This window comes from Pseudoalteromonas translucida KMM 520, assembly GCF_001465295.1.
Lineage (GTDB): Bacteria > Pseudomonadota > Gammaproteobacteria > Enterobacterales > Alteromonadaceae > Pseudoalteromonas > Pseudoalteromonas translucida.
Genome location: NZ_CP011035.1, coordinates 288358 through 519043, shown reverse-complemented (window position 1 = coordinate 519043; position 230686 = coordinate 288358). Strand labels below are relative to the sequence as shown.

The following is a 230686-nucleotide window of genomic DNA, read 5'->3' as shown; positions in this document are numbered from 1 at the left end:
AAGAAGTCTATGGTGAATTTTTAATCCCTTTGATCAGCGACGCACCATTTGCAAAAAGTGTCGAACTTGAAGGTGCACTACGCTACGCGAAATACTCAACTGAGTCGGCAAGCTTCTCAAGTTCCAAGCTCGGCGTGAATTGGGCTATAAATGACGATCTTCGCTTTAGAACCACATACTCTCGTGCTGTTAGAGCACCGCAACTCGGTGAAATGTTTGCAGGTGTTTCTATTGGTTATAGCGACTTAACAGATCCCTGTGATGCAGACCAAATCGATGGTGGACCCGCAGATGGACGCAGAAAAGTTAATTGCCAAACCTTAGGTATAACTGCTGATTGGGACTCCAACTTAAAAGGTAAGCGCGGTAAAGTGATCAGTTCTGGCAATACAGATTTAAGTGAAGAAACGGCAACTACAATGACGGCGGGGTTTGTTTTTCAACCGCGCTTCATTGATAATTTAAGGCTCTCTATTGATTATTATGATATTGATTTATCTGATCTTATTGTAAGCTTTGGTGCTAGCAGTGTATTAAGTAACTGTGTCGACCTAGCGTCGGTTAATAATGAATATTGTAACCAAATTGAGCGTGATAGTAATGGTGACGTGTTATCGGTTCGAGACACTTTCTTAAATGCCGATAACTCTCGACGTCGTGGTGTTGATATAGAAGCCGACTACGCTATTGATATGGCAAAATCATTTGATCTAGCTGGTACGCTATCTATGGCAATGGGACTTACCCACCAATTAGAAAAATCATATACCGAGTATGACTTTGTTGAGGGAAAACCACTTAAATCAGATTCAGTTGGTGCATTAGGTTCACCGAAATGGAAAGCCGATATTAGGGCCACCTATTCGTTATATGACTTAACAGTGCGTTGGACTACTAAGTTCACTCAAGGCGGGCCGCGCTACAATGATCTAAATCCCGACCGTTATGAAAACCAAGAAATAGAAGACTCAATTGTACATAACGTATGGCTTGGTTATAACGTTACCGATGAGGCTAATGTGTATTTTGGGGTTAATAATGTTACCAACGAAACCTGGTTAGATAACCCATTTACAAACTGGGGCCGTCTCAACTACTCATTGTTAGGTCGAGGCTACTATGCAGGCTTTAGTTACCACTTCTAAACATAATTAATAGCCGTTTGTTATTTTAGCACCCACCTCATTAACAGCTGGGTGCTAATTTAAAGGTGTGTGACCAATGTTATTATTTAAAAGTGACTTTTCCACCAATCATTTTATATGCAGCAGTGCCTTTAATAATCGCGGGCCGCGCAAATGGACGTTCGCATCTTGGGCAAATACAAGGCTGCTTAGTATAGTCTTGGCTAATGCGCTCAATAAAACATTTAACTAACGCACCTTTTCCCCCTTTACGATACTTAAATAAAGGTGCCCTGCAGCTTGAGCAAAATATATCGACCGTTTTGGTTGGCCCTTTTTTATTTGGCTTTGCCATTTGTCCTCCATTTTTGCAGTAATTTAATTAACTAGGCGTTATAAAATCAATGCCTATTAAAATTCCCCCAGCACCGCTGCTGTTAATTTGGCTAACTCATGTGGGTTAATCGCAATGTCTAAGCCACGTTTACCCGCACTTACATAAATACATGCAAATTGTGCAGCGCTACTATGCAAAAAAGTGGCAAGACGTTTTTTTTGTCCCAGTGGGCTCACGCCTCCTAATACATAACCTGTGCTTGCTTGAACTTTTTTTGCCGCAGCCATGGCTACCTTTTTAGCACCACACAATGAGGCAAGCTGCTTTAAATTAACTTGCTGAGAAACAGGTGTAATGGCGACTATGAGCTGTCCATCTTGGTTTTCAAGCACTATGGTTTTAAACACCTGTTCTCTATTAAGGTTGAGCTTTTGGGCTGCTTCAAGGCCAAAGTTAGTGGTGTTTGGATCGTGCTCATAGCTTAATAATTCAAAGCCAATTTTTTGTTTTTTCAGTAACTCTATTGCTGGTGTCATATGTTGCTACGCTATTATTTTGAGCAAAAAAAACGACGCTATAAAAGCGCCGTTTAATATTATAAAACACATTTAATTATTTAGTTAAATCATCAAAAAACTTTTTAACACCGTCAAAAAAGCCTTGCTCTTTAGGACGGTTTTTTGAGCTATCTTTGCCCATGCTTTCTTCTAATTCTTCTAATAATTCACGCTGACGCTCGTTCAGGTTTATTGGTGTTTCAATAACCACTTTACAAATTAAGTCGCCTATTGCACCACTGCGAACAGATTTAACGCCTTTGCCACGCATACGGAACATTTTGCCCGTTTGTGTTTCAGAAGGAATTTTCAGCTTAGCGCGTCCATCAAGTGTTGGCACTTCAATTTCGCCACCAAGACCCGCTGTAGTAAAGCTAATAGGAACTTCACAATGTAAGTTATTTGCGTCACGTACAAAAATACGATGTTCACGAACAGATACTTGCACGTACAAGTCGCCAGAAGGCGCACCATGCAGTCCCGCCTCGCCTTCGCCCGTTAAACGAATACGATCGCCGGTATCAACACCCGCAGGAATTTTAACCGATAAGGTTTTCGTTTTTTCTACGCGGCCTTGTCCATGACAACTGTCACAAGGGTTAGATATAATCTGACCTTGGCCCTGACACGTAGGACACGTTTGCTGAACAGCAAAAAAACCTTGGCGCATTTGTACTTGCCCAGCACCATGACACGTAGTACATGTTTTAGGCTTAGAGCCGGCCTTAGCACCGCTGCCATCACATGGATCACAGCCTACCCAAGTTGGTATTTTAATTTCGACTTCTTTACCACGAACCGCTTCTTCTAAGCTTAAGTCCATGTTATAACGCAAATCAGATCCACGTTGCTGACGAGATTGACGTCGGCCACCGCCGCCACCAAAAATATCACCAAAAACATCACCAAAAACATCGCCAAAGTCGCCATGACCGCCGCCAAAACCACCATGACCACCACCGCCACCACCTTGCTCAAAAGCTGCATGGCCGTATTGGTCGTAAGTTTGACGTTTTTGCGCGTCAGTTAATATCTCGTAAGCTTCTTTTACTTCTTTAAACTTTGTTTCAAGCTCTTTGTCGCCTGAAGTACGATCTGGATGATATTTCATCGCTAAGCGTTTATACGCTTTTTTAATGTCTCGCTCACTCGCATCTTTGCTTACGCCGAGGACTTCGTAATAATCGCGTTTTGACATATCTACCACACTACTCTTTTCTATTTGCAGCTAGGCTGCTTGATAAACCGATAAATCGTATCGATTTACCACCTAATTCTCATGCAAAAGGCGCGTCAAGCTATTGCCTGCGCGCCTCAATCGTTCATTCTAACGTAAACACTTAACTAAGTTACAGTGCTTTGTGTTAGCTAGAAGCGTAAGCAACAATTACTTGTCGTCTTTAACTTCTTCAAACTCTGCATCAACTACGTCGTCATCTTGCTTAGCAGATTGTTGTTGCTCGCCTGCGTCAGCTGAACCTTGTTGAGCTTTAGCTTGTGCAATTTCCATAAGCTTTTGAGATTTTTCAGCAAGCGCTTGAGTTTTAGCTTCAATTTCGTCTTTCTTGTCACTCTTAATAGCAGTTTCAAGGTCAACTACAGCCGCTTCAATCGCTTCTTTGTCTTCACTTGGAAGTGCATCGCCAGCTTCTTCAATTTGCTTGCGTGTGCCGTGAACCATTGCATCTGCTTGGTTACGAGTCGCTACTAGCTCTTCGAATTTTTTGTCATCTTCGGCATGCGCTTCAGCATCACGAATCATTTGTTCAACTTCTTCATCGCTTAAGCCTGAAGATGCTTGAATCGTAATTTTTTGCTCTTTACCTGTATCTTTATCTTTAGCAGACACATGTAAGATACCATCGGCATCCACATCGAATGTTACTTCGATTTGTGGTGTACCACGTTGTGCTGGACGAATACCTTCTAGGTTAAATTGACCTAGAGATTTATTGTCGCTTGAACGCTTACGCTCACCTTGCAGTACATGAATTGTTACTGCAGCTTGGTTATCTTCAGCTGTTGAGAAAGTTTGCGATTTCTTAGTAGGAATCGTGGTGTTTTTCTCAATTAGTGCTGTCATTACCGAGCCCATTGTCTCAATACCTAGAGATAATGGAGAAACGTCTAGTAATAGTACATCTTTAACGTCACCGGCTAGTACACCACCTTGAATTGCCGCGCCTACTGCAACAGCTTCATCAGGGTTAACATCTTTACGTGGCTCTTTACCAAAGAACTCAGCAACTGTTTTTTGTACTAAAGGCATACGTGTTTGGCCACCAACAAGAATAATGTCGTTGATGTCGCTTACTGATAAATCAGCATCAGCAAGTGCACGTTTTAATGGTTCAATTGACTTAGTTACTAAGTCTTCAACAAGTGACTCAAGCTTAGCACGTGTTAGTTTCACGTTCATGTGCTTAGGACCTGTTGCATCTGCAGTTACATACGGAAGGTTTACTTCTGTAGACTGTGCAGAAGATAGTTCAATCTTCGCTTTTTCAGCTGCTTCTTTAACACGTTGCATTGCAAGTGGGTCAGTTTTTAAGTCTAGACCTTGGTCTTTCTTAAATTCAGCTACTAGGTAGTTGATTACGCGGTTATCGAAATCTTCACCACCTAAGTGCGTGTCACCATTTGTAGCAAGTACTTCAAACGTGTGCTCGCCTTCAACTTCATCAATTTCAATAATTGATAAATCGAAAGTACCGCCACCTAAGTCGTATACTGCAACAATGTTTTCACCACGGTTTTTGTCCATACCGTAAGCAAGTGCTGCAGCAGTTGGCTCGTTGATGATACGTTTAACTTCAAGGCCTGCAATACGACCCGCATCTTTTGTAGCTTGACGCTGTGAATCGTTAAAGTATGCCGGTACTGTGATAACAGCTTCAGTTACTGCTTCACCTAAGAAGTCTTCAGCCGTTTTCTTCATTTTTTTCAGGATTTCAGCAGAGATTTGTGGTGCAGCGCGTTTTTCGCCGCCCGCTTCAACCCATGCATCACCGTTATCGGCTTTAACAATTTTAAATGGCATGATGCCGATATCGCGTTGTACTTCTTCGTCTTCAAAACGACGACCAATTAAACGCTTAATAGCAAATACTGTGTTTGTTGGGTTAGTAACCGCTTGACGTTTAGCTGGCTGACCAACTAAAGTTTCACCGTCTTGCGTATAAGCAATAACAGACGGGGTTGTGCGATCGCCTTCCGCGTTTTCAATAACACGTGCTTTGCCACCATCAAGTACTGCAACACAAGAGTTTGTAGTACCTAAGTCTATTCCAATAATTCTACCCATGAAATTTCTCCAACTTCAATATTCGTTAATACGTTCGATGACTAGTTAATAGGGATGCTGCAAACTTAATTCAACTGTAAAAATGAAAAAAATATCATTTTTTTTGATTTTTTTACAAAATAAGCTAAATAAAGTGCAATATTTGCTAGCAACGCTGGTTTTTACGCCGTTTGTATTGAACTTTAATTGCTGGTCTGACAAGTTTGGCTGTGTTATATATTTAGTAATTCGTACTTTTAAGGACACGCTAACTAATGAATTTCGATCATTTGCTGCAACAAGCCGCTAATATTAACAATCAAGACGACACTAATAATGTGGCAAACACTATGCAGTTTGAAGCTAATTGGTGCCAAGGACGCACCGCTTTTGGTGGGTTATCTGCAGCACTTTTATATCAAGCAATGAGATCTCAAGTAAATAGTGAGCGCCGGTTATTGTCTTTAAGTACTAACTTTGTTGGCCCACTGCTTGCCGATACGCCATTTTCTTTATCGGTAAAAATACTGCGTGAAGGCAAAAGTAGTACTCAAGTACTGGCCAAAGCAATTCAAAACGAGCAAGTGTGTGTTATTGTACAAGCCTGCTTTGCTAGTAATCGCAACTCAGCTATTAATGTACCCGTTGCAAAGTCGTTAGGTTTACACGAAGTTAATGAGCGCCATACATTGCCATTTATACAAGGGCAAATGCCGGAGTTTTTTCAACATGTTGAATTATGCCCGCAACAAGGTGCTATGCCTTTTAGCAGTGCAGAAACCTCCCATTTAGGCGGGTGGATGCGCTTTAAAGAAACCCCAACGGCCATTACAGAAGCACATGTTATAGCACTAACCGATGCATGGCCTCCTACCTTATTACAAATGTTTAAACAACCAGCGCCTGCCAGTAGCATGTCGTGGTATTTAGAATTTGTGCAAGCGCCTAACTTAATTCCTGGTCAATGGTTGGGCTTTGAAGCAATTACCCATCATGCAAAAGGTGGTTACGGCTTAGAAGACGGCTGCATTTGGTCGCAATCGGGTGAGCTGATTGCCCTTACTCGCCAAACAGTGGCATTATTTGATTGATGTATAAGCAGTGGTGTTAGTATATATAATGTAGCGAGTGCCACTGCAATGCGCTCTTAACTAATAATTAATTACGCTCAACAACAGTCATAACATTTGTATTTAGGCGATAATTATAGCAAAATTTAACTCTTTGTTTAATTCTAAGCGAACACTTTGCAAATAGCGTGTCCTTGTTGCGACTATATTATTGAGATACCCCTGGTTGAGGCAAAAAATGTCGCAACGTGCCCCCATTGCGGGCATAAGGTTTCTGACTCAGATACAGATCACGACAGCCGAGTTGTAGCCCTGAGCTTTAGTGCTTTGCTAATGCTACTCAGCAGCATGTTTTATCCTTTTATTTCGTTTAGCAGCAGTGGGATAACGCAAACTATAACCTTGCCCGATGCCGCACGTATTTTATTTAATTATGATAGTAACTTGTTAGGGCTATTTATAGATTTAAGTATTATAGCCCTGCCTATGAGCTTACTTATTATACTAATACCATTACATTTAGGCGCGCTTAGAGCGTTACCTCAAGGTATTGCTCGACGATTATTAAAATTTACCCTAGCGCTTGAACCTTGGATTATGTCGGAGATTTTTCTCATTGGCGTACTTGTCAGTATGGTTAAAATAATGTCTCTCGCGGATATTAGTTTTGGGGTGAGCTTTTGGGCTTATGTGGGTTTTGTTATTTTATATATTAGTGCGTTAACGCATTTAAACCGCCCCCGCTTGTGGGCACAAATTGGCCCAGTAGAAAAACTTGAAAATATAAACCTTACTCATCGCGCCATTGATAACGATATTAAAGCTTGTCATGTGTGCCATCAACTATGCACGCAAAGTGTTTGTAATCGCTGCCATAGTAAAACCTATATTAGAAACCCCAACAGTGTACAAAAAGCTACCGCTTGGTTAATTACCTCTATTATTTGCTATATTCCAGCCAATGTTTTACCCATTATGTATACCACCAGTTTAGGCGATGAAAGTCCTTCAACCTTAATTGCTGGTGTTATTGCACTGTGGAAAAATGGCTCATACCCTATTGCCATGATTATATTTATTGCCAGTGTTGTAGTCCCACTTGCAAAGGCTTTAGTATTGAGCTTTTTGTGCTTTATGGTTGCCAAACCCGCAAATGATCACACCATAGGGTATACACGTATTTATCAACTTACTGAATTTATTGGGAAATGGTCTATGATTGATGTATTTGTTGTGGCCATTTTAGTTGCTTTGGTACAATTGGGTAACTTAATGTCGGTAACGCCCGGCTTAGGCGTTGCCTTTTTTACTGTTATGGTACTATGTCAAATGATGGCAGCTCACGCCTTTGACCCACGTTTGCTATGGGATTCACCTAAAAATAATAACGCAGAGAATAATGCATGACCGAAACCGCTAATATTAAACAAAAATCAAAAATTTCTGCAATTTGGATTATTCCCGTTATTGCCCTGCTTGTGGGGGTTTGGATGCTGTATCAATACCAAACTAATTTAGGCCCCACTATTTATATAACCATGCCACAAGCGGAGGGGATAGTTGCGGGTAAAACCGAAATTAAAGTACGCAGTGTTAAAATTGGCCAAATAGATCATGTGCGTTTATCCGACACGCAAGACAGTGTTATTGCCCGCGCTCAAATTGATAAAAACTACGATAACTTACTCACCGAAGATGCCAAAATTTGGGTGGTAAAACCGCGTATAGATGAAACCGGCATTAGTGGCATGAGTACGCTTTTATCAGGTGTGTATTTAGAGTTTTCGCCAGGTGAAAGCAAAAAGAAAAAAGAAAAGTTTGAACTACAAGACGAGCCTGCCTTAATCGGTAAAGATGTTAAAGGTGGACGCTTTAAGTTATTGAGCTACAACGCTGAGGTACTTGAAGTAAGTACCGGTATATTTTTCAAAAACTATAAAATTGGGCAAATAGAAACCGCGACATTTGATTGGAAAAACCAAGCCATGAAGTACGGTATTTTTATTAAAGCACCCTACGAAAACCTGATCACCTTAAATTCTATTTTTTGGGTTAACTCTGGTATAGAAATTGACCTTTCTGCTGATGGCATAAACATTAATACCGGCTCGCTTAGTAAACTTTTAAAAGGCGGTATATCGGTGTAATGCCGATCAGTTAAGGTTAATTGATCGGTTGACCGATCTAAATGATCGTGAATAATCCGTAATTAGTTTCGCTAATTACGGATTTTTTATGGATATTCAAACAGCTCTTTCGACCACTTTCTCATCTGCCGAGGAATTTACAGCGCTTGATAACTTATCTGGCATATTAGATCCCGAATTACTTAACCAAGCTTTTGAAAAATCGGGGGTCGCCACCGTTCGTAAACGTCGTTTACCACTCGACGCTGTCGTTTGGTCTGTGATTGGTATGAGTTTATTTCGTCATGAATCTGTTTGGGATATAGCCTCTAAAATGGACATCGCCTTACCAGGTAAAGGGAAACTAGTTGCCCCTAGTGCCATGGTTCAAGCGAGACAACGCTTAGGTGAAGGTGCTGTCGAGCAGGTCTTCAAGATGATGGCGTCACGGCATTATAATCATGCCCACTTTGATACATTTTGTGGCTTAAATCTATTAGCTGTTGATGGGGTTGTCTTTCGTACACATGATACGCCAGAGAATAAAGACGTATTTGGATGTGGCTCAACCCAGTATGGTGAAAATACCTATCCGCAAATTCGGATGGTATGCCACATGGAGCTAACGAGTCATCAACTCATTAATTGTGCTTTTAACGGGCAGCATCAAGGGGAGATGACACTCGCTGAAGAACTCATTGAAGGCACACCGGATAACTCATTAACCTTATTTGATCGCGGTTATTATTCATTAGGGCTTTTGCATCGTTGGCATCAAGCAGGGACTGAAAGACACTGGATGATACCGGTCAGAAAAGGCTTAACGGTTGATACTATAAAGAAAATGAGTAAAAATGACCAGTTAGTGCGTCTTAAAACATCGCCACAAGCGCGAAAAAAGTTTACTGACTTGCCAGAGTTTATAGAAGCTCGGCTGCTTACCTACACGCATAATAATAAGCAGTATCAGATTCTTACATCAATGCTTGATGTAATGCGTTACCCATCAAAAGAAATAGCTGATTTGTACATGCATCGCTGGGAAATAGAAATAGGATATCGAGAAATAAAACAAACGATGCTGCACTCAAACTATATCCTACGCTCAAAAAGGCCGGATATGATAAGGCAAGAATTGTGGGGGTTACTAATTGCCTACAATATTATAAGAATAGCCATGCGTGAGGCGGCAGAGTTACTGGAAGTATGGCCAAATCAACTGAGTTTTTCTCATTGTTCAAGGCATATCAACGTATTTCTGTTAACTATCCCACTGACAAGTCCGGGAAATTTACCAAAACACTATGAGCATTTATTAGAAACGCTGACGCTATTTCAGTTACCGACAAGGCGTCATGAGCGCAGCTTTCCACGATGTGTGAAAAAGAAACCATCTAAATATCCGTATAAAAAAAAGCCAGTCAGTGTTAACTGACTGGCATTAGGTATATCGGTGGGCTTACCCGATCAACAAGCCCCTGGCGATATTGCCCAAAATGAGCATAGTTTTTCGCTTAGTCAAAGCTATAAAGAAGCACTAGAAGAGCGTTTTTACGACTTTGACTACTATCTTATTGAGTTTGAGCAATCAATTCGTGGCCTGCGCGCTGGCGCTCCGGTTGAATACCGAGGAACGCGAATTGGTACAGTAGTAGAAGCCCCTGCCAATGTGATTATTAACGGCAAACCAGCTCACTTTAAAAACCACAATACGGCTGTACCTGTGCTTATTAAAATAGAATATGGGCGCTTGTACCACGATAACGATTTAGCTAAAGAGTATTGGCAAACGAGTTTAAATGGCTGGGTAAACAATGGCATGCGCGCTTCGCTTAAACCGGGTAATTTACTTACCGGTGCCGTGTATGTCGACTTTGACATTTATACCGATGCGCCTGATGCAAAACTAGAAAAGCTGGCTCAATATGATGTTTTTCCAAGTATATCTAGCGGTATTACAGTATTAGCCGATCAGGTTTCTGATGTACTTAATAAGGTAAACGAGCTAAAAATCGAAGATAGCTTAGCACAAATGCAAGCCACTTTTAGCGACTACCAAGGGTTGGCCAACGACATGCGCGATTTGCTAAACCAAAAAGACACACAAAATTTACCGGGTGACTTTAATCAAAACTTCAAAAAAATGACCAAGAGTATGGAACAATTTGAAGTCACTATGCGCCAATTTGATAAAACCATGGCCAGCTACCAAGCAGGTTCGCAGTTTAATAATCAGCTACAGCAAACCTTGCAAGAGTTTAAACGTTTAAGTGAGCAGCTACAGCCGCTAACTAAAGGCCTAAATGAGCAGCCTAATATGTTTATATTTGATAAAGCATTACCCGCAGACCCAAAACCAAGGAAGCAATAATGGTTAAATCATCTTTTTTTGTTATTTTACTCGCTTTACTGCTTAGCGGTTGTAGTTCATCAATTCAAACTGCCATCGCGTATTATCAGTTTGAACAACCTATTGTTGCCTCCTCTAGAGATGTAAGTGCAACTGATGCGCAATTAAGAGTACAAACAGTTGTACTAAGAGGTGCCTTAAATAATCGCGGCATTGCGATGAAAATAGATCACAATCAAATTCATGCTGCAAACTACCATTTATGGGGTGAGTCACCTGATTCGATGCTCACCGTAAGTGCACAACAAATACTCTTTAATGCCCTACCTAACTGGATGGTAATAAAAGGTTTACCGGTGATCACCGAGCTAGATCAACAAACTTTTTATGAATTAGAATATGAAATTCATCATTTTAATGGCGACCTACAAGGCAACGCAGATATATCTGGGCTATGGCGTTTATATTATACCCATCCCGAAACAGGCCGACGCTTATTAAGTTTGCATAATTTTGCTAATGTAACGCAACTCGACGGTGACGGCTATGATGCGCTGGTAGCAACGCTTGAAAAAACCTGGCAAGAAATCAACCTAGCAGTAGCCAAGAAAATTGAACAAACGCGGTTTAAATAATCATAACTAAAATTACTTAATGATATAAAAATAAAGAAACAACGCTGCGGCTTTCTTTATCTATTATTGCCTGCCCTTGTGGCTTAAAACCAAGCTTAATTAATACATTTTGTGATGCGCTATTATCTGTTGAGGTAATAGCGCATAATTTATTAATGCCAAATATACTTTTATTTTCAACTAACGCTTTTGCAGCTTCGTAAATATACCCTTGTTTTTCAAACGCTGTTAATAACGTAAATCCTATATCTGGGTGATGCAACATTGCACGGCTATAAAAACCTACAACTCCTACTAATTGCTGATTTTTTAAAGTGATCACATAGGGGCCAAAACCTTGCGATTGGTGCGCGTTGCTAAAAGCTTGTTTAATATAGGTTATGGCATCCTCAAGAGTATAAATTTTTTTATCCCCAATGTATTTTATAAAACTATTTTGATTTACCAACTTTAATAAATCGCCAGCATCTGCTTCAACAGCATGGCGAATAATTAATCGCTCGGTATTAAATTGCCTTCGCATTTATTGTTATCCTTCTGGTTTGTAGCGTTATATTCAGCCAAATTATAAAAATGAGTCAATTAAAGCATTTATTTGTTGACTGAAGATGTAAAGCAGATTACTTTTGCGCCGATGTTTTTATAGGCATAACAAAAGCGGTTGCACTCCTTGCACCGTCTGGCGCCAAGCCAACGCATATTACTGCTGATTATTAATTTAAAATAACAGTTCCCTAGTGATATCGCGTGCAAAAGCAGTGACTTGGAAAGTGATAATACAACTAACTTATCATCTTCTTTGTTTTTGTTAAGCAGTTTAAATTTTTAAATATGCTTTTAATTTTGTGAATACTTAAATGCTTGAACCTTCTGCGTTAAGCTTACTGCCGCCTTTAGTGGTAGTTATTTTGGCTGTAGTACTACGCCGCCCTATTTTATCTTTATTAATTGGTGCCCTTGTTGGGCTCATAATGGCTGATCCTTCGCAGGTATTGGCTAATTTTGCCAGCACCTCACTTAAAGTAATGAGTGACGAAACCATTGGTTGGCTAATATTGGTGTGTGGTGGCTTTGGTGCATTAATCGCCTTATTAGTCCGTACCGGTGGCGCCTCTGCATTTGGTAAGTTGGCACTTAAATACACTAAGGGCAAACGCTCTTCATTATTTATGACCTTTTGCCTTGGATTAGTTATTTTTATTGATGACTATTTAAATGCGCTTACTGTGGGTGAAACCATGAAACGCATTACCGATAAATTTAAAGTAAGCCGCGAAATGCTAGCCTACGTTGTCGACTCAACTGCGGCACCAATTTGCGTGCTTGTGCCTCTATCTACGTGGGCGGTATTTTTTGGTGGTTTACTCGTAGATAACGGTATTGCTGAAGAAGGCAAAGGCATTGCTGTTTATATTCAGGCTATTCCGTACATGTTTTACGCATGGTTTGCGGTACTCGTTGTGCTATTAGTGGTACTTGGTGTGATCCCTGCTTTTGGCCCAATGAAAAAAGCAGAACAAATGGCACAAATTGAGCAAGCACAAGTCGATCCGGCGCAATACAGTGAAGTACAAACAGCAGACGAGTACGCGGTAAAAGCAGTAGAAGAAAACTTTGAAGATGCCGATCCTAAAGGTAAATTACATAACTTTTTATTGCCTATTATTTTATTAGTCGGTTTTACCGTTTACTTTGAAATAGACGTTTATAAAGGTTTATTAGCCACTATGGCTATAATTTTGCCCTTTTATGCACTACAAAAATTAATGTCGTTTAGTGAAATGATTGAACGTATGCTCGATGGATTTAAAAGCATGATACCGGCTATAGGCACGGTTATAGCCGCGTTTATATTTAAAGATGTGTGTGATTTAATTGGCTTGCCGCAATATGTTATTAATAGCTTAAGCCCATACATGACCGCGGGTTACTTGCCTGCAGTGGTATTTATTGCAATGTCTATTTTAGCATTTGCAACGGGCTCAAGCTGGGGAATATTTGCTGTGTCTATTCCTATTGTTATGCCACTGGCAACGGCGGTAGATGCTAATATTCCATTAGTCATTGGCGCGTTATTATCGGCATCATCGTTTGGCAGCCAAGCATGTTTTTATTCAGACTCAACGGTATTAGCAGCACAAGGTGCTGGCTGTAACTTAATGAGCCACGCGGTTACACAATTGCCTTATACGCTGATTGCTGCAGCACTTGCAGTGATAGGCTTTTTATTAATGGCTTAAGCTTTAGTGATGGCTTAAATTAACTTAAATAAAAACCCCAATGTAGCAATACATTGGGGTTTATTTTTAGCTGTATAAATAAAGCTTATTTTTGTAGTTTAATACCATTGTAATAGGCATCAAGCGTTGTGATTTTAGTTTGCTTTGGTAAATCGGCAAACTCGCTCTGGATAAACTTAGTCCCGCGTAATTGCACATTTAAACGTGCCGCATTAGGGTTAAGCATTGTTTGTTGGTAATAGTCTTTAATATCGCTAAGCGTTACTTTTTCAACTTCATTTATTAGCTGTTGCTTTGAATCAAAATTAAAGTTCTCACGATACCAATCATTTAATAGTGGGCTCATTTCGTCACTTAAGTTTTTAGGTTGCTCTTTAAGCGACACTAACGTGGCATTTTTAAGCTGCGCAAACGTCTCCTCGTTCATGTTGTCGAGCTCAACTGCATACTCTTTCTTAAACAGATCAAAACGCGCTTGTATTTCTTTTGGCCCTTTTACTGGTGTTTGAATAAACAAACCAATCGCTGAGTAATCCTCGATGGGGCGAGCTAACGCACCAACAGCATAAGCAAGTTGCTCCTCAGTACGCATCTTATCAAATGCAATGGTTCTAAAATGCCCTTGTAGCACGGCCGCTTGTGCTTTTTGTTTGTAACCCGGTGTTGGATGAACCGTCATATCAACCACGGCTACATCGGCTACATCTATATCTTTTTGTAGCACTATGGTTTCACCCGGTTGCGGTAACCATGCTTTACTGCGCGCAAATTCAGAGTGTTTATAGTTACTTGGCAAAATAGTACTCAGCTCGGATGCTATTGCTGCTATGTCTTGCTGATTATAGTTACCATAACTAAATACGCGTAAATCGTTATTAGCAAAGGTGTTTTGTTTTAAAGCATTAAAATCAGCTAAGGTTAACGTGTCGGCTGTGCTAATTAAAGTATCTGTATCAAAGCTACCGGTACGGCTTAATTTTGTATATTCAGCAAATGCTTGCGCGTAAGGAAATTGTTTTTGCTGGTTAAGTAAATTACGTTTAAAACGATCTATAGCTTGGTTAAATGCTTGCACACTAATATCACTGTTTAGCCCACTTAATGCTTGTTTAAGCAGTACATTTTGCTTATCTGTAAAGCCACTCATAGACAAAACTAAACCATTACTTGGTGCAAGGTTTACGCTCATACCTGCTATAGCAGCCTCTGTGCTCAGTTGGCTTTGCTGTATGTTGTACAGATCGGCCCAAACAGAGTATAAAACCTCCGCTTTTACATCGTTTAGCCCCGGCTGGGTATTAATATAAACTTCAACAAGTCCCTTTGGTTGCTCGGCAAATTTTTGACTTGCCTGACGCCATATTTTCACGCCATTTTTATCATAAGCAAGCTCTGGGAATTTTTGCTGTTTAAATGCTTGGGTTTTAATAGCAAAATTTTCTGGCAGTAAGTTATTTACGCTAGGGAGTGCTAAATTAAACTGGCTTTTTTTGTTCCAGCTTGCAATTTCCTGCGCGCTTATGTCACTAATGCGGTATTTACCGTCGTAAAAGTGTAGCTGTGAGTCGGTTTCTTCTTGTTGCGATACATACCAAATGCGTAAAGTGTCGGCATTTAACTGTTTAAGCACTTTATTTACTGAGTCTGCATCAAACTTAGCGTAATAATAAGGCGCATTAATGGCATGATTTAACGGGTAATCTTGCATACTTTGAGTCAATGTACTTACGTAGTTAAACTCATCGCCTTTTTCTAAAAACTTAAATTGATTATTTAACGAAGTACGAATTTCGTTAAAGTATTTACTATCAACGCCCTCTTTTTTAATCAATTCGATGTACTGCATTATAGTCGCGACTATCGTTTCACGATTTTGCATACCTGTATCGGTAAGCTCTACGTTAACGTTTAACGACCCGTAGTTGCCATAGTGGGTTGGCACTGCCGATGCTGACAATTGCGATACCCACCCTTTATCACGTAATATTTGCGCTGGACTACCTGGCATTTCATTACTTAATAAGTAGGCCACAAAGCGATTAGGTTTAAGTGCAAACTCGTTATTGTTATTGCTAATGGTAAAATCAAGTTGTAACTGTTTTACATCTTCATTAGGGGCATAAAACACGCGCTTACCACCGGCGTTATCAAAGTTAAGCTTGGCGGTTACTGTAGGTTTTTCGATATTTTTATTTTTAATATCTGCAAAATATTTTTGCGCTTTTTGCTCCATTGCCGCAATTGGCAAGTTAGAGATAAGTGCTACTTTCATAATATTTGAAGAGTAGTATTTATTATAAAAATCAACTGTTTCTTTGTGTAATGAACTGCCTTCTTTGTCACCTAAGGTTTCTAGGTTGCCAATTAAAAAACGGTTGGCTGGGTGTTCACCCATCATTTTACGCGCTAGTTTAAACTGCCCAAAAAAGTCCATTTCGCGGCGCATTGACCACTCTGCATTTACTGCATTTTTTTCTTTGTCTGTGTATTCTGGGTATAACTTAGGGGCTTTAAAAAAGTCAGCAAAACGGTCTAGCCCTTCATCAAAGGCATCGTTATTAATTTTAAACATGTAATTAGTAATATCGAGCCAAGTATAGGCGTTGTGCGCGCCACCATTTTTGGTCATAAAATCAGAGTACCCTTTAGTATCTGGGTAACGCTCTGTGCCTAAAAACAGCATATGCTCTAAATAATGGGCCATGCCTTGTTGGCTCATTGGGTCGTGTAGTAAACCCACTCCAACACTTAATGCCGCGGCTGATTTTTCAGCACTGGGGTCTGATACTAAAATAACTTCAATGTCGTTAGCTAATTTAAGCGTTTTATATTCGCGATTATCGTTAGGGCTTACAACCAGCGAGTCTGATAATAAAACAGTTTGAGGTGCCTGAGATACAGATGATGTATTTGTACAACCGCTTAGTACAGCAAGTGCAATGGCACTAAAGCCAATAATTTTTTTCATTTTATTTCCATTAAAAGTATGTCGCAACTGCGATCTGCGCTTATTTAAAAAGCTATTTACAGCCTAAATTAACATTTTAGATTAATGTTTTGCCACAATTTATCCGTTAATTGTGTAACACATTGTGAAAAACACCTGCATACTGCAATTAATTTAAATAATAATAAGGAAAAACCATGGAAAAGTTGATCATTTTAGCTATGTTCGCCCAAGTTTTACTCTCACTCATTGTAATGATTATTATGGGTAAAAGACGTTTTGCCGCAGCTAAAAACAAACACATCAATTTAACCGACTTTGCCACTATGCGTTTAGATAATGCAGGTGACAATGTGCGTGTTGCTGATAGAAACTTTACCAATCAATTTGAAATACCCGTGTTGTTTTATGCTGGGTGCTTACTGGCAATGCAATTCAATAGTGCAAGCATTCTGGTGGCTGTTTTAGCTTGGCTGTTTGTGATTTCGCGTATTTTACATAGCGTTGTTCACTTGGGCAGTAATAAAATAAGAATACGCTTTAATCTGTTTTTAATAGGCTGTGGCAGTGTATTTGCATTATGGCTGGTAATAATTTGGCGGGTATTATTGTTTTAAAACTTACATTAAACAACTAAAAACCCCGCTATTTAGCACCCATAGCGGGGTTTCTTTATTTAAAATATTTGTTATTTAGCGCGTTTTAAACGTGGTAATACTAATAATAAAGCACCTAGTAACCAAGCCATACTACCGCTTGAATCATCTTTTTGCGAAGGTGGCACTACTTGATTTATTAATGTGTTTTTAGCCGGTGTAAGGTTCTGCGCTGAATTAGGATCGTCATCTAAAACTAATACACTTTGAATGGTCACCAAGTTAGCATTACTAATCGTTACATCACTTTTTGAGCACTGCTCTTTCGTAAGACCAACTACCGGTATTTCACCACAATGTACTAAAGCAGCTATTTTATCTAACGTCGCTTGACTATCATCCGTAATCTGTCCAAACACAGTAAAACCACTGTTTTGCACATCCAAGTTGGCACTATTATCTTTTAAGTTAAAAAACCACTGGCTAGTTGCACTGTTTGGTTTTCCACCTAGTTTAGCCATGGCAATCGTGCCTTTAACATTAGAGTAAATAGGTTCGTTAATGACTGCTGGCTTAGTTGTAATTCGATCAAAATCATCTGAATAGGTAAAACCGCCACCTTGAATAATAAAATCTTTTACTGAGCGATGGATCACTGTTTGGTTATACGCAGCATCATCTAAATAACTAATAAAGTTTTCTACTGTTTTTGGTGTTTTTTGATCAAATAAATTAATTTTAATAACACCTTGGCTGGTACTTACTTCAACAATGGTTGCTGAACTGGCAAAGCTTACTGCGCTAAGTAACGAGGCTAATAAAAGCTTTTTCATCGTTTTTCCCTATTATTATTTTATTTAAGTGTAAAATTTAGTGATACTTAGAGTAATGCGAGTAAGACTAAAAATCGACTGAAAAATAGTTTCCGATACAATTCAAACCAAGTCAGTTACAACTTAATTACATTTTATCGCCTTCCTGCTGAACTTATCCCTGTAAAAACGCTGATTAATTTAATGTCTTTAAAAAAGCAGCAAATAATAGCTATATCAATACACATAAAGTTGTCGTTTAATGAGAATACACTTATAAATTGTTTTATTTTTGTTATGATTCCTCTGCAAATTCGTAAATGGAGAATTGTAATGTCAGAAAAAAACAACCAAATTTGTGATTTTGGTTTGCATAAGGGAGAGCCCTACACACGCTTACCTGCTAGTTTTTTAATCTGGATGGTAGGTATTAATCATCAAAAAGCCAAATATGCCAGCGAAGAGCTAAAACGCAGAGAGTTAGCTGCTACTAAAAAAATTAAAGTGTGATTAAAGAATGTAAAAGTGTGTTTTTGTAGCAAACTAGTTAAACTATGCGCCAATAAACGTAAGTGCTTTTAATCAATAGGTGTTTTATGCGCATAATTTTTTTGTTTGTCATTGCTTTTAGTGTACTTGGGTGTAGTACTACACTCACCAGCCCCGCCCCACAATATTTAACCGTACTGCATACTAACGATAATCATGGCCGCTTTTGGCACAATGAAAAAGGTGAATACGGCATGGCTGCCCGTAAAACCCTGATTGACTCGCTACGCAACAAAGCAATCGCGCAGGGACACGCAGTACTGCTGCTGTCTGGTGGCGATATAAATACCGGTATTCCAGAGTCAGATTTACAATTCGCTGAACCCGACTTCAAAGGCATGTCGTTAATTGGCTATGATGCGATGGCCCTTGGAAATCATGAATTTGATAACCCGATGAGCGTACTTAAAAAGCAACAGCAATGGGCTAACTTTCCTTTTTTGTCGGCAAATATATTTGAAAAATCGACCGGTGAAAATGTATTTGATAGCTATAAAGTATTTAACAAAAATGGGCTGAGTATTGCTGTTATAGGTTTAACCACCACTGATACAGCCAAAATAGGTAATCCCGAATATATTCGCCAATTAGAGTTTAAAGATCCGATTGAGATCACGGCGCAATTAGCACAAAAAATTAAAGCACAATATAATCCCGACATTACCATTGCGCTCACTCATATGGGGCATTATGTGGATGCTAGCCACGCAATTAATGCGCCTGGGGATGTAACACTTGCGCGTTCACTGCCAACTAATACCTTAGATATGATCATCGGTGGTCACTCTCAAGAGCCTGTATGTATGGCGGCTAAAAACGTAAATGACGATAACTTTAAACCTGGTCTAGCCTGCACGCCCGATCAACAAAATGGCACTTGGATAATGCAAGCCCACGAATGGGGTAAATATGTTGGTAAAGCCGAATTTAAACTTGAAAATGGCCAGCTAACTCTCTTAAGTTATAAACTGCTACCCGTTAATTTATATGTTGATAAACAAAACGCGGATGGCACAACATCGAGTCTATTAGCTAACGAGTACATTGAGCCGAATCCACAGTTAAACGCATTTTTAGCCGAGTATCAGGAAAAAGGCGCTAAACAAATTGAAGGTAAAATTGGCTATGTAAATGCCAGACTTGAAGGCGACCGTAATAAAGTACGCTACCAACAAACAAATTTAGCCCGCGTTATTATTCAAGCACAAATGAACAGTACCGATGCTGACTTTGGCATTATGAGTGGCGGCGGTGTACGCGACAGTATTGCTGCAGGCGAAGTAAGTTATAAAGATATTTTAAAAGCCCAACCGTTTCAAAATCGAGTGGCTTATATCGATATTGCAGGAGAAGATTTATGGCAATATTTAGAAGTTGTAACGCGTTTTCCGCCTGATTCCGGCGCTTACATGCAGTACCACAAATTATCGTTTGAGCATAAAAACAACTCCTTAGTAAAGATATTAATAAATGGGCAAGCATTAGATAAAAGTAAAACTTACCGTATGAGCATTAATAACTTTAACGCCTCAGGTGGTGATGGCTACCCTGCACTAACCACAGCAAAAGGTTTCGTAGTCACCGATGAAACAGACTCTAACGCATTAAAGCGCTTTTTTGCAGAGCACAGCCCGATAGATGCGGCCCAGTTCGCCCCTAAATAATCTATTTTTTTGGAGATAGTAGGAACGAGTATATTACTTGCCTACTATTTCTAAATCGCCTTTAGCAATATTAACTAACCCGTAACTGTGAAGCCGCGAACGAGAACCCTCTCCAAATGCCTTAGGCGGATAAAAAATTTCTTTTTGTTGCGGGTATTCACTTAACACTTCATCTAACGCCGCGCGTATTTCGCTCAATGTTTTTTCAAGACTATTGTTAAAGTTAGGGCGCTTGCGGATCGTGTGCCCCAGCTCCACCAGTCGATAAAAATATTTATTAGCTAATTCAATCAGCTCATCAGGTACATCTTTATTATGGCTAAGCACAACATCGCTATTACTGTTACAAAATTCAATAAGCGCTAAATAAAAGCTAAGAGGTTTATTTGCTAAACATACTTGGTATTGCGGATTAATATTAACTGACACCGTTTTAGTATTTAGATTAATAACTAACACGGGTGATTTACTTTCCTCAACAGGTTCAGGCTGCAGCGTAGCTAATTGCTTACTTTTTTGCTCTATTGTAATGACTGTTTTCAGCCAGTAGCTCACAAAAGCACTTAAAATAAAAATAGCGACATAATAATAAATATAACGCCACGGCCATGGCTGTGGTTTTATATCAAAAACTAAAAAAACAGGGCCAATACTAGTCGTTAAACGCGTAAAAAACTGCGCTTCGGTTAATGTGGTTGATAGCTTTTTATCAGCGACAATATTTAACAATAACAAATTAGTGCCGACTAGCTGCGAATTTAACTGCTCTAAATAACTATTTATATTATCTATATTACTGGAGTACTTAAGCAGTTCATTAGATAGCTCGAGTAAAGGTAAATCCAGCGCTACCTGCTTTTCTATCGTGGCTATATTAAGCTTTTGCACTTGCTGTTGTTTATAGCTTACTGAGTAATAAAATACGCTACAAAGTAACAAAAAAATTAATAGCGTAATAAATGAAAGTATCTGCTTACTCATATTGCATCTCGCTTATAAGTTACAACGTCGTTATCACACTGCCAAAATGACTGCGCACCTTTATAGTAATGAAGAGATTGCTCTTGCGACATGGCTAATAAATGCGCCTGTACCGAGCACAATAAATCGGTATTATTGTGTGGCATTTTTAAATACCAGCGCGTGCCTGCAATGTTATTTTTTAGCGGTGTAATATAGTTTTTTGAAAAGCGTTTTGTATCACTTTCTTGCCAAAATGAAGCTATAAGATCAACTTTGCCGTTAGCCAATAAATCACGTAACGCATCATGAGAGCTGGCATAAACAATATTTAAGTTTTCGAGGTTAATATCCAACTCTTTAAATACTTGCTTTGGCAATATATGCCCTGAGCGACTGGTTGGATAATCTAATAATCCAATACGCTTACCTAAAAAGTACTCTTTTGTTATTTTAGGTTTTTCTTTAGCCGAAATAAAAAATGCAGTGTAATCAGAAAACCCAACTACAGGCTGGTAGTTATAGGTAGCCTCGGCTTTAAATGCTTCCATAATATTGTTTTTAGTTAAAATAAGATCTGCAATGCCTTTTCCTACAAATTCAAAGCTCTCCGTCGTGTTATAGCGCCAGTAACTTACAACCGCACCGTATTGCTTAGCTACCACATCATCTGTACACAAGCTATGTGCTAATGTACCTGCTATTTTTTTTGATGGCGCAAAGATGATTAACTGGTTTTCATTTTTAATTACAGATGTTTGGCATTCAATTGATGTTTCTATTAATTTTACAAAGCGTAATTCACTGCTATCAACACTCAGCTGACCACACACCCACACTAAAACAATTAACAAATATAAAAATACAATTAACAGCATTTTATTGTAAATGACGCATTTAATGTTCAAACAAAACATCCTAATATTATTATTACCCCATTTGAACAATTTTAATTACTTATTGCAATAAGTAATTTTACCTATCAAATACAAGCTATTGATTTAAATGACTTACCCACAAGTTAATATGAATGTTATTAACGCCTTCCTATCCCACTAATAAACAAGGACAATTGACCGGATTAGTGATTTTGACCCTATAATAATTTGAAGGAAACCAAATGCGTAACAACTTAATGTCCTCAGTTAAAGCAACGCTGGTCGTCAGCGCTGTACTTGTTTGTACTAATGCTCATGCATGGGGTCAAAATGGACACAGGATCATAGCTAAAATTGCAGAGTCTCATCTTAGTGAAACAACAAAAACAAAACTTTTTCCGTTATTAAATAATGAATCTTTAGCACAAGTGTCTACTTGGCCAGATGAAATGCGCTCTGCTCCTGGTGAGTTTTGGCAAAGAAAATCATCACGCTGGCATTATATTAATACATCTGCAAACAAGCCTATTTCACTCAATCATTCTCATACAAAAAATAAAGAATCTGTTACCAACATCCTTGAAGGCATTCATTACTCAATTAAAGTACTTCAAGACGAGCAAAGTTCATTAGATGCTAAACAGTTTAGTTTACGCTTTTTAGTACACTTAGTAGGCGACAGCCATCAGCCTTTTCATGCTGGGCGTGCAGATGATCGCGGTGGTAACCGTATAAAGGTGCAACATTTTGGTCAAGAAACCAACCTACACAGTTTATGGGACAGTAAATTAATTGAAGGTGAAAACCTCTCATATACTGAATTTGCTGACTTTATCAATACTAATAATCAAACCTTAATTAGTGAGTACCTAACCAGTAACCCTACTAGTTGGTTAGTAGAATCAAACAACTTAGCAGAATCAATTTATAATAAAAACGAAACAGACATTAGCTATAGTTACATTTTTAACCATATGCCAATAATTAAAATTCGGCTGCAACAAAGCGGAATAAGACTCGCAGGTTTATTAAATAGTTTATTTGATGAATCAGCAACACCGTTAGTCAGTGCACTTAAGATGCAAACTAGCGAAAAACAACTAACTAAGTAACTTTATAATACGGGAAAACAACATAATGAATAAACTTCGCCTTTCGAAATTAACCGGAGCAATTATTTTAGCTCTTGGTGTTTCTGCAAGTGCTATGGCTGCTGACACGTCATCTGCAATGCGTGGTAAAATCACTACTCCATCTGGTGAAAGTGCTGCAAATGTAAAAATTAAAGTTATTCATGGTCCTACTGGAACTGTAAGTGAACTTACAACCAATTCAAGTGGTACTTTTATAGCTAACGGTTTACGTGTTGGGGGTCCATATACAGTAATAATCGACTCTGATACTTTTAACGATACTACGCTTGAAAACATCTACCTAGAATTAGGTGATACTTATCGCTTAAACTCTCAGCTTAGACCATTAAACATGGAAAAAATTGAAGTTTCTGGCTATAAAATAGTACAACAATCTGGCGGTTCTAGCAGCTCTTTTGGCGAAGATACAATTCAAAACATGCCGAGTTTTAACCGTGATATTAAAGATATTGCTCGCTTAAACCCACTTGCAAATATTAACGGTAATGGAGAGCTAACCTTTGCTGGTAATAATCCACGTAGTAATAGCTTAACTGTTGATGGCATTGGCCAAAACGACGATTTTGGTTTGAACTATGGCGGCTACCCTACAGCGCAGCCACCTGTTGCACTTGATGCAATTGAACAAATTTCTGTAGACGTATCTCCTTTTTCAGCAGCTAAAGGTAACTTTGGTGGCGGTACTATAAATGCAGTAACAAAGTCAGGTACTAACGAATTTAAGTTTTCTGGCTTTTATGAAACATCAACTCCAGATATGGCGGGTGATGTTGATAGTATTTCACAAGTATACGCAAATGGCAGACCGGCTTTAGATGAAGATGGCCACAGAACATTTGTTACTGAACAAGTAAAGCCAATCCAAACAGAAGCGCGTTACGGTTTTAACTTTGGCGGACCAATACTAGAGGATAAGCTTTTTTACTTTGTAAACTACAATGCATGGAAGAGCGAGTTAGATTTAGACTATGGCTTTGAAGGCTCAGGCGCAGCAAACGAATACGATGTAACCAAAGAAAGCTTTGATCAGTTTTTATCTATATTAGATAACGTGTACGGTATGCAAGATTCTCTTGGTGGCGACCCTAAAGACACCAATGAGTCATTATTGGTTAAGTTAAGCTGGAACATCAACGACGACCATCGTTTAGACTTTACATACCAATGGCAAGACGATAAAGACGAGCGTAATTTTGGTACTGGTGGCAGTACCGTTTCACTTGCTTCAAATCGTTACACTTACGCGACTAAATTCAACAACTTTGCTACCAAGCTTTACTCAGATTGGAATGAAGACTTCTCTACTGAAATTGGTATTGCTTATAAAGATGTAACATCTGACAGCATCACTAACTCTAAAATTGGTAGTGTTAAAGTTGAAGAATATTTCCGTGGACCAGCTTATCAGTTTGGTACTGATGAATACCGTCATGCCAATAAAGCAGCGACTGAAAATTTAACACTAACTTTTGATGGCACATACTTATTAGACGAACATCAAATTAAGTTTGGTGCTAAGTATGAATCTTTAAATTTATATAATTTATTTGCAGCCAACTCTTTAGGCTCATGGGAGTTTGATAACTTTGCTGGTTTCGAAAACCGCGAAGTAGGTAATTACAAAGGTAAACATGACTTTACTTACAGTAATGCCTATACCAATAACTCAGCAGATACTGCTTACGATGCAACGCGCAGTCAGTTTGCTCTTTACGTAGAAGATACGTTTTATGCTACTGATGATTTAGAAGTAACTGCGGGTGTACGTTATGAGCGTTTAGCGTCTGACGATAAACCAACATTGAATGAAAAGTTTTTAGAAACCTATGGTTTTACTAACCAAGAAAACCTTGATGGTGTAGATATTATTTTACCTCGTGTTGGTTTCAAATATTATGCAACAGAGGCTCTTACTATCAATGGTGGCGTAGGTCGTTTCCAAGGCGGTATTCCTAACGTTTGGTATAACAACTCATTCCAAAAAGACGGTCTTACTTTTGTTGATGCACCACAAAGCGTAATTGATGGTTACTACGCAAATAATCCTGTTGATATCACTCAAGTTCCAGACGAAATAAAAGGTTCATTAGTACAAGGTGCGGGTAGCACTAACTATATTGATCCTAATTTTAAATTACCTTCAAGCATCCGTGCGCAAGTTGGTTTTGATTATGAATTTGACTCAGAATTTTTAGGTAATGGCTTTAAATGGCAAGCAGAAATTGCTTACCATAAAAAAGAAAATGAGGCTGTATGGCATAACACTGCAATCAAGCCTGTTGGTACAACCGCTGATGGCGATCGTATTATTTATGAAGGTATCTACGAAGGTGACTTAAAAGATAACTTTGATATAGCAATGACCAACTCAGCTGAAGATGGGCGCTCGGTAATCTTCTCTACCGCTCTTGCTAAAGAATGGGATAACGGCCTGTATATATCGACCAGTTATGCACATCAAGATATTACAGAAGCTTCAGGTGGTTCATCATCACAAGCACAAAGTAATTATAAACATACATTAACACAAAGCCGTAATGTTGATTTAGCACAGCGTGGTGCTTACGAAGTGGAACATAGCTTTAAGGTTAATGTGAGCTATAATACTGAGCTTTTTTCTGGCTACCAAACCAAGTTTAACATGTACTTTGAGCGTCGCTCTGGCCGCCCATTTAGCTATACAATGGGTCTTTATGAAAAAGATGATTTAGGCGATACACGTGACTTTTATTCAAACTCGGCTTACCTTGCATACATCCCAACGGGTGCTGATGATGCAAATGTAAACTGGGATGAATCTGGTTTGTCGTGGAGCGAACTTGAAACGCTACTTAACCGTGCTGGTATTTCTGAGCGTGGCCAAATTCTAAACCGTAATACAGGCACTCAACCTTGGGTTACGACTATGGATATTAGTGTTAAACAAGAGATCCCAGGTTTTGCTGAAGGCCATAAAGGTGAGGTTTACTTTATGATTGATAACTTTGCTAACTTACTTAATAGCGACTGGGGTGTTGAAAAGCGTTTAGGTTACTCTGATCAAGCTGTATATGACCTAGCTGGAATAGATGATGAAGGCCGATACATTATCAACAATCGTCATAACGGTGCTGATGTACGCAATTATAGCCAAATTTCTACGTCATCATCTGCATGGCAAGCTAAAATTGGTGTGAGCTATAAGTTTTAATACCTAATAAAACATTACGCTTTATATTAGTTAAACCCATTACAACTTTGTAATGGGTTTTTTCATTTAAACTCCCTTTTTCATCTATTTGTCATAAATAGTATTTACTCTCTTTTACAACACGAACATTTCATTATTAACATCAATCATTCGTAGTATTAATCTATAAATATTAAAAAAACATTACACTTGTAGCTTATTTGTAAACATAAACTAATGTATAATATGTATAGATTTAGTACTGCATGAATTTGGTTCGTTTGTTTAGTGCAAATACTTTATAAATATAAAAAGTTTAATAAACTACATGGGAAAAAAAATGAAAACTCAACTTCGTAAAACAGCTCTATCACTCGCTATTGCAGCATGTGTAGGAGTAAGTGGTGCTGCAATCGCCAACGAAACAACGTCTGCAATTAAAGGTCAGATAATGGGCCCTAATGGCAACCCTGCACAAGGAACTAAAGTAACAATTTTACATGTTCCTTCTGGCTCAGTTAAATCTACCGAAGTAAATGCCGCTGGTTACTTTACTGCAAAAGGCCTTCGCGTTGGCGGCCCATATAAAGTTGTTGTTGATTCAGATGTTTATGCTGACCAAACATTTAATAATATTATTTTGAATATAGGCAGTGATTACCCTGTAAATGTAACACTTGCACCACAATCTAATATTGAACAAATTGTAGTAACAGGTCGTGCTATCAGCACTATGTCTGGTGGTACAGGGCCCGCTTCAACATTCACACTTAATGACCTTGAAAACCAACCTGCAATTAACCGCGATTTAAAAGATATTATTCGTATTGATCCACGCGTTGCTGTTGATGACAGTCGTGGTTCAATTAACTGTGGCGGTGGTAACCCTCGCTTTAACAGCTTAACGCTTGATGGCGTTCGTATGAACGACAACTTCGGCTTAAGCTCTAACGGCTACCCAACTATTCGCGCTCCGTTTTCATTTGACTCAATTGAGCAAGTAGCCGTTGAATTAGCCCCTTTCAATGTGCAATACGGTGGTTTTACCTCGTGTAACATTAATGCAGTAACTAAGTCTGGCGGCAATGACATTCATGGTGCCGTATTCTACGATTACACCAACGATTCAATGAAAGGCGACAAAATTGAAGGTGAAAAAGTTGATAACGGAGACTTCAGCGAAAAGCGTTATGGCTTTAACGTTGGTTTGCCCCTTATTCAAGACACTTTATTTTTATTCACTTCATATGAAAAGTTAGAAGGTGTTGCACAGTTTAATTATGATCCTTTAGGTTCAAGTGTATCTAGTGCTGATTTAGAACGTATTAAACAGATATCTCAAACTGTATATGGTTATGATGCCGGTGGTATGCCTGCAAGTTCACCAGTTGAAGATGAAAAAATATTAATAAAGTTAGACTGGAACATTAACGACTCTCATCGTGCAAACTTAGTTTATAATTATAATGATGGTTACACATTATCTCAGTCAGATACTGGTTCTACTCGCTTATCTTTAGATAGCCATTTTTTTGAACAAGGCGCTGAATTCACCTCAATCGTAGGTTCATTATATTCAGATTGGAACGATAGTTTTTCAACAGAAGTTCGCCTTGGTAAATCTGAACTCGATGCACGTGTAAACTCTCTAGATGCTGCAAGTAGTTTTGGCGAATTCCAAATTGAAGCAACTGACGGTGGCACTGTCTACCTTGGTCCTGATGACTCTCGTCAATCAAATGACTTAAACTACGATACTATTACAGCTAAAATAGCAGGTACATATTACTTAGATCAGCATACTATTACTGCTGGTTTTGAATATGAAGAGCTAGAAGTCTTCAATCAGTTTGTTCAGCATACTGAAGGTGAATGGCGTTTTGCATCTATTGATGATTTTGAAAATGGTTTAGCTTCGCGCGTGTATTATAACAATGCCGCTGGTACTAATAACCCTGCAGATGCCGCTGCTAACTTTTCTTATTCACAAAATACCTTTTATGTTCAAGATGAGTATAGCTTCTCAAATATTGATGCGTCACTAACCTTTGGCTTACGTTACGATAGCTACAGCAGTGATGATAAACCAACACTTAATCAAAATTTTACTGACCGTTATGGATTTAGTAACCAGTCAACCTTTGATGGCATTGATTTAATTCAACCACGTGTTGGTTTTGAATGGTACGCCACCGATGCACTAGAAGTGCGTGCGGGCATGGGTTTATTCTCAGGCGGTAACCCAAATGTATGGTTATCTAACTCGTATTCAAATGACGGTATTACAAATATTGGCCTTCGCATGAATAATGTGGACTTATTTAACACACCTAATGTGAATGGTGGTAAGCCTGGTTTTGAAGTTCCACAAGAATTATTTGATGGTGTGGCTAGTGTAGTGCCTGGTTCTGGTGATGCATCGGTAAAAGCTGTTGATCCTGGTTTTGATATTCCATCTGAGTGGAAGTACTCACTTGGTGCAACTTATACTACTGAAGATGAATATGTTATTGCGCTTGATTACCTTTATACCAAAAAGCGTAATGCCGCTATTTTAAGAGATATCGCACTTCGTCCATCTGGCGATGTGAGTTTTGACGGCCGCCCATTATACGAATCAATTGAAGGACGTGATGGCGACTTACTACTAACTAATGTAGATGGAAGCAGTGGTCAATCATCTGTTATTTCTGCAGCTATTAGTAAAGCTTATGATAATGGTATTAAAGTTCAATTTTCTTATGCTTATACTGATTCTGATGATGTAAACCCGATGACCAGCTCTGTTGCTGATTCTAACTATGGTAATGTAGCAACTGCTAACCCTGGTAACCCTGGTGTTGCATCGTCTGATTATGAAATACCACACCGCTTTACTTTAAACCTTGGTTATACCCATGAATTTTTCAATGGCTATAACACGCGCTTCAACCTATTCGGTGAAGCATATAAAGGCTTACCATACAGCTTTACATTTAATGGAAGTGATGGCGCATTTGGCGATGCAAACTCAAATCGTTCTCGTCAGCTTTTATACGTACCATTAGAAAACGATCCTAATGTTATTTACAATATGAGCGCAGCTGAAATTACTGAATTTAATGAGTTTATAGCATCACAAGGTCTTAAACGTGGTGAAATTGCTGGGCGTAATGCTCAAAATGCAGATTGGTTCGTTAAGTTCAACTTTAAGCTAACCCAAGAAATCCCAGGATTTATGGATGGCCACAAAGGTGAGGCATTCTTTGTTATCGATAACTTAACTAATATGTTAAATGATGATTGGGGTGTTCTTAAGAAAGGTCCATTTGTTGGTTCTCGTATGATTACAACCGATGTTGACGCTCAAGGTCGTTATATTTATTCGGATTTCAATCCTAATAATGCCAATACAACCGTGCAACGTGATGCTTCTCTTTGGGAAATGCGCGTAGGTGTTCGTTACACTTTCTAATAAAAATTAGGTAATAATTTTATTTAGTTTAGAGCCCATCTTTTGATGGGCTTTTTTATGGCTGTAACTGATGTTTTAATTTTTCAAAAATGCTCATCATTTGCTGGCGCTCATCATCACTAAGTGTATTTAAGAGCTGCGCTTCCCATGCAAGTGCCTCTGGGGTGATTTTTTTATACAGAGCCTCGCCTTCATCAGCTAGCATTAAAAATGCAGCACGTTTATCTTGCTCATTCACTTTGCTGTAAATAAAACCTTTAGTTATTAAGGCTTGTACCGCTCTTGATACCGTTGATTTGTCCATATCAGCTTGCATACATAATTGTTTAGCCGTGCTTTGCCCATATTGCGCTAAGTTAGCGAGTATGCGCCACTGCGGAATATTTAAGCCAAATTCACGTTTATACACTTTGGCAAAATCGTTACTTACCTGCGTCGCTATATTATTTAATTGGTAAGGTAAAAACGTGGCTAAATCAATTTTCATTTTAGTTATTCCATCTATACAAGCGTTGCTAAACTGTTCATTAATATTTACACAGGTGCGTAGTTGCACATTTGATATTAGTCTCACTTGAGAGTATCTTAACCTAAATAATAACAAGATTAAACTACCCCACTCTCACAGGAGTTGCTAATGGCTACCGAATTAAAATACATGACTGGTTTTGGTAATGAGTTTGAAACCGAAGCTTTGCCTGGTGCATTGCCTATCGGGCAATTTAGCCCGCAAAAAGTAAAGTACGATTTATATGCAGAGCAGTTTAGTACAACCGCGTTTACTGCGCCGCGCGCCGATAATCGCCGAACTTGGCTATACCGTATTCGTCCCTCTGTTGTTCAAGGCGATTATACTGCAATAGATAATGGCTTAATTCGCACTGCGCCTATCACCGAAGTAGTGACACCACCGACTATGCTGCGCTGGAACCCTATCGACATTCCACAGCAACCAACTGACTTTATTGATGGCTTAATTACTATGGCCGCTAATGGTAGTGCAAATGGCCAAACCGGTATTGGTATTCATGTTTATGTTGCTAATAAATCGATGGACGGGCGTTATTTTTATAATGCCGATGGCGAAATGCTGTTTGTACCGCAGCAAGGTGAATTATTACTTAAAACTGAGTGTGGTAATTTAACCATTAAAGCGGGCGAAATAGCGGTTATTCCCCGTGGTATAAAGTTTCAGGTACAACTATTAACAGCAACTGCACGCGGTTATATTTGTGAAAACTATGGTCATCAATATGTTTTAGCTGAGCGTGGCCCGGTCGGCTCTAATGGCTTTGCCAACGATCGTGACTTTCAATACCCAGTGGCTGCTTTTGAAGATATAGAAGATAAGTTTGAATTAGTTGCCAAATTTAACGGCAATATGTTTCGTTGTGATATAGGCCACTCTCCTCTAGATGTAGTTGCCTGGACCGGTAACAGTGCGCCGTATAAATATGATTTATCGCGTTTTAATGTAATGAATACAGTGAGCTTTGATCACCCAGATCCTTCTATATTTACCGTACTTACATCGCCATCAGGTACTGAGGGTGTTGCTAATATTGATTTTGCTATTTTCCCTCCACGTTGGATGGTGGCCGAAAATACCTTTCGCCCTCCTTACTTTCACCGCAATATAATGAGTGAATTTATGGGCTTAATAGAAGGTGTTTACGATGCTAAAGAGCATGGCTTTGTTCCCGGCGGTATGAGCCTACACAATTGTATGTCGCCTCATGGCCCTGAAGCCGACGTGTTCGACAAAGCCTCTAATGCCCAGCTTGAGCCACAACGTTATGAGAATACGCTGGCATTTATGTTTGAATCACGTTATGTCATATCCCCTACTAAATACGCTCTTGAAGGCAAAGAGCGCCAAGCTAATTACACTGATTGCTGGCGCACAATTAAAAAGCAATTTACTGGCTCACAAGGATAAAAAACCATGAAACTTTATAGTTATTTTCGCTCATCTGCTGCTTATCGGGTGCGTATTGCGCTTAACTTAAAAAACATTGATCACGAATTGGTTGGTGTTAATTTACTAAAGTCTGAACAGTTAGGTTCAGCCTACTTAGATAAAAATCCACAAGGTTTACTCCCTGCACTTGAAACAGCTGACGGTGTACTTGGGCAATCTCTGGCTATTTTAGAGTATCTTGAAGAAAGCTATCCAAACACTGCGCCATTATTATTTGGTAACGCGTGGCAAAAAGCACAAATTCGTAATTTAAGTTACGCCATAGCCTGCGACATTCATCCTTTAGATAATTTACGCGTGCTCAAGTATTTAAGCAACGAACTAGGGGTAGACGATGATGCTAAAAACACCTGGTATCGTCATTGGGTAGAAGTAGGGTTTGAAAAAGTAGAGCAACTGCTTGATAGTAATAACGCTTTTTGTGTGGGTGAGCAACCAAGCCTTGCCGATGTGTGCTTAGTACCGCAGGTATTTAATGCTATTCGTTTTAATGTAAATATGGCCGCATATCCTAAAATAGCAGCCATTTATGAGCGTTGTAATAAGCTCGATGCATTTATTGATGCCGCACCACAAAATCAACCCGATGCAACCTAGTCTAAATAATTAGCCTAGGTAATTAACCCAGAAAATTAGCCTTGTAAGGCGCTGTGCACCACAGTGACATGGTCAATTAATTCTAAGCCCAGATCAGTTAAATAACCGCCATCTGGGCTATCTATAATTCCTTTATCAAATAAACGTTGTGCGGCGCTTAATAAGCTAGGCTCTGCGTCTGAATGAAGTTTAATTCCCTGCATTTTACTTTCACGCGGAAATTTAGCTAACAGTGTAAATTCATCGATCATTGTTTGGTTAAATTGCATATATTTTCACCTATTTATTGTTCTGTGTTTTACTAAATATAAATATACCCAAGTCAAGAAAGCGCCTTTTTTATAAGCAGCTGTCTAATGTTAAGGTGCTATAAAATACCCAATTACGCATTTTTATGGTGTTTGTGTATACCTTACCCTAGCATGTTTTTTAGCTTAGTGTATTATTTTTAAACCCGCGACAATTTGAGGCTAAAATGCGCCATTTATTAATCTTATGTTTTTATATTAGTTGCTTAGGCTATTCGCTACTCAGCCATGCTAATACAATTAAAACCCATGCTGTTATTGATGCTAATCAGTTTGTAAATACCGACACAAGTTGTTGGTACGACAATAAACGCTACAGCGAAGGAGCGTTAATACAAATACACTCATTTACGCTTATTTGCGGGGCTAAATTTGTACAACATAACAACAGTCAACTAATTTGGCTTAAACTCGACAAACAAGGCAATGCTATTTACCCTACTAAGCCCGCTACAATTACAGTGAATTAGCCTCTACGAGTGAATTAAGTTACAATATCCGCAGTTTAAATAAGTAGTGTAGCTATGGATAATCAACCTAAAAACCCTTTACATGGGGTAACGTTAGAACAAATACTTGTTGAGTTAGAGCAGCGACTTGGCTGGAGAACTTTGGGTGAACAGGTTAAAATTAAATGCTTTACTGATGCACCAAGCATTAAATCGAGCTTAAAATTTTTGCGTAAAACCCCATGGGCACGAGATAAAGTAGAAGCGCTTTATATTCATACCATAAATAACAAGCCAATTCGTAGACCTAAAAGTGCACCAAGGCCCACTTCCGATAGAGCACCTGATACATCAGGCTTTGTTTGGCCTTCGATCAAAAAATAAATAATAAAACGGCGTGTAATAACGCCGTTTTATTGCTTTATAACCGCGTATTATTTATCTAGCTGTTCTTTGCAAATTACATTTAATGATCCAGGTGAGATTGTAATAACTAATTTGTTAGAAGTTTTAACCTCTCCATCTACTACGTATTTAATCTCTTGCTCTGCACTTATTTCCACTCTTTTAGCATTTGTATGATGCGAGTTAATGGCTAAATGCGTTTGTGTAATGCTGCTAAACATAAGCTCGGCAATACTCAGTACTGTAGTGCCATTTTCTTTATTGGGTATTAACCAATTCACATCAAGAAGCCCGTCACTATGATCAGGCTGCCCGCCACCTTGAGCTAGTAAAGTAGTAAAGGGCGCGGCATTTGCAACTATAAAACTATTGGTACTTACTTGCGTTGGTTCGTTATCATCAAGCTTTATAGTTAACACTTGTGCTTTTTGTTCACCAAACGCTTGTAAAAAACCATTTAAATAGGCTAGTTGCCCAGATTTATTTTTAGCTTCACGGTCGGCTTTTTCAATCATGGAGTGCTCAAAGCCAATTCCTGCCAGTAATAACATTAGCTCGTCGTTACAATAAGCGGTGTCGATTAAACTTGTTTGCCCATCAATAATTAAATCGCAGGCTTGCTCTACAGGAATAAATTTTGATTTTATGCCCATTAACACATGCGCTAATGCGTTAGCCGTGCCCAGCGGAATAATACCCAACCTGCATTTAGTGTGCACTAGTACACTGGCAACTTCTGTCACCGTGCCGTCACCACCACAAGCAATAATAATATCTGGTTGCTCTTTTATTGCCTGTTTAGCGAGTGCTACGCCGTTAACTTCTTTTGAGGTTGTTAATACGGTTAAGTCGTAATAAGCCGATAAACTGGCAATAATTAGGTGTTGTTTGTCTTGCCACATTTTTGTGCCCGACACTGGGTTTGCAATCAAAAATGCTTTGTTTTTAATTACTAACTCACCTTTTTTATGGCGCTTAGCTAAGTGATGCAATTGGCGTTTATTAAGATTAGCTGTCTCGCGGGTTTCTTTTATTTGTGCCAATACTTGATGCACATCGGCATCTTTATTTTGGCTAAGCAAGTAGGCCGCCATTACAAACACAGAGCGCCCGCGCCCTAAAGCACAATGCACCACCACACGGCGATCTTTTTGTACATGATGATGAATCCAATTAATTGCTTGGTTTAACTGCGAATGCGTAGGTACGCTATGATCAAGTACCGGAATGTTTAAATAATTAATATTCTCTTGCGTAGAGCTCCACTCTAAGCCGTCAAACTCGCACGTTACATCGAGTATTGCGGTAATACCATTTTCTTTTAGCGTGTCTATGTCGGAGGGGAATAATCGACATGCCAAAAACAAATGTTCATTAATCTTTTGAATAGGCGGCACTTTATCGTGTTTACGTGCCCACGCATTGTATAATTGTGCGCCGAATAAAAAAGGAATAAACGCCCAGCGAATATAAAAAGGGATAACGCCGTTTTCGCGCTTTCTAAACACTTTTGCTATATCGAATATATAAGCGCCCCCCACTAAAAGTAGTGACAACGCACTCCAATAAAATACAATTGAAAAGTAAATTGAGTTAACTTCCCAGCCAATAAATATGAGTATTAATGCCAATAGTAAGTAACTAATTGCAGCCCACATGTGTTCTCCTTTTATAATATATGCTCGTTGTTGTTATATTTATTAATCATGCCTTAATATTGTAAAAGCAAATTTTACGCCAGCATTCACTTATCCCTCGTTAATTATATTATTGATAATTAACACTTTAATTTTTATTTATTAAGCCTTTTTTTTAGCCCACTTATAAAACGTTGCTGTTTTTACACTATAGTAGGTCAATTGTTCACACTGGTATAAAGTAACAGCAATACAGTTTGTTTACTTGTATTAGGCTGTATTGCAGCTAATCTAATAGCACATCTAAGCATTTTTTTGCATCCACAAACAACTCTCAAACGTTTATTTAACTAATAATAAAAATATTAAGGTAATCATGGAAAACGACGATTTACTCCCCCTTTTGTGCTCAACCGCACAAGGCGATAAACACGCATTCGCTAATCTTTATCAGCAAACAAGCGGAAAATTATTTGCTATAACTTTAAATATGTTAACAAACAGAGCGCATGCGGAAGAAGTATTGCAAGAAGCTTTTATTAAAATTTGGCATAACGCATCTGAGTATAATTCATCTAAGGGAACGGTTATTAGCTGGATGATCAGCATTGTTAGATACCGAAGCCTTGATGCGCTGCGCTACAACAAAGTGCGCAAGGAGCAATCACTAGCCGATGACGATATAAACGAGCACGATATTGAAGTAAGTTATGCCGAAAATACCAAACTCGTAAGCTGTATAGAGCAATTAGAGCCACAGCAAAAACAAGCGATTCACTTGGCCTATTACAAAGGCTTAAGCCACAGCGAATTAGTTGATCATATCGACACGCCTTTAGGTACGGTAAAAAGTTGGATCCGCCGTGGATTAGTTCAGCTACAAAGGTGTTTAACCCTATGAATTATAATAAACCCGAGGTATTAAATGCACTTGCAGGGCAATATGTATTGGGTACGCTATCAAGCTCAACCCGTAAGCGTTTTCAGCGATTACTCCTCAACTCCAGCAAAGCACGTGAGGCCACAACAATGTGGGAGCAAAACTTAAATAACTTAGCCAGTGCTATTACGCCACGAGCGCCAAGTGACGACTTATGGCCAAAAATATTACAACAAATTGAAAATCAGCCCCAACCAACGAAAACAATAATTCGTACACAAGCTTCAATTTGGCGCACTTGGTCGTTTGTTGCTACAGTAGCTTCAATTGTATTAGCCTTTTTAGTAATGCAACCGGCCACTAATATTAGCAATATTCAGCAAATTGCATTAGTGCAAAATAAAGCGCAGCAGCCGTTATGGTTTATTGATGTTAATGAGCAGGCTTTATCAATTAAGGCAAGTAGTCAGCTTGTGGCTAAAACAGATAAAGACTATGAGCTGTGGATGATACTAAAAGACCAAGACGCACCAATATCGCTGGGCTTACTCCCTAAAACAGGCAGCATAACGCTATCTAAAAACAGCCGTTTTAAAGCCAGTGATGTTGCTTTATTAGCTGTAAGTTTAGAACCTATTGGCGGCTCGCCAAACGGCTCACCAAGCGAAGTACTCTATACCACCGAATTAATACTTTTATAAATTACTAAAAACAGCTCTTTTATCTTTTTTCAGAAATAAGATATTAGAGCTAAAAACAACAATAATTAACAAATAAAGCACATTAATTAAAAATAAATTAACTTATTTGCATCCAATTTAAATCCTGCCTCGTATTACTAATGACTTCAATCAAAAACTAAAGGACAAAGTCATGAAAGCTTTTACTCCATCAATACTCGCAGTTGTTATATGTGCTACTTTTGCAAGTGCATCAAGTGAAGCATCAAGCCATAGAGAAGCGCCTAATATTAGTCGTTTTCCAACCTTAGACTCTACCGATTTTTATGTTTTTAATAGTTATGAGCAAGGCCGTGGTGACTTTGTTACCTTGATTGCTAATTACATTCCATTGCAAGATGCCTACGGTGGCCCTAATTACTTTGCCATGGACCCTGATGCTACTTACAGCATTCACATTGATAACGATGGTGATGCTATTGAAGATATTACTTTTGCGTTTAACTTTAAAAGTATGCTGCCTAATGATAATCAAGGTGTGCAATTAACCGTCGGCCCTGAGGGCAATCAGCGCACTGTATCTGTGCCGCTAAAAAATGTTGGTGGTATTACGGCAGGTAATGATAGTGCAGCTAACTTTAGTGAATCTTACACTGTAAACATGATCAGCGGCCCGCAAAAAACAGGCACTAGCGTACAGCTTAGTAACACCACTACTAGCTCAACTACTTTTAATAAACCGCTTGATTATGTAGGTAATAAAACCTTTACCTCAAAGCAAGATTACCAAATGTATGCCGACCAATTTATGTATCAAGTCGCTATTGCGAACTGTGATGGCATGGCTAAAGTGTTCGTTGGCCAACGTAAAGACTCTTTTGTAGTTAACCTAGGCAAAACCTTTGATTTAGTAAACTACGTACCTGTTGAAGGTGACAGTGCTGCGGGTGCAGGTGATGGCTCAGGCTTTCCTGGTGGCATTACACAGTCGGCAGATAACGATGATTTAGCTGATAAAAACATTACCTCTATAGCAATCGAAATACCTAAAAGCTGTGTGATTGGCTCAGGTAATGGCGTAATTGGTTCGTGGACAACAGCAAGCTTACCGCAAGCACGTATTTTAAACCCTAATGCTAAGTTTGCAAATAACGCAGTTAACGGCGGCGCATTAACGCAAGTTTCGCGTTTAGGTAACCCACTGGTTAATGAGCTAGTAATTGGTATTAAAGATAAAGACACCTTCTCTACTGCACATCCTAAAGATGATGGTCAATTTTTAGATTATGTGTCGCATCCTTCACTGCCTGAACTATTAAATATTTTATTTAAAGATGCAGTTAATACCACCCTAGGGACAAATTTTGCCACGCTTGCACCTACAAACTTTCCACGTAATGACCTTATAACCGCATTTTTAACTGGTTTTGCCGATGTTAATCAGCAAGCAACAGTAACGCCATCAGAAATGCTGCGTTTAAACACTAAAATTGCAGCAACAGCGCAAGCTGATCAATCTACATTTGGGGTAGCAGGTAATGATTTAGCCGGATTTCCAAATGGCCGTCGCCCAGGTGATGACGTTGTTGATATAGCACTAAGAGTTGTTATGGGTCGTTTATGTCACCCTATCCCTGTAGCAGGCGTAGACACTAATTTAGGGCTTTGTAAACCAGAGGATGCTGAAGTAGGTACTGTGCAATTTACCGATGGCGCACCAATAAATGCCGCTATGATGGATGCAAGCTTTCCCTACCTTACTACCCCACTTGCGGGTTCTAAATAAGGAATAAAATAATGCGTAATTTAAAATATACACAGGCATGTTTGCTGGTAAGTGTTTTAGCAATGAGCGGCTGTGGTAGCGATAATGACAACGAGCCAACAGTGGCGGTTAATGTTGCTCCCACAGCAAGCGATACCATGGTAACCACACAAACTGAGGTGGCTATTAACGACATGCTTGACGCAGCAGATGCCGATGGCGATACACTTACCTACAGCATAACAACCCAACCCACACTCGGCAGCGTAGTTGTAAATGCCGATGGCACATACACCTACACGCCCAACAAAGAACAAACAGGGTCAGATAGCTTTATGTTTGGTGTGTCTGATGGGGTTAACAACCAAGTAACAGCAACGGTAAGTATTACTATTGAAGCGTTGCAAGTCGACTTTGCTCAGTTTGCAACCGATGCATTTAATCAACCCGCTAACGCAGAGCCACTGTCTATTAACGGCCGAGTATTTACCAACACCGAAACAGATGTTGGTGGCCTCCACCCTGCAACAGGTAATTAATCAGTAATTCATAATCAAAGCTGACAGGCCACGGATGGCTTTTTCAAAAGGACTAAACAATGCAATTATCTTACACCAAATTAATTTTGCTACTTATGGGTATGTTATTTTCAAGCAATGTATTTGCCAGCGCTTTTACCCCAGCCGATAATGAAATTATTGCCCCTAGCAACTCAAATATAGTAGCTCAACTGTCTGTTGCCGAAATAAACGAATTAGTTATAAATAGCCAATATGCTGGGCAAACTGAACGTTTGCAAGGTGTGTTAAAAACACATTTAGCAACTTTGTATAACCAAAACCCCACTCCACAAGTTGGTTATTTATATGCACGAGTACTACAAAAAGAGCACCAATTTGATGCTGCAATTAAAATTGCTACTGAAGTATTAGTGGCTGAGCCAAATCACAGTAATAGTCATTTATTACTGGCTAATATTTACATGACCAAAGGTAAATTCACTGCTGCCAAAGGGCATTGTACAGCCTTAATTGGGCAGGTAAGCCTTATTACCGTAAGTACTTGCGTGTTAGATGTACAAAGCCAGCAACAGCAGCTAATACAAAGTTATAATGCATTAAAAAATATTACCCATAATAAAAATATTAGCCTAGCCACTGCTCATGTACTAAGTGAAATGAGCTACCGATTAAATAATTACCAAACTGCGCTGAGCTACATTAGCCATGTCGATTTACAGTTTGCGCCGGTGAGCCTTATTGTACTGTGGGCCGATACACAATTAGCACTTAATAACACCCAGCAAGTACTCAATAGTTTAGCTGGTTTGCTAACAGATAACAGTAATTTAGAAGATGCTATTTTACTCAGGTTGGCTATTGCTGAAAAAAATACCAATGCGGTTAGTACAAAATGGCAAACAATGATGAAAAGCCGTGTGGCGCTGCGCGAACTACGCCAAGATACCTTTCATGCCAGCGATCTAGCCCACTATTATATTGCAGTAGCGCCAAATAGTGATAAAGCCCTGTACTGGGCCAATATAAATTGGCAACAAGCTAAAATGAGCACCGATAAGCAGTTATTAATACAAGCCAAAGCCATGCAGCGAGCAACACTATGAAACTATTTTGTGTATTTATTCTCACTTTAGCCACCAGTTTAGTGGCCACTAATAGCTTTGCTCATCAGTTAAGTACTGGCTATATAACTTTAAATAATACCGCTGCTAGCCAAAATAAGTACAGTGGTCAGTGGCAAGTAAATATAACCGATTTAGAGCAAGTCGTGGCGCTCGATATTAATAACGACAAACAAATAACCTGGGCTGAAATAAAAGCCAAACGCAGCTCAATTAATAGTTTTGTTTATGCTAATTTACAGCTAATTCAGCAACAACAGGCATGCACGCTCTCTACCCAAGGAGCGTATCAATTAGATAGTCACTTTAATCAACCCTATTTAGTAATACCGCTGCTATTTAGCTGCGCTGACCAAACTGACATTAGCTTACATTACAGCGCCTTTTTTAATACCGATGGCAACCACAAAGCCATTGTAAATATTAATAATTTATCGCGCGTGTTTAGCGCAGCCAATGCAAAACAAACATTTAACTTTAGCCAATCAAGCTACTTAAGCACCTTTAATCAATATGTGTATCAAGGAATATTACATATTTGGATTGGTATTGATCATATTTTATTTTTAATCGCCTTATTACTTACCTGCGTACTTACCCGCACCGAAAAACAATGGCAAAGTATTAGCTCAAAAAAACAAATTATTAAACACACCGCGTGGATAGTTACCGCCTTTACCCTAGCGCATTCAATTACGCTTACTGCAACAGCTATGAATTTAGTATCGCCAAATAGCCGCTGGGTAGAGCTAGGTATTGCCCTATCAGTACTTTTTGCTGCACTTAATAATGTATGGCCACTGGTATTGCGCTTAGGCTGGGTAACATTTGCATTTGGTTTATTGCACGGCATGGGGTTTGCCAGTGTATTGGGTGAGTTGGGGCTGTCGAGCGATTATCAGCTATTGAGTATTGTGGCATTTAACTTAGGGGTAGAAATTGGTCAGCTCAGTATTTTACTCGTAGCATTACCGGTGTTAATCAGCATAAGAGGCTATCAGTGGTATAAAAAATGGTTAATGCCGGTGGGCTCATTTGCCATAGCACTGATTGCATTACAATGGTCAATCGAGCGGTTTTAACCTGTAACCGCCCTAATACCAATTTAGAGTACTTTTTTATAGCACTTCGTCATGCACTTCAAAAGGCATGAGTAGCGTTTTCATCGCTGGGCGAAGTGCTATTAATACTGTTTCTTCGGTTAGTTCTGGGTAGAGCATTTTGCGTAAAAATAAGCCCGCCATCATCGAAAAAATAACATTAATACGGCTCTCTAGTTCTTGCTCTGAGTGTGATTTTAACAAGCTTCTGTCGCTAATTAATAACTGTCTCATTCTGTTACGCGCTTGCATATCGGCTTCATGCAATAGCGAGGCTACTTTATCGTTTCTACTCGCTTCTGCCATCATATCTAAATCGATCACACAGGCACCGGTATCCATATTGCGTTGCACACTTTGATGCAACCGATCTAAAAGTATCGTTAACAAATCCCCAGGCTGATCTTCAAACTCTTGAAATATAGAAAACATTTCTTGCATGTCTTGCTCAATAATACTCTCTATTATTGCTTCTTTACTTTCAAAGTAATTATAGATATGTCCAGCACTCATACCTGCAGTTCTTGCAATTTCAGCCATGCCAGCGCCATGATAACCCTTACGACGAAAACAGTCTGCAGCAGCATTTAGTACTTGTGTACGGCGTGCTTCGACTAACGCAGGATCTGTCTGCCTTTTATTTTTATGTTTCATTTGCACCCCTACTACTAAACCAGCGGTTCTAAAAACACCCTTTACGCCTCAGCACTTAAATACAGGGGCTTCAAGGGTGTTAAATTGGTAATACTTATCAAATTAGTTAGTTTAACTATGGCCTACATTTAAAGATATAGGCCATATAAACTACTTAGATTGATCTGTATCTTTAGGTGCTTGCCAACCACCACCAACCGCTTTATATAAATTAATTTTACTGGCCAACAATGCTTGCTTACCCGTAATTAACTGCTGTTGGGCACTGTACCAAGTTCTTTGTGAATCAAGTACTTGCAAGTAACTGTCGGCCCCTTTGTCGTAACGCGCTTGCGATATGTCAAAGGTTGCCTGACGACTTTGCAATAACTGCTCAAGTGCACTTAACTGGGCGTTATAACCTTCGTTATCTGCAAGTACGTCAGCAACTTCACGAAACGCTTGCTGAATTTTTTGCTGATAGGTAGTAAGCGCTATTTGTTGCGCTGCTTTAGCAACATCTAAATTAGCTTGGTTACGGCCCATATTAAAAATAGGCAAATTAATAGTAGGTACAAAACTCCACGTACCCGAGCCCCCATCAAATAAACCACTTAAGTCGCTTGATGCAGTACCCGCATTAGCGGTTAAGCTAATACTTGGATAAAACGCAGCACGCGCAATACCAATATTTGCATTAGCCGCTAATAACTGATGCTCAGCCGCTTTAATATCAGGGCGTTGGGTGAGTAAATCAGACGGTAAACCAACCGGTACTTCTGGTAGGTCGAGTAAATGATTAAGTGACGCATTTGGCAGTAAATCACTGGCAACGCTATTACCTACTAGTAAATCAAGCGCATTTTTATCGCGCTTTAATAAACGCTTATACTTTGCTATATCAACTTTAGCTGTAGCAACCGTACTCTTAAGTTGCTCTAGGGTAATTGCTGATGCAGCACCTAAATCAAAGCTTTGCTGAGTAAGTGATAACGACGATTGTTGCGACGTTAAGGTTTCCTCGGCCAGTGCTAATAACTGCTGGTCGGTTGCATAGTTAAGCCATGCATTAGCAAGCTCAGCAATAAGCGACACTTGCATACTGTATTGACTCAGCTGCGTAGAGTATAAGGTTTGTAGTGCTTGCGTTGACTGATTGCGCACCTTGCCCCATATATCAAGCTCATATGAGGTAATACCTACGGTAGCACTGTACTGCGAAGTAATACGCGGCTCACCAGTACCCGATAAATCACCCGGCAAGCGCTGACGCGAGCCAGAGCCATTTATATCAAGCGATGGAAATAATGCCGAGTCTTCTATTTGATATAAACCACGCACACGCTGCACATTTAATGCAGCAATTTGTAAATCTTTATTATGCTCAAGGCTCTGTGCAATTAACGCTTGCAGTTTTTCATCGTTAAAAAACTGCTGCCAATTTAGCTGTGTAGCTTGTGCTTGCTCTTCTGCACCCGATGCATACGCATCAGGCACAGGTAAAGCTATTTGTTGTTGCTCAGGGGCAAGTTGGCACCCCGACAACACCATTAACGCAATTGCACTAAGGCTAAAGGTTTTTAAATTAACTGTGGTTAAGCTCATTGCGCCCCCTCCTTAACACCTTTGCTGCTTTTGCTAGAAAATAAACGGTGAACTACAACAAAAAACAAAGGTACAAACAACACCACAATAGTTGATGACGCAAAGGTGCCACCAATAATTGAAATACCCAGCGCGTTTTGTGCACCCGAACCAGCACTTGAGGCAATAGCCAGTGGTAATACACCACACATAAAGGCCAGCGACGTCATTAATATTGGACGTAAACGTAAACGCACTGCAGCCACTGCAGCGTCAACTAAGCTTAGGCCTTCTTCCTTTTTATGAATCGCAAATTCTACAATTAATATAGCGTTTTTCGATGCCAAACCTATGGTGGTTAATAAGCCCACTTGTAAGTAAATATCATTTGATAAATTACCAACAAATGCGGCCATAATTGCCCCCAATATACCTAAAGGTACAATTAGCATAACGGCAAAAGGAACCGACCAACTTTCGTATAAAGCAGCTAAACATAAAAATACGAATAACAGCGACAAGCCATACAGTAAAGGAGCTTGACCACCACTAGAGCGTTCCTGAAATGATATACCCGTCCACTCAGATGCAAAACCTGCAGGAAGTTGTGCAACTAAACGTTCCATTTCTTCCATCGCTTCTCCAGAGCTATAACCTGGTGCAGCACTACCTTGAACTTCCATCGCTGAAAAACCGTTATAGCGCTCTAAGCGAGGTGAGCCGTAAGTCCAGTGCGAACTAGCAAAGGCTGAAAATGGCACCATATCGCCGCTTTTATTGCGTACATACCACTTATTTAAATCCTCAGGCACCATGCGAGACTCAGCTTGGCCTTGCAAATACACCTTTTTAACCCGACCGCGGTCAATAAAGTCATTCACATAACTACTCCCCCAAGCTGTCGCTAAGGTACTGTTAATATCACCTTGTGATACACCCAGCGCTTCTGCTTTTGCAAGGTCAATATCAAGTTGTAGTTCTGGCATATCTTCTTGGCCGTTAGGACGCACACCCGCTAAAATAGGGCTTTTACTTGCCATACCTAGCAACATATTACGCGCTTTTAATAGCTCGTCATGGCCTAAGCCTACTCGGTCTTGTAAAAACATAGTAAAGCCATTTGCCGTGCCTAGCTCAGGAATTGCCGGAGGTGGAAAAGCAAATACTAGTGCTTCTTTTATGGTTGAAAAATACCCCATACCTTTACCTGCAACCGCGCCCACCGATAAATCATCACTCTGGCGATCATCCCAGTGCTTTAAGCTCACAAAACCAATTGCAGCATTTTGTCCAGAACCAGCAAAACTAAAACCTGTAACGGTAAAAATAGATTTAACCGCTTCGGCTTGATCATTTAAGTAATGGTTTTCTACCTTTTCAACCACTTTAAGTGTTTGCTGTGTAGTAGAGCCTGCTGGCAACATTACTTGGTTAAACAAAATACCTTGGTCTTCGTCGGGTAAAAATGCGGTTGGCAAACTTGAAAATATGTACGCCATGCCAGCTACAATCAATACATAACTAAGTAAATAACGCTTAGAATGTTTGATCATACGCGCTACAAACCCTTGTGCACCGGTATTTGTTTTATCAAAATTACGGTTAAATCCAACAAAAAACCGCCCCATAAACGAACTAGTATCATGTACATGGCTTGGCTTTAATAAGGTGGCACATAATGCAGGTGTTAAAATAAGCGCAACCAATACCGACAAGCTCATTGCAGAAACTAAAGTAATTGAAAATTGGCGATAAATAACCCCGGTAGAACCGCTAAAAAACGCCATCGGAATAAATACCGCCGACAGCACCATAGCAATACCCACCAATGCGCCTTTAATTTCATCCATCGATTTTCGGGTGGCTTCCAGCGCAGAGAGCTTTTCTTCACTCATTAGCCGTTCAACGTTCTCTACCACAACAATCGCATCATCAACCAGCAAACCTATTGCCAGTACCATAGCAAACATAGTTAACGTATTGATTGAATAACCAAAGGTGTACAAAATACCAAATGTGCCTAGCAATACCACCGGCACTGCAATTGTAGGGATCAAGGTTGCACGAAAGTTTTGTAAAAACAGGTACATAACCACAAACACTAATACAACAGCTTCAATTAAAGTATGAATTACTTTTTCAATCGATAACGATACAAACGGTGTCGTGTCGTAAGGAATAACGCTTTCTAAGCCCTGAGGAAAAAACGGTTTAAGCTCTTCAAGGGCTTGTTTAACCCCGTTTGCCGTATCTAGCGCATTAGCACCACTGGCCAGTTTTACCCCTAAACCCGATGCAGGCTTGCCGTTAAAACGCGCAACTACACCATAGTTTTCACCACCAAGTTCTACATCTGCTACATCACTAAGGTGTACAGCTGAGCCATCGCTATTGGTTTTAATTAAAATGTTTTTAAATTGTTCTGGTGTTTTTAATCGGCTTTGTGCAGTAACAGTCGCATTAAGCTGTTGATCATATACCGCAGGCATACCACCAAGTTGACCGGCAGAAACTTGTGCGTTTTGTGCTCTAATTGACGCGGCAATGTCTGCCGGTGTCAGTTTATAATTTTGCAACTTAGCAGGGTCTAACCAAATGCGCATCGCGTATTGCGAGCCAAATAGTTGTACTTCACCCACGCCTTCAACGCGTGACACAATATCTTGCACGTTTGAGGCTACATAATCGCCAATATCAATATTGGTCATGCTGCCATCTTGCGATACAAAGCCCAGCACCATTAAAAAGCTACTTGATGACTTAGCAACCACAACACCTTGGCGTTGTACTTCTTCAGGCAGTAATGGTGTTGCAGTAGCCAATTTATTTTGCACTTGAACTTGTGCTATATCGGGGTCGGTATCAGCACTAAACGACAAGGTTAATGAAGCAGAGCCGCTTGATTGCGAAGTAGATGACATGTAAAGCAGCCCATCAAGGCCCTTCATCTTCTGCTCAATAACTTGGGTAACTGAATCTTCTAATGTTCTTGCTGATGCACCCGGATAGTTTGCCGTAATTGTAATTGCCGGAGGGGCAATAGACGGATACTGCGCAATCGGCAAATTCATAACCGCTAAAATGCCCGCAAGCATAACTACTATGGCCAGTACCCATGCAAATATAGGCCTATCGATAAAAAATCGTGACATTAATACTCTCCGTTATTGCGCTTTAGTAGCAGCTGACGCTGTTGATTCAACTTCAGACGCTTGCACTGCTGCACCCGGGCGAATTTTTTGTAAACCTTCTACAATTAATTGATCGCCATCGGCTAAGCCATCCGTCACTAACCAGTCAGAGCCAATAGTACGGTCCACTTTTAATACACGGCTTTGCACCGTATTATCATTACCAACCACCATTGCAGTAGGCTCACCTTTGGTGTTGCGGCTCACACCACGTTGTGGCGCTAAAATAGCATTCGCTTTTACACCTTCAACAATTTCTGCACGTACATACATACCCGGTAATAGTAACTTTTCAGGATTTGGAAACTTAGCTCGCAGCGTTACTGAACCAGTGCTTGGATCGACAGTCACTTCAGAAAACTGTAACGTGCCTTTATGGGCGTAAACTGAACCATCTTCCATATAAAGTTCAACTTCGGTTTGAATTGCAGAGTCAACCTCAAGCAAACCAGAAGCTAGTGCTTTTTTAAGCTTAGTAAGCTCATTACTCGATTGTGTTAAATCCACATAAATAGGATCAAGCTGCGTTACAGTAGCCAGTGCTACTGCTTGATTCGCGCTAACTAAAGCACCCACGGTTACACTTGATTTACTAATTTGGCCGCTAATTGGCGACGACACATTGCTGTAATCAAGGTTAATTTGCGCTGCTTGCAATTGTGCTTTTGCTGTGAGCAACTCTGCCGATGCTTGCTTAGACGTTGCATCAGCTTCGTCATAATCTTGCTGACTCACTGCTTTTATTGCTAATAACTCACTATAGCGAGATGCTTTTGACTTACTGCTAGCAATGCTCGCTTCAGCGCGGGCTACAGCTGCTTTACTTGCTGCAAGCTCAGCTTCAAAAATGGCTGGATTTATTTGATATAGCGCTTGGCCTTTTTCTACTTGCTTACCTTCTGTAAACAAACGAGATTGCACAATACCGCTAACTTGAGGACGAATTTCTGCAATTTGATAAGCACTTACACGCCCAGGTAATTCTTTTTTAAGCGTAAGCGCTTCACTTTTTAATGTTATTACACCTACTGGCATAGCTTGAGAAGCAGAAGCTTTAGGTTGCTCAGCAGCCTGATCACAACCAGTTAAAACAACAGAACCAACGAGGGCCGAAAATACCAAAAGCGCGATGCGGGAACGCTGCATATTAAATTACCTTTTAACTTGAATTTACATTTTAGAATGAACGTTCATTCTAAATTATTCCGCAACGCTTTCCAATGCTAATTAGCAATTATTTTCAACTAGATTTAATGCTGTAAACATGTGTAAATTTGGTTGACTAAAGCGGCAATTTGCTTACAGTCAAAACTCCCCTAGCGTATTGGGTAAGCGATACTAAGAGGAAACTTCCCATTTTTACATGTTTAAATAACCTACAGTAAGCGTAATATTTATAGCTGGCAATAAGTTACACTATTTGCTATTAATGGCAGCTCATGCAATAAGGAGGTTTTCGCGCTTTAATAGGGAAAGTGTCCTCTGATAAAGCTGTTATATTTACATCAAGCAATGGAGTGTTTTCAAATGTCAAAAAAGTTATTCGTTAGTTTATGTATTGCCGTGTGTGCATTTAATGTAACTGCACAACAGAAAAACTTTGATGCTATTTTAAAGTGCCACAATTCTACCAATGCTCCTGGCATGGCTGTAAGGTTAGAACAATCAGGTAAAAAGGTTTTTACCGGAGCTATCGGAGTAGCCAATATAGAAACAATGAGTGACCTTCGTGTAGATGATATATTTCAAATTGGCTCTGTTACGAAAACATTTACTGCTGCCGCTATCTTGAAACTATCAGAAAAAAATAGGCTATCGCTACAAGATACATTAGGGAAGTTTATTCCTGATATTAACCTAGAATACAAGCACTTAACGATTGATAGAGTTTTAAGCCATACATCAGGCTTACCTGATTACATGGGAAATCCCAGCGTCACCTCTGTTTGGGACAAGAATGCCGTTATCGATCATGTTATAAAAACTATTAGCACTCAGCCTCCTCACACCCTATCAGGTAAGAAATATAGTTATTCAAATTTGGGGTATATTTTATTAGGTAAAGTAATTGAAGTTGCTTCTGGTGTTTCTTATGACCAGTTCATGCATCAGTCATTCTTTAAACCGTTAAAAATGAATAATACTTTTGTTGTTACCAAAGGGACCTCTTCTGGAAAAGTTAAAGGCTACACTAGTAACCGTGATGAACCAAAAATATACCTTAATCCAAAAGAATCCACGGAAAGATCATGGGATGTTGATCGTAGTTGGATCTATTCTGCGGGTGCCATTGCTTCTACCCTTGCTGATATGAGCCTTTGGCAAAATGCATTAAAATCAGGGAGTGTCATTTCAAAAGATAATTATCGGTTAATGGCTACCAGAGCTAAATTGGATAATAACGATCCTGTAAATTATGGATACGGATTAGATGTATACCCAATAAGTGGGTTAGATAGCTTTAGTCACCAAGGTATGGTTCCCGGATTTTTTGCTTGGAATGTCTATTTTCCAAATGAAGACTTAACCGCTACAGCTTTTACTAATATCGATAGTAAGCACCCCGGTCCAGCCTTATTAGATATGATTGCCCTGCAATTAGATTTATCCCCTAAGCCAGTAGTTAAAGAAAACGTTAAAGCTATAGCGACATCTTTAGTGGGTAGTTATCGAGCCCCGGATTCTAAAATTTTAAATATTTCATTCGAAAATGGTACTCTTTATTCTCAATATACAGGTGAAGATAAGCGCAAACTTATCCCACGAGAAAATAATTCGTATTCTTATGAATGTACTGAGAATTATTTTCAACTTAGAGAAAAGAACGGAAATAGTGAAATTATTCCTGTTTATCTTTATCAAGGCGAACAAGACGGTTTGGTTAAATTGTAAATATAATCGGGTAGCCGGAGGTCTCTAACCTCCAGCCCCCACACCACCCATCATGCGGGTCCGCAATGGGCGGTTCATCTCCCGTAATGAATATTGATCCAAATATCTCTCAATGACACTAAACCTTGTGAAGCTAAATAACGCGGTAAGTCGGGCTGTTTCTAGTAAATTCATCATTTTTGTCGGTTGGTGTGACTTCGCCAATTATCCGATCTACCCCGTACAGTAACGTCAAAAGGTAGGTTGGTTAAGCCGAAGGCGCCACCCAACAAAGTTTCAGATTCACGCCTTGAAGGTCTGCTTATGGCACTTTCAAGCTATTCGATAACATAAAATGCTGATAATAATAATTGGCAAGGTATTTTACTGTGCCGGATGGCGCTTCGCTTATCCGACCTACACGCTGGGCCAGAAATATTGATAAGTATGGAGCTAATGGCATTAATTGAACTACTTGGATCTTCTACATTCATCTCACTGTATAACTGAGCTGCCAAGGTTTTATTGTGTGCCAAGATTAAGGTTGGGCGTTTTAAGCGATGAATTACATTTGCCATAGTAAACGTTTTACCAGAGCCAGTAACACCTTTTAAGGTCTGGTGGGTCACACCGTTATTTATACCCGCAATAAGTTTTGCTATGGCTTCTGGTTGGTCACCAGAAGGTGCATAGTTTGAATGTAAAATAAATGTGTTTTTTGTCATGTGCTAGCCCTTATTATTAAGATAAAACTGAATTTTTTATAGTTAAATCTACCAACAAATCCTATTTCCTATAATCCTAACACTATAATTTTATGACAATTTCACCCTAAATTTTTTCATCTAATCACTAATTGGTTAAGAAACACCCATGTGTATATGTTTAATCACTATCAATTTCATCTTTTTTTTCTTCACGCCCTAAACTTAGAAGCTTTAAACTTAGAGCAAGCAAAAGAATAGAGATGGGGAGTATTAGTATTTCCCACTTAAGGTTATTTAAGTTAACCAAAATAATTTCAAGAAACTTCACAAACAAGATAATAACAATGACTTCACCCAATATACTCTTTAGACGACCAATGTTTGGTGTGCTTATCCATTTGAGAACAGAGCTTTTCTTTGCAAGTTTCTTATCACAAATAAATAAAGTGAATACGCCATGAGCGAAAATAAACAATACAAGCGCAATAAGAAAAGTATCTAATGCTTTAATCAAATAAGTCGTTGCGACCTCTGAAGTGTCAAGGTGAGATAAACTCTCACTGGCTATTTCACTAAACAATACAGTAGTATAGGCTGAATAAGTCTTCATAGCCCCAACGATAAATAATAAAACTGACCCTAATAGCGAACAGATAATGGCTATCCAGCTAATAAATCGAAATATATTAAATGTTTCTTTCATTTTAAATTCCTTAAATAGTTATTTATCAGTTAAACAATCAGTTAAATAAGTCGGTGCTTTATAGGTTGAATAGGTGCTGGTAACTCTGTTACACCTAAAATCTCTAACAAATTAATTTCAATACCTCGGGATATCGAACTTAACGGTAAGTCGTTAGCGGAAAGACCAAAGGGTTCTTCTAACTCTTCGCTTAACGCATCTAAACCAAAAAATGTATAGGTGATTATGGCGCAAAACAACGGGGTGATCAGCCCTATTGAGCCAACAATACCAAACGGCAATATTAAACAATAGAGGTAGGCGGTACGTTGCACCAGTAGCATATAAGCAAACGGTAGCGGCGTACTTTGAATGCGCTCACAGCCCGCTTGCACGGTAGCCATTGAAGTAATATTATCGTCGATAGTTTGGATTAAAAAGTCAGATAATAGGTTTTTATGACGACAAGTACCGAGTTTTTTTCCCATTAAGCGCAGCAGTGCGTCAGGTAAATTCTGTGATTTACGCAGCGCGGCTATATCCTCAGGATTAAGATATTTTTCAATATCACTCCACGGATCTGATTGTCGTAAGTGATGTCTTAAGGCATGGCTAAACGCGATCGTCAGATAAATCATCCGTTGCTGTAATTCAGCACCACCTTTGGCACTTTCATCTACATATGACGTCACCTGGCGGGATAAGCTGCGCGCGTCGATAACCAATTGGCCCCATTGCTTGCGTGCTTCCCACCAACGCTCATAGCTAGCATTGTTTCTAAAACCCAGAAATAACGATAAGGCCACACCTAATAGCGCTAATGGCGATAAGGTAAAAGTCGGAAATATAACCGGATAGTAGTATTGCGCAGCAGCAACCGCAGCACCTAACAGGGTAAAAAAGGCGATTTGCCCAAATATAAGTGGCACAACGGAGCCACGTAAAATAAACAACAGTTTAAACGCATTAGGTTTATCTCGAACAATCATGACTGCCTCCGGTTTAACATTAGATTTAGCTTTATTAGGGAGAGATCAAGCGTCTGTGCGCTTACTAAGCGAACACTCCATTAGTAGAACAGTATTTTTAACGAACACGGCATACCAATCTTAGTTATCAGTTTAAGCATTTATCTAGCATTTTGCTGAGCAAGAAATTGCTCGAATGAAATAACATCACTCGCTTCAAGTAATTTCTGCTGTTGTATGGACTCAATCGTCTCTCGCTGCAACTGTGCTTCCATTGCGCTAGATAAACCACGTTCACTGAAATAAGTTTGATGTAGCTTGGCTTGTGCTAGCATTAAGTCGATAAATTCATCACCATTTTCACCCGCGGCCATCATCATAGCTGACGGTGTTAATTCGCTATTTCCGACCTTAGCTATTTGCTCAATTAGGGCTTGGCTGTGCGTTTGGCTTTTATCGTTTATCGTTTATCGCATCAGTAGATTGCCCCTCATGGGCTTTATCGAGTAAATCCGCTATTGGCTGCAACTGTGTCAATAACCCGTTCGCGGCCTTTTTAAATGCAACAGGTTGGCCGTTTTTCGTCAGCATTAATTTAGGATTTCGCCCTTCACGAACAACACGCTGCTGGTTCGCTTTAATTTCATCCGATTCCGTAACGCTCAATGCTGCACTTTCAGACAAAAGGCAATACAACAAAAACACATCGAGAAAGCGGATCTGTTGCGCATCAATACCCACTGGCAAAAATGGATTAGTATCAAGAATACGGACTTCAATGTATTCAACGCCCCGTTCTTTAAGTGCCACTATCGGTTGTTCGCCTGACTGTGTTACGCGCTTAGGGCGAATTTCGCTGTAATATTCATTTTCAATTTGCAGCACATTGCTATTAAGTTGACGATAGCTGCCGTCAACATTAATGCCAATTTTTTCATAAGCAGGGTAACCCTGAGCAATTGCTTTGGTAACATCGTCGACATAATTATCTAAATTGTTATAGCTAACATTTAAATTTGCTTGCGCTTCGCTTTGGTAGCCTAAGTCACTCATTCGAAGCGAAGTGGCAAACGGTAAGCCAAGGGTGTTGTTGCTGAATGTGTCTAACTTATCGGTCTTTTTATCGCCCATAAAGCTATTGTCCAAAGCCGGCGAGGCGCCAAATAAATAGACTAATAACCACGAATGACGACGAAAATTACGGATCAAGTCAAAATAGCGCTGCGATTTAAACGCTTGTACATCACCTTGTTCACCCCAAACTTGCTGGCAATAAGGCCAAAAGTTATCAGGCATTGAAAAGTTATAATGTATGCCCGCTATCGCTTGCATTGTCCTGCCATAACGATACGATAAGCCTTGGCGGTAAACATGCTTCATTTGACCGATATTAGCGCTGCCATATTGGGCAATGGGTATGCTCGCTTCTCCCTCTAGGCGACAGGGCATACTGGCAGGCCAAAGGTATTCATCCGGCATGTGGCGCAAGGTAAAATGATGCAAATCACTCAAGTAGTCGATAGTGTCATCAACTTGCTGACACACAGGCGTGATAAATTCCAGCAACGCTTCCGAGTAATCTGTCGTAATACTCTTGTGCGTTAATGTGGACCCAAGAGCCTCCGGGTGGCCGGTTTGTGCTATCAAAGCTTTTGGTGTAACTCTTAGGCCTTCTTTTTCAATTCCCCGTTGAACCTGGCTTAAAAGTGCTAAGCCATTAGGTGATTTGAGGTGTTGCAAACGAGTTTGTAATAAATCGGACAAGCAGGCTTTCCTTTAAAATAAATCAATCTAGACAGTTGGATCTAGCGCTATTGACTTAAGTGCTGCGCATGAAACCGTAAATGTTCTTCAATAAATGATGAGATAAAGTAGTAACTGTGATCATAACCTTCGTGAACAGCCAACGCTAACGGGTAACCATTAACTTTTGCTGCGGCTTCTAATGCTTCAGGCTTTAGCTGCTCGCTAAGGAAGTCATCCGCGCCACCTTGGTCAACTTTAGCGGGAATAAACTGCGTTGCTTTGCGCATTAATTCACTCGCATCATGGTTGCGCCACGTTGCTTTGTCTTTGCCCAAATAAGCAGTAAAAGCTTTTTTGCCCCAAGGCGCTTTTACAGGATTACAAATCGGGCTAAACGCCGACATTGAGCTATAACGTTCTGGGTTTAACATGGCAATAGTTAATGCGCCGTGTCCGCCCATTGAATGGCCACTAATAGCACGTTTATTTGATACCGGAAATGAAGCTTCAATAATGGCCGGTAATTCATTCACTACGTAGTCGTACATCTGGTAATGACGATTCCAAGGTGCTTGAGTGGCATTAACATAAAAGCCCGCGCCCATGCCCAAATCATAACCTTCATCATTAGCAACCCCTTCACCACGAGGGCTAGTATCGGGTGCCACAATAGCAATACCTAATTCGGCAGCCATGCGCTGTGCGCCGGCTTTTTGCATAAAGTTTTCATCGGTACATGTTAAGCCCGAAAGCCAATACAATACCGGTACTTTTTCGCCATTTGAGGCTTGCGGTGGCAAGTAAATAGCAAAGCGCATCGCGCAATTTAATGTTTTCGATTGATGGCTATATTGCTTGTGCCAACCACCAAAGCTTTTGTTTACACTGATATTCTCTATTGTCATGGTAAAGCCTCAAAAGGATAGAAAAAGCTCTCTTAAGAGAGCTTTTGATTAGTTAATGATTACTTAACTAAATGCATCTTACTGTTCAAAAAAACGCTTACTTATCGAAATGAATAACAGTGCGGATACTTTCGCCTCTGTGCATCAACTCAAACGCTTCATTAATGTCTTCAAGGCCCATGGTATGGGTAATAAAGTCACTTAATTTAAATTCACCGGCTAAATAACGTTCTACGTAATCAGGTAATTCAGTACGGCCTTTAACACCGCCAAATGCTGAGCCTCTCCATACACGACCAGTCACTAATTGGAACGGACGGGTTGAAATTTCTTGACCGGCACCAGCCACGCCAATCACTACTGATTCGCCCCAACCTTTATGACAACATTCCAACGCAGAGCGCATCAAGTTCACGTTACCAATACACTCAAACGAGTAATCTACGCCGCCATCAGTTAACTCAACAATCACGTCTTGAATTGGCTTGTCGTAGTCTTTCGGGTTAATAAAATCGGTAGCGCCTAGTTTTTTCGCTAGCTCAAATTTACTTTCGTTGATATCAATAGCAATGATACGACTGGCTTTGGCCATCGTTGCACCGATAACCGCTGATAAACCAATACCGCCAAGACCAAAGATAGCAACCGTTGCGCCCTCTTCAACTTTCGCGGTATTCATTACCGCGCCCATGCCGGTAGTAACACCACAACCGAGTAGACAAACTTCTTCTAATGGCGCTTCTTTATTAACTTTCGCTAACGAAATTTCTGGTAATACTGTGTATTCAGAGAATGTTGAACAACCCATATAATGGAAAATTGGCTGACCGTCTTTATAAAAGCGTGTAGTGCCATCAGGCATTAAGCCCTTACCTTGGGTTTCACGAATTTTTTGACACAGGTTAGTTTTACCCGATAAACAGAATTTACATTCGCCACACTCTGGTGTGTATAACGGAATAACATGATCGCCTACTTGCACACTGGTAACGCCTTCACCAATTTGCTCAACAATACCGCCACCTTCGTGACCTAAAACAACCGGGAAAATGCCTTCTGGATCATCACCTGATAACGTAAATGCATCGGTATGACATACGCCCGAGGCAATCACCTTCACTAATACTTCACCCTTGCGCGGTAACATTACATCGACTTCTTCGATAGATAACGGTTGCTTAGGACCCCAAGCAATAGCGGCTTTAGATTTAATAAATTTATCTGTCATATTTATTCTCACTTTTTAATTGTTGATATTTCAATCGTTTCTTACAAAGACCAACTTACACTATGAAGCTAGTCTACTCTTCTTACCTAATGATAGTAATACTCCTTAAATGCAACTTACTCTTACTAATAGGTAATAATAAAGCAACATTATTACCTATAACGCTTACTTACGCTTCTTTACAAGCCTTTTTACACGCTTAATAACTAGCGAGAGAAACAAATTCGTTGCTCTTAATGACTGTGCCCTTGAGAAATATTAATCATGGCAATGCCAATTGCGACTAATGCCATTCCAAGCCATATTGTTAAGTCTAGATGCTGACGGTAAATAACGGTAGATAATAATGTCACGGTTATAATCGCAAGCCCTGCCCATAACGCATGCACAATGCCAATGGGCATCCCCTTCATCGCTTGTCCTAAAAACATAAATGCGGCTAAGTGCCCTGATAGGACTAGCGCACTGACACCTGGCTTGGTAAAATCATCGGTTGCTTTTAAGACCACATGAGACATTGCTTCAGCAATACCCCCTAACAAAAGCTATATCCAACTCATCGCTTCGTCCTCTTAAATTTTAGGTACCGCACTAGCAATACGGTTAAATTATTTAACTTTGCTTATACTTACTTAGGCTTTATTTATGTTTTTCCTAGGGTTAGCCTTTGCTTAAGTAAGTCACGACAAACTTGTTTTGATGTAGTTATACTATTTATTTCCTATATGATGATAATTTGTAAAATCACTTGTACATGTAGGTAACAATCATACAATGGGAAGGTATTAGCGAATTTGTTTATGTCGCCGAGAAGGAAAGTTTTACATTGGCAGCAAAGAAAATGGAAATATCAACCGCGCAAGTTAGCCGCCAAATCAGTGCTTTAGAAAAACGCCTTAATATAAAGTTATTTTACCGTACCACGCGCAAAGTCTCTTTAACGGAAGAAGGACGGGTTTTTTATCAACATTGTCGCAGCGTGCTCGACGGCTTAGATGCGGCAGAGCGTGCAATAACTAATTTACAGTCAAAGCCGCAAGGTAAAATTAAATTAACCGCTCCGGTAACCTATGGCGAGCAACGCATATTGCCACTGGTGAATAACTTTATAAAGCGCCATAGCGATGTGGAAGTGTCGGCTTATTTAAGCAACCGACAAATCGATTTATCAGAAGACGGTTATGATTTAGCTATTCGCTTAGGCAAGTTAAGTGACTCGTCAATGATGGCAAAAAAATTAGGCACACGCAGCAACTATGTTTGCGCATCTCCTCAATATCTCGACACCCATGGCATCCCCCACTCTATATCTGAGCTTAGTAAACATAGCTGTTTATTAGGCACACCTGATTATTGGCACTTTAGCGAATTAGGCAAAGAAAAAAGTATCCGCGTAAAAGGTCGCCTACGCTATAACAATGGCCATTGTTTGACCGATGCAGCCTTGAAAGGCTTAGGCATAGTACAATTACCCGATTATTATATTGAGGAGCATCTACAAAGCGGTAAACTAGTGGCTTTATTAGACAATTACCGAGCTCCTGATGAAGGTATATGGGCGGTCTATCCACAAAATCGTCATTTATCACCGAGAATAAGGTTATTGGTAGACTATTTGGCTGAGCAGCTGGTTTGATGTTATTTATTTCGAGCCAGCACAATTAACTGAGTCAGTCCGTTTTAATGCACGGCATCATCTATAACATCAAGACGAGATAATTTTTTACAGCCGTTTAGCGATAGGCTATGGCTATAAATAGTCAAACATAATTATCTGCAACTAAACGTGTGGACACCACAATCGGCAACTTAGCTCCGCCACGTTTGTATATATTAGCTAAGGCTTAACCTAGTCTATCTGCGGATGATCAGCCAAATACTATCTACCTAGCTAACTTTGCATACAACTGTTACAGCACAGTAAAAGTAATTTTACATTTGGTGGGATTATAACTTACCAGAAAAGGTATATCATACCTCCATCGAAACGAACCGTAGCCATTTAAACAAAGTTTATCAGCTATACTCGATATGAAACCATTAACTTTTTACTTTTATATACGGAGCAATCAAATGAGCATATATACACATACAACACTTGGCACTAACGACCTAAACAAAGCTCGCGCCTTCTACGACAACGTTTTAAGCATCATTGGTCTTAAGCGCATTGCCGATTTAAATGACAATGGTTCAATTTGGGGCGTAGACGCACCTTCTTTCTTTGTCCTAAAACCTGCCAACGGCCAACCTGCAACTGTGGGTAACGGCACTATGGTTAGCTTTGAAGCACCAAGCCGAGCGGCTATCGATGCCTTTCACGCAGCAGCTTTAGCGGCTGGTTGTCCTGATGAAGGCGCACCGGGTACTCGCGATTGGGCTCCTCATGCCTATGCAGCTTACACACGTGACTTAGACGGTAACAAACTTGCTGTTTACTGCTTTAAAGCAGCGTAATTTATAATACTAGATCCAGTTGATCTTACATTATAATGACAACGGTCTGTTAGCCATTCTGGCTTTCAGGCCGTTTTCTCATGAATAAGTTATAGACTTTAGGTTATTTTAAATTATTTTTTAGGACAACATTATGAGTATTAGTACACCTAAAATCGTCATTATTGGTGGTGGTGCTGGCGGATTAGAGCTAGCCACCCAAATAGGCCACAAGCTAGGCAAAAAAAAGCACGCCGATATACTGCTGATTGATAAAAATCGTACCCATATTTGGAAGCCGTTACTGCACGAAGTAGCAACCGGCTCTATTGACCCTGATTTAGACGCAGTGGTCTACTCGGCGCATGCCGCTAAGCATCATTATCGTTTTCAACTGGGCTCGTTCTGTAATATTGATCAAAGCAATAAAACCATTACCCTCGCGCCACTTTATGACGAGTTAGGCCACTCTATTTTACCCGAGCGCAGTGTATCTTATGATCATCTGGTTATTGCTGTAGGCAGCGTAAGTAACGACTTTAATACCCCAGGTATAAAAGAGCATTGCTACTTTTTAGATTCAAATCAACAAGCTGAGCGCTTTCAGCACTCATTACTCGACAGCTTTACTCGCCTACACCAAGACGATAATCAACAACAATCGCTCAATATTGCTATTGTTGGCGGCGGTGCCACAGGTGTAGAGCTTTCAGCTGAGCTCTATCATGTCTCTGAGTTGTTGAAGCTATACGGCTTAACGAATATGTCAGCTAATCGTTTACATATTCATTTAATTGAAGCCGGTCCCCGTATTTTACCAGCCTTACCTGAGCGCATAGCGACCAGTGCAAAACGCGAACTATTAAAATTAGGCGTTAATGTACGTGAACATACACAAGTAAAAGAGGCGACCGAGCAAGGCTTTATTACCCAAGAAGATGAAATGATTAATGCTGATATTATGTTATGGGCCGCGGGTATAAAAGCACCTGACTTTATCAAAGACTTAGGTATTTTTGAGCTCACTCGCAGTAATCAAATACAAGTAAACCAATTTTTACAAAGCACGGTTGATGACAATATTTTTGTTTTAGGTGATTGCTGCGCCTTTACCCAAGCCGATGGCAAACAAGTACCGCCGCGCGCGCAATCGGCGCATCAAATGGCGCAATGTATTGAAAGAAATTTACTTGCGACATTAAAAAAACAACCTCTTCATGACTTTGAATATAACGATCATGGCTCGTTAGTTAACCTATCGCGCTATAGCACGGTGGGGAATTTAATGGGCAACCTGACCAGTAATAGCTTTTTTATTGAAGGTAAAATTGCTCGCTTTATGTATCTTTCATTATATCGCATGCATCAGCGCGCTATTCACGGCAGTGCTAAAACCATTGCCTTGTGGATCAGCGAAAAAATATTGCGCGTCGTGCGACCAAAAATGAAGTTACATTAAGGTTATTTTAAAATTCCCTAAACGTTAACTAAACCTAAAGCAGCTTCTAAATAATGCCGCGGTAACTTGATTACTGCGGTATTAATGCTTAGTTAATACTTAACTACGTACCTCAGCTTTCTCCTGTTTTAACCAACCTGCTAAGCCACTGCCCCCACTTTATTCCTTGCCAAAGTTTTTCTGTTAACCTGATAAAACTCTGACATTCAATGTTTTTATTATTATTACTGTCAGGTAAAAGTCATTTGGTTTTTATGGTGGTTATCATTTCTCATAAACAATGTAAAGTAGCCGCCATGAGTCAGACAGCAGCAATGCATCGGCTCTATAGTATTAAAATCAACACACGATTTATAGATACTGATTTTTCAGTACACCATATTAGGATTAAAAAATGACTCTGTCTGTAAATGAAAATAATGCAACTAAACTAGCTCAAGAGCCGAGTATTCAACTGTTTAAAGCGGGTACGTTTAAGTTAAACGATCTAGCGGGCTTACTTGAAGTTAATAACCTAAAAAGTCAGATGGCAGAAGTGACTGTCACCGATAATTCAAATGGCTTAACCGTAGGCTTTTTTGCCATGCAACCTGGCGTTGAGTTCGAATTTGTTTATGAATTTGTCGAATATAAAGTCATCACCAAAGGCAAGATTGTGATGCGCGACTTACAAGGTAACAAATATGTAGCAGAAGTAGGTGACGTTGTTCTATTCACCCCTAATGTTACCGTTATATTTGATGCCGAAAGTGATGGTGAAGCCGTTTATACCGCACACCGCACCGCAGATAGCATGTTTACACCTAAATAACTTTTATTAATTTTTCTGAGGAATACACTATGAGCATATATACACATACAACACTTGGCACTAACGACTTAAACAAAGCCCGCGCCTTCTACGACACCGTTTTAAGCACCATTGGTCTTAAGCGCATTGCCGATTTAGATGACAATGGTTCAATTTGGGGCATAGACGCACCTTCATTCTTTGTACTTAAGCCAGCGAATGGCCAGCCTGCAACTGTGGGTAACGGTACTATGGTTAGCTTTGAAGCACCTAATCGTGCAGCTATCGACGCATTTCACGCAGCAGCTTTAGCAGCGGGTTGTCCTGATGAAGGCGCACCGGGTACTCGCGATTGGGCTCCTCATGCCTATGCAGCTTACACACGTGATTTAGATGGTAACAAACTTGCTGTGTACTGCTTTAAAGCAGCGTAATGACGCGGTAACGCACCTAGCAAAACTAAAAAACACCTATTAATAGGTGTTTTTTAGTTTTATAGACCATAAAGGTAGAGAATATATGTCAGCTTTTAGCTGATCAGTTGACCTTAAGAAAAAGCCAGCTGCCGTCAGCACTGTAGTCATACCAATACAATTATGTGAACGACTGCAATGCCGGGAATAGCTGCACTTTTTATTTGACGCCTCTACGACTGCGCATATGGCTTAGTTGTCTGTCAAGATCAAATAGATTGAACACTGTAAACAGCCTCAATATCTATTGATGTTAACTATATTCGTATCAAAGTGAACATAAATGCGCCTTGTTTTGAGTACTCATTTAGGTCAGTAGTGCGCTCACAGAAGCTATGAAGTAAATACATTATTACGTCTGATTTTTTAAATGCTTAAAGTTTTTTAGGGTAATAAACTTAAATGTAATTGGGCGGCACCGCACTGATGATAAATACTTTAAATAGCTGTGATTAACATTATATCTACTACAATTCAGACTTTATTTGACCAACTTTCAATAACAAATTAACCTATTAAATTTAAAAACAACTCATTAATCAGCACATTCAGTGCAACAGACAATTTCTGTACTTCAATATCTGTTACTCTTCCCGCATTAGTTTCTATTTTAGCCAAAGTACTTCTACTAATTTGCCAATCAATAAGGTTGCACTTAGCTACAAGTTGCTCTTGAGTCCAACCTTTAGTCTCACGAATTGTCCTTACGTTTTTACCAACAATATTCATAACTTTTCTTGCTCTGATATCGGAGCTTGATTGTCACAAATAAAAAAGCCTAAAACTGCTCCGCCATCGGAGCGATGTGTTTTATTGAAAATTGATGTTTTAGTGGTTCAAATAATTGTTGCGCCCAACTTTGATAACTTCACCACGAGCGAAGTCAGATCATCATATATTACGTTAAAAAATGATGATTCTTTAGATCCTGTTAAACTCAGAAAAAAGCTTTATGCAGAACTTTTAAAACTGGTGAAAAAAGGTTGGCTGAAAAGAAGTCTTCAAATATTAAAGGGCTAACTCGTTTTAGTAAAACCGAGCTGTTTGACGCTAACGCATTAACTAAAAATACGCAGATTGAAATTACGGTTAAATCATTTCCTGACCACTACATTGCAACTTAATTCAAAAAAACTATGAAACAGCATACTTAGTAAAACATGATTTAACTTTACTGGGCTTAACCGAAGCACAAATATTAGAACTATTAAGTTATTGGGTTAAATTAAACCCCAATTTCAGAGATAGAAGCCACCAAGAGGTTTCTTTTACATCCTTTGATACGAGTTTTTTTGAAGAGATGACCTTACGTAATGAAGTAAAAAAAGAAACCTTAGAAGCTTTATATAATTCACTTACACCAGAGTATTTAGCGGATCTCAATGCTCTTTTTTACTTTGCTAGGCATTTAGATTTTTCTGAAGGGTATCAAGAAGCATATGACTTAGAGTTAAGGAGTGCTAGATTCCATGCTGATAACAAAAAAGAGATAACTTCTAACTTTTTACATATTTTCAGTAAATGTAATTTTATTGATAACTTGTTGAGTAGTTTGTATTTTCTTAATTTCATCGATTTTGCTGAAGAAATTGTCAAATTATATGATTTAGAAGGTGTAATTGTGTCTCTAGATAAATTTCGAACAAGAGCTGCATTTGCTAAATCAGATATTTGTGGGTATTGAAAATATAACAAGAATTTAAAATGGGACTTGCTGTTTGCTCGGTTTCGCTTCGCTACACATTTTAGCAAACAATTATCAGCCGCTTTAATGGGCGCTACCAATGTCCACTGTTGGCACTTTCCAGCCATTCAATAACATAAAATGCTGATAATAATTGGCAAGATATTTTACTGTGTCGGATGGCGCTTCGCTTATCCGACCTACATTCGGTACTTTTTAGGTAATCGATAATACATAACGCTAATGTTAACTGAGGCTGCCTTTTTTTGTTGGGTTTCGCTGCGCTCAAACCAACCTACGTAAAAACACCTTAAAATAATAAAATAAGGTGTTTTTACTTTGTGATTTTTACTGCTGGCCTTTACTTGCTAATGACCAGCTGAGTTAGTTTGTACTTAGCTTTGTGTTGGCTCGGGCGTGGGTACTATTTTTGATACCAGTAACTGCTCAACCCGAATGCCTTCAACATCTACCACTTCAAATTTAAAGCCGGCGTATTGAATGTATTCTGCACGTTTTGGAATACGCTTCATGGTATAAATTAAATAACCGGCCACGGTTTCGTAATGACTCTGGTGAGGAAACTCATCAATATCAAGTACTTTAGCCAACTCAACTATGGGGGTTAAACCATCAACTAACCAGGAGTTTGGGTCGCGCTCAACAATTAACTCATCATCGCTGTGAGTAATTAAGTCGCCCATAAAGCCTTTCATTAAATCTTTTACTGTTACTATGCCTACCACTAATGCGTATTCGTTAACTACTACAGCAAAAGGCTGTACGGCTGTTTTAAACGCATTTAATGCCTCTGATAAACTGAGGGTTTCGGGCAGATAAAAAATATCTTTTTCGAGCATTTCGCTATTAATATTTGCCGCATCGCCTTTGAGTACTTGGCGTAAAATATCTTTTGATTCTACAGAGCCGATTAACTTATCTAAATTATCGTTACACACTAAAAAGTGGTTATGTGGGTGCTCTATTATTTTGCGGGCAATGTCATGGCTCGATTCATTAATATCAAAATAAACTATTTGGTCGCGCGGCGACATTACACTCGATATAAAGCGCGCTTCTAGGTCAAATACGTTACCAATTAAATCGTATTCTTGTTGTTGTAGGCTGCCGTATTCTGCACCAGCATCCATCATGGCAACAATGTCTTCTGTGGTTACAATATCTTCGCGCTCGCTAGGTACTTTAAAAATACGCAAAATAATATTTGTTAAACCATTAAAAAATAATACCAAGGGCGTTAAGGCATAGGTAACCCAGCGCATTATTGTTACCACGCGCACAGCAACGGCCTCTGGCAAAATCATCGCCAAACGCTTTGGTAGTAAGTCTGCAAATAAAATAAACAGTGAGGTAATGGTTAAAAACGACAGTAAAAAACTAATTTGTGCCAGTAATGGGCCTTGATAAAAAAACTGCAAAACATTTTGCACATAAGGCGAAAGTGCTTGCTCACCCACAATGCCGCCTAATATAGCAATAGCATTAAGGGTTATTTGGATCATGGCAAAAAATGCCCCAGGTTGTTCTTGTAGCTTTAATACTGCTGCTGCTTGAACATTGCCCTCATCAGCCATTACTCTTAACTTTATTTTACGCGATGCTGCAATCGCAATTTCCGACATTGCAAACAACGCACTGATCAAGATTAATAAGCCAATCCCGACTAAATCACCCATTTATAGCTCCAATAAAATACGCTTTTATAGCAAAAGCAGCTGGATTATAGTCGCTTTTTTAAACGGGGCAATTTAAATTTAATATTTATTAAAAGGCTTTTATTATCAATACAATAAGCAGGCCTTTCGACCTGCTTTAAGGTTACTTGTTCATCGCACTAATTAAAAACGCCGAAATTTTAGCGCCCTCGCGTAAAGTGGTTTCTGAACTTGACTGCCCTACTAGCGAGCTGTCGGTAAAAGGCGCAATTTCCATCATATCGGCACCGGTAATCGGAAATTCATCGGCTATGGCTGATAAAATATCCAGTGCGTGCTGTGGCGTTAAGCCGTTTGCCTCTGGTGTGCCTGTTGCAGAGGCAAATTTTTCATCAAGGGCGTCAATATCAAAGCTAACATACACTTCGTCAACGTTGTCGGCTTTAAGCTGGGCAATGGCATCTGCGGCAACGGCTGCTGCACCGCGCTCTATAATTTCATGCGCCCAATGTTGTTTAACACCAAAGGTGCTTTCCCAATGCTCTTTTGGTTTACCGCTTGAACGAATACCAAATTGAATTAAATGATGTGGCGCAGGTAAAAACTCTAAAATATGCGTACACCAAGAGCCAAAACATAAATCAATACCTAAGCGCTCAACCAATAGGTCGGTATGGGCATCAAAGTGAATAATCGCGGTACGCTTGCCTTGTGCGCGCTTAGCTTTTAAATACGCTTTTGTTAATGGGTAACTAATTGAATGGTCGCCGCCAATACCAAAAATGCCTTTATTTTCAAACGTTGCATAAAAGCTGTCGCATACATCTTCAGTAATCGACAGTGGGCTAACGTAATAGTCGTTATTTTCGTTGCCGTATAATGCTTTTTGACAATTGGTTATGGTGGCTTTGTTTAAGTATTTATCATGTAATAAATGAGGAATAACGCGTACGTCGCCTAAATCGAATGAGCGGCACTGAGGTTGCTGATCGAGTAACGCTGAGCGTAAAAATAACGGCCCCCAGTTTGCGCCACGTAAAATACCGCCGCCACAATCTGAGCTAATACCTAGCATAACCGCTTTATGCGGCGAATTGGGTAATTCGTTAAGCGACTCACGCCATAATGGACCAATGTTTTCGGTTTGCCCATACAGCTTATTTCTTAATGCAGCTTTGCGCTCTTTTGCAGTGTTAACTGTATATACACCATCACCTGGTGCGCACAAACAATGCTCAATTTTGCTTTTAAATTCCTGAAATTCGGTGCTCATGGTAAACCCTTATAAATCTATATGTTTTGCGTGGTACTGATTAGTTATGCAAAATTGCTAATATTTAAATACTAACAATAACATTAGTACTGCTTGCTAAAAGCAAACTAACGTTCAATTAGCCTTGCTTCACTAATATGTATACCATCCAAAAATAACAACTAACCATATGAATAAAAACAACTTAGTGCAAATGTGCCTGTTGTTTATGATAATTTACTCATTACTTTAGATGATCAATATAATGTCTGCCTATACAAGTCAACTGCCTCATTTTACGGGTAATTTTAATATATGCTTGAATATTCAATGTGGGTGAATAAATCAAAACAAATCAACACGGACATACGTCCTGTACTAAACAAACAATTATAGTAATGATGCTAAATTGATAGTAATTTTATAAAGGCTTAGTTATGGAAAAGGTATTTCACTTAGGGTTATGTATTGACGATCTTAAAGGTGCAAAACTGGCTATTGTTCCGGGCGACCCGGATCGTGCTGCACGTATTTCGCAATTTTTAGATAACCCAACTTGCCTGGCTAAAACGCGTGAATTTCATGTTTATTTAGGTGAGCTTAATGGCCATTCTGTGGTTATATGCTCTACCGGTATTGGTGGTCCATCGACGTCGATTGCCGTTGAAGAATTAGCCCAACTTGGCGTGCACAGCTTTTTGCGTATTGGTACTACTGGCGCAATTCAACCACACATTAACGAAGGCGATATTTTAATTAGCCAAGCCTCTGTGCGTTTAGATGGTGCAAGCCAGCATTTTGCGCCGCTTAGCTACCCTGCGGTATCTGACTTTTTTGCTACCCAAGCTATGGTTAAAGCCTGTGAAAACCTTAATATCGATTTTCATATTGGTATTACTGCATCAAGCGACACATTTTACCCGGGGCAAGAGCGTTACGATACGCACTCTGGTTATGTACCAAAGTCGTTACAAGGCAGCTGCGAAGAGTGGCAAAAATTGGGTGTGATGAACTACGAAATGGAATCGGCAACCTTATTTACTATGTGTGCGGCACTTGGTTTACAAGCAGCGTGTGTAGCCGGTGTATTGGTTAATCGTACTCGCCAAGAAATTCCTAATGTTGACCACGGCGAAATTGAAAGAAAATCAGTTGCGGTAGTATTAGAAGCAGCTAAAGTACTGCTCGCTAAGTAACAGTACTTTTTAGTGCGTCAGTTTGCCAAGTTACTCACTTAATGGCGCACTAATTAGCTCAAGTGGTGGTAAGTTTACAAGGTTTGCCAACACTGCTTGAGCCACTCCTGCTTGGTTTTCATGACCAGCGGTTTCTAACAATGTTATTCCCTTTACAGTATGTTGATCAAAACTCAAACCGGCTAAAAACAACTGACTTAATGCACTTTGCAATGGCGATAAGCTAGGGCTGTATGCAGCGTTTTCTGCGTAACTGCCATAAAAGTCACCGTTGTTAAATGTAGTGATTTTTACTGCACTGTAGTTTTGGCTATACGGTACATAAGCCGCTAACGCATGGGCTGCCAGCTGTTTATCTACATCTGTATTGTTAAATGAGCGAGCTTGCGGGGCAGGATTAAATAAGCTGTACTGATTACCTAAATCGGTAGGGCCAAACGAATGCGGTAACAAGTCTGCAAGTTTAAATTGCTGCTCGGGCAGTAAAATATCAAGTTCACGCGCATCAGCTAATTCATTCATAAACTGGCGGCAATAACCACAAGGTGCGTCACTAATCGCTATTTTTAGTATTTTTTTCGCGCCATTTAACCACGCATTATTAATTGCAGACTGCTCTGCGTGTACCACTAAACTAAGTGCTTGGCGGTTAAACTCGGCATTAGCACCAAAGTAAAAATTAACCTCGCCGCTTTCATCAAGTGCTTTAACGATTGCACCCACATGAAAGTTCGACACGGGCGCTACCGCAAACTCAGACGCTAAAGGCACTATACCTTGTAATAAGGCGTCGTTTGTTACATTAAGTTGCGTGCATAGTTGGTTAATATTATTTGCGTTTAAAATGCCGCGCTGGGTTTTTAATTGGCTACGTAAAGCCTGTGTTTGCGCTACGCTTAAGGAGATGTGGGTATTACTAAGTGCGGTGTTTGCTTGTACTAAAAAGGTTGCTGAAGCCATAATATATTTTTTGTTATTCAATGGCTAAGTAGTTTAAAAGGTTAGCGCATAAAATGCCAGCGTATACGCATAAAATAAAGGGGTTACGGCGCTGCGCAATCCCCTTATTTTTATTTAGCTATTAACCAGTATTGCGCATACCTGCTGCTATGCCGGTCATGGTGATCATTAACGCGTTATCTATATCGCCCTCGCTGCCGTTGTCGCTTGAGCGCGCACGGCGAAGTAACTCTACCTGCAACACGTTAAGCGGATCGGTATAAGGGTTACGCAGCGCAATTGACTCTTTGATCCATGGCTGATCGGCCAATAAGCTTTTTTGCGGGCTAAGCGACTGTACTAAACTAATCGCTTCTGCGAGCTCTTTGCGCAAAGTAACACCAAGTGGTTTGTACATATCTTCCACCAGCGCGTTATCGTAATGCTCGCTTAACCAGCTGTCGGCTTTACTAAATACCATTTCGAGCATTTCTAGTCGCGATCTAAAAAATGGCCATTGCAAGCTCATTTCTTGCAAGGTTTCAGCGCCGTATTTTGCCAAGGCCGCTTGTAATCCTGTTAATGCGCCTAACCACGCTGGCAGCATTAAACGGTTTTGGCTCCATGCAAAAATCCACGGTATTGCCCGCAAGCTTTCGACCCCACCTGTAGGGTTTCGTTTTGCAGGGCGCGAGCCAAGCGGCAGTTTAGAAAGCTCAAGCTCTGGGGTTGCCATTCTAAAGTAAGGTACAAAGTTTTCATCGTAGCGTACCACGTTACGATAATGCTCGCACGACTCTTCGCTGATCAAAGCCATTACTTCGCGCCATTGTGGTTTAGGCTCTGGCGGTGGTAATAAATTACTTTGCAGTACAGCACCGGCGTAAATATTTAAGCTTTGCAGCGCAACATCGGGTAAACCAAATTTAAAGCGGATCATCTCGCCTTGCTCGGTTACACGCAGCCCGCCTTTTAATGACCCCGGTGGTTGTGAATGTAGGGCTTGTGCAGCGGGTGCGCCACCTCGCCCTACCGTACCGCCACGGCCATGAAATAACACCAGCTCTATGCCGCGTTTGTCGGCCAATTGCACTAGCTTATCCATTGCTTCGTACTGCGCCCAACCAGCTGCCATCATACCGGCATCTTTTGCTGAGTCTGAGTAACCTATCATGACGTTTTGGGTATTGTTAATTTGGCCTCTGTACCAGTCATTATCCAACAATGTAGTAATAACATTGTGGCCATCATTTAAATCATCTAAGGTTTCAAATAACGGCGCAACCGGTAATTTAAAGCTACAACCACTTTCTTTTAACAGCAATTGTACCGCTAAAATATCGGAGGCTGTGCGCGCCATAGAAATAATATATAAGCCAAATGTTTGCTCGTCTTGCTGTGCAATCACGTCAAAGGTGTCGAGTACTTCTTGTACCTCTGGGCTTGGCTGCCAACGCTTAGGTATTAGTGGCCTGCGCGAGTTAAGCTCAGTGAGTAAAAAGGCTTGTTTGTCTTGCTCTTGCCATTGGTTGTAATCGCCCAAGCCTAAGTAACGCGTAAGCTCTGAAAACACATCACCATGGCGCGATGAATCTTGGCGTACATCTAATTTAGCCAACCGCAAACCAAAACTATTAATACGATGTAATACATCCAGTAATAGGCCATCGGCTACTACTTTCATATTGCATTTTAATAGCGAGCGATAGCACACCTCAATTGGATGTTTTATTTGGTTTATATCGGTAATTAAGTCTTGAGCTTCGCTGCGCTGATTTTTTATTTTTGCTCCTAAATGCATCACGGTTTCTAACACTTGGTTTTTAAGTGTTTTAATCACGCAGCGATAAGGTTCAAATTCTTGCCCCGCAAGGGCTATCAGCTCATCACTGGCATCAGACATCGACAGCTCTGTACTTAGCGTTTCTAAATCGCGGCCATATAAGTCCAGTGCCATCCAACGACCATGATCAAGCACCTCTTTGGTTACTTGTGCAGTTACATAGGGGTTGCCGTCACGATCTCCGCCCATCCACGAGGTAAACTCTATTGGGCTGTAGTTTGTTGGTAACTCTAAGCTTAAATGCTCTTTTACATGCTGACTAAACTCACGTAAAAAACGTGGCACTGCATGCCACAAGCTATTTTCAATCACCGCGTAGCCCCACTTTGCTTCATCAACAGGGGTGGGGCGCGAGCGACGAATATCGTCGGTGTGCCATGCTTGGCTAATTAACTGCGCAATACGATTTAAAATAGCTTCGCGCTCTTGTGCTAAGTTATCAGTTCGCTCCAATGAAGCTAAGCAATCACTTAACTCAACGTGCTTATTAATAATTGTGCGGCGTGTTACTTCTGTTGGGTGCGCGGTTAGCACCAAGTTTATGTGGAGTTTTGAGAGTGTGTCGGCCAAATGATTGTGATTAAGTTGGCCATTATTTGCTTTAGTTGCTAACGTTTTTAATGTTTGAGTGAGAGGATTTAGCTGGCAAAAGCCAACATCATTAAAACGCGAAACGGTATGAAACTGCTCTGCAACATTGGCAAGGTTTAAAAAATGATTAAATGAACGGGCAACCGGTAACAGCTCTTCATCGCTGAGCGCATGTAATACTTTTATTAGTGTTTTACGGTCGTTTTCGTTGCCACTGCGAGATGACTTTGATAAAGCCCTTATTTCTTCTACTTTATCTAAAATTGCTTGGCCTTGGGCATCTTTAATTGTTTGCCCTAATAATTGGCCTAGTAAATTTACATTGCCTCGCAAGGCGGCATATTGTTCACTCATTTCTCAGTCTCCTTTGTTTCATGGAACACTATTAATATCACTATGTGCGGTTATTTAATAGATCCATTTGCAATGGCGTGTCGTAAAAAAGCATATGTAAAATAATTACAAAGCAATAACATGATCATTTTTTACGATGCTAACTGCCCACTGTGTAATGCCGAGATGCAACATTTAAAGCGTGCTGACATTAATAATAAAATAATATTAGAGGACCTTAATGCCACTAACTTTAATACGCGTTTTCCTAATGTAGATAAAAGTAAAGCTATGGCGTTATTACACGCAAAAATGCCATCTGGAATAATGATTTATGGCCTTGATGTAACCTATCAAGCATGGAGAACAGTGGGTAAATACCCTTGGTTGAAGATTATTCGCTTGCCCATAATTCGTTTTTTTGCCGATTGCGCATACACTTTTTTTGCTAAGTATCGCCAGCCTATAAGCCATTTTTTAATGCCAAACTCACAGTGTAAAAATAATCAATGTAAAACTAAAAGCAAAGGTGATAAATGAAAACTGTTGTTTTATTTGGCGCAAGTAGCGCAATTGCACAAGCTTATATAGCGCATTTAAATAACCAAGTAACCCAGTACCATATTGTTTGCGTAAGCGCAGCCGCGCTCAATGCACAGTACAATAACCTAAATAATATAACGCAACTGCAAAGCGATTATTCAAAGCAAAGCTTAAACAATGTTACCGCTACACTACAAAACCAGCAGGCTGATTTACATCAGGTAATTATTTTTAATGGCCTGTTACATAATCAGCAACACATGCCAGAAAAAAAACTAGAGGACATTAACAGCGATTACTTTAATCAACTACTGCAAGTTAATGCGCTTACACCACTGCTATGCCTGCAAAGTGTATTACCATTATTAACCTCTAAAACTCACTGTACTATTACCGCATTAAGCGCTCGGGTTGGCAGCATAAACGACAATAAACTTGGCGGCTGGTATACCTATCGCGCATCAAAAGCGGCGCTTAATATGTTATTTAAAACTGCCGCCGTGGAGCTGGCAAGGCGCGCTAAAAATACTAAGCTCATTTTATTTCATCCCGGTACTACCGACACTGAGCTGTCTAAGCCTTTTCAAAAAAATGTACCGCCAAACAAGCTTTTTACTCCTGCGTTTGTAGCGCAGCAATTATTTGAACTGACTAACACTAACCCTAATTTAGAACTTAACGGTGAACCCGCCTACCTAGATTGGCAAGGCACTACTATTTCATGGTAAGTATTTCATGGTAAGTATTTCATGGTAAGTATTTCATAGTAAGGATTTTTTAATGCATTTTACTAAAGCGCGCATTGCAGCACTTGAAAAAAACACGCGTACCCACTTTATAAACTCGTTGTCGGGCTTTAAAAGCGCTAACTTAATTGGCACTCAAGACAGCCAAGGCAATACTAACTTATCGATTGTTAGCTCTGTTATTCATTTAGGCGCGCACCCACCATTAATTGGTATGATAATGCGCCCCCACAGCGTTCCTCGTCACACTTTCGAAAATATTTTAGCAACCGGTGTTTATACTATTAACCATGTTAATAGTGCTATTTATCAGCAAGCACATCAAACCTCGGCGCGTTATGATAAAAACGAATCAGAGTTTGCTGCCACCGGCTTAACTGCTGAGTATTTAAATGAATTTACTGCCCCATTTGTACAACAAAGCCGCTTAAAATATGCGGTAAAATACATTGAACATCAGCATTTAGCAGTCAATGGTACAGAGCTTGTGATTGGCGAAATAATGGACGTATATTTAGATGAAGCGGCACTGCAAAGCGATGGCTTTTTAGACTTACAGGCCATAGATACGGTAGCTATAAGCGGGCTCGACAGCTACCACAGCACTAACAAATTAATCCGCCTGCCTTATGCTAAAAAGTAACCAGGCTGCCAATACATTTTTTGCAGCTTTTAATCCACTGCAGAGTAATCATGATTGATAAACTGCAATTAATCCCAATATACTCACTATATTCGCTTTACCGCTTTGCCCTAAGGGAAAATAATGAAAACGCTTAAAATTGATATTGTGTCGGATGTAATGTGCCCATGGTGCATTATTGGTTATAAAAACCTTGAAAAAGCACTCAGTGAATTACACGGTGAAATAAACGCAGAAATTAGCTGGAAACCGTTTGAGCTTAACCCAAATATGCCGCCTGAAGGCCAAGATCTAAATGAACATTTAACGCAAAAGTACGGCTTAACACCAGAGCAAAGCAAAGATAACCGCCAACGTTTAATAGACGCCGGAAAAGACGCCAACTTCACGTTTAACTTTGACGATAAGCGAATGATAATAAATAGCTTTGATTGCCATCGTTTATTAGCATGGGCTGCCACTTTAAATAAGCAGACCGAGCTAAAACTGGCTTTATTTAAAGCCCACTTTTCTGACTTAGTGAATTTAAACGAGCAATCTGCTTTGCTTGATATTGTTGCAAGTGTTGGCCTTGATACAGACCGTGCTCAAGAAATTTTAGCCGGTGGCGAGTTTTTTCAAGAAGTACGCAGCCAGCAAAGTGACATACAGCAAATGGGTATTACCACTGTGCCTACTTTTATCATAAATGAGCAATACGCCCTTACTGGCGGGCAACCTAGCGCTGCATTTGTGCAAGCCTTTAAGCAAATAGCTGAAGAAGAAGCACAGCAAAACGCTGAGTAGTTAATTAAACCCTGAATTCAAGAATCTAAAAAGGCTGCAATGTGCAGCCTTTTATATTTAATTTAAAGTATTAAGCCTTGTTAAACTGCACTTAATACATGCACTCAAAGAGTGTTAAGTACGGTAAAGCACTTTGATCACATGCCAGCCAAATTTAGTTTTAACTAAATGCGGCTCTAAAATAGCGCCATTAAATGCAATTTTGTCGAACTGTGGCACCATTTGCCCACGTCTAAATTCACCTAAATCGCCACCCTTTTTACCCGACGGACACGACGAATACTTTTTAGCTAAGGTTTGAAATTTTGCACCTTTACCTAATTGCGTAATAATATCTTCTGCAATTTCTTTATGTTTTACCAGTATATGCAGTGCGTGCGCTGTATTTGCCATGTGAAAGCCTTGTAATATCGGTTAAATTTAAACGCCGCGATTTTAGCACAGCTAGTTAAATCAGGCAGCTACTATAGTGCTTCATTAATGTGTTGAGTGCGCTCAAAAAAATCCAGCATCGCTTTAGTTTTTGCTAATTATATTTAATCACTACCGTTATTAATGCTGTACTGGCTTTTTTTGTAATTTGCGCTGTAATGTACGTCTATGCATATTGAGCTGCCTTGCGGTGCTCGACACATTACCATTATTACTGTGTAGCACTTGCTGTATATGCTCCCACTCTAAACGCTCTGGCGACATAACTGTGGTTGCAACATCTAAGCTTATTACAGTATCGCGCTCTTGGTTAAGTGCTTTTAGTAAAGTTGCCATATCAACAGGTTTGGTAAGGTAGTCGTTGGCCCCTAAGCGCATTGCTTCAACTGCGGTGGCAATACTGGCAAAGCCCGTGAGTAATACAATATGCGCGTGTGTGAGCAAGCTGCGCAGTGGTTTTATTAACGCTAAGCCATTGTCGTTACCTAACTTCATATCTAACAAAATAATAGCTGGTAAAAACCGCCTTGCACTAAGCAGTGCCTCACTTTGGTTATGCGCTATTTCGCAGTTAAAACCGTATTTAGTTAGCCGCCTTGCTAAGGTACTAGCAAGGTTTATATCGTCTTCAATAATTAATATTTTCATTCACTTTTCTCGCTAAAAACAGTTGCTAATTTAACTTTGGCAATTGCGCCACTCTGGGGGTGGTTATATAAAGTTAGCGAGCCATTTAAACGCTCAAAGGTTACATTAGAAAGCAGCACCGCCAGCCCCATACCATGATCGCTGGGCATTAACTGTCCACCTAAATCGCTCAGTTGCGTTGCTGAAAAGCCACTCCCAAAGTCGCGAATAAGCAAGTAAACATATTCGCCGCAGTGCTCCTCTTGCTGCCAAGTAAGCTCAAGCACATTTTGGCCTTGCTGCTGATTAGCGGTGGCTGCATTTTGGAGTAAATTTAAAATAGCAGGTAGCAACATAGCATCACTGTTTAATATGGCAGTATTAACGCCACACGTTTGGTTTTTTATAATCCACTTTATTTGTTGATCGGGATATTGCAGTAATAGCGTATCGGTAATTTGCTGTTGTAACTGCGCCGTTGTGATGTGTTGTTGGATGTTATTAAGGCGCAGCGCAGCAGAGAGCTTTCTAAAACTATCTAACTGTGCAGCGCATTGTTGTAATGGAGTGTGCATTTGCTGAACGACAAGGTTATTTGGATGATCCTCTAATAGCTCTTCAAATAGTAACTGTAAGTTAGCAATTGGTGTAGCAAGCTGATGCGTTATTTGCGCTGCTGCGCCATCAAGCGTTACTAACTGTTCACTGCGCAATTGTTGCTCGCGCACTTGAGCAATAGTGCGCTCACGCTCTTTTAGGGCGCGGTTCATTGCACCAATCACTAACGCTATTACACAAGCACTCAAAACAAAATTAATCCACATGCTAATAAAGTGGCCGCTCATGTTCATTTGGTGCAGGTTATGTTCGGGCATTTTTATCAGTAATACACTATACGCCGCAATGGCTAATACCGCGATATAAGCAAGCCCTTTGCCACTTAGCGTTACCGCAGCAATCATTATTGGCAGCAATAATAACGACACAAACGCATTGGTTGCGCCACCACTGAGTGATAACAAAATAGTTAAAAACAATACGTCGGCGGTTAATTGCATCAGCATACCCAGCGGCTTTGCTTGGCTTACATTACGATAAGCCAGCAAACTCATTAACTGAAATCCCGCTTCTAGGGCAATCACTAACAGTAAGGGCATTAATGCTATTTGATGATCTAATAAAAAGTACACTATAAGCACAGCAATAAGCTGCACAGCTATGGCACCACTGCGTAACATTAAAAGGCGGCTAATAGCCGGATCGGTGCGAATTAACAAAACACATGTTACCTATTGAATTTTAAGAAAAGCTATTTTAATGCTTATGCAATACTTAGTCATCATTCATCAACATTGTAACTAGGTACAAAGTGAAGTATTAAAAGGCCACGGCGCTGGGGTTAATAATTATTAAGCTTAATATTTATTGAGCCCAGTGCCTTAATAGCAAGTGTGGTTATTGCTTATATACTTGCCCTGCTTTCATTACAAACTGCACATTTTTAAGCTCTGCAATGTTTTTTAGCGGCGAGGCGTTAACACTAATAATGTCGGCTTGTTTACCCACACTCAAATCGCCTAATTGGGTATCTTGGCCAAGCAGTTTAGCTGCGCTCACGGTTGCCGATTTAATTGCCTGCGCTTCACTCATACCATTACTTACCAGTAAGCTAAACTCGTTAGCATTAAGGCCATGGCGCGATACGCCTGAGTCGGTGCCAAAGGCAATATTTACCTCATTTTTTAGCGCTAATTTAAACGATGCCTGCATTTTAGGTGTTACTTCGCGCACTTTATCTGCAATAGCAATTGGCATGTTTGGATTACTGATAGCTTCTTCGCTCACGGTTGCACCGGCCAGCAAAGTAGGTACTAAGTAGGCTCCGGTTTTTTTAAACAGTGCTATAGCCTCTTTATCTAAATACGAGCCATGCTCTATTGAGTTTACACCCGCTTTAAGCGCGGCTTTTATACCCTGCGTACCATGTGCATGAGCGGCTACTTTACGCCCTAAATGATGCGCGGTATCTACAATTGCACTAAGCTCTGCGTCGGTTAATTGTTGATTAACGCCTGCGGCGGTATTACTTAATACGCCACCGGTGGCGGTAATTTTTATAACATCGGCACCACTTTTAATCACTTCGCGCGTTGCTCTGCGGCAGTCGTCTGCGCCGTTACAAATACCTAACGATGCACCAACACCGTCGCTTATATCTTTACGATAGCCATGTAAATCGGCGTGCCCACCAGTAGGCGATACTGTATTGCCCGCGGCAAAAATGCGTGGACCATTAATATCATTACGCTCAATGGCGCGCTTTAGCGGAAAAATAACCTGATAGTTACTGCCTAAGTCTCGTACTGAAGTAAAACCTGCATTTAAAGTACGCTGTAAATATTTAATTGAACGCAGCGCGTTGTCTGCCTCGTATTCGGTAGTCCAGCGATGCCTGCTAACATTGGCATCGCGCTCAAAAGTAACATGCACGTGCATGTCTATTAGCCCGGGCATTACAAATTGATTTTTAAGGTCAATTACTTGCGCATCGGGTAAACCCAATGCATTTTTACTTACATAGCCGCTTTTAATCGCTGAAATTTTATCATCGACTATTACCAGTGTTTGCTCAGTTTTAACCGTTTGCTCTGTACCCAGCATGTCACTGCCCGCATAAATAATTTTATGTTGTTGTGCTAATGCCATATTTGTTGTTAACGCTAAAGTGATTGCAGTAAATGTCGTTATTAGTGTAGTTTTCATACTTGCTCCTTTTAAGCTCTACCTTTAACCCAATTAACTATAAATTGCTACATTTACGCTACAAAAACCCTTTTAATAAGCTATCATTTTTTATCTCCTTGGGTATTTACTAGTGTTAAAAGCCATTTTTTGGTATAACTTATTCATTAGTAATACATGTCAGACCACTTTTTAAGAGAACACACTATGCCTTACGCACACATCACTGGTTGGGGTAAATGCATTCCACCAACAAGCATTAGTAACGACGAAATTAGCAAAATAGTGGATACCACAGACGAGTGGATAACATCACGAACAGGTATAAAATCTCGCAGAGTTAGCCATGTAAGTACTGCAGAGCTTGCTACTGTGGCGGCTAAGCATGCTATTGCTTGTGCTGGTATTGACGCTAAAGATATTGATTTAGTTATTTTAGCCACCTGTACTCCATCAACTATGGTGGCAAATACTGCATCGTTAGTGCAAAAAAATATTGGCGCTGTGGGCGCTGCCGCCATGGATACTAACGCAGCTTGTTCAGGGTTTTTATATGCTCTACAAGCAGCAACAGCGCAAATACAAGCCGGTATGATTAAAAAGGCTGTGGTTATTGCTGCTGAGCGCATGACTTGGTATGTAAACTGGTCGCGCCGTGACAGTGCGGTATTATTTGGCGATGGCGCGGGTGCCGTAGTACTCGAAGCTGCCGATACACCTGCAGGTTTACTCGCGACTAAAACAGGTTGTGACAGTACAGATCGTGATATTTTACATATCGAAAACTTTGGTAGTGACTTAAATAAATATCAGCCGATTGGCCCATCTAATTTACTATTTGAAGGCCGTGAAATATTTAAGCGCGCTGTAAAAGGCATGAGTGAAGCATGCGACGATGTACTAGCCCAAGCAAATTTAAGCCTAGACGATATAAACGTATTAGTGCCACATCAAGCTAACTTACGTATTATTCAAGCCATTCAGCACCGTTTAAAAGTACCCGATGAAAAAGTAATGGTTAATATTGGCCAGTACGGTAATACATCGGCAGCGACTATTGCCATTGCACTTTGCGAAGCGGTGGAGCAAGGTTTAATTAAACCACACTCAAATATTATGTCGGCGGCCTTTGGCGCTGGCCTTACGTGGGCTGCTAGTTATATTAAATGGGGCGAGCGTGTAACACCTATTAGTGTAAGTGATGCACAACTTCCTCCTTGCGATAAAACCGGCCTAGAGTTAGTTGCTCCAGCGGTAAAAGCATGTAAAGAAGCAGAGCCAACCTAAACAGGCAGCTACTTATTGAAACGCACTTAATTGTGCGTTTTTTGTTTTTAGTATTTGTATTTAATTACACAATTTAGAGAGCGCGTTATGAAACTACTTGGCATTCATCATGCCGCTATTATTTGCAGCGACTACCCTCGCGCTAAGCATTTTTATAGCAAAATATTAAAGCTTAAAATTATTAATGAGCACTTTAGGGAAGCGCGAAACTCTTATAAATTAGACTTAGCTTTACCTGATGGCAGTCAACTTGAGTTGTTTTCGTTTGCTGGCGCACCAGAGCGCCCAAGTTACCCTGAAGCACAAGGGTTAAGGCATTTGGCATTTAAAGTAAGTGATGTGCACGTGGCTAAAGCGTATTTAGAGTCGCAAGGGGTTAGCGTAGAGGACATAAGAGAAGATGAAATAACCGGCAAAAAGTTTACTTTTTTTGCCGATCCGGATAATTTACCGCTTGAGTTGTATGAGGTTTAACACCTCATACTTAATACTCGACTATTAGTTAAAACGGTTTTGCAAGTAATTAAATACTGCACGAATACCTAGCGCTTCACCGCCTACTGGGCGACCTGGTAGAGCACGTAAGTTCCATGCCATTACATCAAAATGTACCCAAGGCGTAGTTGGCTCAATAAATTCTTTTAAATACAGTGCAGCGGTAATTGCGCCGCCAAATGGGGTGCTTGCACAGTTTGCCATATCGGCCACATCACTGTTTAAAAATGACTTGTATTGATCAAATAACGGCAGTTGCCATACCGGATCATTTACGCTCAACCCTGCGTCCATAATACTATTAGCAATAGTACGCTCAGTACAGAAAAACCCTGGTAGTTCAGTGCCTAAAGCAACTCGACACGCACCTGTTAAGGTAGCAAAGTCAATGATAAGCTCAGGCTCGTCGTTTTGGGCTTCGCTAAGCGCGTCACATAATACTAAACGTCCTTCGGCATCGGTATTGTCAATTTCAACCATAATGCCTTTACGGGTTTTTACTACATCGCCTGGGCGAAATGCGTTACGCGAAACCGCGTTTTCAACCGCAGGTACTAACACGCGTAATCTAATTGGTAAATTAGCAGCCATTATAAGCTGAGCAAGCGCAATTACATGTGCTGCGCCGCCCATGTCTTTTTTCATGTTACGCATACCGGCACTAGGTTTTAAGTCAAGCCCGCCTGAGTCAAAACATACACCTTTACCAACCAAAGTAATTAATGGTGCGTCTTTTGCGCCCCATTTTAAATCGAGTAAACGCGGCTTATTTTCACTCGCACGACCAACCATATGAATTGTTGGGTAGTTTTGTTCTAACAACTCATCCCCAATCCACTGAGTAAAGTCTCCATCAAAGGTATCGGCTAAATCACTCATTACTTGTGCTAAATGTTGCGGCATCATGTCGGCAGCCGGCGTATTAACTAAATCGCGGGCTAAACCAATTGCGTCGGCTTGTTGTTTTATTTGCTCGTAAAGTGTTTTGTCAGCAATACCTAGCTGCGCTTTTGCGGTGATTTTTTCTTTGTACTCACTAAATTCATAACCACCCAACACAAAGCCTAAGGCAAGCTGCTCAACTAGTTGCTTTTCACCTTGAATTTGATAACAGCCAAGCGGTAACTTGGTGGCTAAGTCGCCTGCAGCCCAAAAGTCATCACTGCTGCGCATTATGCAATAAACATGGTTAAGTTCACCCGTTTCCGGGTTTGGTACTAATGCTAGCCCTTGCTTTTCAAAACCACTATTTGCTAACCAGTTTTGTACAAATGTAGGCTGCTGCGTAAGCCAGTCGGTTAATTCGTTTTTAAGGATAAAAGATAAAGGAATTCCAGAAGAAGTATGACGAAGTAATGCACTCATTAAATGACTCACAAAATATAAATGGTCACTAAGCATAACAATATGGAGACGTAAAAGGTATCGCTAATTTTGCCAATTATAGATTACTTTTTTAATGAGTTTTGTGGGTCTTGCTTTTGATTTTCTTGAGCTATTTCACGATCAAGCTCTTTAACTGAACGATTCATATTGAAGGAGCTAGGCAAAACATCAACGCCAACTAAGCGGCCAAGTTTAACCACTAAAGGAATAGTTAAAGGTGCAAACGGTAATAAGGCAAATACCCCTAAACCCAAACCCTTTAAAATATCTACAAATTGCTCATTTGCACGCTTTAATTCGGCTTTATTTGTTTGCCCTTGTGTGTAGCGTTTATAAATTGAGAGCATTTCTTTTGTTTCTTGTCTTTCTTGCGCAAGCGCAATTTTAAGCGCAACCATAGCACGACGAAAACGCAATTGCTGGCGCTTGGAACTAATTTTAACAACCCGCCATGGTGCGCGGTGTATGACTTTATATAATCGCATTAGCGTATTCTCACACAGGGATTCAAGTTCACAAAGAATAATTTACATGCCAAGGTCAATACTTTATTATTTACAGCCTTTTTAGTATTTAAAAAAATCTTAATATGCAATTAAATGGACTACCTGCAGTCGCAAAACCAGAAAAACCTAAGCCGGACGAGTGCTGTGGTGGTGGAAGTTGTTGCCCATGCGTATGGGATGAATATAAAGAGCAGCTCGCTATTTGGAAGCGCAAAAATGAGCAGCATGCAATAACAATAAAGTAACAAAAACGCTAACCCCCCTTATTTAAACCGTCCTTAATTTAACCTTTTTCTTAATCAAACTGCGCATTACAGGCAGCACTCACTGTGTTGTTGTAATTTCATACAAAACCTCCCCATTGTTAAATAATGGTTAATTAATTATTGCTCTACTTGTTTTTTCTCTATAGTCTATAAGCTGGACTCACAGGAAGTGGGCTTAATTTATTAAGCTTTAAGGAGTCAACAAGTATTACCTTTCTCCCCATGAACTGTGACTAGTCCGCTACAAAAATAACTCGTGTTACACAAACATGATTAACAAAACTATTCTAACTGGGGATATTTAGAATGAAATTAAAAAGCAATGTGCTAAACCAGGCAGTTAAATTTGCCTTAGCCACCACGACAGCCGGATTGTTTATATCTGGCTCTGCTATTGCAGCCGACGCGCAAACAACAACCAAAGTGAATAAGAATCTAGAAAAAATTGCTGTTGTTGGTACACGCTCAGCACCTCGCTCTATTGGTGATTCACCGGTTCCTATCGATATTATTGGTGGTGAAGAGCTAAGCAAGTCAGGTAACACCGACATGCTAGAGCTATTAAAGGGCGCTATACCTTCATTAAACGTACACTCTATGCCAATTAGCGACGCAGCGTCATTAGTGCGCCCAGCTAACCTTAGGGGCTTACCATCAGACAGCACACTTATTTTATTAAATGGTAAACGCCGCCATCGCGCTTCTGTTATCGCCTTTTTAGGCGGTGGTATTAACGATGGTGCTCAAGGTGCCGATATTTCGGTTATTCCAAGTATTGCCCTTAAGCAAGTAGAAGTACTGCGTGACGGTGCTGCTGCACAATATGGCTCTGACGCTATTGCAGGGGTTATAAACTTTGTATTAAAAGACGCCTCTGAAGGTGGCTCTCTTGAAGTGCGTAAGGGCGAGTATTACGAAGGTGATGGCGATACCACTCAAGTTTCGGGCAATATTGGCCTTCCTTTTACCGACAATGGCTTTGCAAATTTAAGCTTTCAATATAAAACCGCAGATGCAACCAGCCGCTCAGTACAACGCTTTGATGCTAAAGCACTTAATGATGCCGGCGTACCCGACATAGCACCTATTACTCAAGTATGGGGCGCACCTGAGGTTAACGACGACATTTCAATTTTTGGTAATGTAGGTTTAGAGCTAACCAATAATTCAGAGTTTTACATGTTTGGTAACTACTCTGAGCGCGATGTAAGAGGTGGTTTTTATTACCGTAACCCACACACTCGCCCGGGTGCTTATTCAAATGACGGTGGCGATACTTTACTCGTTGGCGATTTAACCGGTGATATGAGCGGCAACTGCCCAACTATTGCCATTGATGATAACGTGCTTGATAATCCAGATTATATTAATGGCGTTGCAAATAACCCTGATTGTTTTGCATTTAATGAAATGCTGCCGGGTGGTTTTACACCAAACTTTGGCGGTAATATTACCGATGCGTCACTCACTATTGGTACTAAAGGTCAGTTTACTGATGGCTTTTTAAAGGATGTGTATTACGATTTAAGTGGCACGGTTGGTTATAACGAATCTCGCTACTTTATTTACGACACGATTAATGCATCTTTAGGCCCAGAAAGCCCACGTGACTTTAGCCCAGGTAAATACGAACAATTAGAGAAAAACTTTAACTTTGATCTATCCAAAGGTTTTGATTTTGGCCTAGCATACGATGTAAACATAGCATCAGGCCTAGAATGGCATGAAGAAACCTTTACTGTGATCTCTGGCGATGAAGCCTCGTTTATTGCAGGGCCACTTACCGATCAAGGCTTTGGTATTGGTTCAAATGGCTTCCCCGGTTTTAAACCCTCTGATGCCGGTGAATATAGCCGTCGTAACTACGCCGCTTATGTTGATATAGAAGCGCCCTTTACTGAAGAGTTTTTAATGGGCTTAGCCGTTCGTTTTGAAGATTACGATACCTTTGGCACGACAACTAACTACAAATTAATGGCTCAGTATCACTTAACTGAAGATTTAAATATTCGTGGTTCAATCAGCACAGGCTTTAGAGCGCCAACCGTTGGCCAAGCTAATGTGAGTAACGTACAAACAAACCTTAGCAGCGGTGTATTAGTGGATTCTGCATTATTACCACCTACTAACCCAATTGCAATACAACTTGGCGGGCAAGAATTAGAGCCAGAAGAATCACAAAGCTATACTTTTGGCGCTGTGTACACGCTTGGCGATTTATTTTTAACGGTAGATTATTACAATATTCAAGTTGATGAGCGCATTAGTCAATCAGACAAAATTGAACTTAGCCAAGCAGATAAAGACAAACTTACTGCATCGGGCATTCCTAATGTACAAAACTTAGCACAGGTAAGCTTTTTTACTAATGATTTTGACACCACTACACAAGGTGTTGATTTAGTGGCTAACTACTCTACTGAGTTACTTAACGGCAGCTCAACATTTAGCTTAGCGTACAACTGGAATGAAACCGAAGTTACCCGCTCAACTATTATAACAGGGCCATTTAAAGTAAGCCGCCTTGAAAATGACTTACCTAATCACCGTGCAACTCTAAGCTGGGCACAACAATGGGAAAGCTTCTCAGCGTTTACCCGCGTAAACTACTTTGGTGAATACCAAGGTGTGCATGTAGATTATGACGAAACAGCTAAAATGGCAGATGCTGCGGTTACCTTAGACGCTGAAATTACTTATTTTTTAAACGAATCAATGAGCTTTTCTGTAGGTGCACAAAACTTACTTGACCAAGAAGCTGAAAAACTTGATTTTAGTGGCGCTAGTGAATTTATCCCGAATAATAATTGGGGTGGTCAATACTACGAAACATCACCATTTGGTATTAACGGTGGTTATTATTACGTTAAAGCAACTTATACTTTTTAATCCTTATTGGTCATAAGGTAAAGGCGAAATGTGAAAGACATTTCGCCTTTTTCGCTGTATAGATAGTCAAGACAGAATCAACAGGAATGTTAAAGTTACAATGCTACTTAAAAAAGCGAATCAGTTACTGGCAGAAAACAAACTTAAAGACGCTGAGTTTTACTACAAAACAATACTTAAAGCCGATGCTGATAACGGCGAAGCCCTGTTTGGTTTAGGCCGAATTGCACTGCGCCTAGAGCGTAATGATGATGCTGTATATTTATTACAAAAAGCCTGTGAACGCCTGCCTTATATGCTTGAACCTCTACATGCGTTGGCTGATGCATTTAATAATGTAAACTCACCAAATGATGCGCTAAAAGTGCTTGAGTACGCAAAAAACCTAGCCAGTAATAACCCCGACCCACATTACTATTTGGCCCAGCACTATTTAACGTATGGTGAGCTCGATAAAGCCCATACTACTTTTTCGCATGCACTGAGCTTAGGCGTTTACCCTGTTACAGCGTATATTTTGTTAGAGTTGGTACAATTGGGGCGTTTTGACAAAGAACATAACTATCTTAGCAACTTGCATCACTTGCTAACGCAAACTAATAATTTACGCCTTAAAATGGTGTGCTATTACGCTTTGGCAAAAAGTTACGACAAACTAGAGGATACAGAGCAGGCGTTTAACTACTTTGTGTTAGCTAACCAATTACAACGAAAACTAAGCGAATTTGACACCCAAGCTCTTACTACTTTTTACGACGACATAATAAAATACAATACAGCTGCTCTTTTAAGCTCAGCGAATAAAAGCGTGAAAGGTGGCATTACTCCCCTATTCATCATTGGCATGCCACGCAGCGGCTCAACCCTACTTGAACAAATGCTGGTAAACCATAGTCAATGCTCAAGCATGGGTGAAAGTATTAGTATAAGTAGTGATGTGATGGCGTTTTTAGAACAAAAAACCGGTTTTAGTTACCCACTGTGTTTAAACCATTTAACACATGAGTTAATTAATAAAGCCCGCGACCTTTATATAGCAAAATTAAAAACAGCAAGCCCCTCTCGCCCCTTTGTTATTAATAAACTGCCGAGCAACTATCAGGCTATTGGGCTTATTTATATGCTATTTCCACATGCCAAATTTATTAATTTAACACGCGATTTTAATGCCACGGCATTTTCGGTATTTACTAATTATTTTGCCGAAAACGAACCTTACTTTTGCTCGTTAACCGAGTTTAAGCAATATCATAGCTTGTATGAAAAATTAATGGCGCATTGGCAAACATTTCCGGCATTGCAAATATATAACCTAAGTTATGAGCAATTAGTAACGGACCCCAAAGGCCAACTCACTGCACTACTTAGGTTTATAGGTTGCTCGTTTGAAGAAAAATGCTTGGCATTTTATAAACAAAAAATCGCGGTTACCACACTCAGCAAGCACGCTATACGTGAACCGGTTAATCAGCATAATGTTGATAAATGGCAACGTTACAAAACGCCATTACTTAAGCTTTTGGCGCAGTCGCAAACCAATTAAGTACATCTTTAAACTGCTCTTTGCGCGCATGCGGATGGGTTAACATATTAATATGGTCGTAATCTACTTTATGACCATAACGACGCCCATAAATTTGCATTTTTTGTACCCCAGGACCTGACTCTTCTATAAACTTTTGAATATCTATTGGTTGTGCAAGGGCTTTATCTTTTGCGCCTGCAATATGCAGCGTTGGCGGCAAGGTTAATTGTGCAACGGCCTTGGCGTAATCAAAGTTATCGTCACTGTCTATCCAAGGTGTTTTTTTAGCCCACTGCATACTTTGCCAATGCGACTTTTGTGTTTCATTGTCACTGCCCCACTTTAAGCGTTTAGCCGGTAAGTACCCATGCTTTTTAGCCATTAACGGCGCCATAAAATACCAAATAAAGTTAGCTTGAAGTAACTTTTTAGGATGATTATTAAATAACGAGCGCTTAGTGCCAAAGTAAGCACAGGCTTTTACGTCGTTAATATAATTTGGGAATCGAGCAAATGCGCTATTCATTAACACTCCACCCCAAGAGTGAGCCAGCCAATAATCTGGTTTTTTTCCCTCTAACTGCTCTATTTTATCTATAAATGCAGGAATATCTTCTAAAATAGCTTCGGTTTGACCATAACGAGCATGCTTGTCTATAACCGGTTTACTTTCACCACGACCACGTAAATCAGCCACATAACACACAAACCCTTGTTCGGCTAAAAAAGGCGCTAAGCCTTTGTTGCTATGGGTATAAAATATTTTACCGTTTTCTACCGCGCCATGCATAAAAAAAGCCACTGCGCCATTTGGCTTATCGCTACTAATACGACGTAAATGCAGTGTTTGCTGATCGGCTAATGTTATAAATACTGATTGCTGAGTGATTGCCACAGTGAGTCCTTTTTAATTGCTAACAGCTCATCCTACCAGTAACAACCTCGTAGCCATAGGGAAAATTATCACGTTTTTATCTCGGTATTTGTTACAATTAACTTTTATTCCTGTTGTAAAAATAATCATCATGAAAGCAAGCACCTCACGCGCAAAACTACACCCTCGTAATCAACACTTAAATGGCTACGATTTTGACCTATTAACTGAGCAGCATCCTGTACTTTCTGCTTTTATTATTACAACACCTGCAGGTACAAAAAGTATTGATTTTAGTGATAACAAAGCGGTAAAAACACTTAATCAAGCCCTTTTAAAAGCCCATTACAAAGTAGATTTTTGGGATATTCCACAGCACAACTTATGCCCACCTATTCCGGGGCGAGTAGACTACATTCATTATTTGGCCGACTTATTAGCCGACGATAACCAAACGCACATTCCCACTGGCCGCCAAGTTAAAGTATTAGACATTGGCACCGGCGCTAACTTGGTTTACCCGCTCACAGGCGGGCATGAATATAACTGGCATTTTACTGGCACCGACATTGACCCTGCAGCCATTAAAGTAGCAAAACAAATTGCGCAATTTAATCATTTAAAAATAACCTTAAAACAGCAAAAAAATGCCGCAAATATATTCAAAGGAGTTATAAACAGTAAAGATCTGTATCACTTAACGCTGTGTAACCCGCCGTTTCATGCCAGCAGCGAAGACGCTGTTAAAGGTAGCGAACGTAAGTGGAAAAACCTTGGCAAAGCACCTAGCAGCACGCTTAACTTTGGTGGTCAAAATAACGAGCTATGGTGCGAAGGCGGTGAAGTGCAGTTTATCTCTAATATGATTAAAGAAAGTGCAGCCGTTGCTGAGCAAGTAATGTGGTTTACCTCTTTAGTCTCTAAAAAAGATAATATTGCGGCTTTAGAGCAAGCATTAAAACAGCACCCTATAGCCCAATATAAAATAGTTGATATGGCACAAGGGCAAAAAGTTAGTCGTTTTATTGCTTGGAGTTATTTTGATAAAGACACGCGTGCGCAAATTTGCGAAGAACTCGGATAATAAAATAAGGATTAACCCTATGATAGATTTTCGCTCAGATACGGTAACTAAACCCTCTAAAGCTATGCGCGATATAATGTATAACGCCCCTGTAGGCGATGACGTATATGGCGATGATGAAAGCGTTAACCAACTAGAAGCTTATGCATGTGAGCGCTTTGAGTTTGCTGATGCACTTTTTTGTAGCTCAGGTACTCAAGCTAACTTATTGGCGTTAATGGCACATTGTGAGCGCGGGGACGAATACATTTGCGGTCAAAGTGCCCATAACTATAAATTTGAAGGCGGCGGCGCAGCCGTTTTAGGCTCAATACAACCCCAGCCAATTGAAAACGAAGCAGACGGTACACTTTGCTTTGATAAAATAGCGGCGGCAATAAAGCCTGATGATAATCATTTTGCCAACACCCGCTTATTAAGCCTTGAAAACACCATAGGCGGTAAAGTACTTGCTCTTGACTACCTTGCTGCGGCGCGCAAGTTTGTAAACCAGCACAGCTTATCACTACACCTAGATGGTGCTCGCGCGTTTAATGCAGCAAGCGATCTTAATGTGGATATAACCGCCATTACCCAGCACTTTGATTCTGTTTCGATTTGTTTATCTAAAGGGTTAGGTGCGCCGGTTGGCTCGTTATTGCTAGGTTCAAAAGCACTGATTAGCAAAGCAAGACGTTGGCGCAAAGTACTTGGCGGCGGTATGCGCCAAGCAGGAATGTTAGCAGCAGCAGGGCAATACGCACTTGAGCATAATGTAAAACGCTTAAGCGATGATCATGCTAATGCTCGCTACCTAGCACAGCAATTAAGTACACTTAATGGCTTTAACGTTAACATGAAAAACACCACCAACATGGTTTATGCCAGCTGCGAGCCTAATATTAATATACAGCAGCTAGCAGCTGATTTAAAAGCGCAAGGAATACTGTTTAGTCCAAGTAAGCAACTTAGGTTAGTAACTCACTTAGACATAACTAAAGCAGATATAGACACCTTTATAAAGGTTTTAGCGGCCCATATTTAACGCGGCTTTATAATGTTTGCGGCACACCGATTCATACCGGTTGTTGCCGCCTATTTCTACTTGGTTACCATCGGCTATTGCATTACCATTTTCATCTGTACGCAATACGTGGTTAGCTTTTCGACCACAATGACACACAGTTTTAAGCTCCACTAACTTATCGGCCCAAGCAAGTAAATACTGCGAGCCGGTAAATAGCTCGCCTCTAAAATCGTTACGCAAGCCGTAACATAGTACCGGAATACCCAGTTCATCAACCACATCGGTTAACTGCATCACTTGCTCTTTAGATAAAAACTGGCATTCGTCAACCAGCACACAATGGCGTTTTTTTTCTTGATTAAGTGACTGTATCAGCGCAAATACATCTTTGTTTTCATCAAAAATATGCGCATCGGCTTGCAGCCCAATTCGCGAAGATACTTTGCCTACACCCGCTCTATCATCAATTGCAGCTGTGAGGATCACCGGCTCCATACCACGCTCTTGGTAATTAAATGCAGATTGTAATAAAGTGGTTGATTTACCCGCATTCATTGCAGAATAATAAAAGTATAATTGCGCCATTGCTGTGCCTTCAGATAAAAAGTGCGCTTATGCTACCTCAAACGAGCGTTAATACCAATTTGGTTTATGCATTTTATGCATTAAGAGCTGCTCAACCGGTTTCGTGCTGCAATAACCATTGTTTTCTTGCAAGTCCACCCGCGTAACCTGTTAATTTTGCGTTTGCGCCAATAATACGATGACACGGCACAATAATACTTATTGGGTTTTTGCCATTTGCAGCGCCAACAGCGCGTACCGCTTTGGGGTTGTTTAATACCTTAGCAATATCGCCATACGTTTTAAGCTCTCCATAGGGGACCTTAAGTAATGCCTGCCATACACTTTGCTGAAAATCAGTTCCTTGGGTATCTAAAGGTACAGTAAAGGTAGTGCGCTGCTTAGCAAAATACTCATTAAGCTGTGCTGCTGCGCACAAAATAGCGGTATTAGTCACTTCGCTAAGCGCTGTAATGGGATAATTTTTAGATGGGTAAAAACCCACATAGCTCACGCCATTTTCGCTGCCTTGAATTATAATATCGTCGATAGGACTTGGTAGTAAGGTTTGAATTATCATTATAATTGCTGCCATAGTTGAAAAGTTAAATATGATCGAAACGGCGCGCAGTTATCGGCGTTAAACACAGCCACAGCGGCTTGCGCTTTTTTAACACCTAAATCACCATCGAGTAAAATATCGGGCTGGCTTTGGCCACGTAACTTAGCATAGTTTACCGTCCACGGGCCTATGCCCTTTAAATTTAGCCATAAATCTAAATCGTCACATTGTGGGTTTAACGTGCAAAACTGCGCCAAATTATACAATGCATTTTTACGCGCCTGAGGCATTTTAAAAAACGCAAAATCACTGTTTACCAATTGCTGTGGGGTTGGAAAATAAACGGCCCCATTGCACTGCTCCCCCAACTCACTAACGAGTTTGGTTACTAAATTATGTGCAGCAGTAACACTGACTTGCTGCCCAAGTACTGCGCGAATGCCCGCTTCAAAGCTCGACCAAATTCCTGGTAGGCGCAGCCCTTCGCTCACCGTAAATGCATTATTAATATTATCTTGTATATGCATTGTGATTAAATTTATATCGGCGTCTAAATCAAGTACTCGGCGAATATTGGTAATAACTTGCTGCAAGCAATGCGTATTATTAATCGTTATTGCCACTTTAAAGTGATTTTTATGAGCTATAAACTCGGCATTAAAACTGCCTTTGCAGTGCTCGGATGAAAATGTACGCCCGTAACTTGTCGCTGTTATCCACTCCATAGGGGCAATTAAGCGTTTTGCTAAAAACTGCTGCATAGCAGGCCAATTATATGGCGGCCTAAAGGGAAGAGTTAAATTGAGAGTTGAGTTTGCAATAGAGTTAGGTGCTTTATCGCTGCTGCGTAATTTTGAAGGGGCAATATTTAGTTGCTGTAAAAATGCGTCGTTAAAACGTCTAATGCTATTAAACCCCGCCGCAAAAGCAATGTGCGTTAGCGGAAGAGTGGTTTCTTGGATCAACTTTTTAGCAAAATGACACTGATTGAAAAGGCGGTATTGCGTGATCGAAATACCAAAGTGCTGAGTAAATAAACGCCTTAAATAACGGCTACTTACCCCTAATCTTGCCGCGAGCTTTTCGCAATCATGACAAGCGCCTTGATCAATTAACTGTTTTGCTCGCAGTGCCGTGGTTTTAACGCCTTGCCAAGCAAAGCTCCCCGGCGCACTATCGGGCCTACACCGCATGCAGGGTCTAAACCCCGCTTTAGCAGCATTATGTGCGTACTGATAATAGGTAACGTTTATTTCATTAGCCGTGGGGGCTGGGCATATTGGCCGACAATATATACCGGTACTTTTAACCGCCACATAAAAAAGCCCATCAAAACGAGGGTCGCGGCTCTGTCGTGCCTTTTGCCACTGTTTATCATTCATAAACGCACACATTAATTACTAATAAGAAACTTAAGCTTAAAGTATACGCCACACTTTACTAGCCAATTTCGGACCTTAACCATATAAGTTAACCAAAGGCAGGGGTTATATGGTTAAGTAACTGTTTATTATGTAACGTGTATAAAAGGCACTCTGCCTTATTTGGCAAAATCGATTAACTCTTGCCCAGTTAAGCGATAAATAATCCATTCATTTTGCGGCTTAGCGCCCATACTATCGTAAAAATCTATTGCGGGTTTATTCCAATCTAATACCACCCACTCAAAACGCCCACAATTTTTATTCAGCGCTTGATTTGCTAAGTGCTTCATTATTGCCCTACCAGCCCCTTTACCGCGGCTATCAGGGCTTACATATAAATCCTCTAGGTACAGGCCGTTTTTACCAAGCCAGGTAGAGTAATTATAAAAATAAACAGCAAAGCCAATGGGCTCATCGCCATCAAAGCATATAATGCTATGCGCTGTTGCGCCTTCACTAAAAAGGGTATCTAAAATGGCTTGTTCATTGGTTTTAACTGCTTGTGGCTCTTTTTCATAAATAGCGAGCTCATTAATAAAGTGCAAAATGGTTTTTGCATCACTTGCCTGCGCATCTCGAATGTCGATTGTGTTTGTCATACTGTTTTAACCTTAAAAATACTGCTCTAATTTGTCTTTTAAAATATCAAGTTCAATTGGCTTACTTAAATAATCATTCATGCCAGCTGCAATACATCGCTCTTTATCTGAGTCCATGGCATTGGCTGTTAATGCTACAATTTTAATTGCTTTATGTTGCTCGCCAGCTTCACCTTTACGTATTGCAATAGTGGCATCATAACCATCCATAACCGGCATTTGGCAATCCATTAGCACAACTTGAAAATAACCGGCTTCATGTTTTGCGAGCACTTCTAAAGCACGTTGACCATTTTCGGCTAAGACTGTTTCACAATTGAGCTTTTTAAGCATTAAAGTAGATACTTGCTGGTTTATTGGATTATCTTCAACCAATAATATTTTAGCAGGCTCAATTGTTCTAGCTTTACGCAACGATGAAATATACCCAGATGTTACTAATGGCAGTGCTTCATGCTGCTCGCTATTAGTAATAACCGAAAGCGCAGAAATTAAATCGGCGGTTGTTACCGGCTTTGGAAAATAAGCCTGAAAGCCTGCATCAAAATAACGTTGAGCCCCTTCTAAGCCTGCAATACTGGTCATCATTACTAATGGCATATGTTTGTAGTCAGCATGCGCTTTTAATACTTTACATAACTCTATGCCATCCATGCCGGGCATTTGCATATCTAATACAGCTATGTCATACATGCCCTGATTATTTTTAATTCTATTTTCACAAATTAGCAGCGCATGTTCGGCATTATTTGCCAGCTCAACATTAGCTCCCCAGTGCTTGAGCTGCTCTGAAATAACCAAACGATTTGTTTCGTTATCATCAACCACCAATATACTTAAGCCATTAATATTAGCCTTAGGCATATAGCGCTCTTGCTGATCGCCCTTTAGCACCTGCATAGTGACGATAAACTCACTACCTTGGCCAGCATTACTTTTAATTGCAATAGCGCCTCCCATTAGTTCACATAACTGCTTACTAATAGCAAGACCAAGGCCAGTGCCTCCATACTCTCGAGTGGTAGACGCATCTACTTGCATAAATGGCGCAAATAACTGTTGTTGTTTTTCTTTGCTAATGCCAATACCAGAATCTTTTACTCTAACTTGCAGTATTAGCTGGGCCTCAATACGCTCAATAGACGCGCTAACCACCACTTCGCCTTCGTTAGTAAACTTAACGGCATTACTTAGTATATTAGTTAATACTTGGCGTATTCGCCCCGGATCGCCACTTAACTGTGATGGCTCTAAGGCAACCAAATCTAAAATTATTTCAATGCCTTTATTTTGAGCAGTAAATGCTTGCGCTGCGGCGACTTCACCTATTAAATCGCGAGCGTTAAAGTTAATACTCTCTAGCTCGATTTTACCTGCTTCTGCTTTTGAAAAATCTAAAATGTCGTTTATTACACTCAGTAATGAATGCGCACTGGTTTTAGCAATCGCTACTTTAGTTTCAATTGGCTTGGGCAGTTGCTCTAACTGAATAAGCTCAAGCATGCCTAAAACACCATTCATTGGCGTACGTATTTCATGGCTCATAGTTGCTAAAAACTGACTTTTAGCTACACCGGCTTCTTTTGCCAAAACCAAAGCTACCTTTAATTCCTCAGCGGTTTGTTTGCGGCGCTGTGACACTAAGGTACTGCCTACTAAGGTTGCTAAAGAGCGTAAGTAGGTTTCTTCACTTTGCGTCCATTGGCGAAACTCCCCAACGGTTTCTGCGCATAAAATCCCTAAGTTTCCGTCACCGGTTGTAATTACAGCATCTAGCATAGATTTTATATTATTAGGTTTTGCATAATGCTCAATAAAATCAACAGTAGCGGGATGACTATAAACATCGTCAATGGCTATTAAATTTTGTTTATAAATAGCTTCATAGTAGGCAGGGTAATCCTCTGCACTTAGCTGTGCATTACAACAATCAACACCTTGCCCTTGTATATTTAAACTATGGCAAATCATTAAATCGCGTTGTTCGTTAAAAATCCAAATAGAAGCGCGCTGTACATCAAGCACTTCACACATAGATTTAACGGCTAATTTTTTCACCTCAGCTACATCACTGCTTTGCACTTCAGGTGCAACAGTAAGCATGGCTAAGCTTTTGTTGTAACGATTGGCTTTTTCGCTTTCGAGCTCAAGTCGCTTATGCGCATCAATACTTTGAAAAGAGCCAAAAACGCGAATACACTGGCCGTTTTCAAACTCACTTTGCCCTATTGACTTAACCCAACGTTCTTGGCCAGTGTAAGTAACAATAATAAGCTCAACATTCCAGCCTTCCCCGCTACTGATCGCACGTTCAAAAAGGGCATTAATTTTATCTCTGTGATAGCCTTCTTTATAATGGTTTATTGCGGTGGCTATATCTGGAGCGTAGCTCTGTGGTACTTCGTGAATTGCGCGTACTTCATCTGACCAATAAAGCGTTTGCGCTTTTAAGTCTATTTCCCACGCACCTATTTGCCCCTGTTTACTCATAGATTCAAGTAGGCTTTGCTGGCGTGTTATTTTTAGTTGCGCCTGATGACGCTCTGTAATGTCGAGTATAAAACCATCTAAATATAATACGTTTCCGGCAGAGTCATAAATAGCTTGGCCTTTTTCGTTTACCCAACGTACTTCATTATTTTGCGTTATGATCCGGTAGTCAACTGACCAAGGAGTGTGCTCGTCAATGCACTTAATAATCGTTTTTTCAATATCGTCACGATCGTCAGAGTAAATTATTTCTAAATAACTTAACTGCTTATTCTCTAATATTGCCTCAGCGTCATAACCCGTAAGCTCTTTAGTTTGCTTACTCATATAAAGCATAGTCCACACTTTATCATACTTACAGCGGTAAATAATGCCTGGAATATTGCCTACTAACGAGGCAAATTGGTCACGGCTTTTTTGTAATTCTAGCTCTGTTGCTTTTTGTTCTGTAATATCCAAGTGGGTACCTATCATCCGCTTTGGTGAGCCATCATCATTCCATTCAACCACTTTTGCAGTGTCTAGTATCCATACCCAATGACCTTGTTTATGTTTCATACGTGCTTCATTGACGTAATAGTTTGTTTCACCAGAAAAATGAGCGTTTAATTTTTGCTCCGAAACTATTAAATCGTCTGGGTGGGCATACTTATACCAAGTGCCTATAACTGCTGGGCCTAACTCGTCTAAGGTATAGCCAATTATTTCAGCCCAACGGTGATTAAAAGTCACTTTACCTGTGTCAATGTACCAATCCCAAATTCCCACAGCGGTAGTGTCTATTACCAACTGTAGTTGTGCTTTATGCTCTTCTAGTTCTATTTCTTGTAGCTTTAATGCGGTTAAATCTGTTCGAATGGCTATATAACTTTGTGGCTTAGCATTTTCATCTAAAAATGGCGCTATGGTGGTATCTACCCAATATAAATTACCTAGTTTAGCTTTATTACATATTTTTCCATGCCATACTTCTCCCTGCTTTAGGGTTTGATACATTTGTTTAAAAAACTGTTTTGGGTGGGTGCCCGAATTAAGAATACGGTGATTTTTACCTATTAACTCATGTTCGTCATAACCACTTATTTCACAAAACTTTTTATTAACAAAAGTAATAGTGCCTTTTAAATCTGTTGCAGCCACAATCGCGTGCTCATCAAGTGCACTTTTTTGTTCTGCTAAGTGCCTTAGCACAACCTGTAGTTCAGCCCCTTGTTTGTAAAACTCAGTTAGTTGTTGCTGTTTATTTTCGGCCAATTTACACAGCTTACTCGACAACAAATTAAACTCTTGGCTGTCGGGTAAAATAGGTACTTGGGTACTTTTCCCCTTGGTAATTTTATCAACAAGAGCTGTTAAGCGCTTTAACGGATGAAACAACACGCGACCAAACCACCAAGAACACGCTAAAACAGCCAGCAACATAAGCAGTGTTGCCACAGCAAAATACGTAACAGAATAAGTATTTGTTAACTCCTGAACACTCGGCTTAGACACTAATAACTGCCAACTTTGATCACCTAAAAAATTCAGCTGGCTAACAAAGCCATGCATTACATCATTATTTTCGTTGTTATAGGTAAATGTTTTTTGCATTAATTGTGTTTTATTTAATAATGTTTGCTCTGTTGATGGCTGTTGGTTTAATAAAGGCAAGCTATTACTTGGCAATAAACTAAAGCTAAACTCGCTGTTTTTAGCATACATTGCATTTAATTGAGTCATTAGCCACTGGGGATTTATATCGGCTAAAAGAATACGGCTGAATTGTTGCTCCGTATTATATATACCAAGCGCAATAATAAAGTGTGGTTGTTTTTCAATTAACAATGATTGAAATGAAGGCGTTGCATGCTCACTCAAGCTAGTGTGGATATTAGTTAACGATTGAGAGTCTAGTTTGCTAATAAAAGAAGATGTAGGTGCAAAAAGCAAAGCGGCGCTATCTATTAGCTCTACATTATTTACAAATTCGTATACGTTAACAAACTCAGTTATTGCACTTTGTTGTTGCACAGAATTAGTCGTTAACTGGTTTTTAAGTAACTTAAAATCTTTAATATAATCAGCCAGCCAAAAGCGACTAAACTGCTGAGCAATATTTGTTACCTGTTGTAATTCAGTTTGGGCGTGGTGTTCTAATGTAGTATTTATTTGCTTAAAGCTCAGCCAAGAAAACAAACACAAAGGTATTAATGCAATAACTATAAAAGCTATAGTTAGCTTACTTTGTACAGATTGTCCTTTACCTGCTCGATTTGTGAAGCTAAAACCTTTATTCATACCTGAATTACCTAGTAATTTTACCCATTTTAATACTATGTATTAATGCATTAAAAAACCTAATACGCAAGTTTTGCGCTAATAAGCCAATGAGTTTTCATGTGTTTTATACGCATTACTGCTACGTATCTATTAACTAAAATATACGCCTTAGCATACCCAATGAGTTAACTAAATTTCATCAAGCTCCGTGTAGCTGTTTTTAGCTGCCCATGATATAACAATTTTAATATAAATAGTTACTTGGGAATATTATGGGTCACGACCATGCACACAGCCATGTAGACGAAAGCCAAAGTAACAAGCAACTTGCGCTAGCTGTTGCCATTAATGTTCTGCTTACTGTTGCGCAAGTTGTTGGCGGAATATTTTCTGGTAGTTTGTCACTCATGGCAGATGCACTGCATAATCTTAGTGATGCAGCAGCAATTTTTATTGCCCTTGTTGCGCGTAAAATTGGTAACAAACCTGCCGATAACACACATCACTTTGGCTACAAGCGCGCCGAAATCTTAGCTACTTTGTTCAATAGCAGTACATTAATCCTGATAGGTGTGTATTTAATTTTTGAAGCTATGAGCAGTTATTTAAACCCGCAGCCAATTGATGGTTGGATCATAGTGTGGGTGGCTACATTTGCCCTGCTCATAGATTTAATCACTGCACTTTTAACTTATCGGGCTGGCGCAAATAGCAGTATGAATATAAGAGCGGCTTTTATTCATAATGTATCTGATGCGATGGCATCTGTTGTGGTTATTGTTGCAGGTACTTTAATTATTTTATACCAGTGGTATATAGTTGATTTAATTGCGACAATTTTAATTTCTATTTATGTTATTTATCATGGCGTGTTACTGCTTAAACAAAGCTGCCGCATTTTAATGCAAGCTGCGCCTAATAACTTTGATACCCAAGCGGTTACAAACGCGCTCACCAAAAACTTTAATATAGAGCAGGTAATAGCTATAAAAGTATGGCAATTAGATGATAAAACCTGTCATTGCGAACTGCTGATTAACGCTCATAAATCGCTTGATTTAGCAGCCGTTAAACACTTTTTACAGCATAATTTTAATATTGAAAACTGCATAATAGAAAAGCACAGTAATTTATAATAAAAATAGCTTTATAAGCAAACTTTCAATTGAAAACTGCTCTCATTATCATTTACAATTAGGGTTCTTAGCTCACAATTGAGATGCCGTTTTTGAAACTTTGGTTACGTAAAATTCATTTAGCACTTGCCCTACTTAGCGGGTTGTTTTTATTAATAATGAGCCTCAGCGGAGCGGTGTTAATTTACGCAAAAGATCTACAACACCTTATCCAGCCCGATAAATGGCTAGTAACACCTGCAGAAAAACCACTAAATTACGACACTTTAATAAACAGTGTGCAAACTCAAACCCAACAAAAAACCATTTTTTTAATGCCTGAACAAAACCCTACAATGGCATGGCAGTTTAGATTAGCTAATAATCACTATGCGAGCGTTAACCCCTACACCAGCAATGTTATTTATACTTACCAAAGTACAGATACAATTTATGGTTTTACGCTTGCTTTGCATCGCTGGTTATTATTTGAGAGCAGTGACGGTAATAAACCATTAAAAAATTGGATGTCGGTATGTGCATTACTGCTGTTAATAAACGTATTAATAGGCTTTTATTTATGGGTAAAACCTAAAAATAGGATAAAACGTTTAGCTATAAAACCTAAAGCAAAACTAAGAGTACTGCTATATCAGCTGCATACTGTGTTGGGAGTTTACTTTTTTGTGCCATTAATACTGATTGCTTTTACAGGCATGGCGTTTAATTGGAAAACGCAAACGCAGTCTGTTTTAGAATTGGTAACACTAAATAAAGTAACAAACAGACCTGCGCCCCCCCAAATAACTGCGCCTAAAAATACCGAGTTACAATACAATTTAGCAATTAACAATGCACAATCCATATTTTCAGAAGGTGAGCTATATAGGGTATATCTGCCTAAAAAAGCGGATGACGCGATTGCTTTAAGAATACAAAACCCAGGAGAAAGCCATGCCTATAGCTGGGTATGGGTCAATCCTTATACTGCAAAAGTAGTCAACTCGTTCGATGCAAATAGCACCAATTTCACCACACAAGCATGGAACTTTAAATATGCCTTTCATATTGGTAATTTTGCTGGGCCAGTTGTACAGTTTTTATGGCTGCTAATAACCCTATCACTGAGCTTTTTTATTGTAACGGGTGTTTACTTTTGGTTAAAAAGGCGCAATCGAAAATAATTATCATTAACACTTGAGGCTTTTGTTGTTAATAGTTATCATTACTAAAATTAATTATTTATCAGAGTTATCATGTTAAAAACCTCGCTTTGTTTACTTAGCGTCGCTGTTAGTGCTTGCGCAATTGCCGATGAAAATAATAAAAACAAATATTCTGCTGATCAGTTAGAGCACGTTATTGTGTCGGGTAGCCGTATATTTGAAAGTATTGATGAAGTTCCTGCTTCTATTACTGTTATAAACCAGCAGCAAATTCAACAACACTTAAAAGTAAACCCAGAACTAAGCAGCTTACTCGCACAAATGGTACCAGGATTGGCTCCTAGCACCGGCAGCTCCAGTAACTCAGGGCAAACACTGCGTGGTCGCGCGCCTTTAGTTATGATTGATGGCGTGCCGCAGTCAACTCCACTGCGTAACGGTTCATTAGGTATAAAAACGCTAGATGCCAGTGCTATTGCACGCATAGAGGTCATTAAAGGAGCAACCTCTATTTATGGTAATGGCGCTGCTGGCGGCATAATTAACTACATAACAAAACAAGCACAAAGTGACGGCCAGCCTGAGGGCGAAATTAGTGTTTCTAGCCGCTTTAGCGCCGTTACGCTTGATGAAAGTGCCGGTGCAAGAATATCGGCAGCAGTAAATGGTGGCTTAGATAAGTTTAGCTATTTAATAAGCGTCAGTTACGAGCAAAACGGTGTACAACGTGATTCAGAGGGTGATATTTTAGGCTTGCAATATGGTTTGTCTGACTCAGAAACACAAAACTACTTTACTAAACTAAGCTACGATTTTGATGATGATAAGCAACTAGAGTTTAGTTATAACTTTTATAGCTCACAGCAAAAAACAGACTTAGGGGATGTAACAGGCGACGGTAACATAGGCGAAAAAACCTATGCGATTCACGTACCCACAGAGCTGCAAAAACAAGGTAAACCGCAAGGCCCCGAAGGCAATGTAAATATTACTCTTAAATACCTAGATTACGCCTTATTCGATAACACCCAAATGACCTTAGATCTGTACAAGCAAAATATAGAAAATGTATTTTTCTTCTCAACTAATTTAGCCAATCTTGATGATGGTTATAGCGGTGGTCAATCTGTTATAAAGTCAGATAAACTAGGCGCAAGAGCTACATTTAATAGCCAATTTGATTTTGATAATCTAACAACTACCTTAATATATGGTATTGATGCCCTAAACGATAAAACCTCACAGCCTTTAGTGGATGGTCGTATATGGGTTCCCGAAATGGACATGGACAGTGTTGCTGGTTTTTTACAAACAAAGTGGGTAATTAACGACGATATTATTTTAAAAGCCGGTGTAAGAAAAGAAAGCATTGATTTAACGGTAGCCGACTACCAAACATTAAAGCTATGCAGAACCGCTACGCAATGTTCAGTACCACTAAGTGTGCGCGGCGATACCATAAATTACGATGCAACAACTTACAATGCTGGCATTAAATACAATTTAAGCCCTGCCTTTAGCCCATTTTTTAGTTACTCGCAGGGCTCTGATATATCAGATATAGGCATACTATTGCGCGCAGCTACTGTAAACGATATAGCGCTTATTCAAACACAAGCATCAATTATAGATAACTACGAAGTAGGTTTTACCTCGCAATTTGATGACCTGCGTTTTGAGGTAGCAGCATATAAAAGTACGTCTGAGCTAGGAACCAGTAATAAATTTAACGATGTAACAGGCGTTTATGAGCCAGTTCGCGCGCCGCAAAAAATATGGGGCTTTGAAGGCTTAGTAAATTATGCCATTACCCCGCAACTTAAATTAGTTGCCACATATAGCTATGTTGAAGGTAAAGATACCCAAGCCGATGAATACTTAGGTGCTAAACAAATTAGCCCACCAAAAGCGACTGCTAATTTAGCGTGGCAGGCCAGCGACGACATAGCTCTTACATTTAGCTATTTATACGTTGGTGATAGAAAGCGCTTTGATAAAAACGAACAAGGCCAATACGTGGGCGATCAAGGTCCTGTAAGTAGTTACGATATAGTTAATTTGAGTGGTCAATATCAAATTACTCCACAATGGAGCAGCTATTTTGGGATCGAAAATTTATTTAACAGCGACTACTACCCTGCTCGTGCGCAATCATATACTTATGGTGGCTATAACATTAAAGGGCTAGGCACTACGGCAACTCTCGGGGCTAAATATCAATTTTAACTGATTTAAGTAACTTTAAAGGCATGCTAAGCATGTCTTTAAAATTATATTAAAATATGTGTGTTAACCCCTATCTAGCGCAATTAGTAATATCACTAATACCTATTTTAAAAATTAAAAACTGCTTACAAACCAAGTAATAACGCAAACTTAAATAAGAATCAAAACCAATAGTAACATAATGATTTTTATAGAGAAAACTTGCAATAGCTGCAGTTTGCACTACACTGGTCGCAATTGAACTTGTTAAGGTGATTTATCATGAAAGGTAATCAAAAAGTAATCGACGCATTTAATACATTGTTAGCCAACGAATTAGCAGCAATTGATCAGTATTTTATTCACTCGCGCATGTACGATGACTGGGGATTAGCTAAACTTTATGAGCGCCTTAACCACGAAATGGAAGAAGAGAAAGATCATTGTGACTGGTTAATAAAACGCATTCTATTTTTAGAAGGTGTGCCTAACATGACTAAACGTCGTGATTTATTAATTGGAACCGATGTTAAAAGCATGATGCAAAACGACTTAACGCTTGAACTTGAAGTAGTAGCTAGCGTAAAAGACGTAATCGCAATATGTGAAGAACAACAAGACTATCAATCTCGTGCCATTTTAGAAAAACTATTATTTGATACCGAAGAAGATCATGTTTACTGGTTAGAACAGCAACTTGGTTTAATTGATAAGATTGGAACGCAAAATTATCATCAAGCACAAATGGCTTAGTAGGAGTATATAGTATGAAAGGCGATAAAGACGTTATTGCAGCGCTAAATAAAGTACTCGCTAACGAGCTTGTTGGTATTAACCAATACTTTTTACACGCACGTATGTTTAAAGATTTTGGCTTTAGTAAATTAGATAAAGCAGACTACAAAGTATCTATTCAAAAAATGAAAAATGCGGATCGTTTAATTGAGCGCGTTTTATTTTTAGAAGGCCTGCCAAATTTACAAGATCTAGGCCGTTTACGTATTGGTGAAAACAGCGAAGAAATGATTGCAGCCAATATGAGCTTTGAACTTGATACAATTGATGAGTTACGTGCTGCGGTTAAATTAGCTGAAAGCAAAAAAGACTATATCAGCCGTGAAGCACTTGATCATATTTTAAATGAGCAAGAAGAACAGATTGACTGGTTAGAAACACAGCAGCTACTGATTGAAAATACCGGCTTAGAAAACTACCTACAGTCGCAGCTGTAATAGCAATTAACACATATAAAAAAAGCAGCTTAAAGCTGCTTTTTTTATATCTAAATTTTGTAATGTAATTTTTTAACCAAATTAAGCAACCTGATCCGTTATATCGGCAATTTGAATAAGCTTACGATTAAGGATCTTTTTAGTACAACCACAACACTTACCGCATTGGCTGCCCACTTTAAGCTCTTTAGTTAACTCACGCATGGTTGTTGCACCATCGTCAATTGTTTGTTCAATTTTTTTATCGGTCACACCGTGACATAGACAAATATACATGAATACAAACCACTCTCAATTACATTTAGTAGGTGCATACTAATCTAAATGGTAATGGTTATCAAACACTTTTTTGCAGTTATATGTTCTTTTTTGATCTTATTTTAAACAGTGCTACACAGTTAAAAATTAGCGGCTGTTTAAGAAAGTGCATGCTTCAGAATTATGGACGTGTTGAGACTCAAAGATTCAATTTTTTAAAATAACCACAGAGCACCTATACGCCTAAGCTATTCGTTTTAATGACTTGTGGCGCTTAATCTATGGTTCAATATTTACTATCTAAAAAGTTTGTGGAATAATGCGCGTCTCTTAGGGGAGTAGCCCGCTTAGTAATATCAATCGTATTAAAAAAGTGAGTAATTATAGCGTTGTAAATCGCTATAATAACCGCGCTTTAATATTGTTGGTGTCGCAAGTAAACTTATCAACATAATTGCACCTCACGTGCATGGTAAGTTTGTAATGTTGTAGCAAGCATTATCGGCGAGACTTAGGAAAATAACTATCCTCAAGGCGGGAGATAGCTATTTTCCTTGGTTTAGTACTCCCGCCTGTAAGTAGTTGTAATGGAAATATTTTTAACTTCAACCGTCACTGTTGCCCTTGCCGAAATAGGCGATAAAACTCAGCTTTTATCGTTACTGCTCGCCGCTCGCTTTCATAATAAAATTGCACTTATTTTAGGTGTATTAGTCGCAACTATTATTAATCATGGCTTATCTGCTTGGTTAGGAGATTGGCTTAGTGGTAATTTTGCTATTGAGTACCTACCTTGGGTTGTGAATATTAGTTTTATTGTGGTTGGCCTTTGGCTGCTTATTCCTGATAAAGATGAAGCCGTGAGCCATAAATACGATCGCTATGGCGCATTTTTAGTCGCTTTTGTATTGTTTTTTATTGCTGAAATTGGCGATAAAACACAAATAGCCACTGTGCTACTTGGCGCACAATATCAATCGGTGTTGTGGGTTACTATTGGTACAACTGTGGGTATGTTAATTGCCAACGTACCGATTATTTATGCAGGTAATGCGCTACTAAAACGTATTCCTTTAAATAAAGTGCGAATAATTGCAGCCAGTGTTTTTGTGCTGTTAGGGCTATATGGCTTAACAACTATTTAGGCTCAACACCTTTATTATTAAAAGTCCCCCGCTCATTATCCATAAGCGGGGGCTTTTAATTTTACATCAGCTTAGGTATTAAAACTGATATTTAGCAGATAAGTAAACACGTCTTGGCTCACCCGGAAAATGCCCAGTGCGATTAATAAAGCCGCTTGATGCGTACTCTTTATCAAACACATTTTTAATTGATACTTGCCACGTCCAGTTTTCTAACTGGGTTTTCCAGGCCATATTATAAATGGTATAGGGCTTTACATGGGTGCCATCTAAACTTACTTGCTGATCAACATAATCAAGGCCAGCAGCTATTGATGAGTTAATGCTAGGTAGATCATAACGAGTCCATACTCCGGCAGTATTTTGTGGTGCATTGGCAAACTTATCAGAACCAGCAGCTTGCGCTGAAAAGCCTTCGCTTTGCTCGTTTATACGGGTATCGTTATACGCGTAACTGGCCGTTACTACCCAGCTGTCGGTTATGTCGCCAACAACTTCAAGTTCAAAGCCATCGCTTTGCACTTCACCTAATGACTCTAGCTGGTCAATCCCCGAATCATTTTGTAGCAAGCTTGTTTGCAAAATATTTTTACGCACAATTTGATAGGTCGCAATATTAATCGCCAAGGAGTCACCAAATAATTTAGTGCGCAAACCTAACTCTGTAATATAGCTATTTTCTGGGGAGAATGGCCCACCAACTAACTCAGATTGGCTTGCCGCATCTTGCGGTAAAAAGCCCGTACCATAAAGCGCATATGGAAAAAATGTATCGTTAATATTATAACTGGTTCCAATACGCACCGTAACATCACTATCTGAAAACTCAGTATTGCTGATTTGATCAGTATCTTCAAAGTGATCGTAACGTAGCCCTGCTGTTATATTCCACTTTTCGGTAATATCTACTTGATCTTGCACATAAACCCCGAGCCTTTTAGATTCAGTGCTAACAAATCGTGGGGTTATACTTTGTAAGTCGTAATCGGCGCCCGATGTTAAACCATATTGCGGATTGATTAACGATAGTCCAGGCACTGGCCCGCCTTTACTTACTTGTTTGGCGGTACGGTATATGGCATCAAATTTAGCAGCATAATAATCTGTGCCCACTAAAAACACATGCTCCATATTCGCAATCGTTGTTTGTACTATTAAATTAGCAGTTAAACTCAAGCCTTGGTTTTCACGCGCTTGATCTCTAAATTCACGTTCGCTCCAATCAACTACACCGTCATTATCGGTATCTAACAAGCCGCGCGGCTCATGATAGTTTTGCTCTTCGGTATTAGTAAAGTAACGCGCTGTTACATCTGTACTAAATATATCATTTAACTCATTTTTATAGGTTGCCTGATATACATCAGCCGACACTTTTTGATAATCGCTTGCTTCGTTATGGTTCCACTCACGATTAGCAATAAAGTCGCCGTTGTCATCTACAGGTACGCCACGTAAACGGGCACCTGCTAAGTCTTGATCTATATTAGTGTATTGCAGCACTAAATTTGACGCATTATCAAAGTCAAAACGATAACCTAAATCGATAATGGTGTTGTCTTCGCCGGTGTTATATCTAAACGGGTTTTGGCTTTCTTTATACACACCCACTCTGTAGGCTTGTGTTTGCTCGTTGTTTACACTGCCCGTAGATTCAAAAGCACCACTGACAAAGTCATCGTTGCCAAGCTCTAGCTCCACTGTAGTTTTAGCAATATATTGTGGTTTTTTAGTCATGTAGTTAATAATGCCACCTGGATTACCACTACCATAAACCGCGCCACTTGGGCCTTTAAGCACAGCTACTTGCTCAATATTAAATAACTGCGGTACAGCAAAACCATTAAAAGGGTCACCTTTTACACCATCGTATAAAATTTCGTCTTGACGAAAACCTCTAAATGTTACGCCCGAATAGCTAAAGCCATTAACGCCTGCAATATTACTGTATAAATCAGTAATTTGACGTGCTGCTTGGTCACTAATTAACGCTTGCGGTAATATTTGAATCGATTGAGGTATTTTTTCCAAGGGGGTATCTGTACGGGTACCAAATGCTGATTCGGTTGGCCTATATAACGAAAAAGCACGACCTACTACTTCTATTTTTTCAATATTATTCTGAGGCGTTGCGCTATTAAGCGGTACTGTTGAGGGCGGTGCTGTTTTTAACTGTTCAGCATCTTCGGCGGCAAATACACTGGCAGAATTAAATATAATTGATGAGATTGCGATAGATAAAAGAGTAAATTTCATGAGAGATAACTAACAATAATACAGTGCACGCATGTTAATGCTAACCACTCTCATTTGCAATTGATTGTTTTATATAAATACACGCTTGTGCTATGTACTCGTAACGCAATAGCAGCCTTTGGTGTCAGCAATTAATAACTGTGAATTAAACCCAGCTGTTAAGTTACTAATAACGGTTTCTACAAAACCGCTTCCTTGCGAGCATGCTAGCCCTTCGGATAACGGTCCGGCATAAACAAAGTCACCATTTTTATCAATAATTACAGCAGCAGGGGTTGCAGGAATGGCTTGCTTAAGTTGTTGTGTAAGCTGCAACTCTTGTACCACAAGCCCTTTACTTTTTGCAAATGCTTGCAACCTTGTAATGTGCGCTTGCGCTTGCTTAGTACAACCGCAATTTTGCTCAGTAATAATAACGAGTGATGCCTCGTTATTACTAACCACTAACTGTTGTTTAAATTGCTCAAACCAATTTTGTTGTTTTAGCATTTGCGATTCATCAAACGGTTTTAGTTGCCCAAGCTGAAAGTACACCAGCCCAGTCACAACCAGTGTAAACCACGCGGCAACAACCCCTAGAATAAAGTAATTCGACTTACTTAAATTTTGCAATACTTTGCTCTAATACATCAATACTTACGTCAATTAACTGTACTTTAGCGGTTAACTGCTTAACTATTTTTGTGTCTTGATATTGATTTTGGCGCATGTTGTCTGTGCTTAGTGCTATTTGCGCCGTATTTCCCGCTTGTTCGGCAACTACCTGAGCCACTGAACTAGTACTGCTTGATACTGCTTTTATTTGTTCACTCATAGATGAAATATTTTCTTTCATCGTGGTGCTTATTTTTGTTAAGTCGACTACAAAATCAACACATTGACTCATAGACTGAGTCGATGTGCGGCTATTGCTGACCAAGTCTTTTAACGTAGCGGCTATTTTAGCCGTAGTTGCTTGGCTATTAGTGGCAAGTGAGCGCACTTCAGATGCTACAACAGCAAAGCCACGGCCATGCTCTCCGGCTCTAGCGGCTTCAATTGCGGCATTTAAAGCCAGTAAGTTAGTTTGATCTGCTATCCCCGATATTTCATTAAGTAAACCCGATATTACATCGCCTGCACCAACAAGATGATTTATTTGCTCTTCAGTATGATTAAGTAGTGTTAATAGCTCTCTACTTTTACTGTCTGTTTGTGACACTTCTTGCAAGGCCTTGGTTGCTGCTTGAGTAATATTATCTACTTGGTGCTTTAATACTTCACTTTCTTGCTCAACAAGTTTAAAACCATGAGCAACTTGCGCACCAGAACTTGCAATATCGTCGGTTTGTTGGATGCGCTGATCTGCACCTTCAGTTAACTCGTCGTGCACTTGGATCAGCTCTTGTGAGCTTACCTTTAATGACTCTGATTGAGTTTTTACTTGTTTAATTACATCTGACAAATACTCTAATAAAGTATTAAACCCAGCTACTGCTTGGCTTTTTTTATCATCAGCACGTAAAGAAAGTTTAATATGATTGGGGTCTTGCATTATTTGCTCTGTCGCTGAGCTTAGCGATAGCCCGGCACTACGTTCGCGTTGCAAGGTTTTAGCAATGTAACCGGCAACAAACACTTCAACAATGGCATAACCTGCGTGTATTAGCACTGTTGTAAAGGCAAGCCTATCTGGATCAAACACGTAAAAGCCTGTGTTTTGAGTTTGTAAGTAATAAAACGATAAATGATGCACAGCAACAAATACAATAGCCGTTATAAAAACACGCCATTGTACAAACATAATTAACATTGCCATTAAAATAAATATTTCAAAATGCACTTCAATCAAACCATAGGTTTGTTGAATATGTAAAAAAGAAAACATCATAATGGCTGCAGCGACTACGTGGGGCGTTAAAGCACTATTAGGTTGGGTTTTTAATAGCCAAATTGGTAATAAGCAAAGCGGTAAGCCAACAATAAAGGCCTCGCTCAATGTGCCAAAATATAAACCAACACCTATTGATTCTATAAATAAAAGGCTAAAAATAACCGTAAATAAACGCGCAACACTAGACATAGTAGCCTTAAATTAAGTTTTTAATAAAATTAAGCGATGTAATACGTATTAAAGTTTAAAAAAGTTCATCGGTTTCCACTAAATAAGCAAAAAACCGCTGCAATATTATACTTTCTTTAATAAAGCAAACAAGTTAATTACTTTGTTTAAATATATTGACCTAATTGAATTATTATTTACCCAAGCTAATAAGTTTATGTTCAAACAGAGCAGGCTATTTAATAATAGGTAATATTTTTTTAAAGTTAGGTGTTGCTGCTTGTTTGGTCCATTGAAAAATAATGCTCTCGGTACTGGAAATTATCGCACCTGCTTGGCGTAGTTGTTCAGTGGCAATTATTTTGTGGTTGTCGTTGCGTGAACCTATCGCATCAACTGCAATAATAACCTCGTAGCCGTACTGTAATAAATCTAAGCAGGTTTGCAGCACACAAACATGCGCTTCGGTACCAATAACCACGATTTGCGGGCGAGTATACTTAGCTAATTGCGCTAAAAACCCGGGCTCGGCACAGGCGCTAAAATGGGTTTTATAAAAATAATCAGCTTGTGGCAAAGCATCCTCCAAGGTTTGATTGGTTGCGCCCAAACCTTTTTTATATTGCTCTGTAATAAGGGTCGGTATTTTGTGCACTAGGCTGGCTTGCGATAACTGTAATGAGCACTTTAAAATAGCGCTAAAGTCAGCTATGGCTGGCTCAAGTTTCGTTTGTATATCAATAATTAATAACACACTGCGTAAAGCATCCACATTACTCATTTTGCTCATACTTCCTCCACTGTCCTGTTTAGTGTTAACTGCTTGTAACAACCCCACTCTAATACGAACACCAAAACAAAGCTACTCTGCTCGCTGTTAGCATTGTTCAACTAGGCTTAAATAAGTTATTAATACACTGATACAACTCATTTTTATTGATGGGTTTGGCTATAAAGTCATTCATACCGGCGTTTAAGCATTTTTCTTTATCTTCGGCAAACGCATTGGCAGTAATAGCTAAAATTAATACGTTTTTACAATCATTTGGCATTTGGCGTATTTTTTGTGTGCATTGGTAGCCATCCATATTGGGCATTTGGCAATCCATTAAAATCAAATCGGCGGGGTAGCTTTCTAAGCAATGTAACGCTTCAACGCCATCGCTTGCCGTTTTTATCTCGCATCCCGTTGCAATCATCATTTTGGTAATTACTATTTGATTAATTGGATTATCTTCTACTATTAAAATACGTTTTGCTGCTAAATCGGGAACTGAACTGTCGGCTATCTCCTTAACGGGAGCCTGGCTTAGAATGAGTGGAACTTTTATTTTAAAACAGCTCCCTACCCCTTTTTCACTGCGTAGGGTAAGCGAGCCACCCATCAGCTCAATTAATCGTTTACTAATTGTTAGCCCAAGCCCAGTGCCGCCATATTTTCGGGTAGTGGAAACATCAGCTTGTGTAAACTCTATAAATAAACTTTGTTGCTGCAGCGCAGAAATACCAATGCCAGTATCGGTAATTTTAATGAATAAACAATTATCCTCTACAAAGCAATCCATAGTAATTAAACCTGTCTCAGTAAATTTACCCGCATTGCTTAGTATATTGTTGATAACTTGAGAAAAGCGTAGTGAGTCTAACGCTATAAATGGCGGTAATTCTGGGGCAATAGTTAGCTTAAATGTAACGTTAGCACTTAATCCCGAGTTATCAAAAACGGTGGCTAATTGGCGTATTAGTTTTTTAATTTCAGTTGGTTGCACATCTAACTTTAACGCATTAGCTTCTATTTTAGAAAAGTCGAGTATTTCATTTAAAATAAGCAGTAAGTTATGAGCACTTTGTTGGATCATTTGCAGCTCATCTTGCTCATCGGCGGCAATTTTAGCGTTTTTTATTAGTAACTGAGTCATGCCCAAAATACCATTAAGCGGGGTGCGAATTTCGTGACTCATATTGGCCAAAAATAACGACTTTGTTTTATTTGCTTTATTAGCAACCCCTACGGCTTTAATTAGCTCTTCTGTTTTATCTTTAACTTGTTGCTCAAGCTTTAAATTAAAGTCTTTAAGCTGATTATTCAACGCTTCATTTTTACTATTTGCGGTGCGTAGCTTATTAAAATTATTAGTCATTTTAAGGGCTAAACTTACAAACTGTTGCTGTAACTTTTCAACCTCGTACCAGGTGTTAGTATGCGAAACTAATCCTACTGTTTGTTTATCGGTTTCGAAATTATCTATTTGCTCGGTTAACTTTATAATAGGCGTTACTAACCACTTGCTTAGCTGCGTAATAAAAACACTGGTTAGTACAATTATAAACAAGATCAACACCAGCGATTGCCCCCACGCTTGGGCTGCAACATTATTGGCATATTTTTTATTCATTAATGTAAAAGTACGCCAACGATTTATTGCCGATGTAGCGTCTTTTGAATAATATTGCTGCGCGTTCGTTGCTGTAAATGCGCTTGTTTGTCTAAGACTTTGTAACGCAGCTACATCTTGTTTGCTAAGAGTTTGCATCTGCTTAAAGTCATTCAAGGTCGAAAATACAACCCGATTACTTTTATCTAATATAATTAAGTCGGCTTGGCGCTTAAATAAGGTAGGTTGTAAATCACTAAAGTTTTCAAATAATAATGAGCCTTCTACTATCCCCTTAAACTGCTGGTTATTATAAATAGGGGCCGATATTGCCACTATTGATTGCTGCCCAAACCCTCTTCCTTTAAAAACGCCAGAAACAAATCCATTTTGAGAGTCAATGACTTGGTAAAAGTAATCGCGATCGGCAACATTAGCAACAGCCTTACCTTTTAACTGCTGTGTTTTTGACGTTGTGGGGTAAAAGTAATTTACGTTGGCAAGTTCATCGGTACTTATAGCAGTTATAAACCCAGGATATAGCTTGCCCAAAAGCTCAATAGCACTTTGTGGGCTATGCCCTACGCTAATGTTTTGTGCGGTCAGTATTACTGCTTTGCGGTGGTTTTCTAAATATAAGTCTAGGCTTTGCGCTATTTGTTGGGACTTTTCGTTTAGTTGTGCATTTATTTCGTATTCAACCCTAGAGTAATGGTTATTAATAAGCACAATTGAGGTAAGCACTACCACTAAAATAACGAGCAAAGTTACAATATAATTGAGGGTTTTATACAAAGAACCATAATAGCGGGACCAAGAATGGCGATTAAAAAAGAAACTAAATAAATCTATTACGCATAAATATATGGCGGCATTTAAACAATATTTAGCAAGCGCAGTAACCAAAGGTAAAAAGCTAATATTTAGAAAGTAATGCCCAAACCCCCACAATAATGGCATTGCTACTACAAGCCAAAACAGCATTCCTCTAAAAAATAAAGGCCTAGAATAGCGCAGGCAAAAAAAGTACACCCATAGTATTTCTAAACCAAAAACGATTGAAGGCCAAGCGTGCCCCCAACGATAAAATATGCCTAAAGTGCTTAAGGTAAACACAACTAACGAATAGCGCCAACCAAATAATAATAAACTTAAAAGAACAAAAAATTGCCCTAATAAAAACTCAGAACTATTAATAAATAATATTGGTAGGGTATTTACAAAAGCAGCGGTAATACCAAATAAACACGACACAATAATATTAAAGTAGCGATGCTTACTTGCTAGTAAAGGCATAATTAGATTCCAATAAACTGCTGTCGATTCAATTTGTTCCTACAACAGCTATTATTTACATATAACTTAAACTAAGCCATATGCTGCAATTTGCCAAGTTTAATTAACACTACTGCAGCTACTTTCAATTTGTAGCACGCTATTTGTTATATTAAATTTTGAACGCAGCAGGTTTTCGACCTTTAAGCGACATGCTTTATCATGCTTTTCAATGGTGCAGTGTTTTTTTAACACTATATGCGCACCCACTATCACCGTTTTATCTTTTCGTACTACAGTTACGTTATGCACGTTTTCTACATGCTGGATTGTGGTAATTGCTTGTTCAACTTTAGCTACTTTAGGGAGTTTATCTTTATTTATGTACAGCCCTTTAACGCAACTTATAATAACCTTAATACCGGTGAATAAAACGAATGAAGCAATTAACATGCTCGATAAAATATCAATAATATCCCAACCAGTCAGGTAAATTAAAACACCGGCTATAAAAGTAGAAATAGTAGATATAATGTCAAAAAACGAGTGTAAAAACACCGCATATACATTAATGCTCGCTTTACGGCCTTTATATAAAACCCAAGCAGCGGCACCATGAAACAAAAAACCAAGCGCGGCAATGGCCGACATTAAAAAGCTATTTATTTCAAGCTCGTTGCCTTCATGATGGTGCATAAAACGCTCGCCACCTTCATACAATATAATCAAGCTAATTGCTAAATATAAAAAGCCATTTATAAGGCCTCCCACTAACTCAGCACGCTGATAGCCATCGTTATAGGTTTTAGCAAAATGAATCGCCAAGCTCGAGGCAATTAAAGCAATAAATAAAGAGCTGTTATGAACAAACAAGTGCCCTGCATCGGCTAATACTGCTAGTGAATTGGCGTAATATGCGCCTATTAATTGAATAACCATAAAAGAGCAGGTGATCGCCAAAGCAATTAATAAACGGCGACGGGAAGCTTTATGTGTCGTTATTTCGGTCATGAAATACTTAAGTACCTATACTTAAAACAAAGTAAGCTTCGAAAAAGCTCAACGGGGATACGTAATGATATACAGTATCAATTATAATACGTAAACCTAATAAACGCACTAAAAACTTGGGAAAATAGAAACTTCTGTACTAAAAGTATTTAAAAAGGTATAAAAATAACAATATATTATAAAAATAATAACGTTTAATGTTTAGCTTGGAGATACAAGTGAGTGATGACTCAATACTAAAGTTGTGGCAGGTTTTAAATAAACTCAGTTTAGCTATTTTATTATACGACAATAAAAATAATACTTATTGTGTTAACTCTGCGGCGCAAACTTTATTTGATTTAAAGCATTTCGACAATATAGATAGTGCTGCATTTAATGCTGTCACTCTCCTGAGCGTGCATAATAATAAACACATTGCTATTGAGTCATTATTCGACTCAAAAACAAGCACTAATATACAGCTAAAAAAACAACAACAAAGCATACCGTTAAATATCGCCCTTACACAATTATCTGATTCTGTTTCTATGTTGTGTTTAGAGCCTTTAAAAAGCGATGTAATTGAACTCTATAATTTTGATCGAATTATTTCTGAAATATCAACAGATTTAATCGACATACAAAATGATGATATTGATCTGCATATTAATTTTGCGTTAAAAGCCATTGGCACTGCATTTGCTGCCGATCGTAGTTATTTATTTGAATTTAATACCGACAATGAAACCATTACTAACACCCACGAATGGGTGAATGAAGGCATTGAACCTTTCAAACAAAGATTACAAAATGTGCCAAAAACCGAACTCCCCTACTTTTTTGAAGTAATGAACGCCACGCATTTGTTTCAGGTAAACGATGTTTTAAAATTACCTCAAGCAGCAAACGCTGAAAAAGTTGAGTTTCAGATACAAAAAATACAATCCGTTTTATGCATTGGGCTCCTTTTTGATAAAGAGCTTATTGGTTTTATAGGCTGTGACTGTGTTAACTTTAAGCGCGCATGGACACACATTGATCTGATCAGAATAAAATTAGTGGGCGAAATAATTGCCAATGCATTAAAAAATATAGATTACAAAAAAAAGCTACAACTTGCCCAGCAACAGCTTATTACTGCAAATCAAAAATTAAGTTTATTAGTTAATACCGATGGTTTAACTAATATAGCCAATCGCCGCTGTTTTGATGAAACACTTAAAAGTGAAATACAACGTTGTGCTCGTAATAAGCAATCACTTAGCTTAATTATGTGCGATATAGACTTTTTTAAACGCTATAACGACAATTATGGCCACCAAAAAGGCGATGATGCACTTAAGCAAGTTGCTAAAGCACTAAATAAACTTTGCCGACGCGAAGGTGATTTAGCTGCGCGTTACGGTGGGGAAGAATTTGCAATAATTTTGCCTTCGCTTAACGCAGCAGAGTGCCATCAATTTGCATTATTATTACAACAAAAAATAGCGCAGCTAAGCATAGTACATAGCGACTCTAGTGTTGCAAAAACACTCACACTTAGCGTCGGCTTTTATAGCGCATACCCAACTAAAAACATCCGCCCCGAAACAATTATTAATAATGCTGATGCAGCCTTATATGAAGCTAAAGAAACGGGTCGTAATAAAATTTGTCAGTTTTTTGAAAATAATTGAATATCATCTTACTAACTATTTTATAGTGAAACCATACTAGCAATGCTACTCTAGCAACGTTGAAATTATAAACAACACTAACAATTCAACTTGTTAACTCTTTATTATTAGAAGGAATATTTACATGGATCCGATTGCACAAGTGCTCAATGCAATATTTACCGTTGAAGCATTTTTACTCATTTTTGTTTTAGTACTGCTAAAAAGTAGTGTCAAATTTGTACCACAAAACCGCGCCTGGTTAATTGAACGCTTTGGTAAATTTCAATCAACTAAAGAAGCTGGTCTAAACTTTATCATCCCATTTATTGATCGTATTGCTGCAGATCGCAGCTTAAAAGAGCAAGCTCAAGACGTGCCTTCACAGTCGGCAATCACTAAAGATAATATTTCGCTTACTGTAGATGGCGTATTGTATTTCCGTGTACTTGACCCATATAAAGCAACCTATGGCGTTGATGATTACATATTTGCTGTAACTCAGCTTTCGCAAACAACCATGCGTTCTGAGTTAGGTAAAATGGAATTAGATAAAACCTTTGAAGAGCGTGACGTACTTAACACTAATATTGTAACTTCTATCAACCAAGCAGCAGAGCCTTGGGGTATTCAAGTATTACGCTACGAAATAAAAGATATTGTGCCACCGCAATCTGTAATGGAAGCGATGGAAGCACAAATGAAAGCAGAGCGAGTAAAACGCGCACAAATACTTGAATCTGAAGGTGACCGTCAAGCCAATATCAATGTGGCCGAAGGGCGTAAACAAGCACAAGTATTAGGTGCTGAAGGTGAAAAAGCAGAACAAATTTTACGCGCTGAAGGTGAAGCAAAAGCAATTATTGCAGTTGCCGAAGCACAAGCCGAAGCCCTGCGTAAAGTGGGTGAAGCCGCCGATACAGCACAAGGTCAAAAAGCAATTCAGCTTGATTTAGCAACTAAAGCAATAGCCGCCAAAGAAGCCATTGCCAGAGAGTCATCAATTGTATTACTTCCTGATAACGCCACCGATGCAAGCTCAATGGTTGCACAAGGTATGGCCATTATTAATAGCTTAAATAAAAAGCATCAAGGCTAATAACTAAATAAAGGAGTCGGTATGGAATTTATTACCCAAAATTTACCACAAACCTTAATGGTACTTGGGGTTCTTGCGCTGATAATAGAAGTAGCCGTATTGGGGCTCTCTACCTTTATATTGTTATTTTTTGGCTTATCGTTATTTATAACCGGGCTGCTCATGAGTATGGGAATATTAGCCGACTCTATGACCACTGCGCTTTGGAGTAATACTCTAATAACGGCTGCAATTTCTATATTGCTTTGGAAGCCCCTAAAGCGGATGCAAAATAATGTTGACCGTAAACCAGTTAATAGCGATTTTGCCGAGCTGACTTTTACACTTAACCAAGATGTGACTATTGAAGGGTTAAGTACTCATCAGTATTCTGGCATTAGCTGGCAACTTAAAAGCAAACAGCCCATTAGCGCCGGTACGCAAGTTAAAGTAACTAAAAAAGAAGTCGGCATAATGTGGGTTGAAAGCATTTAAAAAACCTACAGCAATTATATTTTTATAAACAGATAAAAAACAATAAACGGGCAATTAAACACTGCCCGTTTATTTTGTTGAGTATTTATAATAAATAAGCGCCTACCTCCTCCCTCGTACTTTGCTAACTAAGTTGATAGCATTAAAAAATGATGTAAGGAATATATCGTTATGACAAATCAACATAAACACACTTTGGTTGTTGAAGGGGGTGCAATGCGCGGTATTTTTGCAGCCGGTGTGCTTGATGAATTTTTAAAACAAAACTATCAACCATTCGCATGTTATTTTGGCGTATCTGCAGGGGCTACAAATATAGCTGCCTATTTGTGCAAGCAACCAATGCGCAATTACAAAGTGATCACCGATTATTCATGTCGACCTGAGTTTATTAATTTTGCGCGCTTTATAAAAGGTGGCCATTTATTTGATTTAGACTGGCTATGGCAAGAAACCATTCGTGAAATACGTTTAAACACCGACGTGTTTGCGCAAAATCCGGCAGACTTTTATATTGTTACTACGGCTATAGAATCGGGTAAGGCGCATTATTTAAAAGCCACCAGCACCGATATGGTCGAGCAATTAAAAGCGTCTTGTGCTATTCCTATTGCGTATCGCGACTATCCAATAATTAATAATATAGCCATGACCGATGGCGGCGTAGCCGACTCTATCCCCGTTAAAAAAGCGTATGAAATGGGTGCACGTGAAATAACCGTTATTTTATCTCAGCCTTTGGGTTATCGTAAAAGGCCAAGTAAAGCACCATGGTTAACTAAACAAATATATAAAAACTACCCGGCACTTATTAACACAACCCTCACCAGAGCCAATGTTTATAACCAAAGTATTGATTTTATTAATAACCCGCCCGCCGATTGCCGGGTAAATATTATTGCGCCACCGGTTAATTTTAAAGTGGGCCGTACCACTAAAAAGCGTGCAACCCTTAACACTGGCTACCAAATGGGTGTAGACGCCGCAAAAGCATTTTTAGCTTAATTTAAAACTAACTTAAGCTGTATTATTTAAAATTACAGCCCTTTACTTAAATAAACATTAAAACACTTTAGATATTGTTAATAAGCTCTTATCCTATGGCGGAATTTTGATAAGTGAGTTATGTATTGTTTCTCATAAAATATTATGAGCATTAGCAACTCCCATTGTATTTTTTATTAAGTATTTAGGAACACATTGAACGTGGACATTTTTAACGCAATTATTTTAGGTATTATTGAAGGTATTACTGAGTTTTTACCTATTTCGTCAACCGGGCATATTATTGTAGCAGCGCAATGGTTGGGAATAGAAGCAACGGCTACTAATCAAGCATTCGGCGTAATTATTCAATTAGCCGCCATTTTAGCGGTACTTGCCAACTATAAAGATAAGTTCACTCCAAAACATCTTAACTTATGGATAAAAATAGCCATCGCATTTATTCCTTTAGGCATTATTGCTTTTATTTTTAGTGACGTAATAAAAGCACTATTTAACGTACCCGTTGTGGGAGTTATGTTTATTGTTGGTGGCGTGATTTTTTTACTGCTAGAGCGCAATTATAAAGAACAAAACTGCACCACTACCGATGTTACTCAAGTGACTTATAAGCAAGCAATATGGATTGGTATAGCTCAAGTATTCGCACTTATTCCTGGAACTAGTCGTGCGGGCAGCTCTATTGTAGGTGCTATGTTGTGTGGTTTAAACCGCAAAGCCAGCGCTGAATTTTCATTTTTACTTGGTTTACCTGTACTTGCTGCAGCGTCTGGGTATGATTTGCTAAAGCATTATGACTTATTTACTTTTGACGATTTAACCGCCCTTGCTGTAGGCTTTGTTACCTCTTTTATAGTGGCCTATTTTACAATTAAATTATTTATCCGCTTTTTAGAAAACTTTACTTTTGTAAGTTTTGGTATTTACCGCATTATATTTGGTGTTATTTTATTAACCATAGCTTACGTTTAATACATATTTAAGAGAGATAATAATGAACGAAAAAATAAATCAAGAAGCACTGCACGCACTTAAAATAGCATTTACCTACATGCCTAAAGCTATCGAGGTGACTAAATACGAATACGGCGAGCGTTATCAAACCGTACTTGATCATATTGAAGCCGTGCGCGAAACACTCCTTATAAACGACGTAGATCCTGAGGAAGTGGGCGGCGATATAAACCCAGAGTACACACCAAATTCAACCTATTAAATAATCATAAATTGCGTTAGCTTATTTACTATTATTTAACTACTATATTTACTAAGTATTTTTAACTAACACTCTAAAAAGTAAGGATCTATTATGAATAACAAAGTGATTGGTATTGTGCTTATTATTATTGGCGTTGCGTTGGCTATTTGGGGGTATGATGTTTATGAAGCAGCTGGCTCACAAGTAAGCCGTGCGCTAAGTGGCGACACGCCAATAGAAGCATGGGCCGGTATGATCGGCGGAGCTGTGTGTATAATAGTCGGCATTACCAGGGTTAAGTAACATGCAGCTTATAAACGCTGCATGTTAAAAAACAAAAATAATCAGTGTTTATTTAACCCCTAAATTAAATATAAAAAAAGCCGCCTTTGGAGAAGGGCGGCTTGGGTGAACAAACAGCTATGGGTGTATTTTTGCTGTTATATCAAGAGACATTTTTTAACTAACCTGATGCAGGTTAGCTCAATTAAGCTTGCTCTGTTTCATCGCTGTGGCGAATTAAGTAATCAAACGCACCTAAGCTGGCTGTTGCGCCACTGCCCATCGCAATTATTATTTGCTTAAATGGCGTATTGGTTGCATCCCCCGCGCCATAAACGCCTGGGAGTGATGTTGCGCCTTTGGCATCAATTAAAATCTCACCAAATTTACTCAATTCAAGCTCGCTGTCTTTTAGCCACTCTGTATTTGGTATTAAACCAATTTGTACAAATATACCCGCAAGGGTGAGTTGCTTACTGTCGCCACTTACGCGATCGGTGTAAGTTAAACCGGTTACTTTTTTACCATCGCCGAGTACTTCAGTTGTTTGCGCACTTTTAATAATAGTAATATTAGCCATACTGCTAGCTTTGCGAATAAGTACTTCGTCGGCACGTAATGTATCGGCAAATTCAAGCACAGTTACATGCTCTACAATATTGGCCAAATCAATCGCGGCTTCTATACCTGAATTACCGCCACCAATTACCGCAACGGGTTTGCCTTTAAATAAAGGCCCATCACAATGTGGGCAATAAGCCACACCATGGCCACGATATTGTTGCTCGCCAGTTACGTTCATTTCGCGCCAGCGTGCACCGGTTGCCAATACCAGCGACTTAGCACTCAGTACCGCGCCGTTTTCTAGGGTAATTTCGTAACCATTATTACTGCGACTAAGCTTAGCTGCACGTTGGTTATGCATTACATCTACGTCGTATTCTTTTACGTGCTCTTCTAGTTGCGCTACTAGTTTTGGCCCTTCGGTGGCTTTAATCGAAATAAAGTTCTCTATTGCTAAAGTATCGGCTACTTGTCCGCCAAACCTATCTGCAACAATACCGGTGTTTAACCCTTTTCGTGCTGAGTAAATAGCAGCCGATGCACCCGCAGGCCCACCACCAATAACTAACACGTCAAACTTTTCTTTTTTACTTAACGACTCAGCTTGGCGCTGTGCACCTTTGCTATCTACTTTATTGAGTATGTCGGTTAGGCTTAGTGCACCTTGGCTAAATGGTTCGCCATTTAAATAAACAGCCGGTACAGCTAAAATATTTCGCTCTTCTACTTCGCCTTGAAATAACGCGCCATCTATCATGGTGGTTTTAATTTTATTATTCGTTGCTGCCATAGTATTAAGTGCCTGCACTACTTGCGGGCATGTCTGGCAACTTAAGCTTATATACACTTCAAAGTTAAGCTCTTGAGTAAGTGATTTTATTTGTTCAATGTCCTCGGCTTTTGCTTTACTGGCATGTCCGCCTGTGTGCAATAGCGCTAACACTAAACTAGTGAATTCATGGCCCATAGGTACACCCGCAAACGTAATATGGGTGTTTTTTATAGGTGAATGTACAACCATTGACGGCCGTCGTGCGCTTGTATCTGGGTTGTTTATTACCGTAAATTTATCGCTTAGTGTGGCTAAATCGTTTGCTAAGCTTGCTACTTCTGTTGATTTTTTGCTGTCGTCCAAGGCGATAAGCAGCTCAACAGGCTGAGTAAGCGATTCAAAATGGCTTTTTAATTGATTTTTTATGTTGTTATCTAACATGGCTTAACCCTTTTATTGAAATTTAAACAGCAAGCCTCCCATGCCAAATAATGCATGTGCTTAAACAAGTATATTGAAATAGGAGGCACCAACAAACGGATGTTTATTGATTTAAGGGCAGTTACCTGCCCTTACTTGGTAAATCGAGTACTTAAATTTTACCAACTAAATCTAGTGAAGGTGCAAGTGTGTCTTCACCTGGCTGCCAAGATGCAGGGCAAACTTCACCGTCGTGCGTTGCAATGTATTGTGCAGCTTGTACTTTACGAACGAGTTCTTTAGCGCTACGGCCAATACCTAAATCGTGCGTTTCTATAATTTTAATTTCGCCTTCTGGGTTCATTACAAATGTACCGCGAAGTGCTAAACCTTCTTCTTCAATCATTACGCCAAAGTTACGTGTAATGCGCCCTGTTGGGTCGCCAATCATAGGGTAAGTAATTTTACCTATTGTGTCTGACGTGTCGTGCCATGCTTTGTGAGTAAAATGAGTATCGGTAGATACTGAATAAACTTCTACGCCCATTTCTTGTAATTGTGCGTAATAATCTGCCATGTCGCCAAGTTCAGTTGGGCATACAAACGTAAAATCCGCTGGGTAAAAGAAGAAAATAGACCATTTACCAAGTACGTCTTTTTCAGATAATTCTACAAAGTCGCCGTTGTGGTAAGCGGTTGCATTGAATGGTTGTAATTTTGTATTGATTAATGAAGTGCTCATGGTATTTCCTCATTTATGTTTAATGTATTTAAAAAGTAATCAACGCTATCGTTTTAAACGACCCTCTGCGTTGGCTTGATTAATACTATAAGAGCAATGAGAATTTAAATAAAACTGATTGTTTAGATTGATTCAATCAGTTTTTGAGATGGGGGTTTGGCAAATTACTTTTATACGCAATTTTTTAAGGTAGCTATTAGTAATACTGTTACAATAGCCGCGCTAAATACCCACCATATAAACGAGGCGTGCTGTTATGGAAAAATTTATTAACCACATACAACTAGGCTACTTGGGTTTGCTCCCATTTTTAGGCTGTGTTGGTTGGCCACTAATGTTTGGCAGTAACAGTGTAAACTTAGAGTTTTTTACTTTTTACAGTATTGCTATTTTAGCCTTTATGGCGGGTAATTTATGGCGTGCTGGTGAGCAAAGTTACAGCAATGCTATAAAAGCTATTATTGTAGTTATACCTGTACCGTTTTTATCATTTTTACCGGTTGAATGGGCGCTTGCGTGGTTAGCGGTAAGCTTTTGGTTAGTGCTTATTTTTGAAAAAGCATCACCACAATGGCAAAGCTACCATAAAGATTATCAAAAAATGCGTTTTGTACTCACCTCTGTGGTGTTTGTATGCCATATATTTACTATTGGTATGAGCATTTACCCTAACTAATTTAAACTATTGCGCTTAAGGGCACACCATGATTGACCAATTACGCCAGCAACTTAATACGCTTGGCGAAAACTACGTAGAAAAAAAAGCGGTATTTAAAATTAAAGTTATTCCATTTTTTTGCGCCATTAGTATAAAAAAAGACCACAAAAGTGAAGGCCGTCTGAGCTTTTATTCTAATCAACTCATTGAAATACTAATGGTGGTATTATTTGTTTTGTTTGGTTTATCTATTTACGACATAGACGCTGGCTTTACCCATGGCCCTATTCATATTATGTTCGCTATTTTAATTACCTTTAACCTTATACTTAAGCAAGTGGCCATTGAAGGGTTAAAAACACGTTTAGCCATGCTGCGTTTATATGAGCAACAAACGCTAAATAATAACGCCGACGTTATCATTACAAGTAGCGATAAAAATACTAAATAACTTATGTACCTAAATCCCAAATGGAAAATACTTACAGTGGGCGATGGCGATTTATCGTTTTCTAACGCGCTGCATCAACACCTAAAACCAAGCTTATTGGTTGCCTCTACGTTTGATGACGCAGCCACTATTGAGCATAAATATCAAGACAATGCACTAAGCACTTTAAAAGCCAATAAGGTAACCGTACTTAATAGCTTTGATGTTACAAAACCCCAGTGCTGGCAAAACCTAAACGTTAACTTACATAGCTTTGATGTGGTTATTTTTCAGTTTCCGCTTATTCCTGCCTTTGTGGGCCGCGAAGCGTTTGAACACAATACTCAACAAACCAGTATGAACGTTTTAAATCGTGCTTTACTGCACCAATTTATAAAATACGCTAACGAGTATGCACTTAACCCCAATGGTCCAATGCTGTGCTATATCACTTCAAAAGATGTAAAGCCTTACCGAGAGTGGAATATAGAAGGCAGTTTAAATGCACATTTAAACGCTGAGTATTTAGGGCAAATGCCGTTTGATATTAGCCGCTTTTCTGGTTATAAAATTCGCAATGTTGATCGCGATAAACACGTAAAAGACACCAGCGGTATTACCTATGTATTTAGCCCAAAACAACATAGCGAGTTAAGCTGTCATCTTACTTTGCCGCATTATTTAACCCCAAATCACTGCCCACTTTGTCGTGTTGGCCCCTATATGGCAACCGAGGACGAAAACAAACATTTAAATGCCAAAAAGCATCAGCAAATGCTGCGCCTAGAACACGACTGGCAGCAATGGCTTAATACCTTTTATACTTAAGGTTTAACTTAAGGATTAATTTAAGAATTAGCCTGCTTAATTAAATCGGCCGCTTTTTCAGCAATAGCAATAACCGCGGCATTGGTGTTACCGGTTATTATGCTAGGCATAATTGAGGCATCTACTACGCGTAGCCCTTGTATAGCGTAAACTCGCAGCTCATTGTCAACCACTGCAAGTGGATCATTACCCATTTTACAAGTACCTACCGGGTGGTATTCGGTATCGGCCGTTTGCCGAATAAATGCAATTAATTGCTCATCGTTATTTATATCAAGCGGGTAAACCATGTCACCACGAATGGCATCAAATGCACTGCTTTGCATTATTTGTAGTGTTTTTTTAAGCCCTTGTAACATTACGTTTAAATCGTCGGGATGGCTTAAATAATTAGGATCGATTAGCGGTGCGCTGCGCGGATCGCAATCGGCTAGCGTAACAGCACCGCGGCTTTTAGGGCGCATAATACTACTATGAATACTGTAACCATGGCCGGTGTGTAATTTTCGGCTGTGATCATCCACTAAACCCAGCACAAACTCTAGCTGTACGTCAGGCGCGGGGGAGTCATCAAATAGCTTAATAAATGCATGCGACTCTGCAAAGTTGGTGGTTAAGCACCCTTGGCGCTTACTAAACCAATCTATACAGCCTTTTAACACTCTAGCTGCCCCTGGAATGCTCAAGCCAAACGTGCCTTTACTGGTTTTTGCTCTATACAAAGGCACCACTGTAAGGTGGTCGTGTAAGTTAGCCCCCACCCCCTCTAATGGTACAATCACTTTAATATTATGCGCGTGTAAATGACTCCTGGGGCCAACCCCTGAAAGCATTAACAGTTGCGGCGAATTAATTGCCCCCGCACTGAGGATCACTTCATTATTGGCGTATAAATTAATTACCTGTTTATTAAGCTCAATTTGTACACCTTGCGCCATATTATTGTTTATTATTACTTTATTTACATGGCTATTGGTTAATACGGTTAAGTTTGCACGTTTTAAATGAGGGGTTAAGTACGCTTTAGCCGCGCTGCAACGCTCTCCATTATGTTGCGTAACCTGTGAAAGCCTAGCACCTTGCTGCTCGATTGCATTTATATCGTTATTTAAACTCACCCCTTGCTCAACGCAGGCATTTAAAAAACATTGATTTACTGGGCTTGGTTCATTCAACTCTTGTACGTGAAGTGGTCCTTGTGTGCCATGTAAATCACTATTGGTAAATGTTTTATTGTTTTCGGCTTTTATAAAGTAGGGTAATAAACTGTCATAATCCCAGCCACTATTACCATTGGCCGCCCACTGATCGTAATCGTATTTATTGCCTCTAATATACACCATGGCATTAATAGAGCTTGAGCCACCCAATACCTTACCTCGTGGCATAAAACCACAGCGATTATTCAGCTCTTTTTGCGCTACTGTATTGTAATGCCAGCTATTAATACCATAAGGCACACTTGCAGCAACCCCTGCGGGCATTTGTACAAAAGCACTCTTATCGCTAGAGCCTGCTTCAATTAAGCACACGCTCACATTGGCATTTTCTGATAGCCGCGAGGCAATAACACACCCTGCACTGCCCGCGCCTACTACTATGTAGTCAAATGTTGTATTCATAGCATGCCTTTTATAATTTTTACACATTAACCATAACCACAATATTGCATAGATAAAAACATAAAAACTTGATATTTTTAGACACCAACAACAAAGGTTAACTATGAGCAGTTTAATAAGAGCCACGTCTTTACAAGGTATTGATACGCTAATTTTAGAATTTGGCGCAAATGTAGCTACCGTTATGCAGGCGTGTAATATTAACGTTGATTTTACTCAGCTCGAAAACCAATATGTAAGCTATCGTTGCTATGCAGCATTATTAGAATACTGCGCACAACAATTTAATTGCCCCAGCTTTGGCTTAAAGCTCGCCAACCGACAAAGTTTTGATATTTTGGGTTATATTTCTATTGCCGCTAAAAGCGGGACCTATTTAAGTGATGCACTAGATTGGGTGGTTAAATACTTACATTTGCACAGCCCTGCTCTTAGGCTTACGGCTCATCCATTAGAGAACGATAAAAACTTGTTTTTATCGTTCGAAATTAATCTTAACCCGCTGCCTAACATTAACCAAGTTACCGAACTAACAATTGGCTTAGCCATGGGAGCGATTAAAAAGCTTAGTAATAACCAATGCAAACCTATCACAGTTTTTTTACCACAAAAGCTCACCACCAATAAGTATGCTTATAGCAGCTATTTTGACTGTAAAGTAATAGAGCACCGCAACAGCGCGGGTATTGTGATTGCAAAACAAGACTTAAGCATAGCACTTGAACAAGGGGAGCTGACTAACGTAGAGGCTGCACGAAACTTTTTAGCTAAAAATAGTCAATACAACAGCCCATTACCCATTCAAGTAAGCGCGTTAATGCGCCCCATGCTGCCTATTTATCAGTGCTCTAATCACACTATTGCTGCGGCGCTTAATATGCATCCACGTACTTTACATCGCAAACTAGCTAAGCATAATACCAGCTTTGTAAAGCTCAAAGATGCTACGCGCCGTGCACTTGCGCAGCACTATTTAACGCAAGGGCAACTTACTATATCAACCATATCAGAATTGTTGGGTTATCAAGAACAAGCCACATTAAGCGCCAGTGTTAAACGCTGGTTTGGCTGTTCTCCTCGCGCATTTAGAACAAATAATTGTTAAACTGCGTATCACTTTTTATGAATTTATAGAGTTGAGTATGAACTTTGTTATTGTCGGTACTAATTTTATTAGCGATACCTTATTAAAAGCAGCCAACACCTTAATCGATTTTAATTTATATGGTGTATGCTCGCGCGCAACAACGAGCGGCGAAGCCTTTTTAGCTAAACACCCAAAAAATACTCAAGCAAAAATATTTACCTCAATAGAACAAGTTTGCCAAGACGAGCACGTAGATGCCGTTTATATTGCCGCACCTAATAGCTTACATCAGCTATATGCAGTGCAATGTTTAGCAGCAGGTAAACATGTACTTGGAGAAAAACCAGCGGCGGCTAATAGTGCCGAATTAGCCACTATTATAGCAACTGCTAAAAAACATCAACGGTTATACATGGAAGCCATGATGACCACGCATTTACCCAACTTTGCACTGTTGCAACAAGCCATGCTAAAAATTGGTACACCGCGTAAGTTTATTGGCCAATACAGTCAGTATTCATCGCGCTACGATAAATATAAAAATGGCGAGCGCCCAAATACCTTTTTACCTCAATTTGCTAATGGTGCTTTGGTTGATTTAGGCATTTATCCGCTGTATTTATTAATAGCACTGTGGGGCGCACCAAACAGTGTACACGCAAGCGGTGTACTCCTTGATACCGGCGTAGACGGTGCAGGCGATGTACTTTTAAATTACCACGATAAACAAGCGGTGATCAGCTACTCTAAAATATCGCAAGGCGATAATATTACCGAAATACAAGGCGAACTTGGCCGCATTAGAATAGAAGCTGTATCGCAACTCAAAAAAGTAGAGTTTATTGCTAATAACGGTGAGCGCGAACTACTGTCGCAGCCTTTTGATGAGCATTTTATGAAACATGAAGTTGATCATTTTATGCAAATGATTACACAAAAAGCGCTACAATCGGATATTAATACACACCAGCTGAGTATTGATGTAATGCATGTACTTGATACCGCTCGCGCGCAATTAGGTGTTGTATACCCAAACGATAAAGCTTTTGAGACTAATTAAACCTTTGCTGTAGAACCTATTAGCCGTTTTATCCAAAAAACTCCGAGAAAACCCATTGATCGACACGAAGCGGTGTCGGTGGGTAGTTCACAATATGAGTGTTAGTTTAATAGCTAACGCTCATACGTTTTTAACTACTTTTGAGCTTGTGAAGCAATAAGCTTAACAGCCGCAACAACATATGTTTTCTTTAACAAGAACAAAGCGAAAGTTGCTTAATATGTTGTTTATCGAATAAGTTTACCTCGAGTATCAAAAACAGGTAGAATGCGCCAAATTTAATAGTGATATACAAGGAAAACAATGCATTCATCTACGAAAGAACTCTTACTCGCTGTTTTTTGTATATTGCTCGCTATGGTAACTATTCAATCTGGTGCGTCGCTTGCCAAGCAACTCTTCCCTATTGTAGGCCCTGAAGGGACTACTGCACTACGTTTAGGCTTTTCTGCCACTATTTTATGTCTGATTTTTAAACCATGGAAACACTTCCCTGCAGCAGGCCAACGATTTCCTATTTTAATTTACGGCCTGAGCCTCGGCGGTATGAACATTTTGTTTTATTACGCCATAGAGCGTATTCCACTGGGTATTGGTGTTGCACTTGAATTTACCGGCCCATTAGCAGTTGCATTATTTTCATCGCGCCGTAAGCGTGATCTATTTTGGGTAGGCTGTGCTATTGCGGGTATTTTATTACTACTGCCTGATATGAAAGGCCAAGAAAGCCTAGATCCGGTTGGCGTTATATTGGCGCTTGCCGCTGGTGCATGTTGGGCGGGTTATATTCTTTTTGGTAAAAAAACCGGTAATCAAGGATCTGGTGGTGCAACTGTGGCTATGGGTATGACTATTTCGGCCATTGTACTTGTGCCCTATGGCGGAATTTTGCAAGCCTCTTCATTCAGTTGGGATATTATTCCGTTAGGTATTGCTATTGCAATACTCTCAAGCGCCCTGCCGTATACCCTAGAAATGATCACTTTGCGTAATATGTCGTCGCAAGGCTTTAGTATTATGATGAGCTTAGAGCCCGCAATTGCAGCATTAGCCGGATTACTCATATTAGGCGAACTATTGTCTATTTGGCAGTGGCTGGCAATATTACTGGTAATTATTGCTTCTGTTGGCAGTTCAACCTCAAAACCACAAAGCAGCAGTTAATCTATCCTCATTAAGTCAGTAGGCCGTATTAACCTTAGGGATTAATATTTGTTCAATTTAGGGGCAATTTAATCCCGGCGCGAAATTTGTAAGCTAATGGGCTCGATAACTGCTCCTGCTTTAGTTTACTGGCTTACATCCATGCAGGAAAAGTTACTCCCCTAGATATAACCCTTCGGGCAGCGCGTGTTTGGCATTTATGCGTCGTTATCGCCTACTTATGATGAATACCCACATTACATAGGCTCTGCCTAACCTAAAAACCAAACGCACTGCTACAACTTCAAAAGATAAATATGCCCTAACCTCTAGTGGCTTTAATTTTCTAATGAAAACGGCCATGTTTTTGTATCATTTATACTTGTTACTTTAACCCTTTACCTGCATTTAAATGCATAACAGTTTTGCTCATCAGTGTAATGCCACTTGCTACTCAGCATCTTGCTATAAATTTTACTACTGTTTAGCTTTTAACAACTAAGCTGTAAGAGCACGCTGAATGCTTTTTAAGCAAGCAACTGTTACCAATGGTTATTTATTAATCTAAACAAACTTAGATTTGATATTTATTCTATAAAAGTGAATTATAATTCATATTTTTATTCCCAGATGTATTCCACCCTGATAAACTAAAATCCTTACTTACTCATTATAACTAATTGCATTAGGATCATTTTTTATGTTTAAACCAAGCCTGTTAACCTTGGCTATTTCAAGCACACTTTCGAGTGTGGTTTTATTCTCTAATACCGCTTCAGCTCAAGAACAAGTGGTTACAAAAAACAAATCACTTGAAGTTATAGAGGTTACGGCAACACGACGCAGCGGCTCTGTGCAAGCAGCACCACTTAATATAACCGCGCTTGACGCTGATGTAATGAAAGATCAAAACATTAGTGAACTTGCCGATGTAGCACGCTGGGTTCCTGGTTTAACAATTACTGACCAAGGTGGCCGCGAAGGTTCACCTATTATTGTACGTGGTTTAAATACTAACTCATCGGGTCCAGCGTCAGATGGCGGCACTGTCGCAACTTATATCAACGAAATTCCGGTAAGTGTTGATATGCGCCTCGTTGATATTGAGCGCGTAGAAGTACTTATTGGACCACAAGGTACATTATATGGCGCAGGTACATTAGGCGGCGCCATTCGTTACATGCTAAAAGCGCCAGAGCTTGATTTTACCTCAGGCGAAATTTACGGTGATGTTTTCCAAACCCAAGAAAGTGACTCAGTAGGTGGTGAAGGTGGCTTTATTTTCAACTTACCAATTATTGAAGATAAACTTGCTATACGTACTAGCTTAAACCTATATAAAGATCCGGGTTTTGTAGATTACAATTATGTTGTTCGTGAGCCGGGAGTATCGCTTAGCGATCCTGATTGGAGCAATACTGATGCCGTTAACAACAACCTTAAACAAGTAAAAGATGCCAACGGCGAAACCACCACTACAGGGCGTATATCAGTTCGTTATAAAGCGAGTGAGTCTTTTGAAGGTACGCTTAACTATTTTTATCAAAAACAAGAAAGCGAAGGTCGTTCAATTGTTCATAGCAACAGCTTAAATGCAAACAATGGCTTAAGCGATATAATTGGTAAGTACGAGTCAGCGTATCGTTACGAAGAGCCACGTGAAAAAGAAGATCAATTACTTAGCCTAGAACTCAAAGCTGACTTAGGCTTTGCAGAGTTAGTATCGGCTACCGGTATATCAAGCTTTGAAGCTGAAGGTCAACGCGACCAAACCGATTTACTGATCCGTCTTGATTATGGCTACGAAGAGTTTCCAGCATTTTCAACATTTACCCGCGAAACTGATGAAGTAGACACCTTTACCCAAGAGCTGCGTTTAGTATCACAAGGTGATAGCGATTTGAGTTGGATAGTAGGTGGTTTTTATAATAAAAAAGACACAGATGCATCAAGCAGAGAATTTACACCAGGCTTTGATCAGTTTGCGGTTGATAACTTTGACGCAACTCAACTTAGACCTGACGCACTAGAGTACCTAGAAATAACGAGCAGCAAAGTAACAGAGTCCGCTCTTTTTGGTGAAGTTGGTTACCAAGTAACCGACAAACTAGATATAACGCTTGGTGTACGATTTTACGAATACGATGTAAAGTCTAAAGCCGCTTTTGACTTTCCGTTAGCAAATACATTATATGATGGTGCCGGCCCTAACGATATCGCTATTAACTTTGAAGAAAATGCAGCAAGTGATAACGGTAATTTATTAAAATTTAACGCTAAGTATCAATTTAATGACACCGTAATGGGCTATGTAACAGTAAGTGAAGGCTTTAGAATCGGTGGTTCAAATGGCTTGGTTCCGTGCCCTGATCCACTTCCTGAGGATCAACAAACAGGCTGTGGTAAACCAGATGAAATGCTATTTGATGCCGATATAACGACCAACTACGAGCTTGGCTTTAAAAGTACATGGTTTAGAAGTCAGTTACACTTTAACGCTGCACTCTTTAACGTAGATTGGGACAATGCACAAATTACTGGAGCAACCGCGGTAGGCCAACTGCCTTACCTTTCAAACGCTGGCAGCGCTAACGCAAAAGGCATTGAAATTGCTACTCGCGCTATTTTATCAAACTCGTTTAGCGCCTACGCAACATACGCTTACACTAAAGCTGAGCTAACATCAGATGCACCATTTTTGTTTAACGCTGACGGGAGTGATGGCGCTGCAGATGGCGATCGCCTACCTGGTTCGCCAGAGCATCAGTTTTCATTAGGTATTAATTACCAAACTGACGTGTTTAACGACAAAACATTAGATATAAACTACGGCTTAACTGCGCAAAGTGACGTTATTTCCAAAGTTGGTTTACGTGATAACGGTGAAGTACTACCAGGTTACAGCTTAAGTAATATTTCAGCTAAGTTAACAGCAGATGCGTGGTCAACTACATTGTATGTTGATAATATGTTTAATAAATATGCTGTTACCTCGGTACGTCGCTCAGATGCCGATATTACAAGTGCTAATGGCGCAGAAATACAACGTAACTATGGCCATTACATTAACCGCCCTCTTACGGTAGGCATTAAATTTAACTACAAGTTTGAAATATAATTTAAATTACATTTAAACTGTACTTAATCTATGTCATAAAGGCTCAAATTTATTTGAGCCTTTTTATTTATACGAGCTAACTATAACTATGCCCCCTAGCCTAAAACAGTTACATCAAAGTGCCATAAATTACTTAAACCAAGGTGATGCGCAACAAGCGCATAAAGCTTTAGTTGAACTTGTTACCCAAAAACCAGACTTTGCAGACGGCTATTTTTTATTAGCTATGGTAAACCTGCAAGTGGGCCAAATTTACAAAGCCATTCAGCTGATTGAAAAAGCGCAAGGTTTGAAAGAAAGTGTTGAATACACAGCGCAACTGGCAAAATGCTACGCGCTAACAGGGCAACTACAAAAAGCCAAAACAACCGCATTAAGTGTTGCACTTAGCAAAATAACTAAAGCGCTGGATGCAGACACTTTAGGCGTTGCACTCACACAAGCGGGTTTACACGAACAAGCAATAAATTACTTTGAATGCGCGTTAACGCTTTCAAATAACAAACAAACTCCACAAGCACAGTTTTTTTATAACTTTGGTGTTTGCGCTAAATTTTTAGGCCTTTTTGAGCAAGCTCAAGATGCGTTTGAAAGTGCTATTACTCTAAAACCATTACATCACCAAAGCCACTTTGCATTGAGCGATTTAACTAAAGCAAGCACGCAAACTAACCATATTAAGCGCTTAAAAACGGTTGCAGAACAGGTTACTCACCCCGATGCAAAACTACATATTGGCCATGCATTAGCAAAAGAATATCAAGATATTGGCGCATTTTCGGATGCTTTTATAGCACTGCAACAAGGTAAAGCCGATAAACTTAAAAACAGCCCATTTGATAACGAGGGATCTGCGGCTTTATTTGCACATATTAAAAAGTTAAGCCTTGAGCACAACAAGCTAAACGCCTCAGGTAACCCAAGCAAGGAGCCTATTTTTGTTTTAGGTATGCCGCGCTCTGGCACCACCTTAGTAGAGCGTATTTTATCAAGCCACAGCGACGTGCAATCTGCAGGCGAACTGCAAGACTTTGGCCTGTGTGTTAAAAAAATAAGCCAAACTACCTCGCCGCACGTGCTTGATAACCAAACCCTGAGTAGCGCTTATCAAATGAACTTTGAGCAACTTGGTACTCATTACTTAAATGCTACCCGCGTAGTTACAGGCAATAGTAAACACTTTATTGATAAACTCCCTTTTAACTTTTTTTATATTGATTTAATAACTAAAGCATTACCTAATGCAAAAATAATTTGCCTGCTACGCGATCCAATGGACACCTGTATTGGTAACTATCGCCAACTATTTAGTATTAATAACCCTTATTACGCTTATTCGTTAGACTTACTTGATACCGCTAAATTTTATAGCCGTTTTTATAAACTAATGCAGCATTTTCAAAGTTTGCATAAAAATACAATAAAATTAGTTCAGTACGAGGAATTAGTAGCGCAGCCCGAAGCGCAAATTAAAGATTTAGTTAAGTTTTGTGATTTAGCGTGGCAACCGCAGTGTATTGATTTTCATTTAAATACAGCGCCGGTTTCTACCGCCAGTAAAGTGCAGGTTCGCCAACCACTCAACAACAAAGCCATTGGCCGCTGGCGTGCATTTAAACCACATACAAATGAAATACAGCAGTACTTTAAAGCGCAGGGAATAGGAGTGAAATAACAGCTAAATTACTCAAGGTGAAAGAGAAAGCGTTAAAACAAAAAACATTTGCTTTATACGGGCTCAGGCCGCGATTAAGTTAACCTTTGTTTTATTGAATTTAACTGCAACGGTTTGATGTCTAGCTACTACACGCTAGACATCAGCTTAATTTAATTAAGTTTAAGCATCTTCGTCAACGTCTCGAATACGGTCTAAGCGCTCCAGCTCTTCTTCACGAGCAGCTTCAATTTCTTCAAGTATTGCATCAACATCAGCGGCTTCACTGTTATCTTCAAATTCACCTGTTAAAGTGGAGTTAGGCGTTAAGTTTGCCTCAGAAAATAATGCCCACATTTCTTTGGCGTATTGAGTTTGCAATAAAGCCGGTGCATATTCGCCGTAATAACGGCGCATATTATTAACATCGCGAGCAAACATTGCTTCGGCGCTATTATTCGCTGCGGCATTAACCGCTTGCGGTAAGTCGATAATTACAGGGCCTTTGCTGTCAACCAATACATTAAATTCTGATAAGTCACCGTGGATGATACCCGCACACAACATTAATTTAATGTAATGCATCATTAAGCTATGCTGCCTAATCGCCTCTTCTTCACTAAGAGCTACATTACCTAACTGCGGGGCAACGTCGCCGCTGTCATCGCACACAAGCTCCATTAGCAACACACCATCAATACAGCCGTAGGTGTCGGGTACACGTACACCGGCACTCGCTAAACGTGATAGCGCATCAACTTCGGCATTTTGCCAAATTTCTTCTTCTAATTGGCGACCATAACTTGAGCGTTTACCCATAGCACGCGCTTGGCGCCCACCACGAACTTTACGGCCTTCTTGATATTGTGCGGCTTTTTTAAAACTACGTTTACTGGCTTCTTTATAAACTTTAGCGCAGCGAATATGATCGCCACACTGCACTACAAAAACATCGGCTTCTTTACCGCTCATAAGCCTGCTGAGTACGTCATCAATTAAACCATCATCAACTAGCGGTTGTAGGCGTTTAGGTATTTTCACAGGTTTTCTGCTAAATAAAAGGTGCTAATAACATTTATTTTATTAACTTGGTTATGGTTGTCTAGGTGGTTCAAACGAGGTGTTACCTTTGCGGATTAAGTGCGGTTATAGAGTAATAGCAAGCAGTAATAACATTTAAGTGTCAACTAAGCAGCTACATATATGTGCCTAGAATAAGCGACTCAAGCGTAAAAGCCAACCGCATTTTATAATTTATCAGTTTTTTTAAACAAACTTTAATACTGGCTGCATTTACTGCAATAAAATTGATGCCTAACTACAATAAATAATGGCTATTTAGTATATAGCCATTATTTATTTTTTTAAAAAGAAGTCATTAAATAGCTAATTAAAGTACTTAAAATTGCCATGCTAAAGAAGCCCAATAACGACGTCCGTCTTCTACATAACCATACTCTACTTCGCTAATTTCTTTATCAAATAAGTTATAAACTCCCACGCCTAATTTAATGTTGTTACTTAATTGATAGTTTGCACCTAAATCTGCTGTGGTATAGCTTGGAGCAATTAAGCTACTTTGCGATGGCCCAGTTGTAGGTTGGCTTTCTTCCCCGCGATAGTGCATACGTGCCCATGCACTAAATGCATCGCTTAAAACCCAATTAACAGAGGTTTGCAGTAAGTGTGTTGGTAATTGATTTAATGGGCTTCCTGCATAAGTGCCCGTTTTTTGCTCCGATTCGGTGTAAGTATAATTAGCGCTTGCACTTACTTTACTGCTTAGTTTAAACGATGCTGATAGCTCAAACCCTTGTGTTACTGCTTCATCTACATTTACGTAGGTTGTTGGGTCTGAACCAAATTCATTTGGACCGTCGGTGCATTGAGTTAATGGGCAAGCTATACGTGATATTTTATCGTCAAACTGATTATAGAAAACAGTGGCCGAGGTACTGAACTTTTCACCTTTATCGTAATAAACACCTACTTCATAATTTATTGATTTTTCAGGCGCTAAATTCGCATTACCGTATATATTACCGCCGCGACTAACCTGCCCCCATTCTGGCGTAGTTGCTCGTAAACTAGGTGCTTTAAAACCGGTAGATACACCTCCTTTAACGGTTAAATTATCGCTCGCATTAAGCACACCATATAAACGTGGGCTAATATGGCCGCCAAAGCTACCATCATGGTCGTATCGAATACCGCCGGTTAATGCAAAAAACTCGCTGGTTCGCCATTCATCTTCGCTAAATATAGACCATTGCTCGTTATCTATTTGCGATACATCACTTAATTTGTTGCTGGTATGATCGGTTAAATCTTCTTTTTTATAGGAAGCGCCCAATGTCGCATTATGCTCACTCGCAAGCGGAATACTCCACATCGTTTGTGCATCTGTATTTTTAATAAGCATTTCACGTGATTTATTATTGTATTCATCGTACTTTATATAGCTATTAGAACTACCAAAGTCATAATAACCATTATGGCTTACCGAGATGGTTTTTTGCTCGTATTGTGTAGTTGTTGATTCAGGGCAACCACTGCGGCCACACTTTTCCTCTGGAGCAAGTGGCGCAATTGTTTTACCCACAGTCGCATCTAACGTTTGTTCAGCACGACCGAGCTCTAATGTAACCTCGTGATTTTTATTAGGTGTTACTATAAACTTAGCTTTAAGATTATTTTGCTCTTTGCCTCTAAAACCAGCTACTAGGTCATCTTCATCGCGTTTTGTAAATTGCCCGTATAGCTGTATTCCAAGTAGTTCATCAACTAATGAGCCCGCTGTAAAAAAGTTAGCTTGGTTAATGTTCCCAGACTCATTACTTTGTTGAATCGTACTATCTAAACGCACCTCGCCGTACCACTGCTCAGGTGTTTTACGAGTAATTATATTGATTACCCCGCCTATCGCATCAGAGCCATATAAAGATGACATTGGACCGCGAATAACTTCTATACGTTCAATGGCCCCAATAGGCGGTGTCCATGCTCCCTCAACGCCTGGGCCATCGCTGTTTGGCCGTGTTTCACGCGATGTTTGTCGTTGGCCATCTATCAATATTAATGTATAGCCATTAGCCATGCCACGTAAGCTAATATCTTTTCTGTCGCCACCGCCAGTCACTATAACGCCTGGCACGTCTGTCATAGCGTCGGTTAAATCACGGTAAAAACGACTCGCTAACTCTTCTCTATCAATCACACTAATAGATGCAGGAGCATTTTTAATTAGCTGCTCATACCCTGATGCAGTGACCACCATCACTTCCATATCATCGTTTGTTTTATTTGCTTGCGCATAATTTGTAAAGGTAAATAAAATTGCGGCACTTAAAGGCAATAATTGTCGACTTGCGGTGTTCATATTTGTTTCCCATGTTAGAATTATTAATTGATAATGATTAGCGTTTACAATATTAAGGATAAGTGCATTGCCGAGCAATATAAGTATGCTAATAATTAAATTAAGGAAAACTTAATCACTATGAATATCAAGTTAACACGCTCTTTAACTATGTTTGTGCGCATAGTAGAAACAAACAGTATGAGCTTAGCTGCTAAACAATTAGGCATGACAACTTCTGCTGTAAGTCAGCAAATTAAAACACTAGAACAAGAGGTTGGATTAAACTTATTCAATCGCAGTCCACGATCATTAAGCTTAACTGAAGCGGGTGATATTTATTATCAAAGCTGTAAAAAGCTGCTGCAAACAGCAGAGCAGACAAAACAAAAACTACAGTATTTAACCGGTATACCAAGTGGCAAACTTAAATTAGTTGCCCCTGTTGGCTTTGGCGCTGGGTTACTTTCTGAGCCATTAAAACGCTTAATAGAGCTACATCCAAAATTAAACATAGAACTAATTTTAACAGATGAACCTATTGATATGCTTAAAGAAGGAGCCGACTTAGCATTGTGTATTGGCCCACTTAACGACTCAAACTTAATAGCCCGAAAATTAGCCCAATGGCCTTATGCTCTTTGTGTTAATGCGACACACCCTTTAGCAAAAAATGATCAATGTATTGAACAATTAAACCAGTACACTCATATAGCTCACAGCCATTTAAACTATCAATTATTTAAGCCAAACAGCGCACCATACACACTTAAAGCTCCGCGTATAAAAGTAAATAATATGCAATCAGTTATTCAATTAGTATGCGATGGATTAGGTTATGCAATGCTACCAGAGCCAGAAGTGCGCGAACGCATTAAAAACAAAGAGTTAAAGCAACTTCATAAAGACTGGCAACGTTCAAACTACACTGTGTATGCAGTAACGCCAAAACGAGATTTTATTGCTGCAAAGACTTATGCGTTACTCGATATTTTAAAAAAGCACTTCGCTGAAGTCACATTAGGTACTAAGCAACACTTATAACTACTCGTATTGTTGTTCTATATAACAAATGATAACAACCAGTTAAAAATTAAAACAAAAAGAGTTTAAATTTTATTCGATCCTAGTATTGAGTTAAATTAGATAATGTTTACAATATCAATAAGGTGCTGCTTAATTAATATAAAATAAATTCCTCGTTTTTATTAATGCTATGCGCTCAGACACATTAACTATTATTTAGGAACTTTTCTGAGTGACTCCAGCACAACATTCAGCATTATTTGCAGCCCAACAACAGATTATAGAGCAGATCGCATTAGGTGTAGATATACACCTGTGCCTGCATACTATTTGCGAGCAAATTGAAGCGATAATTGACTCTAAAAATGCTAAAAGTTCAATTTTAATTTTAGAAGGCAACCAACTTCGCCATGGTGCTGCGCCTAAACTCCCCCCTGAATATTGCCAAGCAATAGACGGTGTTACAATTGGTGATAATGTAGGGTCATGTGGCACTGCGGTGTATACGCAGCAACAAGTTATTGTTAGTAATATAGCTACTAGCCCACTTTGGGCTAATTATAAAGCTATTGCACTAGCACATGGTTTGCAAGCATGTTGGTCTACTCCGATTTTTTCCTCAGATAACAAAGTACTTGGTAGTTTTGCCGTTTATTACATGTACCCAAACGCACCAACCGCATTAGATTTAAAGCTTATTGAACGCTTTACTCATTTATCGGGCCTAGCAATAGAAAAAGCGCGCTCTGTCGCAAGAGAAAAAGCACTTAGTTTAGAGCTACAACGCTCTAACGATAAGTTAAAAGCATTTATTGAAGTGATCCCCGATTTAGGAATCATTTTTGATGAGCAAGCGCGGTATATTGAAAGTTATGGTGCTAGCAACGAGCTACAATGTAATAGCTTAAGTAATGAGCAACGCATAAGCTCACTGCCATTAGGTGATCCTAATAAAGTAATCTCTATCATTACTAAAACACTGAAAACAGAGCAAGTACAGCTGTACGAGTACGAACTTAATTGTATGGGTAACCGACATATTTTTGAAGCTAGAACATCAGTTATTAATAACTACCTACTTGATGAGCCAAATAAAAAACATGTTTTATGGATGATACGCGACATTACCGAGCGTAAGCTTGCTGAAGAGCAAGTAAAAAAACTGGTATTTTACGATCCATTAACCACTCTACCTAATCGCCGCATGCTAACTGACACGCTCGAATTAATGATCAGCAAATCTAAAAAGCAGCTTTCATTTGGCACTCTATTATTTTTAGATTTAAATGACTTTAAGCGTATTAATGATTCATTAGGCCATGTTATTGGCGACGAGGTTTTACTCGAAGTTGCTATGCGGTTAAAAGCCGTGATTAAAAAAGCAGGTATTATTGCGCGAATTGGTGGTGATGAATTTGTAATTTTACCTAAGCACCTAAGTAGTAATAAAAACAGTGCACAAAGCCAGGCAATAGTGTGTGCTAACCAAATACTCGACTGCTTCAAAAACCCATTTAAAATAAGCAACTGTAGTTACAAAATTACCGCCAGTATTGGCATTAGTTTTATTGAAGGCCCAGACACAACAAGCAACGATGTACTAAAGCGGGCTGATACAGCTATGTATAGCGCCAAAAAACTTGGCGGCCATCGTTTTGCATTTTACGATCCGGCACTGCAACACGAATTAGACTTACGTTTACAGCTAGAAAGCGACATTATAACTGCAATAAAAGAAAAACAATTTGTGGCTTACTTTCAGCCGCAACTTGATTGCCAAGGTAACATTATAGCCGCTGAGGCATTAATTCGCTGGATACATCCCCAAAAAGGCATTATATCACCCTACTACTTTATTCCTGTTGCAGAACAATCTGGTCTGATTGATCAACTGCAAAGCAGTGTATTGTTTGACGCTTGCATGTTAATTAAAACCTTAGAGCAAACACAGCAACTTTATGATTCATTTTGTGTTGCTATTAATATTAGCGCCTGCCAGTTTATAACACATTCCTTATACAACAATATTGTTAGCATTGTAGATGCGTTTGGTATATCCCCTACAAGATTTAAACTGGAGATAACCGAAAGTATTTTACTGGATGATATGGCTGAAAATATTGCACAAATGCAGCAACTCAAAGCTAAAGGGTTCAAGTTTTCGATTGATGATTTTGGCACTGGCTATTCATCGCTAGCCTATATACACACTTACCCCGTTAGTGAACTAAAAATAGATAAAAGCTTTATTGATAAAATACATGAAGGTAATAGAGGGTCTGCCATTGTGAGTACTATAATCTCGCTTGCGCACAACCTTGGCTTTAATGTTATTGCCGAAGGCGTTGAAACCGCAGAGCAAGCTAAAACACTCACACAACTTAATATTACCGGTATGCAAGGCTACTATATGGCCTATCCTATGCCCGCAGCTGAGTTTATTTCTTGGTTAAAACAACGTAACAGTAACAGCAAAAAGTAAGAAGCGCAGCGCTCTTAACCTCTTTGTAAATAATTTACTTAAAACTATTTTTGCGAATGCATTTTAGGCTTTTTAAACCTCAAAGTGGTGAAAATAAAATAGCGTGTCTGGTTTTGCTTCTAATTGAAACTTACTATGACACGCTGAAAATTTATTCTGATTTATTAGCTATTTTTTGTAAATTCTCGTGAATTTTGAATAAAACGATAAGTAGTTCACACCAAATTCTAGCACCAATTACGCCACCAACAATAATACCAAGCCCGGCCCAAAAACCACCACCGTACTGCATAAACATAGTACTTACACCAGAAATTACAGCACCCAGTAACATTAACCAATATACAAAAGTAATGATTTTAGGTGTCAGCATAGATTCAAAGAAAAAAACATCTTTCATTTTTTAGTCCTTTTTAAAATAGTCAGTGAGTTTTTATTTCACAAAAAATGAGCGCTTATTAGCCCTCATAGGTATTAACTAGCTAGCCTAAATAAGGCTAACCGGCTGTATATTTAATTAAAGCTAATTACGCTATTAAATTAAAAATAATGTGTAGCAATTACTTATTTAAATTATCGAGTTCTTTTTCTAAGTCTTTCATTGCTTTTTGCGCTTTGAACTCTTCGTAAAGCGCTTCGCGTGAACCTGGGTCTAAACGTTTGCCCGATTTAGCCACTAGGTTATTAAAGGTATCTTGTGTGTTGCTCATTACTACTAAGGTACAAAGTTGTTTTTTGCCATCTAAACGTGCAAATGCTACCTCTTGAGGTATAGCGCCAACAAGACTTTGCTCTGCAACTTGTTTGCTTACTTGCTCAAATGTACCACCTACATTTAGCTCATCATTACTTTGCGCTTTACGTTGATATAGGCGGTCCATAACACTTGCTTTTACTTGTATTTGCTGCGATAGATCTGCACGCGCTGCTGCAATGGCCTGCGCTCTATCTGTAGACATACTGCCCGACCAAGGTACACATGACGAAGAAGCTAAACCTTTATCTGATACAGGTAAAAGTACCCAATTTGGTACTGAATCATTTTTAGCAAGCGGTGCTGATTGCGTTTGCTCTGTACTTGAACACGCACCTAACGCCAAAGCGGCTATTACTGGTAATAACTTTTTCATATTTAAATTCCTTTCAATTGTGCTTGATAATATGCGGTGCGTTTAACCACCTTTTGTAAATAATTACGGGTTTCTTGTGCAGGTAAGTTATTAACCATATAGGTATAAATCTTATCTGCCGACATTGCATTAGCAGCAATACTTGCCTGATTTAGTGAGTTTGAGCCACTGAGAGTTTTAGCTACATTGCCTGGGCCAGTATTATATGCGGCTATGCTCATATACAGTCTTGATTGCTCGTTACGTACATTTTTAAAATAGCGATTACTTAAAATATGCAGATAAGTACTCCCCGCTTCTACGTTATTATCAGCCTGAAATAAATACTCTGGGCTAAGCAATAACGGCTTACCTTGCAAGAAGTTACTTACATCTTTACCGGCAGAAGTAGGCACTATTTGCATTAAACCAAATGCAGGGATAGGTGAGCGTGCCAGTGGATTAAAGCTCGACTCAGTATGTATTATTGCTAACAATAAGGCTGGCTCTAAGTTGTAACGCGCAGCTTGTACTTTTACCTCTGGCAAATAACGCTTTGCTTGGTTTGAAAGCGTATTAGCAGGCAATTTGTAGCTAATTGTCACCCTGTCTTTTTGCTTAGTTATTACAGGAGCCTTTGCAGCTAGTACCTCTTGTACAATTTCTGTAGAGAGCACTGTTTGCTCAGCTACTTTTTTAGATTGAGTAGCTGTTAGTGGCTTACTTTGTTTAACCTTTTTATTTAAAGGCTTACCTGTTGAAATAATGCTTTTACTATTAAGTGTGTTATTAGCTGTAATGTAAATTGGATCTTTGGCAAGCGTTTTATCTACGGTTACCTGTGAGAGCTCGTTTAACTGCTCTTTTGCATATTCAACGGCTTGCTCATCGCTTTTGCTACTTAATAACTCAACAACCACTTCACCGCTTTCAAAATTTACACTGGTGCGTTTATTTAAATCGTCACTATATTTGACCCACACTTTTGAGCTGGGTAGATTTGGGTCTTGCCATTTTGCAGTTATTTGTTTTAAATAAGCGCTTTCTGCATCACGCCAGGCACTCACAAACGCTTCAAACTCTTGCTTTTGTTGTTGTTTGTACTGACTAAACTCGCTTTGACGCTGCTTTAAAAAAGCTTCAAATTCGGCTTCATCACTTGTTTGGGCTAGGCTATTTAAACTTAAAGTAAGGCACGCAATAGTACTTAACCTTAGTAAGTATTTACTTTTCAAGTACACTTTTTATATCCTTATAAATTAAAAGTAGCTGCTTAAATCATCTGCGCTTTGCTGCTCATACTCAGCCTCTGCGGCTAAACCTAAGCGTTTACAATCAACACTTTCACACTGTTGCATTAATGAAATAACTTGTTGGTAGCGCATGTCTTTAAACCATGCTTGCGCCACAGACTCTTTAGCGTCATCAAGTTTAAGTTCATCGGCTACTAAGTATTTATCCAGGTAAGCTAGGCGCTCGCTTTGCGGTGATTGATCGGCAACAAGTGCAACGGCATCTGATATAGTCGATGGGTGAGCCATTGCTATTTTAAGTAATGCACGCAAGTTGTTTTTATCTTGCTGTTTGCCTACTTGCCATGCTGCTCTAATTGCTAAGCCTGCCTCGTTTATATCTGCAGCAGCAGGGGTAACAATACCTGTACAGGTTAGCCATTCTTGCTGTTTTTCTTGCTTATACCCCGTAACCTCAGCTTCAATAAAACTCACCGATTCTGGTAAGGTAATATTAAGCTTATTAGCTAAGGTACTTTTTATAATACTGCGCTGTGGCAGGGTCAATGCATTACGACATGCCTGCTCAAGCGCATTTTTTGCACTCGATTTTAACGCCTTAACTCGGGCGTATTGACCATTAGCCTGACTTTTAAAAAAAGCAGTTTGCTGTTCAATTGTTTGCTCTGAGTCGAAGGTGGCCGAAGCCACCAACGAAAGCGCTAAAATAGATGCTAGCATTAAAGCTCCTCTTCACTCGCTACTTTACCCGAAGCACCTTGTGGATTAGCCACTTTTTCGTTTAAGCCACCCACTGCTTTAATTTTATGACCAGAGCGGCTCATACCATTTACTGTATTGCCGTTATTACCTGTCATTTCTTTAGCTGCTTGGCGCGCCGTTGCTTCTAAACTTGGCGCATAAACTGCTACGCTGTACTGCCAAAAGCCGTCATCACTTGCAAAGCTCTTTACACTCACACCTGGTGGTAATTTACCTTTAGATAATGTTGCATATTCATCAGACATTTTTAATTGGTTTAAAAATGTATTTCGATCCTCTTCAAGCACTTTTACTTGCTGTGGATCATTTAGGTTAGGATCGTCGTATTCAAACTGCTGAGTACCTTCCATTTGCTTTTCGTCAAAGCTACCTTCCCAATATACTTTCTCTCCTTGCATAGTGGCTAAAAGCGCTGAGCGTGCACGCGTTTGCGATTGTGATTTAGCAGCACCTTTTAATTTACGCGCCACTTTATTATTTTTATTACCGCGTATTATTGCCGAACCATAACCTAGTACTATTACTTCTCCGCTATCGGCGTTAGTTAACACTTTTGCGCCAACCGGCGGTAAAACACCTGATTTAACATCACTAATTACTTGCTGAAAAATAGCATTTGGCTCTGTAGTCACAGCAACTGCACCACGATTACCTTTTATTTGCGAGCGTGTTTTAGGTGTTGAAATTAAACTAACGCGTACTCCCTTTTCTTCATTGTTATCGTACACGTCATAAGTAACAAAACCGGCTAAAGAACCCGATACCGACTCCTTACACGCTTCCATCATATTAGTTTGCTCGTTTGCAACACCCTCAACACCGGTATCTATTACATCCATCGTTGCACTTACTACATTGCTACATTGGTGCTCAACACCTTTCATGTTTTCTATTAATTGCTTTTTAGCAATTAAATAAGCCTGATTATAAGCGCCTCGTTTTGAAAGCAATGTCGCATTCATGTTGTCATAAGTGTTATAGCTAGCACTACCAATTGATAAAATACCAGTACCACTGCCTACTTGAATCATTTTAATACCGTCTTCGTCGTCATCAATCAGCGCTTGATGAGCAACAGCTACCGCTACATTAGTATCTTTTGCAACCACTACATCGCCCGACACTTGGGCTTGATCTGCGTTAGCTACTTGTGCACCAGGGCGAGCTGGGATCATGTCTGTTAAGCTAAATTCTTCAGCTGCAATTGCAGGCATAGCTAAAACCATTGCTAATGTTAATATTTTCAATTTCATCATCTGTCCTTATTTGTACCTGAGTGTAAAGTCGTTTTCGATTGTAATTTTAGAAAGTGTTTTTACGGTAATCGTTGCTAATGCTTGATCAAGTGCATGGGCAAGTTCACCGGTATTACCTTTGTATCTAAGGCTTGCAACTGTATAGTCACTGCGCTTATCGATAGCTACGTCGCTTACACCACCTAACGTGCTTAATACTGCATGCAATTTTTCTGGTTGCGTTAATTTATTACTTGGCAACAGAACTTCTCTTACTAATCCGCCTCTTGCAACAACTTGAGTAAACGCAGTATTAAGCGTGCTGTGCAATGCTTTTGACTGCGATTCACTGGCTAAATGTACTGCCATTAAATCTTTTTCTACGTAAGGGTCATCAGGCAAAGACATAAATGAAGGATCGTTTTTCCAATTCCCATAAATATTGCCAGCTAAATCTCGCACATTAACACTTAAGCGAAGTTGACGATTATTACCACGTTTAATAACATCAGATTGTGCATAAATAACTAAACTCGCCGCATCACCTACTTCAATGCCTTGCTCACTCAACCAAACTTTTAACTCTGTTTTTAATGGCTCAGGAGCGATTACTTGTACTCTAGGTGAGCCAATCATGCTCAACAATTGCGATGCCTGCTGAATTAGCGGTGCTTTTTCTACTACCGCCATTATCGTAATTTCTACGCCACCATTTTTTAACTGCTTACTTTGGAGCGTCTGCCACTCTTTAACCAGTCCTTCACTATGACTAGAAAGCTGCTGGCCAATCAACTCCTGCATATTGGTTGACTCATTACCATCAACAATATCCATACTCATGCTTGACGATTGCGTGTGTTGCTGCGTAAGCCAAACCCCCACCACCTGAGATACAGCTCTTTGTAGTGCATCTTGCTCAGCATTAATTAATGCTGTTTTACCTTCTTTTTTCCAGCCTTGACCTATTACTGTCACACTTATATCTTGGGTCGCTTGTTGCCAGCTTTGCTCTTGTATTTCACCTAATTCTTGTGGGTTAAGGCTTACCGTCATGCAAGTGTCGTTACCACTGAGTGTTGGCGTTGAGTAATTTAAAGGGACTGCACCTGCACTCAAACCTTCGATCATAGTAGTGCGTTGCTGCTCATATAAATTAGCGGCATCATCTGTTAAATTTGTTGTTAAATGCTGCTGTGCGCTTTGCGTTGTCAGGCTTTTATTACCTTTAATAAAACTTATAAGCTCAGCACTTGCCTGCGCTTTTGCACCAGAAATAGCAGTGCCACCTCGCCCATAAGCACACGCCTGGGTTTGTAATGTTCCATCAGCTAAAACATCCACTTGTGCTTGTACGCTTAAGGAGCATAACGCTAATAAGCAAAGCTTTTTGATCATGTCCGGTTCTCCAAAAATCCAGCTGGTGTGCCTACCGATACAGCAAATATTTTTGCACCTTTTGCTGGGCGATAAATACCATTTTCGGCTTTATCTTTAACGTCATCTGCAATGTCAGAATTTTTCCAGCGGATAATTTCGCCTTGAGCACTGTTACTAGAAGGCATGACACTCGCAACGCCAATTGGCTCCACAAAACCCGCTTCATAACTAAAAATAATCATAGTTTCGTTAGGTAATACGCCGGCATTTTGGCCACGATCAAGGCTAATTTTATTTCCTTTAATACCTAACACTTGAGCTGTTGCAGGCATTTCACTGAGCATACGGGTAAGTAAAATATCAATACCGCGCGAGCCCATATCATTGATTACTGCATTTACATGGGCACTATCATCAAATCGAAAACCAGCAACATAACGATTATTTACTCGGTGAAACTTCAATTCTGAGCGTTCGCGCACGTCTTCTGACTTAACCCGTATTTTACCAAGGTTGGGGTGTGATAATTTTTCCCGAGTTTGAGGGTTAATAACCCCAGTGGTAAGCTCAAGCGTGTAATTGGCCCAATCGCTGTAACCCCCTTCGGTTTTTAGTGTTCTGAGTGAATCTATTTTTACAATAAAGTCTGGCATTAATGCCCTTACTTCAGCTCTTTTAGCGGCCGTTTTTATACCCTGTTGTTCTAATATTATTTGCTGCTCTTTGGAAATTGTATCGTCATCGCGAGTAATAATTCTAAAACGACTAATACCGGCAAACTGGTTTTCGAGCATAAAGAGTAAATTTTCATTATCGAACTCACGCATTGCATCTACACCAATGCCACTGCCAGCTACTTGGGCTAAGTCAAAATACATACGTACTATGGGCTTTTTCAGTGGGCAACTATCGGCCTCATTGTTAACATCAAAGGTGCAACGCTCTAGCCCTTGAGTATCAAAATAGGCAGGAATGGTAATATCGTGATCTTTAAAGTCGTAGGCACTTTTAGCAACAACCGCATTCGATGCACGATTACTTACTTTTTCTACTTGTGTACTGCTGCCAGGCTTTGTTTGACAACCAGCTAATAAGGCAAGTGTTAATGCTGACAGGGTTAATTTTTTTACTAATTTCATTATTATTCCTAAATATCAAACAGCCATTGGCTAGCAGGCGCTTTAAGTTGTTGAACTAAGTTTTGAATCACTTTTTGTTTGGCGTTTTCCCGCGTAGCGGCACTTTCTTGGGCATTTAAATCGTGTTGCAATAACACTTTAAAAGGACTAGTACTGCGTGTTAGTGCTAGTGATAAAATGGCTTTTGCAGAGTGTTTAGTTGTAGTTTGCGCGTATTGCCAACGCAATTGCGGACGAAGCCATAGTTGTGTGTCGCCGCTGTGAGGTAATGCGTCGTTTAAAGCTGATTTAATTTCGTGTGCGCTGATTGCACCAATCACATCGCACGCAACTGCATTAAGTGCAATTGACTGTTCAGTTAATAAATTATTTAGTGTTGATTTAATAAACAACTCAGGGCCTGACAAATGCTCCAATACTGCTAACTTTTTTATCGCTTGGTTTAGTAAACCACTATTTTGCAGTGCCCAGATAAAACGTTGCTCAGCATTTTTTTCTGGAGGGGTAATTCGTGATAGTACCGATAAATCAGATTTTAACGTTTTTACTATAACCGACTTTTTAACACCCATTTTTAAAGCAAATAAGTTGTTTTGTGCAACTGCATTTAACTCTTCAACCCCCGTTAATGTAAACGGTAAACTATTGAGTGTTGTTGCTTGCTCAAAATAGCTGGTTAATTTATTGTTTTGCTTGCTCAACGACTGTGTTTGCTGGGTGCTCACATCAACACTGAGTTGGGTTGCAATCTCGGCTAAAGCCGCTTGCTTTGCAGCTAAGCGGCTCTCACCAATACCCACCGCAGTAATGTATTCATCACTTTGTTGCGATTGAACTACCCAAACAGGCCAGCTTTGCGCTGAGCTTGTACAAGCAAATGCCAATAAAAAGGCAAAAATGCTTGTTTTCATTAACCTTTCGCTTCTAGCTCTAGCTGTAACTCATTAATTGATGAAATAGTCGCTTGCTCTAATTCAATAATTTCATTCGCTTCTAATGCTAGCGAAAGCTGATCTTTTGCTTTTAACAATGCCACACCAATATCTTTTGGATTTTCTGCTTCATCTTCCTCACCAGCAAACATACCCATCATACTACTGCCAGCACTGAGCGCTAATGCCATCGCTACTTCATTTTTATATTGAGATAAAATATAAGCAGACTTTGCAATTTCAACGGTTAAGTCGGTAGCAAGTGCGACGTTTTGTTGATAAATACCTTCGTTTGCTTGGTTATAGGCGGCAATTTTATGACCAATTTTTTCATCTTTATTTTTTGCACCCGCGTCAAATTCAGTTATAGCTGTTTGTAACTCTTCAGGTGTTGCATCTTTGTATGCATATAAAAAAGCTTGAACATCACGATGATTATCAGTAGACGTACGGTACTGACCCATTACTTTATATTGGCGCTCAAGCACCATAGCCGATGCATTTAGAAATTCATTGATGCCTGGCACAATGTCTACCGGGTGTTGGTAACCAAGTGTATCCATGCGTGTAGATAACTCAGCAACAACAGCGTTACGATCTAAGTCACCAGAAGTATCAGCTGTAGACACACAGCCAGCAAAAAGAGGAGCAAAAATAAGCGCAGAAAGGATAGTTTTTTTCATGTGGCAATTCCCTGTACATTTAAAAGGCAAGAAAGCATGTAGCTAAGCCATTGACTTAATTCATTCTTCCTTGAATATTTTGTTAGAATTACCGAATTTGTTACAAATTGCAATACAGAAAATTAAGAAACTTTTGTTACTTGTAATTAAAATGGCAACAAATGTAACCACAGCAAGGCGTTCAGCTGAGGTTAATACTTTTAGCTCATTTTTACATAATCAATGTTTTTTACCCGTTTTAGGAGCTAATAAAAAAATAAAACTGCTTTTTTAATATTGTAATGCCGGGTAATTAATCTATTCAAGCACTATCCTAAAGCCAGCCATACACCAACGGCGACCATTAAACTGCCCGCAATACGATTCATCCACTGGATGTTATTACCGCGCGTTAAAAATAATCGAAGACTTTTTCCACCCGTTGCATAAGCCAACATACTTAAAAATTCGGTAAGCATTATTACACTTAACAATATTAATAGTTGGGGGGCTACGTCATGTTCAATGCTTATAAATGGTGGTAGTAATGAGATCATAAACGCCCAGCCTTTTGGGTTGGCTATTGCAGTTACAAAACCTTGCGTAAACAGTGACTGGCGACTTACAGCCGTGGCATTGCTGGTATTTACCGACATTTTTCCTTTAGATCGCCACATGTTTATACCAATGTAAATTAAGTATGCACCGCCTACCCACTTTAAAATAGCAAACGCCTCTGGATAGTTAAGCATAATACTCGCCACACCTAGCACTGCAGCAACGGCAACAGTGGCAACGCCGAGCAGTTCGCCCACCATCATCCACAAAGTGCGCCGCACGCCAATACTCATGCCTAGCGTCATGGCTAACGTCATACACATACCCGGGGTGATCGAAACGAAAAAGAAGGTGGGAATAAATACCGCGAGTACTGTTATATCAATCATTTAAAACTCGTAATGGGTTAAAGACAAAGTTGTAATAGGTTCTAGGCGAAAGGGTAAATGAAAAAGAGCTAAGGTGAAAGATAAATGATATGTAATATGAGCATTTGTACTCGCTCACCTTGAGCTTGTTTTTGGTAAGGTAACTTCCTCTAAACAAAGTATTAGCCCAAAATAAAATTTCCCTATTAGTAAAACACCTCCCACTTGAAAGCCCTGAACAGCAAGGCTTTTGCGTTATTTTCCCTTTATTATGAAAAACAAAAAGCGTCTGAGTTTGGAAATTTTATACACTCATGCATGGCAAAAGTCTGAGATGATAAAGTGCAAAAATACATTTTTTTACTCTAAAGTGCAGCGTACATACGCTCACTTTGCATTGGGAAGGTGCCGTGAGATTAAGGGGGGTCTTCTTGCTCTCACGGCATAAACACGTACTTTACTATTGGCTCGGTGTTGGCTCAGCCACTAGCTCAGTTGTTACCTTTACCGGCTCAGCAGAGTCATTAAGTAAGTACTTATCTAACCACTGCTCTTGTTCCCACAACACATGCAGTAAGCTTTTACGGGCTCGATAACCATGTGCTTCATGGGGTAGCATGACTAAACGCACTTCTTTACCTAAGCCTTTTAACGCGGCGTACATACGTTCACTTTGCATTGGGAAGGTGCAGTGAGATTTAGAGTGGGTCTTCTTGCTCTCACGGCATAAACACGTACTTTACTATTGGCTCGGTGTTGGCTCTGCCACTAGCTCAGTTGTTACCTTTACCGGCTCAGCCTCTTCATCCATTAACAGGTATTTGTTTAGCCACTGCTCTTGCTCCCACAGCACATGCAGTAAGCTTTTACGGGCTCGATAGCCATGTGCTTCATGTGGCAGCATGACTAAACGCACTTCTTTGCCTAAGCCTTTTAACGCGGCGTACATACGTTCACTTTGCATTGGGAAGGTGCCAGAATTCGGATCTTCTTGCCCGTGAATCATTAGCATTGGCTCGTTAATTTTTTCGGCATGAAAAAATGGCGACATGTTTGCGTACACATTTTGAGCTTGCCAAAAATCGCGCTCTTCGCCTTGAAAGCCAAACGGCGTTAAGGTGCGATTATACGCGCCACTGCGGGCAATACCGGCTTTAAACAAATCACTATGTGCTAATAAGTTAGCCACCATAAATGCACCATATGAATGACCCGCTATGGCAATATTGTTTTTATCAGCAATGCCTTTTTTAACCAATACATCTACAGCAGCTTGTGCGCTGGCTACTAGTTGCTTTCTAAAGTTATCGTTTGGCTCACTGCCCTCAATACCTACAATTGGCATTTTAGGATCGTCAAATACCGCAATACCTTTAGCTAAGTAAGGCATCGGGCCCCAGTAACCAATAGAGGTAAACTCATAAGGCGACTCACGCACTTGAGAAGCGACTGCTTTATCTTTATATTCAAGCGGGTATGCCCACATTAATACAGGTAATGGGCCTTGAGTTTTATCATAACCTGGTGGTAAATAAAGTGTGCCTGAAAGCTCAACACCGTCATCTCGGGTATAGCGTAATTGCTCTTTTGTTACGCCTTTAAATGCCGGGTAAGGGTGCTCAAAATTAGTAATTTGAGTTAAATTTTGTTTATTTAAATCACGAATAAAAAAGTTAGGTTGCTCTGTTTTAGACTCTCTAATAGTAATAAAACGCTTGCCTTCGTCATCAAGTAACGCACGAACACGCTCATAATAAGGTGCCGCTGATTGCCATAAACGTTTGCTGCTATTAGTTTTTACATCGTATTGATCTAAAAATGGCACATTACCTTGCTCTGATGCACCATTACCACGTAAAAATAGATAGCGCCCGCCAACCACTTTTATTACCTTGCTGCCTAAATCATTGCGCTCATATATTGCTCTGCCTGGGTCTTTGTAGGCATCGTTGTAACTACGCTCTGAAAATAATATGCGGTTTTTATCAGCATCACGAGGGGCAATAATATAGGTGCGCACTTGGCGGTCACTAAAGCGCCAATCACTGAGCATGGCAATATTATCGTTACCCCATTCTATACCCGAATAACGACGCTCTACTTTAGCAAACAGTTTAGGCTCGCGTTTAAATGGTGCACGTAAGCTGTAAATAAAGTCGTGATATTCAACATCGGTTTTCATATCACCGCCATCTTGCGCTTCGGCCCAAATAACCTCTGCACCTTGATCGGCTCGCCACTCAAAGTCACGTCTGCCAGTTCGTACACTGTCGTAGCCTTGTGGAATGTTATCGGCTAATGGTTGTTTTGCCAGCTCAACTAATGAAAAACCACGCATTCCCAATATTTGCCATGTTGTAGCAAAGCGGTTGTATGGTACTTGATACGAAAATGGCTCGTTTATACTCGCCACCAATATATTGGTTGAGTCGGGTGATACTGAAAATGACTTAAACAACGCAGGGCGGCCAATCGGTTGCGCATGACCATCAAGCGTTATATAGGCAAGTTGCCCTTGGCCATAAAATTTAAACTGCGCCTCATCAAACGGGCCAGTTAATAAGTTTTGATAAGTGCGTGCAGGCGCTTTTTCACCGCTACTTTGCTGAATAACAGGCACCGTACTTTGGCTATCATTTTGTAATCTGGTTTTTCCTAAATTAACGGCTAAATTTGCAACCAAGGCACTGCTATCGGGTAGCCATTCATAGGGAGATGCAGTAAGGACAGAGTTAAGCGCTATTGAATTTAGCTCATTCGCTTGTTTTGTTTTTACATTGTATAACCATAAACGCGCATCATTTTTTTGCTCAACCACAAAGGCTAAGTACTCACTATTTGATGACCATTTTGGCGCGCGAATAATACCTTGTGGCAAGTTATTAATATTAATAACCGTACCACTTTGTACGTGCTTAATTTGCACCGCACTGTATTTTGCACTTACGCGTGAGCGTGAAAAGTTTGCCGGGTTTAGTTTAATACCCGCCAGTTTAAGCTCCTCTTTTGCCAACTCATCTAACGACACTACACGTTTTCGCTCAAACAATGCAAGCCATTGGCCATCGTCTGACAAACTACTGGTGGGCGATAATTTAGCATCAACTAATGCAGCAAGTTCAGCCGATGGCGTTTGATATCCTTGCTCCGCATAGCTCATTGGCAGTAATGCAATACAGCCAATAAAGGCAACTAACAGCCTAAAAGCGTTCATGTTTTGTCCTTTAGTAATTATTTAGTTTAATAAAGCTATCTAAACATGTTTTACACCATTCATAAAGCATTAAGGTTATACAAAATAGCGTAAATGATTTATCGCCACCCTAACTTAAGCTACACTACAGCGCTTTTTATAAAGTGCTGTGCACCTAAAAAGCGCTAATGAATAACAAAGTCAATACTGTCATATTTTTAATATTACCCATTAATAACAAATGACTTTATAAGCATTGAAATTGTGTAGAACTAGTGCGCTAAAATTTACTAAACTGCTATCGTTATTATTGTAATAATCATCACAAAAAATAATCTTACCTGTTTTTACATGGGTAAATTTAAACTTACTAATAAGAGATCCTAGCCAATGAAAAAAGTGCTGGTAATTGGCTACGTATGGCCAGAGCCCAACTCATCTGCTGCAGGCACGCACATGATGTCGTTATTAAATGCCTTTAGAGCCCAACACTGGCAAGTAGAGTTTGCAACGCCCGCACTGCGCACCGAGCACATGGTCAACCTTGACGACTTTGGTATTAGTAGCCAGAGCATTGCGCTTAACTGCGAAAGTTTTGACGATTACGTTAAAGCATATGCTCCCGATATTGTTATGTTTGATCGTTTTATGATGGAAGAGCAGTTTGGTTGGCGCGTTGATAAGCATTGCCCGAATGCGCTGAAAATTTTAGATACCGAAGATCTACAATGTTTGCGTAATGCGCGCCACGAAGCCCACAAAGGCGAGCGAGAATTTACCACTAACGACTTGCATTCAGACATAGCAAAACGCGAAATTGCAGCCATCTTACGTTGCGATTTAAGCCTTATTATTTCTAGCTATGAAATGAGTTTACTTAATGATGTATTTAAAATAGAGCCTAGCTTATTACACCATTTACCTTTTATGGTCGATTTAAACACATTGCCCACCAGCACTAAAACCTTTGAGCAGCGCCAACACTTTATGACCATAGGTAACTTTAGGCACGCGCCAAACTGGGATGCTGTGCTTTATTTACAACAAATTTGGCCACTTATTCGCAAGCAACTGCCTAAAGCTGAGCTGCATATATATGGATCGTACCCGCCGCCAAAAGCAACTGCACTTAACAACCCTAAAACGGGGTTTTTAATTAAAGGCTGGGCCGATAATGCGTTTGAGGTAATGCAAAGCGCACGAGTATGTTTAGCACCACTGCGTTTTGGCGCAGGTATAAAGGGCAAATTGCTAGAGGCAATGATAATGCAAACCCCAAGTGTTACCACTAATATTGGCAGTGAAGGCATGCATAATGAGTTATCTTGGCCTGGTAAAATAGCAAACACCGCCGATGATTTTGCAAGTGCAGCCGTTGAAATGTACAACAATCAAAGTGAATTTGAACAAGCACAACAAGATGGCAATACACTACTTAATACACTGTATGACAAAGCCCAATTAAGCGCTGCACTAATTCAAAAAGTCGATTCAATAAGTAGCGATTTAAACGCCCATCGCGAAAAAAACTTCACAGGCCAAATGCTCAAACATCATACAATGCGCAGCACACAATACATGTCGCAATGGATAGCTGAAAAAAATAAAAAATTAGATTAAAAATGACTAGACACACACCAATTAGTGTTTAAAATCGCGCCCATTAAACGTGGGCAAATTTTTAATACCAATCTACCTTAAACGGTACAATTCAGCGAGAATTAAAATGAGCTTAGCCAAGGCGCTTGAATGATAAAATAGTGGTTCTATTTTGAGTTCGAGGAACGCAGTATAAGCTCATTTAAAACTCGCCCAAGGGAGCTCACCAGTGACATTTCTTCTTCGTTGGCAACTTTTGAAAGGGAACCACCCTTCCTACATGTTGCCCACTTGAATCAAAAGCCACTGGATGAACTCTGAATTAGCACTTTTTATGGCAGATTAGTATTTTTTGTCTATATTTTTAGCTTAGTTATTTAACCGTTGGCTTAAAAGCATTTGAAAAACGCAACCTTTACAGAAAAACGCAAATTTATCGTTAAATTAGGTAAAATGCTGCACAAATATGGTACGCCCGCATACCGCTTAGAAGCGCATTTAATGGAAGTTGCGACCTACTTAGACCTTAAATCGTCGTTTGTTATGTCGCCTACTTCTGTTACTTTTGTTATTTGGACCGACGGCCACGAAGACGAGTATACCCATGTTGCACGGGTAGACCCTGGCGATCATGACCTAGGCTCACTTGCCGACACCGACGACTTAGTTAATCAAATGCTTGATGGCAAGTTAACCTTGCACGAAGTAGATGAACAGTTAGACATTATTTTTGTTGCTCCAAACTCTTACAATAAACTCACTACGGGCATTGCGTTTGCCACATCTGGTGGTGCGTTTGCTATGCTAATGGGCACCAGTTGGTTTGATGTAGCTTGGTCTGCGTTGCTCTCATCTATTGTATACTTATTTGTACTTTGGTCGGGGCGCTCAAAACGTGTCGCCCACATGCTTGAGCCTTTGGTCGCAATTGTATCGTCAATCGTTGCTTGTGCTATTAGCGTTTATTTTGCCCCAGAGATCAATATACGTTTAGTGGTACTGTCGTCCATCATTGTATTTATTCCGGGTTTGGCATTAGCGCTAGGATTAGCTGAACTTGCAGCAAGGCACTTAGTGTCGGGTACAGCACGGGTGATGGACTCATTCATGTTGCTGTTTAAACTCTACTTTGGTGGTTTTATTGGCATAGGTATTGGTTTTGCATTATTTGGACAAGCCGACTTTGTGCAGCCTGCGCCACTACCAGCGTGGACGCCTTGGCTGGCTATATTTTTGCTGTGTAGCAGCCTAATAGTCATATTTAGAACCAAGCTTAAACATGCCGTGTGGTCTATTGCATCTGGTTTTATTGCTTATGGCACCAGTATTGGCTCAGCTATGTATCTCGATTACACCTTAGGAACCTTTGTTGGCGCATTAGCTGTAGGTATATTTAGTAACTTATTTAATCGCGTGGCCAACGCCCCTGCTTCAATTGTTGCTATGCAAGGCTTAATTGTATTAGTGCCAGGTAGCAAAACCTATATTGGCTTAAACTCGCTTATTGAAGGCCAAGACTTTGTTTATGCAGAACATATAGGCCAGCAAACGTTTTTAATATTTATGTCGCTGGTAGCTGGGTTAATTTTTGCCAACGTAGCACTACCGCCTAAAAAGAGTTTGTAACGCGCTTTTATCACCTATCCATTGATTAAAATATACGCCAACACGTGTAATAAAAGTTGGCGTAGTTACTTTTATTATCGCTTTACCCATTAACCTTTATAAACAGTGTGTTAATCGCATTTTTTAGCCTATTACATCTGCCTTGTTATACTGCCAAGTTAACGTGTATATAAAGGAAAGTTTAATGTTAAAACTTAGCTTAGCGCTTGCAATGGGATTATCTAGCTCATTGGTAAGTGCTGCAACAGCATTAACGGTTGAAGATATCCCAAAAATTCAATCAGTTATTCAAACCAGTATTAGTCCAGATGGCGACAACGTCGCTTTTACTCGCTCGGTGCCGCGTGAGCTGTATGTTGATGAAAATGGCACTAACTACCGCGAATTATATGTGGTTAACGACAAAGGTGTAGAGCGCCCTTTTATTACTGGGTCGGTTAGTATTAGCAGCATTCAATGGTCTAACAACAGTAAAACCATCTACTTTTTAGCAAAATTAAAAGACGACAAATTTACCGCGCTTTATCAAATTCCGGTTGATGGCGGTCAAGCACATAAAGTACTGTCGTTAAAAGATACCTCAATTTCAAGCTACGCACTAAGCCCAGATAATAAACACCTCGCTATTTTAGCAATGCCAGCAGCTGATAAATCTGATAAAGAGCTTAAAAAATTAGGCTTTATGGCAGAGGTATACGAGCAGGGTTTAAAAAACAAACAGCTGTTTATTGCTGATTTAAAACAAACCAATAAGCCACTTTCACCTACCGCGCTCAATGTAGCTAACTATGTTAGTGATGTTAATTGGGCTGCTGATGGCAAAAAGCTACTGGTTAAAACTCAGCCTACTGCGTTAATTGATGATAAGTACACAAGATCACAATGGCATATGTTTGATATAGCAAGTAATCAAGTCACTATGTCGTTTGCCACAGAGGGTAAACTTGGTACAGCAGAGCTTTCTCATGATGGTCGTTATATCGCAATTTTAGGCGCACAAGATAAACACGATCCTGCTACTGGTCGCTTATTTTTAGCCGATACAAAAAGCGGTAAAGTAGATGAGTGGTTACCCAACTTTAGCGGCCACGTAGCCGATATTGAATGGCAAAATAAACGCAATACCTTAAACTTTATTGCCAATGTAGGCACCCAAAGCTTTGTCGGCAGCATTAAAACCGGCAGCAATAAATATAAAAAAATAGTTAAAGAAGGTCAATTTATTGCCTCAAGCCTAAGTATTTCTGCTTCAGATAAAACTTTAGCGCTGCGCGCCAATACCGCAAAGCACCCTAACGAAGTGTTTATTGTTCGTAGTAAAAAAGCAGAGCGTTTAACCGATTCAAACACTTGGCTAAACGACAAGCGCTTTGCCAAGCAACAAACAATTAATTTAAAAGCCCGTGACGGCGTAGAAATTGATGGTGTACTTGTATATCCGCTTGATTATAAAAAAGGGACACGTTACCCATTAATCATGTCGGTACATGGCGGCCCTGAAAGCCATGACAAAGACGGTTGGTTAACTAACTACTCACGCCCTGGTCAAATGGGGGCGGCTCGTGGTTACGCTGTATTTTATCCAAATTATCGTGGCTCAACGGGTAAAGGGGTTGATTACTCTAAACTTGGCCAAAATGATTACGCAGGCAAAGAGTTTGATGACTTAGTTGATTTTAAAAATCACCTTGTTGATATAGGTTTAGTAGACACTAAACGTGTTGGTATTACTGGTGGCTCATACGGCGGTTATGCTTCTGCGTGGGGCGCAACAAAATTAACTGAGCACTTTGCTGCCAGCGTAATGTTTGTCGGCGTATCTAATCAATTATCTAAGTTTGGCACTACCGATATATCTAACGAAATGAACCTAGTACATGCTCGTTCATACCCTTGGGATAAATGGCAATGGTACTTAGAGCGCAGCCCTATTTATTGGGCTGGGCAATCTAAAACACCGTTATTAATTATGCACGGTAAAGACGATCCTCGTGTACATCCAGCGCAATCAATGGAGCTATACCGCTACATGAAAGTGCAAGGTAAAGACGTGCGTTTAGTTTACTACCCTGGCGAGGGCCACGGTAACCGTAAAGTAGCAGCCCAGTACGACTACAGCTTACGTTTAATGCGTTGGATGGATAACTACCTGATCGATGGTAATAAAGACATGCCCGCGTTTGAAATTGACCACGCAGCTAAACTTAAAGCAATAAAAGACGCAAATAAATAGCTAGCTAAATACGGTTATGAATAAGTAAGTTATTTTACTAAAGGGCTAGTAGCAATATTAGCCCTTTTTGTTGTTATCTTTATACAGTTCATAGTAATTTTTACACACCTCTCAAATAATCTCTTTGTAATAAAAACAAAACCCCTTGTATTACAGTGTATTAAAAATGGCCTTATATTTGCTTCATATTATTTAAACAATGAGTAAAGTAGGAAATAAAATGAATATTTTTGAAGCACTACGCGCCGATCATGACATACAACGTAAATTAGTAGATGCGCTTATTCAAACTCATGGTGATACAGATGAGCGTCAAAAATTAATGCTTGAACTAAAAACACAGCTAAAACAACACGCAAAATTTGAAGAGCGATATTTCTATAATCCACTGATGTTTGAAGACCTAACCCACGAAAAAGCCCGCCATAGTGTGGCAGAACATCATGATATTGATGAATTAATTGAACAACTTGAAGAAACCGATAGGAGTTCACCAGCGTGGTTGGTTGCGGCTAAAAAACTCCATCATTTAGTGCATCATCACTTAGATGAAGAAGAGCACGAAGTATTTCAATTAGCGGGCAAAGCGCTAACCGAAGGGCAAAAAGAAAGCTTGGCTGAGCACTACAACGATGCAATGCACTAGCTATATGCAGTAACCACTTTATACGCTATAACTTTGATACACTCCCTTGTGTACTATTTGGTTATAAGCCAAGCGGCTTATAACCATTTTTTAATTTATTATTTTATAGTAAATTTTACGTCTTGGTCGCGCAGTAAATACAACGCAAAACACGCTGCCCACATTGGCCATGCAGTAAAGAATAATAAGTTGTTAAAGCCATCTATGTACTGGTTGTACGATGAAAGTGTAGACAAGCCATGCATTACAAAAATGATTCCGTAAGTAAGTCGCTTTTTAATACCCGCCAAAAATGCTAATACTAAAACTAACTGCAGCGCACCTAACACATACGCCACTATATCCGTTGACCCACTAATGCCATAAAACTTTTCAAAAATACCGGCGCTATGTGCCGGGTTCACAAATTTATCCAGCGTCCACATTATCATTACAATAAAAACACCCACACGTAGAGAGAGTAAAGACCACCGCACACGGTTTTGTAGATCGGCACTGATTGGGTTTGTCATAAAACTTCCTTTAATAAAAAATATTAATAAACTATTAAATTAGCAAGACCGTATAAATTGGTTTTTATTTCAAAAAAGGATAATTATTTTTAATTATCCTTACCTACCTAGCTTATTAACAGTTAAAGCGCGGCTTATTTTAAGTATTTAAACGCCGTACAAAAAGCTAATAAATATAATAGGTTAACTGCTAGCAAGTAGACTACAATTTAAAAACATGTTTAAAAGCAATTATTTATAATCTGTGTAATATCGCCACCCTATTGCTATTTTATTTACAAATGAAAACGGCAATATTTTATTAGCACGCTTTAAACGCGCTGTTTTGTTATGTCCTAAAAAATAAAAAGAATCGAAACTTTACTGAAAGTTATTTTTACACCTTTCGGTCTTTATCATCATCAACTATTAACAAGAAAGAGAAAGCCCTTGAAATACCAATACTTAGCCCTATCGTTAGCAAGCGTATTAAATACCCCACTGCTGGCGCAAGCTGCCCAAAGCTCAACAGTAACAACCAATAACACCATAGAGCACATTGAAGTAGCTGGCCAAGTTATTAAATCTCAAGGCCTTTCAGTTAAAGATGCCAGTATAGATGGCCCATTTGGCGACAACTTAGCACTAAAAGACATAGCACGTTCGGTAACGCCTATTTCGAGCGAGTTAATAGAGCAGCTTAACATTACCACGTTACAAGATGTGCTTGCCGTAAGCCCCAATACCTATTCAGCCAGTGGTTTTGGCGCGCCAAGTTTACCAACAATTAGGGGCCAATTAGGTGAGCTTTTTCAAGATGGTACACGTCGCCAAGCGGGCAATAATGGCTTTGGTGTGCCGTTATCGTTCAACGCTATAGAGCAGATAGATGTAGTTAAAGGTGCGCCAACGGTATTATTTGGCTCAAGCCAACGCAATGGCGGGTTTGTCAACTTACACTCTAAAAAAGCCGCTACAGACGAAAGTAAAGGCAAAGCAAGCTTATCGGCAGGACGATGGGATCAATATCGTATACTGGTTGACTACAGCGCCCCCATAGTAAAAGACAAAGTAGGTTTTAGAGTCAGTGCAGAGCATATTGATAACGGCAGTTATTACGACTACTCAGGTACAAAAAGCGACAGCTTATTTGCCGCGCTGCGTGTATTTCCTGATGATAAAAGTAGCTGGGATCTTAATTTTGAATTATACCAAGTTGAATTTACCGATAACGCCGGTATTAACCGCCCTACTCAAGCGTTAATAGATGACGGACTGTATATTACCGGCCAAGGTGTGCAAGCAAATGGTAGTACTGTACCTTTAGCGGGTTCGGTTATTTCGCCAACCGGGCAAGTAAAAATAGACCGCAGCACCGTACTGACCGACCCAGGCAATCAAAACGAAGCCACTACTTACTTACTACACAGTATTTATAAACGTGAGCTTTCTAGTAACGCGTCAATTAAAAACATTACTTACTTTCAGCATTTACAACGTGATGAAATTGCACAAAACAGCTTTGTTGAAATTATAGACGGTGCCGATACCGCGCAAAACCGGACCGAGCTCAGCTATCAATGGCGTGACAACCAACACACTATTTTTGCCTTTGATATACGCTATAATCGCGTATTAGGTTACAGCCAATTTACCACCGAAGCCGACTTACCCATAGATTTAACTGGCCCACTTTCAAATAGACGCATACCGCTAAGTGCAGAGCAACAAGCACGCTTTGTTGAACTTCGCCCAGGTGTATTTGTATCGCCAGGTGGTCAGTACGATATTAATAACGACGGCAGCGGCGACTTTAATTTATCAGACACCACCGACTCACGCTCATGGCAAACAGGGTTGGCTATTCAGCAAGATTCTGACTGGACTAGTAAGTTTCATACCAGTGTAGGCTACCGCGTTGACTTTTATGACGTAGAAGCAAACGACCCAATAGCACCTGTAGGGCAAATTGCCGCCAGCGATAGCATTAACGACAATTTGCATTCAGGGCAAGTCAGTTTTAATTACCGACTAAGCGATGATTACACCACTTATGGCGCAGCAAGTTACAACGAAGCCACATCAAATAGTATGGCAGGCGGCACTACACTTGGCGGCGACAACACCATTAGTGCGCAAAATTTTGCCACCGAAAATACCCTCGTTGAATTTGGTTTAAAATATGCACCAACCAATAGCGATTGGTACGCCGATGGCGCTATTTTTAGCCAACGCCGCAGTTTACGAAACCGCGATGGCAGTAATACCGGTATTCGCACCACAGGTTTTGAAAGCCAAGTATTTTACGATGCCTACCCGTATTGGTTAAGCGCAGGCTATAGCTACATTGACGCCCGCTACGATAATTCTGCAAGTAGTCAAGATTCTGCCCAAGTAGCCGATGCATTTGACAACTCACGCCCTGATATTATTGCCGGCACCAGTGTGGGTGCTCCTAGTTTTACCGCATTTGCACCTTCAAACCGCCAAGTTCAAGGCATTCCAGAGCAGTCTTTTAGCTTTAACGGTAATTATTCAATTAATTCGAAATGGCAAACGGGTTTTTCAGGTCTATATACAAAGAGTTACCCATTAGACTTTTTGGCAACCGTACATATTCGCGATCAGTACACATTAAACGTAAATACTAGCTATGCTTTTACGCCTAGCACCAAGTTACGCTTAGATGTAAACAACGTTACCAATCAAAAAAATTGGCGTCCTGTATTTGAAGGCGGTTATTTTGGTGCAACCTTGGCTTTTCCTGAGTTACCAATAAACGCAAAACTCACGCTTACCCACAATTTCTAAACTGCAATGTTAGAGAAGAGAGAAGATGATTAAAAAAATACTTTTGTTATTGATTGCAGCGGCCGCCATCGGCCTGTTCTTTCATTTTAATTTGCACCAACTACTCACGCTTGAAGGCTTAAAAGGGTCGATGGATCAGTTTAGCCAATATAAAGCGCAATCTCCGCTATTAATAATTGGCGGGTTCTTTTTACTCTACGTCGTGGTTACGGCACTGTCTTTACCGGGCGCGGCTATTTTAACCCTTGCAGCGGGTGCATTGTTTGGCTTAGTTGAAGGCTTATTGGTTGCATCGTTTGCATCAACCATAGGTGCCACTCTTGCCTTTTTAGTATCACGTTACTTATTGCGCGACACCATTAAAAAGCGCTTTCCTGAGCGTTTAGCAGCCATTGATACAGGCGTTGAAAAAGAAGGCGGCTTTTACTTATTTACCCTGCGTTTAGTGCCGGTGTTTCCGTTTTTTTTAATCAACTTATTAATGGGCGTAACAGCCATCAAGTCGTGGACTTTTTACTGGGTAAGCCAAGTGGGTATGCTAGCCGGTACATTTGTATTTGTTAATGCGGGTACGCAACTTGCTCAAATAGAAAGCTTATCGGGCATTTTATCGTTGGACTTAATTTTATCATTCGCTTTATTGGGCGTATTCCCATTTATTGCTAAAGGAATATTAAACGTGTTTAAAAAACGTCGTGTATACAAAAACTATACTAAACCTAAAAGTTTCGACCGTAACATGATTGTTATTGGTGCGGGTGCGGGTGGTTTGGTAACAAGTTATATTGCCGCTGTGGTTAAAGCAAAAGTAACCCTTATTGAAGCGGGCGAAATGGGCGGCGACTGTTTAAACTACGGCTGTGTTCCAAGTAAAGCGATAATTAAAAGCGCTAAAATTGCAGAGCAAATTCGCCACGGTGAACACTACGGCCTAGAAAACATGACACCGCAGTTTTCGTTTAAAAAAGTAATGGCGCGTGTACATAAAGTAATTGCCGATATAGCACCGCACGACAGCGTAGAGCGCTACACTAATTTAGGCGTAGACGTAGTAAAAGGCTACGGCAAATTAATCGACCCGTGGACGGTAGAAATTAAACTTAACGATGGCGGCACACAAACATTAACGGCACGTACTATTGTAATTGCCACTGGCGCACGCCCATTTGTACCGCCACTCCCCGGTATAGAAGAAACCGGTTATGTAACAAGCGATACCTTATGGGATAAATTTGCAGCGCTTGACGAAGCACCTAAAAAGCTTGTAGTACTTGGTGGCGGCCCTATTGGCAGCGAATTAGCCCAAAGCTTTGCCCGTTTAGGTTCAAGCGTTACGCAAATTGAAATGGCGGAGCGCATCATGATCAAAGAAGATCTTGAAGTGTCTACCTTTGCTCACGAAGCGTTAACTGAAAGCGGCGTTAACATTTTAACCTCCCATCAGGCATTACGCTGTGAAGCGCGCGATGGTAAAAAATTCATTATTGTTAAACGCCTTAACGAAGGCAATGATGAAGAAATTGCTATTGAATACGACGAACTGCTATGCGCCGTTGGCCGCAGTGCCCGCCTTAAAGGTTACGGCCTTGAAGAGCTAGGCATAGAAACAAACCGTACAATAGTCACTAACGAATACCTAGAAACGCTATACCCTAATATTTTTGCCGCTGGCGATATTGTTGGCCCGTATCAATTTACGCACGTAGCCGCTCATCAGGGTTGGTACGCAGCAGTAAACGGCTTATTTGGTAACTTTAAAAAGTTTAAAGTAGATTACCGCGTTATTCCATGGACCACCTTTATTGACCCAGAAGTAGCACGTGTGGGCTTAAACGAGCAAGATGCGATTGATAAAGGCATTGATTTTGAAATCACTCGCTTTGAATTTGAAGAGCTAGATCGCGCAATTACCGACAGCGCCACAAAAGGCTTTATTAAAGTAATTACCCCCAAAGGCAAAGACAAAATACTCGGTGTAACCGTGGTCTCTGAACACGCGGGTGATTTAATAGCTGAGTTTGTACTGGCCATGAAACACGGTTTAGGCCTTAATAAAATACTGGGCACTATACACAGCTACCCTACTTGGGCTGAAGGCAACAAATACGCTGCAGGCGAGTGGAAACGCGCCCATGCACCTGAAAAAGTACTTAACCTGCTCGAAAAATATCATACGTGGCGTCGAGGCTAATATGTTTAACACAACATTAAAGCCTTTATTATTAAGTGCGACATTACTTGCGACGGCGCTTATAACGTCGCTTTCAAGCCACGCGCAAAGTACGACTAATAACCTGCACGATAGCTGGAATGCATTGCTAAATAAACATGTTGTCGCTATTAACTATAATCACAGCACAGAGGTTGATTACGCTGCCATAAAACGTGATCATACTCAGCTAAAAACGTATTTAGATTCGTTAAGTGCTGTAACAAAAAACGAGTTTGACGCGTGGGAAAAACCTAAGCAACTGGCGTTTTTAATTAATGCGTATAATGCATTTACCGTAGAGCTCATCGTTTCAAACCTTGGCAGTAAAGAGCACCCAAACCTTAAATCAATAAAAGATTTAGGCAGCTTTTTTAGCTCACCGTGGAGTAAAGCGTTTGTGCCACTACTGGGTAAAACTCGCAGCCTTGATGACATAGAGCACGGTTTAATTCGTGGCAGCGGTAAATATAACGATCCACGCATTCATTTTGCTGTAAATTGTGCGAGTATTGGTTGCCCAGCGCTACGCGAGGAGGCATTCACAGCTACTGAACTAGAGAGCCAATTACAACAGCAAACTTACCGTTTTTTATCTGATACAACACGTAATTTTGCACAGGAATACACGCTAAATATCTCCGCTATATTTAAATGGTACGGCGATGACTTTGAACAAGGCTTTAACGGAGCAAATACCTTGCAGCATTTTTTTTTGCAATATAGCGATGCACTTAAATTAATACCCGCTCAGCAAAAAGCGCTTAAAAATAATGACATGAAAGTGAAATTTTTAGACTACAACTGGGATTTAAATGCACGCCAGTAAGTTTTGGCAAGCAGCTACGCGATACGGTTTTTACTGTGTCGCGTTTTGCATTTGCTTAATAACAAGTTTAAGTACTTTTGCTAATAGCAACGCTCAAAATATGAGTAAAGATTTAGTCACTCGCTGGAAAAATATTGAAACGCTTGGTAATAACCAAAGCGTGTACTTTTATGCCTGGGGCGGCGACGCGCAAATAAATGCCTATATTCAATGGGCTGCCCAGCAAGTTAAAACTAAATATAATATTAACTTAGTGCATGTAAAGCTCAGCGACACCAGCGAAGCAGTAAGCCGTGTGTTGGCCGAAAAGTCAGCACATAATAATGACCAAGGCAGTGTTGATCTGGTATGGATAAACGGCGCTAACTTTGCCACCATGAGCGAGCACGCATTGTTGTTAAAACAGTGGGCGAATAAACTGCCACACTTTGCCTACACAGATCCCGCTAATAACCCAGCTGTTAATTTTGACTTTGGCATACCCACAAATGGTATGGAAGCACCGTGGGGGCAAGCATCGCTCACCTTTTATTACGACAGCATTGCAATAAATAAACAGGCAAACAATAAACTCCCTACTACATTAAACGAATTATTAAACTGGAGCACACAAAACCCGGGGCGTTTTAGTTACCCAAAGCCGCCTGATTTTTTAGGGATGAGCTTTTTAAAATACGCCTTAGTAGTACTGCATCAGCAAAGTAGTGAAAGCATTAAAGTGCAGTTAAACCAAGCGGCTACCGCTAACAACACAGCACAAGTATTAACCCCATTGTGGGACTTTTTAAATAAGCTACACCCTACGCTTTGGCGTGGTGGCACTCACTTTATGCAAAGTGGCGCGCAAATGCGCCGTTTAGTAGACGATACCGAGCTAAGTATTGCTTTTACCTTTTCAGCACCCGAAGTGCCCGCAGCGGTTAAACGCTACGATTTACCAAAAAGCATTCGCAGCTATGCAATGGCTGATGGCAGTTTAAGTAATACTCACTTTGTGGCCATTGCGTACAATGCAAGCCACCCGCAAAGCGCGCAATTAGTCGCTAACTTTTTATTAAGCCCAAAAGCGCAAGCCCAAAAGCAAAAAGCGCATATATGGGGCGATAAAAGCGTACTTATTCAATCAAGGCTAACGCCTGAGCAACAAGCACTGTTTAAAACAGCTAAACCGCATCCAAGCGCACTGCCTTTTAATAGTATTAAGCGCACATTGAGCGAACCTCATCCAAGCTGGGTTAACGCCATTATGCAAGGCTGGCAAACTCGCTATGGGGTAAGCCAATGAGTGTTGTTAGCAATAAAGTGGCGGCAAGCCATGGGCCTCACGCCCGTAAAAGCCATGATATGTTTAGTAAAATAGTTAAATTAAGTCCACGCTTTTTACTCGTTTTGCTTCTTTTACCCGTACTTGGCGGCTTAATTAGTGTGTTGCTACCCGCCTTTGGTTATGCCCCTGCACTTGATCAAACAACATTTGGCTTGCAAGGTTTTACCATGCTTTGGCAAACACCCGGCCTGGTAAATATGGCTATGCTAAGTATTGGCACTGGTTTAATAAGTACCTTACTTGCTTTTATTATTACTTTGATGATTTTAGCCGCATTTTTTAACAGCCCTTGGCTTAACCGCATTCAGCGTTTATTGAGCCCTATTTTAGTTATACCTCATGCTGCAGCAGCTATTGCAGTAGGTTTTTTAATTGCCCCTTCAGGCATGATTTCGCGAATTATATCGCCTTGGTTAAGCGGGTGGGAACTTGCACCAAACGGCCTATTTCCGCATGACTCGTTCGGTATTAGTATAATTTTAGGATTAACCCTTAAAGAACTGCCATTTTTGTTATTAATGGCACTGGGCGTACTGGCGCAGCCTGAGCTTGGCAAAAAATTACGCCAGCAACATAAAGTTGCGCTTAACTTGGGTTACTGCCCCATGACCGCCTTTTTTAAAGTAATACTCCCTAGCCTTTATCCACTGCTGCGTTTACCTATTTTAGCTGTGCTCGCTTATGCCAGCGCCAGTGTAGAAATGCCACTTATTTTAGGCCCAAATACACCGCCAACATTAGCGGTAGCTATTATGCATTGGTTTAACGATGTCGATTTAAACTTACGCATTAAAGCCTCAGCCGGTGCTTTGCTACAACTGGCACTCACGGGTGGGTTACTTGCGCTTTGGCTTGGCGGCGAAAAAGCGATAAAGGTATTGTTTAGCGACTCACTCACTAACGGGGTGCGCGAATACGGCGGGTTTTATTGGCAAAAACTAACGGTAATACTCACCGTTTTAGTTATCGGTTTTATTTTACTCTCGCTAATTGCCCTTATTTTGTGGTCGGTTGCGGGCTTTTGGCGCTTTCCCAATGCACTCCCCGAGCAATTTACACTACTGCATTTTAAAAGTGCATTAATGCAAATGAGCAATCCACTTTTTAATACCCTAGCTATTGGTTTAGTAACGACTGTATTTGCCATTACGGTTACTTTATTGTGTTTAGAGTCGGAGCAGTTAAGCGACAAACCTATTTCTCGCTTTACCAGTTTAATTATTTACTTACCGCTATTAGTACCCAGTATTGCCTTTTTATTTGGCCTAGTATGGATACAACAATGGGTAAATAACCAAGCCGCGTTTTTTAATGTAGTGTTTACACATTTACTGTTTGTTTTGCCTTACGTATTTTTGTCACTCGCGAGCAGTTATAGGCGTTTAGACCCTCGCTTTGCGCGCGTTGCAGCAAGTTTGGGTGCAGCGCCTTGCAAAGTGTTTTTTAAAGTAAAATTACCGCAACTATTTGCACCTATTTTAATTGCAGCCGCATTGGGGTTAGCGATCAGTTTTGGCCAATACTTACCAACTCTTTTAGCCGGTGGCGGGCGTATAGCCACCATAACAACCGAAGCAGTTACCCTGGCAAATGGCGCAAGTAGGCGCACCAGTGCCGTATACGCTATTATGCAAATGGCACTCCCGCTTATTGGATTTATACTGGCATGGGGTTTACCTAAGTACTTTTTTAAAAGCGCACGAGTGTAAAGCTCCCACAGTAAACAGTAATGAGTTAAAGGTTTTTTAATGCAGTCATCTTTACAGATTAAAAATTGTCAGCTTTATCGCCAAAATGAGCGACTACTTAGCTTAAACGAGCAAGTTAATGGCGGTGAAATTTTAACAATTATGGGCCCATCGGGCAGCGGTAAATCAAGCTTATTAAACTGGCTTACAGGTACTTTACCCAGTGGTTTTAAAGCCACTGGGGAGGTGTGGCTTAACGGTAAAAATATAAATGATTTACCCGCGCATTTACGCCATATTGGCGTACTGTATCAAGATGCTTTATTGTTTTCGCACTTAAGTGTGGCGGGTAATATTGCTTTTGCTATGCCTAAAGGGGATAAAAAACAACGCATTGACAAAATAGCACAGGCACTTGAGCAAGTTGGTTTAAAAGGAATGGCCAATCGCCATCCCGATAGCTTGTCGGGCGGTCAACAAGCGCGCGTTGCCCTATTACGACTGTTATTAAGTGAGCCAAAAGCTATTTTACTCGATGAGCCTTTTAGTAAGCTCGACACGCAACTGCGCGTTGATACACGTGAACTGGTGTTTAGCCAAATACGCCAACATAAACTGCCTGCCATTATGGTAACGCACGATCATAGCGATTACGACGCTGCAAACGGTAAACTTTTCACCTTAAATACTGTACTTTAAGCGCACAAGGCCCCCTATGTTAGATAAATTTATCACCCCTGTAATAAAACCACTGTTAAAGCCTGTGGTAATGCTGATACATAAACGCGGCATAACGCCCGATCAGCTAACGGTATTTGGCTTTTTAATTGGTTTGCTCGCTGTGCCATTACTTGCTTTTGAAATGTGGTACGGCGCATTAGCTGCCATTGTTTTAAATCGGATTTTAGATGGGCTTGACGGCGCACTAGCACGCCATGCTAATTTAAGCTCAAGCGCCGGCGGCTTTTTAGATATTACACTCGACTTTTTATTTTACGCGGCCATTCCGCTTGGCTTTATTTTGGCAAACCCCGAACAAAACGCCATTGCAGGCGCTATATTACTCGCTGCATTTATTGGCACGGGTTCAAGCTTTTTAGCCTTTGCCATAGCCGCTGAAAAGTTTAAACTCGAAAAGCCGCAATTTAAATACAAAAGCTTTTATTACTTAAATGGCTTAACCGAAGGCACAGAAACAATAGCGCTATTTATAGCCTTTTGTATTTGGCCGCAGCACTTTGCCCTCCTCGCTGGCATATTTGCTTTTGCCTGTGCCATTACCATATTTACCCGTATACATGGCGGCTACCAAACACTTAAACAGCAAGAAGCCAATGAGGTTATAAATAATAATGACTAACGAAGTTTGGTGGCGACTGGGTTGTTTTTTTAGCATTTTAGTTATAATGATGCTGCTTGAATGGCGACAGCCCGCAAGGCAATCGCCCATTAAAAGCAGCACTCGCTGGTTGGCAAATTTTGGCTTAGTGTTTGCCTCATCTATCATTGCGCGCTTAGCCGCACCTATTGGTTTAACCGCAGTAGCACTTTACAATCAAGAGCACAGCATTGGCTTATTTAACCAACTAGCCATACCTAGCATAGTAACCATAGTGCTAAGCCTTGTACTGCTCGATATTATCATTTATTGGCAGCATAGATTGTTTCATAAAGTGCCACTATTATGGCGTTTGCACCGCGTACACCACGCCGATGCGCATGTAGATACCAGTACCGGCTTGCGCTTTCACCCTATCGAAATTGTGCTTAGTATACTTATAAAACTCATTGCAGTTACTGCACTTGGCGTACCCGCTATTGCCGTACTTATATTTGAAATCGCGTTAAATGGACTCGCCTTGTTTAACCATGCAAACATACGCCTACCAAACGCCATTGAAAAGCCACTACGCCTTATATTAATGACGCAAATACTGCACCGCATTCACCACAGTAAAGTAGTGAGTGAAACAAATTCAAACTATGGTTTTAGTGTAATTTGGTGGGACAAACTTTTTGGCAGCTATAAAAGTGAGGCCAAAAAAGTCGACGCAGAAATAGATATAGGTTTGATTGAATACCCAAGTGCTAAGCAAAACGCCTCGCTGTGGGGGTTACTTACAATGCCGTTTAAAAACAAGTAAAAACAACTATATTGCACATCATACAATACCAATCTACTTAAAAGCCCTTTGATGTAGATTGGTATAAATAAAATACTGTAAGCGTATAGCTAACAATCAATCTACTTAACCGCATTGAAAAGTAAGGGATCACCGCTGTTAAAGTTTGCGGTGGAAAGTGAGCTTTAGTGCTTGCTGTCCACCTCAGGGCGTGTTGTTAGCATTAAATTATCTGTAAAGTTCAAGATTGTCTTTGTTGAATAAAGTAGGTGTAATTTTATAATAAACAGCAAACCAACCTGTTACTGCAACGATGACTCCGATATTGTACTCAGTAAAAAAGGGGATATAAGTTAGTAATACAACGATTAATAATAAATAAAGCAAAAATGTAATCCAAAATAATTTTGAACTGACCAACTTCAATCTTACATTACAGTCAGCACACTTAAAGTAAAGTGGAAATACGGAAAAAGACAAACTGAAAGGTTTGATGTTTTTAGTACAATTAGGGCAAATAGACATTAACTTCCTTGTAATGCTAACGAGGCTGTAGAATAACTCCAACAGCCAAAATCAATTTAAAAACGAGCTCCTACAATTAATTCTAAGCGCTTTTAGAGCATTTGGTAATGCATTTGGAACCCATAAAACAGGCTGTTTTTCTTAAAAAAGAGTAATTCTATAGCCTCAACGCCCCATTAAGAGGCAAAAAACAGTTGGTTATAATAGCTAAATTTTACTAATCGTCCACCTCAGGGCGTGTTGTTATAACTCAATATCACCTAACAACTCAGGATCTTCTCGTCCTAATTCAGGTTGTGAACCAAGTAACTCGGTACGATCAAAAATATCATTAACCCATTTGTCAGCTGCCGATGGTTTATCAAGAGCAATAAATTTGGCTGTAGTTTCTAATTTGTCTAATGCTAAAGGTGACCAAACTACTTTCAAGACCCAATACTCTTTAAAACTTGGGCGCGAGCATCAGAATTTGATATTCCTAAACCGGCAGAAATCTGAGCTTCAGCCTTTTGTACTTCTTCTAATAGTTCTATTTTTTCTTGCATAGATTCATATTCTGCGACATCTAAAACTACAGCTACACCTTTGCCCCTCTGGGTTATAACAATTGGTCTTCTAGTTTCGTTAACTTGGCGTATAAATGAAGCTGCTCCAGCTCTAAAATCTGAAAGCGGTTGAATATCTTGATCAAAATGAAGTCTACTCATGATAATACCTTTAGTTGTACTGTTAATGGTACGAAGCATAGTTAAAAGTAGACGAGAGTACAAGACTATGAATTTGAGTTATAACGCTGTTTTAAGCGGAAAATTGCAGTTGGCTAAAATAAGTGAGGCACGAACAAAAAAGCCAACTGTGATTTGTCCGACTTGAAAACCCTTATAGTTCGACCAAGCCACTTAATTTAAAAGTAACTGACTATTATATTAAGTGGAATATGCTTCTGTTGGTTACGAATATTGAATGCCAAACATCCAATGTTTTTAACAAGACGTTCGAGCCAACAGAGCACCTCGATTTCAAAACGCATACTCAGGGATTGCCGACCAAGACTATCTATAAGACCTGCGAGAAACGAGATTTAAGCACATTCCGCTCTTAACTTTAACCGTAGGCGCTATAAAATGAAAGCATATAACGTTGATAATTTTGCTGTACTCATTGGCATAGATTGGGCCGATAAAAAACATGATATTTGTGAACACCCAACAGGCACTAATAAATATCATTACACCGTTATTAAACACACACCTGAAGCGTTGCATGAATGGGCTATGGATATTAAACAGCGTTATCCAGAGCAGAAAATAGCAATTGTTTGTGAGCTTAAAAAAGGCCCGCTTATTTATGCATTAGCTAAATACGACCATCTTACTTTATTTACCGTTAATCCTTGTGCTGTTGCTAAATATCGCCAGGCTTTTACGCCCAGTGGCGCAAAAGATGACCCATCAGATGCCTTTGTACAAGTTGAAATTCTCACGTTACACATGGATAAGCTGTCTGTCATTGAGCCTGAGTCAGCAGCTATAACGCTGTCTCAGCTTGTTGAATATCGCCGAAGTTTAGTGCAAGACAGTGTCGATTTATCCAATAAAATAACGGCGACATTAAAGAATTATTACCCGCAGGCACTTGAATGGTTTAAAGAAAAAGACACGTATATATTCTGCGACTTCATTCAGAAATGGCCGTCGCTCACTGCGGTTAAAAAAGCAAGAAAACAGACTTTACTCGACTTTTTCGAGAGTCATAACTCACACTATTGCACGGTCAATAATGCACGACTAGACAGTATTAAAAATGCGATGCCATTAACTCTGGATGAAGGAGTCATTGTGCCTAATCAAATGCTCGTTGAAGTGCTTATTACGCAGTTTAAAGTGTTATTAAAAGGTATTGAAAAGCTCGATAAAGCAATAAAATCGGCTTATAAAGCCCAGCAAGATAAAAAGATATTTGATAGCTTACCCGGTGCAGGTCCACAACTCGCCCCACGTTTACTTGTTGCTTTTGGGAGCAATCGTGCGCGTTACAATGATGCTGCAGAACTTCAAAAGTACGCTGGTATAGCGCCTGTTATTGAGCGCAGTGGTCAAAAGATGTGGACGCATTGGCGTTATAGTTGCCCCACTTTTTTAAGGCAAACATTTGTAGAATGGGCAGGCTTTTCTATTCGTTATTCATTTTGGGCTAAAGCGTATTATGAGCAACAAAAAGCCAAGGGTAAGCCGCATAGCAGCATTATTAGATCACTGGCATTTAAATGGATAAGGATTGTATTTAGGTGTTGGAAAACGAATACACCCTACGATGAATCGACGTATTTAGCTGCATTAAAACGCAGAGGCTCACCACTTTTAAAATTTGCAATTAATAGCTAAATTTTACTAGTCGTCCACCTCAGGGCGTGTTGTTCCTCAACTCAAACATCTAATGCAGGCAATAACCCGATTTGATGACGAAATTAAAACGCTTTATAAGCAACATTCAGATCGCGCTATTTTTGATAGTTTACCAGGTGCAGGACCACAATTAGCGCCTCGGTTATTAGCCGCTATGGGGTCAAATCGTGACCGTTATAAGTGCGCTGCTGACATACAAAAATACGCAGGCATTGCCCCTGTTACCGAGCGCAGTGGCAAGAAGGAATGGATACACTGGCGATATTCGTGCACTAAATTTTTAAGGCAAACATTTGTTGAATGGGCAGGATTATCTGTGCGTTATTCATTTTGGGCAAAAGCATATTATCGGCAGCAAGAGGCCAAAGGAAAACCCCATAATACCATCATCAGATCATTAGCATTTAAGTGGATAAGAATACTATTTAGGTGCTGGAAAACACATACGCCCTACGATGAATCAACTTACTTAATCGCATTGAAAAGTAAGGGGTAATCCCCCCATTTTTAATGGAGGCTAGCTGTAGAATTTCCGTTGTTTAATTTTTCCAGCTTTTGTATTGGTGTTATACCATCTAACCCCATGTTAGGGCGTTCATTATTATAAGTCCATAGCCAATCAGTCGCTCTGTCTTGTAACTCACTAATATCACTGTAAATATAATGACTCAGCCAGTCGTAACGAACCGTTCGGTTGAAGCGCTCTATATAGGCATTTTGCTGTGGGTTACCGGGTTGAATAAACCGTAATTCGATATCATTATTCAACGCCCATTGCGCTAGCTGCTTGCTAATATATTCTGGGCCATTATCACATCTGATAGCTTTTGGTTTACCCCGCCACTCTATAATTTGATTTAACGAGCGGATCACACGTTCAGCAGGCAATGATAAATCAGCGTCAATAGTCAGCCCTTCACGGTTAAAGTCATCAATGACATTAAACAGACGACACGCTCTGCCATCCGCTAATTGGTCATGCATAAAATCCATTGACCAACATTCATTGATGGTTTCTGGTACTGCCAATGGCTCAGGCTTATCTCTATTTAAGCGTTTCCTTGGCTTGATCCGCAAGTTTAACTCAAGCTCACGGTAAATGCGGTAAATTCGCTTGTGGTTCCACTTGTGCTTTTTTACATTGCGCAAATATAAAAAACATAATCCAAAACCCCAGCTTCGCTTTGACTCAGTCAGATCGAGTAACAGCTCTGCTATTTTTAGATTTTCATTTTTTAATATCGACGCATAACGATAACAAGTTTCACTGATCATAAAAGTACGACAAGCTAAGGCAATACTCATTTTATTTGTGCTAACGACTTCATGTGCCAATACTTTGCGCTCAGAAGCCTTTACCACTTTTTTGCCATAGCCTCCTGAATGACCTCTGATTTGAGTCGCTCTTCAGCATACATTTTCTTTAAACGGCGGTTTTCATCTTCAAGCTCTTTCATTCGCGTCATTAAAGACGCATCCATACCGCCATATTTTGCACGCCATTTATAAAAGGTTGAGTTGCCCATACCATGCTCACGGCATAGCTCAGGAATGGGCACACCGCTTTCGGCTTGCTTCAAAATGGCGAGGATCTGACTGTCTGTAAAATGTGCTTTTTTCATAATTTTCTCCTGTGTTTACAATAAGAGAAAATTCTACGTTTGGCATCTATTATTTTTCGGGGGGATTACCAAGGGATCACCGCTGTTAAAATTTGCGGTGGAAAGTGAACTCTAGTGCTTGCTGCCCACCTCAGGGCGTGTTGTTATATTGGCTTTTCGACGTTAACAAACGCTTCACCAACCTCTTTAACGTAATTATCTATTATTTTCATAAATAGAACTGAATCTTTGTAATCTAAGCCGCTATTTTCATCTTTGATATATGCAGATAGAAATACAGATGTTATTTGAGCCAGACTAATTGCTGTAAACTGAGCGGGATCTGTTAACCCTGAATTAGACTGACCACAAAGTAGCAAGTCTTCTTTAGCTTCATTCATTGCATATAATGAAGCCATTTCATAATAATCAGAATGTACATTACGACTAGCTAATTTATAGTTATGTGACCATTTATCAAGTTCTACATACTCTCGTAGCTTCTCAAATTTAGCAAAACCGGTGTGTTCTCTTGCCCAATGCCAGCTAGACTTTCCACCTGTAATCTCATCTTTCAGAGCTGCGTAATATTCAGCTTCGTCCTCAGTAAATGTTTCCAAGCCCATAGCATCTGATGTTTTTCGATGTTCAGCTATGCCTTCAGCCGTTTTAACCATTCCATGCTTTATATAATCAATTGCAGCCTTCTTTCCACATTTACTTATGACAAGGCAAGTTACAACCATTTCATATAAAGTGCGCCAACGGGCTAAGGCTGCATCGGGATATCCACCTTCAAGAAGGTGGATGATTTCACCACTAATACGGCATGCGTGTGCATGTTGACGTAATAATACGCCAATTAATTCGTCCGTTTCATATTTTGGAATTTTTACAAATTGTTCTTGAAAGTTCATCCCTGCTTGTAAGCAAGTTTCTCTTAATGCGTGAAGTTTACGGAAGCCTAAACTCCACCTTTCTCTATTTCTCTTTATAAAGGCATCATGTTCAGAAATAACACGCTGAACGTTTATTTCTTCTTGCTCTGCTGTATCTTCGATCAAAACTTCTGACGCCAAATTTATGATAGCTTCATAAGTTGGGTCTTCTCCATTTTCACGAAGCTTAGTTTCAACAAGTTCTAGTAGCTCTTCGAACAATTATAACTCCATAGCTTGATGCCAATATAACGCCGCATTAAGCGGACAAAAATAGTGGGTTAAAATGTGTAGCGAAGCGAAACGTAACCCACTGTTTTTGTTCAGTTTAAATGCCTTGTTAGCTGTAATATTAAGCGTAATTACCACTAAATATGCTGATCAATTCTTGTTCATTATAAATATTAGCTTTAATTTCTTTTATGTAAGAGGGTTTCGTCTTTTCATCATTAGTAAAATCAATTGCCACTGATAAAAATGTATATTTATTAGACTCATGCTTGATGCCGATAGTATGGTTTTGTAATAGATTTCTAAGTCTTTGTAGAGTGTCTTTATTTTCACTAAATATAATTTCAATATCTAATATTTCTTTCAGAGGGTGTTGAGCATGCAATACTTCTCCACATCTTTTATAGACCTTTATAAAATCGCTTTGAGATAATGAGTTTTCATAACTCTGAGGAATCAAAACAGGTTGAGATGCATTATCTTGAGAGTAAATAATATGACTTGGCAATGGGTAGAAAACCGTTGTTTTGTTGCTAAGGTTCTCTATTATTTTCTTAGCATGCCATTCACCTCTATCTTTATGATTTAGTTTATCTTGGTTTACCAAAACAGATAGATAAGCGATTAACTCTAAAATTTTTCTTATTTGTAAAGATGTAGTCTCAATAAAAATAGCACTATTTTGTTCAGAGAATACACCAGCAGATTGTATCCTATCTCTTATTTCTGTGACAATATTTGAATATTTTTCAGTAGAAAAATTCTGCATACAAACTCCATTTACAGCTAACAGCTAACAGCTAACAGCTTATAGAACACCACTATGGGGGTTTATAACCCCCCAAAACGGCGTATATTACATAGCTTAATAGTTCCACCAAACAACTCTAATGTAAACAAGTAATTACGTGTGTAATAAAATTGCCCTTGTTTAAATACCTCAGAACGACTTTTAATAATGTTATCGGACAAAACCGCAACAATTGCCAATTTATACTGTTATTAATTATAAAATTTAGCTGGTGTGAAATACCTTTTTTAACACTGAAAAAAGAACATATATATAATAAAAACATGCAAAAAATACGATTGGTGCTAAGAGCGATAACGCGGTTGAGTCGTTTTAAATTCATTAAACCAATGTAAAAAAAAGCGCTGCAAATATGCAGCGCTCATTACTTAATGGTTGTTGTATTTAAGTTTAAACTTTTTTGATTAAAAGAAGCCGAGCGGATCTTCGCTATAGCTTACTAATAGGTTTTTAGTTTGTTGGTAGTGACCCAGTGCGAGTTTGTGGTTTTCGCGACCAATACCTGATTTTTTATAACCGCCAAACGCGGCGTGGGCCGGATACATGTGGTAGCAGTTAGTCCATACACGGCCTGCCTCAATTTTACGCCCCATACGATACGCTTGGTTCATGTTGCGGCTCCATACACCGGCGCCTAAACCAAATTCAGAACTATTGGCAAGTGCCAACGCTTCGGCTTCGTCTTTAAAGGTCGACATTGAAATAACCGGGCCAAAAATCTCTTCTTGGAATACCCGCATGTCGTTGGTGCCTTTTAATAATGTAGGCTGAATGTAATATCCGCCGTTAAGATCATCGCTTAACTGCTCTACGTTGCCACCGGTAAGTACTTCTGCGCCTTCTTTTTTACCTATTTCGATGTAGCTTAATATTTTATCGAATTGCGCTTTAGACGCCTGCGCACCTATCATGGTTTCGGTATCTAGCGGGTTACCGCGTTTAATTTGTGCAGTACGCTGTAAAATACGTTCAATAAATTGCTCGTAAATATCTTCTTGAATGAATAGTCGCGATGGGCAAGTACACACTTCACCTTGGTTAAAGTAGGCCAGTATTGCGCCCTCAATCGCTTTTGATAAAAACGCGTCGTCTTTGTCCATTACATCGCTAAAGAAAATATTGGGTGACTTACCACCTAGCTCTACCGTTGATGGAATTATGTTTTCGGCGGCGCATTTTAAAATATGTGAACCCACTGGAGTAGACCCCGTAAAGGCGATTTTAGCAATACGGGTGTTGGTAGCCAAAGCTTCACCGGCTTCTTTACCAAAGCCATTAACTACGTTGAGTACGCCCGCTGGCAGTAAGTCGCCAATCACTTCCATCAGCACTAAAATAGAGGCAGGTGTTTGCTCTGCTGGTTTTAGTATTACACAGTTCCCCGCAGCTAGAGCTGGGGCTAACTTCCACGCTGCCATTAGTATTGGGAAGTTCCACGGGATTATTTGCCCAACTACACCTAATGGCTCATTAAAATGATAAGCAACGGTAGTTTCATCAATTTCACTAATACCGCCCTCTTGTGAGCGCAGGCAACCTGCAAAGTAGCGAAAGTGATCAGCGGCTAGTGGAATATCGGCCGCGAGTGTTTCGCGAATTGCTTTGCCGTTGTCCCACGTTTCGGCAACTGCAAGTAACTCTAAATTTTGTTCAATACGGTCGGCTATTTTTAATAATACGTTACTACGATCGGTAACCGATGTAGTGCCCCACTGCGCTTTTACTGCATGGGCTTTGTCGAGCGCAAGCTCAATGTCGTCTTTGTCGGAGCGCGCTACTTTACAAAATACTTTACCGTTTACAGGGCTAATATTTTCAAAGTACTGGCCGTTTACTGGCTTTACCCACTCTCCGCCAATGTAGTTTTCGTATTGCGCTTTAAAGGTAATTAGTGCATCTTTTTCGCCTGGATTTGCATAAATCATAGTGACACTCTCTTGTTGTTATTAGCTAAAAGTCGAGCTATTAAATAAGTCATTTTGCTTTATATTTAATCAAGTGCTGTTTTATAATTAATCAGCATTGATTGACATTAGACTATCAAACACTTAAAAGCATGTATTGCTGTCCACAAAAGTTGTCTATGAGTCCAGATTTAAAAGGGATTAAAATGCATACTCCGCAATTAAATAAGCAACGCCAGCAATTAAAGGTGCTAATTGAAAATAAAGTGACCTTTGCTGCCGATAATAGCGAGCTAAGTATTTACGATACTTATCAAAATGCACAAAAAGTAGCTTTGCATTCAAAAGAATTACTTTTTTGCGCCATGCTTAGTGGTAAAAAGGTAATGCATGTAGAGAGCTGCCAATACCATAAGGCATTTTTACCTCACGAATCCTTTGTATTAGCACCAGAGCAAGGGGTATTAATTGACTTTGAACAAGCATCTTTAAAGCGCGCCTACTACCTGCCTTGCTATTGAAATAAGCACAGACAAAATAACGCAGGTGGCTAATGCACTCAATATTGAGCAACGCTTTGCCAGCGATGACTTATTTGCCTATACACCGCAACTGGTACATAGCCAGCACAATAGCCAAACCCAACAACTTTTAGCGCGTATGGTGCATTTATTTAGTGAGCCCGACGAGCAGCGAGGTTATTTAATCGACTTATCGTTAAACGAGCTTATTACCCGCTTGCTACAGCAACAAAGTCGTGATTTATTACTAAAACACGGCAATAATTCGCAGCTTAAAACACCGGTAAATAATGCTTTGCAATACATAGAAGAGCACTTAAATGAAGCATTGGATATAGAGAGGCTGTGTAAAATTGCCTGCATGAGTCGCAGCAAGTTTTATCAACAATTTAAGTTAGCGTTTGGTACTAGCCCAGCACTGTGGCAGCAGCAACTTAGGCTTAAAAAAGCCTATAGTAAATTGTTGCAGGGCCGCACGGTTAGCCAAGCGTGTTATGAGCTGGGTTTTAATTGCCCTAGCCATTTTAGCCGCTTATTTAAACACGCCTATGGCGTACCACCTAAGAATATCGGCGCCCACTAAAGTATAACCAAGAGCGTAGCTACAATGATAAATGCGCTTATGTTAAGCGAGCAAATATATAACAGGCTAAGGTATATTAAATGGTGTAATGATATCTATTTTTGAAGCTGGTAAATCACTTTCTGGGAGAACGTTGTGGTGTTGTAATAAAGCAAAGAATGCACACTGTACATCCTGCTGTAGATCATGATGCAACACCGCATGTATTTGGTGTTGAGCTAGGAGAATACGGTTATCTCTATCCAAGTCATGAGCAATGAAAATAGGAAGGGGGCGTTGTTGCTCGGCAAACGCTTGTAATATGGCGTTATTGCCACCTCCTACACTATAAACTCCATGGATCTTATTAAACTGAGTGAATAGTGTGTTTATCTGTTTATACACTAATGTATCCATACCATAGCCACCTTCAGATATAAGCACATCAACATTCTTTACCTTATTTATCAAGCTATTACGAAACGCCATGACGCGTTGTTGTTCACCTTGAAAAAAAACTTTACTCATTACCACTAAAACTCGTTTCGGCGCCCTGTCGTTTAGCCAGTTCATCATGAGATACGCCGCCGTTTCACCAGCTAATTTGTTAGGCATACCACTGTATAATATACGTTTTGAAGATGGTAAGTCCGTGACTAAAGTAACCGTAGGGATACCTTGTTCGAATAAAATATTTACCGTCTCTATGATAATAGGAGCATTGGGTGCTTTGAGAATTATTCCATGACTACTTCGTTTACCGAGTACGATTAATTGCTGGCATAGTTCCTCAATACTAATCTCTTCAAATAAATGGAATCTTGGCCGAATCCGAAACGGAGTCATCATCATCAGTTGTGCATAAATTGCCTCTTTTACTGCCTGACAAAAGCGATTAGGCGCGTGCATAACCACATCGATGTAAAAAGTTCGTCCTGAAATAGGAACGTTATTTTGTTGCTCTGCTAATTCAATCAGAGCTTGTTCTACCCTCCTCTGGGTGTGTGCGCTTACTTTTCCTCGTTGGTGGACAGCACGATCAACCGTTGCCTTACTGACACCTGACTGGGCAGCGATCTGTTTGATTGAGAAATACCGTAATTTACGCATAACCATCCTAAAATGAGGTTTCCTTGAGGTTAACTAACCTCATTAAAATTGACACCGATGTTAGACTCACTGTCAATTAGCTATCAATAACAACATTAATAGGTTCCTACTATGTCTCAAAATCCCGCTAACTTTTTACGTTCACAAGATGTTAACGATGAACATCTATTTCAACTCTGTAAGCAAAGCGTCGCTCTTAATGATTACCCTTATGCACATGATTGCAAAAATAATGTGCTTATTTACAATGCATCATCATTAGCAGATCACATGCAAACAGAACGCATAAATGTGCTGAGTGAATTACACCGAGCCATATCTGATAATGGACCTGGCGTGATAGTAATAAAGGGCGCATATTCTGATCCAGCTTTGCTCTCACGCTTTAATAAATTATTTGAGTCTATTCTTATTCAAGAAAGAGAACAAAAAACCGGAGGCGATCACTTCGCCACTGCTGGAGCGAATGGCCGAATTTGGAATGCCTTACAAAAAGTCGCATTACAAGCACCTGCTGATTTTATCGAATACTATAAAAACCCAGCATTAGGATGGGTTGCAGACGCTTGGTTAGGACCCTATTGGCAAATGACCTCGCAAGTTAATGTCGTTCACCCTGGAGCAAATGCACAGCACCCACACCGAGATTATCATTTGGGCTTTCAAAGTAATGCTATTTGTGAATCTTACCCGCTATCAATCCACAAATTATCAAGTGCTCTTACCTTACAAGGCGCAGTTGCGCATACTGATATGCCTCTCGCCAGTGGCCCCACTAAGTTACTCCCCTTTTCTCACCAATATGATTTAGGTTATCTGGCATGGCGTGATCCCGACGTAGTTAAATTATTTGAACAAGAATACGTGCAACTTGCATTGCAGCAGGGTGATTTATTATTTTTTAATCCCGCGTTAATTCATGCCGCTGGCTCTAATCAAACAGCTGATCTACATCGCACAGCTAACCTTTTACAAATCTCATCTAGTTTTAGTAAACCAATGGAAAGCATTAATAGAGAAGCTATGTGTCAGACCCTTTATGGAACACTATGCCATAAATGGCAAACAGGGCAGCTTGACGAAGAAGCTCTAAAAGCAGTAGTGGCATGTACCGCTGATGGTTACTCGTTTCCCACTAATTTAGATCTAGACCCACCTTATAATGAAGCTGCACCTCAAACCCAGCAACAACACTTATTATTAGCAATTCAGCAGAATACTCCTGCAATCGAGTTCTTTGCAATCCTAGAATCGTTGCGCAGTAAACGCTTAGCCTAACCGTAAATGGCTTATGATAAAAGCAATAGTGAATAGGACTAAATATATTAAGGTTAAACCCACGATACCTGCTCACCCTATATCAGTAGAAATCTCGTAGGCTGGCCACCCTACGAGATGAAAACATACAAGCAATGAACAATTAAAACCAAACTTCTACCTGAGCGCCTGCAACCAAGGCACTCTCAGCACCTTCTTTGCCAGCAACATTTAAGCCAGACTCTTGACCAGCTGCATTGTTCCAATCAAAGTTACTTAGGTAAAACCTTAACGACGGTCTAGACCAAAAATCTGTTGAGTCTGCAGTCGCTTGTAATGCTAAGGCGTACTTCATTAATTTTTGCTCATCATTTTCAATGCCGTTTGTTTTTGTTTGATAAGCGTTATAACCCACTTCACCAAGCACACTCCAATGTGGCGATATTGAATAATGCGGGCGCACACCAACACTTTTTAGGGTGTGGTAATCAGATGATTTTTCGTACATCGCCATATAATTTATTTTAAATTTTTCACTAATATCAATTAAACCAGTATTGAAAATACGCAAGCCCTTTGAGCTACTATTGGCAGCATAATCAAAACTTCCGCCATCCGTACCAGCGCTGCCAGGATTACGCGCCATAGCTCCTGTACCAACCTGAATCGCTGTTTTTTGATCAACAATGCCGAACTTTTTTTGCCACTGTACTGTATAGGTTCGGCCATCGGCTAAACCGGCTGCATTTATTGCATCGTTAACAAATAAGTTTTGCAGTGTAAATACAACTTCTCCTGCATCACCTACATCCATTTCATAACGAATATCGGCCATAATATTTTGATAATTGCTATCTGCGGTGCCATTTTCACCTGTAATGTCACCCTCGCCACCATAAGCTAATACGGCAATATGTAGTTTGTCGCTGTCATTTATAGCTATATCTGAAACACCCACACCATTACCAGAGCTTTGCACATAAAAATAATCAAGCATATGCACATCACCTACGCCAATACTTCTGTAATAGCGCCGTCCCATCCATAAGTTACCATTATCAAGCAAGTTATCTGTCTCAACATATAGCTCCCTTGTACGTTTCGACCAAGACTCTGTTGCTGTAGGCGAACGTGAATCGCCAGCGACATCTATCATGTATACTGCTTTAAAGTTCACCCCACTCAATTGCTGCTTTTTAGTAAATTTTAGTTCTCCATAGTCACGGCACTCATTACCTAAACGATAATAAATACCATCATTTTTGGGGTAATTTAGTGAGTAACAAGAACCACCGTTTTTAGCTCCTCCGCCAATAACGGTGTTTGTACCTGTTCGAAAATAACCACCAAAACTAAAACTATTATCGGCTTCTTGCTTGGCATTTACCTCACTGCTAATTAATTCTTTAACATAAGCAATATCTTCATCCGATAATATTGTTGGGCGCTCAGCAGCATTAACACCTGTTAATGTTGTTGCTAACAAGGCTATTAAAGATAAAGAGGACTTTAGTAATGTATTATATTTCACGCTTACTCCTACTAATAGATAAGTTAATTTTATTTTAAACATTAAATTCCAAAATAAATTAATTTGGAATGCTTGATTCATCAAGTAGAAGCCTATTTAGAAGTTTTGTCAACATGTATTTAAACTAAATGTTTCATTTTATTAACAGTGGAACATAAATTCTAATTTCTGTAAGGGCTCTATAATCGTCTAACAAGGAACACCTGCCTGTAAAGCGTCAAAACTATTAGGCTGTTTCCACGTTTGAATTAAGAGATAACGATGAGAAAAACCGTAGCCTTGAACAGTGGCGTAGCATCATCAAAGAGCAAACATCTAGCGATTTAGCTATAACTGAGTACTAACAATAAAATTATTTCAAAAAAACAAAAACTTACAGGCAGCAACACCATAAATCACCTAAGTCAATTATTACGCGAGCTTGCCTGATGAAGATGTTGTTGAACCCAAAAATATTTACTTACACCGTGATGTCGTGGACTTTCTAAAGCTTATTGATCACTACACATGGTCATCGTTGAAGATGAGTTGAAACACGATGCATATGCTGGTGCGCTCTTTCTGTGCAACAAAGCAAAAGATAAACTCAAACTGGTGTATTGGGATAAAACGGGCATTGCTCTGTGGTACAAGCGACTATAAAAAAACAAGCTCAAATAGCCAGACAAAGCCAGACAAAGCCAGACAAAGCCAGACAAAGCTACCATAAAATAATTTGAACTGAGTCTCCAACAACTGAATTGATTATTGTCGAGATATGATGACACTTAGTCATGAAAAATTGCAGTATCAATCTACGCTCTAACTGATCACATTGGCAGTAAATGAGCATTGCCATATAGGCCGTAAATTCATCGAGGCTACAGGCAATAACAAGAAAAGCTGGCAAAGCGATGTGGCGTTGAATCTGATAGGTAAGATCTATAGTATTAAAAAGTTCAACGTAAAACAGCAAAAAGCCAAACTCATCTATCAAGAGCTGATCAAGCATTAAGATACCCCAAAAAATGATGCTTGGTAAAGCTATTAACTACGCGATAAATCAGTTTGAAAATTCCGCCACTATCTTGATGATGGCAGGCTTAAAATGGATAGCAACCGAGCTGAACGAGCGATTAAACTATTTATGATAGACCACAAGGCATGGCTGTTCTCAAATACTTACAATAGCGTTACCATACTCTATAGCCTTGTTGAAACTGCAAGCGCCAAGTAATCTTGACCCGTTATTACCAAGGGATATTTAGCAATTAGGTGCCTAGGACTAGGCGAAAAAATAGCAACTGGAAATAGATTTATTATCCAGACCTCAGGTTGCTTACTCATTGAATATATAATAAATCATCTATGGTAACGTACTTATGGTATAACGCTTAAAGTGAAGGTTTCTATCCATTTGTCAAATGGATAGAAACCTAAAGTAACAAATACTATTTCATAGTAGGCATCGAGAAAGAATTCGTTGTTTGCTGCCCTTTAGGCCATCTGGCAGTGACTGTTTTCATCTTAGTATAGAAGCGCACACCATCGTTACCATGCATATTTAATGGACCGAATACTGATCGCTTCCAACCACCAAAACTATGGAACGCCATAGGCACTGGGATTGGAATGTTCACACCAACCATACCAACCTGAACTTGCTCACAAAACTGTCGAGCACTATCGCCATCACTAGTAAATATGGTGGTTCCATTCCCATATTCATGCGAATTAATTAGTTCTATGGCTTCTTGATATGAACCGACACGAACAACAGCTAGTACGGGCCCAAAAATTTCTTCTTTATAAATCCGCATACCAGGTTTAACATCATCAAATAACGTTGGGCCAATAAAGTAACCCAACTCATGTTTATCGACCTTAAAACCACGTCCGTCAACGACGAGTTTTGCACCTTCTTCAACCCCTGAATTAATATAGCCAGTTACCTTTTCAGCATGAACTTTACTTATTAATGGCCCCATATGGGCTTCCTCGGCCAGACCTGATCCGGGTCCCACACGCATATCCGCTATTTCTTGCTGCAACTTATCTATTAGTCGGTCAGCGGTTTCATCACCAACACAAACGGCGACTGAAATTGCCATACAACGTTCGCCAGCCGAACCAAATGCAGCCCCCATTAATGCTGACGTTACTTGATCAACTTCGGCATCTGGCATCATGATCATATGATTTTTAGCACCACCTAGAGCTTGAACACGTTTGCCATTTTTACTACCTGTCGCATAGATATATTCAGCAATCGGTGTTGAGCCTACAAAACTAACCGCTTGTACACGGCTATCGTTCAATAACACATCAACAGCCTCTTTATCGCCATTAATAATGTTAAAAACACCATTTGGTAAACCAGCTTCTTTTAAAAGCTCGGCTACTCGCATAATAACGCTCGGATCTTTTTCAGATGGCTTCATTACAAAAGTATTGCCACACGCTAGGGCTATTGGAAACATCCACATAGGGACCATTACTGGAAAGTTAAAAGGTGAAATACCTGCGCAAACACCTACTGGTTGCATCAGTGAAAAACTATCAACACCACGACCAACATTAAGAGAATGCTCGCCCTTTAATAAGTGTGGTATACCGCATGCAAATTCAACAACTTCCATGCCCCGCGTGAGTTCACCTTTAGCATCAGATAATACTTTACCGTGTTCAAGGGTGATCATTTCAGCTAATTGATCAATATTTTGTTCTAATAACGCTTTAAAACGAAACATAACGCGTGCACGGTTTAGCGGTGAAACACGACTCCACTCATGAAAAGCTTGTTCAGCTATACTAATTGCCGCTTCAGTTTCGCTTACCGTTGCTAGTGACACTAACTTTGTTTGCTCACCTGTTGCTGGGTTGAATACTGGAGCTGTTCGAGTACTTGCACTTGCAACGCTTTCACCATTAATGTAATTACCTACAATTTTCATTTTATGAATCCTTTTATGCTAATTTTAAATTTGCTTTACGTGCAAAGTCTTGAATATTATTAAAACCTAGAGTTGCATAGGTCAATGGATCGGCAATCGCAGGATCTTGCTCAGCCTCAACTACAAGCCAACCTTGATAATTTAGCTCTCTAAGTGCGGTAAATATTGCTGTATAATCAATATCACCATCACCCGGAACGGTAAATACACCATTCAGTACAGCATCTAAAAAACTAAGATTACGATTTTTTGCATCTTTTAAAACGTCAAGCCTGACGTCTTTGGTGTGGACATGAACAATTCGCTTACCATGCTTGACTACTACGGCTAATGGATCACCATTTGCGTAAGTAATATGGCCACTATCAAGTAACAAACCGAGAGAATCTCCTGTATGCTGCATCAACAAGTCAATATCATCACTTGTTTCAACAACGGTTCCCATGTGGTGGTGGTAAGCTAACCGCACTCCCTGACTTAAGCAGTAATCAGCAACTTGAGTTAGTTGCTTACCAAACTGTTCCCACTCAGCAGCTTGCATAGTTGGTCTATGTGATAATGGGATTGCTTGTTTACCATGGATCGCGCCTGTTACTTCGCAATAAACCATCACGTTCGAACCGCCCTTTTTCAGCAATTGCAAATGATCTTCAATCGCAATAATTTCTTCTTCCGCACTACGTGATAACAGTTGACCGCTAAACCAGCCAGAGACAAGCTTTAAATCATGCTCAGCTAATACACTATTTAGCTGTTCACTTTGACGTGGAAACTTGTTGCCAAGTTCAAAGCCCGCATAACCCGCTTTTTTACCTTCACTAAGGCATTGTTCTAAAGAGGTGTCTGCACCTAGAGATGGTAAGTCATCATTTGTCCAGGTCAGAGGGTTTATTCCTACTTTTATAGTCATAGTTTTATATCCAAATAAAGGGGGTAATAAATATTTTCCGACAATTAATACGGTTGTTTGTTTTTATTCTGTTGATAGCTCTGTTGCGCAAGGTTAACTTTTTCGCTAACAGACACTTCAGGAATAGCAACATCCCACCACGAATTTCCATTGCAGGTGGTCACATAGGGATCCGTATCAATAGCAATTAAATAACTGCGTTCAGCCTGTTTAGCCCTTTGTATTGCTTGTTCTAATGCTGCGATTGAAGACACCGATTCTGCTTGGGCTCCCATAGCTATTGCATGCGCAGCAAAATCTAGCTTCGGAGCACCTTGATCAATACTATGACAATCCTCTAATAAGTTATTAAAAGGTTCATTACCGGTAGCCATTTGTAAACGATTAATACAGCCATATCCTCGATTATCTAACACAATAACAATGATTTTTTGTCCCATCATTACCGAGGTTGCCAGTTCTGAATTCATCATCATGTAAGAGCCATCTCCGACCACTACAAACACATCACGATCTGGACTGGCCATTTTTACACCAAGGCCTCCTGCAATTTCATAACCCATACAAGAAAAGCCATATTCTACGTGATAACTTTTGTTATCATCACAACGCCAAAGCTTATGTAAATCACCCGGTAAACCTCCAGCAGCGCATACCACTACATCCCGAGGATCAGATTGACGTTTTACTGCACCTAAGACCTGAGCGTCACTTGGTAACTTTGCATCTGTATCAGCTGTTACTTGCTGATAAACTTCCCGCCATTGTTCATTAACGCTGTTAACTTCCTCGCCCCACGCTGGAGATGATTGCCAATCAGATAGATTACTTGTTAGATGTTGCAATGCGATTTTTGCATCGGCTTGGAGCGGTATAGCATCGTGTTTGTTCGCATCGAATTGACCGACGTTTATCTGAACTAACTTAGTATTCCCCCCCTCAAAAAGCGTGCGTGACTCAGTGGTGAAATCTTGTAACCTTGAGCCTATTGCAATAATTAAATCGGCTTGACGCGCTAGACTATTTGCAGATTTACTGCCCGTAACACCTATACCACCTACTGCATAAGGATGTTGCCAATTAAGACTACCTTTACCCGCCTGGGTTTCAGCAACAGGAATTTTATGAGCATCTGCAAACTGTGCCAGTGTCTCGGTCGCTAAAGAGTAATGAACACCGCCACCGGCAATGATCAAAGGTTTAGACGACTTTCGCAGCAGCGCAATCACTTGCTCTAGTTCACTGTTTTCAATGCCAGGTCTACGAATACGGTGAATCCGCTTTTCAAACATCTTCGCTGGGTAATCAAACGCCATTGTTTGCACATCTTGTGGTATAGCTAATGTGACGGGGCCACAATTAACTGGGTCGAGCAAAGTCTGCATAACTACAGGTAAGCTATTGATTAGCTGCTCAGGACGATTAATACGATCGAAGTAACGGCTGACCGGTTTAAAACAATCATTAACCGAAATCGTTGGGTCACTAAAACATTCCACTTGTTGTAATACTGGATCAGGTACTCGATTAGCAAATGTATCGCCAGGTACAAATAATATAGGTAGACGGTTAACATGTGCCAGCCCTGCTGCTGTGACCATATTTGTCGCGCCTGGCCCAATAGATGTAGTACACATCATCATTTTTCTACGGTTATGCTGTTTAGCAAAAGCGATAGCTGCATGCGCCATGCCTTGTTCATTATGAGCGCGATATGTTGGAAATGTATTACGTTCCTGATAGAGCGCTTCACCTATACCTGCAACATTCCCGTGGCCAAAAATAGCAAAGGCGCCTGTAAAAATAGCTTCCGGCTGGCCATCGGTAGTTTCTGATATTAGATATTGTTGCTGCAAATATTTAATTAATGCTTGAGCAGCTGTCAAACGTATTGTTTTCATCTTTAGCTCCTTACAATTTCCTATTACGCCAAGCGTTAACAAGTCGTAAATAATTATCTTTTACTTGAGAAATAAACTCATTGTCGTCAATATCTCCTGTAAGCCACAATTTACTAGGCGCAGTGAAGATAGAGCGACCCACAGCAAAACCTTTACAGATATCAAAATTAGCACTGGCTTTAAATGCATTTTCTAATTCACTTAATGGTGCATCTAACCCTAATAATATGACTCCTCTGCAGTGTGGAGAGCGTTGCTTTAGTAACGTCGAAATATCCTGCCACTCTGAAGTGGTCGGGGCAGGAAGTTTCCACCAATCTGGTTGCACGCCAAGATTAAAAAAGCGTTGCATTGCTCTTAAAACAGTTAAGTTATCTTTATCCATATCTACTGGTGGGATAATTTCAATTAGTAGCTCGTGACCGCTTAAACAGCAGGCTTTGTATAACTCAACAACTTGCCGTTCTTGAGCTAAACGTAGGTTGATTTCATCATTTGGATGGAAGAAAACAAGGCATTTTACTATATGCTCTTTCGGCCAACTTTTAAGTCGAGAAGCAATTGACCGACCACCTTCTAGCTCAATGGGGCGAGAGCTAGGAAGCTCAACTGGACGCCCTATCCACCAATTACGTCCTGTTACTTGGTTTAGCGCATCTTGTCCATATGTGTCATCAATTAAAACACCTGCTTGATAATTAAACCCTTCAGTTTGAGAGCCAGCAATTGTTGCTTCAACTAGCAATTTTTTTAATTTAGAAATTCGCGCTGGATCCGCATTAAGTGCACGAGCCATATCATAAAATTGCTTACGGTGATCAAATGCTAATATACACAGTTCGTTCCAGTCTGTAGGTACGCGAGTAGTTACTCGATGTAAGTGATTTAGTTCTGGGTCTAGATCTGGACGCGCTATAGCATGTTGTCTTGCCAAATAGTTGTCTAACTCTTCCGCTGATGGGATTGCTGGTGCGCACCCATGTCGGGATACAACCAACGCACCACAAGCATTAGCGTAAGTACAACACTTTTCGTAGCTCTCATTACGTAACCAACCTCGTAAAAAACCACTTAAAAATGCATCACCCGCTCCCAATACGTTTAGCACATCAACTTCGACACCATAAGTAGTATGCCCTTCATCTAAAGTAGCAGGGATCGCACTATCAAAAACAGAACAGCCCAGCGCACCGCGTTTTACAACAATTTCAGCTTGGCTAATTCCTCTAATTCTATGTAAACACTCAATAGTGTCGGTGCAACCTGCTGCAATGTGAATTTCTTCCTCAGTACCAACAATTAAGTCACAAAGAGGTAAAATAGAAAGTAAATGATTAGTCACTGTCTCATCAGAAACAAAACGGTTTTCTCCCTCGCCTAATCCTGTTAATCCCCATAACACAGGTCGATAATCAATATCTAAAATCACTTTAGTACCAGCAGCCCGAGCATACTCAATAGCTTTAAGACTGGTCGCCTTTGTTTGTTCCGTTGAAAAATGCGTACCAGTAATAAGTAATGACTTGCTTGATGCAATATACTCGGCATCGAAATCATTACTATCTACTGCCATATCGGCACAGTCATTACGGTAAAACAATAACGGAAAACTGTCGTTGTCTTTAATTGATAATAGTACTAACCCTGTTAGGCGTTCCGGATCTGTTACAACATGACTAACATCACAGCCTACCCGTTGTAATTCTTCGCGGACAAAACGCCCCATATGTTCATCACCTACACGGGTTAGCATCGATGATTTTAAGCCTAAGCGAGCAGTCCCAAAAGCTATATTGCCTGACGACCCTCCCAAAGATTTGCTAAAAGATGAAACGTCTTCTAAACGGCTGCCAATTTGCTCACCGTAAAGATCTACTGCTGCACGGCCTAAACAAATTACATCAAATTTATAGTTTTTATTCATTATCGTTTAACTCCGATAAAAATTGGCGAGATTTCCATTCGCTTATTGAATTAAGAGCTGGCTTTAATATTGATCCATTGGCCAAGATTATGTGACTCTTCAATAGAATCAACAACTAAGTTAACTTCATACGCGGCCCTGAAATCAGGCCATATTTTAGTATCATTGGCGATTCCTTGGATAAGGTCGCGAACTTCCACTATTTTTTGATCGTTATAACCTAAGCCATGTCCCGCGGAGATACAAAAATGCTTATAATCTGGGTGCTCTGGGCCAATTAAAATAGTTTTAAACCCTTCTCGAGCGGTATTTTCTCCACGAATAAACAGTTTCAGTTCGGCCAAACGCTCTTGATCGAAGATGATCGTTCCTTTAGTCCCCGTTACTACGTAAGTTAACCCCATTTTTCGACCGCAAGCTATACGACTGCTCTCAATCGTTCCGATAGCACCATTGGCAAAACGAATCATTGCATGCGCTTGATCTTCGTTCTCAACGATGCCGAATTCTCCAGGTTTCCCCAGGATAGGACGTTTAGTGATCACAGTTTGTAAGTCACCGTTTACCGCAGAAATATCGCCCACTAAATACTGTGCCATATTTATAATATGAGAGCCCATATCACCTAAGGTACCCGAGCCAGAGTATTCTCGTTTAAGACGCCAACTAAACGGTGCTTGAGGGTCGGCAAGATAATCTTCATTGTGGGTACCACGAAAGTGAACAATTTCGCCAATTTCACCATTAGCGATAATCTCTTTAGCTAATTGGCTAGCTGGGTTCTTAGCATAGTTAAAACCAACTAGTGTTTTAACCCCAGCTTTTTCAGCAGCTAAAGTCATCTCAAGCGCATCACTTGCATTGAGTGCTAACGGTTTTTCAGAGTAAACATGTTTGCCAGCAGCAATTGCAGCCAATGCCATTTCTTTGTGTAGATAATTAGGCGAACAAATGTCAACAACATCTATATCAGGGTCATTTACCAGCTCTCGCCAGTCTCCTGTCGAGCGGTTAAAACCGAATTCGAGCGCTTTTTCAGCTGCTAGTTGGCTATTTACTTCCGCTAACATTTCACATTCAACCCTAGCACTTAAAGGAAACACTGCGGGTACAGAGCGAAGGGCTATAGCATGGGCCTTTCCCATGTATCCTGTACCAATTAACCCAACTTTAATTGTTTTCATATTATTCTCTTTCATGCAGTTACTGCGCTTTTAATAGAGATTTCTGCGGCTTGTCCTGCATCAAGTGAGTGACTTCCGCCTTCACTTTCAGCTTTATCAGCTCTCTCAAATTCTGCTAATTCTGATTCTAAATCAGCAAGTTCTTGACCACCTGCCATCATTTCTAACACTTCTTCTCGTGAAACATCTTTCTTAAGGAAAGTACCGAGACTTTGACCTCGATTTAGTAGAGTAAACCGATCTGCAACAGGATATGCATGGTGAACATTGTGCGTGATTAAAATTACCGCTAAGCCACGTGCTTTAGCTTTAGCGACAACTTTAAGTACATTCGCTGACTGTTTAACACCCAGTGCAGCGGTAGGTTCATCAAGAATTAATACTTTGGCACCAAAATGAATAGCACGTGCAATCGCTAAGCATTGTTTTTCACCGCCTGACATAGTGCCAATAGCTTGTTCTGGGTTACGTACACAAATTCCCATTTCGGCTAGCCCATCAACGGCTATCTTATTGGCTTTTTCGGTATCAAAATAGCTGAAAGGCCCCCACTTTTTAGTCAGCTCTCGACCCATAAAAAAGTTGCGGGTCACACTCATTAAAGACACTAAGGCTAGATCTTGGTATACTGTTGCGATCCCCAAGTCTAGGGCTTTTCTTGGTGATGGGAGTGTTGTAGATACACCTTCATATATGAATTCACCTTCACTAGGTTTATGAACACCAGCTAACATCTTAATTAAAGTTGATTTACCTGCGCCGTTATCTCCTAACAAACAATGAACCTCACCTAACTTCACTTGCATATTTATGTCTTTTAATGCGATTACCGAGCCAAAATAACGGCTGACATTTTTAAGTTCTATAATAAATTCGCTCATTATCTTTCCTTAATTAGTTAGCTTTGGTGATTTGTTTACGAATAAAGTTATTAAATAGCACTGCGATAAGTAACATGGCGCCTAAAAAAACACGGAACCAATCTGAGCTAATACCAGAGAAGAATATCCCCATTTGCACAACACCAAAGATTAAGGCTCCAAATAAAGCGCCAAGAATTGATCCATAACCACCAGTTAATAGTGCTCCCCCTATTACAACAGCAATAATTGCCTCAAACTCTTTCAGCAAGCCACGGTCTGCTGCTGCTGAACCGAACTCTAGCACTTGACATGCAGCATAAAGCGTGGCGCAAAATGCAGTAAACATGAACAAGATTATTTTTACTCTATCAGTAGGAACCCCGACATTTTTTGCCGCTTTAGAGTCCCCCCCTGAAGCAAATATCCAGTTACCAAAGCTAGTACGAAACAATACCCAGCTTGAAGCAATTGCTAGCAATACACACCACACTACGATCATTGGTATACCGGTAACCAGAGGGGAGCCATCGCTATAAGTATCTAGTAATCCAATAGAAGCAAGCCAAGTAAATATACTCGTTCCAAATTCGCCACCAAAAAGTGGAGCCAACCAGTCATTTTGAGAGACTTGGTCCACGCCACTCACAATTGTTTTATTAGTAAACAAGATAGATAGCGCAATAGTTAAGCCACGTAAAATAAACAAAAAGGCTAACGAGACGATAAAAGAAGGAAGACCGGTGCGAACAACAACGTAACCAATAAACCAGCCTATGCCCATTGATAATGCAAAGGCAAACATGATACTGCTCCAGACAGGCCAGCCCCAGTACAATGCGGGAATAGAAATAACCATACCCGCAAAACCAATCATCGAACCCATTGATAAGTCAAATTCACCCGCAATCATCAGAAGACAGGCGCCAATTGCTAATATTCCTAACTGGGCGGAAACCGTTGTCCAGTTCATAATACCATCCGCAGCAAACATGCCTGAGTCTCCTGCGAAGATACCAAAGAAAATAAATACCAGTATAACCCCGGACATTGCGCCAAAATCTGGACGGTGTAATAAGCTTTTTATTTTAGATATTTCTCTGACCCGCTCGTCAGTTTGGGATGCTTTCTTTGATGCACTAACGGTGCTGACTGTAGCCATATACAACCTCTTTTTTGTTTATCTTTATTATCTTTATCTGTAGCGATGATACAGATAGCTGGGGTTATTTTTAGGTCTTCTTTACGAAGTATCTAGATTGAACCGCCCTCAATCTAGAATAAAAATTCCACATAATCAACTATTGAAACGAATAATTTAATTTGATTTCCTAAATTTATATATTACACCCTGTACCACTTAGTTAAATAACGATTAAATTCAGTCATTTAAAAACATATCTTGTTTAATTATTCAAATATAAATATTTATAATTAAATCAAATTTAGCTAATTAAGTAAGTTAGAAAGGAATGTTTTTGTAAAAAAAATGACTTTAATGTGCTTTTTGTAAATAAAAAACAATCTATTTGACAATGAGTTGTAATTGTGGCCTTCTACTTATGGAATTTAAATTCCAATATTAAACAAATGAAATTTTAATTTTTTAATTTAACTCAATCAAACTACTTGAAAGTTTTGATACTTAGATAGGATGGAGTAAGCAATGATTACAATGATTAAAAAGACCTCTACAGTTTTACTAGCAACTATCGCTATAAGCGGCCCAATGATGACCTCACTCTCCGCACATGCGGCTGATGAACATTTCGTGATGATAAGTCATGCACCTGATTCTGATTCTTGGTGGAATACAGTGAAGAACGCAGTTAAAGAATCGGCTGATACTATGGGGGTTCGTGTTGATTACCGTAATCCATCAACTGGCGACTTAGCTGATATGGCGCGTATTGTTGAACAATCAATTGCGACTAATCCTGACGGTATTATCGTCTCAATTGCAGACTTTGATGTTTTAAGTGGTCCACTTGAAAAAGCCACTAGAAAAGGGATACCTATTATCACTATTAACTCTGGTACAGCAGAACAAAGTTTAAAACTCAATGCTCTTATGCATATTGGCCAGCCTGAATATGAGGCTGGGTTTGGTGCAGGTAAAAAAGCTCAAAAAGCAGGAGTTACCAGCTTTTTATGTGTAAATCATTATATTACCAACCCTGCATCTGTAGAACGCTGTAAGGGTTATGCTGATGCGATCGGAGTTGATTTAACCTCCAGTATGATTGATTCACAGCAAGATCCATCTGGTATAGAAATGAAAGTTCGAGCGTATATGCGTAGTAACCCAGATACTGATGCAATACTCGCCGTAGGTCCTACTTCAGCTCATCCTACGATCCGCGCACTTGATAAGATGAAACTAAATGGGAAGGTACATTTTAGTACGTTTGATTTAAGTGAAGATATTGCAAATGCAATTAAAAATGGCACTATCGCATTCGCAATAGATCAACAGCCTTATCTACAAGGATATATGCCTGTAGTCATTTTAACCCTTTATAATCGTTATGGAATTATCCAAAGTAATAATATTAACTCAGGTCCAGGTTATATTACCGCTGATAATTTAGCTTTGGTTGAAAAACTAACAGGGACAGTACGTTAGAAATTAAAACCAAAGTAATATAACCAAAAGCATTGTATTTTTAGAATTTTCATTCTATTTATTGATACAATATGCTAAAAATTCAGTCTAAGGTGAATATAAACATGACAAGTGATAAAAGTGCACTAGCACTGGATGAATTAAACGTTGAAATAGCCGAAAAATTTAGTGTTTTAAGTAAACGATTGCAACTGGTTGCTAAATACGTATTAGACAGCCCAAATGAAATAGCATTTGGTACTGTCGCAATAATTGCTAATGATGCTAATGTTCATCCTTCTACCTTAATTCGGTTTGCTCATGCTTTTGGTTTTAGTGGCTTTAGTGATATGCAGAAGCTTTTTCAAAATAAGTTACTGCAAGAGTCACCTAATTATGAAGAAAGAATTAAGTTAATTAAAGACGATACCAGCCTTGAAGATGCTAATGCGGGGATAAGACTATTGGAGCAATTTAGTCAAGCTAATAGCAATGCACTGGCCAATCTAAAGAGCAGTGTTAAGCAAAGTGACTTAGATCGTGCTAGAGATATTTTAATTCAGGCTGATTCGATTCATGTGATGGCAGTCCGTCGCGCATTTCCGGTAGCAAGTTATTTAGCTTACCTCTTTAATCACATTAATTTACGCTGTTTTTTACTTGATGGCATAGGTGGTATGCATCATGAACAAGCTAAGTTAATAAAAAATAATGATGCACTTATCGTAATTACTTTCTTTCCATATGCGGATGAAACGCAACAATCTGTTGATTATGCTATTGCAAATGGTAACCCTATTATTGTGTTTACCGATAGCCCATTGAGCCCATTAGCCAATAAAGCAACTGTTTGCTTTATAGTTAAAGAAGCGGAAATCCATTCATTTCGCTCATTAACATCGACAATGTGTCTGGTACAGGCTCTTTCTATTATGTTAGCTCATCAATTAAATATAACAAATTCAACTGAACCCGGATTAATATCTGGGGGCTAAAGGATATATAATGTCTTATTTACACAGTCGCCCAAATTATAGCGATGATTCTGGCTGTATCCAAAAAATATCGCCACAATCAGCTAATTGGAAATATGTTAGTTTTGAAGTTCACAAGTTAGCTGCAGGTGAAAAAAAAGTGTTTAGTAGTACAGACAATGAAACATGCATGGTGATCGTAAGCGGCTTTGCCGATGTTAAGACGGATAATGAGTCATGGACTAATATTGGCGAACGAATGTCTGTATTTGAAAAAAAAGCGCCATATAGTGTTTATACTCCACCTAAAGATACATTAATAGTCACTGCAAATACCGAATTAGAAGTCGCAATATGTAAAGCTCCTGCGGTAGGAAAGTACCCAACTCGATTGATTAAGCCACAAGACTGTAGTTATGAAACTCGCGGCAATGGAACAAATCAACGTCATGTTTGTAATATCTTATTCGCTAATTTGGAAGCTGAGAAGCTGTTAGTTGTTGAAGTGATAACTCCTGATGGTAATTGGTCAAGCTATCCGCCGCATAAACATGACTCTGATAACCTACCACAAGAAAGTTCATTAGAAGAAACGTATTACCATAAGTTAAATCCTCAGCAGGGCTTTGCCTTCCAACGTGTTTATACTGACGATCGTAAAATAGATGAAACTATTTCGGTGGAACACAATTCGGTGGTAATGGTGCCCGAAGGCTATCACCCAGTTGGCAGTCCGCATGGGTATGAATTGTATTACTTAAATGTAATGGCAGGACCTACTCGAGAATGGATATTTAAAAATGATCCAGCACACGAATGGATTCTCAATAAATAAGAGGGAGATAAATATGATTAATTTTGCTTTATTGGGTGCAGGTCGTATTGGCAGTATGCATGCTTCGCTAATAGCCAGCTCTCCTCAGGCGAGATTGTGCTATGTTTATGATACATATCAGCCAGCTGCGATCGAATTAGCTACTAAATATGATGCTTGCGCCGTTGAATCTGTTGAGCAAATTCTCAATGACGATAGTATTGATGCATTACTGATTGCAACCTCAACTGATACACATGTTGAGTTCATTATTAAAGGTGCTTTAGCAGGTAAAGCTATTTTATGTGAAAAGCCGATTGATCTCAGTACGGAGCACGTGCGGCAATGCTGGGAGCAAATAAAAGATTGCCAAGTGCCGATTCAAATTGGCTTTAATCGTCGTTTTGATCCAACCCACTCTGAATTAAAACAACAGCTAAGTAATGGCGGTATTGGTCAGCTACAACAATTAATAATCACCAGTAGAGATCCTGATATTGCGCCAACGAAGTACTTAAAGCACTCAGGTGGAATTTTCCGTGATATGATCATTCATGATTTTGATATGTTTCGCTTCATAACAGGGGAAGAAGCCGCTGAAGTTTACGCTATTGGCAGCACGCTAATTGCGCCTGATTTAGCTGATATTGGCGACGTTGACAGTGTGATGATCACGATTAAAACTCAATCTGGTAAACTTTGTCACATCAATGGCTCTAGGCGCTGCGTATATGGCTATGATCAACGAATTGAAGCATTTGGTAGTGAGGGATTATTACAATCAAATAATCCTCGCCCAAACTCTGTCAGCAAATCAACTGCCAGTAACACTGATAGTCTTAGCATACTTAACCCATTCTTTATCGAGCGATATGAATACGCTTATCGCTCTCAACTTAATAGCTTTATCACATCACTCATTAATAAAACGGCAACCAGTCCATCCTTTACTGATGGAATGAAGGCACAAATAATGGCCGATGCCGCTCAGGAGTCACTTTCTAGTGGGAAACCCGTACTATTGAGTTAATAGATACTTAGGTTTACTTTTTATACATCATTTCAATCCTCTTACAGCGATATATAATCCTCAGAGTGAATCAAGTGTGTAGAGTAAAGTTTAGTCAAGGACGACTATTCTCTTGTTAAGGCTTATTCAATAATGTTGGTAACTGATCCCTGGTTTTATCTAACTGCTGTTCCAGCAATATTAATATTTGGCATTGGTAAAGGGGGGCTAGGCGGTGCATTAGGTGTTATTGCAGTGCCAATGATGGCGTTAGCTATTTCACCTATGCAAGCAGCAACTATTTTACTGCCTATTTTGTGCGTTATGGATATTTTTGCAATCAAGTTACATTATCGAATGTGCTGATTATACCCTACTCAAGTTAATGTTACCTTGGGCGCTTGTGGGTGTTTTTATTACAGGAGTAAGCTTGAGTATGATTTCCAGCATCGGTTTAAACTTATTGATTGGCAGTTCATCTATATTATTCTGCCTTCAATACCTATTGAAAATCCGTAATAAAACAATTGTAGAATGTACTTGGTTTTGGAGTCTTTTTGGTGGCTTTTCTAGTACGACCATGCAGGCAGTGGATCCATTAGCATTTATCTATTACCTAAAAGCCTTGATAAAATAACTTTAATCGCCACTATGGCACTGTTGTTTGGCTTTATTAATTTTTTCAAATTAATTCCTTAAATAGCACTTGGTAACTTTGATTAAACTAACTTATTGACTGCTCTATTTTAAATGCCACTGGCACCTATTGGGGTTAAGCTTGGCGTATTATTATTGCAGAATGTAAATCAACATATGATTTATAGATTATGTTACCTGTTCTTATTCGGCTTGAAACTCGTTAACAATGGTATTGCTGAATGGTTAATATGAGATTAGGATACACACTTAAATGCAGTTACCTAAACAACATCGACATGCAGAGCTACTATTAGTCACAGCAACCATAATAGCGGCATCAGGCTGGATTTTTTCCAAAGAAGCAATTCAACACTTACCCGCTTTTGGCTTTATTGGTATAAGATTTTTATTAGCCGCTTTATGCTTATTGCCCTTTTGTTATCGTGACTTATGCCTAATTCGACCGATTGTACTTCTCAAAGCCTTTTCTGTAGGAAGTGTATTAGGCTGTGCTTTATTGTTATGGATTTATGCTGTATCTATTAGCGAAACCTTAGGTGAAGGGGCATTTATTATGACCTTGTCACAACTTTTTGTTCCTCTGTTCGCCTGGCTGCTCTTTACTGATAAACCTACAACGGCGTTTTGGTACTCCCTGCCTTTTGCTATCATTGGCTTGGTATTATTATCAGCCTTGGGTGAATGGAACCAATCAAGTACTCAACTATGGTTTTTGTTAGCGGCAATAATGCTAGCCATACATTTTAACTTGAATAGCCGATATGCCCAGCGTGTTCCAGTGTTGTTGTTAACTTGTATTCAGCTTTGCTCTATCGGAATTATTGGACTAGTAATATCGGCTTATTTTGAAGTATGGCCTGACGTGATCCCCAGCTCTACTTGGAGATGGGTTGGCCTAAGCATAATAGTTGCCACGAGTTTACGCTATGCCATCCAAACCAAAGGCCAAAAAGGTGCTAGTGCTGCTAATGCCGCTGTAATCATGATACTTGAGCCTATATGGGTCTTTATAATCAGTATTATATGGTTCGCAGAAACTATGTCTTTATACAAAATTATTGGCTGTTCGTTGATCTTACTCTCGATACTGATCAATCGTGGAATGGGTCAATTTGTCCCCTTATATTTGCAAAAATATAAGTCGCGATTTATGACTAAGATACGGTAATAATCCGCTGTGTAAAATTGCCTGCATGAGTCGCAGCAAGTTTTATCAACAATTTAAGTTGGCGCTTGGTACTAGCCCAGCACTGTGGCAGCAGCAACTTAGGCTTAAAAAAGCCTATAGTAAATTGTTACAGGGCCGCACGGTTAGCCAAGCATGTTATGAGCTGGGTTTTAATTGCCCTAGCCACTTTAGCCGGTTATTTAAACACGCCTATGGCGTACCACCAGCAAACATTGCCAAGAAAAACCATTAAGTGATGGCTTAAATTAATTTTGTAGCGAGGTTAATTGACGTTTCGTAGGCACTAAATGCGCCTACGAAACTTATTTTATTGTATATTTTTTATGGCACATTAATACTGCGTATTAAAACCAAATTTCAACCTGAGCGCCTGCAACTAAGGCACTTTCGTCGCCCTCTTTGCCTGCAACACTTAACCCAGACTCTTGCCCAGCAGCCTTGTTCCAATCAAAGTTGCTTAGATAAAAGCGTAACGATGGACGCGACCAATATTCGGTAGAGTCGGCTGTTGCCTGTAATGCAAGCGCATATTTCATGAGTGTTTGCTCATCATTTTCAATGCCGTTTGTTTTGGTTTGATAAGCGTTATAACCCACTTCACCAAGCACACTCCAATGTGGCGATATTGAATAATGCGGGCGCACACCAACACTTTTTAGGGTGTGGTAATCAGATGATTTTTCGTACATTACCATGTAATCAAGTTTAAATTTTTCGGTAATATCAACTAAGCCATTGTTAAAAATGCGAAAGCCACTTGAGCTGCTATCTGCCGCATAATCAAAGCTTCCGCCATCAGTACCGGCAGCGCCTGGGTTTTGTGCCATAGCGCCTGTACCATATTGAATCACTGTTTTTTGATCAACATTGCCTAACTGCTTTTGCCATTGCACTGTAAATGTTCTGCCATCGGTAAGCCCAGCTTCATCAATTGCATCATTTACAAATAAGTTTTGCAGTGCAAATACCACTTTACCCGCATCGCCTACGTCCATTTCATAGCGTACGTCGGCCATAAAGTTTTGGTAATTAGTATCAGCAGTGGCTTTGTTACCTGTAAGTTCGCCCTCGCCACCATAAGTGATTGCAGCAAGATGCAGCTTATCGGTTTCATTTACCGTAATGTCAGATACACCCACGCCGTTACCCGAGCTTTGCATATGTTTGTAATCAAATATATGCACGCTACCAACAGCCTTATCGTAATAATATCTGCGACCAATCCATAGCGTACCATTGTCGAGTAAGTTATCAGTTTCTACATAAAGCTGCCTTGAGCGTCTAGACCACTCCTCCGTTGCGGTTGGATCTCTTGAATCCCCGGCAAAGTCCATCATAAATACGGCTTTAAAATTAACCCCATTTAGCTGCTGTTTTTTAGTCAGCTGAAACTCGCTGTAGTCTCTACATTCGTTACCTAAGCGATAATAAACCCCATCATTTTTAGGGTAGTTAAGTGAATAACAAGAGCCATTATTTTTACTGCCACTCCCTATAATGGTATTTGTACCTGAGCGAAAATACCCATTAAATTCAAACCCATTATCTAACTCTTGCTTCGCTTTAGCGTCATCCTGCGCTTGCATTTCATTATTAATTAACTGTTTAACGTATGCAATATCCTCATCCGATAAACCAGCGGGGCGCTCTGCTGCGTGAACACTCATTGTAGCAGCGCATAATATTGAAAGTAGTGATAAAGAGGACTTAATTCGTTTGTTATATTTCATGTTTACCATAGTCGTTGTGGGGTTACATTAAATGCATTTGCAGCGCCATTTAATTAAATGCAGCCGTAATAATTTAGCTAAGCAGTGCTGGTTGCTAACTACAAATACTAAGTGAGTTACTTTTAAAGGTAGAGTTTTTAGTTAATTTTGTGTCAGTAAAAAATTAAAGGCATATAGCTGTTAACTTTAAGCTAACTATTTTGGCGCTAATAATGATCAGCTACGATAACTCGTAGTAAGTGAGCTGTGATCAGTAATAACCAATTTGAAAAAGATTTTATCCAACCACTGGGGGTTATTCAATATAGCAAACAGCGATAGTATAAGACTTTAGTATAAACACAAGTCATTGATTAACAACAAGTCAAACAAACAAAACACTTCGGCAACAAACAACCCATAAGTTTACACTTCAGTATAAAAAACAATCATGAAGTAATTTAACGCATGGCGAGTTTTTTGATCATCTGCGCAACTGTAAAATTAACCTGGTAACTGTAAACGAGTGTTAGGATGAAATAAAAGAAGGGTAAACAGAATAATAAAACGCATGGAAGCCCCCTCAAAAGCGCTGTACTTCAGCGCCATTAAGGAATAACGAAGGGGGTTTAAATCAAACTAAAATAACTAAAAGCGCATAAACTAATACCGGCTAATAACCATACTAATCCGTAGCTTTGCCAAAGTATTGCATTATTATAAACCTGCTGCGGGTTATTTTTGTCAACTAACAGTGTGCAGGCTTTACCTTGTTTAAAACGAGTAAACATTTTTTCGCGATATTCCACTAATACACTGTGCACCTGCCCATCAAAACGAAAACTCACTAGCATAGTTGGCTGATGCAACATTTCGGGTGCCGTTATTTGATTATTTGCCACTGCGGTTATTTGTTCTACCACACAAACCCGCCAGTGGCGTTTACTTACTTTACATTTTAACCAGCGTACAAATGGCAAAGTACCAATTATTATAAATAAAACCCCCAACCATAACAACACCATACAACCACCTTTATTTTTATAGGGTTTGGTAAACTAAATACGCTGCTATTAAGTCACTCAGCGCAGTGCCCACTGATTTAAATACAGTTATTTCGCTTTCATTAATGCGTGCCGGAGTATTTAGCTTAGCGAGATCAGCTAGTTCCGCACACACATCTTGTTCGCTAAATACACCTTCTTGTATGGGTAATAATAACTCACCCGCTTCATTTAATACATTGGTTTTGCTGTCAACAAATACACGACTGCGCGTAATCGTGGTGCTATCACATTCTCGCTGTTCGCTGTGATGATTACCAATTAAATCAATATGTGTGCCTTCTTTCAACCATTGACCATCAAATAATGGTGTTGGGCAGCCAGTAGCACAACAAATTACGTCGGCACTGTGAATCAATTCTGCAGTGCTTTGCGCTACAGTAAATTTAATATCAGGAAATGCTTTTTGTAATGTGCTTTGTAAGGCGGATACCTTTTGCTGATTACGTGCCACCAGTGTTACGCGTTTAAAATTACGCACAGCCAGATGCGCACGCACCATATATTCGGCTAAATTTCCGCTACCGAATAACACTAAGTGTTCACTGTTTTCACGAGATAAATAGCGACTCGCTAGTGCCGATACCGTTGCGGTACGCCATAAGGTAATACGTGTGCCATCTACTAAGGCCAATGGTTCGCCATGCGCACGCGAAAACAGCATAATTTTAGAATACAATGAGTGATAGCCTGCTTGGCTATTACTTGGAAAGTAAGTAAACGCTTTCACACCAATCACGTCTTGATTCCACGCGGGTAACACGGCAAATGCATCGTGGTTACTATCACTATGATCAAGCTCATACACGTTGCGTTTTGGCATACCAAAATCTTGCGCAAAACCTTGCTGCATCGCCGTTAGTAAAGACTCAAAACTAAGGACATTATCAATCTGGGTTGCATCTATAATTTGCATATTTAACTCTCCAATTGAAAAGGTTTAGGGGCATGGGTTAAAATTTCATAGCCCTGTGGGGTAATAACAATATCGTCTTCAAGGCGCACACCACCAAACTCTGGAATATAAATACCCGGCTCTATGGTGATCACATTGCCAATCGCTAAATCGTAGTGACAGTTTTTATTAATAAATGGCTGCTCATGTAAAAACAGTCCCAATCCATGTCCAAGCCCTGGGCCAGCCCATTGTCCGTAGCCTGAATTATCTAGCACCCGCTGTGAGGCATTTTGCAACTCAATACACGCCACTCCCGGTTTTAGTATGCTCATAGCAGCCTGTTGCGCCGCAGCGACAGCATTATAAATATCAGTTTGTTTTGCTGATGCCTCACCAAGTACATAACTGCGGGTCATGTCAGAGCGATAGCCATTAATTACCGCACCAAAATCAAGGGTAATAAAGTCACCGTGTTTAAGCTGCCGAGCACTGGGGTTGCCATGGGGTAGTGAAGTACGCTCGCCAAACATTAAAATGGTGGCAAACGACATGCCCTCAGAGCCTAATTTTTGCATTCTGTATTCAAGCTCTAGGACTAAGTCACGTTCGCTCACTCCTGCTTTAAAATACGGTAATGTTTGCGCTAGTGCGTTATCAGCTATGGCTGCTGCGGCTTTTAGTTGTGTAAGTTCCCAGCTATTTTTTATCATTCGCTGCTGTTCAACCAGCCCTGTAATTGGCTGTAATTGATGCATCGATAACTCACTTGCTACTTGCTGCCACAACGAAACATTAATAAACGCCGCATCAAAACCTAGCTGTGAGTGCGGTGCTAAAAAGCGATTAATGCACTGCCCTAAGCTTTCGTTATCTCGATCACGGCTGAATATCTCAAAACCATGGCACTCGGCTTGCGCGCGCTCAAAGTAACGATAATCGGTAATTAATATATGCTGCTGTTGGGTGATCAAAGCATAAGCGGCATTACCACTAAAGCCCGTTAAATAACGAATGTTTTCATAACCAAAGACTAACAGCGCACTAAGCCCTTTTGCTGCAAGGGCAGCCTTAACTGCTTGTTGGCGGGCACTAAAGTGATTACTCATCTAAATATGAACCCTTGTTGTAGAGGATCCGCCGGATCAATTAAAAATGTATGTGTACCGGTAACAAAGGCATTCCCACTGACTCGAGGAATAGTCGCCGCATAGGTGCCAAACTGGCATTGCTGCTGTAGTTCAACACTAAATACAGAGCCTAGAATACTCTCAATGTTAACCTGTTGCCCAATATTGAGCTCACCTTTGGCAAACGCAAGCGCTGCACGGGCACTTACGCCAGTGCCTGTTGGGCTGCGGTCTAATTCACCTTCTGCAAAAATACAAACATGACGGCTAAATGCGTCATGGTTACTTAATTGCGTATTAGAGTAAAAAATAACGCCATATAAAAATCCTAACGCGTCATCACTTGGGTGAGTGGGTTGATACTGGCTAGTTACTTGCGCTTTAATTGCTTTACCTAAGGTAATTATTTTTTCATGGTTACTCGAAGTTAAGTTCAAGTCGATACTATCGGCATCAACAAATGCATAATAAGCCCCGCCAAAGGCAATGTCACAGTTTATCGAACCATACTCTGGTAATGTAATTTGCATCTCTAGCTGATCGACAAAGCTAGCTACGTTATCAAAAAAAACCTGCGTTAACTCATTATTTTTTAATGTAATATACGCTTTGATTAACCCCGCGGGAGTGTCAATGCGAAGCTCATTCACGCCCTCTTTAAACTCGCTAATAGCACAATCTTTTGCCGCGGTTGCCAAAGCAATAATGGCGTGACCACACATAGTGCTATAGCCTTCATTGTGTAAAAACAACACCCCAAAATGGCTATCTGCGCGCTCAGGTTCAGTGATCAAGGCGCCGTACATATCGGCGTGTCCGCGTGGCTCAAACATTAATGCTTGTCTTAAATGATCAAACCGGGCTAAACAATCGGCACGTTTTTCAAGCATAGTGCGGCCGGCTAACTGCGCAAAGCCATCAACAATAATCCGTAGCGGCTCTCCTCCCGTGTGCATATCTAGAGTGTGTATTTGCAGCCAGTTATTACCGGGTTGCTGCCAATGTGAAAATAAAGTGTGGGTCATAACTAGCTCCTTTGATTTATTGTATACAATATACCTTGATATTTATTTATGCAATAGCAATGTTGAGCAGTTTGCTGCTCAACATTGGGGCGGTTGCTCTAGTAATAATGAATGTACTTAACTATTAAAAAGGACGACCTTACAGAGAGAAACTAAAACTCAATTCGCGCCACTAACGACACATAACGCGCACCTTGTTGGCCTGTGACTAAGCTATAGTCAGGATTAAGTTCTAAACCATTGTCGCGATTAGCAAAATATAATCCCCCCCAGCTCAACTACTTTCACCCACTTCAAACTCCATCACATTGATTTTTATATAAATATAAACAATTGGCTGATGCTGTAATTTCGACTTGGCTATTATCAACACCCATTTGTAATTAACAGCATTATAACAATTGAATTAATGCAGTGGATAACTTATATTGTATACAGTATGCAAACTGACCTATAAAAATAACATGTACATCTAAGGAATAAAAATGAAAATAAATCCATCTTTAAAGTTATCCGTACTCTGTACCGCGATGTTTTCCGGCGCAATGAGCGTTACAGCTCCTGTATTAGCGAATGATAATGTCGAAAAAATAATGGTCACAGGGTCGCGTATTGCGCGTGCTGAAGTAGCTTCTACATCCCCCATTACTGTCGTTACCAAAGATCAATTAACTAATTTAGGTATTACAAATGTAAGCTCTGCATTACGCCGCTTACCTGCAATTACGGGTAATAGCACCAATAACCAAAGTAGCGCTGGCGCAAATAATATTCAAACAGCTACATTACGTGGTATTGAGGCAACAAATACGTTGATCCTAGTAAATGGTCGACGTATCGTTGGCTCTAATGAAGATGGATTAGTTGATTTATCATCAATCCCATTTGAAGCAATTGCTCAAATAGAAGTATTGAAAGATGGTGCTTCTGCTATTTATGGCTCTGATGCAATTGCTGGTGTTATTAATATTATCACGCGCAAAAATTACGATGGTATTGCTATTAACCTTCATACTGGTATTTCCTCAGAAGGTGATGCACAAGAACGTGAAATTGGCCTACTAGTTGGTTTTAGTACAGATAAAGGCAGTGTGATGATTGCGGCTTCCACGAGTAATAATTCAGGTTGGGAAGAAAAAGATCGTTACATGACTAAAGATGCTGATCAACGCTATTTAGGCGGTCAAAATTTTAGTTCAGGAACCACACCCTTTTCTCGTCTCTCCGGTTTTGGCTTAGATTCGAGTAATACATGGACAGTACTTGATGCCGATAACCCTGATGTTGTTACGCCATTTGATTATGATTCGATGGGATATAACTACCGTGATGCCCAATCTGGTGCTAACGATAACAAGACGACGAGTGTGTTTGTTACTGCAGAATATGAGCTTAATAATGATATAACTTTTTTTTCTGAACTCTCTTTCCATAATGGTTTTGTCCAAGGCAACCAAGCACCTCCAGGTGTTGATACCGGCTGGTACAGTGGCAGTATAGATACACCCAATGCGTTTAAACGCTACCCCGATAGCGAAGGTAATAACTTTGGTGTTGGTGCAAACCAAAAGTATAATCCATTTGGTATTGCGGGTAATGTATCACGTCGCTTCAGTGAGTACGGCTCGCGCATTTACAAATCTGAGAGTAGCATAAACCGCTATACCTTAGGATTAAGAGGCATGATATTTGACGATTACGATTGGGAGGTAGTGTATTCAAGCCAATCCGCAAAATTAATCAATGATGGTGGCTCACAACCATCAATCAATATGATTGAACGGGCTTTATCTAATGAGTGTGAAACAGCGGCCGATCCAACATGTGTCGCGCTCAATGTGTTTGGTCCAGAGGGTGCAATTACCACCGAAATGCTTAATTTCATTAACACAACAGCCCCTTTAGTAACGAATAAAAATGACTTAATGTTTGCCCAAGCCAATATCTCAGGACCCGTAATGAACATGCCTGCTGGTGATTTAATGTTTTCATCTGGCTTTGAATATCGTGAAGACCAGTTATCATTACAAGTTGATCAAGCTCAACGTACCGCTACCTTTGATGTTTCATGGGGTGAATCAAAAACGCCCGTTATTTCACCTGTTCGTGAAATTATTGAATTTTACCTTGAATTGGCAATTCCGTTGCTTGATAACTTAGAAGTGGAAGCTGCAGTTCGATATAGTGATTATAGCGATATTAATCAAAGTACGACAAACCCTAGGTTTGGCGTCATTTACCAGCCAATAGATATACTTAAACTGCGTGCAAGTTATAGCACCGGCTTCAGAGCACCAACGATGGCACAAATGTATCGAGGTCAAACATCTAATGAAAATATCAATTTATATGACCCATGTAACCCGAATAACGACGTTAACTTTAGTTCTTCATTACCCAATTGTGTCGCTTTAGGATTAGATCCTGCTGTTAGCCATAATTCAAACCTAAGTAACGATATAATTGGTGGCGGTAACCCTAATTTAAAACCAGAAGAAGCAGAAAATACCACCCTAGGTGTAGTACTAGAACCAATTGAAAATTTATCATTTACAATCGATTATTTTAATATTGAGCAAACCAATGTAGTTTTTGCAAGTTCACGTTATGTGATTGATCAAAATTTAGCTGGCAATCCAACCTACCAAAATGATGTAGTGCGCAGTAATAATGGCACTGGTTATATTAGAAGTATTTATTCACCACAAAACAATATTGCGGCTCGAAATATTGCGGGTATTGATTTTAATGCTAATTACTTATTAACAACAACGGCGGGTGAATGGCGCCTAAATTTTGATACGACTTTGATGGATAAGTTTGAAGTACAAGACACGAGCGATACGCCATTTCGTGACATAGTAGGAACTTACGATCCTGTATTTGGCAGCCTACCTGAATTCAAAGCAAACCTTCAAATTGACTGGTCGATGGATAACTATCATGCGACCTGGGATGCAACATATAACTCAAAAATTAAAGCAGCTGAAAATGATGTTATGCAAGCCACTGTATTTCATAATGCTCAAGTAGGTGCTTTTATCGAGGCTATAGGTGCTGACATACATGTGGGGATTAATAATATATTTGATAAAGAGCCTCCCTATCTCCAAGCGAACCTCACTTCTACAGATGATAACTTGTATTCATTCCGTGGGCGTTTCTTCTACATGGGTATTAAGAAAGAGTTTTAATATTTGCTAAAAACAAAACCATAGTGAGTTAATCTCAGTATGGTTTTGTTATCACAGCTCAGTACCTTCAATAGATAATTAATCTCCAAGTAAATATTCTCCATCCTCTAGCACTACGAACAACCGTTTTCATGCCAAACGAGCTACGCAACACAGTAAAATCTCATCATGAGATACCTAATATAAATTTTAGTAGCAACGTAAGCACACTAACACCATATTTTTAACAATTACATATTGCATACAATATACAGTGAGTGTTATGTTGTTCTTAAGTTCATTAACTTCACCCGTAGTTACCATTAATAGCCTGTAACTGACTTGAAGCAAATATCTACTCACACAGTGTGCTCTAAATTTCGGTGGGCTGGAATAACAACAATAATTAACATAGGTAAATTTAATGAGTCTAGAAAAACCTGTCGGCACTATCTTTGGCCATCCTAAAGGACTGTTTTTACTTTTTGGCACCGAGATGTGGGAGCGCTTTAGCTATTATGGTATGCGCGCTATTTTAGTTCTTTATTTAGTGGCTTTAACTGAAAGCGGTGGTATGGGCTGGAGCAATAGCGATGCACTGAGTCTCTATGGAACCTATACTTTTCTAGTGTATGTTACACCACTATTTGGTGGCTGGTTGGCTGATAATGTGCTCGGGCAGCGTAAATCAATCATTATTGGGGGCTTACTTATGGCCGCGGGTCAATTTACGCTCGGCGTGCCACACGAATATATTATTAGCAACGAAATGACCTTTTTTTATACTGGTCTAGCGCTGTTAATCATTGGTAATGGCATGTTCAAACCTAATATCTCCACAATGGTCGGTGACCTTTATAAAGAAGGCGATCATCGTCGTGATGGTGCGTTCACTATTTTCTATATGGGGATCAATTTGGGGGCTGCTATAGCGCCACTAATTGTTGGCACCATTGCCGAAAAATTCGAATGGCAATACGGCTTCATTGCCGCAGGTATCGGTATGTTAATGAGTATTATACTGCAAGTCTCTTTGGGTAATAAGTATCTCGGTGATATCGGTATCGAGCCTGCCGTTAAACAATCAAATACAAAGGGACAAGCAAAGAAGGAGTCGTTAACCAAGATCGAATTTGATCGTATTAAGGTTATTTTTATAATGAGTGCTTTCACTATTATTTTCTGGGCGGGTTTTGAGCAAGGCGGTGGACTGATGAATCTATTTGCTAGCGAATACACAGATCGTTGGATAATGAATTTTGAAGTTCCTGCCAGCTGGTTTCAGTCTGTTAGTGCTATTTTCATCGTCATTCTTGCCCCTAGCGTTGCCTCATGCTGGATAAAAATGGACCATAAAGAGCCCACCTCTCCGGTAAAGTTTGCCCTTGCACTGATATTCTTAGCAATTGGTTTTCTTTTTATGATTGGCGCAACGATGCAACAAGGAGGAGACATTACAGTTAAAACCAGCATGATGTGGCTGATCATGGCTTACTTATTCCATACTTTAGGTGAGTTGTGTTTATCGCCGATTGGATTATCGATGGTTACCAAATTAGCACCGCTTCGTCTAGCATCTGTGATGATGGGAATCTGGTTTTTCTTTACCGGTATGGCTAATTATGTCGCTGGATATGTCGGCTCCTTCATTGGTGAGAGTACTGAGTCGGCAAACAATGCTATGGTTATCTTTGCAGGCATAGCTATCACTGCCACACTCTCTGCTGTTATTATCTATCTGCTCAGTGACAGACTAGTTTACTGGATGCATGGTGCCGAAGGTGTACACCAACCTCAAAAGCATGAAGGTAGCATAATCGCCCAGCAAGGCATGTCTACAGAACGGATTTGATTGAGAGGCTGCACTAACTACCAGTTTTGTTAAAAACATGAGCATTTTAGCTTATTAAATAACTCACTGCGTTTAAAATAACTTATAGTCGACTGCATGGATGCAGCAGGTAGAGCGATGCCGGAGCAATTGCCGAGAACAACACTATATTATTATTGTCGCTTTGTGATTTTCGAGTTTAAGTTCCATACTGGAATGCCTCGTATGAGTAGTAGAACCCATTGCGCTGACTACTGCAGGGGGTTATCAACATTAGGCTAACTGTTTATATTCAAGCCTGTGTGTTTTCAAACGGCTAAATTTCACCGTATGCAGGCTATATCAGAATATTGATTTACCATATTTGTCTTATACCTAAAATACTCGCGAACACAGACACTTTCCTTTCTTTAAACAATCGCTGATGTATCAAAGTAGCAGTCTCTATCTACCCGTTTTTTTGATCACAAGTGTTACAGCTATGTATGATGTTTGGCCTTAAATAAATAACCTAAACTCAGATTAAATAGAGGTAATAATGACAATGGATAAAAAACCGTGACACTGTATCACTGCATACTGTACAAAACATCAGTGCCACGTTTGCTAAGCGAGTTAGCGTTGCTCGTCTTCGATTTTTATTAGCAGCTTTTTAATATCGTTTTTTGCTTGAACTATATGCTTTTTTAAAAAATCACAGGCTTTACGGGCTTGCTTAGTACGACATAGCTCAAGTAATGTACGGTGCTCTTCTGGGGCCGTAGTTAAACCGCCAGCCAGTAAGATATGCATGCGTACATAACGTTCTGAATTTTTACTATACATATCAACCAACTCTCGCGTTTGTGGACGCTGAGCACGGCTGTATAATTTAGCATGGAACTGGCTGTTTAATTCACCAGTTGCACGGTGAGTATCACCGGCATCCATGGCACCTTCAAGTTCAGACAAAATGCCTGCTGCATCATTTAGATCTTCATCGCTTAAATGTTTAATTGAATGACTTAATAACTCGGCTTCAAGCAAAGCCCGCAAGTCAAATATTTCATCTATTTGCGCAGCTGAAAGTTGCGTTGCCGTAGCGCCTTTATGCGCCTCAAAATTCACCAAGCCTTCGGCTTCAAGTTGCAATAACGCTTCACGAACAGGAATACGACTGACGTTTAATTCTGTCGCTAAGGCAGCTTGACGTAATGGATCACCGGCTTTAATTTCACCAGAGAGGATCTTTGCGCGAATCGCTTCTGCGACAAGTTGGGTGCGGGTTTTGTGCTCAATGGCCATGCTAGTTCCTATATATTGCATTTAGCATACATTATACTCAAAAAGCCAAATATTCCAAGTTACAATCCCCTAACCGCTATTTTTAAAGATTTAAAGAGCGTTCACATAGTTCCCCCTAAAAAATTTTGCTACGGTTGATAACAAATTGGACGCATAAAGCGCAACATTGCATGTGTACCCACAGAGGTACTTCGCACATCGGTTGAACTTGGGAATGGTCCGCCATGATTCTTTGACGTACACATTTCAACCCCTGTCGGCAATTGATTTTCAATTAACCGCGCTACTTTATATTGCAGTGCTTCTTTTAGCGCTGCGGCGTTAGCCATGTCGTCATCGGTACCATGAATACTCGCAGTAAGTTGGCCGTCGAATTGGGTGATCAGCGCAATTAACTCCTGCTCGCTCTCATAGCGTACAATCAGTGCCGCAGGGCCAAACAGCTCTTGCTGTAACAGTGGTGTTGCCATATAAGTATCTGCATCACAAATAAGCACCTGAGCGCAGGCATGAAAGTCTTGCTCACACTGCTCGCTTACCAGTTGGCTGCGTATAGCCGTTTGCTCTTTAAAGTTACTTAAAATCCTGGGTGTCAGTAACGTATCCGATGGGGCTGCACTAATACAACGCACTACCTGCGCGGCTAAATTATCACAGCCCTGGGCTGGTACAAAACTGCCCATGGCCCTGCAACATGGATTAACACAAGGCGCTGGCAATTGCGGCACTGTGTTTAAGCGCTTGTTGGGGCAACATAATTTACGGGTTAATACTGCCCAGCAATTAAACTTTGTCCTGTTAATCTCATACACTGCTTCTGATTAAATTACTTGAAACCCAAATGCATAAGGGTCGTCGTCAACGGTGATACTGCTACTACCGGTTACCCGCGACCAGCTGCAGATGCTGGGTAAAATGGCCGCTCTGCCCGCCACTTCGGTAAGCTGTTCAACACAGCCAATAAACTGGCTGCCAATGTAGCTTTCATGCACAAACTCTTGCCCTTGTGCCAGCTTGCCTTTACTAAATAGCTGCGCCATGGCGCACTTAGTCCTGTCCACAGGGCGCTCTGATCTCGGGGGTTTATCGGCGACTTCAGATAAATTTTAAAATAGATACCCGTTTATTTTTATCTCAGCCTTGCCGAAAGTATTTTAACTGATACAATCAATTTGTATAATGTATACAATATGTATTTATAAGAGGAATAATAATGCAAACAAACAGTAAAGATTGGCGCTATACAGTTATGCCAGCTGTATTTACATGGCTAAAAGAATCAGAATCTGGAGATCTTGAAATTGATCTTGATGCAACACAAAAATACGCTGCAGAAATTTTAAAAGTTCAAGGAAAGGGTGGCACCAGAATGGGAGGACTAGTCGGCTCTGGTACACTGGGTGAGAACAGCTATCTCAGCTCTAAGCAGCGCCTTTCTTTACTAAGCGCTCTTTCTAGTGTTGCCAAAGAATACAATGTTCCATTGATCAGTGGAGCAGCAGCAGAAACCAAAGAAGAGCTTGCCAAAATAGTAACTGAACTGGCGACTGTGGGCGTAGATACCGTCATGGTAATGCCACCAAAAACTAAAGAAGCGCCTTCTGATGAAGAAATGTATGCCTATTACGCACTTTCTGCATCAGCAGCAAAAGAGGCAGGTATTACAATAATGCCTTATAACAACCCTGACGCAGCGGGCTATCATGCGCTTTCAATTCAACTTCTTACACGACTTGCAGCGCTACCTGAAGTAACTGCACTTAAAATATCAACAATAGATGTGTCAATAATTGAAACAATGATGCTCAAGAACAAAGAGTTAAAAATCTTGGCTGGAGTTGACACTGTAACTGTTTATGCTGGGCTTGCTGGCGCATGCGGTGGAATTACAGGTGTTGGTTGTATTTTTCCAAAAGCGAGTCTCACTATGCAGGAACACATAAATAACGGTGAATGGGCCGAGGCAAACAAAATTTCTCAGGCTATGAACTCTATTTCATATCTTGATGCACAGCCGCTACTAATGGAATACCTTAAATTTGCTTTTGGAATTTATCATAATGATGCAACTGGCGGGCTTCGTACCCTGGGTAAAGCATTAACCCAACAGCAAATTGATGATGTTCACACCCGATATACTTTAGCAAAAGAAAGGCTTGAAATTTTGGGTTTAATAGACTGATTAAAAACATTCTAAAAGAATATGATTTGAGGTATGAAGCGAACGTGTCCGTTTCATACCTCAACGTGTAGTGTTAATAATCTACATTAACAATACCGAGCTTAGCGTATTGATTGCTTATTACCTTAAAATACCATCGCTCAAGCAGCGTTACTATGGCTTTATGAGAAGACTATCTTCTCTCGTCTTCTATGTTAAGTAATCGTTTTTTAATAGCGTCTGTTGCACCTAGTATATGTGCTTTTAGCAACTCACACGCTTTATGGTTTTTTTGTACGACACAGTTCAAGCAAGGTGCGTTGCTCTTCAGGCGCGATGGTTATACCGCCCGCTAGTAAAATGTACATGCGTACATAGCGCTCTGAATTTTTACTATACATATCGACTAGTTCACGGATTTGTGGGCGTTGTTCGCGCGAATTGGTATTACCATGAAAACGGCTGTTTAAATCGCTTGGTGGGGTTCATCCGCATTCATGGCACTTTCAAGCTCAGTTAAAATCTGCCTGAGTCTCTTATAAATAAGGGAAAGCGGGAAAATACAATTTGCATATCCCGCCCAATTAATCTTATGCTTGATAACAAATTGGTCGCATAAATCGCAACATTGCATTTGTGCCCACAGAAGTACTGCGAACATCCGTTGAACTTGGATACGGCCCTCCGTGGTTCATTGAGCCACATACTTCAACGCCTGTTGGCAGCTGATTTTTTATCAAACGACCTACTTTATACTGCAGTGCTTCGATAAGGCTATCGGCTTTATTTAAATCAGCTTCAGTGCCATGAATACTGGCGGTTAGCTGCCCTTGTAATTGATTTATCAACGTCATGAGCTGGTGTTCACTGTCGTAGCGCACCACTAACGCCGCGGGGCCAAATACTTCTTCTTGCAAAATAGGGGTTGCTAAAAAGTCCTCAGTATTGCATGCGAATACATGCGCATTAGCATGAAACGCATGTTCAAGCTTGCCCTCACCTAACAAGCTGAGCTGTTCAAGCTGATTGCGCTCTGCTATTTGCTGTTTAAAGGTTTTAACAATCTCTGGAGTGAGTAACGTGTCTGATGGGGCATCATTTATGCACGCAGTAATGTGTGTTTCAAGCTCGTCACACCCCGTTGGCACTAACCATAGTCCTGGGCTGGTGCAAAATTGTCCGTTCCCCATAAGCATTGACTGACAAAGTGACTGAGCTATCTCCTTGCTATGTTCAATAGCTTTGTTAGGTAAAATAACTTGTGGGTTAATACTGCCAAGCTCACCATAAAATGGAATGGACTCTTCACGCATCGCAATCGTTGCTTGCAGCTTACTTGCAACATTAAATGAACCGGTAAAACCTACTGCTTTTATTGCCGGGGCGCTGACCAATTGATGCGAAAGCGCATGTTCAGCACTTTGCACCATTGCAAATACCCCTATAGGCATCGCACATTCTTTAATGGCAGCAAGCGCCGCTCGTGCCATTAATTCACCGGTTCCCGGATGTGCCGTATGATTTTTTACAATCACTGGGCAACCCGCAGCGAGTGCTGCAGCCGTATCACCACCGAGTGTTGAAAAGGCGTATGGAAAATTAGATGCACCAAATACAGCCACGGGTCCAAGCGGTAAGTAGTTAAGCTCTGTGTGTGGTTTTGGTAACGGTGCTCTTGTAGCATCGGCCTCGTCCACTATTTTTAAACCCAGAGGTGATGCTGGGTTTTCGCGCAACGCACTGGCGAATGCTTTAAGTTGATTTACAGTGCGCATGCGCTCGCCTTGTAAACGTGCAAGCGGTAGGTTGGTTTCTTGATGTGTTTGCTCAAGTAACTCATCCCCAAGCACTAATATTTGATCAGCAATGCACGTTAAAAAATCAGCACGTTGTGCAAAACTGGTTTTACGATACTCAAAAAATGCCGCTTGTGCGGCCTCTATTGCGCCGTCTAATTCAGTGGCACTGAGATTAAAAAAGCGCGTTGGTAGTGGTTCGTTGCGTGCTGGGGAAAATGCGTTAAATTCGCCATTCTCTGAATGACCCAGCCATTGTCCTGCTACTAAACTTTGTCCTGTTAATGTCATGTTTTGCTCCTGATTAAATTACTTGAAACCCAAATGCATATGGGTCATCGTCATCTACTGTAATTGCGCTTGTGCCTGTCACCCTAGACCAGCCTTGAATACTTGGCAGAATGGCTGTTACGCCTGCGATTTCTGTTACTTGTTCAATGCAACCAATAAACTGGCTACCGATGTAACTTTCGTGAACGAAACTTTGCCCTTGGGCCAATTTACCTTTTGTAAATAGTTGTGCCATACGCGCGCTGGTACCTGTTCCACATGGCGAACGGTCAATGGCTTTATCACCATAAAAAACAGCATTTGCGGCGTCTGAGTTGGCATTTTTTGGGGTCCCTGTCCATAAAACATGACTCGCACCTTGAACGGTTGAGTCTAGCGGGTGAACACATTTCATTTTTGCGTTTATGGCATTACGTACCAACGGGCTGTACTTTAAAATTTGCCCAGCAGTTAAATGTTCAATGCCTTTATAATTACCCTGAGGTTCAACAATAATGTAGAAGTTGCCGCCATAGGCAATATCAACACTTAGCTCACCGAGCTCAGCAATATTTATGGTTATTGCCTGATGGGCTAAGTAAGCCGGTACATTATAAATTTTAACCCACTGAACTTTGCCATTTTGCATCGCATAATTAACTCGAACACGCCCAGCAGGCGTGTCTAACAGCAAAGCGCCCGGTACTTTTGCATGTAGCAAACCGTGCTCTAAAGCAAATGTAACAATACCCATTGTGCCGTGCCCACACATAGGTAAGCACCCTGATGTTTCAACAAATAAGATAGCAGCGTCACCATCTTCTGTGGTGGGTGGATATAAAAATCCGCCCGACATCATATCGTGACCACGAGGCTCAAACATGAGCGCTTGACGTATCCAATCGTGATTTTGTAAAAAGTCTTGGCGCTTATCACTCATGCTTAGTCCGTTTAACTGTGGGTGACCACTGGTTATAAGCCTTACAGGATTACCACAGGTATGGCCGTCAATACAAAAAAAGGTCCCTTTTTGCATAACTTAGTCCAATTTAAATTTTGTTAAGGCAATACGGCTTGCCATCGATTTTGTATAAAGCGAGATAATAGTTGCGTTATCGTCTGCCGTACCTTGTTCAATAATGCCGTGAACGTCTTGGTTATTAAGTTCATCAATCATTTTCGCGGTTGCTGCAAAGTTAATGGCGTTGTCTGCATTAAATTGCGTAGTTACTGCGGGGTAAACGCCCTGCCAATTTACTTTCATTATTATTTTTCCTGATTGAAGTTTACGCTTGATATCATAGGTATATTGTATACAATAATCAATATGCTAATTTCAGTTTGTTTGATAAATGTGCTTTTTGACCTAATCCAATCATTAATGAAAAAACTTAACCAACTGAAATTAATCACAATTGTTTAATTTAAAACAAACTGATTTTTTTAAATTCATATCACCACAACAGCAATATAATCTAAACGTGGTATTAAATTACGCTGTTAAGTATTGTTTATTTACATATGAGGTAAACTATTTTGGCGGATAAAGCTCCCCAACAAATTGCAGTGGTCGGCGCTGGAATTATTGGTATTTGCACAGCATTACAGTTACAACGCGCTGGCTTTGCAGTAACTTTGTATGATCAACAAGGCTTAGCACAAGGCTGCTCTAAAGGTAATGCCGGACACTTTGCTACCGAACAAGTATTTCCGTTAGCGCAGCCCGGGTTATTAAAAAAATTACCTAGCATGCTCTTTAATCCACTTGGCCCGTTAAGGATCGACTGGCGGTATGCACTTAAGGCAACCCCGTGGTTTTGGCAATTTATAAAAAATATGCCAATGGTTAAATATCGCGCCCATACCCAAGCATTAAAAGCACTGAATAGCCACGCTATTGCAGCCTACGAACGGCTACTCAATGACTATAATTTAGCTCATTTATTGACTAAAAAAGGCAGTTTACTTACTTTTGAAGCGACGCCTTTGGTTGAAGTTGAAGCCATTTTAGCCATGTATCAAGCCCAAGATATAAACGTACGGCTACTTAATCGTGAGCAGCTGCAAGCATTAGAGCCTAGTTTAAGCGCTTTAGTAACCTACGCATTATTCTTTGAAGATGTTGCCCACAGTGTTGATCCGCATTTATTTTGCGTGCAGTTAGCTGAGCAATTTAGTCTATTAGGCGGCCTGTTTTGCCAACAAAATGTCACCGCTATTAACGCAAACAAAACCGGCTATTTACTGCAGTGCGAACAACAGCAACATTACAGTGATAAAGTGGTGGTTGCCGCAGGGGCATGGAGCAATAATTTATTAAAACCCCTTGGTTATTATGCTCCTCTTGACACAGAGCGAGGCTATCATTGCATGCTTGATATTGACTCGGGCTTATCGCGCCCTGTTGCTTCGGCCGAGCGCCGCTTTATTATGACTCCGATGAGCCAAGGACTAAGAGTCGCCGGTACCGTTGAATTTGCAGGACTCTATAAAAAAATGAATAACAAACGAGCATTGGCCTTATTACCGCATGCGAATGCATTACTGAGAGAGTCTGCACCCGCGTCGGCTTTAAGTAGCACGTGGATGGGTTGTCGTCCTTCACTACCCGACTCTTTACCCGTGATAGGCCGCGCACCACAGCATAGCAATCTCTATTTTGCTTTTGGTCATCAGCATTTGGGGTTAACTCAAGGCGCAGTGACCGCTGAGCTGATCACCGCGTTATGTTTAGAGCAAACCCCGCCCATTAATTTACAACCTTATTGTATTAATCGTTTTTCGGCGCAAGCCACTTGCAGTAAATCCATACCGCAAGCACAATAGCCGCACAAAAAAGGAGATCATTATGACCACAATTGGTATTGGCACCCAAACCAAAGAACAAGCACTCGCTAGCCTAAGCAATATGACTAGCGATTTAACCCCTATCCAGGCCGATGAACACTTAGCGCGCATTGCTAAAGCGCAAGCTTATATGCAAGCTAATAACATTGATGCAATTTATTTAAATGCCGGCACTAACCTGGCTTATTTTACCGGTATGCGTTGGTATGCAAGTGAGCGTTTAGTTGGCGCAATTTTGCCTGCTAAAGGTGAAGTGCAATACATAGCTCCTTATTTTGAAATTGGCTCACTCAATGGTTTTAAAGTAATTGACGGGCCAATTCGTGGTTGGCAAGAGCATCAAAACCCATATCAGTTATTTGTTAATATATTAACGGAAATGGGTATTGCGGCTAATGGCACTATTGGTATTGATGAAAGCGCACAGTTCTTTATTTTTGATGGTATTAATAAAGCGCAAACGGGTTTAAATTTAGTGAATGCTCAGCCGGTTACTGCACATTGTAGAATGCATAAATCAGCCAATGAGCTGGCGTTAATGCAACGCGCTATGGATATGACCTTAGTGGTTCACCAAGCTACGGCAAGCATGCTGCACGAAGGTATTAGTACCACTGAAGTAGAAGAGTTTATAAAGCTAGCGCATCAAAAAGTAGGCGCGCCGGGTAACTACTTTTGTATCGTGTTATTTGGGCTTGCAACGTCATTCCCGCATGGAGTAAAAGATCCGCAAATCCTTAAAAAAGGCGACATGGTACTTATTGATACTGGCTGTAAAGTACATGATTACTTATCTGATATTACCCGCACTTATGTGTTTGGTGAAGCAACAGATCGCCAACGTCAATTTTGGAATAATGAAAAAGCAGCACAAATTGCAGCTTTCAATGCAGCAAAAATTGGCGTGCCATGTGAAGACGTAGATACTGCTGCGCGCAGCTACTTAGCCGAGCAAGGTTTAGGCCCTGATTATCAAACACCTGGTTGCCCGCACCGTACAGGCCACGGCATTGGTTTAGATATTCACGAATGGCCTTATTTGGTAGGCGGTAATAAAACGCCACTAGCCGCTGGCATGTGTTTTAGTAACGAGCCAATGCTGGTTATACCGGATGAATTTGGGGTGCGCTTAGAAGATCATTTTTATATGACCGACAGTGGTGCAAAATGGTTTACCGAGCCTAGCCACAGTATTGACGACCCGTTTGGTTTACAAAAGTAATATAAACTGACATTTGTTTATTTGGCTTAAACGACTAAATACTACTGCGCAATACATACCACGCGCAGTAGTTTATTTTGTGAGTTGACGTTTAACCAATCGCTGTTTGTTTTTTTGTACGTTAGCCAACCACACTAAAGGTAAAATAATTAACGATGCACCAATTATTAAGCCAAGTGTAGGCACTTCACCAAACCAAAATAACCCAACAACGACAGCCGCCACTAAGCCGCTATATTCAGCGCTAGCAACTTGGCTCGATTCGATTTTGCTATAAACATACACGCAAATTCCCGCATAAATTAAAATAAACAGTGTAGAGCCAAACGCAGTAATAAGTGCGGCCCAATGCCATGGCTCGTTTTCCCACAGCGCCAAACCTAATCCCACAGGCATACCTACTAAATTGGTAAGTAACAAAGTTTGCATAATACTATGATGTTTAGGCAACTTTCGTATTAGTACATTATTTACCGCCAGTGTAATTGCGACTACAAATGCAAATATAGCCGCCCAATTAATGTCGGTAGGCTGAATAACAATAAGTACCCCTATAAAGCCAATAACAGCCACAGCTATGCTGCTTTTTGTTAGCTGTTCACGAAATATCATTACTGCTAAAGGCAGCATTAATAAAGGCGCGGCATAAAAAATAGCGTTCGCGGTTGCGAGCGGTAAAGCTTTGAGCGCAAACACCATAAATATAATACCAAATAACCATACATGGCCGCGTACCGCATGCCATTTTAAACCGGCAAATAAATGTTTTTTATTCGCCGACAAACAAAACGGGAGCAAAATTAATACTGCGGTAAGTTGGCGCATAAATACAAACTGAAACGTGGGACTTTCTGCTGGTAAAGTTTTGATTATAGCGTCAGAAAAAACCGCAATAATGTTACCCACCACAAGTAATGTCATGCCTAAGCCAACCGATATTTTTTGCATTGTTACTCCGTGCCTGCAAATTAAAGGCGCTAGCATAGAGCAATTCGTTTAATTATGTATAATGATTAAAATACTTTTAGTATGAGCTAAACTAATAATGAAATTACCTCCATTACGTGCGGTGCAATGTTTTGAAGTTGTCGCACGATTAAATAGCTTTTCTAAAGCGGCTGAACACCTTAATGTGACACAAAGTGCCGTAAGCCACCAAGTTAAACTATTAGAGCAATATTTAAACGAGCCGCTATTTAACCGCAGTGGTCGTAGCTTTTCGTTAACCGATGCGGGCAGCCGTTATTACCACGAAGTAAGCCATTCATTAACCAGTTTAGCCAGCGCCACGCAAAAAATTCGCTTTGGTGAACCTGGCCACATTCGTTTGGCTCTGTACAGTTCACTTGCTGTAAAATGGCTAATACCACGTTTAGAGAGTTTTAAGCACGATCATCCCGATATTGATTTAACCTTAAACATGATTGTTGACGAGTCTGACTTTAGCGAGCGGGTTGCTGATTGCTTTATTACGACCAACCCGCCTAAAGGAGCATTTGCGAGTCAGTTTTTATTTGCGGAAAAGCTCTACCCTGCCTGTGGTAAAACCCTGTGGCAACAATTAAAAAACCAGCCGCTACCCAATGAGCTGTGGGAGCACCCGTTGTTGTCAGTGCAATATAGTGAGTCAGAACAACGCACTGCTGACGATTGGCAACAATGGTGTGAAAGTGGCGGTCTAACCTTACCAACGAATGTAAAAATAAATCACTTTAGTCACGTTATATTGGCAGCCGAGGCAGCGCGTTATAATTTAGGCATTACGCTTATAGATGATTTTTTTATTGCCTCACAGAGCGACAATCAGCTCATTAAACTACCACTGTATGGAGTAGAAACCGGCACAAAATTTTACTTTGTATATAAAAAATCACGGGCTAAACAAAGCGACATAATAACGCTAAGTAGGTGGCTACAAGCGCAATGGGCTGAGGTTAAAGCAAAAACCAGCTAACAAAACTGCCGCTAATCTATATAAAATAAGCGGCTGTTCGCTACTTTATTTAGTTTGCCGATGCACTGGTGAAATAAAAACAAGCAACGGCTTAACTTTCATGCTTTTCCCTTTTATTGTATGTTGATAATAAATAAAAACCTAAACCTGTGATTAGCGCAATGGCAGCAAATAATAGCCACATTAAGTCGGGCCGCTGTAATGTTTTTACTAAGTAACCATAACTCCACCCCGATAAAAATCCAGCAAACAAAAAGCCCAGCGCCATTGAAACAAAGTAATACCCCATAAACATTGCTGCACTATCTTTTGGTGCAATACTGGCAACATATTCTTGGCTTTTTGGTGACGTAAGCATCTCGCCAAAAGCAATCAGCAAAATAACGGTAATAATAACCAAGCCACCGAGCTGAGTCATTAAGAGACCGGCACTCATTAATAACAATAATAAAAATGCGCCCGCGGTCACTATCAGACCGCTGATCAACACCGAAATTACTTTAAACCGCTGGCACTTTAAACTAACCATTATTTGTAATAATACGATGGCGGCAAAGTCTAAATTGATAAGGTATTCTGGGTTAACTTGCCTGTATTTAAGCCAACGTTCGGCAAGTTGTTGCGCTTGCTCTGTATTTAACTGGTAATTGCCTAACTCGCTAGTAAAAATAGCGATTTGTGCCACAGGTACATTTACTTTTAAATGCACTAATTCCAGCCGGATTGTTTCTAAATCAATACTGCTTAAGGGCGCTGAACCTGCATAGTGAGCGGCGAGTTGTTGTAATTTATCACTCAGTGCCGCGCGATCTACATAAGCAAAAAAATCGACGGCTGATTGACCAAAATAAGCCATAAACGCGACTAGGTCTTGAGTATCAATATAATCACGAATAAACAAAGGTAAGGTATAAAACAGCTGGTTATAAACAGTCCAAAAACCGGTCAAGATAGCCAAGTAAAGCGCAAAATTACGGTTACTCACACGTACAGGTTGTAAATACCAGCGATTATGATCCCGGTTTAGCAGTAGTTTATCCCACAACCAATTCATCCCTAACCAGAGCGCAATAAGTGAAAACGCCTGAGGGTAGCTCAACCAACTCACCCCTGCGGTCATTAAGATCATCACACTAGCAAACAGTAATAACGCAAAGCGGCTATTACCTAACACATGCTGCGCCTGCTGTAACACCTGCTTTAAGCTGGTTTTTGTCTGCGCGGTTGCGCTTTCTTGGCGGTATAGCAGCAGCGGGATAAAATTAATTAAAATCCATACTGACGACATAATAAATACCGCGTCCCAACTAATTGCACGCAAATATCCCGCGACTAATGGGCCAATAAAACCGCCTAAGTTCACCATAGTATAAAAAATACCAAACCCTAAGCCCCGATTGCTATCGTTAGTACTGCGACTAATGGTACCAACCACCACAGGTTTAAAACAAGAGGCACCAAATGCCACCATTAAGAGGATCATAAAAAATGAACTAAACTGTGTCACTTGGCCTAGAAAGTAATAACTCGGTGCCATTAATATAAACGACACAGCAAACATTTTTTTATAGCCGTAACGGTCTGCTAATGCCCCGGTGATCACCGGCAATAAATATAAGAAAAATGGAATAATCCCTTGCACTGCCCCCCGCTGCGGCTCAGTAAACCCGACCCCTCCTTGCTCAACAGGCGTAGTCATATACACAGAAGATACTGCAAAAAAACCATACCATGCCAAACGTTCAAAAATTTCCATTATATTGGCAATATAAAATGCCAAACCAAAGCCTGGACGGCTCGACTTAGCATTATTATTTTCGAGGCAGTCTAGTTGTTCCGGCTCGAGTAATTGATTGTTATTCATAGTTTACTTTGTCGATGAAACACGTTACTTTATATTGCATACAATATACACACAAAACAACTATAATTATGAAAAATTTTTTCTTTCCCTTGTCTCTCTTTTTACTCGTTGCCTGTCAAACAGAGCTTCACGTACCAAACACATATCATAATCAAGCTACTCAACTTAAGTTAGCGCCGTTAGATGCAATCGCTGCTGAGACAATGCGGGTCGATATCTCAGTGCAAGGTTATACGACTACTTTACATAATATTGATATTGCCTTTTTAGGACAAACCGTTCCCTACACTTACAGCACAGGAAAAATTGGAAATAGCCGAGGGTATAACTGGTGGGTAAGTAAACACTTCGCACTAAAAAGCGACTTACCCGAACATAAAGTAAGGCTCTACCTTGAGTTATTAGAAATGGCTTACCCACATTATGTCGCATTATTTGGCATGCAGCCGCCGAATATTGAGCGTCAACGCATTGCCGTAGTGTATGGCAGTAGCCGCGAAAGAGTACGTGAGGCGATGCTCGATGATGGTTTTTTACGTGGCGTACATGAAACTGCAGGCGGCGAAACCATGTTTTATAATCGTGCTGGATATAGTTTCCCTAGCGATCGCAGGCAACATCAACGTTATATTGTTATTCATGAAACTATGCATGCCTTTCATATGGCACTCAATGGCCACTCCACCTGGGCGCCAAGTTGGATCACCGAAGGGCTAGCTGATTCAGTGGCGCATCATGTTTATGATCCAAGTAAAAAGCAACTCACAGTGATGGTATTTGACCGTGCGCCTATGAACTATATCGAAACCGGTTTAAAGCAGTATTACAGCGCCAATAAGCCCAGCATAGAACAAATTAATGATGATCCGTCTCTCAAGCGGGGGCTTAATTTTTTCATTATTCACTATTTTTTAAGCTCACCACAGCGGGCACAATATTTTAGCCACTTTTTAAATAAATTAAGGCTCGCTAACCCCAACAGCGAAACAACATTAACAACCGCCAATACCCTGCTAAAGGAAACATTCAACGACTGGCAGGCTATAGAGGCTGGTTTTGCAAAATTTGTTGCTAATATAAAACCTAGTTTTCATATTGTGTCTGGGCCATGGGAGCAAGATGGCAGTGCATATTGGATTCGTAACAATCAGGCCAAAAAAATCGCCCGTTTAGATATTAGTCCTGCGGATGCACACACAGTGACGCACCCGGTGATGGACTTTCCTTTACCCTCTGCTTCAGCATTAATTGAGTTAACCCATAGTAACCAAGTTGCGGCACTGATAGAGTTTGAACCCTCGCAACTTGCCCGTGGTGAAATTGGCATAGCATTACAAGGACAACTCAGTGAACAAAATCAACAGTATCGCCGTACTTTCAGCACCGAAGAAAATCCTAATGCTGATCAACTATTAAAATTGTTAATCGTTGATGCAAAGCGCTTAGTGATCCGCGCTGATAATGTTAGCCACTTTACTGAGCAGCAGATAGCGCTAACGCCTGAGCTACAGCAAGCCATTGCCCAACAGCAAAAATTAGCCATCACTGTTAGTATTAATACTACTAAGCTAACTGTACAGTTAACAGCGTTTAATGCCGCGAACGTTATTAAGCAATCGTTTGATGTAGTTATAGAAAATCAGTTATTGTCACAATTAAACGCGCGTAAAATTAGTTTATTAGCTAACAATAATAATCATAAAATAACGCCCTACTTTACGAATGGCAACGTCGCGGACACATATCACGATCAAATAACCAATCCGTGGTTATTTACAGATTATGATAAACTTACGCGGTTATTTCAAAGCTGCCAGCAGGCAACTAATGAACTCGTTAATTGCGCGCCTGAGCTGGCGTCTTTGATGGCTCAGCTGCCCAATAAAAATAACCATTCTGCTTTGATAAATTCACTTAATACACTATTTTTGAAGTATAAAAATAGCTTAGGTGATGATGCACTCAGTCTGCTTTCTGGTATTAATAGCCAAATATATTACCATCATGGTGAGGCCTTTTTACGCATAATGAACCCTTCTGACGCTGCAGTGAATGTGACAGCAAACGTAAACTTATTAGACGCCAGTGGGCAGTTATTAAGCAGTGAAATACTGCTGCAAGTTGTAAATCCAGGCGTTAGTAATATCACTTTACCCCAACACCTAAGTGCAGATTCCATTATTATTGAACAGCAACTTAATTGGCACGATTTAACCCATAAATCGAGGCTAAAAGCGCCGTTAAACGCATTTAATGGCGTGCAACTTTCGCTTAGCCACAGTACTACAACTGAGGGTGAATTGCTGGTTATAGCGACACTTTCTGGCCCTTACTCCGGCGCAACTACAGGCACTATTAGTTTAACTGCCACCGCGTTTTCACAGCCAATTAATGTCATACCGCAACAGCAAAACGTCGTACTTGATCCATATCAGCAGCAAACTTATAGCTTTACACTCCCCCTAAGTAAGCAGCAACAATTAGTTACCGTGACGGTACTTTTAGATGTAGATGCAGAGGAAGTTAAATTACAAAAACACCTCACTTTATAAGATTTATTAAACAACCATATGAGTAGAGAGAGCATTAACGTGCTCTCGCTGGGGTTATGGCGTTACTCTTGTAGCCACTCAATGGCTGTGGTGGCGTTTTCAAAGTATGCTACTTTACCTGCTACAAACCAGCCCCCCACTTTGGCTAAGGTTGCTTGCCACTCTTTATTACCGTAAATCGCGACTTTTTTAAAATTTTTACCGTGTTTTAACCCAAGCTTTAAGTCATCCCATGCAGCTCTAATTTCCCAACCTTCTAATTGTGAGCCATCTATCAGCACTTTAACTATAGGGTGATCCACTTTACTTAGAGCTGAGTCGATCATGGGTGTAATAATCTTATAATCTTTGTGAGTTAATGTACCTACCGCTTTTAGCGTTAAAAAAAACTCACTTCCTGAGCGTTCAATGCCAATAGACAAACCGTGCGTTAAACCAACCATAATGAGTACTCTTACAATAAATGTACTTTGAGTATAGGTGATAGCTTAGCGCTCATACTGATACAACTTAAAACTCAGCTATAACGGGTGTTTTGCTACTTCATTTGAAGTGGTTACTTATGCATTTTTTAATCGAGTGATTTGGTTTGCTACATCAGTTAAATAACCGGTTTTAAGCCAAACTGTTGCGCCTGTACTTCCTGCTTTAGCATTAACAGTGCTATTAATAGGCACTCTTAACCAACTATTTTTAATAAGGGTATCTGTTTTCTCGTTAAGCAAACCCTCAAGTACTAACAGCTCAGCCCCATCCTTTGCATTTATAACCATCTCGGCGTTAGGTTTAAAGTGCAGTAAGCTCACCTCTTCAAAGTCATCTTTATATAAAGAAATTACGCTAACATTGTTAAACTGGGGATGCGGAACGCCTTGCATTTTTTTAGTGTGTAAGCACACATGCTGTCTATCTTGTGGTTGAAACTGCCACAATTTTACAAATATTACGCAGCCTCCCTGAGATCCCGGTTTGTGCTTTGACTGGGGAGGGTTGCGAATATAACTACCTACAGGGTAATCGCCGTGTTCATCTTGAAATACGCCATCGAGCACTAAAAATTCTTCACCACCTGTATGTATATGCGGCGAAAATTCACTACCAGGCGCATAGCGTACTATGCTTGTGGCGCGGGCAACTTCATCGCCTACTCTGTCCAAAGGGCGTCTATGCACTCCCGCCATTGGCGAGGCTACCCACTCTAGTTTTTCACTATGTACAACAACGCGCTTACTAAAATCAGCGGCTATTTTCATTTTGTATTTCCTAACTCAGTTAAAGCAATTAACAAATAATAGCAGTTATATTAGTGGCATTAAATTAAGTCATGTTATTTAGCCGTAAGTGTGATGGAGCTTTATTATTGGGCATAAAAAAACGAGCAGGTTTAGCTGCTCGTTTTTAATTAACACTTATGATTTATGGTCATTTTTTAATTAATAACTTTTACTCTGCCTTTGTGCTTAGAGTGCACTATGGCAAGTGTAATAAAACCAATTACCGCTACCACTGCACCAATTGGCTTACCCATATCACTTGATAAGTTAAGACCTATTGCCGCTGTCATAATGTATGAAAGCGTCACTGCTGTGGCGATTACTGCAGGAATACTGGCAATCCAATGGAATGCACCGCGGTCAAACAAGTACTTAGTTGCCAGCCATAATACGCTAGTAGAAAGCAGCATGTTTGAGAACGCAAAGTAGCGCCAAATAACCGAGAAGTCGAGTTTAGTCATAAAGTAAGCAATCGCTAAAATTGGAATCGCTACTAATAAACGGTTACGTAAGCTTTGCGGAATATTAAACGCATCAACTACGGTTAAACGCAGTGAACGGAACGCAGTATCACCTGAAGTGATTGGGAACACAGCTACAGCAATAATAGCCATAACACCACCAAATACACCTAAGTAGCTATTAGCAATATGATTAACCACTAAACCAGGGCCACCTTGATCAAGTAATGCTTTTAAACCGGCATAACCTTCTGGGAATGCTGCAATACCAGCAAGTGCCCAAACACAACCAACAATACCTTCACACATCATAGCGCCGTAATATACCGGGCGTACATATTTTTCGTTTGTTAAACAGCGTGCAATAATAGGTGCTTGCGTTGAGTGAAAACCACTAATAGCGCCACAGGTAATTGTTATAAATAACAAAGGCCACGTAGGTAAACCATCCGGATTTGGCTCTAAAAAGTCATGTGCATGATCAGCGCTAAAGTAAGCTAAAAAGTCACCTGCAACGGGTAAGTGTGGCGCGTTAATCAATAACGAAACTGCAATAGCAACTGTCATTACAATCATTAAAGCACCAAAAACTGGGTAAAATTTAGTAATAATTTTATCAATTGGTAGCAAGGTAGCTAAAAAGTAATACGCTAAAATAGCCAGCACCCAAAAGGTGTTACTTGCCAGTATTGTACCTTCAAAAAAATCAAGGTTACTTAATAAGCCCGCAGGGCTCATAATAAATACTACACCTACAAAAAATAGTAGCATGGCAGTAAATATCAGCATAAAGCCTTTAAATACAATGTTGTAGTAATGTCCGGCTATTTCTGGCAGGCTTTTTCCGTCTTCTTTTATACTCATAACACCTGAGAAGAAGTCGTGAACAGCACCACCTAACACGTTACCTAGTACAATCCAAACTAGTGCAACGGGTCCGTATAAGGCACCAAGAATAGGACCAAAAATAGGACCTACACCGGCGATGTTTAAAAATTGAATTAAAAATGCACGCACAGGATGAATAGCCACGTAATCAACACCTTCGCTAAAGCGCTTTTGTGGTGTTTCAATAGTTGAGTCTAAACCTGCTTGCTTTTCAACAAAGGGACTATAAAATTTGTAACCCAGTATTAAAATTGTGATGCAGATAAAAAAGATGATCATAAAGCATGTTTCTCTTTTTGTATTTGTATTATAGAGCGCACTGTTTGCCGCTCCGGCCTTTCATTCCGTGAATAATCGACGAACATTAACAAAGGATTAATATTCTTACTATAAGACGTTTAGCTAATACTATAGTCGAATAAAATAACTTAGGCCTATTTCGCGACCTTATTGAGCGTTAACTGTGCAGAATGTAAAGATTTAGAGTAATAAAAAAGGCAGCTTTACTGGGTAAATCTGCCTTTATATTCTGCCCGATAAGCTATCGATAACAATTAACAATATCTTATCAGCAATTTATTTATGGATTCATAAACTCATTTATTTGTTGATGCGTTAAAGTAGGTGTTGCTCCGGCACTTTCGGCCACCATAGCGCCAACAGCACAAGCAAAGTCAACCGCATGTTGTGCGCAATCACTACTGCACAGCTGATAAATTAACGAGCCTAAAAACGAATCCCCTGCGCCAACTGTATCAACAACACTAATTAAATAGCCTGAGTTATAGTAGTTTTCGCCTTTAATGGTGAGTAATGCGCCATGGCTGCCTTTAGTTACACATAAGTATTCGGTATTTGTTTGTGCTGCAATAAAGGCTAAGTTTTGCTCAAGCGAATGAAACTTACAACCCATAGCTTTAGCAATTTCGTATAGCTCTTCGTCGTTTAATTTGATGAAGTCGGCTTTATTCATTAAATCTACGAGTGTTGCTAATGTGTAGTGAGGCGCACGTAGGTTTACGTCAAACACTTTAAAATTTGCTACATCAACTAATTGATTTAATGTTGCCAAAGACGTTTTGCTTCGCCCTATTAGGCTACCGAATACAAATACATCGCTACTTTTAACTTTACTCAGTAACTCATCGGTAAGCGCTATATTATCCCACGCTGTATCTGCCACTATTTCATAACTTGCTGAGCCACCACTATCAAGAGTTACCTCAACCGTGCTGGTTTTTTTGTCACTGTTAATAGCAATATAATCGCAGCTTACGCCTTTGCTCGCAATTTCGCCTAGCAGCTCTGCCCCTAGTTTATCGCTGCCAACGGCGCTGATCATGTCGGCTTTTATGCCCAGTGAGTTAATACGCACACACATGTTAAGCGGCGCGCCGCCTAGGCGTTTACCAGAGTCAAAACAATCCCACAGTACTTCGCCAAAGCAGCTAACACTTACGTTTTCGCCTGATTTATGATTAATTAAAATGCTCATAATTAGTTACTCTTTTGCTCAAGTGCAGCCTGCATAATAGCTTTAATTTTACTATTAGGTGCGTATAGCGCGGCGATCGATTTTTTATACTCTGCAGTAAATGTGTCGTTATGTTCAAGCTTACCAAACAAGCTTGCTAGCTTTAAAAATGCAGTTGGGTTAGCTTGGCTTTGCTGCGCGTATGCATTTAGCTCTTTTTGCATAGCATCTTGAATTTCAAGCTTTTCGCCTTTTTCACTTACACCTTTAT

The 230686-nt window shown here is 39.9% G+C and carries 190 protein-coding genes and 9 pseudogenes (2 of these 199 running past the window's edge); 99 read left to right on the top strand and 100 right to left on the bottom strand.

The genetic code is table 11. The features are described 5' to 3' along the window. A protein-coding gene (locus PTRA_RS17775; protein ID WP_058374976.1) for a TonB-dependent receptor domain-containing protein crosses the window boundary here: on the top strand, window positions 1-1145 show its 3' end. 1717 nt of this gene lie to the left of the window's left edge; 1145 of the gene's 2862 nt are visible here — the last part of the coding sequence; its start codon lies beyond the left edge, outside the window; its stop codon occupies window positions 1143-1145. A gap of 82 nt (window positions 1146-1227) precedes the next feature. Here PTRA_RS17775 and PTRA_RS17770 read toward each other — a convergent pair whose 3' ends face one another. The 4 genes from PTRA_RS17770 to dnaK all read right to left on the bottom strand — a co-directional run bounded on the left by PTRA_RS17770 (window position 1228) and on the right by dnaK (window position 5322). Continuing rightward, a complete protein-coding gene (locus PTRA_RS17770) occupies window positions 1228-1479 on the bottom strand; it encodes a hypothetical protein (protein ID WP_058374975.1) in 252 nt (83 codons plus the stop codon). A 56-nt stretch (window positions 1480-1535) separates the two neighbouring features. Beyond that, window positions 1536-1997 carry a Cys-tRNA(Pro) deacylase gene (gene ybaK / locus PTRA_RS17765; RefSeq protein ID WP_058374974.1) on the bottom strand — a complete coding sequence of 154 codons (462 nt, stop codon included), beginning with the start codon at window positions 1995-1997 and terminating at the stop codon, window positions 1536-1538. Window positions 1998-2073: 76 nt separating this feature from the next. Further along, window positions 2074-3216 carry a molecular chaperone DnaJ gene (gene dnaJ / locus PTRA_RS17760; RefSeq protein ID WP_058374973.1) on the bottom strand — a complete coding sequence of 381 codons (1143 nt, stop codon included), beginning with the start codon at window positions 3214-3216 and terminating at the stop codon, window positions 2074-2076. Between the two features lie 189 nt (window positions 3217-3405). Beyond that, window positions 3406-5322 (bottom strand): molecular chaperone DnaK, encoded by a 1917-nt coding sequence (gene dnaK / locus PTRA_RS17755; RefSeq protein ID WP_058374972.1) that lies wholly within the window; start codon window positions 5320-5322, stop codon window positions 3406-3408. 254 nt (window positions 5323-5576) lie between these two features. On the opposite strand from dnaK, the gene PTRA_RS17745 reads away from it, so the two are divergent. The 6 genes and pseudogenes from PTRA_RS17745 (at window position 5577) to PTRA_RS17720 (ending at window position 11482) form a co-directional block, all read left to right on the top strand. Continuing rightward, window positions 5577-6392, top strand: coding sequence for a thioesterase family protein (locus PTRA_RS17745; protein WP_058374970.1), 816 nt, complete (start codon window positions 5577-5579; stop codon window positions 6390-6392). Window positions 6393-6548: 156 nt separating this feature from the next. After that, window positions 6549-7778: a paraquat-inducible protein A gene (locus tag PTRA_RS17740; protein ID WP_058374969.1), complete on the top strand. Its 1230-nt coding sequence runs from the start codon at window positions 6549-6551 to the stop codon at window positions 7776-7778. Next, window positions 7775-8515 (top strand): annotated as a pseudogene (locus PTRA_RS17735) (MlaD family protein); the annotation flags it as partial. The gene PTRA_RS17740 and the pseudogene PTRA_RS17735, both read left to right, overlap by 4 nt. 91 nt (window positions 8516-8606) lie before the next feature. Beyond that, window positions 8607-9932: an IS4 family transposase gene (locus tag PTRA_RS17730; RefSeq protein WP_058372433.1), complete on the top strand. Its 1326-nt coding sequence runs from the start codon at window positions 8607-8609 to the stop codon at window positions 9930-9932. A gap of 9 nt (window positions 9933-9941) precedes the next feature. Then, window positions 9942-10868 (top strand): annotated as a pseudogene (locus PTRA_RS17725) (MlaD family protein); the annotation flags it as partial. Then, on the top strand, window positions 10868-11482 hold the full coding sequence (locus tag PTRA_RS17720; RefSeq protein WP_058374968.1) for a PqiC family protein: 615 nt from the start codon (window positions 10868-10870) through the stop codon (window positions 11480-11482). The pseudogene PTRA_RS17725 and the gene PTRA_RS17720, both read left to right, overlap by 1 nt. 16 nt (window positions 11483-11498) lie before the next feature. On the opposite strand, the gene PTRA_RS17715 is transcribed toward PTRA_RS17720, so the two are convergent. Then, entirely contained in the window at window positions 11499-12005 is a 507-nt protein-coding gene (locus PTRA_RS17715; protein ID WP_058374967.1) for a GNAT family N-acetyltransferase, read from the bottom strand. A 334-nt stretch (window positions 12006-12339) separates the two neighbouring features. Between PTRA_RS17715 and PTRA_RS17710 the strand changes: the two genes are divergently transcribed. After that, on the top strand, window positions 12340-13722 hold the full coding sequence (locus PTRA_RS17710; RefSeq protein ID WP_058374966.1) for a Na+/H+ antiporter NhaC family protein: 1383 nt from the start codon (window positions 12340-12342) through the stop codon (window positions 13720-13722). An 85-nt stretch (window positions 13723-13807) separates the two neighbouring features. Here PTRA_RS17710 and PTRA_RS17705 read toward each other — a convergent pair whose 3' ends face one another. Beyond that, entirely contained in the window at window positions 13808-16690 is a 2883-nt protein-coding gene (locus PTRA_RS17705) for an insulinase family protein (protein WP_058374965.1), read from the bottom strand. A gap of 176 nt (window positions 16691-16866) precedes the next feature. On the opposite strand from PTRA_RS17705, the gene PTRA_RS17700 reads away from it, so the two are divergent. Further along, window positions 16867-17286: an MAPEG family protein gene (locus PTRA_RS17700; protein WP_058374964.1), complete on the top strand. Its 420-nt coding sequence runs from the start codon at window positions 16867-16869 to the stop codon at window positions 17284-17286. A gap of 71 nt (window positions 17287-17357) precedes the next feature. Here the strand turns inward: PTRA_RS17700 and PTRA_RS17695 are convergent, their stop codons facing one another. Further along, window positions 17358-18098 carry a peptidylprolyl isomerase gene (locus PTRA_RS17695; RefSeq protein WP_058374963.1) on the bottom strand — a complete coding sequence of 247 codons (741 nt, stop codon included), beginning with the start codon at window positions 18096-18098 and terminating at the stop codon, window positions 17358-17360. 312 nt (window positions 18099-18410) lie between these two features. Between PTRA_RS17695 and PTRA_RS19160 the strand changes: the two genes are divergently transcribed. Both PTRA_RS19160 and ushA read left to right on the top strand, forming a co-directional pair. Continuing rightward, window positions 18411-18587 (top strand): hypothetical protein, encoded by a 177-nt coding sequence (locus PTRA_RS19160; RefSeq protein WP_167653594.1) that lies wholly within the window; start codon window positions 18411-18413, stop codon window positions 18585-18587. Window positions 18588-18673: 86 nt separating this feature from the next. After that, the gene (gene ushA / locus PTRA_RS17690; protein WP_058374962.1) at window positions 18674-20290 is read left to right on the top strand and encodes a bifunctional UDP-sugar hydrolase/5'-nucleotidase UshA; all 1617 of its coding nucleotides are present in this window, start codon (window positions 18674-18676) and stop codon (window positions 20288-20290) included. A gap of 33 nt (window positions 20291-20323) precedes the next feature. Here the strand turns inward: ushA and PTRA_RS17685 are convergent, their stop codons facing one another. Continuing rightward, window positions 20324-21271 (bottom strand): hypothetical protein, encoded by a 948-nt coding sequence (locus PTRA_RS17685; RefSeq protein ID WP_058374961.1) that lies wholly within the window; start codon window positions 21269-21271, stop codon window positions 20324-20326. After that, on the bottom strand, window positions 21268-22158 hold the full coding sequence (locus PTRA_RS17680) for a PhnD/SsuA/transferrin family substrate-binding protein (RefSeq protein ID WP_208855537.1): 891 nt from the start codon (window positions 22156-22158) through the stop codon (window positions 21268-21270). Before PTRA_RS17680 ends, PTRA_RS17685 begins: the two co-directional genes overlap by 4 nt. 212 nt (window positions 22159-22370) lie before the next feature. Between PTRA_RS17680 and PTRA_RS17675 the strand changes: the two genes are divergently transcribed. The 3 genes from PTRA_RS17675 to PTRA_RS17665 all read left to right on the top strand — a co-directional run bounded on the left by PTRA_RS17675 (window position 22371) and on the right by PTRA_RS17665 (window position 29905). Then, entirely contained in the window at window positions 22371-23240 is an 870-nt protein-coding gene (locus tag PTRA_RS17675; protein WP_058374960.1) for a S1/P1 nuclease, read from the top strand. A 25-nt stretch (window positions 23241-23265) separates the two neighbouring features. Next, window positions 23266-26472 carry a TonB-dependent receptor gene (locus PTRA_RS17670; RefSeq protein WP_058374959.1) on the top strand — a complete coding sequence of 1069 codons (3207 nt, stop codon included), beginning with the start codon at window positions 23266-23268 and terminating at the stop codon, window positions 26470-26472. A gap of 319 nt (window positions 26473-26791) precedes the next feature. Beyond that, window positions 26792-29905: a TonB-dependent receptor gene (locus PTRA_RS17665; protein WP_058374958.1), complete on the top strand. Its 3114-nt coding sequence runs from the start codon at window positions 26792-26794 to the stop codon at window positions 29903-29905. Window positions 29906-29960: 55 nt separating this feature from the next. Here the strand turns inward: PTRA_RS17665 and PTRA_RS17660 are convergent, their stop codons facing one another. Further along, window positions 29961-30392: a MarR family winged helix-turn-helix transcriptional regulator gene (locus PTRA_RS17660; protein WP_058375162.1), complete on the bottom strand. Its 432-nt coding sequence runs from the start codon at window positions 30390-30392 to the stop codon at window positions 29961-29963. Window positions 30393-30542: 150 nt separating this feature from the next. Between PTRA_RS17660 and hmgA the strand changes: the two genes are divergently transcribed. Together hmgA and maiA are read left to right on the top strand one after the other, a co-directional pair. Next, entirely contained in the window at window positions 30543-31844 is a 1302-nt protein-coding gene (gene hmgA, locus PTRA_RS17655; RefSeq protein WP_058374957.1) for a homogentisate 1,2-dioxygenase, read from the top strand. Window positions 31845-31850: 6 nt separating this feature from the next. Then, the gene (maiA, locus tag PTRA_RS17650; protein WP_058374956.1) at window positions 31851-32483 is read left to right on the top strand and encodes a maleylacetoacetate isomerase; all 633 of its coding nucleotides are present in this window, start codon (window positions 31851-31853) and stop codon (window positions 32481-32483) included. Between the two features lie 35 nt (window positions 32484-32518). On the opposite strand, the gene PTRA_RS17645 is transcribed toward maiA, so the two are convergent. Next, window positions 32519-32752, bottom strand: a complete 234-nt coding sequence (locus PTRA_RS17645) for a TIGR02647 family protein (protein WP_011329965.1) — start codon at window positions 32750-32752, stop codon at window positions 32519-32521. Between the two features lie 206 nt (window positions 32753-32958). Here PTRA_RS17645 and PTRA_RS17640 point away from each other — a divergent pair, with 206 nt between their 5' ends. Together PTRA_RS17640 and PTRA_RS17635 are read left to right on the top strand one after the other, a co-directional pair. Further along, entirely contained in the window at window positions 32959-33261 is a 303-nt protein-coding gene (locus tag PTRA_RS17640) for a YnjH family protein (protein ID WP_058374955.1), read from the top strand. A gap of 54 nt (window positions 33262-33315) precedes the next feature. Further along, the gene (locus PTRA_RS17635) at window positions 33316-33624 is read left to right on the top strand and encodes a VF530 family protein (RefSeq protein WP_011329963.1); all 309 of its coding nucleotides are present in this window, start codon (window positions 33316-33318) and stop codon (window positions 33622-33624) included. Between the two features lie 50 nt (window positions 33625-33674). Here PTRA_RS17635 and PTRA_RS17630 read toward each other — a convergent pair whose 3' ends face one another. Next, window positions 33675-35303, bottom strand: a complete 1629-nt coding sequence (locus tag PTRA_RS17630) for a diacylglycerol kinase family protein (protein WP_058374954.1) — start codon at window positions 35301-35303, stop codon at window positions 33675-33677. A 355-nt stretch (window positions 35304-35658) separates the two neighbouring features. Between PTRA_RS17630 and PTRA_RS17625 the strand changes: the two genes are divergently transcribed. From PTRA_RS17625 to PTRA_RS17600, 6 genes are all read left to right on the top strand, one after another. Beyond that, on the top strand, window positions 35659-36183 hold the full coding sequence (locus PTRA_RS17625) for a sigma-70 family RNA polymerase sigma factor (protein ID WP_058374953.1): 525 nt from the start codon (window positions 35659-35661) through the stop codon (window positions 36181-36183). After that, window positions 36180-36863 carry an anti-sigma factor gene (locus PTRA_RS17620; protein ID WP_058374952.1) on the top strand — a complete coding sequence of 228 codons (684 nt, stop codon included), beginning with the start codon at window positions 36180-36182 and terminating at the stop codon, window positions 36861-36863. Before PTRA_RS17625 ends, PTRA_RS17620 begins: the two co-directional genes overlap by 4 nt. Window positions 36864-37035: 172 nt before the next feature. Then, window positions 37036-38628: a DUF4331 domain-containing protein gene (locus tag PTRA_RS17615; protein ID WP_058374951.1), complete on the top strand. Its 1593-nt coding sequence runs from the start codon at window positions 37036-37038 to the stop codon at window positions 38626-38628. Between the two features lie 11 nt (window positions 38629-38639). Further along, on the top strand, window positions 38640-39146 hold the full coding sequence (locus PTRA_RS17610; protein ID WP_058374950.1) for an Ig-like domain-containing protein: 507 nt from the start codon (window positions 38640-38642) through the stop codon (window positions 39144-39146). A 59-nt stretch (window positions 39147-39205) separates the two neighbouring features. Beyond that, window positions 39206-40231: a tetratricopeptide repeat protein gene (locus PTRA_RS17605; protein WP_058374949.1), complete on the top strand. Its 1026-nt coding sequence runs from the start codon at window positions 39206-39208 to the stop codon at window positions 40229-40231. Then, the gene (locus PTRA_RS17600) at window positions 40228-41331 is read left to right on the top strand and encodes a HupE/UreJ family protein (protein WP_058374948.1); all 1104 of its coding nucleotides are present in this window, start codon (window positions 40228-40230) and stop codon (window positions 41329-41331) included. Before PTRA_RS17605 ends, PTRA_RS17600 begins: the two co-directional genes overlap by 4 nt. Before the next feature lie 36 nt (window positions 41332-41367). Here the strand turns inward: PTRA_RS17600 and PTRA_RS17595 are convergent, their stop codons facing one another. The 4 genes from PTRA_RS17595 to PTRA_RS17580 all read right to left on the bottom strand — a co-directional run bounded on the left by PTRA_RS17595 (window position 41368) and on the right by PTRA_RS17580 (window position 47903). Beyond that, entirely contained in the window at window positions 41368-42003 is a 636-nt protein-coding gene (locus tag PTRA_RS17595; RefSeq protein ID WP_058374947.1) for a TetR/AcrR family transcriptional regulator, read from the bottom strand. Window positions 42004-42153: 150 nt separating this feature from the next. Continuing rightward, the gene (locus PTRA_RS17590) at window positions 42154-43587 is read right to left on the bottom strand and encodes an efflux transporter outer membrane subunit (protein ID WP_058374946.1); all 1434 of its coding nucleotides are present in this window, start codon (window positions 43585-43587) and stop codon (window positions 42154-42156) included. After that, window positions 43584-46718, bottom strand: coding sequence for an efflux RND transporter permease subunit (locus PTRA_RS17585; protein ID WP_058374945.1), 3135 nt, complete (start codon window positions 46716-46718; stop codon window positions 43584-43586). The genes PTRA_RS17590 and PTRA_RS17585 overlap by 4 nt, the downstream gene beginning before the upstream one ends. Before the next feature lie 12 nt (window positions 46719-46730). Further along, window positions 46731-47903: an efflux RND transporter periplasmic adaptor subunit gene (locus PTRA_RS17580; RefSeq protein ID WP_058374944.1), complete on the bottom strand. Its 1173-nt coding sequence runs from the start codon at window positions 47901-47903 to the stop codon at window positions 46731-46733. 381 nt (window positions 47904-48284) lie between these two features. Between PTRA_RS17580 and PTRA_RS17575 the strand changes: the two genes are divergently transcribed. Next, complete coding sequence (locus tag PTRA_RS17575; protein WP_058375161.1) at window positions 48285-49649, top strand: serine hydrolase domain-containing protein; 1365 nt, start codon at window positions 48285-48287, stop codon at window positions 49647-49649. 443 nt (window positions 49650-50092) lie between these two features. Here the strand turns inward: PTRA_RS17575 and PTRA_RS17570 are convergent. From PTRA_RS17570 to PTRA_RS17540, 8 genes and pseudogenes are all read right to left on the bottom strand, one after another. Beyond that, window positions 50093-50353 (bottom strand): annotated as a pseudogene (locus PTRA_RS17570) (DEAD/DEAH box helicase family protein); the annotation flags it as partial. A 160-nt stretch (window positions 50354-50513) separates the two neighbouring features. Continuing rightward, window positions 50514-51038, bottom strand: coding sequence for a YqhA family protein (locus PTRA_RS17565; RefSeq protein ID WP_024591402.1), 525 nt, complete (start codon window positions 51036-51038; stop codon window positions 50514-50516). 41 nt (window positions 51039-51079) lie between these two features. Further along, entirely contained in the window at window positions 51080-52006 is a 927-nt protein-coding gene (locus tag PTRA_RS17560; protein ID WP_058374943.1) for a bestrophin family protein, read from the bottom strand. Window positions 52007-52146: 140 nt separating this feature from the next. Next, window positions 52147-52365, bottom strand: coding sequence for a hypothetical protein (locus PTRA_RS19305; RefSeq protein WP_237113501.1), 219 nt, complete (start codon window positions 52363-52365; stop codon window positions 52147-52149). Window positions 52366-52438: 73 nt separating this feature from the next. Then, complete coding sequence (gene gshA, locus PTRA_RS17555; protein WP_237113517.1) at window positions 52439-53725, bottom strand: glutamate--cysteine ligase; 1287 nt, start codon at window positions 53723-53725, stop codon at window positions 52439-52441. 71 nt (window positions 53726-53796) lie between these two features. After that, window positions 53797-54636 (bottom strand): S-formylglutathione hydrolase, encoded by an 840-nt coding sequence (gene fghA / locus PTRA_RS17550; protein ID WP_058374942.1) that lies wholly within the window; start codon window positions 54634-54636, stop codon window positions 53797-53799. A gap of 97 nt (window positions 54637-54733) precedes the next feature. Then, window positions 54734-55864, bottom strand: a complete 1131-nt coding sequence (locus tag PTRA_RS17545) for an S-(hydroxymethyl)glutathione dehydrogenase/class III alcohol dehydrogenase (protein ID WP_058374941.1) — start codon at window positions 55862-55864, stop codon at window positions 54734-54736. A gap of 233 nt (window positions 55865-56097) precedes the next feature. Then, window positions 56098-56406 (bottom strand): DMT family transporter, encoded by a 309-nt coding sequence (locus PTRA_RS17540; protein WP_257720833.1) that lies wholly within the window; start codon window positions 56404-56406, stop codon window positions 56098-56100. A gap of 227 nt (window positions 56407-56633) precedes the next feature. Between PTRA_RS17540 and PTRA_RS17535 the strand changes: the two genes are divergently transcribed. From PTRA_RS17535 to PTRA_RS17515, 5 genes are all read left to right on the top strand, one after another. Beyond that, complete coding sequence (locus tag PTRA_RS17535; RefSeq protein ID WP_058374940.1) at window positions 56634-57500, top strand: LysR substrate-binding domain-containing protein; 867 nt, start codon at window positions 56634-56636, stop codon at window positions 57498-57500. Between the two features lie 437 nt (window positions 57501-57937). Next, window positions 57938-58321, top strand: coding sequence for a VOC family protein (locus PTRA_RS17530; RefSeq protein ID WP_058374939.1), 384 nt, complete (start codon window positions 57938-57940; stop codon window positions 58319-58321). Window positions 58322-58454: 133 nt separating this feature from the next. Further along, complete coding sequence (locus PTRA_RS17525) at window positions 58455-59759, top strand: NAD(P)/FAD-dependent oxidoreductase (RefSeq protein WP_058374938.1); 1305 nt, start codon at window positions 58455-58457, stop codon at window positions 59757-59759. Window positions 59760-60153: 394 nt separating this feature from the next. Further along, complete coding sequence (locus tag PTRA_RS17520; RefSeq protein WP_024591393.1) at window positions 60154-60570, top strand: cupin domain-containing protein; 417 nt, start codon at window positions 60154-60156, stop codon at window positions 60568-60570. 29 nt (window positions 60571-60599) lie between these two features. Then, a complete protein-coding gene (locus PTRA_RS17515; RefSeq protein WP_024591392.1) occupies window positions 60600-60983 on the top strand; it encodes a VOC family protein in 384 nt (127 codons plus the stop codon). 546 nt (window positions 60984-61529) lie between these two features. On the opposite strand, the gene PTRA_RS17510 is transcribed toward PTRA_RS17515, so the two are convergent. Then, window positions 61530-61751 carry a helix-turn-helix domain-containing protein gene (locus tag PTRA_RS17510; RefSeq protein WP_024591391.1) on the bottom strand — a complete coding sequence of 74 codons (222 nt, stop codon included), beginning with the start codon at window positions 61749-61751 and terminating at the stop codon, window positions 61530-61532. A gap of 30 nt (window positions 61752-61781) precedes the next feature. On the opposite strand from PTRA_RS17510, the gene PTRA_RS17505 reads away from it, so the two are divergent. Further along, window positions 61782-62042 (top strand): hypothetical protein, encoded by a 261-nt coding sequence (locus tag PTRA_RS17505; protein ID WP_058374937.1) that lies wholly within the window; start codon window positions 61782-61784, stop codon window positions 62040-62042. Between the two features lie 280 nt (window positions 62043-62322). Beyond that, on the top strand, window positions 62323-62706 hold the full coding sequence (locus PTRA_RS17500) for a hypothetical protein (RefSeq protein ID WP_058374936.1): 384 nt from the start codon (window positions 62323-62325) through the stop codon (window positions 62704-62706). A gap of 395 nt (window positions 62707-63101) precedes the next feature. Here PTRA_RS17500 and paeA read toward each other — a convergent pair whose 3' ends face one another. Further along, window positions 63102-64403 (bottom strand): polyamine export protein PaeA, encoded by a 1302-nt coding sequence (paeA, locus tag PTRA_RS17495; protein ID WP_058374935.1) that lies wholly within the window; start codon window positions 64401-64403, stop codon window positions 63102-63104. A 142-nt stretch (window positions 64404-64545) separates the two neighbouring features. Continuing rightward, window positions 64546-65655 carry an arginase family protein gene (locus PTRA_RS17490; protein ID WP_058374934.1) on the bottom strand — a complete coding sequence of 370 codons (1110 nt, stop codon included), beginning with the start codon at window positions 65653-65655 and terminating at the stop codon, window positions 64546-64548. Window positions 65656-66071: 416 nt separating this feature from the next. Here PTRA_RS17490 and udp point away from each other — a divergent pair, with 416 nt between their 5' ends. After that, entirely contained in the window at window positions 66072-66830 is a 759-nt protein-coding gene (udp, locus tag PTRA_RS17485) for a uridine phosphorylase (protein WP_011329945.1), read from the top strand. 30 nt (window positions 66831-66860) lie between these two features. Here the strand turns inward: udp and cdd are convergent, their stop codons facing one another. Both cdd and ppc read right to left on the bottom strand, forming a co-directional pair. Then, entirely contained in the window at window positions 66861-67790 is a 930-nt protein-coding gene (gene cdd / locus PTRA_RS17480) for a cytidine deaminase (protein ID WP_058374933.1), read from the bottom strand. Window positions 67791-67911: 121 nt separating this feature from the next. Continuing rightward, entirely contained in the window at window positions 67912-70557 is a 2646-nt protein-coding gene (ppc, locus tag PTRA_RS17475) for a phosphoenolpyruvate carboxylase (protein ID WP_058374932.1), read from the bottom strand. A 120-nt stretch (window positions 70558-70677) separates the two neighbouring features. Between ppc and PTRA_RS17470 the strand changes: the two genes are divergently transcribed. The 4 genes from PTRA_RS17470 to PTRA_RS17455 all read left to right on the top strand — a co-directional run bounded on the left by PTRA_RS17470 (window position 70678) and on the right by PTRA_RS17455 (window position 73254). Then, complete coding sequence (locus PTRA_RS17470) at window positions 70678-71076, top strand: thiol-disulfide oxidoreductase DCC family protein (RefSeq protein ID WP_058374931.1); 399 nt, start codon at window positions 70678-70680, stop codon at window positions 71074-71076. Beyond that, window positions 71073-71807, top strand: coding sequence for an SDR family oxidoreductase (locus tag PTRA_RS17465; protein WP_058374930.1), 735 nt, complete (start codon window positions 71073-71075; stop codon window positions 71805-71807). Before PTRA_RS17470 ends, PTRA_RS17465 begins: the two co-directional genes overlap by 4 nt. A 52-nt stretch (window positions 71808-71859) precedes the next feature. Beyond that, window positions 71860-72468 (top strand): flavin reductase family protein, encoded by a 609-nt coding sequence (locus tag PTRA_RS17460; RefSeq protein ID WP_058374929.1) that lies wholly within the window; start codon window positions 71860-71862, stop codon window positions 72466-72468. Window positions 72469-72591: 123 nt separating this feature from the next. After that, window positions 72592-73254: a DsbA family oxidoreductase gene (locus PTRA_RS17455; RefSeq protein ID WP_058374928.1), complete on the top strand. Its 663-nt coding sequence runs from the start codon at window positions 72592-72594 to the stop codon at window positions 73252-73254. 114 nt (window positions 73255-73368) lie between these two features. On the opposite strand, the gene PTRA_RS17450 is transcribed toward PTRA_RS17455, so the two are convergent. From PTRA_RS17450 to PTRA_RS17435, 4 genes are all read right to left on the bottom strand, one after another. After that, complete coding sequence (locus PTRA_RS17450; protein WP_011329937.1) at window positions 73369-73647, bottom strand: peptidylprolyl isomerase; 279 nt, start codon at window positions 73645-73647, stop codon at window positions 73369-73371. A gap of 159 nt (window positions 73648-73806) precedes the next feature. After that, complete coding sequence (locus PTRA_RS17445; protein WP_058374927.1) at window positions 73807-74334, bottom strand: response regulator transcription factor; 528 nt, start codon at window positions 74332-74334, stop codon at window positions 73807-73809. Next, the gene (locus PTRA_RS17440) at window positions 74331-75590 is read right to left on the bottom strand and encodes an ATP-binding protein (RefSeq protein WP_058374926.1); all 1260 of its coding nucleotides are present in this window, start codon (window positions 75588-75590) and stop codon (window positions 74331-74333) included. Before PTRA_RS17440 ends, PTRA_RS17445 begins: the two co-directional genes overlap by 4 nt. Before the next feature lie 178 nt (window positions 75591-75768). Next, entirely contained in the window at window positions 75769-77076 is a 1308-nt protein-coding gene (locus PTRA_RS17435) for a metal-dependent hydrolase family protein (RefSeq protein ID WP_058374925.1), read from the bottom strand. A gap of 186 nt (window positions 77077-77262) precedes the next feature. Here PTRA_RS17435 and PTRA_RS17430 point away from each other — a divergent pair, with 186 nt between their 5' ends. Continuing rightward, the gene (locus tag PTRA_RS17430) at window positions 77263-78342 is read left to right on the top strand and encodes a ketoacyl-ACP synthase III (RefSeq protein WP_058375160.1); all 1080 of its coding nucleotides are present in this window, start codon (window positions 77263-77265) and stop codon (window positions 78340-78342) included. An 87-nt stretch (window positions 78343-78429) separates the two neighbouring features. Then, complete coding sequence (gene gloA2 / locus PTRA_RS17425) at window positions 78430-78816, top strand: SMU1112c/YaeR family gloxylase I-like metalloprotein (protein WP_058374924.1); 387 nt, start codon at window positions 78430-78432, stop codon at window positions 78814-78816. Between the two features lie 24 nt (window positions 78817-78840). Here gloA2 and PTRA_RS17420 read toward each other — a convergent pair whose 3' ends face one another. Beyond that, window positions 78841-80202 (bottom strand): leucyl aminopeptidase family protein, encoded by a 1362-nt coding sequence (locus PTRA_RS17420; RefSeq protein ID WP_058375159.1) that lies wholly within the window; start codon window positions 80200-80202, stop codon window positions 78841-78843. Between the two features lie 83 nt (window positions 80203-80285). Next, window positions 80286-80708 carry a hypothetical protein gene (locus PTRA_RS17415; RefSeq protein WP_058374923.1) on the bottom strand — a complete coding sequence of 141 codons (423 nt, stop codon included), beginning with the start codon at window positions 80706-80708 and terminating at the stop codon, window positions 80286-80288. A gap of 104 nt (window positions 80709-80812) precedes the next feature. Between PTRA_RS17415 and PTRA_RS18990 the strand changes: the two genes are divergently transcribed. The 3 genes from PTRA_RS18990 (at window position 80813) to PTRA_RS17405 (ending at window position 85427) form a co-directional block, all read left to right on the top strand. Then, the gene (locus PTRA_RS18990) at window positions 80813-80974 is read left to right on the top strand and encodes an oxidoreductase-like domain-containing protein (RefSeq protein ID WP_083497561.1); all 162 of its coding nucleotides are present in this window, start codon (window positions 80813-80815) and stop codon (window positions 80972-80974) included. A gap of 327 nt (window positions 80975-81301) precedes the next feature. Further along, window positions 81302-83884 (top strand): TonB-dependent receptor plug domain-containing protein, encoded by a 2583-nt coding sequence (locus tag PTRA_RS17410; RefSeq protein WP_058374922.1) that lies wholly within the window; start codon window positions 81302-81304, stop codon window positions 83882-83884. 100 nt (window positions 83885-83984) lie between these two features. After that, window positions 83985-85427: a tetratricopeptide repeat-containing sulfotransferase family protein gene (locus PTRA_RS17405; RefSeq protein WP_058374921.1), complete on the top strand. Its 1443-nt coding sequence runs from the start codon at window positions 83985-83987 to the stop codon at window positions 85425-85427. Here the strand turns inward: PTRA_RS17405 and PTRA_RS17400 are convergent. Next, complete coding sequence (locus tag PTRA_RS17400; protein WP_058374920.1) at window positions 85396-86304, bottom strand: alpha/beta fold hydrolase; 909 nt, start codon at window positions 86302-86304, stop codon at window positions 85396-85398. The two genes, PTRA_RS17405 and PTRA_RS17400, sit on opposite strands and share 32 nt — an antisense overlap. Before the next feature lie 130 nt (window positions 86305-86434). Between PTRA_RS17400 and rlmF the strand changes: the two genes are divergently transcribed. Continuing rightward, window positions 86435-87367, top strand: coding sequence for a 23S rRNA (adenine(1618)-N(6))-methyltransferase RlmF (rlmF, locus tag PTRA_RS17395; protein ID WP_058375158.1), 933 nt, complete (start codon window positions 86435-86437; stop codon window positions 87365-87367). Window positions 87368-87386: 19 nt separating this feature from the next. After that, on the top strand, window positions 87387-88391 hold the full coding sequence (ltaE, locus tag PTRA_RS17390; protein ID WP_058374919.1) for a low-specificity L-threonine aldolase: 1005 nt from the start codon (window positions 87387-87389) through the stop codon (window positions 88389-88391). Here ltaE and PTRA_RS17385 read toward each other — a convergent pair. The 5 genes from PTRA_RS17385 to PTRA_RS17365 form a co-directional block, all read right to left on the bottom strand. After that, complete coding sequence (locus tag PTRA_RS17385) at window positions 88374-88958, bottom strand: thymidine kinase (protein WP_058374918.1); 585 nt, start codon at window positions 88956-88958, stop codon at window positions 88374-88376. The two genes, ltaE and PTRA_RS17385, sit on opposite strands and share 18 nt — an antisense overlap. Window positions 88959-89049: 91 nt before the next feature. Next, a complete protein-coding gene (locus PTRA_RS17380; protein WP_058374917.1) occupies window positions 89050-89517 on the bottom strand; it encodes a methylated-DNA--[protein]-cysteine S-methyltransferase in 468 nt (155 codons plus the stop codon). After that, complete coding sequence (locus tag PTRA_RS17375; RefSeq protein WP_058374916.1) at window positions 89517-90881, bottom strand: DNA-3-methyladenine glycosylase 2 family protein; 1365 nt, start codon at window positions 90879-90881, stop codon at window positions 89517-89519. The genes PTRA_RS17380 and PTRA_RS17375 overlap by 1 nt, the downstream gene beginning before the upstream one ends. A 158-nt stretch (window positions 90882-91039) precedes the next feature. Further along, window positions 91040-91522, bottom strand: a complete 483-nt coding sequence (locus PTRA_RS17370) for a GNAT family N-acetyltransferase (RefSeq protein ID WP_058374915.1) — start codon at window positions 91520-91522, stop codon at window positions 91040-91042. Between the two features lie 12 nt (window positions 91523-91534). Further along, window positions 91535-96292, bottom strand: coding sequence for a PAS domain-containing protein (locus tag PTRA_RS17365; RefSeq protein WP_058374914.1), 4758 nt, complete (start codon window positions 96290-96292; stop codon window positions 91535-91537). A gap of 254 nt (window positions 96293-96546) precedes the next feature. Between PTRA_RS17365 and PTRA_RS17360 the strand changes: the two genes are divergently transcribed. The 5 genes from PTRA_RS17360 (at window position 96547) to bfr (PTRA_RS17340) (ending at window position 101992) form a co-directional block, all read left to right on the top strand. Continuing rightward, on the top strand, window positions 96547-97410 hold the full coding sequence (locus PTRA_RS17360; protein ID WP_058374913.1) for a cation diffusion facilitator family transporter: 864 nt from the start codon (window positions 96547-96549) through the stop codon (window positions 97408-97410). Between the two features lie 92 nt (window positions 97411-97502). After that, window positions 97503-98573 (top strand): PepSY-associated TM helix domain-containing protein, encoded by a 1071-nt coding sequence (locus PTRA_RS17355; protein ID WP_058375157.1) that lies wholly within the window; start codon window positions 97503-97505, stop codon window positions 98571-98573. A 72-nt stretch (window positions 98574-98645) separates the two neighbouring features. Then, a complete protein-coding gene (locus tag PTRA_RS17350; RefSeq protein WP_058374912.1) occupies window positions 98646-100781 on the top strand; it encodes a TonB-dependent receptor in 2136 nt (711 codons plus the stop codon). A gap of 261 nt (window positions 100782-101042) precedes the next feature. Beyond that, on the top strand, window positions 101043-101513 hold the full coding sequence (bfr, locus tag PTRA_RS17345; protein ID WP_011329914.1) for a bacterioferritin: 471 nt from the start codon (window positions 101043-101045) through the stop codon (window positions 101511-101513). Window positions 101514-101527: 14 nt separating this feature from the next. Then, on the top strand, window positions 101528-101992 hold the full coding sequence (gene bfr / locus PTRA_RS17340; RefSeq protein ID WP_058374911.1) for a bacterioferritin: 465 nt from the start codon (window positions 101528-101530) through the stop codon (window positions 101990-101992). A gap of 81 nt (window positions 101993-102073) precedes the next feature. Here bfr (PTRA_RS17340) and PTRA_RS17335 read toward each other — a convergent pair whose 3' ends face one another. Further along, window positions 102074-102268: a (2Fe-2S)-binding protein gene (locus PTRA_RS17335; protein ID WP_011329912.1), complete on the bottom strand. Its 195-nt coding sequence runs from the start codon at window positions 102266-102268 to the stop codon at window positions 102074-102076. A gap of 569 nt (window positions 102269-102837) precedes the next feature. Between PTRA_RS17335 and PTRA_RS17330 the strand changes: the two genes are divergently transcribed. Then, window positions 102838-103395 (top strand): TMEM165/GDT1 family protein, encoded by a 558-nt coding sequence (locus PTRA_RS17330; protein ID WP_058374910.1) that lies wholly within the window; start codon window positions 102838-102840, stop codon window positions 103393-103395. Between the two features lie 78 nt (window positions 103396-103473). Here PTRA_RS17330 and PTRA_RS17325 read toward each other — a convergent pair whose 3' ends face one another. From PTRA_RS17325 to PTRA_RS17300, 6 genes are all read right to left on the bottom strand, one after another. Continuing rightward, the gene (locus tag PTRA_RS17325; protein WP_058374909.1) at window positions 103474-105651 is read right to left on the bottom strand and encodes a TonB-dependent siderophore receptor; all 2178 of its coding nucleotides are present in this window, start codon (window positions 105649-105651) and stop codon (window positions 103474-103476) included. A gap of 90 nt (window positions 105652-105741) precedes the next feature. After that, window positions 105742-106263, bottom strand: coding sequence for a DUF6436 domain-containing protein (locus PTRA_RS17320; RefSeq protein ID WP_058374908.1), 522 nt, complete (start codon window positions 106261-106263; stop codon window positions 105742-105744). After that, a complete protein-coding gene (locus PTRA_RS17315) occupies window positions 106247-107713 on the bottom strand; it encodes a methyl-accepting chemotaxis protein (RefSeq protein ID WP_058374907.1) in 1467 nt (488 codons plus the stop codon). Before PTRA_RS17315 ends, PTRA_RS17320 begins: the two co-directional genes overlap by 17 nt. Window positions 107714-107927: 214 nt before the next feature. Beyond that, the gene (locus PTRA_RS17310; RefSeq protein WP_058374906.1) at window positions 107928-108482 is read right to left on the bottom strand and encodes an isochorismatase family protein; all 555 of its coding nucleotides are present in this window, start codon (window positions 108480-108482) and stop codon (window positions 107928-107930) included. 97 nt (window positions 108483-108579) lie between these two features. Continuing rightward, a complete protein-coding gene (locus tag PTRA_RS17305; protein WP_058374905.1) occupies window positions 108580-111363 on the bottom strand; it encodes a response regulator in 2784 nt (927 codons plus the stop codon). Window positions 111364-111462: 99 nt separating this feature from the next. Beyond that, complete coding sequence (locus PTRA_RS17300; RefSeq protein ID WP_058374904.1) at window positions 111463-112353, bottom strand: cation diffusion facilitator family transporter; 891 nt, start codon at window positions 112351-112353, stop codon at window positions 111463-111465. 218 nt (window positions 112354-112571) lie between these two features. Between PTRA_RS17300 and PTRA_RS17295 the strand changes: the two genes are divergently transcribed. The 7 genes from PTRA_RS17295 to PTRA_RS17265 all read left to right on the top strand — a co-directional run bounded on the left by PTRA_RS17295 (window position 112572) and on the right by PTRA_RS17265 (window position 118069). Then, the gene (locus tag PTRA_RS17295) at window positions 112572-114011 is read left to right on the top strand and encodes a sensor domain-containing diguanylate cyclase (RefSeq protein WP_058374903.1); all 1440 of its coding nucleotides are present in this window, start codon (window positions 112572-112574) and stop codon (window positions 114009-114011) included. A 124-nt stretch (window positions 114012-114135) separates the two neighbouring features. Next, window positions 114136-115089, top strand: a complete 954-nt coding sequence (locus PTRA_RS17290; RefSeq protein WP_058374902.1) for an SPFH domain-containing protein — start codon at window positions 114136-114138, stop codon at window positions 115087-115089. Window positions 115090-115110: 21 nt separating this feature from the next. Further along, the gene (locus PTRA_RS17285; protein WP_058374901.1) at window positions 115111-115563 is read left to right on the top strand and encodes an NfeD family protein; all 453 of its coding nucleotides are present in this window, start codon (window positions 115111-115113) and stop codon (window positions 115561-115563) included. A 171-nt stretch (window positions 115564-115734) separates the two neighbouring features. Then, window positions 115735-116568, top strand: coding sequence for a patatin-like phospholipase family protein (locus tag PTRA_RS17280; RefSeq protein ID WP_058374900.1), 834 nt, complete (start codon window positions 115735-115737; stop codon window positions 116566-116568). 201 nt (window positions 116569-116769) lie between these two features. Then, window positions 116770-117540, top strand: coding sequence for an undecaprenyl-diphosphate phosphatase (locus PTRA_RS17275; protein WP_058374899.1), 771 nt, complete (start codon window positions 116770-116772; stop codon window positions 117538-117540). A gap of 22 nt (window positions 117541-117562) precedes the next feature. Further along, entirely contained in the window at window positions 117563-117784 is a 222-nt protein-coding gene (locus PTRA_RS17270) for a hypothetical protein (protein ID WP_011329898.1), read from the top strand. 93 nt (window positions 117785-117877) lie between these two features. Continuing rightward, window positions 117878-118069 carry a DUF3185 family protein gene (locus PTRA_RS17265; protein WP_011329897.1) on the top strand — a complete coding sequence of 64 codons (192 nt, stop codon included), beginning with the start codon at window positions 117878-117880 and terminating at the stop codon, window positions 118067-118069. 184 nt (window positions 118070-118253) lie between these two features. On the opposite strand, the gene ahpF is transcribed toward PTRA_RS17265, so the two are convergent. Both ahpF and ahpC read right to left on the bottom strand, forming a co-directional pair. Next, window positions 118254-119825, bottom strand: a complete 1572-nt coding sequence (gene ahpF, locus PTRA_RS17260; protein ID WP_058374898.1) for an alkyl hydroperoxide reductase subunit F — start codon at window positions 119823-119825, stop codon at window positions 118254-118256. 151 nt (window positions 119826-119976) lie between these two features. Beyond that, window positions 119977-120546 (bottom strand): alkyl hydroperoxide reductase subunit C, encoded by a 570-nt coding sequence (gene ahpC / locus PTRA_RS17255; protein WP_058374897.1) that lies wholly within the window; start codon window positions 120544-120546, stop codon window positions 119977-119979. A gap of 256 nt (window positions 120547-120802) precedes the next feature. Here ahpC and PTRA_RS17250 point away from each other — a divergent pair, with 256 nt between their 5' ends. From PTRA_RS17250 to PTRA_RS17240, 3 genes are read left to right on the top strand one after another with little or no spacing between them, the layout of a single operon-like run. After that, window positions 120803-121222, top strand: coding sequence for a DUF3429 domain-containing protein (locus tag PTRA_RS17250; protein ID WP_058374896.1), 420 nt, complete (start codon window positions 120803-120805; stop codon window positions 121220-121222). 28 nt (window positions 121223-121250) lie between these two features. Further along, window positions 121251-121655, top strand: a complete 405-nt coding sequence (locus tag PTRA_RS17245) for a hypothetical protein (protein WP_058374895.1) — start codon at window positions 121251-121253, stop codon at window positions 121653-121655. A 3-nt stretch (window positions 121656-121658) separates the two neighbouring features. Next, the gene (locus PTRA_RS17240) at window positions 121659-122462 is read left to right on the top strand and encodes a class I SAM-dependent methyltransferase (protein WP_058374894.1); all 804 of its coding nucleotides are present in this window, start codon (window positions 121659-121661) and stop codon (window positions 122460-122462) included. A gap of 20 nt (window positions 122463-122482) precedes the next feature. On the opposite strand, the gene PTRA_RS17235 is transcribed toward PTRA_RS17240, so the two are convergent. Then, window positions 122483-124084, bottom strand: coding sequence for a GMC family oxidoreductase (locus PTRA_RS17235; RefSeq protein WP_058374893.1), 1602 nt, complete (start codon window positions 124082-124084; stop codon window positions 122483-122485). Window positions 124085-124187: 103 nt separating this feature from the next. Here PTRA_RS17235 and PTRA_RS17230 point away from each other — a divergent pair, with 103 nt between their 5' ends. The 5 genes from PTRA_RS17230 (at window position 124188) to PTRA_RS17210 (ending at window position 132167) form a co-directional block, all read left to right on the top strand. Continuing rightward, window positions 124188-125189, top strand: a complete 1002-nt coding sequence (locus PTRA_RS17230) for an AraC family transcriptional regulator (protein ID WP_058374892.1) — start codon at window positions 124188-124190, stop codon at window positions 125187-125189. A 37-nt stretch (window positions 125190-125226) separates the two neighbouring features. Further along, a complete protein-coding gene (locus PTRA_RS17225; RefSeq protein WP_058374891.1) occupies window positions 125227-126231 on the top strand; it encodes a Gfo/Idh/MocA family protein in 1005 nt (334 codons plus the stop codon). Window positions 126232-126534: 303 nt separating this feature from the next. After that, entirely contained in the window at window positions 126535-127395 is an 861-nt protein-coding gene (locus tag PTRA_RS17220; RefSeq protein ID WP_058374890.1) for an EamA family transporter, read from the top strand. A 679-nt stretch (window positions 127396-128074) separates the two neighbouring features. Continuing rightward, the gene (locus PTRA_RS17215; protein WP_058374889.1) at window positions 128075-130492 is read left to right on the top strand and encodes a TonB-dependent receptor; all 2418 of its coding nucleotides are present in this window, start codon (window positions 128075-128077) and stop codon (window positions 130490-130492) included. Between the two features lie 88 nt (window positions 130493-130580). Continuing rightward, window positions 130581-132167 (top strand): tetratricopeptide repeat-containing sulfotransferase family protein, encoded by a 1587-nt coding sequence (locus PTRA_RS17210; protein ID WP_058374888.1) that lies wholly within the window; start codon window positions 130581-130583, stop codon window positions 132165-132167. A 162-nt stretch (window positions 132168-132329) separates the two neighbouring features. Here the strand turns inward: PTRA_RS17210 and PTRA_RS17205 are convergent, their stop codons facing one another. Further along, window positions 132330-133187, bottom strand: a complete 858-nt coding sequence (locus tag PTRA_RS17205) for a PA4780 family RIO1-like protein kinase (RefSeq protein WP_058374887.1) — start codon at window positions 133185-133187, stop codon at window positions 132330-132332. A gap of 358 nt (window positions 133188-133545) precedes the next feature. Next, window positions 133546-135525: a ligand-gated channel protein gene (locus tag PTRA_RS17200; RefSeq protein ID WP_058374886.1), complete on the bottom strand. Its 1980-nt coding sequence runs from the start codon at window positions 135523-135525 to the stop codon at window positions 133546-133548. Window positions 135526-135645: 120 nt separating this feature from the next. Here PTRA_RS17200 and PTRA_RS17195 point away from each other — a divergent pair, with 120 nt between their 5' ends. Continuing rightward, complete coding sequence (locus PTRA_RS17195) at window positions 135646-136548, top strand: LysR family transcriptional regulator (protein ID WP_058374885.1); 903 nt, start codon at window positions 135646-135648, stop codon at window positions 136546-136548. A gap of 214 nt (window positions 136549-136762) precedes the next feature. Next, complete coding sequence (locus PTRA_RS17190) at window positions 136763-139012, top strand: bifunctional diguanylate cyclase/phosphodiesterase (protein WP_058374884.1); 2250 nt, start codon at window positions 136763-136765, stop codon at window positions 139010-139012. Between the two features lie 151 nt (window positions 139013-139163). Here the strand turns inward: PTRA_RS17190 and PTRA_RS17185 are convergent, their stop codons facing one another. The 12 genes and pseudogenes from PTRA_RS17185 to PTRA_RS17125 all read right to left on the bottom strand — a co-directional run bounded on the left by PTRA_RS17185 (window position 139164) and on the right by PTRA_RS17125 (window position 151621). Further along, complete coding sequence (locus PTRA_RS17185) at window positions 139164-139412, bottom strand: DUF4282 domain-containing protein (RefSeq protein WP_058374883.1); 249 nt, start codon at window positions 139410-139412, stop codon at window positions 139164-139166. 160 nt (window positions 139413-139572) lie between these two features. Next, a complete protein-coding gene (locus PTRA_RS17180; protein WP_058374882.1) occupies window positions 139573-140142 on the bottom strand; it encodes a hypothetical protein in 570 nt (189 codons plus the stop codon). 2 nt (window positions 140143-140144) lie between these two features. Beyond that, complete coding sequence (locus PTRA_RS17175) at window positions 140145-141362, bottom strand: murein transglycosylase domain-containing protein (protein WP_058374881.1); 1218 nt, start codon at window positions 141360-141362, stop codon at window positions 140145-140147. A gap of 18 nt (window positions 141363-141380) precedes the next feature. Further along, on the bottom strand, window positions 141381-142094 hold the full coding sequence (locus PTRA_RS17170; protein ID WP_058374880.1) for a hypothetical protein: 714 nt from the start codon (window positions 142092-142094) through the stop codon (window positions 141381-141383). After that, window positions 142094-143392: a hypothetical protein gene (locus PTRA_RS17165; RefSeq protein ID WP_237113515.1), complete on the bottom strand. Its 1299-nt coding sequence runs from the start codon at window positions 143390-143392 to the stop codon at window positions 142094-142096. The genes PTRA_RS17170 and PTRA_RS17165 overlap by 1 nt, the downstream gene beginning before the upstream one ends. 6 nt (window positions 143393-143398) lie before the next feature. Beyond that, window positions 143399-144766 (bottom strand): hypothetical protein, encoded by a 1368-nt coding sequence (locus PTRA_RS17160; RefSeq protein WP_058374878.1) that lies wholly within the window; start codon window positions 144764-144766, stop codon window positions 143399-143401. Further along, a complete protein-coding gene (locus tag PTRA_RS17155) occupies window positions 144763-145887 on the bottom strand; it encodes a hypothetical protein (RefSeq protein WP_058374877.1) in 1125 nt (374 codons plus the stop codon). The genes PTRA_RS17160 and PTRA_RS17155 overlap by 4 nt, the downstream gene beginning before the upstream one ends. An 8-nt stretch (window positions 145888-145895) precedes the next feature. Continuing rightward, window positions 145896-146798 (bottom strand): LPP20 family lipoprotein, encoded by a 903-nt coding sequence (locus PTRA_RS17150; protein ID WP_058374876.1) that lies wholly within the window; start codon window positions 146796-146798, stop codon window positions 145896-145898. Continuing rightward, window positions 146798-147502 (bottom strand): hypothetical protein, encoded by a 705-nt coding sequence (locus PTRA_RS17145; protein ID WP_058374875.1) that lies wholly within the window; start codon window positions 147500-147502, stop codon window positions 146798-146800. The genes PTRA_RS17150 and PTRA_RS17145 overlap by 1 nt, the downstream gene beginning before the upstream one ends. 308 nt (window positions 147503-147810) lie before the next feature. Further along, window positions 147811-148428: a LysE family translocator gene (locus PTRA_RS17135; protein ID WP_058374873.1), complete on the bottom strand. Its 618-nt coding sequence runs from the start codon at window positions 148426-148428 to the stop codon at window positions 147811-147813. Window positions 148429-148867: 439 nt separating this feature from the next. Next, window positions 148868-149095: pseudogene (locus tag PTRA_RS17130) on the bottom strand (alpha/beta hydrolase family protein); the annotation flags it as partial. A gap of 54 nt (window positions 149096-149149) precedes the next feature. Further along, entirely contained in the window at window positions 149150-151621 is a 2472-nt protein-coding gene (locus PTRA_RS17125; RefSeq protein WP_058374871.1) for an alpha/beta hydrolase family protein, read from the bottom strand. A gap of 369 nt (window positions 151622-151990) precedes the next feature. Here PTRA_RS17125 and PTRA_RS17120 point away from each other — a divergent pair, with 369 nt between their 5' ends. From PTRA_RS17120 to PTRA_RS17105, 4 genes are all read left to right on the top strand, one after another. Then, a complete protein-coding gene (locus PTRA_RS17120; protein WP_058374870.1) occupies window positions 151991-153220 on the top strand; it encodes a glycosyltransferase in 1230 nt (409 codons plus the stop codon). 378 nt (window positions 153221-153598) lie between these two features. After that, complete coding sequence (locus PTRA_RS17115; RefSeq protein WP_083497560.1) at window positions 153599-154825, top strand: threonine/serine exporter family protein; 1227 nt, start codon at window positions 153599-153601, stop codon at window positions 154823-154825. A 184-nt stretch (window positions 154826-155009) separates the two neighbouring features. Then, the gene (locus tag PTRA_RS17110) at window positions 155010-157058 is read left to right on the top strand and encodes an alpha/beta hydrolase family protein (RefSeq protein ID WP_058374869.1); all 2049 of its coding nucleotides are present in this window, start codon (window positions 155010-155012) and stop codon (window positions 157056-157058) included. A 220-nt stretch (window positions 157059-157278) separates the two neighbouring features. Continuing rightward, a complete protein-coding gene (locus PTRA_RS17105) occupies window positions 157279-157704 on the top strand; it encodes a hemerythrin domain-containing protein (RefSeq protein ID WP_011329866.1) in 426 nt (141 codons plus the stop codon). 98 nt (window positions 157705-157802) lie between these two features. Here the strand turns inward: PTRA_RS17105 and PTRA_RS17100 are convergent, their stop codons facing one another. Further along, window positions 157803-158216, bottom strand: a complete 414-nt coding sequence (locus tag PTRA_RS17100; protein WP_058374868.1) for a hypothetical protein — start codon at window positions 158214-158216, stop codon at window positions 157803-157805. Window positions 158217-158645: 429 nt separating this feature from the next. On the opposite strand from PTRA_RS17100, the gene PTRA_RS17095 reads away from it, so the two are divergent. From PTRA_RS17095 to PTRA_RS17060, 8 genes are read left to right on the top strand one after another with little or no spacing between them, the layout of a single operon-like run. After that, complete coding sequence (locus PTRA_RS17095) at window positions 158646-161006, top strand: TonB-dependent receptor (protein ID WP_058374867.1); 2361 nt, start codon at window positions 158646-158648, stop codon at window positions 161004-161006. A 25-nt stretch (window positions 161007-161031) separates the two neighbouring features. Then, window positions 161032-163197 carry an FAD-dependent oxidoreductase gene (locus tag PTRA_RS17090; RefSeq protein ID WP_058374866.1) on the top strand — a complete coding sequence of 722 codons (2166 nt, stop codon included), beginning with the start codon at window positions 161032-161034 and terminating at the stop codon, window positions 163195-163197. Window position 163198: 1 nt separating this feature from the next. Then, a complete protein-coding gene (locus tag PTRA_RS17085; protein ID WP_058374865.1) occupies window positions 163199-164044 on the top strand; it encodes a DUF547 domain-containing protein in 846 nt (281 codons plus the stop codon). Beyond that, window positions 164031-165329, top strand: a complete 1299-nt coding sequence (locus PTRA_RS17080) for an ABC transporter substrate-binding protein (protein ID WP_058374864.1) — start codon at window positions 164031-164033, stop codon at window positions 165327-165329. The genes PTRA_RS17085 and PTRA_RS17080 overlap by 14 nt, the downstream gene beginning before the upstream one ends. Beyond that, window positions 165326-167080, top strand: a complete 1755-nt coding sequence (locus tag PTRA_RS17075; RefSeq protein ID WP_058374863.1) for an ABC transporter permease — start codon at window positions 165326-165328, stop codon at window positions 167078-167080. Before PTRA_RS17080 ends, PTRA_RS17075 begins: the two co-directional genes overlap by 4 nt. Window positions 167081-167119: 39 nt before the next feature. Next, entirely contained in the window at window positions 167120-167758 is a 639-nt protein-coding gene (locus PTRA_RS17070) for an ATP-binding cassette domain-containing protein (RefSeq protein ID WP_058374862.1), read from the top strand. Between the two features lie 16 nt (window positions 167759-167774). Further along, window positions 167775-168419, top strand: coding sequence for a CDP-alcohol phosphatidyltransferase family protein (locus tag PTRA_RS17065; RefSeq protein WP_058374861.1), 645 nt, complete (start codon window positions 167775-167777; stop codon window positions 168417-168419). After that, complete coding sequence (locus tag PTRA_RS17060) at window positions 168412-169203, top strand: sterol desaturase family protein (protein ID WP_058374860.1); 792 nt, start codon at window positions 168412-168414, stop codon at window positions 169201-169203. Before PTRA_RS17065 ends, PTRA_RS17060 begins: the two co-directional genes overlap by 8 nt. A gap of 747 nt (window positions 169204-169950) precedes the next feature. On the opposite strand, the gene PTRA_RS17055 is transcribed toward PTRA_RS17060, so the two are convergent. After that, entirely contained in the window at window positions 169951-170136 is a 186-nt protein-coding gene (locus tag PTRA_RS17055; protein WP_237113514.1) for a type II toxin-antitoxin system RelE/ParE family toxin, read from the bottom strand. Further along, window positions 170133-170414, bottom strand: coding sequence for a type II toxin-antitoxin system Phd/YefM family antitoxin (locus PTRA_RS17050; protein ID WP_058374859.1), 282 nt, complete (start codon window positions 170412-170414; stop codon window positions 170133-170135). The genes PTRA_RS17055 and PTRA_RS17050 overlap by 4 nt, the downstream gene beginning before the upstream one ends. 417 nt (window positions 170415-170831) lie before the next feature. Here PTRA_RS17050 and PTRA_RS17045 point away from each other — a divergent pair, with 417 nt between their 5' ends. After that, on the top strand, window positions 170832-172091 hold the full coding sequence (locus PTRA_RS17045; RefSeq protein WP_058374858.1) for an IS110 family RNA-guided transposase: 1260 nt from the start codon (window positions 170832-170834) through the stop codon (window positions 172089-172091). A gap of 73 nt (window positions 172092-172164) precedes the next feature. Further along, window positions 172165-172608: pseudogene (locus tag PTRA_RS17040) on the top strand (transposase); the annotation flags it as partial. Between the two features lie 11 nt (window positions 172609-172619). On the opposite strand, the gene PTRA_RS17035 reads toward PTRA_RS17040, so the two are convergent. The 4 genes from PTRA_RS17035 to exaC all read right to left on the bottom strand — a co-directional run bounded on the left by PTRA_RS17035 (window position 172620) and on the right by exaC (window position 177618). Continuing rightward, a protein-coding gene (locus PTRA_RS17035; protein WP_099046610.1) for an IS3 family transposase occupies window positions 172620-173734 on the bottom strand; the annotation gives its coding sequence in 2 pieces (ribosomal slippage) (window positions 172620-173482 and window positions 173482-173734; 1116 coding nt in all). A 143-nt stretch (window positions 173735-173877) separates the two neighbouring features. Further along, entirely contained in the window at window positions 173878-174873 is a 996-nt protein-coding gene (locus tag PTRA_RS17025) for a DUF5677 domain-containing protein (protein ID WP_058374857.1), read from the bottom strand. A gap of 130 nt (window positions 174874-175003) precedes the next feature. Next, entirely contained in the window at window positions 175004-175651 is a 648-nt protein-coding gene (locus PTRA_RS17020) for a hypothetical protein (RefSeq protein WP_058374856.1), read from the bottom strand. A gap of 446 nt (window positions 175652-176097) precedes the next feature. Next, entirely contained in the window at window positions 176098-177618 is a 1521-nt protein-coding gene (gene exaC, locus PTRA_RS17015) for an acetaldehyde dehydrogenase ExaC (RefSeq protein ID WP_058374855.1), read from the bottom strand. Between the two features lie 185 nt (window positions 177619-177803). On the opposite strand from exaC, the pseudogene PTRA_RS17010 reads away from it, so the two are divergent. Then, window positions 177804-178701 (top strand): annotated as a pseudogene (locus tag PTRA_RS17010) (helix-turn-helix domain-containing protein). A gap of 66 nt (window positions 178702-178767) precedes the next feature. On the opposite strand, the gene PTRA_RS17005 reads toward PTRA_RS17010, so the two are convergent. Next, window positions 178768-179790, bottom strand: coding sequence for a LacI family DNA-binding transcriptional regulator (locus PTRA_RS17005; RefSeq protein WP_208855544.1), 1023 nt, complete (start codon window positions 179788-179790; stop codon window positions 178768-178770). Window positions 179791-179901: 111 nt separating this feature from the next. Between PTRA_RS17005 and PTRA_RS17000 the strand changes: the two genes are divergently transcribed. Then, on the top strand, window positions 179902-181068 hold the full coding sequence (locus tag PTRA_RS17000; RefSeq protein WP_058374853.1) for a phytanoyl-CoA dioxygenase family protein: 1167 nt from the start codon (window positions 179902-179904) through the stop codon (window positions 181066-181068). A gap of 142 nt (window positions 181069-181210) precedes the next feature. Here PTRA_RS17000 and PTRA_RS16995 read toward each other — a convergent pair whose 3' ends face one another. Then, entirely contained in the window at window positions 181211-182578 is a 1368-nt protein-coding gene (locus PTRA_RS16995; RefSeq protein WP_157756057.1) for a carbohydrate porin, read from the bottom strand. Between the two features lie 507 nt (window positions 182579-183085). Here PTRA_RS16995 and tnpB point away from each other — a divergent pair. Both tnpB and PTRA_RS19400 read left to right on the top strand, forming a co-directional pair. Further along, on the top strand, window positions 183086-183220 hold the full coding sequence (gene tnpB / locus PTRA_RS19405; protein WP_083497558.1) for an IS66 family insertion sequence element accessory protein TnpB: 135 nt from the start codon (window positions 183086-183088) through the stop codon (window positions 183218-183220). Between the two features lie 424 nt (window positions 183221-183644). Further along, window positions 183645-183794, top strand: a pseudogene (locus PTRA_RS19400) (IS66 family transposase); the annotation flags it as partial. 214 nt (window positions 183795-184008) lie between these two features. On the opposite strand, the gene PTRA_RS16985 reads toward PTRA_RS19400, so the two are convergent. From PTRA_RS16985 to PTRA_RS16955, 7 genes are read right to left on the bottom strand one after another with little or no spacing between them, the layout of a single operon-like run. Then, on the bottom strand, window positions 184009-185511 hold the full coding sequence (locus PTRA_RS16985) for a CoA-acylating methylmalonate-semialdehyde dehydrogenase (protein WP_058374851.1): 1503 nt from the start codon (window positions 185509-185511) through the stop codon (window positions 184009-184011). A 13-nt stretch (window positions 185512-185524) separates the two neighbouring features. Continuing rightward, window positions 185525-186421, bottom strand: a complete 897-nt coding sequence (gene iolE / locus PTRA_RS16980; RefSeq protein WP_058374850.1) for a myo-inosose-2 dehydratase — start codon at window positions 186419-186421, stop codon at window positions 185525-185527. A 44-nt stretch (window positions 186422-186465) separates the two neighbouring features. After that, on the bottom strand, window positions 186466-188322 hold the full coding sequence (gene iolD / locus PTRA_RS16975; protein ID WP_058374849.1) for a 3D-(3,5/4)-trihydroxycyclohexane-1,2-dione acylhydrolase (decyclizing): 1857 nt from the start codon (window positions 188320-188322) through the stop codon (window positions 186466-186468). 10 nt (window positions 188323-188332) lie between these two features. Next, window positions 188333-190246: a bifunctional 5-dehydro-2-deoxygluconokinase/5-dehydro-2-deoxyphosphogluconate aldolase gene (locus PTRA_RS16970; RefSeq protein ID WP_058374848.1), complete on the bottom strand. Its 1914-nt coding sequence runs from the start codon at window positions 190244-190246 to the stop codon at window positions 188333-188335. Window positions 190247-190296: 50 nt separating this feature from the next. Further along, on the bottom strand, window positions 190297-191430 hold the full coding sequence (locus PTRA_RS16965) for a Gfo/Idh/MocA family protein (protein ID WP_058375154.1): 1134 nt from the start codon (window positions 191428-191430) through the stop codon (window positions 190297-190299). An 11-nt stretch (window positions 191431-191441) separates the two neighbouring features. Then, window positions 191442-192311: an ATP-binding cassette domain-containing protein gene (locus tag PTRA_RS16960; RefSeq protein WP_058374847.1), complete on the bottom strand. Its 870-nt coding sequence runs from the start codon at window positions 192309-192311 to the stop codon at window positions 191442-191444. 13 nt (window positions 192312-192324) lie between these two features. Next, complete coding sequence (locus PTRA_RS16955; RefSeq protein WP_058374846.1) at window positions 192325-193452, bottom strand: ABC transporter permease; 1128 nt, start codon at window positions 193450-193452, stop codon at window positions 192325-192327. 504 nt (window positions 193453-193956) lie between these two features. Between PTRA_RS16955 and PTRA_RS16950 the strand changes: the two genes are divergently transcribed. The 7 genes and pseudogenes from PTRA_RS16950 to PTRA_RS16920 all read left to right on the top strand — a co-directional run. Continuing rightward, complete coding sequence (locus tag PTRA_RS16950; protein ID WP_083497555.1) at window positions 193957-194916, top strand: sugar ABC transporter substrate-binding protein; 960 nt, start codon at window positions 193957-193959, stop codon at window positions 194914-194916. Between the two features lie 104 nt (window positions 194917-195020). Beyond that, window positions 195021-195890 (top strand): MurR/RpiR family transcriptional regulator, encoded by an 870-nt coding sequence (locus tag PTRA_RS16945; protein WP_058374845.1) that lies wholly within the window; start codon window positions 195021-195023, stop codon window positions 195888-195890. Between the two features lie 10 nt (window positions 195891-195900). After that, window positions 195901-196704 (top strand): 5-deoxy-glucuronate isomerase, encoded by an 804-nt coding sequence (gene iolB, locus PTRA_RS16940; RefSeq protein WP_058374844.1) that lies wholly within the window; start codon window positions 195901-195903, stop codon window positions 196702-196704. 13 nt (window positions 196705-196717) lie between these two features. After that, complete coding sequence (iolG, locus tag PTRA_RS16935; protein ID WP_058374843.1) at window positions 196718-197713, top strand: inositol 2-dehydrogenase; 996 nt, start codon at window positions 196718-196720, stop codon at window positions 197711-197713. A gap of 132 nt (window positions 197714-197845) precedes the next feature. Next, window positions 197846-198058 (top strand): hypothetical protein, encoded by a 213-nt coding sequence (locus tag PTRA_RS19175; RefSeq protein ID WP_208855543.1) that lies wholly within the window; start codon window positions 197846-197848, stop codon window positions 198056-198058. 544 nt (window positions 198059-198602) lie between these two features. Beyond that, the gene (locus PTRA_RS16925) at window positions 198603-199520 is read left to right on the top strand and encodes a DMT family transporter (protein WP_058374842.1); all 918 of its coding nucleotides are present in this window, start codon (window positions 198603-198605) and stop codon (window positions 199518-199520) included. Window positions 199521-199527: 7 nt separating this feature from the next. Beyond that, window positions 199528-199773, top strand: a pseudogene (locus PTRA_RS16920) (helix-turn-helix domain-containing protein); the annotation flags it as partial. 112 nt (window positions 199774-199885) lie between these two features. Here PTRA_RS16920 and PTRA_RS16915 read toward each other — a convergent pair. The 6 genes from PTRA_RS16915 to PTRA_RS19345 form a co-directional block, all read right to left on the bottom strand. After that, window positions 199886-201208: a carbohydrate porin gene (locus PTRA_RS16915; protein WP_058374840.1), complete on the bottom strand. Its 1323-nt coding sequence runs from the start codon at window positions 201206-201208 to the stop codon at window positions 199886-199888. A 671-nt stretch (window positions 201209-201879) separates the two neighbouring features. Continuing rightward, a complete protein-coding gene (locus tag PTRA_RS16910; RefSeq protein WP_058374839.1) occupies window positions 201880-202275 on the bottom strand; it encodes a hypothetical protein in 396 nt (131 codons plus the stop codon). A 16-nt stretch (window positions 202276-202291) separates the two neighbouring features. Then, complete coding sequence (lhpI, locus tag PTRA_RS16905; protein ID WP_058374838.1) at window positions 202292-203230, bottom strand: bifunctional Delta(1)-pyrroline-2-carboxylate/Delta(1)-piperideine-2-carboxylate reductase; 939 nt, start codon at window positions 203228-203230, stop codon at window positions 202292-202294. Window positions 203231-203232: 2 nt separating this feature from the next. Continuing rightward, complete coding sequence (locus PTRA_RS16900; RefSeq protein ID WP_058374837.1) at window positions 203233-204318, bottom strand: M24 family metallopeptidase; 1086 nt, start codon at window positions 204316-204318, stop codon at window positions 203233-203235. Continuing rightward, a complete protein-coding gene (locus PTRA_RS16895) occupies window positions 204315-205364 on the bottom strand; it encodes a proline racemase family protein (protein WP_058374836.1) in 1050 nt (349 codons plus the stop codon). Before PTRA_RS16895 ends, PTRA_RS16900 begins: the two co-directional genes overlap by 4 nt. Window positions 205365-205516: 152 nt before the next feature. Further along, a complete protein-coding gene (locus tag PTRA_RS19345; RefSeq protein WP_257720835.1) occupies window positions 205517-205642 on the bottom strand; it encodes a hypothetical protein in 126 nt (41 codons plus the stop codon). A 207-nt stretch (window positions 205643-205849) separates the two neighbouring features. On the opposite strand from PTRA_RS19345, the gene PTRA_RS16890 reads away from it, so the two are divergent. Together PTRA_RS16890 and PTRA_RS16885 are read left to right on the top strand one after the other, a co-directional pair. After that, entirely contained in the window at window positions 205850-208558 is a 2709-nt protein-coding gene (locus PTRA_RS16890) for a TonB-dependent receptor plug domain-containing protein (RefSeq protein WP_058374835.1), read from the top strand. 403 nt (window positions 208559-208961) lie between these two features. Continuing rightward, entirely contained in the window at window positions 208962-210389 is a 1428-nt protein-coding gene (locus PTRA_RS16885) for a peptide MFS transporter (RefSeq protein ID WP_058374834.1), read from the top strand. Between the two features lie 594 nt (window positions 210390-210983). Here PTRA_RS16885 and PTRA_RS16880 read toward each other — a convergent pair. The 3 genes and pseudogenes from PTRA_RS16880 to PTRA_RS16870 all read right to left on the bottom strand — a co-directional run. Further along, on the bottom strand, window positions 210984-211652 hold the full coding sequence (locus PTRA_RS16880; RefSeq protein WP_058374833.1) for a GntR family transcriptional regulator: 669 nt from the start codon (window positions 211650-211652) through the stop codon (window positions 210984-210986). 128 nt (window positions 211653-211780) lie between these two features. Then, a complete protein-coding gene (locus PTRA_RS16875; protein WP_058374832.1) occupies window positions 211781-212335 on the bottom strand; it encodes an aldehyde dehydrogenase family protein in 555 nt (184 codons plus the stop codon). Window positions 212336-212473: 138 nt separating this feature from the next. Continuing rightward, window positions 212474-212695 (bottom strand): annotated as a pseudogene (locus PTRA_RS16870) (proline racemase family protein); the annotation flags it as partial. 170 nt (window positions 212696-212865) lie between these two features. Between PTRA_RS16870 and PTRA_RS16865 the strand changes: the two are divergent. Beyond that, complete coding sequence (locus tag PTRA_RS16865; protein WP_058374830.1) at window positions 212866-213834, top strand: dihydrodipicolinate synthase family protein; 969 nt, start codon at window positions 212866-212868, stop codon at window positions 213832-213834. Window positions 213835-214403: 569 nt separating this feature from the next. Here the strand turns inward: PTRA_RS16865 and PTRA_RS16855 are convergent. Genes PTRA_RS16855 through PTRA_RS16845 form a run of 3 tightly spaced genes read right to left on the bottom strand, consistent with a single transcriptional unit; the run spans window position 214404 to window position 217143 of the window. Beyond that, on the bottom strand, window positions 214404-215900 hold the full coding sequence (locus PTRA_RS16855) for an aldehyde dehydrogenase (NADP(+)) (RefSeq protein ID WP_058374829.1): 1497 nt from the start codon (window positions 215898-215900) through the stop codon (window positions 214404-214406). A gap of 13 nt (window positions 215901-215913) precedes the next feature. Then, the gene (locus PTRA_RS16850) at window positions 215914-216915 is read right to left on the bottom strand and encodes a 4-hydroxyproline epimerase (protein ID WP_058374828.1); all 1002 of its coding nucleotides are present in this window, start codon (window positions 216913-216915) and stop codon (window positions 215914-215916) included. 3 nt (window positions 216916-216918) lie between these two features. Next, window positions 216919-217143 carry a hypothetical protein gene (locus PTRA_RS16845; RefSeq protein WP_058374827.1) on the bottom strand — a complete coding sequence of 75 codons (225 nt, stop codon included), beginning with the start codon at window positions 217141-217143 and terminating at the stop codon, window positions 216919-216921. Between the two features lie 272 nt (window positions 217144-217415). Between PTRA_RS16845 and PTRA_RS16840 the strand changes: the two genes are divergently transcribed. Further along, window positions 217416-218705, top strand: coding sequence for an NAD(P)/FAD-dependent oxidoreductase (locus PTRA_RS16840; protein WP_058374826.1), 1290 nt, complete (start codon window positions 217416-217418; stop codon window positions 218703-218705). Window positions 218706-218727: 22 nt separating this feature from the next. After that, on the top strand, window positions 218728-219948 hold the full coding sequence (locus PTRA_RS16835; protein WP_058374825.1) for a M24 family metallopeptidase: 1221 nt from the start codon (window positions 218728-218730) through the stop codon (window positions 219946-219948). A 72-nt stretch (window positions 219949-220020) separates the two neighbouring features. On the opposite strand, the gene PTRA_RS16830 is transcribed toward PTRA_RS16835, so the two are convergent. After that, complete coding sequence (locus PTRA_RS16830; RefSeq protein WP_058374824.1) at window positions 220021-220896, bottom strand: DMT family transporter; 876 nt, start codon at window positions 220894-220896, stop codon at window positions 220021-220023. Between the two features lie 97 nt (window positions 220897-220993). Here PTRA_RS16830 and PTRA_RS16825 point away from each other — a divergent pair, with 97 nt between their 5' ends. Continuing rightward, window positions 220994-221902, top strand: coding sequence for a LysR family transcriptional regulator (locus PTRA_RS16825; RefSeq protein ID WP_058374823.1), 909 nt, complete (start codon window positions 220994-220996; stop codon window positions 221900-221902). Between the two features lie 91 nt (window positions 221903-221993). Here the strand turns inward: PTRA_RS16825 and PTRA_RS16820 are convergent, their stop codons facing one another. Then, entirely contained in the window at window positions 221994-223766 is a 1773-nt protein-coding gene (locus tag PTRA_RS16820; protein WP_058374822.1) for an MFS transporter, read from the bottom strand. Window positions 223767-223834: 68 nt separating this feature from the next. Here PTRA_RS16820 and PTRA_RS16815 point away from each other — a divergent pair, with 68 nt between their 5' ends. Further along, the gene (locus PTRA_RS16815) at window positions 223835-226318 is read left to right on the top strand and encodes a hypothetical protein (RefSeq protein ID WP_058374821.1); all 2484 of its coding nucleotides are present in this window, start codon (window positions 223835-223837) and stop codon (window positions 226316-226318) included. Window positions 226319-226380: 62 nt separating this feature from the next. Here the strand turns inward: PTRA_RS16815 and PTRA_RS16810 are convergent, their stop codons facing one another. The 5 genes from PTRA_RS16810 to PTRA_RS16790 form a co-directional block, all read right to left on the bottom strand. Beyond that, a complete protein-coding gene (locus PTRA_RS16810; RefSeq protein ID WP_058374820.1) occupies window positions 226381-226761 on the bottom strand; it encodes a SpoIIAA family protein in 381 nt (126 codons plus the stop codon). Window positions 226762-226878: 117 nt separating this feature from the next. Continuing rightward, a complete protein-coding gene (locus tag PTRA_RS16805; protein ID WP_058374819.1) occupies window positions 226879-227571 on the bottom strand; it encodes a cupin domain-containing protein in 693 nt (230 codons plus the stop codon). Window positions 227572-227747: 176 nt separating this feature from the next. Beyond that, window positions 227748-229220: a carbon starvation CstA family protein gene (locus tag PTRA_RS16800; RefSeq protein ID WP_058374818.1), complete on the bottom strand. Its 1473-nt coding sequence runs from the start codon at window positions 229218-229220 to the stop codon at window positions 227748-227750. 301 nt (window positions 229221-229521) lie between these two features. Next, window positions 229522-230436 (bottom strand): carbohydrate kinase family protein, encoded by a 915-nt coding sequence (locus tag PTRA_RS16795; protein ID WP_058374817.1) that lies wholly within the window; start codon window positions 230434-230436, stop codon window positions 229522-229524. A gap of 2 nt (window positions 230437-230438) precedes the next feature. Continuing rightward, window positions 230439-230686, bottom strand: the final stretch of a protein-coding gene (locus tag PTRA_RS16790) for a mannitol dehydrogenase family protein (protein ID WP_058374816.1). The gene runs 1276 nt beyond the window's last position; the window shows 248 of its 1524 coding nt (coding positions 1277-1524); its start codon lies off the right edge, out of view — the gene reads right to left on this strand; the stop codon is at window positions 230439-230441.

What these genes read in the sequence shown, in the direction of transcription:
- PTRA_RS17590 (WP_058374946.1), bottom strand. Translation starts at nt 43,587, where the DNA reads ATGAGCTTAACCACAGTTAATTTAAAAACCTTTAGCCTTAGTGCAATT.
- PTRA_RS19175 (WP_208855543.1), top strand. Translation starts at nt 197,846, where the DNA reads ATGTTGGTAACTGATCCCTGGTTTTATCTAACTGCTGTTCCAGCAATA.
- PTRA_RS17770 (WP_058374975.1), bottom strand. Translation starts at nt 1,479, where the DNA reads ATGGCAAAGCCAAATAAAAAAGGGCCAACCAAAACGGTCGATATATTT.
- PTRA_RS16835 (WP_058374825.1), top strand. Translation starts at nt 218,728, where the DNA reads ATGACCACAATTGGTATTGGCACCCAAACCAAAGAACAAGCACTCGCT.
- PTRA_RS17700 (WP_058374964.1), top strand. Translation starts at nt 16,867, where the DNA reads ATGGAAAAGTTGATCATTTTAGCTATGTTCGCCCAAGTTTTACTCTCA.
- PTRA_RS17620 (WP_058374952.1), top strand. Translation starts at nt 36,180, where the DNA reads ATGAATTATAATAAACCCGAGGTATTAAATGCACTTGCAGGGCAATAT.
- PTRA_RS16865 (WP_058374830.1), top strand. Translation starts at nt 212,866, where the DNA reads ATGCAAACAAACAGTAAAGATTGGCGCTATACAGTTATGCCAGCTGTA.
- PTRA_RS17210 (WP_058374888.1), top strand. Translation starts at nt 130,581, where the DNA reads ATGCCCCCTAGCCTAAAACAGTTACATCAAAGTGCCATAAATTACTTA.
- PTRA_RS17215 (WP_058374889.1), top strand. Translation starts at nt 128,075, where the DNA reads ATGTTTAAACCAAGCCTGTTAACCTTGGCTATTTCAAGCACACTTTCG.
- PTRA_RS17280 (WP_058374900.1), top strand. Translation starts at nt 115,735, where the DNA reads ATGACAAATCAACATAAACACACTTTGGTTGTTGAAGGGGGTGCAATG.
- PTRA_RS17285 (WP_058374901.1), top strand. Translation starts at nt 115,111, where the DNA reads ATGGAATTTATTACCCAAAATTTACCACAAACCTTAATGGTACTTGGG.
- PTRA_RS16925 (WP_058374842.1), top strand. Translation starts at nt 198,603, where the DNA reads ATGCAGTTACCTAAACAACATCGACATGCAGAGCTACTATTAGTCACA.
- PTRA_RS17145 (WP_058374875.1), bottom strand. Translation starts at nt 147,502, where the DNA reads ATGAAAAAAACTATCCTTTCTGCGCTTATTTTTGCTCCTCTTTTTGCT.
- PTRA_RS17060 (WP_058374860.1), top strand. Translation starts at nt 168,412, where the DNA reads ATGACTAACGAAGTTTGGTGGCGACTGGGTTGTTTTTTTAGCATTTTA.
- PTRA_RS17100 (WP_058374868.1), bottom strand. Translation starts at nt 158,216, where the DNA reads ATGACAAACCCAATCAGTGCCGATCTACAAAACCGTGTGCGGTGGTCT.
- PTRA_RS16875 (WP_058374832.1), bottom strand. Translation starts at nt 212,335, where the DNA reads ATGGGCAGTTTTGTACCAGCCCAGGGCTGTGATAATTTAGCCGCGCAG.
- PTRA_RS16985 (WP_058374851.1), bottom strand. Translation starts at nt 185,511, where the DNA reads ATGAAAATTGTAGGTAATTACATTAATGGTGAAAGCGTTGCAAGTGCA.
- tnpB (WP_083497558.1), top strand. Translation starts at nt 183,086, where the DNA reads ATGGTCATCGTTGAAGATGAGTTGAAACACGATGCATATGCTGGTGCG.
- PTRA_RS17365 (WP_058374914.1), bottom strand. Translation starts at nt 96,292, where the DNA reads ATGAATAAAGGTTTTAGCTTCACAAATCGAGCAGGTAAAGGACAATCT.
- PTRA_RS16825 (WP_058374823.1), top strand. Translation starts at nt 220,994, where the DNA reads ATGAAATTACCTCCATTACGTGCGGTGCAATGTTTTGAAGTTGTCGCA.
- PTRA_RS17375 (WP_058374916.1), bottom strand. Translation starts at nt 90,881, where the DNA reads ATGAATGATAAACAGTGGCAAAAGGCACGACAGAGCCGCGACCCTCGT.
- ltaE (WP_058374919.1), top strand. Translation starts at nt 87,387, where the DNA reads ATGATAGATTTTCGCTCAGATACGGTAACTAAACCCTCTAAAGCTATG.
- PTRA_RS16805 (WP_058374819.1), bottom strand. Translation starts at nt 227,571, where the DNA reads ATGAAAATAGCCGCTGATTTTAGTAAGCGCGTTGTTGTACATAGTGAA.
- PTRA_RS17710 (WP_058374966.1), top strand. Translation starts at nt 12,340, where the DNA reads ATGCTTGAACCTTCTGCGTTAAGCTTACTGCCGCCTTTAGTGGTAGTT.
- PTRA_RS17370 (WP_058374915.1), bottom strand. Translation starts at nt 91,522, where the DNA reads ATGACAAACACAATCGACATTCGAGATGCGCAGGCAAGTGATGCAAAA.
- PTRA_RS17170 (WP_058374880.1), bottom strand. Translation starts at nt 142,094, where the DNA reads ATGCTAGCATCTATTTTAGCGCTTTCGTTGGTGGCTTCGGCCACCTTC.
- PTRA_RS17290 (WP_058374902.1), top strand. Translation starts at nt 114,136, where the DNA reads ATGGATCCGATTGCACAAGTGCTCAATGCAATATTTACCGTTGAAGCA.
- PTRA_RS17265 (WP_011329897.1), top strand. Translation starts at nt 117,878, where the DNA reads ATGAATAACAAAGTGATTGGTATTGTGCTTATTATTATTGGCGTTGCG.
- PTRA_RS17230 (WP_058374892.1), top strand. Translation starts at nt 124,188, where the DNA reads ATGAGCAGTTTAATAAGAGCCACGTCTTTACAAGGTATTGATACGCTA.
- PTRA_RS16845 (WP_058374827.1), bottom strand. Translation starts at nt 217,143, where the DNA reads ATGAAAGTAAATTGGCAGGGCGTTTACCCCGCAGTAACTACGCAATTT.
- PTRA_RS17445 (WP_058374927.1), bottom strand. Translation starts at nt 74,334, where the DNA reads ATGAAAATATTAATTATTGAAGACGATATAAACCTTGCTAGTACCTTA.
- udp (WP_011329945.1), top strand. Translation starts at nt 66,072, where the DNA reads ATGGAAAAGGTATTTCACTTAGGGTTATGTATTGACGATCTTAAAGGT.
- PTRA_RS16900 (WP_058374837.1), bottom strand. Translation starts at nt 204,318, where the DNA reads ATGAGTAATCACTTTAGTGCCCGCCAACAAGCAGTTAAGGCTGCCCTT.
- PTRA_RS17135 (WP_058374873.1), bottom strand. Translation starts at nt 148,428, where the DNA reads ATGATTGATATAACAGTACTCGCGGTATTTATTCCCACCTTCTTTTTC.
- PTRA_RS16950 (WP_083497555.1), top strand. Translation starts at nt 193,957, where the DNA reads ATGATTACAATGATTAAAAAGACCTCTACAGTTTTACTAGCAACTATC.
- gloA2 (WP_058374924.1), top strand. Translation starts at nt 78,430, where the DNA reads ATGAAACTACTTGGCATTCATCATGCCGCTATTATTTGCAGCGACTAC.
- PTRA_RS16855 (WP_058374829.1), bottom strand. Translation starts at nt 215,900, where the DNA reads ATGACATTAACAGGACAAAGTTTAGTAGCAGGACAATGGCTGGGTCAT.
- PTRA_RS17705 (WP_058374965.1), bottom strand. Translation starts at nt 16,690, where the DNA reads ATGAAAAAAATTATTGGCTTTAGTGCCATTGCACTTGCTGTACTAAGC.
- ybaK (WP_058374974.1), bottom strand. Translation starts at nt 1,997, where the DNA reads ATGACACCAGCAATAGAGTTACTGAAAAAACAAAAAATTGGCTTTGAA.
- iolE (WP_058374850.1), bottom strand. Translation starts at nt 186,421, where the DNA reads ATGACTATAAAAGTAGGAATAAACCCTCTGACCTGGACAAATGATGAC.
- PTRA_RS17360 (WP_058374913.1), top strand. Translation starts at nt 96,547, where the DNA reads ATGGGTCACGACCATGCACACAGCCATGTAGACGAAAGCCAAAGTAAC.
- PTRA_RS17635 (WP_011329963.1), top strand. Translation starts at nt 33,316, where the DNA reads ATGGATAATCAACCTAAAAACCCTTTACATGGGGTAACGTTAGAACAA.
- PTRA_RS17715 (WP_058374967.1), bottom strand. Translation starts at nt 12,005, where the DNA reads ATGCGAAGGCAATTTAATACCGAGCGATTAATTATTCGCCATGCTGTT.
- PTRA_RS17600 (WP_058374948.1), top strand. Translation starts at nt 40,228, where the DNA reads ATGAAACTATTTTGTGTATTTATTCTCACTTTAGCCACCAGTTTAGTG.
- PTRA_RS16830 (WP_058374824.1), bottom strand. Translation starts at nt 220,896, where the DNA reads ATGCAAAAAATATCGGTTGGCTTAGGCATGACATTACTTGTGGTGGGT.
- PTRA_RS17520 (WP_024591393.1), top strand. Translation starts at nt 60,154, where the DNA reads ATGACTCTGTCTGTAAATGAAAATAATGCAACTAAACTAGCTCAAGAG.
- PTRA_RS17300 (WP_058374904.1), bottom strand. Translation starts at nt 112,353, where the DNA reads ATGACCGAAATAACGACACATAAAGCTTCCCGTCGCCGTTTATTAATT.
- iolG (WP_058374843.1), top strand. Translation starts at nt 196,718, where the DNA reads ATGATTAATTTTGCTTTATTGGGTGCAGGTCGTATTGGCAGTATGCAT.
- PTRA_RS16910 (WP_058374839.1), bottom strand. Translation starts at nt 202,275, where the DNA reads ATGGTGTTGTTATGGTTGGGGGTTTTATTTATAATAATTGGTACTTTG.
- PTRA_RS17305 (WP_058374905.1), bottom strand. Translation starts at nt 111,363, where the DNA reads ATGCCTTTACTAGCAAGTAAGCATCGCTACTTTAATATTATTGTGTCG.
- PTRA_RS17660 (WP_058375162.1), bottom strand. Translation starts at nt 30,392, where the DNA reads ATGAAAATTGATTTAGCCACGTTTTTACCTTACCAATTAAATAATATA.
- PTRA_RS16915 (WP_058374840.1), bottom strand. Translation starts at nt 201,208, where the DNA reads ATGAGTGTTCACGCAGCAGAGCGCCCCGCTGGTTTATCGGATGAGGAT.
- PTRA_RS17245 (WP_058374895.1), top strand. Translation starts at nt 121,251, where the DNA reads ATGATTGACCAATTACGCCAGCAACTTAATACGCTTGGCGAAAACTAC.
- PTRA_RS17250 (WP_058374896.1), top strand. Translation starts at nt 120,803, where the DNA reads ATGGAAAAATTTATTAACCACATACAACTAGGCTACTTGGGTTTGCTC.
- PTRA_RS17335 (WP_011329912.1), bottom strand. Translation starts at nt 102,268, where the DNA reads ATGTATATTTGTCTATGTCACGGTGTGACCGATAAAAAAATTGAACAA.
- PTRA_RS16885 (WP_058374834.1), top strand. Translation starts at nt 208,962, where the DNA reads ATGAGTCTAGAAAAACCTGTCGGCACTATCTTTGGCCATCCTAAAGGA.
- PTRA_RS16800 (WP_058374818.1), bottom strand. Translation starts at nt 229,220, where the DNA reads ATGATCATCTTTTTTATCTGCATCACAATTTTAATACTGGGTTACAAA.
- PTRA_RS17585 (WP_058374945.1), bottom strand. Translation starts at nt 46,718, where the DNA reads ATGTCACGATTTTTTATCGATAGGCCTATATTTGCATGGGTACTGGCC.
- PTRA_RS17120 (WP_058374870.1), top strand. Translation starts at nt 151,991, where the DNA reads ATGAAAAAAGTGCTGGTAATTGGCTACGTATGGCCAGAGCCCAACTCA.
- PTRA_RS17575 (WP_058375161.1), top strand. Translation starts at nt 48,285, where the DNA reads ATGTCAAAAAAGTTATTCGTTAGTTTATGTATTGCCGTGTGTGCATTT.
- PTRA_RS16820 (WP_058374822.1), bottom strand. Translation starts at nt 223,766, where the DNA reads ATGAATAACAATCAATTACTCGAGCCGGAACAACTAGACTGCCTCGAA.
- PTRA_RS16970 (WP_058374848.1), bottom strand. Translation starts at nt 190,246, where the DNA reads ATGAATAAAAACTATAAATTTGATGTAATTTGTTTAGGCCGTGCAGCA.
- PTRA_RS17470 (WP_058374931.1), top strand. Translation starts at nt 70,678, where the DNA reads ATGATCATTTTTTACGATGCTAACTGCCCACTGTGTAATGCCGAGATG.
- PTRA_RS17310 (WP_058374906.1), bottom strand. Translation starts at nt 108,482, where the DNA reads ATGAGCAAAATGAGTAATGTGGATGCTTTACGCAGTGTGTTATTAATT.
- PTRA_RS17545 (WP_058374941.1), bottom strand. Translation starts at nt 55,864, where the DNA reads ATGACAGATAAATTTATTAAATCTAAAGCCGCTATTGCTTGGGGTCCT.
- PTRA_RS17165 (WP_237113515.1), bottom strand. Translation starts at nt 143,392, where the DNA reads ATGATGAAATTGAAAATATTAACATTAGCAATGGTTTTAGCTATGCCT.
- PTRA_RS17510 (WP_024591391.1), bottom strand. Translation starts at nt 61,751, where the DNA reads ATGAATATTGTTGGTAAAAACGTAAGGACAATTCGTGAGACTAAAGGT.
- PTRA_RS17560 (WP_058374943.1), bottom strand. Translation starts at nt 52,006, where the DNA reads ATGATTGTTCGAGATAAACCTAATGCGTTTAAACTGTTGTTTATTTTA.
- PTRA_RS17050 (WP_058374859.1), bottom strand. Translation starts at nt 170,414, where the DNA reads ATGAGTAGACTTCATTTTGATCAAGATATTCAACCGCTTTCAGATTTT.
- rlmF (WP_058375158.1), top strand. Translation starts at nt 86,435, where the DNA reads ATGAAAGCAAGCACCTCACGCGCAAAACTACACCCTCGTAATCAACAC.
- ushA (WP_058374962.1), top strand. Translation starts at nt 18,674, where the DNA reads ATGCGCATAATTTTTTTGTTTGTCATTGCTTTTAGTGTACTTGGGTGT.
- PTRA_RS17220 (WP_058374890.1), top strand. Translation starts at nt 126,535, where the DNA reads ATGCATTCATCTACGAAAGAACTCTTACTCGCTGTTTTTTGTATATTG.
- PTRA_RS17595 (WP_058374947.1), bottom strand. Translation starts at nt 42,003, where the DNA reads ATGAAACATAAAAATAAAAGGCAGACAGATCCTGCGTTAGTCGAAGCA.
- PTRA_RS17405 (WP_058374921.1), top strand. Translation starts at nt 83,985, where the DNA reads ATGCTACTTAAAAAAGCGAATCAGTTACTGGCAGAAAACAAACTTAAA.
- PTRA_RS17500 (WP_058374936.1), top strand. Translation starts at nt 62,323, where the DNA reads ATGACCTTACGTAATGAAGTAAAAAAAGAAACCTTAGAAGCTTTATAT.
- PTRA_RS17675 (WP_058374960.1), top strand. Translation starts at nt 22,371, where the DNA reads ATGCGTAACAACTTAATGTCCTCAGTTAAAGCAACGCTGGTCGTCAGC.
- PTRA_RS16810 (WP_058374820.1), bottom strand. Translation starts at nt 226,761, where the DNA reads ATGGTTGGTTTAACGCACGGTTTGTCTATTGGCATTGAACGCTCAGGA.
- iolB (WP_058374844.1), top strand. Translation starts at nt 195,901, where the DNA reads ATGTCTTATTTACACAGTCGCCCAAATTATAGCGATGATTCTGGCTGT.
- PTRA_RS17670 (WP_058374959.1), top strand. Translation starts at nt 23,266, where the DNA reads ATGAATAAACTTCGCCTTTCGAAATTAACCGGAGCAATTATTTTAGCT.
- PTRA_RS17745 (WP_058374970.1), top strand. Translation starts at nt 5,577, where the DNA reads ATGAATTTCGATCATTTGCTGCAACAAGCCGCTAATATTAACAATCAA.
- PTRA_RS16945 (WP_058374845.1), top strand. Translation starts at nt 195,021, where the DNA reads ATGACAAGTGATAAAAGTGCACTAGCACTGGATGAATTAAACGTTGAA.
- PTRA_RS17455 (WP_058374928.1), top strand. Translation starts at nt 72,592, where the DNA reads ATGAAAACGCTTAAAATTGATATTGTGTCGGATGTAATGTGCCCATGG.
- hmgA (WP_058374957.1), top strand. Translation starts at nt 30,543, where the DNA reads ATGGCTACCGAATTAAAATACATGACTGGTTTTGGTAATGAGTTTGAA.
- PTRA_RS17235 (WP_058374893.1), bottom strand. Translation starts at nt 124,084, where the DNA reads ATGAATACAACATTTGACTACATAGTAGTAGGCGCGGGCAGTGCAGGG.
- cdd (WP_058374933.1), bottom strand. Translation starts at nt 67,790, where the DNA reads ATGGCTTCAGCAACCTTTTTAGTACAAGCAAACACCGCACTTAGTAAT.
- PTRA_RS17125 (WP_058374871.1), bottom strand. Translation starts at nt 151,621, where the DNA reads ATGAACGCTTTTAGGCTGTTAGTTGCCTTTATTGGCTGTATTGCATTA.
- PTRA_RS17530 (WP_058374939.1), top strand. Translation starts at nt 57,938, where the DNA reads ATGAGCATATATACACATACAACACTTGGCACTAACGACCTAAACAAA.
- PTRA_RS17380 (WP_058374917.1), bottom strand. Translation starts at nt 89,517, where the DNA reads ATGATAATTCAAACCTTACTACCAAGTCCTATCGACGATATTATAATT.
- PTRA_RS17580 (WP_058374944.1), bottom strand. Translation starts at nt 47,903, where the DNA reads ATGCAGCGTTCCCGCATCGCGCTTTTGGTATTTTCGGCCCTCGTTGGT.
- ahpC (WP_058374897.1), bottom strand. Translation starts at nt 120,546, where the DNA reads ATGAGCACTTCATTAATCAATACAAAATTACAACCATTCAATGCAACC.
- PTRA_RS17490 (WP_058374934.1), bottom strand. Translation starts at nt 65,655, where the DNA reads ATGAGCACCGAATTTCAGGAATTTAAAAGCAAAATTGAGCATTGTTTG.
- PTRA_RS17065 (WP_058374861.1), top strand. Translation starts at nt 167,775, where the DNA reads ATGTTAGATAAATTTATCACCCCTGTAATAAAACCACTGTTAAAGCCT.
- dnaJ (WP_058374973.1), bottom strand. Translation starts at nt 3,216, where the DNA reads ATGTCAAAACGCGATTATTACGAAGTCCTCGGCGTAAGCAAAGATGCG.
- PTRA_RS17225 (WP_058374891.1), top strand. Translation starts at nt 125,227, where the DNA reads ATGAACTTTGTTATTGTCGGTACTAATTTTATTAGCGATACCTTATTA.
- PTRA_RS17185 (WP_058374883.1), bottom strand. Translation starts at nt 139,412, where the DNA reads ATGAAAGATGTTTTTTTCTTTGAATCTATGCTGACACCTAAAATCATT.
- PTRA_RS17410 (WP_058374922.1), top strand. Translation starts at nt 81,302, where the DNA reads ATGAAATTAAAAAGCAATGTGCTAAACCAGGCAGTTAAATTTGCCTTA.
- PTRA_RS17450 (WP_011329937.1), bottom strand. Translation starts at nt 73,647, where the DNA reads ATGGCAAATACAGCGCACGCACTGCATATACTGGTAAAACATAAAGAA.
- PTRA_RS17070 (WP_058374862.1), top strand. Translation starts at nt 167,120, where the DNA reads ATGCAGTCATCTTTACAGATTAAAAATTGTCAGCTTTATCGCCAAAAT.
- PTRA_RS17110 (WP_058374869.1), top strand. Translation starts at nt 155,010, where the DNA reads ATGTTAAAACTTAGCTTAGCGCTTGCAATGGGATTATCTAGCTCATTG.
- PTRA_RS16795 (WP_058374817.1), bottom strand. Translation starts at nt 230,436, where the DNA reads ATGAGCATTTTAATTAATCATAAATCAGGCGAAAACGTAAGTGTTAGC.
- PTRA_RS17085 (WP_058374865.1), top strand. Translation starts at nt 163,199, where the DNA reads ATGTTTAACACAACATTAAAGCCTTTATTATTAAGTGCGACATTACTT.
- PTRA_RS17350 (WP_058374912.1), top strand. Translation starts at nt 98,646, where the DNA reads ATGTTAAAAACCTCGCTTTGTTTACTTAGCGTCGCTGTTAGTGCTTGC.
- PTRA_RS17610 (WP_058374950.1), top strand. Translation starts at nt 38,640, where the DNA reads ATGCGTAATTTAAAATATACACAGGCATGTTTGCTGGTAAGTGTTTTA.
- PTRA_RS16960 (WP_058374847.1), bottom strand. Translation starts at nt 192,311, where the DNA reads ATGAGCGAATTTATTATAGAACTTAAAAATGTCAGCCGTTATTTTGGC.
- PTRA_RS17565 (WP_024591402.1), bottom strand. Translation starts at nt 51,038, where the DNA reads ATGAAAGAAACATTTAATATATTTCGATTTATTAGCTGGATAGCCATT.
- ahpF (WP_058374898.1), bottom strand. Translation starts at nt 119,825, where the DNA reads ATGTTAGATAACAACATAAAAAATCAATTAAAAAGCCATTTTGAATCG.
- PTRA_RS17435 (WP_058374925.1), bottom strand. Translation starts at nt 77,076, where the DNA reads ATGAAAACTACACTAATAACGACATTTACTGCAATCACTTTAGCGTTA.
- bfr (WP_058374911.1), top strand. Translation starts at nt 101,528, where the DNA reads ATGAAAGGCGATAAAGACGTTATTGCAGCGCTAAATAAAGTACTCGCT.
- PTRA_RS17045 (WP_058374858.1), top strand. Translation starts at nt 170,832, where the DNA reads ATGAAAGCATATAACGTTGATAATTTTGCTGTACTCATTGGCATAGAT.
- PTRA_RS17075 (WP_058374863.1), top strand. Translation starts at nt 165,326, where the DNA reads ATGAGTGTTGTTAGCAATAAAGTGGCGGCAAGCCATGGGCCTCACGCC.
- PTRA_RS19160 (WP_167653594.1), top strand. Translation starts at nt 18,411, where the DNA reads ATGTCAGAAAAAAACAACCAAATTTGTGATTTTGGTTTGCATAAGGGA.
- PTRA_RS16965 (WP_058375154.1), bottom strand. Translation starts at nt 191,430, where the DNA reads ATGAAAACAATTAAAGTTGGGTTAATTGGTACAGGATACATGGGAAAG.
- PTRA_RS17615 (WP_058374951.1), top strand. Translation starts at nt 37,036, where the DNA reads ATGAAAGCTTTTACTCCATCAATACTCGCAGTTGTTATATGTGCTACT.
- PTRA_RS19305 (WP_237113501.1), bottom strand. Translation starts at nt 52,365, where the DNA reads ATGATGATGGCCGCGGGTGAAAATGGTGATGAATTTATCGACTTAATG.
- PTRA_RS16850 (WP_058374828.1), bottom strand. Translation starts at nt 216,915, where the DNA reads ATGCAAAAAGGGACCTTTTTTTGTATTGACGGCCATACCTGTGGTAAT.
- PTRA_RS16880 (WP_058374833.1), bottom strand. Translation starts at nt 211,652, where the DNA reads ATGGCCATTGAGCACAAAACCCGCACCCAACTTGTCGCAGAAGCGATT.
- PTRA_RS17195 (WP_058374885.1), top strand. Translation starts at nt 135,646, where the DNA reads ATGAATATCAAGTTAACACGCTCTTTAACTATGTTTGTGCGCATAGTA.
- PTRA_RS16815 (WP_058374821.1), top strand. Translation starts at nt 223,835, where the DNA reads ATGAAAAATTTTTTCTTTCCCTTGTCTCTCTTTTTACTCGTTGCCTGT.
- ppc (WP_058374932.1), bottom strand. Translation starts at nt 70,557, where the DNA reads ATGAGTGAACAATATGCCGCCTTGCGAGGCAATGTAAATTTACTAGGC.
- PTRA_RS17020 (WP_058374856.1), bottom strand. Translation starts at nt 175,651, where the DNA reads ATGCAGAATTTTTCTACTGAAAAATATTCAAATATTGTCACAGAAATA.
- PTRA_RS17315 (WP_058374907.1), bottom strand. Translation starts at nt 107,713, where the DNA reads ATGTCTAGTGTTGCGCGTTTATTTACGGTTATTTTTAGCCTTTTATTT.
- PTRA_RS17430 (WP_058375160.1), top strand. Translation starts at nt 77,263, where the DNA reads ATGCCTTACGCACACATCACTGGTTGGGGTAAATGCATTCCACCAACA.
- PTRA_RS17080 (WP_058374864.1), top strand. Translation starts at nt 164,031, where the DNA reads ATGCACGCCAGTAAGTTTTGGCAAGCAGCTACGCGATACGGTTTTTAC.
- PTRA_RS17630 (WP_058374954.1), bottom strand. Translation starts at nt 35,303, where the DNA reads ATGTGGGCTGCAATTAGTTACTTACTATTGGCATTAATACTCATATTT.
- PTRA_RS17665 (WP_058374958.1), top strand. Translation starts at nt 26,792, where the DNA reads ATGAAAACTCAACTTCGTAAAACAGCTCTATCACTCGCTATTGCAGCA.
- PTRA_RS17385 (WP_058374918.1), bottom strand. Translation starts at nt 88,958, where the DNA reads ATGGCGCAATTATACTTTTATTATTCTGCAATGAATGCGGGTAAATCA.
- PTRA_RS17330 (WP_058374910.1), top strand. Translation starts at nt 102,838, where the DNA reads ATGGAAATATTTTTAACTTCAACCGTCACTGTTGCCCTTGCCGAAATA.
- fghA (WP_058374942.1), bottom strand. Translation starts at nt 54,636, where the DNA reads ATGACAATAGAGAATATCAGTGTAAACAAAAGCTTTGGTGGTTGGCAC.
- PTRA_RS17625 (WP_058374953.1), top strand. Translation starts at nt 35,659, where the DNA reads ATGGAAAACGACGATTTACTCCCCCTTTTGTGCTCAACCGCACAAGGC.
- PTRA_RS17200 (WP_058374886.1), bottom strand. Translation starts at nt 135,525, where the DNA reads ATGAACACCGCAAGTCGACAATTATTGCCTTTAAGTGCCGCAATTTTA.
- PTRA_RS17415 (WP_058374923.1), bottom strand. Translation starts at nt 80,708, where the DNA reads ATGCGATTATATAAAGTCATACACCGCGCACCATGGCGGGTTGTTAAA.
- PTRA_RS17695 (WP_058374963.1), bottom strand. Translation starts at nt 18,098, where the DNA reads ATGAAAAAGCTTTTATTAGCCTCGTTACTTAGCGCAGTAAGCTTTGCC.
- PTRA_RS17685 (WP_058374961.1), bottom strand. Translation starts at nt 21,271, where the DNA reads ATGAGTAAGCAGATACTTTCATTTATTACGCTATTAATTTTTTTGTTA.
- iolD (WP_058374849.1), bottom strand. Translation starts at nt 188,322, where the DNA reads ATGAAAACAATACGTTTGACAGCTGCTCAAGCATTAATTAAATATTTG.
- PTRA_RS17155 (WP_058374877.1), bottom strand. Translation starts at nt 145,887, where the DNA reads ATGAAATTAGTAAAAAAATTAACCCTGTCAGCATTAACACTTGCCTTA.
- maiA (WP_058374956.1), top strand. Translation starts at nt 31,851, where the DNA reads ATGAAACTTTATAGTTATTTTCGCTCATCTGCTGCTTATCGGGTGCGT.
- PTRA_RS17720 (WP_058374968.1), top strand. Translation starts at nt 10,868, where the DNA reads ATGGTTAAATCATCTTTTTTTGTTATTTTACTCGCTTTACTGCTTAGC.
- PTRA_RS16955 (WP_058374846.1), bottom strand. Translation starts at nt 193,452, where the DNA reads ATGGCTACAGTCAGCACCGTTAGTGCATCAAAGAAAGCATCCCAAACT.
- PTRA_RS17180 (WP_058374882.1), bottom strand. Translation starts at nt 140,142, where the DNA reads ATGAAAAAGTTATTACCAGTAATAGCCGCTTTGGCGTTAGGTGCGTGT.
- PTRA_RS17640 (WP_058374955.1), top strand. Translation starts at nt 32,959, where the DNA reads ATGCGCCATTTATTAATCTTATGTTTTTATATTAGTTGCTTAGGCTAT.
- PTRA_RS17150 (WP_058374876.1), bottom strand. Translation starts at nt 146,798, where the DNA reads ATGAAAACAAGCATTTTTGCCTTTTTATTGGCATTTGCTTGTACAAGC.
- PTRA_RS17270 (WP_011329898.1), top strand. Translation starts at nt 117,563, where the DNA reads ATGAACGAAAAAATAAATCAAGAAGCACTGCACGCACTTAAAATAGCA.
- PTRA_RS17105 (WP_011329866.1), top strand. Translation starts at nt 157,279, where the DNA reads ATGAATATTTTTGAAGCACTACGCGCCGATCATGACATACAACGTAAA.
- PTRA_RS17420 (WP_058375159.1), bottom strand. Translation starts at nt 80,202, where the DNA reads ATGAGTGCATTACTTCGTCATACTTCTTCTGGAATTCCTTTATCTTTT.
- PTRA_RS17090 (WP_058374866.1), top strand. Translation starts at nt 161,032, where the DNA reads ATGATTAAAAAAATACTTTTGTTATTGATTGCAGCGGCCGCCATCGGC.
- PTRA_RS17325 (WP_058374909.1), bottom strand. Translation starts at nt 105,651, where the DNA reads ATGAAATTTACTCTTTTATCTATCGCAATCTCATCAATTATATTTAAT.
- PTRA_RS17000 (WP_058374853.1), top strand. Translation starts at nt 179,902, where the DNA reads ATGTCTCAAAATCCCGCTAACTTTTTACGTTCACAAGATGTTAACGAT.
- PTRA_RS17465 (WP_058374930.1), top strand. Translation starts at nt 71,073, where the DNA reads ATGAAAACTGTTGTTTTATTTGGCGCAAGTAGCGCAATTGCACAAGCT.
- PTRA_RS17160 (WP_058374878.1), bottom strand. Translation starts at nt 144,766, where the DNA reads ATGATCAAAAAGCTTTGCTTATTAGCGTTATGCTCCTTAAGCGTACAA.
- PTRA_RS16895 (WP_058374836.1), bottom strand. Translation starts at nt 205,364, where the DNA reads ATGACCCACACTTTATTTTCACATTGGCAGCAACCCGGTAATAACTGG.
- PTRA_RS18990 (WP_083497561.1), top strand. Translation starts at nt 80,813, where the DNA reads ATGCAATTAAATGGACTACCTGCAGTCGCAAAACCAGAAAAACCTAAG.
- PTRA_RS16890 (WP_058374835.1), top strand. Translation starts at nt 205,850, where the DNA reads ATGAAAATAAATCCATCTTTAAAGTTATCCGTACTCTGTACCGCGATG.
- PTRA_RS17005 (WP_208855544.1), bottom strand. Translation starts at nt 179,790, where the DNA reads ATGCGTAAATTACGGTATTTCTCAATCAAACAGATCGCTGCCCAGTCA.
- PTRA_RS17645 (WP_011329965.1), bottom strand. Translation starts at nt 32,752, where the DNA reads ATGCAATTTAACCAAACAATGATCGATGAATTTACACTGTTAGCTAAA.
- PTRA_RS17605 (WP_058374949.1), top strand. Translation starts at nt 39,206, where the DNA reads ATGCAATTATCTTACACCAAATTAATTTTGCTACTTATGGGTATGTTA.
- exaC (WP_058374855.1), bottom strand. Translation starts at nt 177,618, where the DNA reads ATGATTTATGCAAATCCAGGCGAAAAAGATGCACTAATTACCTTTAAA.
- PTRA_RS17515 (WP_024591392.1), top strand. Translation starts at nt 60,600, where the DNA reads ATGAGCATATATACACATACAACACTTGGCACTAACGACTTAAACAAA.
- dnaK (WP_058374972.1), bottom strand. Translation starts at nt 5,322, where the DNA reads ATGGGTAGAATTATTGGAATAGACTTAGGTACTACAAACTCTTGTGTT.
- PTRA_RS17460 (WP_058374929.1), top strand. Translation starts at nt 71,860, where the DNA reads ATGCATTTTACTAAAGCGCGCATTGCAGCACTTGAAAAAAACACGCGT.
- bfr (WP_011329914.1), top strand. Translation starts at nt 101,043, where the DNA reads ATGAAAGGTAATCAAAAAGTAATCGACGCATTTAATACATTGTTAGCC.
- PTRA_RS17240 (WP_058374894.1), top strand. Translation starts at nt 121,659, where the DNA reads ATGTACCTAAATCCCAAATGGAAAATACTTACAGTGGGCGATGGCGAT.
- PTRA_RS17730 (WP_058372433.1), top strand. Translation starts at nt 8,607, where the DNA reads ATGGATATTCAAACAGCTCTTTCGACCACTTTCTCATCTGCCGAGGAA.
- lhpI (WP_058374838.1), bottom strand. Translation starts at nt 203,230, where the DNA reads ATGCAAATTATAGATGCAACCCAGATTGATAATGTCCTTAGTTTTGAG.
- PTRA_RS17525 (WP_058374938.1), top strand. Translation starts at nt 58,455, where the DNA reads ATGAGTATTAGTACACCTAAAATCGTCATTATTGGTGGTGGTGCTGGC.
- paeA (WP_058374935.1), bottom strand. Translation starts at nt 64,403, where the DNA reads ATGGGTGATTTAGTCGGGATTGGCTTATTAATCTTGATCAGTGCGTTG.